At 67.5% G+C, this 223,075-nt stretch carries 223 protein-coding genes and 1 riboswitch (1 of these 224 running past the window's edge); of the genes, 119 read left to right on the top strand and 104 right to left on the bottom strand.

Translation table 11 applies throughout. From position 1 onward, the window contains the following. Positions 1-93: 93 nt before the first annotated feature. Positions 94-1,083: an amidohydrolase family protein gene (locus tag ACWPMZ_RS00495; RefSeq protein ID WP_455702073.1), complete on the bottom strand. Its 990-nt coding sequence runs from the start codon at positions 1,081-1,083 to the stop codon at positions 94-96. Positions 1,084-1,315: 232 nt separating this feature from the next. Here ACWPMZ_RS00495 and ACWPMZ_RS00500 point away from each other — a divergent pair, with 232 nt between their 5' ends. The 6 genes from ACWPMZ_RS00500 (at position 1,316) to gcvPB (ending at position 9,694) form a co-directional block, all read left to right on the top strand. Continuing rightward, positions 1,316-2,857 (top strand): carotenoid oxygenase family protein, encoded by a 1,542-nt coding sequence (locus tag ACWPMZ_RS00500; protein ID WP_455702074.1) that lies wholly within the window; start codon positions 1,316-1,318, stop codon positions 2,855-2,857. Continuing rightward, entirely contained in the window at positions 2,854-4,866 is a 2,013-nt protein-coding gene (locus ACWPMZ_RS00505; protein WP_455702075.1) for a PQQ-dependent dehydrogenase, methanol/ethanol family, read from the top strand. Before ACWPMZ_RS00500 ends, ACWPMZ_RS00505 begins: the two co-directional genes overlap by 4 nt. A 60-nt stretch (positions 4,867-4,926) precedes the next feature. Continuing rightward, positions 4,927-5,017: riboswitch (glycine riboswitch) on the top strand. A 160-nt stretch (positions 5,018-5,177) separates the two neighbouring features. Next, complete coding sequence (gene gcvT / locus ACWPMZ_RS00510; protein WP_455702076.1) at positions 5,178-6,320, top strand: glycine cleavage system aminomethyltransferase GcvT; 1,143 nt, start codon at positions 5,178-5,180, stop codon at positions 6,318-6,320. Position 6,321: 1 nt separating this feature from the next. Continuing rightward, positions 6,322-6,693 carry a glycine cleavage system protein GcvH gene (gene gcvH, locus ACWPMZ_RS00515; RefSeq protein WP_455702077.1) on the top strand — a complete coding sequence of 124 codons (372 nt, stop codon included), beginning with the start codon at positions 6,322-6,324 and terminating at the stop codon, positions 6,691-6,693. A gap of 92 nt (positions 6,694-6,785) precedes the next feature. Further along, the gene (gene gcvPA, locus ACWPMZ_RS00520; protein WP_455702078.1) at positions 6,786-8,147 is read left to right on the top strand and encodes an aminomethyl-transferring glycine dehydrogenase subunit GcvPA; all 1,362 of its coding nucleotides are present in this window, start codon (positions 6,786-6,788) and stop codon (positions 8,145-8,147) included. After that, a complete protein-coding gene (gcvPB, locus tag ACWPMZ_RS00525) occupies positions 8,144-9,694 on the top strand; it encodes an aminomethyl-transferring glycine dehydrogenase subunit GcvPB (RefSeq protein WP_455702079.1) in 1,551 nt (516 codons plus the stop codon). The genes gcvPA and gcvPB overlap by 4 nt, the downstream gene beginning before the upstream one ends. Before the next feature lie 39 nt (positions 9,695-9,733). Here gcvPB and ACWPMZ_RS00530 read toward each other — a convergent pair whose 3' ends face one another. The 6 genes from ACWPMZ_RS00530 to panC all read right to left on the bottom strand — a co-directional run bounded on the left by ACWPMZ_RS00530 (position 9,734) and on the right by panC (position 16,971). Further along, positions 9,734-10,663: an electron transfer flavoprotein subunit alpha/FixB family protein gene (locus ACWPMZ_RS00530; RefSeq protein WP_455702080.1), complete on the bottom strand. Its 930-nt coding sequence runs from the start codon at positions 10,661-10,663 to the stop codon at positions 9,734-9,736. Then, positions 10,663-11,409: an electron transfer flavoprotein subunit beta/FixA family protein gene (locus ACWPMZ_RS00535; RefSeq protein WP_455702081.1), complete on the bottom strand. Its 747-nt coding sequence runs from the start codon at positions 11,407-11,409 to the stop codon at positions 10,663-10,665. The genes ACWPMZ_RS00530 and ACWPMZ_RS00535 overlap by 1 nt, the downstream gene beginning before the upstream one ends. Before the next feature lie 10 nt (positions 11,410-11,419). Then, positions 11,420-13,447, bottom strand: coding sequence for an ATP-binding protein (locus ACWPMZ_RS00540; RefSeq protein ID WP_455702082.1), 2,028 nt, complete (start codon positions 13,445-13,447; stop codon positions 11,420-11,422). After that, on the bottom strand, positions 13,448-15,592 hold the full coding sequence (scpA, locus tag ACWPMZ_RS00545; protein WP_455702083.1) for a methylmalonyl-CoA mutase: 2,145 nt from the start codon (positions 15,590-15,592) through the stop codon (positions 13,448-13,450). After that, positions 15,585-16,034, bottom strand: coding sequence for a methylmalonyl-CoA epimerase (gene mce / locus ACWPMZ_RS00550; protein ID WP_455702084.1), 450 nt, complete (start codon positions 16,032-16,034; stop codon positions 15,585-15,587). The genes scpA and mce overlap by 8 nt, the downstream gene beginning before the upstream one ends. Positions 16,035-16,110: 76 nt before the next feature. Beyond that, complete coding sequence (panC, locus tag ACWPMZ_RS00555) at positions 16,111-16,971, bottom strand: pantoate--beta-alanine ligase (protein ID WP_455702085.1); 861 nt, start codon at positions 16,969-16,971, stop codon at positions 16,111-16,113. Positions 16,972-17,045: 74 nt separating this feature from the next. Between panC and ACWPMZ_RS00560 the strand changes: the two genes are divergently transcribed. From ACWPMZ_RS00560 to ACWPMZ_RS00575, 4 genes are read left to right on the top strand one after another with little or no spacing between them, the layout of a single operon-like run. Then, complete coding sequence (locus ACWPMZ_RS00560) at positions 17,046-17,870, top strand: division plane positioning ATPase MipZ (protein WP_455702086.1); 825 nt, start codon at positions 17,046-17,048, stop codon at positions 17,868-17,870. 5 nt (positions 17,871-17,875) lie between these two features. Further along, positions 17,876-18,157 carry a molecular chaperone DnaJ gene (locus ACWPMZ_RS00565; protein WP_455702087.1) on the top strand — a complete coding sequence of 94 codons (282 nt, stop codon included), beginning with the start codon at positions 17,876-17,878 and terminating at the stop codon, positions 18,155-18,157. 8 nt (positions 18,158-18,165) lie between these two features. Then, the gene (gene pgmG / locus ACWPMZ_RS00570) at positions 18,166-19,581 is read left to right on the top strand and encodes a phosphoglucomutase/phosphomannomutase PgmG (protein ID WP_455702088.1); all 1,416 of its coding nucleotides are present in this window, start codon (positions 18,166-18,168) and stop codon (positions 19,579-19,581) included. Between the two features lie 23 nt (positions 19,582-19,604). Continuing rightward, positions 19,605-20,945: an MFS transporter gene (locus ACWPMZ_RS00575; RefSeq protein ID WP_455702089.1), complete on the top strand. Its 1,341-nt coding sequence runs from the start codon at positions 19,605-19,607 to the stop codon at positions 20,943-20,945. A 78-nt stretch (positions 20,946-21,023) separates the two neighbouring features. Here ACWPMZ_RS00575 and ACWPMZ_RS00580 read toward each other — a convergent pair whose 3' ends face one another. Beyond that, positions 21,024-21,908, bottom strand: coding sequence for a BON domain-containing protein (locus ACWPMZ_RS00580; protein ID WP_455702090.1), 885 nt, complete (start codon positions 21,906-21,908; stop codon positions 21,024-21,026). 242 nt (positions 21,909-22,150) lie between these two features. Here ACWPMZ_RS00580 and ACWPMZ_RS00585 point away from each other — a divergent pair, with 242 nt between their 5' ends. Continuing rightward, positions 22,151-24,619 carry a ligase-associated DNA damage response DEXH box helicase gene (locus tag ACWPMZ_RS00585; protein WP_455702091.1) on the top strand — a complete coding sequence of 823 codons (2,469 nt, stop codon included), beginning with the start codon at positions 22,151-22,153 and terminating at the stop codon, positions 24,617-24,619. Here the strand turns inward: ACWPMZ_RS00585 and ACWPMZ_RS00590 are convergent. The 6 genes from ACWPMZ_RS00590 to ACWPMZ_RS00615 form a co-directional block, all read right to left on the bottom strand. Further along, positions 24,616-25,065, bottom strand: a complete 450-nt coding sequence (locus ACWPMZ_RS00590) for a GNAT family N-acetyltransferase (RefSeq protein ID WP_455702092.1) — start codon at positions 25,063-25,065, stop codon at positions 24,616-24,618. The two genes, ACWPMZ_RS00585 and ACWPMZ_RS00590, sit on opposite strands and share 4 nt — an antisense overlap. Positions 25,066-25,111: 46 nt before the next feature. Continuing rightward, positions 25,112-25,537 carry an ExbD/TolR family protein gene (locus ACWPMZ_RS00595; protein ID WP_455702093.1) on the bottom strand — a complete coding sequence of 142 codons (426 nt, stop codon included), beginning with the start codon at positions 25,535-25,537 and terminating at the stop codon, positions 25,112-25,114. A 141-nt stretch (positions 25,538-25,678) separates the two neighbouring features. Continuing rightward, positions 25,679-26,113 (bottom strand): ExbD/TolR family protein, encoded by a 435-nt coding sequence (locus ACWPMZ_RS00600; protein WP_455702094.1) that lies wholly within the window; start codon positions 26,111-26,113, stop codon positions 25,679-25,681. Between the two features lie 48 nt (positions 26,114-26,161). Continuing rightward, positions 26,162-26,701, bottom strand: coding sequence for an ExbD/TolR family protein (locus ACWPMZ_RS00605; protein ID WP_455702095.1), 540 nt, complete (start codon positions 26,699-26,701; stop codon positions 26,162-26,164). A gap of 83 nt (positions 26,702-26,784) precedes the next feature. After that, positions 26,785-27,585 carry a MotA/TolQ/ExbB proton channel family protein gene (locus ACWPMZ_RS00610; protein ID WP_455702096.1) on the bottom strand — a complete coding sequence of 267 codons (801 nt, stop codon included), beginning with the start codon at positions 27,583-27,585 and terminating at the stop codon, positions 26,785-26,787. Between the two features lie 35 nt (positions 27,586-27,620). Continuing rightward, positions 27,621-28,283 (bottom strand): TonB family protein, encoded by a 663-nt coding sequence (locus ACWPMZ_RS00615; RefSeq protein WP_455702097.1) that lies wholly within the window; start codon positions 28,281-28,283, stop codon positions 27,621-27,623. A gap of 319 nt (positions 28,284-28,602) precedes the next feature. Between ACWPMZ_RS00615 and ACWPMZ_RS00620 the strand changes: the two genes are divergently transcribed. Continuing rightward, complete coding sequence (locus tag ACWPMZ_RS00620) at positions 28,603-29,487, top strand: hypothetical protein (protein WP_455702098.1); 885 nt, start codon at positions 28,603-28,605, stop codon at positions 29,485-29,487. A gap of 110 nt (positions 29,488-29,597) precedes the next feature. Next, positions 29,598-30,893 (top strand): homoserine dehydrogenase, encoded by a 1,296-nt coding sequence (locus ACWPMZ_RS00625; protein WP_455702099.1) that lies wholly within the window; start codon positions 29,598-29,600, stop codon positions 30,891-30,893. Here ACWPMZ_RS00625 and ACWPMZ_RS00630 read toward each other — a convergent pair. After that, entirely contained in the window at positions 30,890-31,291 is a 402-nt protein-coding gene (locus ACWPMZ_RS00630; protein ID WP_455702100.1) for a hypothetical protein, read from the bottom strand. The genes ACWPMZ_RS00625 and ACWPMZ_RS00630 overlap by 4 nt on opposite strands. A 59-nt stretch (positions 31,292-31,350) precedes the next feature. On the opposite strand from ACWPMZ_RS00630, the gene glpX reads away from it, so the two are divergent. From glpX to ACWPMZ_RS00655, 5 genes are read left to right on the top strand one after another with little or no spacing between them, the layout of a single operon-like run. Further along, positions 31,351-32,349 (top strand): class II fructose-bisphosphatase, encoded by a 999-nt coding sequence (gene glpX / locus ACWPMZ_RS00635; protein ID WP_455702101.1) that lies wholly within the window; start codon positions 31,351-31,353, stop codon positions 32,347-32,349. A 9-nt stretch (positions 32,350-32,358) separates the two neighbouring features. Next, positions 32,359-32,598 carry a hypothetical protein gene (locus ACWPMZ_RS00640; protein WP_455702102.1) on the top strand — a complete coding sequence of 80 codons (240 nt, stop codon included), beginning with the start codon at positions 32,359-32,361 and terminating at the stop codon, positions 32,596-32,598. Further along, positions 32,595-33,527 (top strand): ribose-phosphate pyrophosphokinase, encoded by a 933-nt coding sequence (locus ACWPMZ_RS00645; RefSeq protein ID WP_455702103.1) that lies wholly within the window; start codon positions 32,595-32,597, stop codon positions 33,525-33,527. The genes ACWPMZ_RS00640 and ACWPMZ_RS00645 overlap by 4 nt, the downstream gene beginning before the upstream one ends. Next, positions 33,527-33,931: a cupin domain-containing protein gene (locus ACWPMZ_RS00650; RefSeq protein ID WP_455702104.1), complete on the top strand. Its 405-nt coding sequence runs from the start codon at positions 33,527-33,529 to the stop codon at positions 33,929-33,931. Before ACWPMZ_RS00645 ends, ACWPMZ_RS00650 begins: the two co-directional genes overlap by 1 nt. Beyond that, positions 33,928-34,734, top strand: a complete 807-nt coding sequence (locus ACWPMZ_RS00655; protein WP_455702105.1) for an inositol monophosphatase family protein — start codon at positions 33,928-33,930, stop codon at positions 34,732-34,734. The genes ACWPMZ_RS00650 and ACWPMZ_RS00655 overlap by 4 nt, the downstream gene beginning before the upstream one ends. On the opposite strand, the gene ACWPMZ_RS00660 is transcribed toward ACWPMZ_RS00655, so the two are convergent. After that, the gene (locus tag ACWPMZ_RS00660) at positions 34,731-36,890 is read right to left on the bottom strand and encodes an AsmA family protein (protein ID WP_455702106.1); all 2,160 of its coding nucleotides are present in this window, start codon (positions 36,888-36,890) and stop codon (positions 34,731-34,733) included. The genes ACWPMZ_RS00655 and ACWPMZ_RS00660 overlap by 4 nt on opposite strands. A gap of 179 nt (positions 36,891-37,069) precedes the next feature. On the opposite strand from ACWPMZ_RS00660, the gene rpmI reads away from it, so the two are divergent. Both rpmI and rplT read left to right on the top strand, forming a co-directional pair. After that, positions 37,070-37,273: a 50S ribosomal protein L35 gene (rpmI, locus tag ACWPMZ_RS00665; RefSeq protein ID WP_455698040.1), complete on the top strand. Its 204-nt coding sequence runs from the start codon at positions 37,070-37,072 to the stop codon at positions 37,271-37,273. Positions 37,274-37,286: 13 nt separating this feature from the next. Further along, positions 37,287-37,643 (top strand): 50S ribosomal protein L20, encoded by a 357-nt coding sequence (rplT, locus tag ACWPMZ_RS00670; protein WP_455702107.1) that lies wholly within the window; start codon positions 37,287-37,289, stop codon positions 37,641-37,643. A gap of 81 nt (positions 37,644-37,724) precedes the next feature. On the opposite strand, the gene ACWPMZ_RS00675 is transcribed toward rplT, so the two are convergent. Next, positions 37,725-38,600, bottom strand: a complete 876-nt coding sequence (locus ACWPMZ_RS00675) for an SH3 domain-containing protein (RefSeq protein WP_455702108.1) — start codon at positions 38,598-38,600, stop codon at positions 37,725-37,727. Positions 38,601-38,864: 264 nt separating this feature from the next. Here ACWPMZ_RS00675 and ACWPMZ_RS00680 point away from each other — a divergent pair, with 264 nt between their 5' ends. The 4 genes from ACWPMZ_RS00680 to ACWPMZ_RS00695 all read left to right on the top strand — a co-directional run bounded on the left by ACWPMZ_RS00680 (position 38,865) and on the right by ACWPMZ_RS00695 (position 44,698). Then, on the top strand, positions 38,865-39,788 hold the full coding sequence (locus ACWPMZ_RS00680; protein WP_455702109.1) for a helix-turn-helix domain-containing protein: 924 nt from the start codon (positions 38,865-38,867) through the stop codon (positions 39,786-39,788). 48 nt (positions 39,789-39,836) lie between these two features. Further along, positions 39,837-40,988 carry a phenylalanine--tRNA ligase subunit alpha gene (pheS, locus tag ACWPMZ_RS00685; RefSeq protein ID WP_455702110.1) on the top strand — a complete coding sequence of 384 codons (1,152 nt, stop codon included), beginning with the start codon at positions 39,837-39,839 and terminating at the stop codon, positions 40,986-40,988. Then, a complete protein-coding gene (gene pheT, locus ACWPMZ_RS00690; protein ID WP_455702111.1) occupies positions 40,985-43,363 on the top strand; it encodes a phenylalanine--tRNA ligase subunit beta in 2,379 nt (792 codons plus the stop codon). Before pheS ends, pheT begins: the two co-directional genes overlap by 4 nt. Positions 43,364-43,588: 225 nt before the next feature. Beyond that, positions 43,589-44,698, top strand: a complete 1,110-nt coding sequence (locus ACWPMZ_RS00695) for a sensor histidine kinase (protein WP_455702112.1) — start codon at positions 43,589-43,591, stop codon at positions 44,696-44,698. 218 nt (positions 44,699-44,916) lie between these two features. Here the strand turns inward: ACWPMZ_RS00695 and ACWPMZ_RS00700 are convergent, their stop codons facing one another. After that, a complete protein-coding gene (locus ACWPMZ_RS00700; protein WP_455702113.1) occupies positions 44,917-45,273 on the bottom strand; it encodes a hypothetical protein in 357 nt (118 codons plus the stop codon). A gap of 83 nt (positions 45,274-45,356) precedes the next feature. Between ACWPMZ_RS00700 and ACWPMZ_RS00705 the strand changes: the two genes are divergently transcribed. From ACWPMZ_RS00705 to ACWPMZ_RS00735, 7 genes are all read left to right on the top strand, one after another. Further along, positions 45,357-46,232, top strand: coding sequence for an aldose 1-epimerase family protein (locus ACWPMZ_RS00705; RefSeq protein WP_455702114.1), 876 nt, complete (start codon positions 45,357-45,359; stop codon positions 46,230-46,232). Between the two features lie 12 nt (positions 46,233-46,244). Then, positions 46,245-47,777: a peptide chain release factor 3 gene (locus tag ACWPMZ_RS00710; RefSeq protein ID WP_455702115.1), complete on the top strand. Its 1,533-nt coding sequence runs from the start codon at positions 46,245-46,247 to the stop codon at positions 47,775-47,777. 32 nt (positions 47,778-47,809) lie between these two features. Further along, on the top strand, positions 47,810-48,403 hold the full coding sequence (locus tag ACWPMZ_RS00715) for a pyridoxamine 5'-phosphate oxidase family protein (RefSeq protein WP_455702116.1): 594 nt from the start codon (positions 47,810-47,812) through the stop codon (positions 48,401-48,403). Positions 48,404-48,422: 19 nt separating this feature from the next. Next, positions 48,423-49,121, top strand: coding sequence for an endonuclease/exonuclease/phosphatase family protein (locus tag ACWPMZ_RS00720; protein WP_455702117.1), 699 nt, complete (start codon positions 48,423-48,425; stop codon positions 49,119-49,121). A gap of 160 nt (positions 49,122-49,281) precedes the next feature. Continuing rightward, positions 49,282-49,620 (top strand): P-II family nitrogen regulator, encoded by a 339-nt coding sequence (locus ACWPMZ_RS00725; protein WP_455702118.1) that lies wholly within the window; start codon positions 49,282-49,284, stop codon positions 49,618-49,620. A 22-nt stretch (positions 49,621-49,642) separates the two neighbouring features. Continuing rightward, positions 49,643-51,034: an ammonium transporter gene (locus ACWPMZ_RS00730; protein WP_455702119.1), complete on the top strand. Its 1,392-nt coding sequence runs from the start codon at positions 49,643-49,645 to the stop codon at positions 51,032-51,034. A 402-nt stretch (positions 51,035-51,436) separates the two neighbouring features. After that, positions 51,437-52,555, top strand: coding sequence for an OmpA family protein (locus ACWPMZ_RS00735; protein ID WP_455702120.1), 1,119 nt, complete (start codon positions 51,437-51,439; stop codon positions 52,553-52,555). Between the two features lie 215 nt (positions 52,556-52,770). Here ACWPMZ_RS00735 and ACWPMZ_RS00740 read toward each other — a convergent pair whose 3' ends face one another. From ACWPMZ_RS00740 to ACWPMZ_RS00755, 4 genes are read right to left on the bottom strand one after another with little or no spacing between them, the layout of a single operon-like run. Beyond that, positions 52,771-53,649: a sterol desaturase family protein gene (locus tag ACWPMZ_RS00740; RefSeq protein ID WP_455702121.1), complete on the bottom strand. Its 879-nt coding sequence runs from the start codon at positions 53,647-53,649 to the stop codon at positions 52,771-52,773. A 5-nt stretch (positions 53,650-53,654) separates the two neighbouring features. After that, positions 53,655-54,047, bottom strand: a complete 393-nt coding sequence (locus ACWPMZ_RS00745) for a hypothetical protein (protein WP_455702122.1) — start codon at positions 54,045-54,047, stop codon at positions 53,655-53,657. 3 nt (positions 54,048-54,050) lie between these two features. Then, positions 54,051-54,491, bottom strand: coding sequence for a TIGR01244 family sulfur transferase (locus tag ACWPMZ_RS00750; protein ID WP_455702123.1), 441 nt, complete (start codon positions 54,489-54,491; stop codon positions 54,051-54,053). After that, positions 54,488-55,282, bottom strand: coding sequence for a TerC family protein (locus tag ACWPMZ_RS00755; protein ID WP_455702124.1), 795 nt, complete (start codon positions 55,280-55,282; stop codon positions 54,488-54,490). The genes ACWPMZ_RS00750 and ACWPMZ_RS00755 overlap by 4 nt, the downstream gene beginning before the upstream one ends. A gap of 206 nt (positions 55,283-55,488) precedes the next feature. Here ACWPMZ_RS00755 and ACWPMZ_RS00760 point away from each other — a divergent pair, with 206 nt between their 5' ends. The 6 genes from ACWPMZ_RS00760 (at position 55,489) to ACWPMZ_RS00785 (ending at position 61,749) form a co-directional block, all read left to right on the top strand. After that, positions 55,489-56,277 (top strand): cold-shock protein, encoded by a 789-nt coding sequence (locus ACWPMZ_RS00760; RefSeq protein WP_455702125.1) that lies wholly within the window; start codon positions 55,489-55,491, stop codon positions 56,275-56,277. Positions 56,278-56,410: 133 nt separating this feature from the next. After that, complete coding sequence (locus ACWPMZ_RS00765) at positions 56,411-57,595, top strand: acetylornithine transaminase (RefSeq protein ID WP_455702126.1); 1,185 nt, start codon at positions 56,411-56,413, stop codon at positions 57,593-57,595. A 2-nt stretch (positions 57,596-57,597) separates the two neighbouring features. After that, positions 57,598-58,527: an ornithine carbamoyltransferase gene (argF, locus tag ACWPMZ_RS00770; RefSeq protein ID WP_455702127.1), complete on the top strand. Its 930-nt coding sequence runs from the start codon at positions 57,598-57,600 to the stop codon at positions 58,525-58,527. 46 nt (positions 58,528-58,573) lie between these two features. Further along, complete coding sequence (gene hslO, locus ACWPMZ_RS00775; RefSeq protein ID WP_455702128.1) at positions 58,574-59,479, top strand: Hsp33 family molecular chaperone HslO; 906 nt, start codon at positions 58,574-58,576, stop codon at positions 59,477-59,479. A gap of 36 nt (positions 59,480-59,515) precedes the next feature. Further along, positions 59,516-60,226 carry a 7-cyano-7-deazaguanine synthase QueC gene (gene queC, locus ACWPMZ_RS00780; RefSeq protein WP_455702129.1) on the top strand — a complete coding sequence of 237 codons (711 nt, stop codon included), beginning with the start codon at positions 59,516-59,518 and terminating at the stop codon, positions 60,224-60,226. Beyond that, a complete protein-coding gene (locus tag ACWPMZ_RS00785; protein WP_455702130.1) occupies positions 60,223-61,749 on the top strand; it encodes a spinster family MFS transporter in 1,527 nt (508 codons plus the stop codon). The genes queC and ACWPMZ_RS00785 overlap by 4 nt, the downstream gene beginning before the upstream one ends. Here ACWPMZ_RS00785 and ACWPMZ_RS00790 read toward each other — a convergent pair. After that, entirely contained in the window at positions 61,746-62,294 is a 549-nt protein-coding gene (locus tag ACWPMZ_RS00790; protein ID WP_455702131.1) for a superoxide dismutase family protein, read from the bottom strand. The genes ACWPMZ_RS00785 and ACWPMZ_RS00790 overlap by 4 nt on opposite strands. A gap of 59 nt (positions 62,295-62,353) precedes the next feature. After that, positions 62,354-62,773, bottom strand: a complete 420-nt coding sequence (locus tag ACWPMZ_RS00795) for a DUF2793 domain-containing protein (protein WP_455702132.1) — start codon at positions 62,771-62,773, stop codon at positions 62,354-62,356. A 677-nt stretch (positions 62,774-63,450) separates the two neighbouring features. Between ACWPMZ_RS00795 and ACWPMZ_RS00800 the strand changes: the two genes are divergently transcribed. Next, the gene (locus tag ACWPMZ_RS00800) at positions 63,451-64,095 is read left to right on the top strand and encodes a YqaA family protein (RefSeq protein ID WP_455702133.1); all 645 of its coding nucleotides are present in this window, start codon (positions 63,451-63,453) and stop codon (positions 64,093-64,095) included. Here ACWPMZ_RS00800 and ACWPMZ_RS00805 read toward each other — a convergent pair. From ACWPMZ_RS00805 to ACWPMZ_RS00820, 4 genes are read right to left on the bottom strand one after another with little or no spacing between them, the layout of a single operon-like run. Continuing rightward, positions 64,092-65,735, bottom strand: coding sequence for a hypothetical protein (locus ACWPMZ_RS00805; RefSeq protein ID WP_455702134.1), 1,644 nt, complete (start codon positions 65,733-65,735; stop codon positions 64,092-64,094). The genes ACWPMZ_RS00800 and ACWPMZ_RS00805 overlap by 4 nt on opposite strands. A gap of 29 nt (positions 65,736-65,764) precedes the next feature. Beyond that, positions 65,765-67,024 (bottom strand): serine palmitoyltransferase, encoded by a 1,260-nt coding sequence (gene spt / locus ACWPMZ_RS00810; RefSeq protein ID WP_455702135.1) that lies wholly within the window; start codon positions 67,022-67,024, stop codon positions 65,765-65,767. A gap of 7 nt (positions 67,025-67,031) precedes the next feature. After that, a complete protein-coding gene (locus tag ACWPMZ_RS00815) occupies positions 67,032-67,274 on the bottom strand; it encodes an acyl carrier protein (protein ID WP_455702136.1) in 243 nt (80 codons plus the stop codon). Between the two features lie 32 nt (positions 67,275-67,306). Then, positions 67,307-67,711, bottom strand: coding sequence for a response regulator (locus ACWPMZ_RS00820; RefSeq protein WP_455702137.1), 405 nt, complete (start codon positions 67,709-67,711; stop codon positions 67,307-67,309). Positions 67,712-67,750: 39 nt separating this feature from the next. On the opposite strand from ACWPMZ_RS00820, the gene ACWPMZ_RS00825 reads away from it, so the two are divergent. From ACWPMZ_RS00825 to ACWPMZ_RS00845, 5 genes are all read left to right on the top strand, one after another. Next, complete coding sequence (locus ACWPMZ_RS00825; RefSeq protein WP_455702138.1) at positions 67,751-68,059, top strand: DUF3572 domain-containing protein; 309 nt, start codon at positions 67,751-67,753, stop codon at positions 68,057-68,059. Continuing rightward, positions 68,056-68,676 carry an HAD family hydrolase gene (locus ACWPMZ_RS00830; RefSeq protein WP_455702139.1) on the top strand — a complete coding sequence of 207 codons (621 nt, stop codon included), beginning with the start codon at positions 68,056-68,058 and terminating at the stop codon, positions 68,674-68,676. The genes ACWPMZ_RS00825 and ACWPMZ_RS00830 overlap by 4 nt, the downstream gene beginning before the upstream one ends. A 3-nt stretch (positions 68,677-68,679) precedes the next feature. Continuing rightward, the gene (locus ACWPMZ_RS00835; protein WP_455702140.1) at positions 68,680-69,138 is read left to right on the top strand and encodes a RidA family protein; all 459 of its coding nucleotides are present in this window, start codon (positions 68,680-68,682) and stop codon (positions 69,136-69,138) included. A gap of 17 nt (positions 69,139-69,155) precedes the next feature. Further along, the gene (locus ACWPMZ_RS00840; protein WP_455702141.1) at positions 69,156-69,932 is read left to right on the top strand and encodes a glycerophosphodiester phosphodiesterase family protein; all 777 of its coding nucleotides are present in this window, start codon (positions 69,156-69,158) and stop codon (positions 69,930-69,932) included. Positions 69,933-70,014: 82 nt separating this feature from the next. Continuing rightward, complete coding sequence (locus tag ACWPMZ_RS00845; protein ID WP_455702142.1) at positions 70,015-71,163, top strand: GNAT family N-acetyltransferase; 1,149 nt, start codon at positions 70,015-70,017, stop codon at positions 71,161-71,163. A gap of 6 nt (positions 71,164-71,169) precedes the next feature. Here ACWPMZ_RS00845 and ACWPMZ_RS00850 read toward each other — a convergent pair whose 3' ends face one another. Next, positions 71,170-71,502, bottom strand: coding sequence for a hypothetical protein (locus tag ACWPMZ_RS00850; protein WP_455702143.1), 333 nt, complete (start codon positions 71,500-71,502; stop codon positions 71,170-71,172). Between the two features lie 313 nt (positions 71,503-71,815). Here ACWPMZ_RS00850 and dksA point away from each other — a divergent pair, with 313 nt between their 5' ends. From dksA to kynU, 6 genes are all read left to right on the top strand, one after another. Further along, on the top strand, positions 71,816-72,274 hold the full coding sequence (dksA, locus tag ACWPMZ_RS00855) for an RNA polymerase-binding protein DksA (RefSeq protein ID WP_455702144.1): 459 nt from the start codon (positions 71,816-71,818) through the stop codon (positions 72,272-72,274). Positions 72,275-72,414: 140 nt separating this feature from the next. Beyond that, positions 72,415-72,780, top strand: coding sequence for a PilZ domain-containing protein (locus ACWPMZ_RS00860; protein WP_455702145.1), 366 nt, complete (start codon positions 72,415-72,417; stop codon positions 72,778-72,780). 37 nt (positions 72,781-72,817) lie between these two features. Next, positions 72,818-74,290 carry an ABC transporter substrate-binding protein gene (locus ACWPMZ_RS00865; protein WP_455702146.1) on the top strand — a complete coding sequence of 491 codons (1,473 nt, stop codon included), beginning with the start codon at positions 72,818-72,820 and terminating at the stop codon, positions 74,288-74,290. A 38-nt stretch (positions 74,291-74,328) separates the two neighbouring features. Continuing rightward, on the top strand, positions 74,329-74,769 hold the full coding sequence (locus tag ACWPMZ_RS00870) for a DUF4112 domain-containing protein (protein WP_455702147.1): 441 nt from the start codon (positions 74,329-74,331) through the stop codon (positions 74,767-74,769). Between the two features lie 35 nt (positions 74,770-74,804). Beyond that, on the top strand, positions 74,805-75,596 hold the full coding sequence (locus ACWPMZ_RS00875) for a tryptophan 2,3-dioxygenase (protein ID WP_455702148.1): 792 nt from the start codon (positions 74,805-74,807) through the stop codon (positions 75,594-75,596). A gap of 118 nt (positions 75,597-75,714) precedes the next feature. Further along, positions 75,715-76,935, top strand: a complete 1,221-nt coding sequence (gene kynU, locus ACWPMZ_RS00880; RefSeq protein ID WP_455702149.1) for a kynureninase — start codon at positions 75,715-75,717, stop codon at positions 76,933-76,935. A 54-nt stretch (positions 76,936-76,989) separates the two neighbouring features. Here kynU and ACWPMZ_RS00885 read toward each other — a convergent pair whose 3' ends face one another. After that, a complete protein-coding gene (locus ACWPMZ_RS00885; protein WP_455702150.1) occupies positions 76,990-77,379 on the bottom strand; it encodes a GxxExxY protein in 390 nt (129 codons plus the stop codon). Between the two features lie 88 nt (positions 77,380-77,467). After that, a complete protein-coding gene (locus ACWPMZ_RS00890; RefSeq protein WP_455702151.1) occupies positions 77,468-78,076 on the bottom strand; it encodes an HNH endonuclease in 609 nt (202 codons plus the stop codon). A gap of 101 nt (positions 78,077-78,177) precedes the next feature. Between ACWPMZ_RS00890 and gluQRS the strand changes: the two genes are divergently transcribed. The 4 genes from gluQRS to ACWPMZ_RS00910 are packed head-to-tail and all read left to right on the top strand — an operon-like array spanning position 78,178 to position 80,171. Next, entirely contained in the window at positions 78,178-79,038 is an 861-nt protein-coding gene (gluQRS, locus tag ACWPMZ_RS00895) for a tRNA glutamyl-Q(34) synthetase GluQRS (RefSeq protein ID WP_455702152.1), read from the top strand. Continuing rightward, positions 79,035-79,262: a hypothetical protein gene (locus ACWPMZ_RS00900; protein ID WP_455702153.1), complete on the top strand. Its 228-nt coding sequence runs from the start codon at positions 79,035-79,037 to the stop codon at positions 79,260-79,262. The genes gluQRS and ACWPMZ_RS00900 overlap by 4 nt, the downstream gene beginning before the upstream one ends. A 13-nt stretch (positions 79,263-79,275) precedes the next feature. After that, on the top strand, positions 79,276-79,842 hold the full coding sequence (locus ACWPMZ_RS00905; protein ID WP_455702154.1) for a cob(I)yrinic acid a,c-diamide adenosyltransferase: 567 nt from the start codon (positions 79,276-79,278) through the stop codon (positions 79,840-79,842). Positions 79,843-79,892: 50 nt separating this feature from the next. Then, a complete protein-coding gene (locus ACWPMZ_RS00910; RefSeq protein ID WP_455702155.1) occupies positions 79,893-80,171 on the top strand; it encodes a hypothetical protein in 279 nt (92 codons plus the stop codon). A gap of 3 nt (positions 80,172-80,174) precedes the next feature. Here the strand turns inward: ACWPMZ_RS00910 and ACWPMZ_RS00915 are convergent, their stop codons facing one another. After that, complete coding sequence (locus tag ACWPMZ_RS00915; RefSeq protein WP_455702156.1) at positions 80,175-80,585, bottom strand: YidH family protein; 411 nt, start codon at positions 80,583-80,585, stop codon at positions 80,175-80,177. Between the two features lie 35 nt (positions 80,586-80,620). Next, entirely contained in the window at positions 80,621-83,254 is a 2,634-nt protein-coding gene (gene mutS / locus ACWPMZ_RS00920; protein WP_455702157.1) for a DNA mismatch repair protein MutS, read from the bottom strand. A 109-nt stretch (positions 83,255-83,363) separates the two neighbouring features. Between mutS and ACWPMZ_RS00925 the strand changes: the two genes are divergently transcribed. Continuing rightward, entirely contained in the window at positions 83,364-85,625 is a 2,262-nt protein-coding gene (locus ACWPMZ_RS00925; RefSeq protein ID WP_455702158.1) for an NADP-dependent malic enzyme, read from the top strand. On the opposite strand, the gene trmB is transcribed toward ACWPMZ_RS00925, so the two are convergent. After that, positions 85,622-86,338, bottom strand: a complete 717-nt coding sequence (gene trmB, locus ACWPMZ_RS00930) for a tRNA (guanine(46)-N(7))-methyltransferase TrmB (RefSeq protein ID WP_455702159.1) — start codon at positions 86,336-86,338, stop codon at positions 85,622-85,624. The genes ACWPMZ_RS00925 and trmB overlap by 4 nt on opposite strands. 247 nt (positions 86,339-86,585) lie before the next feature. Between trmB and ACWPMZ_RS00935 the strand changes: the two genes are divergently transcribed. Continuing rightward, on the top strand, positions 86,586-89,030 hold the full coding sequence (locus ACWPMZ_RS00935; protein WP_455702160.1) for a hypothetical protein: 2,445 nt from the start codon (positions 86,586-86,588) through the stop codon (positions 89,028-89,030). An 84-nt stretch (positions 89,031-89,114) separates the two neighbouring features. Next, on the top strand, positions 89,115-89,351 hold the full coding sequence (locus tag ACWPMZ_RS00940) for a hypothetical protein (protein WP_455702161.1): 237 nt from the start codon (positions 89,115-89,117) through the stop codon (positions 89,349-89,351). 51 nt (positions 89,352-89,402) lie between these two features. Here the strand turns inward: ACWPMZ_RS00940 and ACWPMZ_RS00945 are convergent, their stop codons facing one another. The 4 genes from ACWPMZ_RS00945 to lptB all read right to left on the bottom strand — a co-directional run bounded on the left by ACWPMZ_RS00945 (position 89,403) and on the right by lptB (position 93,507). Continuing rightward, positions 89,403-90,167, bottom strand: a complete 765-nt coding sequence (locus ACWPMZ_RS00945; protein WP_455702162.1) for a sulfite exporter TauE/SafE family protein — start codon at positions 90,165-90,167, stop codon at positions 89,403-89,405. A gap of 175 nt (positions 90,168-90,342) precedes the next feature. Continuing rightward, on the bottom strand, positions 90,343-91,038 hold the full coding sequence (gene ctrA, locus ACWPMZ_RS00950) for a response regulator transcription factor CtrA (RefSeq protein ID WP_166181299.1): 696 nt from the start codon (positions 91,036-91,038) through the stop codon (positions 90,343-90,345). 212 nt (positions 91,039-91,250) lie between these two features. Further along, positions 91,251-92,720 carry an RNA polymerase factor sigma-54 gene (gene rpoN / locus ACWPMZ_RS00955; protein WP_455702163.1) on the bottom strand — a complete coding sequence of 490 codons (1,470 nt, stop codon included), beginning with the start codon at positions 92,718-92,720 and terminating at the stop codon, positions 91,251-91,253. Positions 92,721-92,745: 25 nt separating this feature from the next. Further along, positions 92,746-93,507, bottom strand: a complete 762-nt coding sequence (gene lptB, locus ACWPMZ_RS00960) for an LPS export ABC transporter ATP-binding protein (RefSeq protein ID WP_455704147.1) — start codon at positions 93,505-93,507, stop codon at positions 92,746-92,748. A gap of 224 nt (positions 93,508-93,731) precedes the next feature. Between lptB and ACWPMZ_RS00965 the strand changes: the two genes are divergently transcribed. After that, on the top strand, positions 93,732-94,118 hold the full coding sequence (locus ACWPMZ_RS00965) for a hypothetical protein (protein WP_455702164.1): 387 nt from the start codon (positions 93,732-93,734) through the stop codon (positions 94,116-94,118). A 28-nt stretch (positions 94,119-94,146) separates the two neighbouring features. Here the strand turns inward: ACWPMZ_RS00965 and ppa are convergent, their stop codons facing one another. Next, the gene (gene ppa / locus ACWPMZ_RS00970; protein WP_455702165.1) at positions 94,147-94,686 is read right to left on the bottom strand and encodes an inorganic diphosphatase; all 540 of its coding nucleotides are present in this window, start codon (positions 94,684-94,686) and stop codon (positions 94,147-94,149) included. Positions 94,687-94,856: 170 nt separating this feature from the next. Here ppa and ACWPMZ_RS00975 point away from each other — a divergent pair, with 170 nt between their 5' ends. Continuing rightward, positions 94,857-95,966, top strand: coding sequence for an LLM class flavin-dependent oxidoreductase (locus ACWPMZ_RS00975; protein WP_455702166.1), 1,110 nt, complete (start codon positions 94,857-94,859; stop codon positions 95,964-95,966). A 131-nt stretch (positions 95,967-96,097) separates the two neighbouring features. On the opposite strand, the gene ACWPMZ_RS00980 is transcribed toward ACWPMZ_RS00975, so the two are convergent. Continuing rightward, positions 96,098-96,781 (bottom strand): DUF1345 domain-containing protein, encoded by a 684-nt coding sequence (locus ACWPMZ_RS00980; RefSeq protein ID WP_455702167.1) that lies wholly within the window; start codon positions 96,779-96,781, stop codon positions 96,098-96,100. A gap of 61 nt (positions 96,782-96,842) precedes the next feature. After that, a complete protein-coding gene (locus ACWPMZ_RS00985) occupies positions 96,843-98,783 on the bottom strand; it encodes a M61 family metallopeptidase (protein WP_455702168.1) in 1,941 nt (646 codons plus the stop codon). Positions 98,784-98,870: 87 nt separating this feature from the next. Between ACWPMZ_RS00985 and hisS the strand changes: the two genes are divergently transcribed. The 8 genes from hisS to ACWPMZ_RS01025 all read left to right on the top strand — a co-directional run bounded on the left by hisS (position 98,871) and on the right by ACWPMZ_RS01025 (position 109,046). Beyond that, positions 98,871-100,121, top strand: coding sequence for a histidine--tRNA ligase (hisS, locus tag ACWPMZ_RS00990; RefSeq protein ID WP_455702169.1), 1,251 nt, complete (start codon positions 98,871-98,873; stop codon positions 100,119-100,121). Beyond that, entirely contained in the window at positions 100,121-101,188 is a 1,068-nt protein-coding gene (gene prfA / locus ACWPMZ_RS00995; protein WP_455702170.1) for a peptide chain release factor 1, read from the top strand. The genes hisS and prfA overlap by 1 nt, the downstream gene beginning before the upstream one ends. Then, the gene (prmC, locus tag ACWPMZ_RS01000) at positions 101,185-102,003 is read left to right on the top strand and encodes a peptide chain release factor N(5)-glutamine methyltransferase (protein WP_455702171.1); all 819 of its coding nucleotides are present in this window, start codon (positions 101,185-101,187) and stop codon (positions 102,001-102,003) included. The genes prfA and prmC overlap by 4 nt, the downstream gene beginning before the upstream one ends. 220 nt (positions 102,004-102,223) lie before the next feature. Then, positions 102,224-102,964, top strand: coding sequence for a DUF4167 domain-containing protein (locus ACWPMZ_RS01005; RefSeq protein ID WP_455702172.1), 741 nt, complete (start codon positions 102,224-102,226; stop codon positions 102,962-102,964). Positions 102,965-102,967: 3 nt separating this feature from the next. After that, the gene (gene lnt, locus ACWPMZ_RS01010; RefSeq protein WP_455702173.1) at positions 102,968-104,533 is read left to right on the top strand and encodes an apolipoprotein N-acyltransferase; all 1,566 of its coding nucleotides are present in this window, start codon (positions 102,968-102,970) and stop codon (positions 104,531-104,533) included. Positions 104,534-104,580: 47 nt separating this feature from the next. Next, positions 104,581-105,765 (top strand): hypothetical protein, encoded by a 1,185-nt coding sequence (locus ACWPMZ_RS01015; RefSeq protein ID WP_455702174.1) that lies wholly within the window; start codon positions 104,581-104,583, stop codon positions 105,763-105,765. Between the two features lie 57 nt (positions 105,766-105,822). Next, the gene (gene metK / locus ACWPMZ_RS01020) at positions 105,823-107,034 is read left to right on the top strand and encodes a methionine adenosyltransferase (protein WP_455702175.1); all 1,212 of its coding nucleotides are present in this window, start codon (positions 105,823-105,825) and stop codon (positions 107,032-107,034) included. A 134-nt stretch (positions 107,035-107,168) separates the two neighbouring features. Further along, positions 107,169-109,046 (top strand): M3 family oligoendopeptidase, encoded by a 1,878-nt coding sequence (locus tag ACWPMZ_RS01025; RefSeq protein WP_455702176.1) that lies wholly within the window; start codon positions 107,169-107,171, stop codon positions 109,044-109,046. 1 nt (position 109,047) lies between these two features. Here ACWPMZ_RS01025 and ACWPMZ_RS01030 read toward each other — a convergent pair whose 3' ends face one another. The 7 genes from ACWPMZ_RS01030 to ACWPMZ_RS01060 form a co-directional block, all read right to left on the bottom strand. Continuing rightward, positions 109,048-110,343, bottom strand: coding sequence for a spinster family MFS transporter (locus ACWPMZ_RS01030; protein ID WP_455702177.1), 1,296 nt, complete (start codon positions 110,341-110,343; stop codon positions 109,048-109,050). A 113-nt stretch (positions 110,344-110,456) separates the two neighbouring features. Further along, on the bottom strand, positions 110,457-110,678 hold the full coding sequence (locus ACWPMZ_RS01035) for a hypothetical protein (protein ID WP_455702178.1): 222 nt from the start codon (positions 110,676-110,678) through the stop codon (positions 110,457-110,459). Positions 110,679-110,787: 109 nt separating this feature from the next. After that, positions 110,788-111,483, bottom strand: coding sequence for a glutathione S-transferase family protein (locus tag ACWPMZ_RS01040; protein WP_455702179.1), 696 nt, complete (start codon positions 111,481-111,483; stop codon positions 110,788-110,790). Positions 111,484-111,573: 90 nt separating this feature from the next. Next, positions 111,574-112,806, bottom strand: coding sequence for a serine hydrolase domain-containing protein (locus ACWPMZ_RS01045; protein ID WP_455702180.1), 1,233 nt, complete (start codon positions 112,804-112,806; stop codon positions 111,574-111,576). A gap of 5 nt (positions 112,807-112,811) precedes the next feature. Then, positions 112,812-113,453, bottom strand: a complete 642-nt coding sequence (locus tag ACWPMZ_RS01050; RefSeq protein WP_455702181.1) for a CoA transferase subunit B — start codon at positions 113,451-113,453, stop codon at positions 112,812-112,814. Positions 113,454-113,457: 4 nt separating this feature from the next. Beyond that, positions 113,458-114,297, bottom strand: a complete 840-nt coding sequence (locus tag ACWPMZ_RS01055) for an HAD family acid phosphatase (RefSeq protein WP_455702182.1) — start codon at positions 114,295-114,297, stop codon at positions 113,458-113,460. Beyond that, positions 114,294-115,016, bottom strand: a complete 723-nt coding sequence (locus ACWPMZ_RS01060; protein ID WP_455702183.1) for a CoA transferase subunit A — start codon at positions 115,014-115,016, stop codon at positions 114,294-114,296. The genes ACWPMZ_RS01055 and ACWPMZ_RS01060 overlap by 4 nt, the downstream gene beginning before the upstream one ends. 418 nt (positions 115,017-115,434) lie before the next feature. Between ACWPMZ_RS01060 and ACWPMZ_RS01065 the strand changes: the two genes are divergently transcribed. Further along, on the top strand, positions 115,435-117,747 hold the full coding sequence (locus tag ACWPMZ_RS01065) for a CDC48 family AAA ATPase (RefSeq protein WP_455702184.1): 2,313 nt from the start codon (positions 115,435-115,437) through the stop codon (positions 117,745-117,747). A 9-nt stretch (positions 117,748-117,756) separates the two neighbouring features. Here the strand turns inward: ACWPMZ_RS01065 and ACWPMZ_RS01070 are convergent, their stop codons facing one another. Both ACWPMZ_RS01070 and polA read right to left on the bottom strand, forming a co-directional pair. Beyond that, on the bottom strand, positions 117,757-118,809 hold the full coding sequence (locus ACWPMZ_RS01070) for a mechanosensitive ion channel family protein (protein WP_455702185.1): 1,053 nt from the start codon (positions 118,807-118,809) through the stop codon (positions 117,757-117,759). A 56-nt stretch (positions 118,810-118,865) separates the two neighbouring features. Next, positions 118,866-121,739, bottom strand: coding sequence for a DNA polymerase I (gene polA / locus ACWPMZ_RS01075; protein WP_455702186.1), 2,874 nt, complete (start codon positions 121,737-121,739; stop codon positions 118,866-118,868). A 239-nt stretch (positions 121,740-121,978) separates the two neighbouring features. Between polA and ACWPMZ_RS01080 the strand changes: the two genes are divergently transcribed. Further along, a complete protein-coding gene (locus ACWPMZ_RS01080; protein ID WP_455702187.1) occupies positions 121,979-122,245 on the top strand; it encodes a hypothetical protein in 267 nt (88 codons plus the stop codon). A 98-nt stretch (positions 122,246-122,343) separates the two neighbouring features. Here the strand turns inward: ACWPMZ_RS01080 and bla are convergent, their stop codons facing one another. From bla to ACWPMZ_RS01110, 6 genes are all read right to left on the bottom strand, one after another. Beyond that, the gene (gene bla, locus ACWPMZ_RS01085) at positions 122,344-123,387 is read right to left on the bottom strand and encodes a class A beta-lactamase (protein ID WP_455702188.1); all 1,044 of its coding nucleotides are present in this window, start codon (positions 123,385-123,387) and stop codon (positions 122,344-122,346) included. A gap of 150 nt (positions 123,388-123,537) precedes the next feature. Continuing rightward, positions 123,538-124,296, bottom strand: coding sequence for a class I SAM-dependent methyltransferase (locus tag ACWPMZ_RS01090; RefSeq protein WP_455702189.1), 759 nt, complete (start codon positions 124,294-124,296; stop codon positions 123,538-123,540). Between the two features lie 105 nt (positions 124,297-124,401). Beyond that, on the bottom strand, positions 124,402-124,809 hold the full coding sequence (locus tag ACWPMZ_RS01095; RefSeq protein ID WP_455702190.1) for a baeRF12 domain-containing protein: 408 nt from the start codon (positions 124,807-124,809) through the stop codon (positions 124,402-124,404). A 194-nt stretch (positions 124,810-125,003) separates the two neighbouring features. Further along, positions 125,004-126,644: a chaperonin GroEL gene (gene groL / locus ACWPMZ_RS01100; protein ID WP_455702191.1), complete on the bottom strand. Its 1,641-nt coding sequence runs from the start codon at positions 126,642-126,644 to the stop codon at positions 125,004-125,006. A 71-nt stretch (positions 126,645-126,715) separates the two neighbouring features. Beyond that, complete coding sequence (groES, locus tag ACWPMZ_RS01105; protein WP_455702192.1) at positions 126,716-127,003, bottom strand: co-chaperone GroES; 288 nt, start codon at positions 127,001-127,003, stop codon at positions 126,716-126,718. Between the two features lie 117 nt (positions 127,004-127,120). Continuing rightward, the gene (locus ACWPMZ_RS01110; RefSeq protein ID WP_455702193.1) at positions 127,121-128,518 is read right to left on the bottom strand and encodes an MATE family efflux transporter; all 1,398 of its coding nucleotides are present in this window, start codon (positions 128,516-128,518) and stop codon (positions 127,121-127,123) included. A 148-nt stretch (positions 128,519-128,666) separates the two neighbouring features. On the opposite strand from ACWPMZ_RS01110, the gene ACWPMZ_RS01115 reads away from it, so the two are divergent. The 3 genes from ACWPMZ_RS01115 to ACWPMZ_RS01125 all read left to right on the top strand — a co-directional run bounded on the left by ACWPMZ_RS01115 (position 128,667) and on the right by ACWPMZ_RS01125 (position 131,582). Continuing rightward, the gene (locus ACWPMZ_RS01115) at positions 128,667-129,200 is read left to right on the top strand and encodes an acyloxyacyl hydrolase (protein WP_455702194.1); all 534 of its coding nucleotides are present in this window, start codon (positions 128,667-128,669) and stop codon (positions 129,198-129,200) included. A 75-nt stretch (positions 129,201-129,275) separates the two neighbouring features. After that, a complete protein-coding gene (locus ACWPMZ_RS01120) occupies positions 129,276-129,833 on the top strand; it encodes a c-type cytochrome (protein WP_455702195.1) in 558 nt (185 codons plus the stop codon). Next, the gene (locus tag ACWPMZ_RS01125) at positions 129,834-131,582 is read left to right on the top strand and encodes a cation:proton antiporter domain-containing protein (protein WP_455702196.1); all 1,749 of its coding nucleotides are present in this window, start codon (positions 129,834-129,836) and stop codon (positions 131,580-131,582) included. A 39-nt stretch (positions 131,583-131,621) separates the two neighbouring features. On the opposite strand, the gene ACWPMZ_RS01130 is transcribed toward ACWPMZ_RS01125, so the two are convergent. The 7 genes from ACWPMZ_RS01130 to ACWPMZ_RS01160 form a co-directional block, all read right to left on the bottom strand. Next, complete coding sequence (locus tag ACWPMZ_RS01130; protein WP_455702197.1) at positions 131,622-132,701, bottom strand: hypothetical protein; 1,080 nt, start codon at positions 132,699-132,701, stop codon at positions 131,622-131,624. A 55-nt stretch (positions 132,702-132,756) separates the two neighbouring features. Further along, entirely contained in the window at positions 132,757-133,143 is a 387-nt protein-coding gene (locus ACWPMZ_RS01135; RefSeq protein WP_455702198.1) for a hypothetical protein, read from the bottom strand. Between the two features lie 115 nt (positions 133,144-133,258). After that, positions 133,259-133,636 carry a 50S ribosomal protein L7/L12 gene (rplL, locus tag ACWPMZ_RS01140; protein ID WP_455702199.1) on the bottom strand — a complete coding sequence of 126 codons (378 nt, stop codon included), beginning with the start codon at positions 133,634-133,636 and terminating at the stop codon, positions 133,259-133,261. Between the two features lie 89 nt (positions 133,637-133,725). Next, complete coding sequence (gene rplJ / locus ACWPMZ_RS01145) at positions 133,726-134,241, bottom strand: 50S ribosomal protein L10 (protein ID WP_455702200.1); 516 nt, start codon at positions 134,239-134,241, stop codon at positions 133,726-133,728. A 535-nt stretch (positions 134,242-134,776) separates the two neighbouring features. Beyond that, positions 134,777-135,010: a helix-turn-helix domain-containing protein gene (locus ACWPMZ_RS01150; RefSeq protein ID WP_455702201.1), complete on the bottom strand. Its 234-nt coding sequence runs from the start codon at positions 135,008-135,010 to the stop codon at positions 134,777-134,779. Continuing rightward, the gene (locus ACWPMZ_RS01155) at positions 135,010-135,549 is read right to left on the bottom strand and encodes a DUF2975 domain-containing protein (protein ID WP_455702202.1); all 540 of its coding nucleotides are present in this window, start codon (positions 135,547-135,549) and stop codon (positions 135,010-135,012) included. The genes ACWPMZ_RS01150 and ACWPMZ_RS01155 overlap by 1 nt, the downstream gene beginning before the upstream one ends. A 22-nt stretch (positions 135,550-135,571) precedes the next feature. Then, positions 135,572-135,703 carry a hypothetical protein gene (locus ACWPMZ_RS01160; RefSeq protein ID WP_455702203.1) on the bottom strand — a complete coding sequence of 44 codons (132 nt, stop codon included), beginning with the start codon at positions 135,701-135,703 and terminating at the stop codon, positions 135,572-135,574. A 421-nt stretch (positions 135,704-136,124) separates the two neighbouring features. Here ACWPMZ_RS01160 and rpoB point away from each other — a divergent pair, with 421 nt between their 5' ends. From rpoB to gltX, 8 genes are all read left to right on the top strand, one after another. Then, positions 136,125-140,285 carry a DNA-directed RNA polymerase subunit beta gene (gene rpoB / locus ACWPMZ_RS01165; protein ID WP_455702204.1) on the top strand — a complete coding sequence of 1,387 codons (4,161 nt, stop codon included), beginning with the start codon at positions 136,125-136,127 and terminating at the stop codon, positions 140,283-140,285. A gap of 63 nt (positions 140,286-140,348) precedes the next feature. After that, on the top strand, positions 140,349-144,722 hold the full coding sequence (gene rpoC, locus ACWPMZ_RS01170; RefSeq protein ID WP_455702205.1) for a DNA-directed RNA polymerase subunit beta': 4,374 nt from the start codon (positions 140,349-140,351) through the stop codon (positions 144,720-144,722). Positions 144,723-144,927: 205 nt separating this feature from the next. Then, positions 144,928-146,037 carry an NADH:flavin oxidoreductase gene (locus ACWPMZ_RS01175; RefSeq protein WP_455702206.1) on the top strand — a complete coding sequence of 370 codons (1,110 nt, stop codon included), beginning with the start codon at positions 144,928-144,930 and terminating at the stop codon, positions 146,035-146,037. 58 nt (positions 146,038-146,095) lie between these two features. Continuing rightward, complete coding sequence (locus ACWPMZ_RS01180; protein WP_455702207.1) at positions 146,096-146,248, top strand: hypothetical protein; 153 nt, start codon at positions 146,096-146,098, stop codon at positions 146,246-146,248. 75 nt (positions 146,249-146,323) lie between these two features. Then, a complete protein-coding gene (locus ACWPMZ_RS01185) occupies positions 146,324-147,295 on the top strand; it encodes a S41 family peptidase (RefSeq protein WP_455702208.1) in 972 nt (323 codons plus the stop codon). 6 nt (positions 147,296-147,301) lie between these two features. After that, the gene (locus tag ACWPMZ_RS01190; RefSeq protein WP_455702209.1) at positions 147,302-147,745 is read left to right on the top strand and encodes a hypothetical protein; all 444 of its coding nucleotides are present in this window, start codon (positions 147,302-147,304) and stop codon (positions 147,743-147,745) included. A 23-nt stretch (positions 147,746-147,768) separates the two neighbouring features. Then, positions 147,769-148,194 (top strand): hypothetical protein, encoded by a 426-nt coding sequence (locus ACWPMZ_RS01195; RefSeq protein WP_455702210.1) that lies wholly within the window; start codon positions 147,769-147,771, stop codon positions 148,192-148,194. Between the two features lie 21 nt (positions 148,195-148,215). Further along, positions 148,216-149,544 (top strand): glutamate--tRNA ligase, encoded by a 1,329-nt coding sequence (gltX, locus tag ACWPMZ_RS01200; RefSeq protein ID WP_455702211.1) that lies wholly within the window; start codon positions 148,216-148,218, stop codon positions 149,542-149,544. Here gltX and pyk read toward each other — a convergent pair. Beyond that, positions 149,541-150,989, bottom strand: a complete 1,449-nt coding sequence (pyk, locus tag ACWPMZ_RS01205; RefSeq protein ID WP_455702212.1) for a pyruvate kinase — start codon at positions 150,987-150,989, stop codon at positions 149,541-149,543. The genes gltX and pyk overlap by 4 nt on opposite strands. 50 nt (positions 150,990-151,039) lie before the next feature. On the opposite strand from pyk, the gene ACWPMZ_RS01210 reads away from it, so the two are divergent. From ACWPMZ_RS01210 to ACWPMZ_RS01230, 5 genes are all read left to right on the top strand, one after another. Continuing rightward, a complete protein-coding gene (locus ACWPMZ_RS01210) occupies positions 151,040-151,342 on the top strand; it encodes a DUF1244 domain-containing protein (protein WP_455702213.1) in 303 nt (100 codons plus the stop codon). Positions 151,343-151,427: 85 nt separating this feature from the next. Further along, the gene (locus ACWPMZ_RS01215; protein ID WP_455702214.1) at positions 151,428-151,664 is read left to right on the top strand and encodes a DUF2312 domain-containing protein; all 237 of its coding nucleotides are present in this window, start codon (positions 151,428-151,430) and stop codon (positions 151,662-151,664) included. A gap of 71 nt (positions 151,665-151,735) precedes the next feature. After that, complete coding sequence (locus ACWPMZ_RS01220; RefSeq protein ID WP_455702215.1) at positions 151,736-152,614, top strand: SDR family oxidoreductase; 879 nt, start codon at positions 151,736-151,738, stop codon at positions 152,612-152,614. A gap of 31 nt (positions 152,615-152,645) precedes the next feature. Then, the gene (locus tag ACWPMZ_RS01225; protein ID WP_455704148.1) at positions 152,646-152,963 is read left to right on the top strand and encodes a heavy metal-binding domain-containing protein; all 318 of its coding nucleotides are present in this window, start codon (positions 152,646-152,648) and stop codon (positions 152,961-152,963) included. An 8-nt stretch (positions 152,964-152,971) separates the two neighbouring features. After that, entirely contained in the window at positions 152,972-153,448 is a 477-nt protein-coding gene (locus tag ACWPMZ_RS01230) for an arsinothricin resistance N-acetyltransferase ArsN1 family B (RefSeq protein WP_455704149.1), read from the top strand. 69 nt (positions 153,449-153,517) lie between these two features. Here the strand turns inward: ACWPMZ_RS01230 and ACWPMZ_RS01235 are convergent, their stop codons facing one another. The 3 genes from ACWPMZ_RS01235 to ACWPMZ_RS01245 all read right to left on the bottom strand — a co-directional run bounded on the left by ACWPMZ_RS01235 (position 153,518) and on the right by ACWPMZ_RS01245 (position 155,953). Then, positions 153,518-153,889 carry a response regulator gene (locus ACWPMZ_RS01235; RefSeq protein WP_455702216.1) on the bottom strand — a complete coding sequence of 124 codons (372 nt, stop codon included), beginning with the start codon at positions 153,887-153,889 and terminating at the stop codon, positions 153,518-153,520. A gap of 164 nt (positions 153,890-154,053) precedes the next feature. Then, positions 154,054-155,073, bottom strand: coding sequence for a sensor histidine kinase (locus tag ACWPMZ_RS01240; protein ID WP_455702217.1), 1,020 nt, complete (start codon positions 155,071-155,073; stop codon positions 154,054-154,056). Between the two features lie 187 nt (positions 155,074-155,260). Continuing rightward, a complete protein-coding gene (locus tag ACWPMZ_RS01245; RefSeq protein ID WP_455702218.1) occupies positions 155,261-155,953 on the bottom strand; it encodes a CPBP family glutamic-type intramembrane protease in 693 nt (230 codons plus the stop codon). Between the two features lie 134 nt (positions 155,954-156,087). Between ACWPMZ_RS01245 and ACWPMZ_RS01250 the strand changes: the two genes are divergently transcribed. Genes ACWPMZ_RS01250 through ACWPMZ_RS01275 form a run of 6 tightly spaced genes read left to right on the top strand, consistent with a single transcriptional unit; the run spans position 156,088 to position 158,799 of the window. Beyond that, positions 156,088-156,831, top strand: a complete 744-nt coding sequence (locus ACWPMZ_RS01250; RefSeq protein ID WP_455702219.1) for a YebC/PmpR family DNA-binding transcriptional regulator — start codon at positions 156,088-156,090, stop codon at positions 156,829-156,831. 24 nt (positions 156,832-156,855) lie between these two features. Then, positions 156,856-157,272, top strand: a complete 417-nt coding sequence (locus ACWPMZ_RS01255; RefSeq protein WP_455702220.1) for a GFA family protein — start codon at positions 156,856-156,858, stop codon at positions 157,270-157,272. A gap of 13 nt (positions 157,273-157,285) precedes the next feature. After that, positions 157,286-157,636: a DUF3147 family protein gene (locus tag ACWPMZ_RS01260; RefSeq protein WP_455702221.1), complete on the top strand. Its 351-nt coding sequence runs from the start codon at positions 157,286-157,288 to the stop codon at positions 157,634-157,636. Between the two features lie 25 nt (positions 157,637-157,661). Next, a complete protein-coding gene (gene ruvC / locus ACWPMZ_RS01265; protein WP_455702222.1) occupies positions 157,662-158,144 on the top strand; it encodes a crossover junction endodeoxyribonuclease RuvC in 483 nt (160 codons plus the stop codon). Then, positions 158,144-158,458 (top strand): antibiotic biosynthesis monooxygenase family protein, encoded by a 315-nt coding sequence (locus tag ACWPMZ_RS01270; RefSeq protein WP_455702223.1) that lies wholly within the window; start codon positions 158,144-158,146, stop codon positions 158,456-158,458. The genes ruvC and ACWPMZ_RS01270 overlap by 1 nt, the downstream gene beginning before the upstream one ends. Beyond that, positions 158,455-158,799 carry an arsenate reductase gene (locus ACWPMZ_RS01275; RefSeq protein WP_455702224.1) on the top strand — a complete coding sequence of 115 codons (345 nt, stop codon included), beginning with the start codon at positions 158,455-158,457 and terminating at the stop codon, positions 158,797-158,799. Before ACWPMZ_RS01270 ends, ACWPMZ_RS01275 begins: the two co-directional genes overlap by 4 nt. Before the next feature lie 7 nt (positions 158,800-158,806). Here ACWPMZ_RS01275 and ACWPMZ_RS01280 read toward each other — a convergent pair whose 3' ends face one another. From ACWPMZ_RS01280 to ubiG, 5 genes are all read right to left on the bottom strand, one after another. Beyond that, entirely contained in the window at positions 158,807-160,132 is a 1,326-nt protein-coding gene (locus ACWPMZ_RS01280; RefSeq protein ID WP_455702225.1) for an MFS transporter, read from the bottom strand. Between the two features lie 80 nt (positions 160,133-160,212). Beyond that, positions 160,213-161,817: a GMC family oxidoreductase gene (locus ACWPMZ_RS01285; RefSeq protein ID WP_455702226.1), complete on the bottom strand. Its 1,605-nt coding sequence runs from the start codon at positions 161,815-161,817 to the stop codon at positions 160,213-160,215. Further along, on the bottom strand, positions 161,810-163,135 hold the full coding sequence (locus tag ACWPMZ_RS01290; RefSeq protein ID WP_455702227.1) for an MFS transporter: 1,326 nt from the start codon (positions 163,133-163,135) through the stop codon (positions 161,810-161,812). The genes ACWPMZ_RS01285 and ACWPMZ_RS01290 overlap by 8 nt, the downstream gene beginning before the upstream one ends. 46 nt (positions 163,136-163,181) lie before the next feature. Then, positions 163,182-163,337: a hypothetical protein gene (locus ACWPMZ_RS01295; protein ID WP_455702228.1), complete on the bottom strand. Its 156-nt coding sequence runs from the start codon at positions 163,335-163,337 to the stop codon at positions 163,182-163,184. Further along, complete coding sequence (gene ubiG / locus ACWPMZ_RS01300) at positions 163,334-164,089, bottom strand: bifunctional 2-polyprenyl-6-hydroxyphenol methylase/3-demethylubiquinol 3-O-methyltransferase UbiG (RefSeq protein ID WP_455702229.1); 756 nt, start codon at positions 164,087-164,089, stop codon at positions 163,334-163,336. Before ubiG ends, ACWPMZ_RS01295 begins: the two co-directional genes overlap by 4 nt. A gap of 52 nt (positions 164,090-164,141) precedes the next feature. Between ubiG and ACWPMZ_RS01305 the strand changes: the two genes are divergently transcribed. The 10 genes from ACWPMZ_RS01305 to ACWPMZ_RS01350 all read left to right on the top strand — a co-directional run bounded on the left by ACWPMZ_RS01305 (position 164,142) and on the right by ACWPMZ_RS01350 (position 174,384). Next, positions 164,142-165,401, top strand: coding sequence for an aspartate kinase (locus tag ACWPMZ_RS01305; protein WP_455702230.1), 1,260 nt, complete (start codon positions 164,142-164,144; stop codon positions 165,399-165,401). 35 nt (positions 165,402-165,436) lie between these two features. After that, a complete protein-coding gene (locus tag ACWPMZ_RS01310; protein WP_455702231.1) occupies positions 165,437-166,126 on the top strand; it encodes a TonB family protein in 690 nt (229 codons plus the stop codon). Positions 166,127-166,295: 169 nt separating this feature from the next. Beyond that, positions 166,296-166,871 (top strand): hypothetical protein, encoded by a 576-nt coding sequence (locus tag ACWPMZ_RS01315; protein WP_455702232.1) that lies wholly within the window; start codon positions 166,296-166,298, stop codon positions 166,869-166,871. Between the two features lie 50 nt (positions 166,872-166,921). Continuing rightward, positions 166,922-168,247 carry a L,D-transpeptidase scaffold domain-containing protein gene (locus ACWPMZ_RS01320; RefSeq protein ID WP_455702233.1) on the top strand — a complete coding sequence of 442 codons (1,326 nt, stop codon included), beginning with the start codon at positions 166,922-166,924 and terminating at the stop codon, positions 168,245-168,247. A 77-nt stretch (positions 168,248-168,324) separates the two neighbouring features. Further along, a complete protein-coding gene (locus ACWPMZ_RS01325) occupies positions 168,325-168,819 on the top strand; it encodes a hydroxyquinol 1,2-dioxygenase (protein ID WP_455702234.1) in 495 nt (164 codons plus the stop codon). An 11-nt stretch (positions 168,820-168,830) separates the two neighbouring features. After that, the gene (locus ACWPMZ_RS01330; RefSeq protein WP_455702235.1) at positions 168,831-169,820 is read left to right on the top strand and encodes a hydroxyquinol 1,2-dioxygenase; all 990 of its coding nucleotides are present in this window, start codon (positions 168,831-168,833) and stop codon (positions 169,818-169,820) included. A gap of 12 nt (positions 169,821-169,832) precedes the next feature. After that, positions 169,833-170,321, top strand: coding sequence for a RidA family protein (locus ACWPMZ_RS01335; RefSeq protein WP_455702236.1), 489 nt, complete (start codon positions 169,833-169,835; stop codon positions 170,319-170,321). 22 nt (positions 170,322-170,343) lie between these two features. Further along, complete coding sequence (locus ACWPMZ_RS01340) at positions 170,344-171,765, top strand: aldehyde dehydrogenase family protein (RefSeq protein WP_455702237.1); 1,422 nt, start codon at positions 170,344-170,346, stop codon at positions 171,763-171,765. Between the two features lie 24 nt (positions 171,766-171,789). Beyond that, a complete protein-coding gene (locus tag ACWPMZ_RS01345; protein WP_455702238.1) occupies positions 171,790-172,998 on the top strand; it encodes a Rieske 2Fe-2S domain-containing protein in 1,209 nt (402 codons plus the stop codon). Positions 172,999-173,118: 120 nt separating this feature from the next. After that, positions 173,119-174,384, top strand: coding sequence for a hypothetical protein (locus tag ACWPMZ_RS01350; RefSeq protein WP_455702239.1), 1,266 nt, complete (start codon positions 173,119-173,121; stop codon positions 174,382-174,384). 30 nt (positions 174,385-174,414) lie between these two features. Here the strand turns inward: ACWPMZ_RS01350 and ACWPMZ_RS01355 are convergent, their stop codons facing one another. After that, on the bottom strand, positions 174,415-175,980 hold the full coding sequence (locus ACWPMZ_RS01355; RefSeq protein ID WP_455702240.1) for a sulfatase-like hydrolase/transferase: 1,566 nt from the start codon (positions 175,978-175,980) through the stop codon (positions 174,415-174,417). Positions 175,981-176,038: 58 nt separating this feature from the next. On the opposite strand from ACWPMZ_RS01355, the gene ACWPMZ_RS01360 reads away from it, so the two are divergent. The 3 genes from ACWPMZ_RS01360 to ACWPMZ_RS01370 all read left to right on the top strand — a co-directional run bounded on the left by ACWPMZ_RS01360 (position 176,039) and on the right by ACWPMZ_RS01370 (position 178,532). Continuing rightward, entirely contained in the window at positions 176,039-177,049 is a 1,011-nt protein-coding gene (locus ACWPMZ_RS01360; RefSeq protein ID WP_455702241.1) for an NAD(P)H-dependent flavin oxidoreductase, read from the top strand. A 94-nt stretch (positions 177,050-177,143) separates the two neighbouring features. Further along, a complete protein-coding gene (locus ACWPMZ_RS01365; protein WP_455702242.1) occupies positions 177,144-177,839 on the top strand; it encodes a VV20781 family protein in 696 nt (231 codons plus the stop codon). 171 nt (positions 177,840-178,010) lie between these two features. After that, positions 178,011-178,532 (top strand): hypothetical protein, encoded by a 522-nt coding sequence (locus ACWPMZ_RS01370; RefSeq protein ID WP_455702243.1) that lies wholly within the window; start codon positions 178,011-178,013, stop codon positions 178,530-178,532. A gap of 16 nt (positions 178,533-178,548) precedes the next feature. Here the strand turns inward: ACWPMZ_RS01370 and ACWPMZ_RS01375 are convergent, their stop codons facing one another. From ACWPMZ_RS01375 to ligM, 5 genes are all read right to left on the bottom strand, one after another. Next, a complete protein-coding gene (locus tag ACWPMZ_RS01375; protein WP_455702244.1) occupies positions 178,549-178,896 on the bottom strand; it encodes a hypothetical protein in 348 nt (115 codons plus the stop codon). Positions 178,897-179,007: 111 nt separating this feature from the next. Then, positions 179,008-180,105 carry a WD40/YVTN/BNR-like repeat-containing protein gene (locus ACWPMZ_RS01380; RefSeq protein WP_455702245.1) on the bottom strand — a complete coding sequence of 366 codons (1,098 nt, stop codon included), beginning with the start codon at positions 180,103-180,105 and terminating at the stop codon, positions 179,008-179,010. A 110-nt stretch (positions 180,106-180,215) separates the two neighbouring features. Continuing rightward, positions 180,216-180,671: a nuclear transport factor 2 family protein gene (locus tag ACWPMZ_RS01385; RefSeq protein ID WP_455702246.1), complete on the bottom strand. Its 456-nt coding sequence runs from the start codon at positions 180,669-180,671 to the stop codon at positions 180,216-180,218. Then, complete coding sequence (locus tag ACWPMZ_RS01390) at positions 180,668-181,351, bottom strand: alpha/beta fold hydrolase (protein WP_455702247.1); 684 nt, start codon at positions 181,349-181,351, stop codon at positions 180,668-180,670. The genes ACWPMZ_RS01385 and ACWPMZ_RS01390 overlap by 4 nt, the downstream gene beginning before the upstream one ends. A gap of 79 nt (positions 181,352-181,430) precedes the next feature. Beyond that, the gene (gene ligM, locus ACWPMZ_RS01395; RefSeq protein ID WP_455702248.1) at positions 181,431-182,837 is read right to left on the bottom strand and encodes a vanillate/3-O-methylgallate O-demethylase; all 1,407 of its coding nucleotides are present in this window, start codon (positions 182,835-182,837) and stop codon (positions 181,431-181,433) included. Between the two features lie 126 nt (positions 182,838-182,963). On the opposite strand from ligM, the gene ACWPMZ_RS01400 reads away from it, so the two are divergent. Further along, on the top strand, positions 182,964-183,365 hold the full coding sequence (locus ACWPMZ_RS01400; protein ID WP_455702249.1) for a VOC family protein: 402 nt from the start codon (positions 182,964-182,966) through the stop codon (positions 183,363-183,365). A gap of 12 nt (positions 183,366-183,377) precedes the next feature. On the opposite strand, the gene ACWPMZ_RS01405 is transcribed toward ACWPMZ_RS01400, so the two are convergent. Continuing rightward, entirely contained in the window at positions 183,378-184,157 is a 780-nt protein-coding gene (locus tag ACWPMZ_RS01405; RefSeq protein WP_455702250.1) for a helix-turn-helix transcriptional regulator, read from the bottom strand. A 129-nt stretch (positions 184,158-184,286) separates the two neighbouring features. Here ACWPMZ_RS01405 and ACWPMZ_RS01410 point away from each other — a divergent pair, with 129 nt between their 5' ends. Beyond that, positions 184,287-185,162, top strand: a complete 876-nt coding sequence (locus ACWPMZ_RS01410; protein WP_455702251.1) for a 3-keto-5-aminohexanoate cleavage protein — start codon at positions 184,287-184,289, stop codon at positions 185,160-185,162. Then, positions 185,159-186,409: an MFS transporter gene (locus ACWPMZ_RS01415; protein WP_455702252.1), complete on the top strand. Its 1,251-nt coding sequence runs from the start codon at positions 185,159-185,161 to the stop codon at positions 186,407-186,409. Before ACWPMZ_RS01410 ends, ACWPMZ_RS01415 begins: the two co-directional genes overlap by 4 nt. Here the strand turns inward: ACWPMZ_RS01415 and ACWPMZ_RS01420 are convergent. From ACWPMZ_RS01420 to ACWPMZ_RS01470, 11 genes are all read right to left on the bottom strand, one after another. Continuing rightward, positions 186,406-187,323, bottom strand: a complete 918-nt coding sequence (locus ACWPMZ_RS01420) for a TauD/TfdA dioxygenase family protein (protein WP_455702253.1) — start codon at positions 187,321-187,323, stop codon at positions 186,406-186,408. The genes ACWPMZ_RS01415 and ACWPMZ_RS01420 overlap by 4 nt on opposite strands. A gap of 22 nt (positions 187,324-187,345) precedes the next feature. Continuing rightward, positions 187,346-188,350 (bottom strand): zinc-dependent alcohol dehydrogenase family protein, encoded by a 1,005-nt coding sequence (locus tag ACWPMZ_RS01425; protein WP_455702254.1) that lies wholly within the window; start codon positions 188,348-188,350, stop codon positions 187,346-187,348. Positions 188,351-188,394: 44 nt separating this feature from the next. Next, a complete protein-coding gene (locus tag ACWPMZ_RS01430) occupies positions 188,395-188,802 on the bottom strand; it encodes a VOC family protein (RefSeq protein WP_455702255.1) in 408 nt (135 codons plus the stop codon). Further along, a complete protein-coding gene (locus tag ACWPMZ_RS01435; protein ID WP_455702256.1) occupies positions 188,802-189,587 on the bottom strand; it encodes a glutathione S-transferase family protein in 786 nt (261 codons plus the stop codon). Before ACWPMZ_RS01435 ends, ACWPMZ_RS01430 begins: the two co-directional genes overlap by 1 nt. A 2-nt stretch (positions 189,588-189,589) precedes the next feature. Further along, entirely contained in the window at positions 189,590-190,336 is a 747-nt protein-coding gene (locus tag ACWPMZ_RS01440; RefSeq protein WP_455702257.1) for an SDR family NAD(P)-dependent oxidoreductase, read from the bottom strand. After that, complete coding sequence (locus ACWPMZ_RS01445) at positions 190,336-190,794, bottom strand: protein tyrosine phosphatase family protein (RefSeq protein WP_455702258.1); 459 nt, start codon at positions 190,792-190,794, stop codon at positions 190,336-190,338. The genes ACWPMZ_RS01440 and ACWPMZ_RS01445 overlap by 1 nt, the downstream gene beginning before the upstream one ends. Continuing rightward, positions 190,791-191,663, bottom strand: a complete 873-nt coding sequence (locus ACWPMZ_RS01450) for an amidohydrolase family protein (RefSeq protein ID WP_455702259.1) — start codon at positions 191,661-191,663, stop codon at positions 190,791-190,793. Before ACWPMZ_RS01450 ends, ACWPMZ_RS01445 begins: the two co-directional genes overlap by 4 nt. A gap of 71 nt (positions 191,664-191,734) precedes the next feature. Further along, positions 191,735-193,249 carry an aldehyde dehydrogenase family protein gene (locus tag ACWPMZ_RS01455; protein WP_455702260.1) on the bottom strand — a complete coding sequence of 505 codons (1,515 nt, stop codon included), beginning with the start codon at positions 193,247-193,249 and terminating at the stop codon, positions 191,735-191,737. A 70-nt stretch (positions 193,250-193,319) separates the two neighbouring features. Beyond that, a complete protein-coding gene (locus ACWPMZ_RS01460; RefSeq protein WP_455702261.1) occupies positions 193,320-195,485 on the bottom strand; it encodes a PQQ-dependent dehydrogenase, methanol/ethanol family in 2,166 nt (721 codons plus the stop codon). Between the two features lie 17 nt (positions 195,486-195,502). Next, positions 195,503-196,288, bottom strand: coding sequence for a glutathione S-transferase family protein (locus ACWPMZ_RS01465; protein ID WP_455702262.1), 786 nt, complete (start codon positions 196,286-196,288; stop codon positions 195,503-195,505). Beyond that, positions 196,285-197,064 (bottom strand): glutathione S-transferase family protein, encoded by a 780-nt coding sequence (locus ACWPMZ_RS01470; RefSeq protein ID WP_455702263.1) that lies wholly within the window; start codon positions 197,062-197,064, stop codon positions 196,285-196,287. The genes ACWPMZ_RS01465 and ACWPMZ_RS01470 overlap by 4 nt, the downstream gene beginning before the upstream one ends. A 204-nt stretch (positions 197,065-197,268) precedes the next feature. Between ACWPMZ_RS01470 and ACWPMZ_RS01475 the strand changes: the two genes are divergently transcribed. Beyond that, entirely contained in the window at positions 197,269-198,396 is a 1,128-nt protein-coding gene (locus tag ACWPMZ_RS01475) for a 5-methyltetrahydropteroyltriglutamate--homocysteine S-methyltransferase (protein WP_455702264.1), read from the top strand. 81 nt (positions 198,397-198,477) lie between these two features. Here the strand turns inward: ACWPMZ_RS01475 and ACWPMZ_RS01480 are convergent, their stop codons facing one another. From ACWPMZ_RS01480 to ACWPMZ_RS01495, 4 genes are all read right to left on the bottom strand, one after another. After that, positions 198,478-201,015 carry a TonB-dependent receptor gene (locus tag ACWPMZ_RS01480; RefSeq protein WP_455702265.1) on the bottom strand — a complete coding sequence of 846 codons (2,538 nt, stop codon included), beginning with the start codon at positions 201,013-201,015 and terminating at the stop codon, positions 198,478-198,480. 171 nt (positions 201,016-201,186) lie between these two features. After that, on the bottom strand, positions 201,187-202,317 hold the full coding sequence (locus ACWPMZ_RS01485; protein ID WP_455702266.1) for an amidohydrolase family protein: 1,131 nt from the start codon (positions 202,315-202,317) through the stop codon (positions 201,187-201,189). Then, positions 202,317-202,778, bottom strand: a complete 462-nt coding sequence (locus tag ACWPMZ_RS01490; protein ID WP_455702267.1) for a nuclear transport factor 2 family protein — start codon at positions 202,776-202,778, stop codon at positions 202,317-202,319. The genes ACWPMZ_RS01485 and ACWPMZ_RS01490 overlap by 1 nt, the downstream gene beginning before the upstream one ends. Next, positions 202,775-203,482 (bottom strand): nuclear transport factor 2 family protein, encoded by a 708-nt coding sequence (locus tag ACWPMZ_RS01495; protein ID WP_455702268.1) that lies wholly within the window; start codon positions 203,480-203,482, stop codon positions 202,775-202,777. Before ACWPMZ_RS01495 ends, ACWPMZ_RS01490 begins: the two co-directional genes overlap by 4 nt. Before the next feature lie 71 nt (positions 203,483-203,553). On the opposite strand from ACWPMZ_RS01495, the gene ACWPMZ_RS01500 reads away from it, so the two are divergent. The 3 genes from ACWPMZ_RS01500 (at position 203,554) to ACWPMZ_RS01510 (ending at position 206,704) form a co-directional block, all read left to right on the top strand. Further along, positions 203,554-204,495, top strand: coding sequence for an SDR family NAD(P)-dependent oxidoreductase (locus ACWPMZ_RS01500; protein ID WP_455702269.1), 942 nt, complete (start codon positions 203,554-203,556; stop codon positions 204,493-204,495). A gap of 29 nt (positions 204,496-204,524) precedes the next feature. After that, positions 204,525-205,766: a serine hydrolase domain-containing protein gene (locus tag ACWPMZ_RS01505; protein ID WP_455702270.1), complete on the top strand. Its 1,242-nt coding sequence runs from the start codon at positions 204,525-204,527 to the stop codon at positions 205,764-205,766. 83 nt (positions 205,767-205,849) lie between these two features. Then, positions 205,850-206,704, top strand: a complete 855-nt coding sequence (locus ACWPMZ_RS01510; protein WP_455702271.1) for a dienelactone hydrolase family protein — start codon at positions 205,850-205,852, stop codon at positions 206,702-206,704. A 280-nt stretch (positions 206,705-206,984) separates the two neighbouring features. Here the strand turns inward: ACWPMZ_RS01510 and ACWPMZ_RS01515 are convergent, their stop codons facing one another. The 10 genes from ACWPMZ_RS01515 to ACWPMZ_RS01560 form a co-directional block, all read right to left on the bottom strand. Continuing rightward, a complete protein-coding gene (locus ACWPMZ_RS01515) occupies positions 206,985-207,926 on the bottom strand; it encodes a hypothetical protein (protein ID WP_455702272.1) in 942 nt (313 codons plus the stop codon). 20 nt (positions 207,927-207,946) lie between these two features. Further along, positions 207,947-208,765, bottom strand: a complete 819-nt coding sequence (locus ACWPMZ_RS01520; protein WP_455702273.1) for a CmcJ/NvfI family oxidoreductase — start codon at positions 208,763-208,765, stop codon at positions 207,947-207,949. Next, the gene (locus ACWPMZ_RS01525; protein ID WP_455702274.1) at positions 208,762-209,754 is read right to left on the bottom strand and encodes an aldo/keto reductase; all 993 of its coding nucleotides are present in this window, start codon (positions 209,752-209,754) and stop codon (positions 208,762-208,764) included. Before ACWPMZ_RS01525 ends, ACWPMZ_RS01520 begins: the two co-directional genes overlap by 4 nt. 13 nt (positions 209,755-209,767) lie before the next feature. Continuing rightward, on the bottom strand, positions 209,768-210,136 hold the full coding sequence (locus ACWPMZ_RS01530) for a hypothetical protein (RefSeq protein ID WP_455702275.1): 369 nt from the start codon (positions 210,134-210,136) through the stop codon (positions 209,768-209,770). 77 nt (positions 210,137-210,213) lie between these two features. Further along, the gene (locus ACWPMZ_RS01535) at positions 210,214-211,170 is read right to left on the bottom strand and encodes a Gfo/Idh/MocA family oxidoreductase (protein WP_455702276.1); all 957 of its coding nucleotides are present in this window, start codon (positions 211,168-211,170) and stop codon (positions 210,214-210,216) included. Positions 211,171-211,186: 16 nt separating this feature from the next. Continuing rightward, a complete protein-coding gene (locus tag ACWPMZ_RS01540) occupies positions 211,187-212,101 on the bottom strand; it encodes a class III extradiol dioxygenase subunit beta (RefSeq protein ID WP_455702277.1) in 915 nt (304 codons plus the stop codon). 1 nt (position 212,102) lies between these two features. Next, positions 212,103-212,525 (bottom strand): protocatechuate 4,5-dioxygenase subunit alpha, encoded by a 423-nt coding sequence (ligA, locus tag ACWPMZ_RS01545; protein WP_455702278.1) that lies wholly within the window; start codon positions 212,523-212,525, stop codon positions 212,103-212,105. Continuing rightward, the gene (locus tag ACWPMZ_RS01550) at positions 212,522-212,821 is read right to left on the bottom strand and encodes a DUF2218 domain-containing protein (protein ID WP_455702279.1); all 300 of its coding nucleotides are present in this window, start codon (positions 212,819-212,821) and stop codon (positions 212,522-212,524) included. The genes ligA and ACWPMZ_RS01550 overlap by 4 nt, the downstream gene beginning before the upstream one ends. Then, complete coding sequence (locus tag ACWPMZ_RS01555; protein WP_455702280.1) at positions 212,818-213,843, bottom strand: amidohydrolase family protein; 1,026 nt, start codon at positions 213,841-213,843, stop codon at positions 212,818-212,820. The genes ACWPMZ_RS01550 and ACWPMZ_RS01555 overlap by 4 nt, the downstream gene beginning before the upstream one ends. After that, positions 213,840-214,676 (bottom strand): DUF1932 domain-containing protein, encoded by an 837-nt coding sequence (locus ACWPMZ_RS01560; RefSeq protein ID WP_455702281.1) that lies wholly within the window; start codon positions 214,674-214,676, stop codon positions 213,840-213,842. The genes ACWPMZ_RS01555 and ACWPMZ_RS01560 overlap by 4 nt, the downstream gene beginning before the upstream one ends. Before the next feature lie 128 nt (positions 214,677-214,804). Between ACWPMZ_RS01560 and ligK the strand changes: the two genes are divergently transcribed. The 9 genes from ligK to ACWPMZ_RS01605 all read left to right on the top strand — a co-directional run. Continuing rightward, positions 214,805-215,479 carry a 4-carboxy-4-hydroxy-2-oxoadipate aldolase/oxaloacetate decarboxylase gene (gene ligK, locus ACWPMZ_RS01565; RefSeq protein ID WP_455702282.1) on the top strand — a complete coding sequence of 225 codons (675 nt, stop codon included), beginning with the start codon at positions 214,805-214,807 and terminating at the stop codon, positions 215,477-215,479. 51 nt (positions 215,480-215,530) lie between these two features. Next, positions 215,531-216,589 carry a 4-oxalomesaconate tautomerase gene (locus tag ACWPMZ_RS01570; protein ID WP_455702283.1) on the top strand — a complete coding sequence of 353 codons (1,059 nt, stop codon included), beginning with the start codon at positions 215,531-215,533 and terminating at the stop codon, positions 216,587-216,589. After that, a complete protein-coding gene (locus ACWPMZ_RS01575; RefSeq protein ID WP_455702284.1) occupies positions 216,586-217,470 on the top strand; it encodes an amidohydrolase family protein in 885 nt (294 codons plus the stop codon). The genes ACWPMZ_RS01570 and ACWPMZ_RS01575 overlap by 4 nt, the downstream gene beginning before the upstream one ends. Positions 217,471-217,554: 84 nt before the next feature. Continuing rightward, positions 217,555-218,277 carry a MipA/OmpV family protein gene (locus ACWPMZ_RS01580; protein ID WP_455702285.1) on the top strand — a complete coding sequence of 241 codons (723 nt, stop codon included), beginning with the start codon at positions 217,555-217,557 and terminating at the stop codon, positions 218,275-218,277. A 194-nt stretch (positions 218,278-218,471) separates the two neighbouring features. Next, positions 218,472-219,179 (top strand): GNAT family N-acetyltransferase, encoded by a 708-nt coding sequence (locus ACWPMZ_RS01585; RefSeq protein ID WP_455702286.1) that lies wholly within the window; start codon positions 218,472-218,474, stop codon positions 219,177-219,179. 75 nt (positions 219,180-219,254) lie between these two features. Then, positions 219,255-219,848 (top strand): hypothetical protein, encoded by a 594-nt coding sequence (locus tag ACWPMZ_RS01590; protein WP_455702287.1) that lies wholly within the window; start codon positions 219,255-219,257, stop codon positions 219,846-219,848. A gap of 183 nt (positions 219,849-220,031) precedes the next feature. Continuing rightward, positions 220,032-221,069, top strand: coding sequence for a calcium-binding protein (locus tag ACWPMZ_RS01595; protein ID WP_455702288.1), 1,038 nt, complete (start codon positions 220,032-220,034; stop codon positions 221,067-221,069). Between the two features lie 287 nt (positions 221,070-221,356). Beyond that, on the top strand, positions 221,357-222,793 hold the full coding sequence (locus tag ACWPMZ_RS01600) for a DEAD/DEAH box helicase (protein WP_455702289.1): 1,437 nt from the start codon (positions 221,357-221,359) through the stop codon (positions 222,791-222,793). Between the two features lie 56 nt (positions 222,794-222,849). Further along, positions 222,850-223,075, top strand: partial view of an AMP-binding protein gene (locus tag ACWPMZ_RS01605; RefSeq protein WP_455702290.1) — the 5' portion only. Its footprint extends 1,373 nt past the window's final position; 226 of the gene's 1,599 nt are visible here — the first part of the coding sequence; the start codon lies at positions 222,850-222,852; its stop codon lies off the right edge, out of view.

A 223,075-nucleotide genomic window follows, 5' to 3' on the forward strand; every position in this document is an offset into this window, starting at 1 on the left:
ATGCAGCTTCGGCTGTCGCCGACCACGCAAAAGCCGGCGCGATTTGGGGTCGCGCCGGCTTGATGGAATGCGTCTTAGAACGGTGCGACCGCGTCAGCCGTACTGTTTGGACGTCCCGCCCGGTACGAACAGGCGATAGGCCGTGTCGAAGAAAAAGGCCTTCCGGTCGGCGTAGCTCCAGTGCGAAGTCGCATCGATCGCCTTCTGCAGCATGGCCAGGTGCTGGTCGATCGTGCCGGGCGTATTGCCGAGGTCCGACCCCCAGACCATGCGATCGGTGCCGTACAGGTTCTTGATGTAGTCGAACCACTCCTTCAGCGGGATGCCGTTGGCCTCGATCATGTTGACGTGATGGAAGCTGGTCAGCTTGTAATAGATGTTGTCGTGCGCCGCGACGGCGAAGTGGTTCGGCGTCAGGCCGAAGGTCGACATCGAAGGCTTCGGGTTCGGATAGCCGATGTGGTCCAGCTCGATGCGCACGTCGGGATACCTGATCGCGAAATCGTGCACCCGGCCCATCGTGCGGTTGAGGTCTCCGCCCACCAGCATGAGGACGGCCACGATGCCCAGTTCGTTGACCGCATCCCAGGCGGGGAGCGCCGCATCGGTAAAGAACTCGAACTCGCCGTTGATCGGCGAGCCGAACAGGCGAACGCCGGCAATGTTGTTTTCCTTGGCCATCTTGCGCAGCGTCGCTGGGGTGGCCGGATCGGTCGCCTTGAGGATCACGACCGGGATGATCCTGCTCGGATCTTCCTTCGCGACGTCCAGCAGGTAGGTGTTGTTGGTGTCGTAGACCGTGTTGTACTGCACGCCGGTCCCCATCAGGATGCCGGCCTTGTCCCAGTAATCGGTCACGACCTGCCGGGTCATCGGCGTCCCCATGACGCGGCCGCGCGCCTCTGCCGCGATGCTGTCCTTCGGCGGATACTTGGCGACGTCGTTGGTGTAGTAGTGCGGATGGGTGTCGAAGATCGGGAAGGGCGCCTTGACCACGGGATCGTGCGCACGGAGCATGCTGGGCATCCCGGCCAGGGCTGTGGCGGCAAGCCCGCCTTTCATCAGAAATCGGCGGTCGATCATGTTCGTCCCTCTCCCGTGGCTGCGCACGGCGTTTTGCCGGCGCGATAAGAAGCCAGTGGTCCGCCACTGTGCAATAGCGCCGGACCGTGGGGAATGACCGAAAAGGCCGCATTTCTTGCAGAGCAGGGACGGGGCCACGCCGCCTGCCCGCCCCGGCAAAGGCCACGCCTCAGCATTTGGCTTGCAAGGCCTTTTGCGAGCGGCAAGATGGTGGGCGGAAGGGGAGACTCGGATGGCTGACGAAAATCTCGCGCTGGGTCGCCGCGCGTTCATGGGCGGTGCGGCGCTGGGCGCAGGTGCGGTGGCCCTGGGTGGGGCAGGTCCGGCGCAGGCCGCCGAGGGACCGGCTCCGCAGGTCGATTTCCCCGACAACCCGCGCGCGTTCGGGGGCGGCCCGGCCGGGACCAACATTCGGGCCGAGATCGACCTCTACGATTGCGAGGTGGAAGGTTCGCTTCCGAGCGATCTGGACGGCGCGTTCTACCGCGTCGGACCCGATCCGCAGTATCCCAAGCCCGAGAAGTACGCCGGCGACATTCCCTTCGACGGAGAAGGGCACGTCTCGATGTTTCGCATCAAGGACGGGCACGTCGACTACCGGACCCGCTGGGCCAAAAACCAGCGCTGGAAGGCGCAGCACGATGCGCGCCGCAGCCTGTTCGGGATGTACCGCAACCCGCTGACGGACGATCCCAGCGTCCAGGGCCTGTCGCGCGGCACGGCCAATACCCAGCTCTTCGTCCATCACGGCAAGCTGCTCGCCTACAAGGAAGACAGTCCGCCCGTGGCGATGGATCCGCTGACGCTGGAAACGATCGACGACTACTACACCTTCGGCGGCAAGCTCGACAGCTTGACGCACACCGCGCATCCCAAGATCGACCCGATGACCGGCGAATACATCGCTTTCGGCTACGAATCGAAGGGATTGCTGACCAAGGATATCAACGTCTTCAGCGCCGACCGGGCGGGCAACATCAACTGGAGCGTGAACGTCCAGGCCCCCTATGCCGGGATGATGCACGACTTCGCGGTAACGCAGAACCACATCGTGCTCTATCTGACCAACATGGCCGCCGACATGGAGCGTATCCAGGCCGGCGGGGTGCACTTCACCTACGATCCGGGCCTGCCGTGCTACATGGGCGTGATGCGCCGCGGCGGCGACGGGCGCGATCTCAAGTGGTTCCGCGGTCCCAATTACTTCTGCACGCACGTGATGGGCGGCTGGTCCGACGGCGACCGGATCACGACCGACTGGGACGGGGGCGAAAGCAACCAGTTCCCATTCTTCCCCGGCAAGGAACCGTTCGAACCGCGCAAGGCGACGGGCATGATCCGGCGTTATACCATCGATCTCTCGCGCAAGAGCGACGACCGCTACCAGGTCGAAACGATCTATCCCGAGGTGAACGGCGTCCTCAGCCGGCAGGACGACCGCTTTCACACCTTGCCCTATCGCTGGGGCTATCTGCAGGGCAACGGCGGCTGGTGGGTGATCGACCACGGCGACAAGACCACTACGCAGTTCTCGGTGCCCGATTACCGCCTGTCGGAAATGACCTTCGTGCCGCGCAAGGCCGATGCCGACGAGGGCGACGGCTACCTGATCGGGATCGGCAGCAGCGTGAAGGAGGCAGGGCGCAGCGACCTGATCCTGGCGGATACCAAACGGCTGGCCGAAGGACCGATCGCGCGGGTCAAGATGCCGTTCAAGGTCGTCGGCCAAGTCCACGGATTCTGGGCCAACGCCAGCGACATCGGGGCCGCATGATCCGCAGGGCCCTGGCCGCGATCGCCGCGGCCGCACTTCTCGTTGCCGCAGGGCCGCAGGCCGACTGGCCGACGACCGGACGCACCTATGCCGAGGAGCATTACAGCCCGCTCGACCAGATCGATGCCGCCAACGTCGGCCGATTGGGACTCGCCTGGTATGCGGACTTGGAAACCGATCGCGGGCAGGAGGCGACGCCGCTGGTGGTCGGCCGCGTGCTCTACAATGTCGAGCCGTGGAACATCGTCACCGCCTACGATGCGGCGACCGGCCGCAAGATCTGGCGCTACGACCCGCGGGTGCCGCTGAAATTCGGGCGGCTCGCCTGTTGCGACATCGTCAGCCGCGGGTTGGGCTACGCCGACGGCATCATCTATGTGGGCGCGCTCGACGGGCGGTTGATCGCACTCGACGCGGCCAGCGGCAAGGAAGTCTGGTCGGTCCAGACCACCGACCAGGCGCAACCCTACACGATCACCGGGGCCCCGCGCGTTTACGACGGCAAGGTGCTGATCGGCAACGGCGGCGCGGAGCGCGGGGTGCGCGGTTATGTGACCGCCTACGATGCGAAGAGCGGCAAGCAGGCATGGCGCTGGTACACGATACCGGGCAATCCCGCCGACGGCTTCGAGAACGCGGCGATGGAGCGCGCGGCGGCGACCTGGACCGGCGAATGGTGGAAGGCAGGCGGGGGCGGCACCGCGTGGGACGGCATGGCCTACGACCCGGTACTCGGCCTGCTGTACATCGGCACCGGCAACGGCAGCCCCTGGGCGCAGCAATGGCGCAGCCCGGGCGGGGGCGACAACCTCTACCTGTCCTCTATCGTCGCGCTCGACCTCGCAACGGGCGAATACCGCTGGCATTACCAGACGACGCCGGGCGAGAGCTGGGACTATACCGCCACGCAGCCGATGATCCTGGCCGACCTGGCGATCGGCGGGCGCCAGCGGCAGGTGTTGATGCAGGCGCCGAAGAACGGGTTCTTCTACGTTCTCGACCGCGCGACCGGGGAGCTGCTCAATGCCTCCGCGCTCGTGCCGATGAACTGGGCCACCGGGGTGGACCTGAAGAGTGGGCGGCCGATCGAAACCGCGACGGCGCGCTACGGCGTTGAACCGGTGATGATTAGCCCGGGCGCGGGCGGGGCGCACAACTGGAACCCAATGGCCTTCAGCCCGGGAACCGGTCTGGTCTACATCCCGGTGACCGAGACCTACATGGCCTACGGCCTGGCGCCGAGCTGGAAGCCGGGCGACGGTCTGGGCACCAGCTTCCGCGGGGACGACGACAAGCGCAAGGCGATCGCCGAATATGCCGACGCGAACTCGAAGGGCTGGCTCGTGGCATGGGACCCGGTGGCCGGCCGCGAGGCGTGGCGCACCCGGCCTGAGAAGAAGGGCAGCGGCGGGGTCCTCGCGACCGCCGGCAACCTGGTGTTCCAGGGCAGCATCGGTCAGACCTTCGCGGCTTACGACGCGCGCACGGGCGCCAAGGTGTGGGAGATGCCCGTCCAGCAGGTGCCGATCGCCGCGCCGATTTCGTACATGGTGGACGGGGTGCAGTATATCGCCGTCAATGCCGGTTGGGGCGGCGGCCTCGCCCATGTCGAACGGTCGAGCTACGAGGATATCAAGCTCGGCAAGCCCCGGCTGCTGGTCTTCAGGCTAGACGGGCCGGTCCGCCTGCCACCCCCGCCGGCCGAAGGCGTCGCGATTCCCGAACTGCTGCCGCCACCCAGGCTGGAAGCCACCGCGTCCGAGGTCGCACAGGGCGAGGGGCTCTACGCCCAGAATTGCGCGCTGTGCCACGGCCCGGCCGCGCGCGGCGGGATCAAGGACCTGCGGCACATGAGCCCTGCGACGCACAAGGATTTCCTCGGCGTCGTCCTCGGCGGATCGCGCGCACGGCAGGGCATGGCGAGCTTCGCCGACACTCTGAACGAGGAGCAGGCGAAGGCAATCCATGCCTATCTGATCATGCGCGCGAACGAGGACTGGGAGGGCTGATTTCCGATTGACCGCCCGATCGTTTCGGGCGAAACGAAGTGGCCCGTCGGGGGAAACCCCGGCCGTGCCTCGGGAGAGCGTCCGTTTCGGCGGGCCGCCGAAGGAGCAACCGCCCCGGAATCTCTCAGGCAGACAGGACCGAAGCGCGGCTTGGGCACTCTGGAAAGCGCTGTCGCTCCGGCGGCAGCCACCGACGGTGTAAGTGGGCGCCCGGCCTTTCGGGACCCGCAAGGCTCTCAGGTTTCCCGACAGAGGGGGCGACGGTTCCAGGGCCCATGCCGGGTCCTGCCGTCGATTGTCGGAAAGTCCTGATGAGCGAAGACGACGAAACTGAAATCGCGACCGAAACCCTGCCGCTCGATGCGTGGCACCGGGCAAAGGGCGGGCGCATGGTGCCCTTCGCCGGATACTGGATGCCCGTCCAGTACGAGGGGATCCTGGCCGAGCACGAGTGGACCCGCAGCCATGCCGGCCTGTTCGACGTCAGCCACATGGGCCAGCTCATGGTGAGCGGAGAGGGAGCGAACGAAGCGCTCGAAGCGCTGCTCCCGACCGCTGTCCGGGCGCTCGAGCGGGGCCGGGTGCGTTACTCCCTGCTGCTCGGCGAGGATGGTGGCATCCTAGACGACCTGATGGTCACCCGGCTCGCGGACGAGGACGGACATCCGGTCTACTATCTCGTCGTCAATGGCGCGACCAAATGGGACGATATCGGCCATCTGCGCGAGCACTTGCCCGACGAGATCAACCTCAACCACCTCGACGAGCGGGCGCTGCTGGCGCTGCAGGGGCCCCAGGCTGCCGCCGCGCTCGAGCGCGTGATGCGCGGGGTCACCGAGGACTTCGGCTTTATGGAGGCGAGGCGCTGGCAGATCGGCGATCTCGACCTGATCGTCACCCGCAGCGGCTATACCGGCGAGGACGGGTTCGAAATCTCGGTCGCCGAATCCCAGGCCCAGCAGCTTGCCGACCGCCTCTGCGCCGAGATCGAGGTCAAGCCGGCCGGCCTGGGCGCGCGCGACTCGCTGCGGCTGGAAGCGGGGCTGCCGCTCTACGGCCACGACCTCAGCGAAGAGACCGACCCGGTCAGCGCAGGGCTCGCCTTCGCCGTGAGCAAGGCGCGCCGCGAACAGGGCGGCTTTCCGGGCGCCGAACGGATTGGCCGGCTGCTTACCGAAGGCACGCCGACCCGCCGCGTCGGGCTGGCGCTCGAAGGCCGCGCCGCCGCGCGCGAAGGCGCCGAAGTGTTTTCCGGGGACGCGAAGGTCGGCACCGTCACCAGCGGCGGCTTTGCCCCCACGCTCGGCCACCCGATCGCGATGGCCTATGTCGATGCGGCCCATGCCGCCGAGGGGACCGCGCTCGAACTCGAAGTGCGCGGCAAGCGACTGCCCGCGCGGGTCGTGCCCATGCCCTTCGTCCCCCATCGCTATCACCGCAAAGGAGCCGCCTGACATGGCCCGTTACTTTACCGAAGACCACGAGTGGATCGACGTCGACGGCGACACCGCCACCATCGGCATCACCGATTATGCGCAGGGCCAGCTGGGCGACATCGTCTTCGTCGAGGTTCCCGATGCCGGCGCGACGCTCGCCAAGGGCAAGGAAGCCGCCGTGGTCGAAAGCGTCAAGGCCGCGAGCGACGTCTACGCGCCGGTCGGCGGCACCGTGACCGAGGGCAACGCGGCGCTCGAGCAAGATCCCGCGCTGGTCAACACCGCGCCCGAGACCGACGGCTGGTTCTTCCGTCTCACCATCGCAGATGCCGGCGAGCTCGACGGCCTGATGGACGAGGCGGCGTACAAGGATTTCGTGGCTTCGTTGTGATCGTCGTCCCAGCGAAAGCTGGGACCGCTCTCGGCAAGACCGAACATTGCTGCAACCGATCCCAGCTTTCGCTGGGATGACGAAAGTTGGATATGCGCTACCTCCCCCTGACAGAGGCCGACCGGGCCGCCATGCTCGAAGTCGTCGGAGCGGCCGATGCCGATGCCCTGTTCGCCGACGTTCCGGTTGAGCATTATCTGCGCGAGCCGATCGGCACTCTGCCGAACCATGCCAGCGAGATGGCGGTCGAGCGGCACATGGCCGCGCTGGCGCGGCAGAACCTGTCGGCGGGCGAGGCGCCTTTCTTCCTCGGCGCCGGGGCCTATCGCCACCATGTGCCGGCCAGCGTCGACCATCTCATCCAGCGCGGCGAGTTCCTCACCGCCTATACGCCCTACCAGCCCGAGATCGCGCAGGGCACGCTGCAGATGCTGTTCGAGTTCCAGAGCCAGGTCGCGCGGCTGTTCGGCTGCGCGGTGGCGAATGCCAGCATGTACGACGGGTCGACCGCCTGCTGGGAAGCGATTGCCATGGCCGGCCGTGTGACCATGCGCGACAAGGTGCTGATCTCCAGCGGCCTGCACCCGCAATACGTCTCGACCGCGCAGACGATGGCGAGGTTCACCGCCGACGAGATCGACTACGCGCTGCCCGAGATGACGGCGGAAACCGACTTCGCCGCGCTATCCGGCAAGGTCGACGGCGAGACCGGCTGCGTCGTGGTGCAGTACCCCGATATCCTGGGGCGCGTGGGCGACATGACCGCGCTGGCCGATGCCTGCCACGCGGCGGGCGCGCTGCTGGTCGCGGTGGTGACCGAGCCGGTGGCCCTGGGCGCACTCCGCTCGCCGGGCGAGATGGGCGCGGACATCGTGGTGGGCGAAGGCCAGTCGATCGGCGTCGGGCTGCAGTTCGGCGGGCCCTATCTCGGCCTGTTCGCGGTGCGCGACCCGAAGCACGTGCGGCAGATGCCCGGGCGGCTGTGCGGCGAGACCGTGGATGCCGAGGGCAAGCGCGGCTTCGTGCTCACCCTCTCGACCCGCGAGCAGCATATCCGGCGCGAGAAGGCGACGAGCAACATCTGCACCAACGCGGGGCTCTGCGCGCTGGCCTTCTCGGTTCACATGACGCTGCTGGGCGAAAAGGGCCTGCGCGCGCTGGCGGCCGAAAACCACCGCCTGGCCTGTCTGGCCGCCGACCGGCTGGCGCAGGTGCCCGGTATCGCGGTCTTGAACAGCGCCTTTTTCAACGAATTCACGATCACAACGCCGGTGGAATCGCGTCAACTGGTGCGCGACCTGGCCGAGAGGGGCGTACTCGCCGGCGTTTCACTGGGCCGGCTCTACCCCGATGGCGAGGGGCGCGAGAACGGCATCGTCCTCGCGGTGACCGAAACCGTGACCGGGGAGGATATCGAAGCCCTCGCCTCGGCCCTGCAGGAGTGCCTGGCATGAACGCGCCCAACCTCTCGGGCTGGAAGCCCGGAACCCCTGCCGCGCCGACCGGTGGCAGCGGCGTCGAAACCGTCACCGGCAACCGCGGGCTGATGCTGGAAGAGCCGTTGATCTTCGAGATCGGCGGGACCGATACCACAGGTGTCGACCTGCCCGAACCGGCTGGCGGCGCCAACCGCCTCGGCGGGCTCGAGCGGACCGAGAGCTTCGGCCTGCCCGGCCTGTCGGAGCCGGAAACCGTGCGCCACTACACCCGCCTCAGCCGGCAGAACTATGCCATCGACTGCGGCATCTTCCCGCTCGGCTCTTGCACGATGAAGCACAACCCGCGCCTCAACGAGAAGGTCGCCCGGATGCCCGGCTTCGCCGACCTGCACCCGCTGCAGCCCGAGGCGACGGTGCAGGGCGCGCTGCGCGTGATCGACGAGCTGGCCCACTGGCTGATCGAGCTGACCGGCATGAGCGCGGTCGCCATGAGCCCCAAGGCCGGGGCGCACGGCGAGCTGTGCGGCGTTCTGTGCATCCGCGCCGCGCTGGAAGCGCGCGGCGATGCCCGTTCGGTCATCCTCGTGCCCGAAAGCGCGCACGGCACCAACCCTGCGACGGCTGCCTTCGCCGGCTATGCGGTCGAGAACATCCCGGCGACCGCCGAGGGCCGCGTCGATCTCGATGCGCTGAAGGCGCGCCTCGGCCCCGATGTGGCGGCGGTGATGATCACCAACCCCAACACCTGCGGCCTGTTCGAGCGCGAGATGAAGGCCATTTCCGACGCGGTCCACGCGGCCGGCGCGCTGGTCTATTGCGACGGGGCGAACTTCAACGCGATCGTCGGCCGGGTGCGGCCCGGCGACCTGGGCATCGATGCGATGCACATCAACCTGCACAAGACCTTCTCCACCCCGCACGGCGGAGGTGGGCCCGGCTCCGGGCCGGTGGTGCTGAGCGAGGCGCTGGCCCCGTTCGCCCCGCTGCCCTTCGTGCGCAAGAGCGGGACGACCTTCTCGCTGGTCGAGGAAGAGAGCGCGGCCGATGCGGCGCCCGCCAGCTTCGGCCGGATGGCGGCGTTCCACGGACAGATGGGCATGTTCACCCGCGCGCTGGCCTATATCCTCAGCCACGGGGCCGACGGGCTGCGGCAGGTGTCCGGCGATGCGGTGCTGGGCGCCAACTACATCCTGCGTTCGTGCGAGGACGTGCTCCACGCGCCGTTCGGCACGAGCGGGCCATGCATGCACGAGGCGCTGTTCGGCGACAAAGGCTTTGCCGAGGGGATCGCCACGCTCGACCTCGCCAAGGCGCTGATCGACGAGGGTTTCCACCCGATGACGATGTACTTCCCCCTGGTGGTTCACGGCGCGATGCTGATCGAGCCGACCGAGTGCGAGAGCAAGGCGACGCTCGACCAGTTCATCCTCGCGCTGCGCTCGGTTGCCGAACGCGCGCGGGCGGGCGACGACAGCCTGCACCAGGCGCCGCGCCTCGCCCCCCGCCGCCGTCTCGACGAGACGCTGGCGGCGAGGAAGCCGGTGCTGGCTTTCGAAGGCTAGGGCCCCGACCCCTCTCGCAGTGCGGGAGAGGGGGGGCCTTTACAGCTTGCCGGTCAGTTCCGGGACGATCTGGAACAGGTCGCCGACGAGGCCGATGTCTGCCACCTGGAAGATCGGCGCGTCCTCGTCCTTGTTGATGGCGACGATGGTCTTTGAATCCTTCATCCCCGCAAGGTGCTGGATCGCGCCCGAGATGCCGATGGCGATGTAGACTTCCGGCGCCACGATCTTGCCGGTCTGCCCGACCTGATAGTCGTTGGGCACGTATCCCGCGTCGACCGCCGCGCGGCTGGCGCCGACCGCCGCGCCGAGCTTGTCGGCCAGCGGGATGATGATCTGCTGGAAGGTGTCGGCATCCTTCAGCGCCCGCCCGCCCGAGACGATGACCTTCGCGCTCGTCAGCTCGGGCCGCTCGCTCGCGGCGACTTCGGCGCCCACGAAGCTCGAGAGGCCGGAATCGCCCGCGCCCGAAACATCCTCGATCGCGGCCGAACCGCCTTCCGCGGCGGCCTTTTCGAAGGCGGTGCCGCGCACGGTGATCACCAGCTTGGCATCGCTCGATTCCACGGTGGCGATGGCGTTGCCGGCATAGATCGGGCGGGTGAAGGTCTTCTCGCCTTCCACGCTGATGATGTCGGACACCTGCATAACGTCGAGCAGCGCGGCGACGCGCGGGGCGATGTTCTTGCCGGTGGTGGTGGCGGGGAACAGCACCGCATCGTGATGGCCCATCAGCTCGACCACCAGCGGCGCGACGTTCTCGGCCAGCTGGTGTTCGTAGGCGGAGGCGTCGGCCAGGTGGACCTTGCCCACCCCAACGATCTTCGCGGCGGCATCGGCCACCGCGCGGCAGCCGCTGCCGGCTACCAGCAGGTGAACCTCGCCCAGCTTTCCTGCCGCAGTGACCGTGGCCAGCGTCGCGTCCTTCAGGTGCTGGTTGTCGTGCTCGGCGTAAACGAGGGTCTTCATCAGGCGACTCCCAGGGCTTTGAGCTTGGCGACCAGTTCGTCCACGCTGCCGACCTTGACGCCGGCCTGGCGCACCGGCGGCTCGCCGACGTGTGTGACCTTGAGGCGCGGCGCGGTGTCCACGCCGTAATCGGCCGGCGTCTTGCTTTCGAGCGGCTTGGACTTGGCCTTCATGATGTTGGGCAGCGAAGCATAGCGCGGCTCGTTCAAGCGCAAGTCGGTGGTGACGACGGCGGGCAGGGTGAGACTGACGGTCTCGAGCCCGCCATCGACCTCGCGGGTGACCTTCACGTTGTCGCCCTCGACCTCGACCTTGCTGGCGAAAGTGCCTTGCGGCCGGCCCATCAGCGCGGCGAGCATCTGCCCGGTCTGGTTGCTGTCGTCGTCGATCGCCTGCTTGCCCAGCATCACGATGCCCGGCTGTTCGGCGTCGGCGATGGCCTTGAGGATCTTGGCGACCGCCAGCGGCTCCACTTCATCATCCGTTTGCACCAGGATCGCCCGGTCGGCGCCCATGGCCAGCGCGGTGCGCAGCGTTTCCTGCGCCTTGGCCGGCCCGATCGAGACGGCGACCACCTCGGTCGCGGCGCCCTTCTCCTTCAGCCGGATCGCCTCCTCGACGGCGATCTCGTCGAACGGGTTCATGCTCATCTTGACGTTGGCGAGATCGACCCCGCTGCCGTCCGCCTTCACGCGGGGGCGCACGTTGTAGTCGATCACCCGCTTGACGGGGACGAGGATCTTCATGGCGTTTCCTTCACTCCAGTTCGAGGATGACCTGGTCGACCGCCAGGCTGTCCCCTTCGGCTGCGCGCAGGGCGGCGACCGTGCCGGCCTTCTGTGCGCGCAGGATGTTCTCCATCTTCATCGCCTCGACCGTCGCCAGCGGCTGGCCGGGCTCGACGTTCTGGCCCTGTGCCACATGCAGCGAAACGAGCAAACCCGGCATCGGGCTGACCAGGAATTTCGACAGGTCGGGCGGGATCTTCTCGATCATGTGGGCGGCGAGCGGGGCGATCGCGGCCGGCAGGACCAGCGCCTTGTGCGTGGCGCCGTGGGTGGTGATCGCCCAGCGCACGCCCGTCTTCCTGACGATCAGGCCGAGGGTGCGGCCGTTGCCGCTGGCCGTGGCCGTTGCATCGCCCGGCTGCCAGTCGCAGGTGCCTTCGACCCGCTGGCCGTCCACCATCGCGTGGCCATCGCCTAGCGTGACGGCGAAACTCCGGCCGTCCATCGCCACGGCCCAGTCGCTCATGTTCGCCGGCGCGCCGTTGAGCTTGCCGCTGGTGCGCGCGGCGCGCGCACGGGTCGAGCATTCGACCCCCGCGGCCACCGCGGCGATGGCGCGCAGCGTGTCCTCCCCGGCCGGGGCGCCGTGGAAGCCCTCGGGAAATTCCTCGGCGATGAAGCCGGTCGTCAGCTCGCCCGCCAAGAAGCGCGGGTGCTGCATGATCGCGCTGAGGAAATCGACGTTGTGGCCCAGCCCCTCGATGCGGAAGGCGTCGAGCGCCTCGACCTGCAGAGCGGCGGCCTCGTCGCGGGTGGGCGCCCAGGTGATCAGCTTGGCGATCATCGGGTCGTAGAACATCGACACCTCGCCGCCCTCGGCCACCCCGTCGTCGAGGCGGACGTAGGGCTTGCCGCCGGTCTGGTCCCCAGACGATGAAGGCGCCTGGTGCAGGAGCGCGGCGGGTGGATCGTAACGCACTAGCCGCCCCGTGCTCGGCAGGAAGCCGCGATAGGGGTCCTCGGCATAGACTCGGTTCTCGATCGCCCAGCCATCGAGCCGCACGTCGCCTTGCCCGAAGGCCAGCGTCTCACCCGCCGCGACGCGGATCATCTGCTCGACCAGGTCGATCCCGGTGATCGCTTCGGTCACCGGGTGCTCGACCTGCAGCCGGGTGTTCATCTCGAGGAAGTAGAAGCTCTCGCCGGTGGGGTCCGCACCGCTGACGATCAGCTCGACGGTGCCCGCGCTGTAGTATCCCACCGCCCGGGCCAGCGCCACGCACTGCTCGCCCATCGCCGCGCGCATCTTCGGGGTGACGAAGGGGCTGGGCGCTTCCTCGACCACCTTCTGGTGGCGCCGCTGGATGCTGCACTCGCGCTCGTTGAGGTACAGGATGTTGCCGTGCTTGTCGCCGAGCACCTGGATCTCGATGTGGCGCGGGTTCTCGATGAACTTCTCGATGAACACGCGGTCGTCGCCGAACGAGTTGAGGCCTTCGCGCTGGGTCGCCTCGAACCCTTCCTCGACGTCCGTATCGTTCCAGGCGAGACGCATCCCCTTGCCGCCGCCGCCGGCGCTGGCCTTCATCATCACCGGGTAGCCGATGCGGTTGGCCTCGCGCAGCGCGTGCGCCGTGTCGGCGATCTCGCCCTCGGACCCGGGCACGACGTTGACGCCCGCGTCCTTCGCCAGCTTCTTGCTCTCGATCTTGTCGCCCATCGCGGCGATCGCGCCCACCGGAGGGCCGATGAACTCGATCCCCTCGGCCGCCAGCGCCTCGGCGAAGCTGGTCCGTTCGGACAGGAAGCCGTAGCCGGGGTGGACCGCCTCGGCGCCGGTATGCTTGCACGCGGCGATGATTGTGTCGGCCACGAGATAGCTCTCGCTCGCCGGAGCCGGACCGATGTGCACGGCCTCGTCGGCCAGAGCCACGAACGGCGCGCGCGCGTCGGCATCCGAATAGACCGCCACCGTGGCGATCCCCATCCGCCGCGCGGTGCGGATGATGCGGCAGGCGATTTCCCCGCGATTGGCGATGAGGATTTTCTTGAACATCTACTCGGCGGCTTCCTTCAAGGTGTCGCCCGCAGGCGGCATGTTGTGGCCGAGCAGGCGCAACAGGTCGGCGGCTGCCTCGACGACGTTGGTGCCGGGGCCGTAGATGCCCTGCACCCCGGCCTCGCGCAGGAAGTCGTAGTCCTGCGGCGGGATCACCCCGCCGGCGACGACCTTGATGTCGGCCCGCCCGGCCTCGCGCAGGTGCCCGATCAGTTCGGGGATCAGCGTCTTGTGCCCGGCGGCGAGCGAGCTGGCGCCGACCGCGTCGACGTTCTGGCTGAGCGCCATGTCGGCCGTTTCGCGCGGTGTCTGGAACAGCGGGCCGGACAGCACCTCGAAGCCCATGTCGGCAAAGGCGCTGGCGATCACGTTGGCGCCGCGGTCGTGGCCGTCCTGGCCCATCTTGGCGACCATCACCTTTGGCTTGCGGCCGAGCCGGCGGGCCACGGCCTCGACCCCTTCGACCACTTGCGCGAACCGCGCGTCGCCTGCGTAGGCCTTGGCGTAGACGCCCGAGACCGGGGTGGGCACGGTGTCGTAGCGGCCGAAGGCGGTTTCCATCGCGGAGGAAATTTCGCCCAACGTGGCATTCCGGCGCGCGCATTCGACCGCGAGGGCGAGGAGGTTGCCGTCGCCCTTGGCGCCCTCGGTCAGCGCATCCAGTGCGGCGCGGCACTGCGCCTCGTCGCGGTTTGCGCGGGCCTTGGCGATCCGGGCGATCTGGCCGTCGCGCACCGCGTGGTTGTCGATGTCGAGCGTGTCGATCGGGGCGTGTTCGTCGAGGACGTACTTGTTGACGCCCACGACCACCGTCTCGCCCCGGTCGACGGCCGCCTGGCGCGCCGCGGCGGCTTCCTCGATCGCCGCCTTGGGCGCGCCGCTGGCGACGTAGGCGGTCATCCCGCCCACCGCGTCGACCTCGGCGATGAGGGCGCGGGCGCGCTCGACCAGCGTCCCGGTAAGGGATTCCACGTAGTAGCTGCCGCCCAGCGGATCGACGACCTGGGTGATGCCGGTCTCTTCCTGCAGCACGAGCTGGGTGTTGCGGGCGATGCGGGCGGAGAAATCGGTCGGCAGGGCGAGCGCCTCGTCGAGCGCGTTGGTGTGCAGGCTCTGCGTGCCGCCGAGGACGGCCGCCAGCGCCTCCACCGTGGTGCGGATGACGTTGTTGTAGGGGTCCTGCTCCTGCAGCGAGACGCCGCTGGTCTGGCAGTGGGTGCGCAGCATCTTGGAGCGTTCGCTCTTCGCCCCGAGCCCATCCATCACCTCCCACCACAGTGCCCGCGCGGCGCGTAACTTGCTGACTTCCATGAAGAAGTTCATGCCGATGCCGAAGAAGAACGAGAGGCGCCCGGCGAAGGCGTCGATGTCGAGCCCGGCGGCCATCGCGCGGGTTGCGTATTCCTTGCCGTCGGCGATGGTGAAGGCAAGTTCCTGCACTGCCGTCGCCCCGGCTTCGTGCATGTGATAGCCAGAGATAGAAATGCTGTTGAATTTCGGCATGTTAGCCGAGGTGTAGGCGATGATGTCCGACACGATCCGCATGCTCGGCGCAGGCGGATAGATGTAGGTGTTGCGGACCATGAACTCCTTGAGGATGTCGTTCTGGATGGTCCCGGACAATTGCTCGGCCGAAACGCCCTGCTTCTTTGCGGCGACGATGTAGAAACTCATCACCGGAATCACCGCCCCATTCATCGTCATCGACACGCTCATCGTGTCGAGCGGGATGCCGGAGAAGAGAATCTCCATATCCTCGACGGTGTCGATTGCGACGCCGGCCTTGCCGACGTCGCCGACCACGCGCGGGTGGTCGGAATCGTAGCCGCGGTGCGTGGCGAGATCGAAGGCGACCGACAGGCCCTTCTGCCCGGCCGCCAGGTTGCGGCGATAGAAGGCGTTCGATTCCTCGGCGGTCGAGAAGCCCGCGTATTGCCGCACGGTCCACGGCCGGCCGGCGTACATGCTGGCCTTCACGCCGCGGGTGAAGGGGGCGAAGCCGGGCAGGCCGGGGCCCTCGGGCGGGACATCCTCGGCGGTGTAGAGCGGTTCGATGGCGAACCCTTCGGGCACCCACCATGTCAGGTCGCGGCCCTTGACCTCCTTGTCGGCGAGCGCCTTCCAGTCGGACTTGTCAGCCATGGTCGCCTTTCGGGGTCTCCATGATCTCGGTCAGCACGCCGCCCATGTCCTTGGGGTGGAGGAAGAAGATCGGCGTGCCGTGCGCTCCGATGCGGGTGGGGCCTAGCACGCGCTTGCCCATGCCTTCGAATTCGGCGCGCGCCGCTTCGATGTCGGGCACTTCGAAGCACAGGTGATGCTGGCCGCCAGCCGGGTTGCTGGCGAGAAAGCCCATGACTGGGCTCGTGTCGGACAGCGGGCTGAGCAGTTCCATCTGCGTGCCGCCGCCCTGTCCTGAGCCTGTCGAAGGGGGTGTGTCGACGAAGCAGACCCGCACGCCCTGTTCGGGCAGGTCGAACGGTTCGCCAGCCAGCGTACCGCCCATCGTATCGCGCCAGAAGGCGATGGCGTCATCCATGTCGGGAACGGCGATGCCGACGTGGTTGAGGCGGCCGAGTTTCATGCGGCGGGTTCGTCCTGCAAGGTTGGTTTCGCGCGCAACTAGTCGAACGCTCCTCTCAGGACAAGTCAGACACCCTTCAGCGCCCTGCCGCAACCGGCATGTTGTCGATCAGCCGGGTCCCGCCGATCCGCGCGGCGACGAACAGGCGGGCGTTGCCATTGTCGGCGTCCAGCGGCTCGAGCGAGTCGGCGTCGCGCAGGTCGAAGTAGTCGACGCTGTCGAACCCGCTCGTCAGCAGTTCGTCCAGCGCGAAGGCGCGGGTGCGGGCCCAGGAATCGCGGCCGTCGCGCACCATCTGCGCCGCCGTTCGCAGCACGGCGGGAATGGCCGCCGCGTTGCCCCGGTCTTCGGGCGAGAGGTAGCGGTTGCGGCTCGACAGGGCGAGGCCGTCCGCCTCGCGCACGGTGGGCACGCCGTGGATGGCATCGGCGCGGGGCAGCACGAGGTCGAGGTCGCGCGCCATGCGGCGGATCACCGCGAGCTGCTGCCAGTCCTTCTCACCGAACACCGCCAGGTCCGGCCGGACCTGGTTGAACAGCTTGCACACCACGATGGCCACCCCGTCGAAGTGCCCCGGCCGCGCCGCGCCGCACAGCCCTTCGCTGATGCCGGCCACCGAGATCGAGGTCGCGAAACCGGGCGGATAGACCTCCGACGCGGGCGGGGCCCACAGCAGGTCGACCCCCTCAGTTTCCAGCAGCGCGGAATCCTCGGCCAGCTGGCGCGGATAGGCCTCCAGGTCCTCGCCCGGGCCGAACTGCTTCGGGTTGACGAAGATCGAGACGACCACCGACGCGGTTAGGCGGCGCGCCTCGCGCACCAGCGTCAGGTGGCCTTCGTGCAGCGCGCCCATCGTGGGCACCAGCGCCACCGGCCCGCGCGCGCGCAGGCTGTCCACAGCTTGACGCAACGATTCGAGCCTGTCGACGGTATGCACGGGCGCACCCCTTGGATATGAGCGTGTGGACGGGCCCTAGCCGCCCGCGCAATTCAGAGAAAGCCCGACAGCACGTGAGCAATTCCGGCCCCCATCGCCCCGGTCCCCACAGGATCGTCTTCGCCAACGAAAAGGGCGGAACAGGCAAGTCGACCACCGCGGTCCACGTGGCGATCGCGCTGGCCTATTCGGGCAAGCGGGTCGCCGCGATCGACCTCGACCATCGCCAGCGCACCTTCGCCCGCTACCTCGAGAACCGGGCAGAGACCTGCGCCCGGCGCGAGGTCGAACTGCCCAGCGCCGAGTTTGCCACCTTCGAAGGCGATATCGAGGGGCTGGAAGCCAAGGTCGCCGAACTGGCCGCCGGCGACCTTGCCGGGCCGGTCGACTACATCGTGTTCGACACCCCCGGCCGCGACGACCCGCTGGCCCGCCACGCCGCCAGCAAGGCCGATACGCTGGTCACCCCGATGAACGACAGCTTCGTCGATTTCGACCTGATCGGGCAGGTCGATGCCGAGACCTTCAAGGTCCGCCGCCTCTCGTTCTATGCCGAGCTGATCTTCGAGGCGCGCAAGACCCGCGCGATGAAGGAACGGCGCGAGATGGACTGGATCGTCGTGCGCAACAGGGTGCAGCACATCGACGCGCGCAACCAGAAGCGGGTCGACCAGGCGCTGACTGAGCTCAGCAAGCGGGTCGGCTTCCGCGTGGCGCAGGGCCTGTCGGAACGCGTGATCTATCGCGAGCTGTTCCCCTCGGGGCTGACCCTGCTCGACAAGGGGCACCTGGGCGAGCTGGGCACGAGCCATCTCGTCGCGCGGCAGGAACTGCGCCAGCTGATCGCCGCACTGCACCTGCCGGGACTGTCGGGCGCGGCCCCGGCCAAGGCGGCCTGAGCGCCATGGGCAAGCTGATTTTCTTCGCCGTCATCGGCATCCTGGGCTGGAAGCTCGTCACCGGCCGCTGGCCGTGGGAGGGGCGCAGTTCCATCCGCAACCAGGCGCTGTTCCGGGCGCGCAAGCTGCTCGGCGTGCGCGCGGAAGGAAACAGGCAGGAAATAATCGAGGCCCACAGGCGTTTGCTCGCCATGGTCCACCCCGACCGGGGCGGAACCAACGAGCAGGTCCACGAGGCGAATGCCGCGCGCGACCTGCTGCTCGACGAACTGCCCGACGGCAAATAGGAGACCCAATGAGCCACCAGTTCCACCCCACCTCGCTGCGCGAATACGATATCCGCGGCATCATCGGCGAAACCCTGGGGCCGGACGACGCCCGCGCCATCGGCCGCGGCTTCGCCTCGTTGCTGCGCCAGGCGGGCGGCAAGACGGTGGCGGTGGGTTACGACGGCCGGGTCAGCAGCCCGATGCTGGAACACGCGCTGATCGAAGGCCTCACCGCCAGCGGATGCGACGTAATCCGCGTGGGCATGGGCCCGACCCCGATGCTCTATTTTGCCGAGGCCTCACTGGAACAGGCGGACGGCGGCATCCAGATAACCGGCAGCCACAATCCCGCCAACTACAACGGCTTCAAGATGGTGTTTCAGGGGCGCCCGTTCTTCGGGGCGGACATCCAGGAAATCGGGCGGCTCGCGGCGGCGGGGGAGTGGCTCGACGGAACGGGCGAAGTCACTTCGCACGAGATCCTCGACGATTACATCGAGCGGTTGCTGGCAGGGCTCGAAGGGCTCGACCAGGACAAGCTGGCCGCCATGAAGGTCGGTTGGGATGCCGGTAACGGCGCGGCCGGGCCGGCGCTCGAGAAGCTCGTCGCGCGCCTGCCGGGCGAACATCACACGCTCTACACCGAAGTCGACGGCAACTTTCCCAACCATCATCCCGATCCCACTGTCCCGGAGAACCTGGAGGACCTGCGCGCGCTCGTCGCGGCGAAGAACCTCGACTTCGGAGTGGCTTTCGACGGCGACGGCGACAGGATCGGCGCGATCGACGGCGAAGGCCGGATCATCTGGGGCGATCAGCTGCTGATGGTCTATGCGGAAGACCTCTTACGCAACATTCCGGGGGCGACCGTCATCGCCGACGTGAAGGCCAGCAAGGCGCTATTCGACCGCGTTGCCGAGCTGGGCGGAAAACCCCTGATGTGGAACACTGGGCACAGCCTGATTAAGTCCAAAATGAAGGAGACTCATGCCCCGCTGGCCGGCGAGATGAGCGGGCACGTCTTCTTTGCCGACACCTACTACGGCTACGACGATGCGCTCTATGCCGCGATCCGGCTGATGGCCGCGAGCCAGCGGCTGGGCCGCTCGGTCACCGAACTGCGTGGCGCCATGCCCAACCTGCTCAACACGCCGGAACTGCGCTTCCAGGTGGACGAGAGCCGCAAGTTTGCCGCGATCGACGAGGTCAAGGCGCGGCTTTCCGGGCCGGATGCGCCCGCCGGCATCAGCGTCGATTCGACCGACGGCGTGCGCGTGACCACGCCCGACGGATGGTGGCTGCTGCGCGCCTCCAACACGCAGGACGTGCTCGTCGCCCGCGCCGAAAGCCAGACGCAGGACGGGCTCGACCGCCTGCTCGGCCAGATCGACGACCAGCTCGAGGCGAGCGGGCTGGAGCGTGGACCGCAGGCCGGGCACTAGAGCGGCCAAGGGGGGTGAGCGGCGTGACGGACCCATCCGCTTCGGGCAATCCCGGCCGGTGGATACTGGCACAACGGCCGGCCCTGCGGCTGGCGGTGGTGGTCACGTTCTACTTCACCCAGGGCGTGCCGCAGGCGCTGTTCTACGTCGTCCTGCCCACCTGGCTGTCGGTGAACGGCTACTCGGTGGCGGACATCGCGGCCGTGGTGGGCGCCGCCGGTACGCCCGGCACGATCAAGTTCCTCGGCGGGCTGTTCGTCGACCGCTTCCCGTATCTGCCGATGGGCCGGCGCAAGCCGTGGATCCTGTTCGGGCAGGCGCTGATCTGCGGCGGGTTGATCACGGGATCGCTGCTGGCCGGGGGGCGGCCGGAGATCGGCCTGCTGGCGGCGCTCGGCTTCCTCTCGATGCTGGGCTTCGTGTTTCAGGACGTGTCGATCGACAGCCTGATCATCGACCTGTTCGACGAGCGCGAGCAGGGCCGCGCCGCCGGCCTGACGTACAGCGCGGCCGGGCTTGGCTCGGCCAGCATGATCTTCGTCGGCGGCCGGCTGATCGAGAGCTACGGGCTGCCGTTCGTCTTCGCCGCCTTGGCGACCTTGCCGGTGATCGTTTTCCTGCTGCTCCTCCCGCTGCGCGAGCGCGAGGGCGAACGGCTCACCCCGATGACGCCGGGGCAAACCCACCCGGTCAACCTCGCCCGCGGGAAGAGCAACTGGGGCGGCATGCTGCGCGAGGTCTTCGGCCTCATCCTCAACCCGCTGGCCATCCTGGTCATGGTGCTGGGCGCCGCGCGTTATCTGCCGGCCGGGATCAACACCACGATGTTCCCGGTCATGGCGACCCAGGGGGCCGGCTGGGAATTGACCCGCTTCACCGACATGCAGACCTTCACCGGGCTCGCCGCGGCGATCCTGGGTGCGGGGTTCGCCGCCCTCGTGCTGCCCAGGATCGGCCCTCGCGCGGCCAATATCATGCTCCTGCCGGTCGTCGCGCTGCTCTACGGCGCGATGGCGCTCGTCCCGGGCCTGCAGACCGATGACGGCGCGCTGACCGCGTTCTTCTACGCCACCGAAGTCCTGAGCGTGCTGGTGCTGATCTCGCTGTTCCCGATCTGCATGCGGATGACGACGCCCGCCGCGGCGGCGACGCAATATGCGCTGCTCATGGCTTCGTTCAACCTGGGCCGGCCGATCGGCGCCGCGCTGTCGGGCACGTTCGGGTATGACGGGCTGTCGACGCTGTTCCTGATCATCGCCGGCGCCGCCGTGCTCAGCGTTCCGGCGTTCCTGTTCGTCAAGTTTCCGCACAAGGAACGCGAGGCCGCGATCCCGCCCGATCCGGCGCCGCTCATGCCGCACTGACGGCTTTCCCGGCCGGGGACGCAAAAAAAGGGAGGCGCCGAAACGCCTCCCTTCCGGTTGCCGGACGGTGAGGGGCCGTCAGGACTTGGTCTTATACGTGTCGGTAGCGGTGCCGGACGCATAGTCGGTGCCGCCCGTCTCGTCCGCGCCGACGCGCAGGTTGTTCTGCACGTGGGTCACGCCCGAAACGTCCTCGGCGCAGTCCTCGGCCCGGCGCTTCTGCAGCCGGGTGGGCACGGTGCCTTCCAGGGTGACTTCGCTGTTCTCCACCTTGACCCTGACCTTGCGGGCATCGACCGCCCAGTCGTTGGTCAGGTTGTCGTTCACGTCCTCGCGGATGCGGTCGTCGGAGCGGGTATAGTCGCTCGGGCCGCGGCCGCGGTGGTCGTTCTCGCGCCGACGCTCGGCGTCTTCATCGCCGAACCAGCTGGCGATCTCGTCGGTCGTGCGGTCCCACCAATCGCGCTGGCGCGGGCGATCGCTGTACTGCGGCGAGGAAAACCCGCTGTCGGCGCGGTAGCTGCCGCGGCTGCTGCCGCCGCCATACGAGGGGCGGGCCGCGCCGGTCGACGCCGCGTCCCACCTGCCGGTCGGGGCCGAGAAATCGCGGCCAGCCTGGTCTTCCGAGGTAAAGCTGGAGAAGCGGTTGGCCGGCTGCCCGTAATCCTGCCGATAGCTCGATGCCTGGGCCGACTGGCCGAAACGATCGTCGCGGCCGCGCGAGTAGCCCCGGCCGCTGCCGTAGCGCTCGTTGCGGTCCCAGGTCGATTCCAGCCGATTGTCGTCCTGGAAATGCGACGGGCCGGATTCGCCCATCTGGCCGTACGACGGATCGTAGCCGGACGGCGCGTAGTCGCTGCTCGAACGGAATTGCTCTTCCTGCCGCCAGCGGTCGCCCTCGTGATCGGGCGCGCGGTCGCGGTCGCGGAAGCGGTTGCGGTTGGGTTGGTAACGGTCGGCCATGGTCTGGCTCCTCGAAAATGCTGTCTCGCCTCAATCGTCGGCGCGGGAGAGACAGGCAGGCCCGCGTAGACGATCCCCGCGATCGCAGGGTCACGATGAAATAACGTCCGTGCTGCGCGTGGCGTTTCCCGGTCCGGCGCGGCCGCGAGGCGACTCGGCGCGTTGAAGCCATTGAAAAGCAAGGCGCCATTCCGCTCCGATTGCAGGACACTTTGGCCCGCCTTCGGTGTTATTGGGGGCAGGTGACCAGTTCCGCCATCCCGCCCGAGATCGCCGCCTGGTTCGCCGGGCGCGGCTGGCGCGTGCGGCGGCACCAGGCGGACATGCTCGCTGCGAGCGATGCCGGGCGCCATGCGATGCTGGTGGCCGATACCGGGGCGGGCAAGACGCTGGCGGGGTTCCTGCCCACGCTGGCGGACTTCTGCCCCTCGCGAGGGGCCATCCCGCCCGACGGGCTGCACACGCTCTACGTCAGTCCCCTGAAGGCCTTGGCGCACGACGTGCAGCGCAACCTGGTCACGCCGGTGGAGGAGATGGGCTTGGCGCTGCGGATCGAGACGCGCAGCGGCGATACGCCGTCGGACCGCAAGCGCCGGCAGCGGGCCAAACCGCCGCACATCCTGCTGACCACGCCCGAATCGCTGTCTCTGCTGCTCAGCTATCCCGACAGCGCCGATCTGTTTCGCGGCCTGAAGCGCGTGGTGATCGACGAGATACACGCCTTCGCGACCGGCAAGCGCGGCGACCTGCTGGCGCTGGCACTGGGCCGCCTGCAGGCGATCGCGCCCGACATGCAGCGCGCCGCGCTGTCGGCCACGGTCGCCGATCCAGAAGCCTTTCGCGAATGGCTCGCCCCTTGGGGAGAGATCGACACCGTCGAGCTGGTGGAGGGCGAGGCGGGGGCCCCGGCCGAGGTGGAGATCCTGCTGCCCGACGAGGAGCGCGTGCCCTGGGGCGGCCACGCGGCGACCTGGGCGATTCCGCAGCTCTACGAGGAGATCCGCCGCAACCGCACCACGCTGGTGTTCACCAACACGCGCTTTCTGGCCGAATACATCTTCCAGCAGCTGTGGGATGTGAACGACGACACGCTGCCGATCGGCATCCATCACGGGTCGCTGAGCAAGGAGGCGCGGCGCAAGGTCGAAGGGGCGATGGCGCGCGGTGAGCTGCGCGCGCTGGTCGCGACCGCCAGCCTCGACCTGGGCGTAGACTGGGGCGACATCGACCTGGTGGTGCAGATGGGCGCTCCGAAGGGCTCCAGCCGCCTGCTGCAGCGGATCGGCCGGGCCAACCACCGGCTCGACCAGCCCAGCCGCGCGATCCTGGTGCCGGGCAATCGCTTCGAATTCCTCGAGGCGACAGCGGCCAAGGATGCGGTCGACCAGGGGCAGCGCGACGGGGAGGATTTTCGCCCCGGCGGGCTCGATGTCCTGGCCCAGCATGTGATGGGCTGCGCCTGCGCCGGGCCGTTCGACGAAGCGGCGCTGCTGGCCGAGGTGCGCAGCAGCCTGTCCTACGCGTGGGTCGACGAGGCGACCTGGCAGCGCGTGCTGCATTTCGTCGCCACCGGCGGCTACGCGCTGGAAGCCTACGACAAGTTTCGGCGCATCGTGCGCGATCCCACCAGGGACGGCGGCGGGGTCTGGCGGCTCGCCCATCCCGAACATGCCGCGCGGCACCGGCTCAATGCCGGGATCATCGTCGATTCGGAGATGCTCGACGTGCGGTTCCGCAACGGCCGTTCGCTGGGCAAGGTCGAGGAGCGCTTCGGCGCGTCGCTGCGCACCGGCGACACCTTCCAGTTCGCCGGGGTCAACGTCGAGGTCGAGGCGATCCGCGACATGGAACTGATCGTGCGCGCGTCGAAGAAGGCGGCGATGATCCCCAGCTATGGCGGGCAGCGCCTGCCGCTGACCACCCACCTGGCCGACAGGGTGCGGCGTATGCTTGTCGAGCGCAGCGAATGGGGCCGCTTCCCCGACGACGTGCGCGAATGGCTGGAGGTGCAGGACTGGCGTTCGCAGATGCCGAGCCCCGACAACCTGCTGGTCGAGAGCTTCCCGCACGCGAAGCGCGAGTACACCGTGTACTACACCTTCACCGGCTGGAACGCGAACCAGAGCCTGGGAATGCTCATCACCAAGCGGATGGAGGAGCGCGGCCTGATGCCCGGCGGGTTCGTGGCCAACGACTATTCGCTGGCGGTCTGGGGCCTGAAGCCGGTCGAGGATCCGGCGCCGCTGCTGTCGCCCGACATCCTGACGCACGAATTCGTCGAATGGGTGCAGAATTCGCACCTCCTGCGCCGGGCCTTTCGCGAGGTGGCGGTGATTGGCGGGCTGGTCGAACGCCAGCACCCGGGCAAGCGCAAAAGCGGCAAGCAAGTCACCTTCTCGACCGACCTGATCTACGACGTGCTGAGGAAGTACGAGCCCGATCACGTCCTGATCGAGGCCGCGTGGGCCGATGCGCGCGCGCGGATGACGGACATCGGGCGGCTGGGCGACCTTCTGGACAGCGCGGCGGAGCGGCTGGTCCACGTGAAGCTCGACCGGGTAAGCCCGCTGGCCGTTCCGGTGATGGTGATGATCGGCCGCGAATCGCTGCCCCAGGGCGCGGTTGACGACGAGCTTCTGCTGGAGGCTGAGACGCTGGCGGGCGCCGCCATGCGGGTGGACGAACCGGCGGACTACCTTGCCGAGGATTAGAGCGGCGAGGGGGTCGATGTCGGTAGAAGCCACACAGCCATCCCCTGCGATTTCGGCGCGACGGGGGCGAATCCGTGTTGGGCATAGAGCTCGCTTGCCCGGCCGTCGGCGACGAGACTGACGTAGGCGGGGGCGGCGATGCGCGCTGCGAGCGCTTCGAGCAGCGCCGCGACCACCGCCTTGCCCAGGCCCTTGCCTTGGTGCGCCGGGTCGACCGCAATGTCGACCAACTGGAAGAACAAGCCGCCGTCTCCCACGATGCGGCCCATGCCTACCGCGGTGGCGTCATGGCGGACTACGACGCCGATGTATGTCCCGGGGAGGCCGGCCCGGGCTGCGGCTTCGGAGAACGGGCTCAGTCCGCTCATCGCGCGAAGGCGCTGGTAATCGTCGAGAGCGGGAACCTCGTGGTCGAGGGAGTACCCGGCAGGCGCGGCGAAGGTCATGGCCGGTGCATATGCCGCCGCGCCTGCCGGGTCGAGCGGCGACGGGTCAGCGCTCGAACCGGCGGTGCTTCTCGTTGTCGACGAAGCCGAAGTTGGTCACGCCGCTTGCCTTCACCAGCCGCAGGATGGCGGCCGAAGCGTCGTAGCTCGCCGCGGGGTCGGGTGCGAACTCGAGCACGGGTTCGGGGGTCATTGCCGCGTCGGCTTGGAGGATCGCGGCCAGTTGCGGACCGGTGACGGGGGTGCCGTTCCACGACACCCGGTCGCCGGCATCGATCGTCAGCCGGTTGCGCACGGGGTCGAAAGGGACCTTCGGCGGGGAGACGGTGCTCGGCAGGTCGTAATCCAGGCTGTGCGTGGAGAGCGGAATGCTGAGCATGATCATCGTCAGGAGGACCAGCATGACATCGATCAGCGGGGTGGTGTTGACGTCGGCCAGCGGCCGGTCAGCGGCGGAAAGGGCAAATGCCATGCTACGCCTCCATCATATGTGATAAAGTATCATAACATGATGGTCGAATACGGCAAGCCCTTTCCGGACGGAACGCAGGCATGAAAAAAGGGGCCGATCGCTCGGCCCCTTTCTCGTGTTCTGTCGGATGGACCGGAAGGCTCAGGCCTTGCCGAACACCCGGTATTTTTCGTTTCCGACGAAGCCGAACTTGGTCACGCCCGACGCCTTGATGATGTTCAGCACCTGGGCCGACAGCTCGTAGCTGGCATCCGGCTCGGGCTCGAACTGCAGTTCGGGCTCGACCGACATCTGCAGCGAGGTCTGCAGGTTGGCCGCCAGTTCGCCGGTCGAAAGCGGGCTGCCGTTCCACAGGATCTCGTTGGCCGGCGTCAGAACGAGCTTGTTCTTGATCGGGTCGACCAGGGGCGGGGTGCTGTTCGGATCGGGCACCGGAAGATCGATGTCGACCGAGTGGGTCGCCACGGGGATGGTGATGATGAAGATGATGAGGAGCACGAGCAGGACGTCGATCAACGGCGTCATGTTCATGTCCATCATCGGGGCGCCATCATCATTGCCGCCTGACATTGCCATGGGGTGTTACTCCTGAATTCTGGTCACGGACCGGTCGCGCGCGGCGTGTCAGCCGTTCGGATCGACCGGGTTGGAAATGAAGCCCACGGTCGGATATCCGGCCGACTGAACGTTGAAGATCGTACCCGCGACGCAGCGCCACGGGACGTTCTTGTCAGCGCGAATGTGAACCTGCGGGATCTTCTCCGGATCGTTCATGATCGCCTCGATACCGCCTTCGCGCTGAACGATGCTGTCGAGCCGCTCGAACGACATGTCGTAAAGCTCCTGCGAATCGACAGGAGTCACGTTGTTGAAGAACACCCGGCATTCGCCATTGCGGGTCGAGCCCGAATAGCCCGACTGCTGTATCTGCGGCGTGCGCCCTTCGGCGTCGGTCGTCGTGACGGTGATCAGCAGGTTCTCGACCTTGTCCTTCGATTCGACCGATTCGAAGATCGGAATTTCCAGCTTCTCGATCGTCTGAAGAGCAACCGGAACCGCGATCAGGAAGATGATCAGGAGCACCAGCATCACGTCCACGAGGGGCGTGGTGTTGATGTCGGACATCGGCCGGTCGTGGCCGCCTCCGGGCAGGGAAATTGCCATGTTGTCGTCCTATCTCAAAACTTCGTTGGCCGTATCGCAGGGGCGGGCGACCCGCATGCCGGAGCCCGCCCCGCGATAACGGATCAGGCCTTGGTCGTCGTGGTCGTGGTCGTGCCGACCGGCTTGGCCGGAGCGGTCGCCGCGATCTTGCCAGCCTGCTGGGTCGAGGTCTTCGTCATGATTTCCGGCCGCACCGCGCCGCGCGAGGTGATGTTGGCGAGAATGTCGGTCGAGAAGCCCGAGAGCAGTTCGGCGATGCGCTTGTTGCGGGCCTGCAGCCAGTTGTAGGCAAGCACCGCGGGCACGGCGACGAGCAGACCGATGGCGGTCATGATCAGCGCTTCACCGACCGGGCCGGCGACCTTGTCGATCGAGGCCGAACCGGCGAGGCCGATGTTGATCAGCGCGCGGTAGATACCGATAACCGTACCGAGCAGACCGACGAACGGCGAGGTCGCGCCGACGGTGGCGAGGAACGGCAGACCGCTGGCGAGCTTCGAGTTGATCGCCGCTTCCGAACGGGCCAGCGAACCGTGCATCCAGTCGTGGGCTTCGAGCGAGTCGGTCATCTTGCTGTGCTGCGCTTCGGCAACCAGAGCATCGTCGACCACCTGGCGCCAGGCGCTGTTCTTCTCGAGCTTGGTGGCGCCTTCGGACAGCGTGTTGGCCCGCCAGAACGTGCTGCGCACGCCGCGGTACTGCTTCAGGATCTTGTTCTGCTCGAGCAGCTTGGTGATCAGGATGTAGAACGATCCGACCGACATGATCACGAGGATGATGAAGATCGAGTAGGCGATGGCGCCGCCCTGGTTCAGCGCTTCCCAGAAGCCGAACTGGTTGACCGGTGCCGCGTCAGCGGCAGCAGCAAGGATGTCAATAAGCATGCGGGTATTCCTCTCTAGAGAATTTCAAAGCGAAACTATTGGAGCCTGTACGTGATGCGGGTCGACCACCGACCGGAGATCGGGTTGCCTGCATCGTCCCACGCGGGGTTGAACCGGCCGAACCGGGTGATGTCGGCGCAGGCCGCCTCGTCCAGCGTGCTCGAACCGCTCGAAGACGTCACCGAGCAGGCCGACACGCGGCCTTCGCCGTTGACCGTCACGGAGACGCCCACGGTGCCCTGTTCCTCGTTGCGTATCGCACGAGCGGGGTAGTTGTCGATGATGCGAGCCTGCCAGCGGGCCTGGCCTTCCGGCGTGACGCCACGAGCCCTCGACGGGGCGGGCGGCGGCGGCGGCGGAGCCGGCGGAGCCGTCGGCGGAACGATCCGCACCGGCGGTGCCGGCGGCGGAATGACCGTCTGCACCTGGATCGGCGGCGGAGCCACGGCGATGTTGATCGGCGGCGGCGGCGCAACTGGCGGCGGCGGCGCGACTTGATCCGGCGGCGGTGGCGGCGGCTCTTCCTCTGGCGGCGGCGGTTCCTCGATATCAACCGTCGTTACACGCTCGATCAGCTTCTTGGTCGCCGAATAGGCGAGACCCGTGACGAGCACGTAACCAACGACAAGGTGGATCAAACCCACGATTACAATCGCAATGATGCGATTGGTGCTCATTCCTTGGTCAGCGTAAGCCATCCAGTCCCTTCACTCCATTACCCAAACCGGATCGACGATCCGGCAAGCCCAGCCAAGCCCGCATGGATTCACATCCCCACAGGCTCTCCCGGGCCAAGTCCACAATGAAGGCTGCAGTGCGATCAGCCGTTACAAATCGCAAGCCAGACAGCCCGGAACCCGCAAATAGTTGCTGTTATACGCTGGGTCCCTATTGGCACGAGCCTTAGCGACGAAGGAAAGCGCGAGCAAACGCTTTATCGGTTAACAGCCGATTCAGGGGCCAACCCGTTCCAAGGCGGGGCGGCCCTCAAGTTTGCCTCGGCCGCCAGCGTTCTGCATGGAGCTCGTCACAATGCGAATCATCTCGCCCCTTCCCCTCGGCCCCTGGCGCTTCGCCCTGCTTCCGCTGGCCCTCGCCGCCTGCGCCGCGCCGGGGCAGGCCCAGATGGCCGCGGCCCCGTCCGCGCCGGTGGCGACTTATGCCGATCTCGCGTCGCTGAGCGAGGCGGGGACGGTGATCGCGCGGGTCAAGGTGAAGGATCAGGCTGCCGTGGAGCCCGAGCGTTCGCCCGGTCTCGCGCCCGGGATGGTCCGCCTCTATCTCGAGACGCAGGTCGAAGGGGTGATCAAGGCGCCCGCCGCACTCGGCGAATCGCAGACCTACCTGGTCGACGTGCAGGTCGACGCGAAGGGCAAGGCGCCGAAGCTGAAGAAGCGCTCGTTCCTCGTCTTCGCCCGCCCGGTCCCGGGCACGCCGGGCCAGTTGCAACTTGTCGAGCCCGACGCCCAGTTGCCGACCGATCCCGCCATCGAGGCGCAGGTGCGGACCATCGCGGCCGACCTTGCCCGGCCCGGCGCGCCACCGCGAATCACTGGCGTGCGCGAGGCGATCTCGGTCGCCGGAAACCTCACCGGCGAATCGGAAACGCAGGTGTTTCTCGATACATCCGACGGCACGCCGGTCTCGCTCACGCTCTTGCGCCGGCCCGGGATGGAGCCGGCCTGGGGCGTGGCTTGGACCGAGCTGGTCGATCAGGCGGCCCGCCCGCCGGAACCGCGCACGATCGCCTGGTACCGCCTGGCCTGCGCCCTGCCTGACGAATTGCCGCGCAGCGCGTTCCTGCAACAGGGCAGTTCCCAGACCCAGGCGCGAAGCGACTATGCGCTGATCCGCAGCCAGCTCGGCCCGTGCGAGCGCTTGCGGTCCCCCTCCCGGTCGTAACCTGCGCAAGCGAGGTGATCCGATACCCGATCGTAACGGATGCAACCGTCCCCTAGCCAAGCCTGTGGCTTGGCCGTAACGCGCGCCCCGTTCGGTGGACGGGAAGAGTCATGACGGAAGCTTTGCGCATTGCCCTCGCCGGTCTCGGCACAGTCGGGGCCGGGCTGGTGCGGCTGATCGAGACCAACGGCGATCTCATCGCCAGGCGGGCCGGCCGGCCGATCAGGATCGTCGCCGTCTCGGCGCGCGACCGGGCCAAGGACCGCGGGATCGATCTGTCGGCCTACCAGTGGGAAGACGACATGACCGCGCTGGCCGAACGGCCCGACGTCGATGTCGTGGTGGAACTCGTCGGCGGGGCGGACGGGCCGGCTCTCACCACCGCGCGCAAGACGCTCGGCGCCGGCAAGGCGCTGGTCACGGCCAACAAGGCGATGATCGCGCACCACGGCCTGGAGCTGGCGACGCTGGCCGAAGCCAAGGGGGCGCCCCTGCGGTTCGAGGCCGCCGTCGCGGGCGGCATTCCGGTGATCAAGGGGCTGCGCGAAGGGGCCGCCGCCAACCGCATCGAGCGGATCTTCGGGATCCTCAACGGCACCTGCAACTACATCCTTTCGACGATGGAGCAGACCGGGCGCGACTTCGGCGAAGTCCTCGCGGAGGCCCAGGCGCTCGGCTATGCCGAGGCCGATCCCACGTTCGACGTCGAGGGCATCGATGCGGCCCACAAGCTGGCCATCCTTGCCGCGATTGCGTTCGGCGCGAAGGTCGACTTCCCTGCCGTCGACGTCGGCGGCATCGGCCGGGTCCGCGCGGCCGACATCGCGCAGGCCGCCGCGCTGGGTTACCGCATTCGCCTGATCGGCACTGCCGAGGTCGACGAGCGCGGCGAGCTGTTCCAGCGCGTCCAGCCCTGCCTCGTCCCGCTCGGCCACCCGCTGGCCGCGGTCGATGGGCCGACCAATGCCGTGGTCGCGGAAGGCAATTTTTCCGGCCGGCTGCTGTTCCAGGGCGCCGGGGCGGGCGACGGGCCGACGGCCAGCGCGGTTGCGGCCGACCTTATCGACATCGCCCGGGGCGACACCGGCCCGCCGTTCTCGGTCCCTGCCGCCGCGCTCGAGGCGCTGGCTCCGGCCCAGGCGGGCCACCGGACCAACCGGACCTACGTCCGCTTCGTGGTGGCCGACCGTCCGGGCGTGCTGGCCGAGATCACCGCCGCAATGCGCGATGCCGGCGTCTCGATCGAAAGCCTGATCCAGAAAGGCCGGCCGGACGAGGACGGCGACGTGCTCGTCGCGATGGTCACGCACGAGGGGCCTGAAGCCAGCGTCGGCCGAGCGCTTGCCTTGCTCGAGGGTTCACCCGTCCTGGCCGAGCCGCCGCTGGTGATGCGCCTGATCGGCTAGCGGGCGGGAATCTCGCCCTTCGCGATGCGGTCCGCGTCCGAGCCGGGCGGGGCCTCGGGGATGGCCTTGAGGTCGATCAGCAAGGGCATGGGCCGCGGGCAGGGCGGGATGAAGCAGCCCCGTGCCACCACGACCCCCGGATAGCGCGGCACGAGATCGGGCGCGCGGGGGACGTTGTCCTTGATTGCGCCATCGTCGGTGGAGGAGGGGACGTATTGCGTCGCCGGATCGATCCCTTCGGCACAGACGACGATCTCCCCCTCGGCCGATTCAGGGCATGGCTGGGCTTCCTGCGAAGCCACGGCATAGTAGTCCCGCGCCGATGCGGCGACCTGCTCCGCGGTCGCCGGCGCGGGCGGCAACGCGGCCGCCGCGGCCAGCCAGAGCATGCTCGACATCCAAACCCCTCCAGCCTAAGCGCGCAGCCGCCACACAAGCCGAGGGGACTGAATTCGCCATGAACATAGCAGCGCCGGGGACCAAGCCCAGCCCCAAGCCCTCGAAGGTGCTCGACCGCGTTCTGGTGATGGAGATGGTCCGCGTGACCGAAGCCGCCGCCGTGGCCGCCAGCAAGCTGATCGGCCGGGGCGACGAGAAGGCGGCCGATGCCGCCGCGGTCGAGGCGATGCGCAAGGCGTTCGACGAGCTGGCGATCGACGGCACCGTGGTGATCGGCGAGGGCGAGCGCGACGAGGCGCCGATGCTCTATATCGGCGAGAAGGTCGGCGGCGCGCAGGGCACCGGCCCGCAGATCGACATCGCGCTCGATCCGCTCGAAGGCACGACGATCTGCGCCAAGGCCGGCCCCAACTCGCTGGCCGTGCTGGCTGCGGCCGAGCACGGCTGCCTGCTCAACGCGCCCGACGTCTACATGGAAAAGCTGGCCGTGGGTCCGGGCTACCCTGACGGCGTGATCGACCTGGCGAAGTCGCCGACCGAGAACGTCACCGCGGTTGCCGCGGCCAAGGGCGTTTCGCCCGACGAGATCATCGTCTGCGTGCTCGACCGCCCGCGCCACGCGGAACTGATCGCCGAACTGCGTGCCATCGGCTGCGGCGTGGTGCTGATCGGCGACGGCGACGTGGCGGGGGTGATCGCCACGACCGACCCGGACACGACGATCGACATGTACATGGGCAGCGGCGGCGCGCCCGAAGGCGTGCTGGCTGCCGCTGCGCTGCGCTGCGTCGGCGGCCAGTTCAACGGCAAGCTGCTGTTCCGCAACGACGACGAACGCGGCCGTGCCCGCAAGTGGGGGATCGAGGATTTCGACCGGATCTACCGGCTGGAAGATCTCGCCAAGGGCGATTGCATCTTCGCCGCGACCGGTGTGACCGACGGGTCGCTGCTCGAAGGCGTCAAGCGGCGCAAGGGCTCCATGACCACCGAAAGCGTCGTCATGCGCGCCAGCAGCGGGACCGTCCGCTGGGTCAAGGGTGAACACCGGCGCGGCTAGGAGAACGCAATGGCTAAAAGAGGTCGGAATGACGGCTTAACGATCGGTATCGTTCCTCATTGGCAAATCGAGTATCCGAAGGAAGATGCGAAAAGGGACACTTCTGACCTCCAACAAATTATGCTGGAACATGATCGCATTCGTGCGGAAGGCCGCGATCCAATGAGTGAATTGAAAGCCGCGAAAAAGCTGGCGAAGAAGGCGCAGCTCAAAAAGCGTAAGCAAATGCAGGAAGGGAAGCCGCAATGAAACTCATGGCCGGCAATTCCAACCTGCCGCTCGCCCGCGCGATCGCCGGCTATCTGGAGATCCCGCTGACCGACGCCAGCGTCCGCCGTTTCGCCGACGAGGAGATCTTCATCGAGATCCACGAGAACGTGCGCGGCGAGGACATGTTCATCGTCCAGTCGACCAGTTTCCCGGCCAACGACAACCTGATGGAGCTGCTGATCTCCATCGACGCCTGCAAGCGCTCGTCGGCCAAGCGGATTACCGCCGTGGTGCCCTATTTCGGCTATGCCCGGCAGGACCGGAAGCCTGGCCCGCGCACGCCGATCTCGGCTAAGCTGGTCGCCAACCTCATCACCCAGGCCGGCGCCGACCGGGTGCTCGCGGTCGACCTGCACGCCGGGCAGATCCAGGGCTTCTTCGACATCCCGACCGACAACCTGTTCGCCGCGCCCACCATGGCGGCCGACATCCAGGCCCGGTACGAGGGCGACCTGATGGTCGTCAGCCCCGACGTGGGCGGCGTGGTGCGCGCCCGCGCGCTGGCCAAGCGGCTCGACAACGCCCCGCTGGCGATCGTCGACAAGCGCCGCGAGCGGCCCGGCGAAAGCGAGGTGATGAACATCATCGGCGACGTGAACGGCCGCAACTGCATCCTGATCGACGATATCGTCGATTCGGGCGGGACGCTGTGCAACGCGGCGCAGGCGCTGCTGAGCGCAGGGGCGAAGAGCGTGGCGGCCTATATCACCCACGGCGTCCTGTCGGGCGGCGCGGTGGCGCGGATCGACAAGTCGGCCCTGACCGAACTGGTGATCACCGATTCCATCCTGCCGACCGACGCGGCCAAGGATTCAAGGACCATCCGCATCCTGCCGATCGCTCCGTTGATCGGCGAAGCGGTCCGCCGCATCGCCGACGAGAGCTCGGTCTCGAGCCTGTTCGACTGATGCGCCGGGCCGGGGCCGCTCTGCTCCTGGCCGCGGCCGCGGGGTGCACCTCTGCGCCCAGGGCCGTCGCGGTCTATGCGCCCCCACCGGGCATCAACCAGGTGCTCGAGGGGCGGATTGCCGCGGCGCCGGGCCATGCGCTGATCCTGGGCGATCTCAACATGGCGCCGGGCGCCGATATCCCGCGGCATTACCACCACGGCGAGGAGTCTATCTACGTCCTGGGCGGCAGTGCCACGGTCAGCCGCGCGGGCCAGCCCGACGTGACGCTGGGGCCGGGCGAGGGCGTGATCATCGCGCCCGGAGTGGTTCACTGGGGCAAGGCCGGCGGCGAGGGGCTGCGGTCGATTTCCGCCTGGGTGAAGGACGACGCAAAGCCGCTGCGAGAAGCCGTCACCCCGTGAACCTCGCCGCCGAGATTGCCCTTGCCCACCGCCTCGCCGATGCCGCGCGCGCGGCGATCCTGCCGCACTTTCGCAGCGGCCTCGACCATGAGCGCAAGGCCGATGCCTCGCCCGTGACCGAGGCCGACCGCGCGGCCGAAGAGGCGATGCGCAAGCTCATCGTCGCCGAGTTCTCGGCCGATGGAATCCACGGGGAGGAGTTCGGGGCCAGCGAAGGCCGCTCGGGCCGGCAATGGGTGCTCGACCCGATCGACGGGACGACGGCCTTCCTCGCCGGGCGGGCAACGTTCGGCACGCTGATCGCGCTCACGGTCGACGGTTTCCCGGTGCTCGGCGTGATCGACCAGCCGGTGCTGGGCGAGCGCTGGCTGGGCGTGGCGGGGCAGGCGACCACCTTCAACGGCCGGCCGGCGACCACCCGGCTGTGCCGCGAGCTGTCCGGCGCCGCGCTCGCCACAACCGGGCCGCAGTACTTCACGCAGGAGGAAGGCGACGTCTACATGGCGCTGGCGCAGGCGACCGATCACAAGCGGATGATCATGGGCGGCGACTGCTACAACTACGCGATGGTCGCCAGCGGCCACCTGGATGTCGTCTGCGAGGCCGGGCTCAAGCTGCACGACTTCGCCGCGCTGGTGCCCGTGGTCGAAGGCGCCGGGGGCATGATGTGCGACTGGAACGGCGAACCGCTGCACGCCAAATCCACCGGTCACGTGCTCGCACTGGGCGACCCGGCGCGGCTGGAGGACGTACTTGGGGTGATGGGCGGTTCCGGCGCGCACGCCGGGCATGATCACGGCTAGAAGATCCCCAGGAACTTCTTGCGCCGTTCCTTTTTTTCGCCCGCCGGTTCCTTGCCGCTTTCGGTCTTGGCGGTGGTGCCCGCTCCCACGTCGTCGCGCGGCTTGCCCTTGTCGGTGCGCTGGGCGCTGGCCCGGGCGCCGGCCAGGACCGGACCGCACGCCGCCGCCTTGGCATCGCCGGGATCGACGAAGGCGAGGATCCCGCCCAGCGGCCCTGCCGCCGCCGCCAGACCCAAGCCGGCACCGGCGCGGGCGAGCAGCGCCCCGCTGATCGGGTCGATCTTCGGATCGGCGAAATAGCCGTTCACGCCGACCGGCGACTGGGCCGAGAACAGGCTGAAGGTCTTGGCATCGGCGCGCACCGCCATGTCGATCGCCTCGGTCCTGAAACTGAAGCCGCCGCGCCCCAACATCACGTTCTTCCTGGTGTCGATCAGGATCGGGTCGGCCGCGGCGATGCCGTTGCGCACGGTGAAGGCGATCAGGCCGCAGTTGATCTGCACCGGGTCCTTCAGCTTGTCTTCGAACATCTTCTGCACGAAGGTGCCGAAGTCGAGCTCGGCTAGCTGGATGTTGCGCGTCCAGAACGTGCCCTTGGGCATGACGATGGCGATGCGTCCGTTCGACGTGGCCAGGCTCTGGCGCAGGCTGTCGCCGGTGCCGCTCATCTTCAGGCGGGCGGCCATCGTGCCGGTAGTACCCGATTCCTCGGTGCCGAAACGCGCGAGCAGGCGCCCCATCGGCGTGGGCGACAGCCGGATGTCGTAATCGGTGCGGACCTGGGGATCGCGCGCGTTGAGCGCGATGTCGGCGGTCAGAGTGCCGCCGGCGATATTGGCCTTGAGCGGCTTCATCGTCAGCAGCGAACGGTCGAGCCCCAGCGTCAGGTCGATGTTCGATAGCGGAAAGCTTTCGGCCCGCACCCGCGCGATGCGATACCGCAGGTCGGCATCGAACCGGCCGATCGCGTCGAGCCGCAGCGTCGCATCCGGCAGGACGCGCGGGCGCCCGTTGATGGTGCGAATGGTGCCTGCCTTGCCCAGCGCGTCCAGCCGTGCCGGATCGTAACCGATGAACGGCCCGGCATCGACGATGTCGAGCGTGTCGGTCGTCAGGTCGGCATTTATCTTGAGCCGCTCGCCCGGCATGCCGATCCGCATCGTGCCGGCCAGGTCGCTGTCGCCGAAAACGCCCTTCAGGCGGTCGAACTTCCATTCGCTGCCGTCATAGGTGAGCGCGGAATCGAAGCGATAGGCGCGCGTCTCGGGCACCGCGATGCCGAGGAAGTCGAACAGCTGGGCGATGTTGAACCCGCGCACGCCCAGCTTGAGGTCGGCGCCTTCGAACTGCGTCGCGGCGGGCAGCGTGCCGGACACGTCCATCACCGTGCGTGCCGCTTCGGCATGGAAGGCGAGCTTGTTCACCCCGCCGGACACGGTCTCGTTCGGGCTCATCAGGCTGCCCGAAAGCGTGAAGGGCTTGTCCCGCATCGTGCCGTCGCCGGCGAAACGGATGTCGCTATCGAACCGGGTGTCGGTCGCCTTGACCGTCTCGATGCCGATCTGGGCGAAGAGCCGGAGGACCGGATCGCGATAGACCAGCTCGGTTCCGGTGATGGACCCGCGGCGGATGTCGGGCAGTTCGAGCCGCTTGGGCGGTTCGTCGGGGTCACCGAAGGTCCAGGTGTTGCGGTCGCCCTTCGCGTCCCATTCGAGCGCGAGATCCGCGCCGTCGAGATCGATCCACCTGACCACGCGCCGCCCGAACAGCAGCGGCAGCGGCTTGATCCGTGTGTCGATCCGCTTGGCGGAGAAGAACGCATCGGAGCGCGCCCATTCGGGATTGGCGATGCGCATGTCCTCGGCCAGGAACTTCACGTCCAGCGGCGCGAAGTAGAGCTGGAAGTCACCGTTCACGGTAACCTCGCGCTCGAGCACGTTGCCGGCGACGGACTCGAACGGTTGCCGCAGGAAGCGACCCTTGGTGACGAACAGGACCAGCCAGACGAGGAACAGCGTGAGCAGCAGAATGGCGAGAGTGCGGACGGCGATACGCAGGGGGCGGGGCCGATCCGCCAGCCAGCCCGGGGTCCATATTTGCCGCGCCAGCGCACCCAGGCGAGCCCGGGGTGGCGACACAGTTGCCGGGGCATCCATTATGGGTGAACCGGACTCCCGGCGGCAAGTTCCTCGCGCGTCTGGCTTTTTGCGCAGAGCTTGCGTTTCCCGCCGCGCGCGCTTAATGGCGCCCCCTTCACTGACACGTGATTCATTTGCCGGTCTGGCCAAAAGGGCTGCCAGGGCTGGTTGGACGTGTCCCCGAACAGGAGACTGAAATGCCCAAGCTGAAGACCAAGAGCGGCGTGAAGAAGCGCTTCAAGCTCACTGCCACCGGCAAGGTCAAGCATGGTGTCGCCGGCAAGCGCCACCGCCTGATCAGCCACAACGCCAAGTACATCCGCCAGAACCGCGGGACCACCGTGATTGCCGACGCAGATGCGCGGACGATCAAGAAGTGGGCGCCCTACGGGCTCGACTGAGGAGTACTGACAGATGGCACGCATCAAACGCGGCACGACCACTCGTGCCAAGCACAAGCGGATCCTGGAACAGGCCAAGGGCTACCGGGGCCGCCGCAAGAACACCATCCGCGTCGCCCGCCAGGCGGTCGAGAAGGCCGGGCAGTATGCCTACCGCGACCGCAAGGTGAAGAAGCGCAGCTTCCGCGCGCTGTGGATCCAGCGGATCAACGCCGCGGTCCGCGCCGAGGGGCTGAGCTACTCGCAGTTCATGCATGGCGTGAAGCTTGCGGGCATCGAGCTCGACCGCAAGGTCATGGCCGACCTGGCGATGAACGAGGGCACCGCCTTCGGTTCGGTTATCGCCGCCGCCAAGAAGGCGCTCGGCTGACCGGCTGAGCCGCTTCGGCGTAGGTAACGAAAGGGGCGCGAAGGCACCGGCCTTCGCGCCCCTTTTCCTTGCTGCCCCGGATTATTTCAGGTCTTCGACCGAGACCCAGCCGCTGGTGCCGAAATTGTCCTTCACTTCGACGAACAGCCCCTCGCGCCGGCCGGTCGGCGCAAGCGTGGTGCCTGCGCGCAAGGCGCGTACCGAAGTCGCGCTCGCCAGCGGGCTGGCGCGCATCGCGGTGTCGACCGCAACGGTGGCACCGGCGCCGGTTCCTGCGGCGGCGGCGGCACCGGCCTGCGGGGCCGAGCCAAGCGCATCGCGCTGCGCCACGAGCTGGTTGAACGCCAGGATGAAGGCCTCGGTCAGCATCTCGCCGTTCTTGCTGCCCTGGTAGCCGGCCCCGGCGGCCGCGCTCGCCGCCCAGCTGCCGCCGCCGAACGTGAGCGAAGACTTCTTGACCGTGCCGCTGCCAGCAGCGACCGCCATCCCGTTCGCCGGGCTGACCACCTTGAGGCCGGCGGCGACCGTCTTCTTCTTGCCGCCAAGCCCGCCGAGCATACCCAGCGCGCTGCCGGCGAAGGGCACCTTGCCCAGGACCGAGCCCATGGCGCCCGAACGCAGCAGCGCCTCGGTCGCCCCGGCCTTGGCCATCTCGACGCCCTTGTCGACCTGCTCCTCGCTTCCCGCGATGGCGGTCAGCAAGAAGCGCGCGGGCGCGCCGCCGGCGGCGTTGTGCGGCGTGAAGCAGCCCGATTCGACCGCCAGCGCATTGATCAGCGCACGCGGGCTGCCCAGGCCCCATTCGCTCCACCCGGCCTGGTCGCCGTCCACCAGGGCCACCGTGCCCAGGCTCTGGTCGCACTTGACCAGTTCGACCGCCGGATCCTTGGCGTGGGCGGATTGGCCGGCAAGCGCCAGCGCGCCCCCGGCTGCGAGAATAAGCTTCGTGCTGTTCATGTCGGTTCGTCCCTGTCTGAGCGGAGCCGACGGGCCCCGCGCCCCTGTGGTCTGGGCGCATGGTCGCGCCTCGACGATCGGTTTCGCCTCTTGAAGCGGGGCCGTGCAAGGGGGCGGCGGTGAGGTGACAGGGCTTGTCATCGGTCAGCCACCAATTGTCATGTCCGGGCGATTTGTAAGCGTTACCACGGCGCAATTGTGTGATACGGAAGCGCAAATAAGGGTCTGCATCGCTTTCGTATTCGTCGAATGGGGTCGCAGGAAATGTCGCACACGAGCCACTTCGGGGTGGACGTACGGTTCTATCGCCTCTCGCCGGCGATCGAGCCCTATTTTACCGCGCTCTACGCCTTCGACTTCGACTGCCCGCCCGATGCGATCATCGAGGATTACCTCCATCCCGAATGGACGGCGATGCGCTTCTGCGACGGTCCGTCGCCGCTCGCCGCGATCGGTCTGGGGCCGCTCGAGCCCACGACGCCGTTCGTCGCCACCGGCCCGACCAGCTGCTCGATCCACTTTGGCCTGAGCAGGGGGCGGATCTGGGGGCTCGGGTTGCAGCCGTTCGGCTGGGCGCGGTTCGCGAAGGGCATGGCTCGGGACCTGACCGACCGCATCGTCGACGGGATGGCCAACCCTGCGCTCGCACCGTTCAGGCCGATCCTCGAAATCGTGCGGCAGGCAGACGTGCCGGCGGGCGAGATCGCGGCGCAGATCGATGCCTGCCTGCTGTCGCTCGCCGGGCGCCCCGGCCGCGCCGAAGAGCGGGTGCTCGCCTGCCAGAACGCGCTGCGTGATCCGACGGTGGCCAACGTGGCCGAACTGGGCGAGCGGCTGGGCCTGGGCGCGCGCGCGTTGGAGCGGCTCTGCGCACGCTATTTCGGCTTCCCGCCCAAGCACCTGCTGCGCCGCCAGCGGTTTCTGCGCAGCCTCGCCAGCTTCATGCTCGAGACGGACCGCAGCAACTGGAGCACAGCGATCGACGGGCAGTATTACGACCAGGCGCAGTTCGTGAAGGACTTCCGCGCCTTCATGGGCATGACGCCGAGCGAATATGCCGAGATGCCGCACCCGGTGCTCGAGCGGATCATGGCCCAGCGGATGGCCGACCAGGGGGCCGCTCCGCAGCCGGGCCTGGTCGAGGACCTGCCCACGATCCTGCGCTATGCCGGGGCCACCGCGCGATAGCGGATTAGGGCTTGGGCAGGCGGGGATGGACGGCTAACAGGCGCGCCGATGGATGATCTGACACTTCTCGAGACCGATGCGCTGGGGCGGATCGACGCGGCGGCGGACCTTGCGGCGCTCGAAGGCCTGCGGGTCGCGTTCCTCGGCAAGCAAGGCAGCGTGTCCGGCCTGCTCAAGACGCTCGGCGCGATGTCGCCGGACGAGCGGCTGGCCAAGGCACCGCCGATCCAGGCGCTGCGCCAGGCGGTTACCGACGCGCTCGCCGCGCGCAAGGATGCGCTCGAAAAAGCCGAACTGGAACAGCGGCTTGCGGCCGAGACGATCGACCTGACCCTGCCCGCCCCGGCGCGGCCAAGAGGCACCGTCCACCCGGTCAGCCAGGTGATGGACGAGCTGGCCGAGATCTTCGCCGACATGGGCTTCGCGGTCGCCACCGGGCCCGAGATCGAGGACGACTGGCACAACTTCACCGCGCTCAACATGCCCGAAAGTCACCCGGCGCGGGCCATGCACGACACGTTCTATTTCCCCGCCGGTGATGAAAATCAGCGCCGGAACGGTGACGAATCCGACACGATCGGCAGCCGGATGCTGCTGCGCACGCACACCAGCCCCGTCCAGGTGCGTACGATGCAGAAAGTCGCCGCCGCCAACCCCGGCGGCGCGCCGGTCCGCATCATCGCGCCCGGCCGCGTCTATCGCAGCGACAGCGACGCGACCCACACCCCGATGTTCCACCAGGTCGAAGGCCTGGTGATCGATCGCGACATCCACCTGGGCCATCTCAAGTGGACGCTGGAGACCTTCCTCAAGGCCTTCTTCGAGCGCGAGGACATCGTCCTGCGCCTGCGCCCGAGCTACTTCCCCTTCACCGAGCCTTCGGTCGAGGCCGACGTCGGCTTCGCCATCGAGAAGGGCCGCCGTGTCCTCGGCGGGTCGGGCGACGAGCCGGGCCACGGCTGGATGGAGCTGCTCGGCTCCGGCATGGTCAACCGCCGGGTGATCGAGATGGGCGGGTTCGATCCCGACCGCTGGCAGGGCTTCGCCTTCGGCGTCGGCGTCGACCGGCTCGCCATGCTGAAATACGGGATGGACGACCTGCGCGCCTTCTTCGACGGCGACGTGCGCTGGCTGCAGCACTACGGGTTCAGCCCGTTCGACCAGCCGACGCTCAGCGCCGGGGTGGGAGCACGGGCATGAAGTTCTCGCTCGAATGGCTGAAGTACTTCCTCGAGACCGACGCCACGGTCGCCGAGGTTTCCGCCGCGCTCAACCGCGTCGGCCTCGAGGTCGAGGGGATCGACGATCCGGCCGAGCGGCTCGCGGGATTCCGCGTGGCGCAGGTGCTGACCGCGAAACCGCACCCCGATGCCGACAAGCTGCAGGTCCTCACCGTCGACACCGGCGCGGGTGAGCCGCTGCAGGTGGTCTGCGGCGCGCCCAATGCGCGCGCGGGCATGAAGGGCGTGCTCGGCCTGCCTGGCGCCGTGGTGCCGGCCAACGGGATGGAACTGCGCAAGAGCGCCATCCGCGGGCAGGAATCGAACGGCATGATGTGCTCGACCCGCGAGCTTGAGCTGGGCGACGATCACGACGGGATCATCGAACTGCCCGATGACGCGCCGGTCGGCACGCCGTTCGCCGACTATCACGGCACCAGCCCGATCTTCGACGTGGCGATCACGCCCAACCGGCCCGACTGCATGGGCGTCTACGGCATCGCGCGCGATCTTGCCGCCGCCGGCCTCGGCACGCTCAAGCCGCTGCGCGAGTTCACGATCGAGGAGGCATTTGCCTGCCCGGTCGAAATCCGCACCGACGATCCCGACGGTTGCCCGGCCTTCTACGGCCGCGTCGTGCGCGGCGTGACGAACGGCGCCAGCCCGGAATGGATGCAGCAGCGCCTCATCAGCGCGGGCCAGCGGCCGATCAGCGCGCTGGTCGACATCACCAACTACATGATGCTGGCCTTCGGCCGCCCGGCCCACCCCTACGACCTCGCCAAGCTGACCGGCGCGGTCGTCGCGCGGCGGGCCAGGGACGGCGAGCAGGTGCTGGCGCTCAACGAGAAGACCTACACGCTCGATTCCGACATGACCGTGATCGCCGACGACAGCGGCGTGCACGACATCGCCGGGATCATGGGCGGCGAGCATTCGAGCGTGACCGCCGAGACGACCGACGTCCTGCTCGAGATCGCCTATTTCAATCCCGAGCGGATCGGCCAGACCGGACGCCGCCTCGGCCTCGCCAGCGATGCGCGCACCCGGTTCGAACGCGGGGTGGACCCCGCCTGGCTCGACGACGGGCTCGACAGCCTGACCGCGCTGATCCAGCGGATCTGCGGCGGCGAGGCGAGCGAGACGGTGCGCGCCGGATCGCCGCCGAGCGAGCCCACGGTGGTGGCCTACGATCCCTCGCTCGCGGAAACGCTGGGCGGGGTGGCGATCACCGAGGAAGAGCAGCGCCGCACGCTCGCCGCGCTCGGATTCGGCGTGTCGCAGGACTGGAAGGTCACCGCGCCGCTGCGCCGCCACGACATCGAAGGCCCGGCCGACATCGTCGAGGAAGTGGTCCGCATCCACGGCCTCGACAATGTCGAGAGCGTGGCCCTGCCGCGGCAGGACGGCGTCGCCCGGCCGACCGCCACGCCCGAGCAGGCGGCCGAGCGCAAGCTGCGCCGCGCCGCCGCCGGGGCCGGCCTCAACGAGGCGGTGACCTGGTCGTTCATTTCCGAGAAGGAGGCACAGGCTGTCGGCGGCGGGGCATGGGCGCTCGAAAACCCGATCAGCGAGGACCTGAAGGTCATGCGCCCCTCGCTGCTGCCGGGCCTGCTGGCGGCGGTGCAGCGCAACGTCGATCGCGGGTCGCGCACCATGCGCCTGTTCGAGATCGGCCGGCGCTACCTGGCCGACGGCGAGCACCCGACGCTGGTTGCGGTGCTGGCGGGCGAGCGGGCGGAACGCTCGTGGCAGGGCAAGGCGGCAATGTTCGACGCCTTCGATGCCAAGGCGATCTGCCTGGAACTGCTCGAAGCCGCCGGGGCCCCGGTGGCGAACCTGATGGTCATGGGGGAAGCGGGCGAGGTCTATCACCCCGGCCAGTCGGCCACGCTGCGGCTTGGGCCCAAGAACGTGCTGGCAAGCTTCGGGATGATCCACCCGGCGACGCTCAAGGCCTTCGACATCGACGTTCCGGTGGCGGCACTCGGCATCCACCTCGACGCGATTCCGCCCCAAAGGAAATCGGCGCAGGGCGCGGCCACGTTCGCCCGGGCCGCCTTCGCGCCCCCGACGCTGCAATCGGTGACGCGCGACTTCGCCTTCCTGGTCGATGCCGCGCTGCCGGCGGGCGATCTGCTGCGCGCGGTGAAGGGGGCCGACAAGGCGAACATCGTCGACGCCCGCGTGTTCGACGACTTCCGCGGCGCCGGCGTGCCCGATGGCAGGAAGTCGCTGGCAATCGAGGTCACGCTCCAGCCGGGCGAGGCGAGCTACAAGGAAGCCGACCTCAAGGCGATCTCCGACGCCGTCGTGGCGGCCGCCGGCAAGCTGGGCGCGGAACTGCGAGGCTGAGCCAAGACTCCTGCTGGCGCCGATTGGGCGACCGGTGATGTCGCGAGATGTCCGCTTTCAGAAGCGGTTTCGTTTTCGTCCTGTGTCAGGACATGGGGTGGAAAGCGGACATCCCCGCGCGGACTCAACTGGATTTGCAACTGGACCGGTTTGCCTAGTGTTCCCCCGATAAGGGTGTATCCTACGCGAAGCTGGGTCGCGGTCTTTCCAGTTAGGAGACCCCGTTTGGTTCAGGAAACGTCGGCCGCTCACTACAAGAAGATGTATGACAGGGTCTCGACCTTGGCTCGGATCGGCGTGTGGGAATGCGATCTTGCAACGGGTGAGCTTGCGTGGACCGACATGGTCTACGACATCTTCGGAGTGGATCGAGGCTTGGCGATCGATCGCGAGATGACCCTCCAGCTTTACGAGCCCAAATCTCGGCTTGAAATGGAGCGGTTGCGCAGCGAAGCGATTGCCAACGGCACAGGCTTCAGGTTGGACATTCAGATTAAGCCCAAGGCAAATGGAGCCCGCTGGGTCCGCTTGACGGCGGTGGTAGAACAAAAGGCCGGCAAATCTGTTCGAATTTTCGGCACAAAGCAGGATGTAACAAGTGAAATCGAGACACGAGACAAGCTGCACTCACTTCAGACGGAATTGATTCACCTCTCTCGTGGGAGTGCCATGGGGGCAATGGCTTCCACCCTCGCGCACGAGTTGAACCAGCCGCTTGCTGCGGTTTCCAGTTATCTCTCTGCCGCCCTCCGGATCGCTCCTCGTGAGACAGCTGGTTCCGAACTCGATGAATGCATCGAGGGGGCCTTGGAAGCCGCGCATCGAGCCGGCGATATCATTCGCTCGGTCCGCGCAATGAGCGCCAAAGGGGATGGCAAAAAGAGGGTAGTGGAACTGGGCCCAGTATTGGAGGAGGCCACTGCTCTTGCCACGGCGGGTATCGAGCACCTCACAGTGTCCTGGGATGTACCCTCCGGGCTGACGGTCTATGCAGATAGCGTCCAGATCCAACAGGTCCTGATCAATCTGATTCGCAACGCGTGCGAGGCGGTTGCGGGTAGTGCCTGCCATATCGACATCAAGGCGTGGTCTACGGGCTCGTATGTTCAAGTTTGCGTGTCGGACGACGGCCCAGGCATACCGGCAGATGTCATGACCCAGATCTTCGAAGCTTTTATCTCGACGAAGGCGAAGGGCTTGGGAGTAGGACTTTCAATTTCACGAACGATTGTCGAAGCGCATGGCGGTCAAATGACCGCCACCAACTTGCCGGGCCGAGGAGCGTCTATGTGCTTTACCCTTCCCGAGGGGACGGGTGAATTGGCCGCGAGCTAAGGTCGCCCGGAGTGTCGCTCACATTGGCGAGCGACCGCACCGGATAATGCCCCTTTGGGGTCGTTAGCGGAAAGTCCGCTTTCGGTGCGAAAAGGGGGATAGCTGCTGGTCTGCTTCTGGCGAGCGCCACAGGATGCGTGAACGGCCGGAATTTGGGTGGGAAGCGGATTTTCGGCACGCTGGGACATTCTCTGTCGCGCAAGCGATGCAGAGCATGATCAGCGCAGTGATCGAGGGATCCACGTCGTCCCGGGCGTGACGGAGCACCACTCCAATACGTCGCGCTGTGCGGCGGAAATCGCCACCGAAGACGAGAATTTCACGATGCTGCTGCGCCCCTGCCGGGCGACCGAGAGTTTCGATCCGTCCTCGGCAAGATAGGTCGCATTGAGCGGAGCCGCATGATCCCTGAAAGCCGTTACTCGATCAAACTCCGGGAAGACCCGCTCCAACGCATATTCGATGCATTTGCTCACTTCTGCCGGGTCGAAAGCTGCCTGACGCTCGAACTGAAGTGTAGGCTGGCGAACGCGTGGATCAGGCGCGAAGGGCCATGACATCAGCGCAGCCGCCATTCCGACTGCCGAGAGAAGCAAGACAACGATCGGTCCCCGATGCATAGGTTACCATAAGCGATTCCCTCATGGTCGGGACAAGCGTGACGCAGTTTTCCATCACTTCCGGCGAGCTCAGCGCCACGATCGACAGCTTCGGCGCCGAGCTGGTCTCGCTGACCGATGCGCGGGGCCGCGAGTACTTGACCGACGGCGATCCGCGCTGGTGGAGCGGGCATGCGCCGGTGCTGTTTCCCATCGTCGGGCGGCTGCGCGGCGATACGCTGCGCCTCGACGGGCGCGAATATCGGCTGGAGAAGCACGGGTTTGCCCGCAGGGCCGAGTTCGCCATGGTCGACATGGCGGCCGACAGGGCGGTGTTCCGCTTGCGCGACAGTGCGGCGACGCGGGAAAGCTATCCCTTCGCCTTCGAACTGGAGATGGCCTTCGCACTCGCGGGCACGACGCTGGCGATGACCGCCACGGTGACCAATCCCGGCGATGCGCCGCTGCCGTTCAGCTTCGGCTTCCATCCCGCCTTCGCCTGGCCGCTGCCGGGCGGGGCGGCGAAGGGGGCGCACCGGGTGGTCTTCGAGCGGAACGAGCCGCAGGGCGTGAAGCGCATCGGCCCCGACGGCCTGCTGCTGCCCGGTGCCGAGCCGACGCCCGTGGAGGGCAATGTGCTCGCACCCGCTGCCACGATGTTCGAAGCCGACGCGCTGATCTGGACCGGGCTCGCCTCGCGCGCATGCCGCTATGGCGCCGAGGACGGGGCATGGCTCGACCTCGCCTTCCCCGACTGCCCGCACCTGGGGATCTGGCAGAAGCCGGGCGCGCCGTTCCTGGCGATCGAGCCGTGGCACGGGTTCAACGATCCGGCGGACTTCGCCGGCGATTTCCGCGCCAAGCCGGGCGTCGCCATGCTGGAGCCGGGCGCGGCGCGGGCCTTCCGGATGGACGTTGCGGTCCACCCCGCCTAAAGGCGCGGCGCAATGTCCAGTCCCGCCAATTCCCGCCGCACCTTCGCGATCATCTCGCACCCCGATGCCGGCAAGACCACGCTGACCGAGAAGCTGCTGCTGCAGGGCGGCGCGATCCACCTCGCGGGCGAGGTCAAGGCGCGCGGGCAGGCGCGGCGGGCGCGCAGCGACTGGATGAAGATCGAACAGCAGCGCGGCATCTCCGTGACCAGCTCGGTCATGACTTTCGAGCGTGAAGGCGTGACCTTCAACCTGCTCGACACCCCGGGCCACGAGGATTTCTCCGAGGACACCTACCGCACGCTGACCGCGGTCGATTCGGCGATCATGGTAATCGACGCGGCCAAGGGCATCGAGCCGCAGACCCGCAAGCTGTTCGAGGTCTGCCGCCTGCGCAGCGTGCCGATCATCACCTTCGTCAACAAGGTCGACCGCGAGGGCCGCAGCGGCTTCGAACTGCTCGACGAGGTGGCCGAGACGCTCGCGCTCGACGTCTCGCCGCAGGGCTGGCCGATCGGCATGGGCGGCACGTTCGAGGGCGTGCTGGACTTCGCCAGCAACACCGTCAGCCGGCCGGAAGGGCCGAGCAAGGAATATCTCGGCCGGCGCGATCCCGATCCCGATCTGCCGCTCGACCTGCGCGACGAGGCGGAGCTGGCCCAGGCCGGCTATCCCGAGTTCGACCTCGAGGCGTTCCGCAACGGCGACATGACGCCGGTGTTCTTCGGCAGCGCGCTCAAGAACTTCGGCGTGACCGAGCTGATCGAGGCGATCGACCGGTTCGCCCCCCCGCCGCGCCCGCAGCCGAGCGAGGACGGGCCGATCGCACCCGAGCGCGACGAGGTGACCGGCTTCATCTTCAAGGTGCAGGCCAACATGGACCCGATGCACCGCGACCGCATCGCCTTCATGCGCATGGTCAGCGGGACCTTCAAACGCGGGATGAAGCTGACGCCGAGCGGCCTGGGCAAGCCGATCGCGGTGCACAGCCCGATCCTGTTCTTCGCGCAGGACCGCGAGATCGCCGACACCGCGCAGGCCGGCGACATCATCGGCATTCCCAACCACGGCACGCTTCGGGTGGGCGATACCCTGAGCGAAAAGAACCAGGTGCGCTTCACCGGCCTGCCCAACTTCGCGCCCGAAATCCTGCGGCGCGTGCAGTTGAAGGACCCGACGAAGACCAAGCAGCTCAGGAAGGCGCTCGACGACCTGTCGGAAGAAGGCGTGATCCAGGTGTTCTATCCGGAGATCGGCGCGCAGTGGATCGTGGGCGTCGTCGGCCAGCTGCAGCTCGAGGTGCTCGTCTCGCGGCTGGAGGCGGAATACAAGGTCGAGGCGGGCCTCGAGGCGTCGCCTTTCGCCACCGCCCGCTGGATCAAGGGCACCGACGCGGCCATGAAGAACTTCGCCGACTTCAACCGGCCGAACCTCGCCAAGGACCGCGACGGCGACCTGGTGTTCATGGCCCGCAGCCCGTGGGACGTGAACTACCAGCAGGAAAAGAACCCGGAGCTCGCCTTCTCGGCCACCAAGGAGCGGTGACAGCCGGCGCCGGGCTGCCCTAGGAGACGCGCATGGCCGAATTCTACGACGCGCTGGACGACAGCCACATCGCCATGATCGCGGCGCAGCCGGTGTTCTTCGTCGCCACCGCGGCGGCCGGCGCGCGGGTCAACCTCAGCCCCAAGGGCTACGACGTGTTCCGCGTGCTCGGGCCGCGGCAGGTCGCCTATCTCGATCTCGGCGGGTCGGGCAACGAGACCAACGCCCACCTCATCGCCGACGACGCCGACGGGCGCGGCGGGCGCATCACGCTGATGTTCTGCAATTTCCGGCAGCCGGCGCAGATCCTGCGCATCTACGGCCGCGGGCGCCCGGTGGTGCCGTGGGACCGCGAGTGGGAGGCGCTGGCCGGCTACTTCACGATGCTGCCCGGCACGCGGCAGATCTTCGCGATCGACGTCGAGACCGTGCAGACGAGCTGCGGCTACGGCGTGCCGCTGATGGAGTTCGAGCGCGAGCGGCCGACGCTCGTCAAGCATCACGCCAAGGCCGATTCGCAGGTCTGGGCGGGCAAGGCGCGGCGCGCGCGCGAAAGCATCGACGGGCTGCCCACGCGCACGACCGATCGCTATATCGCCGGCGCGCCGGGCACCGTTCCCGAATGAGGGGCGTTGCGGCCATCGCATGAAGCTGACGTTCGCCAGCTACAACATCCACAAGGGCGTGGGGGCCGACGGGAAGCGCGATCCCGATCGGGTCATCGCGGTCCTGCGCGAACTGCATGCCGACGTCATCGCGCTGCAGGAATGCGACCGCCGCTTCGGCGAGCGCGAGAGCGTGCTGCCCAAGGCCGCGCTCGACGATACGCCGTGGCGCGCGGTCCATCTCGGCAAGCGGCCGCGCGCGCTCGGTTGGCACGGCAACGCGATCCTCGTGCGGCGCGACATCGAGGTGGTGGAGCACGATGCGCTGGTGCTGCCCACGCTCGAGCCGCGCGGCGCGGTGCGCGCCGATCTGGTGGTCGAGGGGCGCCCGTTCCGCGTCCTCGGCATGCACCTCGACCTGTCCGGACTGCGCCGCCGCGACCAGATCCGCGCGGTGCTCAGGCATTGCGACGACCACGGCAAGCCCTGCCCCACGGTGCTGATGGGCGATTTCAACCAGTGGGGCCTGGAACGCGGCGCGATGCGCGAATTCGGCACCGGCTGGACCGCGCTGTCGACCGGCAAGAGCTTCCCCGCCCGCCAGCCGCTCGCCGCGCTCGACCGGATCGTCGTCTCGTCAGGCTGGCACTGCGACGAAGCCAAGGTCCACCACAGCGCGCTCGCGGTGCAGGCCTCCGACCACCTGCCGATCCTGGCCCGGCTGGAACTCGCTGCCTAATTTTCAGGCAGTTTGCTGCAACTGCGAGCAACGCGGTTTTCGAATAGCTCCCTGATCGCCGCATCACAGGGCGTGCCCCGTCGGCCTGAGCCATCTGGCACACCTCTTGCACAGCATCCTCGCGGCCGGGAGCCTGCCCGGTAAGCAAGAGGGGTTGGGCATGAAATTCATCATCGCCATCATCAAGCCGTTCAAGCTCGACGAGGTCCGTGAGGCGCTCAGCGCCATCGGCGTCGCGGGCATGACGGTGTCCGAAGTCAAAGGCTTCGGCCGCCAGAAGGGGCAGACCGAGATCTACCGCGGTGCGGAGTACTCGACCAACATGCTGCCCAAGGTGAAGCTCGAAATCGCCGCCACCGACGCGCTCGCGCCGCAGGTGGTCGAGACGATCCAGCAAGCCGCCAGCACCGACTCGATCGGCGACGGCAAGATCTTCGTGCTCGACCTGGCGTCGACCACGCGGATCCGCACCGGCGAAACCGGCGATACCGCGCTTTAATCGAGACATGAGGGGTAACAGCATGATCCGCAAACTCGCTTACGGCGCGGGGGCCCTCGGGGCCTCGATGTTCGCCGCCACCGCCGCCTGGGCCGCCGAAGCGGTCGACGCCGCGGCAGAGACCGTCACCGCCACCACGGCCGAAGTGGTCGAGGCCGTCCCGGCCGAAGCGGTGGAAGCCGCCGCGGCCGTGGCCAATCCGGGCAACAACGCCTGGATGATGACCGCCACCATTCTCGTCCTCCTGATGATCCTGCCGGGTCTCGCGCTGTTCTACGGCGGCCTGACCCGCAGCAAGAACATGCTGTCGACCATGACGCAGATCGGCGCGGCCGCCGCGCTCGCGATGCTCATCTGGGTCATGTACGGCTTCGGCCTCGCTTTCGGCCCCGAAGGCAACGAATACATCAGCTGGGGCAAGTTCTTCCTGGCCGGCGTGACGCCCGACACGACCGCGGCGACCTTTACCGACGAGGTCATCAGCGAATACGTGTTCATCAGCTTCCAGATGACCTTCGCCGCCATCACCGCGGCCCTGGTGCTGGGCGCGACGGTGGAGCGCATGAAGTTTTCGGCCGTCATGGTCTTCCTCGCCGTCTGGCTCACGATCGTCTATTTCCCGATCGCCCACATGGTCTGGGAAGCGCGCGGCGTGTTCTTCGCGATGGGCGCACTGGATTTCGCTGGCGGCACCGTGGTGCACATCAACGCCGGTGTCTCCGCGCTGGTCGCCGCGCTGATCCTGGGCAAGCGCCGTGGCTTCCCCACCGAGCCGATGCCGCCGCACAGCATGACGCTGACGATGGTCGGCACCGGCCTGCTGTGGGTGGGCTGGTTCGGCTTCAACGCGGGTTCGGCACTCGAGGCGAACGGCTCCGCGGGCCTGGCCATGATCAACACCTTCGTCGCCACGGCAGCCGCCGGCCTGACCTGGATGGTCGTCGAGCGTCTCGCCGGCCACAAGGGTTCGTCGCTGGGCTTCTGCTCGGGCATCATCGCGGGTCTCGTCGCGGTGACCCCGGCGGCCGGCAACTCGGGCCCGTTCGGCGCGATCGTGCTGGGCATCGTCGCCGCGATCGTCTGCTACCTCGCGGTGGCTAAGCTCAAGCCGGCCCTCGGCTACGACGACTCGCTCGACGCCTTCGGCATCCACGGGATCGGCGGCATGGTCGGTGCGCTGGGCACCGCTATCGTCTTCGCGCCGGGCCTCGGCGGTCCGGGCGGCGAGGACTACGCCATCGGGCCGCAGATGGTCACCCAGGCCTTCGCGGTGATCACCACGATCGTCGTCGCGGCGGTCGGGACGGCGATCGCCATCTTCGTCGCCAAGCTTGTCACCGGACTGCGGGTCACCCCCGAAGTCGAGAGCGACGGCCTGGACATCGGCGAGCACGGAGAGCGCGCCTACAACTGATACCAAGCTTGGCGAGGCCGGGGACTCTCCTCCTCTCCCCCCCGGTCTCGCCTACCCTCGTTCCTCCTGCGAACGAAACTCGATGGGCCGGAGCCATGCGCTCCGGCCCTTTTTTCTTTTCGCGCGGGGAGAGGGGCGGGCTTGCCGCTCTGGCCTTATCTCGGTAGGTGTGCCGGCGAATGACAGTGTCGTTTGCGTAACACTCTTGCGCGAACAGGGGTGGGCGGCACACAAATATTGAAGTAGCGGGGTTTTTGGGGAACGATTCCAGCAATTCGAGTTAAATGGGTAACGAAGGGGATGGCCCGCGCCAACGGGTCGCCGCCGGGTCGTAGATCGAGAACATATTTTAACGATCGGTTCGCGGGGAGCGAACCCTCGCACGGTTTTGAAGGAGGTCCCATGCGTAAGATTGCCCTTGGAATGGCTGTTGCAGCCACCGCCCTTGCCAGCCCGGCTCTTGCCCGGGACGGACAGGGTTATTTCGGTGCCGATGTCGGCTATGCCGCGCCGGAAGACCATGACGTCGTCAATGCCGGCTTCGATGACGGCAGCCGCATCCACGAAGACGACGGCTCGGTTCTCGCGGCGTTTATCGGTTACGACTGGGGCGCGCTGCGCACCGAGGCCGAAGCGTCGTACTACAAGTATCAACCGGATCAGGTTACGGCCGGCGTACTCGGCATGCCGGTGTACGACCGCCTCGCGCCGTACAATAAGGGCACCTTCGACGTTGGTGGCCGCTCCAAGCTCTACACCGTGATGGCCAACGCGCTGCTCGACATCGGCGGCAACGAAGGCATCGGTCTCGGCTTCGGCGTCGGTGCCGGCCGTGCCTATCTCGACCAGCACACGCGCCCGGTCGTCTACCACACCCTGCTCGACGATTCGGACTCGGCCTGGGCGTGGCAGGGCGTCGCGCAGCTGCGCTTCCCGCTCGCTGGCGGTGAGCTGGGCCTGAAGTACAAGTACCTCAACACGATGCCGTTCGACATGGTGGATACCGCCGGCCGCTCGCAGCGGACCGGGCTGGAAATCCACTCGATCGCGCTGAGCCTGCTGGCGAACTTCGGTGGTGCGGAAGCTCCGCCGCCGCCCCCGCCGCCGCCGCCCCCGCCGCCGCCCCCGCCGCCCCCGCCGCCGCCGCCTCCGCCGGTTGCTGCTCCGGTCTGCAACAAGGGCCCGTACATCGTGTTCTTCGACTGGGATAAGTCGGACATCACGCCTGCCGCGGCGACGATCCTCGACAGCGCGGTCACGGCCTATGGCAACTGCGCCAACGTGCCGATCATGCTGGCCGGTCACACCGACCGTTCGGGTTCGACCGCCTACAACGAAGGGCTGGCCAACCGCCGCAACGCGAGCGTGACCAGCTACCTGACCGGGCGTGGCATTCCTGCCGCGCGCATCACCAGCCAGGGCTTCGGCGAGACCATGCCGCGTGTGCCCACCGCCGACGGTGTGCGCGAGCTGCAGAACCGCCGCGTGGAAATCACTTACGGTCCGGGTTCGGGCATGTAAGCGAGAGCCATCGGCTCAAACAGATCGGGGGCCGCAGGAGCAATCCTGCGGCCCCTTTTCTTTGGAATTGCGCGGTTACCGTACCGGCCTTCGTGGGCCGGTCCTTTTCAAACGGCCTTTGTTACGGTGTGGCCCCGCTGCGGACGGCGCGCCCGCAGGCGCCCAGGCGCTAATCTGAAGTGACAAAACCTAGGATGCCCCGCGGAGGCGCAGACCTAGGCCAGGGGATCGCGCGCCCGGATCATCGCGCTCGTCTCGCGGCTGCCGTCGTGGCTCCAGCCCGGCTCGCGCACGAGGTAGGACAGCTTGTGCCGCCAGGGCGCGCGCCGGATGTCGCGCGCGATGCCGATCCATTCGTGGAACACGGCATGCAGCAGGTTGAACGTGCCGAGCTGGTGGACGAGGCCGTAGCGGATCGGCTCGCGGTCGTCCTCCGGTGCGAAGGTGCCGAACATTCTGTCCCACACGATGAAGGTGCCGGCGTAGTTGCGGTCGAGATAGCGGGCGTTCGTCGCGTGGTGGACGCGGTGGTGGCTGGGCGTGTTCATCACCGCCTCGAACCAGCGGGGGAACCGACCGATCGCCTCGGTATGGATCCAGAACTGGTAGATGAGATTGATGGCCGCGCAGGTCAGCACCATGCCCGGCTCGAAGCCGATCGCGGCGAGCGGGAGGCGGAAGGCGAACGACAGCGCGAAGAACCCGGTCCACGTTTGCCTGAGGGCGGTCGACAGGTTGTAGTGCTGGCTGGAGTGATGGTTGACGTGGCTGGCCCAGAACCAGCGCACCCGGTGGGCGCTGCGGTGGAAGCAGTAGTAGGCCAGATCGTCGAGCACGAAGCACAGCGGCCAGGCCCACCAAGCCCATCCGAAATCCAGCGGTGCGAAGCGGTGGACCCAGCCGAGCAGGCCGGCGATCGTTCCGGCGGCCAGCGCGCCAGCCACCGTGCTCCCCAGCCCGAGGGCGAGCGAGACCGCCGTGTCGCGCGCTTCGTAGTGGCGCGGGTGGCCCTTGCGGCGCAGCCAGGCGAGTTCGAGCACGATGAGCAGCACGAACAGCGGCACGGCATAGGCGATGGGATCGAACGCGGGCATCGCGGTCAGGATAGACGATTGATCGCGGCAGCCCAATCCGCCGCTTCGCCGCTCCCGAGATCGATCCTCTCGGTCCTGCCGGGCCAATCGAGGACCAGCGCGTCCCCTTCGGCCCGGGCCGGGGTGCCCGCAGCGATTTCACGCGCGACGAAATGCGCGCCGTGCGCCACCACCGCCACGATCCTTCCGCGGGAGTCGCGCAGCAAGGCGCCGTCGTCGTTTCGGCCGATGATCACGTTCTCGGCAAGGAAACCGCCGTGCAGGCCCTGGGCCACCGCCCGCGCCTCGCGCTCGCCGTCGAGGACGGGGGCGGCGCGGGTGCCCAAGGCCCGGACGAGAGCGACTAGGATGCCAACCGCGGCGAGGGATCCGACGAACTGCCAGACCTCGCCGCCCAAGGGTCAGTCCCCGTCGTGCGCGGCCAGCCGCTCGAGCGCCGGGGCGATGGGCGAGAGATCGTAGCCCGCCCGGGCCGCCTTCTCGGCGAGTTCGCGCGGGTCGGCTCCGCGGCTCGCCCGGGCCAGAGCCCAGAGCAGCGTCGAACGCGTGCCCGAGCGGCAATAGCCCAGCACTTTGCCGTCGGCCGAATCGACCGCCTGCGCCAGCGCCTCGAACTGCTCGCGCGAGAATCCGGTGTGGTCGACCGGGATGGCGATGTAGTCCATTCCCGCGCTCCGGACGGCCCGCTCGATCTCGGCACCCGGCGTCTGGTCGGGCGATTCGCCTTCCGGCCGGTTGTTCACCACCAGCGTCACGCCCTGCGCGGCCGCTTCGGCCACGTCATCGAGCGTGATCTGCGGGCTGGCGAGAAAGTTCGCATCGATCGGGCGGAAGTCGCTCATCCCGCTTGCTCCTGCTTGCGCGCGCGGCGGTTGCGGGCGCTCATGTTCAGCACCTCCACGCCGACCGAGAAGCCCATCGCCACGTAGATGTAGCCCTTGGGCACGTGGAAACCGAAGCCGTCGGCGATCAGCACCAGGCCGATCATCACCAGGAACGACAGGGCCAGCATCACGATCGTGGGATTGCGCTCGACGAAGCGGGCCAGCGGATCGGCCGCGACCAGCATGACCGCGACGGTGATCACCACGGCCGCGACCATGATCGGAATCTCGTCGGTCATGCCCACGGCGGTGAGGATCGAATCGATGGAGAAGACGATGTCGAGCGCGATGATCTGGGCGATCGCGGCGGCAAAGCCCATCTGCACGGCCGACTTGTCCTTGTCGAGCATCTCGCCCGAATTGCCTTCGGGATCCATCGCGTGGTGGATCTCCTTGGTCGCCTTCCAGACCAGGAACAGGCCGCCGGCCAGCAGGATCAGGTCGCGCCCGGAAAACGCCGTCTCGAAAGTGGGTTGGCCATGTTCGCCCGGCGCCCCCGCGAGGCCCAGATCGAACAGCGGGGCCTTGAGCGTCACCAGCCAGCCGATCAGCATGAGCAGCGCGATGCGCATGATCAGCGCCAGCGCCAGGCCGATGCGGCGTGCCTTCTGCTGCTGTTCCGGCGGAAGCTTGTTCGACAGGATGGCGATGAACACCAGGTTGTCGATACCCAGCACGATCTCCAGCATCACCAGAGTGGCCAGGGCCAGCCAGGCGGCCGGATCGGATAGCAGGGCGACGATCTCCATGGCGGCTCTCTGGCCTGTGCCCGGCGGCCTGACAAGACCAACTGAGCGGCCGTTGCGTGCCGTGCGGTTTAATTCTTTCGCATGACGCCCTTTTTCGTCTATAAGCGCCGCGGTTCAGGCAGGGGGATCGCCTCTGCGCAGCGTCCGGAGGCTTTCGTCCGCGCCTCGGGAATGTGATCAGGGCGAGGCAAAGGTACGTTCGGTAAATGGGTTACGATAGAGGGCGTCGCGGCCGGGGACGCGACAAGCGGGACGGTTTCGGAGAAGAAAGTTTCGACCCGTTCTCGGAGAGCGGTTCGTCGTCTTTTGGCGGCGGTGATCGATTCGGCGGTGGTGGCGGCGACCGTTTCGGCGGTGGCGGCGGCGGCGATCGCTATAGTGGCGGCGGCGGCGGCGGCGGCGGTTTCCGCGGCGGCAGCAGTGGCGGTGGCGGTGGCTTCCGCGGCGGCGCCAGCGGCGGTCCGCGCGGCCCGGGTGGCGGCGGCGGTGCCGGCGGCGGTGATCGCATGCCGGCCCAGGTCGTCGGCACGGGCAAGGGCAAGGTCAAGTTCTTCAACGGCCAGAAGGGTTTCGGCTTCATCCAGCGCGATGAAGGCGGCGAGGACGTGTTCGTCCACATCAGCCAGGTCGAGCGGGCGGGCCTGGAAGGCCTCGCCGAAGGCCAGGAACTGCAGTTCAACCTCGTCGATCGCGGCGGGAAAGTCTCGGCTGCAGACCTGCAGGTCGTGGGTGACGTGATCGAGGTGGCGCCGCGCGCGCCGCAGCGTTCGCTGACCGGCGAGAAGGCCAGCGGCACGGTCAAGTTCTTCAACGCGATGAAGGGCTTCGGCTTCATTACCCGCGACGACGGCAAGGACGATGCGTTCGTCCACATCAGCGCCGTCGAGCGTTCGGGTATTTCCGCGATCAACGAAGGCGACCGGTTCGAATTCGATCTCGAGGTCGATCGACGAGGCAAGTACTCGGCGGTCAACCTTGTGCCCGTTCAGGGCTGACCGGCCGGCCCCAGATCCGGGTGTCTGATCCGGCCGGGGCAACAGGCATAAACGGTTGCAGATGGCGGTCCGCAAGGGCCGCCATTTGTCGTTCACCCAGTCATCGAATTCGTTTCAAAGTCAGGATCAAGCCATGTCGATCACGCCTCTCATGCCCGTCTATCCCCGGTGCGGGGTCCGGCCGGTGCGCGGCGAACATTGCCACCTGATCGACGAGGACGGCACGCGCTATCTCGATTTCGCGGCCGGCATCGCGGTCAACCTCCTTGGCCACAGCCACGAAGGGCTGATCGGCGCGATCCAGCGCCAGGCGGCAACGCTGATGCATGTCTCGAACCTCTATGGGAGCCCGCAGGGCGAGGCGCTGGCCCAGCGGCTGGTCGACCTGACGTTCGCCGACACCGTGTTCTTCACCAATTCGGGTGCCGAGGCGGTGGAGTGCGCGATCAAGACCGCGCGGGCCTATCACCAGCATGTCGGCAACGACGAGAAGTTCGAACTGATCACCTTCAGGAACGCCTTCCACGGGCGCACGATGGCCACGATCAGCGCCTCGAACCAGGAGAAGATGCACAAGGGCTTCAGCCCGCTGCTGCCCGGTTTCAAGTACGTCGATTTCGACGACCTCGAAGGCGTGAAGGCGGCGATGGGGCCGAACACCGCAGGGTTCCTGGTCGAGCCGATCCAGGGCGAAGGCGGCATCCGCACGGGGAGCGAGGCGTTCCTGACCGGCCTGCGCCAGCTCGCCGACGCGAACGACCTGATGCTGGTGTTCGACGAGGTGCAGTGCGGCGTCGCGCGGACCGGCACGATGTTCTTCTACGAGCAACTGGGCTTCGCACCCGACATCATGGCCGTGGCCAAGGGCATCGGCGGCGGGTTCCCGCTGGGCGCCTGCCTCGCGACCGAAAAGGCGGCGCGCGGGATGGGTCTGGGCACCCACGGCTCGACCTATGGCGGCAATCCTCTGGCCATGGCGGCGGGCATGGCGGTGCTGGGTGCCGTCGCGAACGACGAATTTCTCGCATCGGTGCGGGAGAAGGGGGAGCGGCTGCGCTCGCGGCTGGAGCAGTTCATCGGCAATTATCCCGAGCTGTTCGAGGGCGTGCGGGGCAAGGGCCTGATGCTGGGTCTGCGGATGAAGGCCGAGCCGCGGCCGTTCATGGTGCATCTGCGCGACGACCATCAGCTGCTGACGGTGGCCGCGGGCGACCAGACGCTGCGGCTGCTGCCTCCGCTGGTGATCGGCGACGCCGAGATCGATGAATTCTTCGACAAGCTTTCGGCGGGCGCCGCAAGCTACCGGCCGGAGGATTGACGATGGCGACGCGGCATTTCCTGGATCTCTCGGACGCCGGCGGCGATGCCATCGCGGCGATGATCAACGACGCGCAGGACCGCAAGGCCGCGCGCCTCGCATGGCCGAAGGGGCGGGCCGACGGCGACGCGCCGCTCGCGGGCCATGTGCTGGGGATGATCTTCGAAAAGAACTCGACGCGCACCCGCGTGAGCTTCGACATCGCCATGCGCCAGCTGGGCGGAACGACGCTGGTCCTCGATGCGGGTACCAGCCAGATCGGGCGAGGGGAGTCGATCGCCGACACGGCGCGCGTGCTTAGCCGCATGGTCGACGCGATCATGATCCGCACCGACGATCACGAGAAACTTCTCGAGATGGCGCGCCATGCCACGGTGCCGGTGATCAACGGCCTGACCGACCGCTCGCACCCGTGCCAGATCGTCGCCGATCTGCTCACGGTCATCGAGCACGGCAAGGCCCTGCCGGGGCTGGAGGTCGCCTGGCTGGGAGATGGCAACAACGTGCTGCATTCGGTCCTCGAGGCGGCGGCGCTGATGAAGTTCAATGTCCGCGTGGGAAGCCCGGAGGGCTACGATCCCGATCCGCAGTTCACGGCGTTGGCACGCGAAGCCGGCGCGCGCGTTACGGTCACCCGCGATGCCGCCGAGGCGGTGGCCGGCGCCGATATCGTGGTGACCGACACCTGGGTTTCGATGGGGCAGGATCACACGCACAACAAGCTGGCGGCGATGGCGCCCTACCAGGTCAACGAAGCCCTGATGGCCGCCGCCAAGCCGGACGCCCGGTTCCTCCACTGCCTGCCGGCGCATGTGGGCGAGGAAGTGAGCGAGAGCGTGTTCGAGGGGCCTCAGTCGGTCGTGTTCGACGAGGCCGAGAACCGCATCCACGCGCAGAAATCGATCCTGCTGTGGTGCTTCGACCGGCTTTGACGCCCCGGCCTTCAATCGCGCCGATGCGGTCCCATATGGGCGGGCGATGAGCGAAGAAAACGATAGCGAAGCCGAAACGGGCTTCGACCGGGTGCTGCAATTCACCTTGCCGGACCGTCACGCGCGGGGCCGCACGGTGCGCCTCGGGCCCGTACTGGAAGATATCCTGGCGGCCCACGATTACCCGCCGGTGCTGCGGCATCTGCTGGGAGAGGCGCTGGTCCTGACGGCGCTGATGGGCTCGCTGCTGAAGGACGACGGCAGCCAGCTGACGGTGCAGGCCCAGGCGGAAGAGGGGATCGTCAGCTTGCTGGTGTGCGATTATCGTTCGGGCGAGCTGCGCGGTTACGCCCGGCACGATGCCGAGCGGCTGGCGGAACTGGGCAGCAATCCGACGCTCGAACAGTTGTTCGGCGGGGGCCACCTGGCGATCACCTTCGACCTCGCGGCGGGCAACCAGCGATATCAGGGTATCGTGCCGCTCGAAGGCCAGTCGCTGGCGCAGGCGGTCGAAAGCTATTTCGGCCAGAGCGAACAGGTGCCCACGATGATCCGTGCCGCGGTGCGTGCAGGGCACGGCGGGTGCATCGCGGCGGGTTTCCTGGTGCAGCATCTGGCGGAAGGCGAGGAAGGGCGCGAGCGGCTCCACGTGCGGATGGATCATCCGGAGTGGGAGCATGTGTCGGTGCTCGCCGGCAGCATGACCGAAGGCGAGCTGGTCGACCCGGCGCTGACACTTGAGGCTCTCGTCTGGCGGCTGTTCCACGAGGAGCGCGAAATCCGCGTGACGACCGGCCAGCCGCTGAGCCGCGGTTGCCGCTGCTCGGTGGTCCACTTCGAGGAAGTGCTGGCGCGTTTCCCAAAGGAAGACCGGCTGGACATGCGCGACGAGCAGGGAATCATTCGCGTCGATTGCGCCTTCTGTTCGCGCGAGTTCCAGATCGAAGACTAGCTTGCGGGAAATGCCCCGGGCGCTTAGCCACCGCGCATGGCGGGCGGGCTGAACTTGGCGGGGAAGGGGCGCGGCGCGGTCGTGCTGCTGTCGGGCGGCCTCGATTCGATGGTCGTTGCCGGGCTTGCCCGTGAAGCCGGCTTCGCGATCCACGCCCTGACCATCGATTACAACCAGCGGCATCGGCGTGAGATCGAGGCGGCGCGGCTGATTGCCGGCAATCTCGGCGTGGCGCGGCACGTGATCCTGCCGCTCGACCTGCGCCAGTTCGGCGGGTCCGCCCTGACCGCCGATATCGCCGTGCCCAAGGGCGGGGTGGGCGAGGACATTCCGGTGACCTACGTGCCGGCGCGCAATCTCATCTTCCTAGCGCTGACCGCAGGCTTTGCCGAAGCGTCGGGGTCGAGCGACATCTTCATCGGCGTCAACGCGCTCGATTACTCGGGTTATCCCGATTGCCGCCCGGAATTCATCGCCAGCTTCGCCGAAACCGCGCGCCTCGGGACCAAGGCCGGGGTGGAAGGACGGCCGTTCGCGATCCACGCCCCGCTGCAACACATGGGCAAGGCCGAGATCGCCGCCGAGGCCGCGCGGCTCGGGCTCGATCCGGGCTGGAGCTGGTCGTGCTACGATCCAACGCCAGACGGCCAGGCCTGCGGACTGTGCGATTCATGCCGTCTGCGGCTGAAGGGCTTTGCCGATGCCGGTCTCGAGGATGCGCTCGACTACGCGGAGCGCGCGGCGTGACCGACGAGACCGAGAAGGCCCCGGCCTATAGCTGGTATGCCCTCGGCGTCCTTTTCCTGGTCTACCTGTTCAATTTCGTCGACCGGCAGATCCTTTCGATCCTGGCCAACGACATCAAGGCCGACCTCGGGCTCGACGATGCCCAGCTCGGCTTTCTCTACGGCACCGCCTTCGCCATCTTCTATGCGTTGTTCGGCATTCCGCTCGGCCGGCTGGCCGACAACTGGAGCCGCACCAAGCTGCTCGCGCTCGGCCTCACGCTCTGGTCGAGCATGACGGCGCTGTCCGGCTTCGCCAAGAATCTCGGCGTGCTGACGGTGGCGCGGATCGGCGTGGGCGTGGGGGAGGCTTCGTCGGCGCCGGTCGGCTATTCGCTCGTGTCGGACTACTTTCCGGCGCGCATGCGCGGCACGGCGCAGGGGATCTTTTCCGCGGGGCTGTTCACCGGCAGCGGACTTTCGCTGCTGATCGGCGGGCTCATCGTGGCGGAGTGGAACCGGCGGTTCCCCGGCGGAGGGCCGCTCGGGCTCAAGGGCTGGCAGGCGGCTTTCGTCATCGTCGGCCTGCCCGGGCTGCTGCTCGCGCTCTGGGTGCTGACCTTGCGCGAGCCCCAGCGCGGCCTGCGCGACGGCGCACCGAGCGAGGGCGCCGGGCGGCCCTTCGCGCGCTTTTTCGACGACGTGACCCAGCTCGTCCCCCCGTTCACGCTGATCGGCGCGGCGCGCGCCGGTTCTCCGGCCTTGCTGCGCAACCTGGCGGTCGCCGCTGGGCTCGCGCTGCTTGCCTGGGTGCTGTCGCGGGCCACGGGCAACAACCAGCAGTTCTGGTTCTGGGTGACCGGGCTCTATGCCGTCGCGAGCTGGGCTGCGCATTTGCGCCGGACCGACACCGAGGCGTTCGGGCTGACCTTCGGCTCGCCCGCCTTCATGGGCATCGTCGTCACCTACGGGACGATCTGCTTCCTGGGATATGTCGTCAGCTACTGGGCGGCGCCCTATGCCGAGCGGACCTTTGCGCTGAGCAAGCCGGAGCTCGGCGTCCTGATCGGTGCGCCCAACGCGCTGGGCGGATTCCTCGGCGTCATCATGGGCGGCCGCTTGGCCGACTATCTCCATCAGCGCACAAAAGCCGGCAGGCCGCTGGTTTTCCTGGTCGCGCTGCTGGGATCGATTCCGGTCTTCCTGCTGGCCTACACCACCACCGACCTGAACACATTCCTGGTCTGCAACTTCCTCTCGCAGTTCGTCACGTCGTCGGCGCTCGGGGCGGGCGCGGCGGCGACGCAGTCGCTCGTCCTGCCCCGCATGCGCGGCGTGGCGACGGCGATCTACCTCTTGGGCGCCACGTTGATCGGGCTGTCGCTCGGCCCATTCACAGCCGGGTTCATATCCGAGCGGACGGGAAGCCTCGGCGCCGGGGTGCTCGCGTCGCTGGCCATCATTCCGCTGGGGCTGGCGGCGCTGGCGGTCACCGCGCGCACGATGTCCGCCGCGCTCGCTCGCCTGCCTGTTCGCGCGACCTAGTTGGTGCGGATGACGGTCACGGGCCTGACCACGCCGCAGGCCAGCCTGTCACCGGAATCGCCCGAGGGATCGGTGCGGTAATCGTCCGCCTTGGCATGGACGACCACGGCGGTGCCGTCGCCGTCGAAGATCGCCGAACTTACCGCCGCGCTCTCGCCCTTCAGGGTGGCACTGACCGTGCCCGCTCCGCTAGCGCCGATCGTCACGTTGGGCAGATCGCCCAGATGCGCGCCTTGCGGGTTCTCGCTGCCGTGCTGGTGGCCCGTGGGATTGAGATGCCCCCCGGCCGAGGTGAAGCCGGGCGCCACGCACGATCCGACCATGTGCAGGTGCACGCCGTGCACGCCCGGGGTCAGGCCAACCAGGCCGATCGTGACGTTCATTTCGCTGCCGCTGCGATAGAGCTGCGCGGTTCCGGCGGGCTGGCCGTTGGCGAGCGTCAGCGTCGCCTCACCGATCCGTTCGCTCGGTAGCTGCGGAAGGCTCTCGCACCCGGCGAGCGCGGTTCCGACAAGGGCGATGGAAGCGATGGCGGCGTAGTTCATGGGCGGACTCCTGCTGTGTACCGCTATCATAACGCATCTTTGCCGCCGAAGGTCCGCAATCAGTCCTCCGCACGGATTCCTGCCTCGAGGAGCGCGGCGATCAGCCCGGACAGCGCGGCGCGAACTTCGGCATCGACCGTCGTCCCGCCCGTCGGCAGATCGGGTGCGGCGGGGCGCTGCCAACCGTCGCGGTAGAGCAGGATCTGGCCGCTCGAGGCATCGAACAGCCGCATCCCGTCGCGCGGGGCAAGGAACAGCCAGGTACCGGCCTGCCATGCGGCCAGCTTGCCCTCTTCGCCGGTCCACGCACCTTCGGCATCCTCGCCGACGATCCATGTCTCCCCGTCCGCCGGGGCCGCCGGGGGAATGGTCGCAGTACCCTCGCAAGCCGCATGCAGCAGGGCATCGGCCAGCACGTGGGCTTCGTTGACGGTGAACTCTTTCTGGGCCTGCCCGGCGAAAAGCAGGGGGACATTCATCGGCCGCGCCGTCGGCGCCGGGCGGGGCGGGGCCGTCGTTGCCGCGCAGGTGGGCCAGCAGCTCCATCTCCAGGTTGTCGTAGCCTTCGGCCAGCGCGGCATACCAGCGGGCCGCGAACTCGGAGTCGGTGCGGCGCGCGGCATAAACGGTCGCGGTGGTGAGCTGGGCCTCCTGCGCCGCGGCCGCGACGTTGGAGGTCTCGGCCAGCCGGGTGAGGAACAGCTCGAGCTTGCTCGCGGTCTTGCGCGGGGCCCGGATCGCGGGCACGCCCTTCTTGCGCGGCATCGCCCGCGCTGCCTCGAGCTCGGCGGCGAAGCGCGCATCGCGCCTGGCATGGGCGGCGATCGTGGTGCGGTGGATGCCGGCCACATTGGCCGCGGCCGCCAGGCTTTCTCCCGCCCGCACCGCATCCAGCACGGCCTTTTCCCACGCCCGCGGCAGACCTTCGGCTTTCATGACAACCCCCTTTCCAAGTGCGCCAACGCGAGCGGGGCGGTTTCCCCATCGGAAAACCGCCCCGCCGGCGAATCGCAATCTGTCCATCTTCGGCTTGTCTAACCAAAGAGCGTCACGATGTCAATATAAAAGTGCCATATCGGTTATTTCAAACCGCTTGCCGTGGTTCTCCGGCTCGCCTAGTCCGCGCGGTAGCGAGTGGACGAAGGGCGGGTCGCCGATGCTGCGCAGGCTGTACGACTGGACGATGGAAAAGGCGGCGCACCGCCATGCCGAAGGCTGGCTGGCGGCCTTTGCCTTCGTGGAAGCGAGCTTCTTTCCCATTCCGCCCCATCCGCTGCTGGGGCTGATGTGCCTGGCCGAACCGAAGAAGGCGATCCGCTTCGCGGTGATCGCCACGCTGGCCTCGGTCGCCGGCGGCCTGCTCGGCTACGCGATCGGCTGGGGGCTGTACGATACCGTCGGCAAGCAGTTGCTTGGCGCGCTGGGCCTGACCGACAGCTTCCCGCCGGCCGCCTGCTACCTGCGCGAATACGGCGCGGAGATCATCATGATCAAGGGCGCGACGCCGATCCCCTTCAAGCTGCTGACCATCACCGCCGGGTTCATCGGCATGAACCTCGTGACCTTCATCCTGGCCAGCATCGTCAGCCGCTCGATCAGCTTCATGATCGTGGGCGTGCTGTTCCGCCTGTTCGGCGCCCCGATCAAGCGCTTCATCGACAAGTACCTGACCCTGGTGACGATCGGCTTCGTGGTGCTGGTGGTCGGCGGGTTCATCCTGGCGACCCAGCTGACCGGCGGGGGCGATGCCACCACCGACCGCTGCGCCGGGGCCACGATGGAAAGCCTGGGCCTGACCTAGCGGCCCTGCGCCAGCCGCGCGCCGGCCAGGATCGCCTCGGCCACCGGGTCCTTCATCCGCAGGCGCAGCGATGCCTCCGCCTCGCGCGCCGCCCCCGCGGCATCGCCCTGCGCCAGCAGCACCGCGGCCAAGTCGCGGCGGATCGGATACCAGAACGCCGGCGGATCGGTGAAGTCGTTGAAGCTCTTGGTCTCCTCGATCTCGGCCGCCGCGCGATAGGACCGGGCCGCGTCGTCGAGCTTGCCTTCGAGCCGCGCGGCGCGGCCTTCCAGGACATGACGCAGGATGCCCAGCATCTGTTCGGCCGGCTTCACGCCCGCCGCCTTGGGATCCTCGGCGATCTTGGCGGGGATCGCCGCCGCCTCGGCCCGCACGCCCGCCGCATCGCCGTTCCACGCCGCCGCCTCGCCGCGGGCGAAGCGCCAGGCGGCCTTGAGGTAGGGCTGCTCCGGCTCCTCCAGCGTGCGCACCGCGCCAGGGTCGAACCGGGCGAAGGCGAAATAGCCCGAGGCCATCAGCAATTGTCCGATGGCGGAGGACTTGCGCGGCATGTCCTTGCGCGTGGCCGAGGCGATGAGCGGCCGGGCCAGTTCGAGCGCAATGGCCGAATTGCCCGCCATCAGCGCGCCGCCCAGGCCGTAGATCACGTTGTGCGCGTGATAGGGCAGGTCGAACGCCCCGTGCTCGCCGGTCATGCCCATGCGATGCGCGTTGTCGTTGCCGATATGCACGGCGCGCCAGTTGGTCTGCGCGGCATCCTCGTAGCGGCCGACCCAGTACCAGGTGTGCGCCGGCATGTGCACCAGATGGCTGGCGGCGGGCGCCAGCGCGGCGAGCCGGTCGGCATAGGGCACGGCGCGCGCGGGCAGCCCGGCGACCTCGGTGGCGTGGATGTAGAAGTGGATCGCCGGGGTGTGGTCTGGCGCGCGGGCCAGCACCGTCTCGAGCAGCGGGAGGGTCGCGCGCACTTCGGCCAGGACGGCCTCTTCCCGCTCGGGCGCATAGCCGTTGAAGGCGTCGACCAGCATCGCGTCCACCGTCAGCACGGCGATCTCGTTGTCCTCGGGCCAGCGCTTCTGCACGCTCTGCATCGCCAGCGCATAGGCCTTGTCGCGGGCGTCGGTGTCGCCGGGGCGGAAGCGCTGGGCCAGGGCCGCGGTGAGCGCCTTCTCCTTCGCCGTGCCGCTGCGGCCGGCGATCCGCGCGGCCTCGCGCACCATCGGGTAGAGCTCCGCCCGCTCGCCCGCGTCGGTGCCGAAGTTGATCGTCGGCCCGGTGACCAGCGCCTGACCCCATTTGCACATCGCGCAGGCCGGATCGAGGCGCACCGCCTCCTTCATCGCCGCGACCGCGGCGCTGTGGGCGAACGCCGCGCCCAATTCGAGCCCGTTGGAGAAAAACGCCTGCGCCTCGGGCACCGAGGTGGTCACGGCGAAGCCGCCGTCGCCGTATCCGGGGAGCAGCACGGTCTTTTCCGCCACCGGGCGGTTTTCGTGCCGGTGCTCTTCCGAAGCGGAGACCAGGTCGGCCGCGTGGTCGGCGGCCTCGGCGGTTACCGGGCGATCCTGCGCCACGGCCGGCTGCGCGGCCAGTCCTTGGGCCAGGGCCAGGGCGAAAACCAGAGCCGTCGACGTTCGCATGTGCGTCCTCCCCCCTCGGAGCGCCGCGGTCAGATGATTCCCACGCTCTTGCCCGCGCGTTCGAACATCCCCAGGATCGTTTCCACCTCTTCCTCGGTGTGCTCGGCGCACAGCGAGCAGCGCAGCAGCGTCATGTTGGCGGGCGTCGCCGGCGGGCGGGCCAGGTTGACGTAGAGCCCTTCCTTCAACAGCGCCTCCCACATCGCCGCGCCACGTTCGAGGTCGGGCATGATGACCGCCACGATCGCACTCTGCGGCACCTCGGTGCCGAGCTGGAAGCCCAGGCCCTTGAGCCCGCCGTGCAGGCGCTTGGAATTTTCCCACAGGTGCGCCCGCTTGTTCGACCCGTGCATCAGCTTGCGGATGCTGGTCGCGGCGGTCGCCACCACGCTGGGCGGTAGGCTGGCGGTGAAGACGTAGGGCCGGCAGACCAGCCGCAGGATCTCGAACTTCGGGTGGTTCGAGGTGCAGAAGCCGCCGACCGTGCCCACGCTCTTGGAGAAGGTGCCGATCACGAAGTCCACGTCGTCGAGCACGCCCTGGTCCTCGGCCACGCCGCGCCCGTTGGGGCCGATGAAGCCCATCGAATGCGCCTCGTCGACCAGCACCATCGCGCCGTGCTTCTTGGCGACGGCGATCATTTCCCGCAGCGGCGCGACGTCGCCCAGCATCGAATAGACGCCTTCGAGCACGACCAGCTTGCCGGCCCCTTCCGGGATGCGGCCGAGCCGCTTGTCGAGCGCTTCGATGTCGTTGTGCTTGAAGGGCACGATCTCGGCATTGCCGAGCGCGCAGCCGTCCCAGATGGAGGCGTGGCTGTCGATGTCGAGCACCACGTAGTCGCCCTTGCCGGCGATCGTGCTGATGATGCCGAGGTTGGCCTGGTAGCCGGTGCTGAACACCATGGCGTGGTCCATGCCGTAGAACTCGCGCAGCGCTTCCTCGACCTCCTTGTGGCCCTGGTAGGTGCCGTTGAGCACGCGGCTGCCGGTGGTGCCCGACCCGAAGTTGTCGAGCGCGTCCTTGCCGGCCTGGATCACGTCGGGGTCGAACGTCATCCCCATGTAGTTGTAGGTGCCCAGCAGGATCGTGTCGCGCCCGTTGCAGATCGCCCGGGTGGGGGAGAGGACCTTCTCCATCACCAGGTTGAACGGATCTTCCAGCCCGCTCGCCAGCAGGTCGGAGCGCTGCTTGATCAGCGGGTCGAACTTGCTGAACAGGTCGGTCTTGTTGCCTTCGGGCGCAGCCGGCTGGTCGGGCTGGTCGGGCTGGCTGATGCCTTCGCTCATGGCCGGCTCAGCCGTCCGCCAGCTTGCACACGGCATCGATCAGCTGGCCCCAGGTCTCGATTTCGGCCTGCTGGTTCATGCTGATGATGATGTCGAATTCGTCCTCGATCGCGGCGACGAAATCCATCACCGTCAGGCTGTCGAATTCCAGGTCACCGGCAAAGGTGGTGCTCTCGTCGATCGGCACGCCCTTCTTGTTGAAGGGCTCGATCAGGGTGCGGATGCGGGTGTCGACGTCGGTTCGTTCCATGACGCCGCACAAGCGTCCAAGGGCCGCCAATGTCAAGCGTGGAGGGCGCGCGCACCCTGCCGCAGGGCCTGCCGTTCGAGCAGCCCGCGAACCGCGGTCATGAACGGGCCGATGCTGACCGGTTTGGCCAGATAGCCTTCCGCCCCGACCTGGCGGATCCGCTCCTCGTCGCCCTTGCCGGCATAGGCCGTCACGGCGAGCACGGGGATTTCGCGCAGGATCACGTCGCGCTTGAGCCCGGCGATGATGTCGAGCCCCGAAACGTTGGCCAGCTGGATATCCATGATGACGAGATTGGGCACGAAGGCCCGGGCGCGTTCCAGCGCGCTTTCGCCGTCCGCGACCGGCTCGACCGAAAAGCCGCCCGCCTGCAGCACGTCGCAGAAAAGTTTCCGATTCAGGTCGTTGTCCTCGACAACGAGTATCCGTTTCGTCATTGCGCCCCCGACGGCTGCCTCACTTCCCCAAGGAGGCCTGTGGATAACTTGTACCCCCATGTGCAGATGCTGACAAACCCCAATTCCGATTCAGCTTTGCCGGACCCGGCAAGTGTTGCTTTGCAGGCACTCGCCTGGGTGCTGGCGGACGATCGCAGGGCGCAGCGTTTTCTAGATCTGACCGGCCTGACGCCCGACGAACTGCGCAGCGGGATCGGCTCGCGCGAGATCCAGGCATCGGTGCTCGACTATCTCGCCGCGCACGAGCCGGACCTGGTCGCGGCGGCCGAAGCGCTGGGCATCGCGCCCGAATCGATCGTCGCCGCGCAGCGGAACCTCGCCCGATGAGCCGCCCGCTGGTGGTGACCGACTGCGACGAGGTGCTGCTGCACATGGTCCGCCATTTCCGCGACTGGCTGGGCCAGGAACACGGGATCGATTTCGCGCTGGAGGGCAATCCCTTCGCGCAGGAGGTCCGCTACAGGGCTGGCGGCACGGTCGACCCGGCGGAACTGTGGCGGCTGCTCGACCTGTTCTTCGACACCGAGATGGACCGCCAGACCCAGATCGAGGGCGCGGCCAACGCGCTGGGCGAACTGGCCCGGGAGGTCGACGTGGTCGTGCTGACCAACCTGTCGGACCGCTTCGGTCAGATGCGGACCGATCAGCTGCGCGCGCACGGCATCGAGACGCGCGTCTTCACCAACCAGGGCCCGAAGGGCGCGGCGCTGCGCCGGATCGTTTCCGAGCATGGCGCCGAGCGTGCGGTCTTTATCGACGATCTCGCCGTCCATCACGCCAGCGCGCGCGAGGTGATCCCCGGCGTCGCCACGCTGCACTTCTGCGGCGAGCCGGCCATTGCCTCGCACATTCCCTGCGCGCACAGCGCGGGCCACGCCGACGCGCGGATCGACACCTGGGCCGAGGCCTTGCCCTGGCTCCTCGAAACATTGCATGGGAAGTAACGCATGAGCATCGCCGCACGCCTGGCCGAACTGGGTATCGAACTGCCCACGCCCGCCGCCCCCGTCGCCAGCTACGTCCCGGTCGTGATCGCCGGGACCATGGCCCATGTCTCGGGCCAGTTGCCGTTTCTGGACGGCAAGCTGGTGACCGGCCGGCTGGGCGAAGATGTCGACCTCGAGCTCGGCACCCGGTGCGCCCGCGCCTGCGGGCTGATGATCCTGGCCCAGTTGCAGCAGGCGCTGGGATCGCTCGACCGGGTGGAGCGGATCGTGAAGCTGGGCGGGTTCGTCAATTCCGCCGGCACGTTCACCGACCAGCCCAAGGTGGTCAACGGCTGTTCCGACCTGATGGTCGACGTCTTCGGCGACGCGGGCCGCCATGCCCGCAGCGCCGTGGGTGTTCCGGTGCTTCCGCTGGGCGCGGCGGTCGAGGTCGACGCGATCGTGAGCATCCTGGCGTGAGCATCCTGGCGTGAGTCTTGGTTCTGCCTGATCCCGACCCCGACCCCGCCGCTGCGCGGGCCGGCTGGCTCAGGGACTGGGCCTATGCCCACCGCGGGCTGCATTCCGGCGGGGTGGCGGAAAATTCCATGTCTGCCTTCGCCGCGGCGATCGCCGCGGGCATGGGCATCGAATGCGACGTCCAGGTAACGGGTGACGGCCGGGCGATGGTGTTCCACGACTGGGAGCTCGACCGCCTGACCCGCGAGACGGGCCCGGTCGCTGGCCTGACCGCCGAGCAGCTCGCACGGATCGGCATCGGCGACGGGACCGACCGCATCCCCACGCTGCGCGACGTGCTGGGGTTGGTTCACGGGCGCGTGCCCCTGCTGGTCGAGATCAAGTCGAAGAAGGGCCGGGCGCCGGTGCCGCTGTGCCTTGCGGTCAAGCGCGACCTCGAGGGGTACCGCGGCAAGGTCGCGGTGATGAGCTTCGATCCGCGCGTCTCCGCCTGGTTCCGCACATATGCGCCCGATGTCGTGCGCGGCCTGGTGGTGACCGAGGAGAACGCCCGCACCCTGACCGGGGCGCTGCGCCGCCGCCAGTTCCTGCACATCGCAAAGCCCGATTTCCTGGCCTACGACGTGCGCGACCTGCCGAGCAGTTTTGCCGCCCGCCAGCGCGACCGCGGGATGCCGGTGCTGACCTGGACCGTGAGTTCGCGCGCGCTCCACGCGGTCGCGCTGGAGCACGCGGATGCCCCGATCGCGGAAGGCGACGGGGTGGCGATCGAACCGTACGAGCAGGAACGGTGAGGGGCACCGGCCGAAAGCCTGCGCGCGTGACGGGGCGCCGCCGCGCCTCGCCGTCGCGGCCCGTCCAGCGCTAGGCGACGCGATGGCCGACGGCGATCTCATCGCGAAAGTGGCGCCCTCCGTTGGGTCGATCCCGGCGGCCGACTGGGATGCGCTGGCGGGGCCGGACAATCCCTTCGTCAGCCACGCCTTCCTGACCGCGCTCGAGGATTCGGGCAGCGTTGGGCACGGCACCGGCTGGAGCCCGGCCCCCCTGCTGATCGAGGATGCGCGCGGCCGCCTGCTCGGCGCCGCGCCGGCCTACCTCAAGAGCCACTCGCAGGGCGAATACGTGTTCGACCACGCCTGGGCCGACGCGTGGGAGCGCGCGGGCGGGCGCTATTATCCCAAGCTGCAGATCGCCGCGCCGTTCACCCCGGCGACCGGGCCGCGCCTGCTGATCGCCCCCGACGCGCCGGAAGCGGCCGTAGGGCCGATGCTGCTCCGGGCGGCCGAGGCCCTGTGCGCCCAGCACGGCCTGTCGGGCGCCCATGCGACCTTCATCGAGCCCGCCCAGCGCGGCCTGTTCGAACAGGGCGGATGGCTGCTGCGCAACGACATCCAGTTCCACTGGGAGAACTGTGGCTACGCCAGCTTCGAGGATTTCCTCGCCGCGCTTGCGTCGCGCAAGCGCAAGGACCTGCGCAAGGAGCGGGCCAAGGCGCAGGAAGGCGTCACGATCCGCCACCTGACCGGGGCCGAGATCCGCCCCGAGCACTGGGATGCCTTCTGGGAATTCTATCAGGACACCGGGGCGCGTAAGTGGGGCCACCCCTACCTGACGCGGGCGGCGTTCGACCTGTTCGGCGAGCGGATGGGGGACAAGGTCCTGCTGATCCTGGCCGAGATGGACGGGCAAGCCATCGCCGGCGCGCTCAACTTCATCGGCGGGGACGCGCTCTACGGCAGGTACTGGGGCTGCACCTGGGACAAGCCGTTCCTGCATTTTGAGCTATGCTATTACCAGGCGATCGACGCGGCGATCTCGCGCGGGCTGAGCCGGGTCGAGGCGGGGGCGCAGGGCGGGCACAAGCTGGCCCGCGGATATGCCCCGGTGCGGACCTGGTCGGCCCACTGGCTGGCCGATGCAGGGTTCCGCGAGGCGGTGGAGGATTTCCTGGAGCGCGAACGCCAGGGCATCGCGAACGACAGCCTCTACCTGTCCGGCAAGACGCCTTACCGGAAAGGCTAGGACCGCTCAGGCGGCGCGGCGGACTCCATTGCAAAGCCATTCGCGCGCGCGGCGCTGGGCTTCGGCGATCTCGCGGGCGGTCATCTCGTCGGAGATGTCGGCGCGGCACCAGGCGGCTTCCTCGTGGCCCTTGGAGGCCGCCAGGTTGAACCACTTGTGCGCCTCGATCATGTCGCACGGCGCGCCGTTGCTGCCGGTCGAGAACGCCACGCCCAGGTCGAAATAGGCACTGGTGTCGCCCTGCGCCGCGGCGGCAAGGCATTTGGCCAGCAAGAGATTGACGACCGTGTCGTCCAGCCGGCGAACTTCTGCGAACCCTTCGATCCTGGTCAGTTCCATGATCTACCCCCTGTTGGCGCCCGGCCCCTCGCCGTGCGTTTTTCCTGCAGTGAGGTTGAGCAGGCTCGCGTTAAAAAAATGGTTAACGGCGCGGCAAATACTTTCAACGCTGCCTTTACCATCGCCTGCCAGAACGTTCGGGCAAGCTTAATGAATCCAACTCTAAGTCAGCCGGGATTGCCGCTTGTGCGGCTGACGGGCTGCCCTTATAGGCCGCGCCAGCCGGGCGCTGCCCGGACATCTGGGGCCGAGCCGACAGACGTGAAGCGGCAGGCGCCGGAAGATCTGGATACTTGTTCGGAGTGCATTGCGGATGGCGTCTGTTCTTGGTGACGACATCGACATTCTCGCGAAGGCCAAGCGCGCCTTGCCGCGCGATTATGCGCCCAGCGACGCCGAAGAATACATGTCCAAGGAACAGCTGAACTACTTCCGCGTGCTCCTGCTCGAATGGAAGAAGTCGATCCTCACCGCATCGGAATTCACGCTGCAGTCGCTGCAGGACGGCCCGATCCGCGAACCCGACATGAACGACCGCGCCTCGAGCGAGACCGACTGGGGCATCGAGCTGCGCACCCGCGACCGCCAGCGCAAGCTCATCGCCAAGATCGATTCGGCCCTGCGCCGGCTCGACGACGGCGAATATGGCTGGTGCGAAGTGACCGGCGAGCCGATCGGCATCAACCGCCTGATCGCCCGCCCGATCGCCACCATGACCGTGGAGGCCCAGCAGGCCCACGAGCGCCGCGAGAAGGTCTCGCGCGACAACTGACCCGTTTCGGGACAGGTCGGCTAATTTCCGCACGGCGTTAAAGGCTCGATAACCAGGTTTTGCGACAGACCTGGGGGGTCAGACGCGCGCAGTCGCGGCCGCAGGGCCGCCGAACGCGCAGGATTTATGGAACCGAGCCTATGAGCAACGTCGAAACACGCCAGGTCGATCGCGACAGCCTCCTGCTGATGGCGGAGGTGCGCGTCGACGGCGGCGACACGCGGCAGCAGGTCAAGGTGCGCAACCTCTCGGCCGGCGGGATGATGGCCGAGGGCGCGATGCGCGTCGCGCGCGGATCGCTGGTCGTGGTCACCTTGCGCAACATCGGCGACGTCGAGGGTTCGGTCGCCTGGGTGCAAGACAACCGCATCGGCATCGCCTTCGTCGAGGAAATCGACCCCAAGCTGGCCCGCGCGCCGGTCGGGACCGTCTCGGCGGTCCACACCCCGCGGTTCGTGCGCAATCCGGCCATGCCGGTCGACCAGGTGCGCCTGCGCAAGATCTGACCTTTCGCCCGCTCGGCGGGCGCCCTAGAGCGGCTGGGTGACCGGCCGGTTCCTCCTTCCGCTCCTTGCCGCCCCGCTGGCCCTGGCGCTGGCCGGATGCGGCTCGGGCACCGATGGCCCCCTTGGCATCGCCGTTATCGACGAGCCGAACGAACTGTTTTCCACCGGGCTGCGACTGTCCGAAGGCGGGCAGGTGGTGCGCGGCGCGACCGGCGCTGGGCTGGTCGGGCTCAACGCACAAGGGGAGATCGTGCCCGGCCTGGCCGACCGCTGGATCGTGGCCGACGAGGGCCGCAGCTACATCTTCCGCCTGCGCGACGGCACCTGGCCCGACGGTGAGCCGCTGACCGGGCAGAGCGCGCGCGCCGCGCTGCAGCGGGTCATGCGCGAGCTACGCGGCACGTCGCTGGGGCTTGATCTCGCGCCGGTGGAGGAAGTGCGGGCCATGGCGGGCCGGGTCATCGAAATCCGCCTGCGCAGCCCCATGCCGCAGTTCCTGCGCCTCGTCGCCCAGCCCGAGCTGGCGCTGACGCACGGCGGCTTCCCCTCCGGCCCGATGGTGCTCGAACGCGAAGGCGAGCGGGCGGAACTGAAGTTCAAGCCGCCCGCCGCGCGCGGCCTGCCGGACGAAGAGAACTGGCAGGAGTATGTCCGCCCTCTCGCGCTGTTCGCCTACGGGCCGCAGGCCGCGGTCACCGCGTTCGAGGAAGGGGCGATCGACGTCGTGCTCGGCGGGCGGCTGGGCAGCTGGCCGCTGGCCGACCCCGGCCCGCTGTCGCGCGGGACGCGGCGGCTCGACCCGGCGATCGGCCTGTTCGGGCTGCGGGTGCGGCGCGAGGAAGGCTTGCTGGCCCAGCCGCAGACCCGCGAGGCGCTGTCCATGGCGATCGACCGCGCGGCCCTGCTGGCGCCGTTCAACATCGGCGGCTGGCTGCCGACCACGCGGATCGCCCCTGTCCCGGTCGCGGGCGAGGAGGCGACCGAGCGGTGGGAGGGGATCGCAATCGAGGCGCTGCGGCAGGAAGCCGCCAACCGCGTCGCTGCCTGGCGCGGGGGGGTGGGCGAGGGCGCGCCCGCCGTCCTGACGGTGGAGCTGAGCAACCTGCCCGGCCACGCCGCGCTGTTCAACGGGCTGGCCGAGCAATGGGCGCAGATCGGCGTCACCCTGCGGCGGGTCTCGCCGGGCGAGCCGGCCGACCTCGTGCTGATCGACCGGGTGGCCCGCTACGGCGATCCGCGCTGGTTCCTCAACCAGTTCAACTGCACCCTGGGGCGCGGCGCCTGCTCGCGCGAGGCCGACGCCGAGGTGCGCATCGCCATGACGACCGAGGACGCGCAGGAACGCGCCGACGCGCTCGCCCGGGCCGAGGCGATCCTCACCGCCGACAATGTCTTCATCCCGCTCGCCCAGCCGCTGCGCTGGTCGCTGGTGCGCGGCACCGTGGAAGGCTATGCCGCCAACCCGTGGGCCTGGCATCCCTTGCCGGACATGGCGACGTTACCCAGATAACGCCGGGATCGTCCGATCCCGATTCAGGAGGGCTGCCGATGGAACCCGTTGATATGTCTTCCCCGCAGCGGCGCCCGCCGCGCCCGCTGCCGATGGGCATCAGCATCCCGACCGCCAACGACCCGGCCAGCGTGCGCCAGCGGATTGAGGCGATGGAAAAGCTGCTCGAGAACGTGTTTCACGTGCCCGTGATCGGCCGCGTCGGGCTCGATTCGCTGATCGGCCTGATCCCGGTCGCGGGCGACGTGGTGACCGCGGCGATGGGCGCTTACCTGGTGTGGGAAGCCCGCAACCTCGGCATGCCGAAATGGAAGCTGTGGCGCATGGCCGGCAACATCGCCTTCGACAGCGCGGTCGGCGCGATTCCGGTGGCGGGCGACCTGTTCGACCTGGCCTTCCGGTCGAACAGCAAGAACCTGCGCATCGTGAAGGCTCACCTCGACAAGCACCACCCGGCCACCAAGGTCATCGAGGGGTAGTTTCACCCGAGACGTTCGTGCGCTAGGGCCGGGCCATGGCAGACGACGTCACCTACGCTTCCTACCTGGACCTCGACCGCGTGCTCGCGGCGCAGCATCCCGTTTCGGGCGCGCACGATGAGATGCTGTTCATCGTCGTCCACCAGGCGAGCGAGCTGTGGCTCAAGCTGTGCCTGCACGAACTGACCGCCGCCCGTGCCCTGATCGCGGCGGACGATCTCAGCCCGGCGTTCAAGATGCTCGCCCGCGTGGCCCGCGCGCAGAACCAGCTCATCGCCAGCTGGGACGTGCTCAGCACGATGACCCCGCACGACTACTCCCAGGTCCGCCCGTTCCTCGGCAACTCGAGCGGGTTCCAGTCGGCGCAGTACCGCCTGATGGAATTCATCCTCGGCGGCCGCAATCCCGACATGGTCACCATGCACGAGGCCACGCCCGACGTCGCCGCCGCGCTCAGGGCCGAACTCGACCGGCCGAGCCTCTACGACGAGGTCGTGCGCCTGCTCGACCGCCGCGGCTTCGCCATCCCCGAGGAGGTGCTGGCGCGCGGGCTGGAGCGCCCGCACGACACCAACGAGGCGATCGTCGCGGCCTGGGCCACCGTCTATCGCGACCCGGACGAATACTGGGACCTCTACGAACTGGCCGAAAAGCTGGTCGACCTCGAATACCATTTCCAGCGCTGGCGCTTCGGGCATCTCAAGACGGTCGAGCGGATCATCGGTTTCAAGCGCGGCACCGGCGGCACCGCGGGGGTGCCCTATCTCGAAAGCGTGCTAAAGAAGGGCTTCTTCCCCGAACTGCTGGCGGTGAGGACCGAGGTTTGAGGGCGCTGTCGACCCGGACCGCAGGTCCGTTCGTGGTGAGCTTGTCGAACCGCGAATTCCCGCGACCTTGCGCCCTGCCGTGATCTGTCCTTCGACAAGCTCAGGACGAACGGGAGTGGTGACGCTGTCCGATGCCCGCGCGCTCGACGCGGCCGATCCGCTGGCCGGCTATCGCGGGCTCTTCGCGCTGCCGCCGGGGGTGATCTACCTCGACGGCAATTCACTCGGCGCGCTGCCGCTGGGCACCGCCAGCCGGATGGGCGAGGTGATCCGCAGGGAATGGGGCGAAGGCCTGATCCGCTCGTGGAACAGCGCGCACTGGATCGACCTGCCGCGGAAGGTCGGCGGCATGATCGCGCCGCTGATCGGTGCCGCCCCGAACGAGGTGATCGTGTGCGATTCGACCAGCGTGAACCTGTTCAAGCTGATCGCCGCCGCGCTCGCCATGCGACCCGGCAGGAAAGTCATCGTCAGCGAGCCGGGCAACTTCCCGACCGACCTCTACATGATCGCCGGGCTGGAGGCGCAGGGCCTGGCCGAACTGCGGCTGGCCGCTCCGGGCGACATCGAGGGCGCGCTGGGCAGCGATGTGGCGCTGCTGCTGCTGACCCATGTCCACTACAAGACCGGCGCGATGCACGACATGGCCGCGCTCACCCGCGCCGCGCACGCTGCCGGCGCGCTGGTCCTGTGGGACCTGTCGCACAGCGCGGGCGCGGTCGAGATCGATCTCAATGGCTGTGAAGCGGACTTGGCGGTCGGCTGCGGCTACAAGTATTTCAACGGCGGCCCCGGCGCGCCGGCCTTCGCCTTCGCGGCGCAGCGCCACCATGCCGCCCTGCGGCAACCGCTGACCGGCTGGATGGGCCACGCCGCTCCGTTCGCCTTCACCGACGATTACACCCCTGCGCCGGGAATCGAGCAGCTGCTGACCGGCACGCCGCCGATCCTGGGCATGGCGGCGCTGGAGGAAGGCGTGCGGATCATTGCCGAGATCGGCACGGCGCGGCTGTCTGCCAAATCGCGCTCGCTCTCGGGTTTCCTGCGCGCCGCCATCGCGCAGGTTGCGCCCGATCTGCCCTGCATCAGCCCCGATGGCGACACTCCGCGCGGCAGCCACCTGTCGTACCGCCACCCGGACGCCTACGCGCTGTGCCAGGCGCTCATCGCGCGCGGCGTGATCGGCGATTTCCGCGATCCCGACCTCCTGCGCCTCGGCCTCGCGCCCGCGTACCTCCGTTTCGAGGACTGCTGGCACGCCGCCCAGGCGCTCGGCGAGGTTCTGGCGAGCGGCGAATGGCAGCGCGAGGAATTCAGGCAGCGGGGGGCGGTGACGTAGTGGCTTTCGGCATATTCCACGCAAAGGCGCGAAGGGGAAAAGCCGCGAAGCGGCTTACAAATTCTGACGGTGGTTGTTCACAACACGCTGAATGCCCTGTTTGAAGGTTTCCTGTCCGAAGTTCATCAGCAAACCCAGCGGCAGGCCCATGATCCTGAGATAAGTGAGAAGTTGCTTGGGGTAGAGAGCGCTATCGCGCTCGGTCGACTTGATCTCGACGACCAGATTTCGTTCGACCAGCAGGTCGACGCGAAACGCGTTCTCTATGACTACTTCTCTCTGACGCAGCGGCACCCGAACCTGCGTTTCGACATGCAGCCCATTCTCGCGAAGGGCATCGGCGAGAAGAACCTCATAGACCGACTCTAGAAGGCCCGGCCCGATCTCCTTGTGAAGCTTGAATCCGCAATCCACCGCTACACGGGCAAGCTCTTCGATGTCCATCAGCGCCCTTTGCTGCCTTTCCACCTTTGCGCCTTTGCGTGAAATCGATGCTCGCGGGAAGTTGCTCCGGGCGGAAAGCCGATGAAGACTAGGCCTCCAGCTCGATGTCCCAGTACAGCCAATCCCGCCATGTCTCGTGCAGGTAGTTGGGCGGGAACTGCTTGCCGTGTTGCTGCAACTGCCAGTGGGTCGGGCGGATCGGCTCGACCAGCGGGTGCATCGCCGCCTGGCGCGGGGTGCGGCCGCCCTTCTTCATGTTGCACGGGGCGCAGGCGGTGAGGATGTTTTCCCAGCTCGTCTTGCCGCCCAGCCGGCGGGGGACGACGTGGTCGAAGGTCAGGTGCGCCTCGCTGCCGCAGTACTGGCACTGGAAGCGGTCGCGCAGGAACAGGTTGAACCGGGTGAAGGCGGGAAACTCGCTCGGCCGGACGTATTGCCGCAGCGCGATCACGCTGGGGATCTGCATGTCCAGGTTGATCGAGTGGACCAGCCGCTCGTAGCTGGCGACGATGTCGACCCGCTCGAGGAACACCGCCTTGATCGCGGTCTGCCACGGCCAGAGGCTGAGCGGATAGTAGGACAGCGGCGTGTAGTCGGCGTTGAGCACCAGCGCCGGGCAGCTCTCCAGCCGCCGGGTGGGGTCTTCCATGGCGCTGCGGAACGTCGCGGCGCGCTCGATCAGATCGGCCTTGAACACGGGTCGCGTCCCTCCCTGACTGATGCGAAGGGAGCATTTGCGCGAAAAAGCGTCAACCCCGTGACACTTGGCGAATCCACAGCGGAGTGAGAGGAGGGGGCGTGCCGCAGACTGTTCCGACCACGCGCTTCGCCCCCAGCCCGAACGGTCCGTTGCATCTCGGCCACGCGTTCGCGGCGATCGTGGCGCACGATCTGGCAAGCGAGCGGGGCGGGCGGTTCCTGCTGCGGATCGAGGATATCGACGGCGCGCGCAGCCGGGCCGGGCTGGCGGCGGATTTCCGCGCCGACCTCGCCTGGCTCGGGCTCGCGTGGGACGAGGTACCGGCGCAGTCCACGCGGGTCGCGGCATATCGCGCGGCGGCGGAGCGGTTGCGCGCCCGCGGCCTGCTCTATCCGTGCAGCTGCACCCGGGCGGACATTGCCGCCGCCACCACGAAATCCGGCCCGGACGGGCCGGTCTATCCCGGAACCTGCCGCGGGAGGAACGTCGATCCGGCGGGCGCGGCATGGCGGCTCGACATCGCAGCGGCCCTGGCGCTGACCGGACCGCTGGCGTGGCAAGACGAGCTTCGCGGCGAGCAGGCGGCCCGGCCCGAGGCGGGCGGCGATCCGGTGATCGTGCGCAAGGACGCCGATACCCCGGCGAGCTATCACCTGGCAGTGACGGTCGACGATGCGGCCGACGGGGTCACGCTGGTGACGCGCGGGACCGACCTGTTCGCCGCGACCCACGTCCACCGCCTGCTGCAGGCGCTGCTCGGGCTGCCCGTGCCGACCTGGCACCACCACGCGCTGCTGCTCGATCCGCAGGGGCGCAAGCTGGCGAAGCGGCGGGGCTCCCCCTCGCTGTCCGAACGCCGGCTGGCGGGGGAGGATGGCCCGGCGCTGGCCGACGCCCTGCGCGCCGGGCGATTGCCCGCTGGCATATCGCTGTCCGACACCCTAGATATTGCCCCATGACCACATTTCTCATCATCGTGCTCGTGATCCTGATGATCATGGTCGTCGTCTCGCTGGTGCGCGGGATCGTCGCCTTTCTCGCCGCCAACCGCGCCGACATCGACGCCGGGTCGACCAGGCACAAGGACCTGCAGCTGATGCAGAACAAGATGATGTTCAGCCGCATCAAGTTCCAGGCCGCGGCGATCCTGGTGGTGGCGCTGCTGCTGGGCCTCGCGCGCTGACCGGCTGACCGCCGTGGTCAAGCTCAACCGGATCTACACCCGCACCGGCGACGACGGGACGACCGGCCTCGTCGACGGCAGCCGCCGCCCCAAGCACGATCTCCGGTTCGAAGCCATCGGCGCGGTGGACGAAGCCAATTGCGCGCTCGGCCTGGCGGTCGTGGTGCTGGACGGCGATGCGGCGGCCGATTGCACCCGGCTGCAGAACGACCTGTTCGATCTCGGCGCTGACCTCGCAACGCCCGGCAGCGACTTCGCGCCGTCGGAGATGGTCCTGCGGATCGTCGCTCCGCAGGCGACGTGGCTCGAACAGCGGATGGACGTGATGAATTCATCGCTCGATCCGCTGACGAGTTTCATCCTTCCCGGCGGCAGCGAGGCGGCCGCCCGCGTCCATCTCGCCCGCGCCGCGGTGCGCCGGGCGGAGCGCGCGATGACCGCGCTCGCCTCGGTGGAACCGGTGAATCCCGCCGCGCTGGCCTTCGTCAACCGCCTCTCGGATTACCTCTTCGTCCTCGCCCGCGCGGTCAATGCGGCGGGCCAGGGCGACGTCCTGTGGCGACCGGGCGCCAGCCGCTGACGGAACCGCTTTCTCCTGCCCGGCGTTTGGCGCGCAAAGGAGAATTTTTCATGATCGATCGGAAAGACACTCTCGCTCCGGAAAACGTCAACGACGAGCAGGAGGACGAGGACGCGCAGGCGCAGGAAATCGCCGAGGAAGCCCTGCGGCCCGACCTGCACAGCCCGCTCGACAGCGAGAAGGTCGGCGGCGGCGGCAAGGACCTGATCGACGAGATGCGCGACATGGAGCAGTCGGGCCGGATCGACATGAGCGCCTATCGCGGCGAACCCAACATGGACGACGAAGACGACAAGTACGGCCGGGGCCACGACCCCGACGAGGACTGAGGCTCAGCCGCCGATCGGGCCGTCGTTCAAAATCCACAGCCCCGCCACGAGGATCAGGGCGCCGAGCGCGACCGCATACGCCAGTATGCGGTAGTTCGGCGACCCTGCCGAGACGACCTTGTGGGCCTCAAGACGGGAGAGCGTCGCGCAGGTTCGGCGCTGGGCGGAAATCGCCAGCCAGCCACCGGCAAGGATGAAGACGGTCGCGATGGCCTTTGCCAGCCACGGCGGCTCGAATGCTCCGAACACCGCCTTGAAGGCGAGCCCTATCCCGATCGCCGCGAACGCGGTGCGCATCCACCCCGCGAAGGTCCGCTCCATCGCCATGATGTTGCGGTCCTCGGCAAGGTCGGTACGCAACTCGGCCCATTCGGTGCTCAAGTCCTTGCCGTCGGTGGTTTCATCCTGCGCCATGACGCCACGCTAATGGCGATGCGCGAAAAGGCAAATCAGCCGTCCCCGGCCTCGCGCTTGAGTTCGTACAACAAATCGAGCGCATCGCGCGGACTCAGCGCGTCCAGATCGAGCGCCTGCAGGCGATCCCGCAGGGCATCGCACTCCTCTTCCTGCGCTTCCATCGCCGCGGCGAACAGAGGGAGGTCCCCCAGGCCGGCCGCGAGGCCGCCGGTCTGCACGCGGCCCTTTTCCAGCCTGTCGAGCACGGATTTCGCCCGCGCGATGACCTCCTGCGGCACCCCTGCCAGCTTGGCGACCGCAAGGCCGTAGGATCGGTCGGCCGGGCCCTCGGCAACCTCATGCAGAAGGACAAGGTCACCCTTCCATTCGCGCGCGCGCACGTGATGGAGCGAGAGCGCGTCGCAGCTTTCGGCAAGACGGGCGAGTTCATGGTAATGCGTCGCGAACAGGCAGCGGCAGCGGTTCCGTTCGTGCACCGCCTCCACCACCGCCCAAGCCAGCGCCAGTCCGTCATACGTGCTCGTCCCGCGGCCCACCTCGTCGAGAATGACGAAGCTGTCCTCCGTCGCCTGGGCTAGAATGGCGGCGGTCTCGACCATCTCGACCATGAAGGTCGAGCGGCCCCGGGCGAGGTTGTCGCTTGCGCCCACGCGGCTGAACAGCCGGTCGACCAGCCCGATCCGCGCCTCGATGGCCGGAACGTATCCGCCCGCCTGTGCCAGCAGCACGATCAGCGCGTTCTGGCGCAGGAAGGTGGACTTGCCGCCCATGTTCGGGCCGCCGATCAGCCAAAGCCGGTCGTCGGGGGCAAGCTTGCAGTCGTTGGCGACGAAGCGCTGTCCGGTGCCGGTCGGATCGCGGGCCAGCGCGGCCTCCACCACCGGGTGGCGGCCGCCGACGATCTCGAGGCAGCGGTTCTCGGCGATCTCCGGCAGGGCCCATCCGCCTTCGGCCGCCCGCTCCGCCTGACCCGCCGCCACGTCGATCCGGGCTAGGGCGGCGGCCGTATCGGCGATGGCCCGCGCCGTCTTTGCCACGATGGAAACGAGTTCTTCGAAATGCGCCTCTTCCGCCGCCAGCGCGTGGCCGCCGGCCTCGGCGATCCGCGAGGCTTCCTCGTGCAGGTGGAGCGAGTTGAAGCGCACCGCACCCGCCATCGTCTGGCGGTGGGTGAACCCGCTGTCGGGCGCCATCAGGGCATCGCCATGCTTCGCGGGGACCTCGATGAAATAGCCGAGCACGCCGTTGTGCCTGATCTTGAGTGCGGCGATGCCGGTCTCGTCGCGGTATTTGGTCTCGAGCGCGGCGATGGCACGGCGGGCATTGCCCGAAACCCGGCGCAGTTCGTCGAGCGACGCATCGAAGCCTTCGGCGATGTAGCCGCCCTGCGTTCGTTCGGTCGGGGGCGAGGGAACGAGCGCGCGGCCGAGCAGGTCGGTCAGCGCGCCATGCCCGCCCAGCGCCGGCAGGAGGGACGCGAGAAGCGCGGGCCGATCGGGCAGCGCCTGAAGAGCATCGCGCAGACGGCGCGCTTCGTTCAATCCGTCGCGCAACTGGCCAAGGTCGCGCGGGGAGCCGCGCCCGGCTATGATCCGCCCGAGCGCACGGCCGATGTCGGGCAGGTGGCGCAGCATCTCGCGAACGTCGCCGCGCAGCAGCGGGTCGGCATGGAACAGCCCCACCAGCGCGAGCCGTGCGTCGATCGGCGCCTTGGCGGCCAGGGGAGCAGCGAGATCCTCGGCAAGTTGCCGCGCCCCGGCGCCCGTCACACAGCGGTCGATCGCACCGATCAGGCTACCGGCCCGCCCGCCACCCGCCGAGCTTTCGAGGATTTCCAGGCTGGCGCGGGTGGCCTGGTCCATCGCCAGAGTGCCGTCCGGCTCGCGCGCGATCGGTGGCAGCAGAAGGGGCAGCGTGCCGCGGCCTGCATGGTCGAGATAGGCGACCAGCCCGCCGGCGGCCGCCAGCATCGCGCGCCCGAAGTGCCCGAACCCGTCGAGCGTGGCGACGCCATGGATCGCCTTGAGCCGCGCTTCGCCCGCGTCGCTGGCGAAGTCCTGCCTCGGCCGAGCGATCGCCTCGCCGGGCGCGAGTTGCCAGTCGTCCGGAACGACGATCTCGCTTGCGCCGATCCTGGCCAGCACGCCCGCCAGCGCCTCGTGCGAACACTCCTCCAGTTCCATCTGCCCGGTCGAGATGTCACACACCGCGATCCCGCAGGTTCCGCGAACCTCGCAGGCGGCAACCAGCCGGTTGGCGCGGCGCGGCTCGAGCAGCGATTCCTCGGTCAGCGTGCCTGCCGTGACGAAGCGGACGATGTCGCGCGCCACCAAGACCTTCGACGACGGGGTCCCGTCGCGCCTGGCCCGCGCCTTCGCCTGTTCCGGAGTTTCGGTTTGCTCGGCGATCGCCACCCGGCACCCGGCCTTTATCAGGCGTGCAAGGTAGCCCTCCGCCGAATGGACCGGCACGCCGCACATCGGGATCGGCGCGCCATCATGCTCGCCGCGGCTGGTCAGCGCGATGTCGAGGACTTGCGCGGCCACTTTCGCGTCGTCGAAAAACAGCTCGAAGAAATCGCCCATGCGGTAGAACAGCAGGCAATCTTCTGCCTCGCGCTTCAGCGACAGGTATTGCGCCATCATCGGGGTCGCGGAGCCGGCCATCACCGGGGGCGTAGCGTTGCGGGCGACGATTCGGGAAGGCGGGACGCGCGCCTTTCCCCTATCGCCATCGCGGATCGGCGGTTAGGGAAGCGGTGACAGGAGAAACTTCTTGGCCGAAGACAAGAACGACAGCTTCACCACGCGCGAAGCGCTTTTTTATCATTCGACGATCCGCCCGGGAAAGATCGAGATCGTCGCTTCCAAACCGATGGCGACCCAGCGCGATCTGAGCCTGGCCTATTCGCCCGGCGTGGCTGCTCCGGTCGAGGCGATCGCCGCGGATCCGCTCTGTGCCGGCGAATATACCGCGCGGGCCAATCTCGTTGCGGTCATCACCAACGGCACCGCGATCCTCGGCCTGGGCAACCTGGGCGCTCTGGCCGCGAAGCCGGTGATGGAGGGCAAGGCCGTCCTGTTCAAGCGCTTCGCCGACGTGGATTCGATCGACATCGAACTCGACACCGAAGATCCCCAGAAGTTCATCGAGGCGGTCGCCCTGATGGAGCCGACCTTCGGCGGCATCAACCTGGAAGACATCGCCGCGCCAGAGTGCTTCGTGATCGAGCAGGCCCTGCGCGAGCGGATGAAGATCCCGGTCATGCACGACGACCAGCACGGCACGGCGATCATCGCCGCTGCCGGCCTCATCAACGCCTGCCTGCTGACCGGCCGTCAGATGAAGGACGTGCGCATGGTGGTGAACGGCGCCGGCGCTTCCGCGCTGGCCTGCACCGCCCTGATCAAGGCACTGGGCGTGCCGCACGATCAGGTCATCGTCTGCGACCGCAAGGGGCCGATCTATCCCGGGCGCGAGGGCGTCGACCAGTGGAAGAGCGCGCACGCCGTCCCGACCGAGGCCCGCAGCCTAGAAGAGGCGCTGAAAGGCGCTGACGTGTTTCTCGGCCTTTCGGCGGCGGGCGCGCTGCAGCCCGAATGGGTGGCCGACATGGCCGACCAACCGATCATCTTCGCGATGGCCAATCCCACGCCCGAAATCTTGCCGGAAGATGCCAAGGCCGTGCGACCCGACGCGATCATCGCCACCGGGCGAAGCGATTATCCCAACCAGGTCAACAACGTCCTCGGCTTCCCGTTCATCTTCCGCGGCGCGCTCGACGTGCGCGCGACCGCGATCAACGAAGAGATGAAGATCGCCGCCGCCCACGCCATCGCCAATCTGGCGCGCCAGCGCGTGCCGGAAGAGGTCGCGGCGGCCTATGGCGTCGATCACCAGTTCGGCCGCGACTATATCATTCCCGCGCCGTTCGATCCGCGCCTGATGGAAACCGTCTCCTCGGCCGTGGCCCAGGCAGCAATGGATTCCGGCGTCGCGCAAAAGCCGATCGAGGACATGGAGGCCTATCGCATCAGCCTACGGGCCCGGCTCAATCCCACCACCTCGGTCCTGACGCAGGTCTACGAGGATGCCAAGCGCGAGCCCAAGCGCGTCGTCTTCGCCGAGGCGGAAGAGGATGTCGTGCTGCGCGCGGCCATCCAGTTCCGCGATTTCGGTTACGGCACGCCCGTCCTTGTCGGTCGCACGCAGGCGGTGAAGGACAAGCTGCGGGAACTGGCCGTATCGGACCCCGACGCGTTCGAAATCCAGAATTCCGCCGACTGCCCCGACGTGCCCGCGATGGTCGCGTTCCTGTACGAGCGCCTGCAGCGCAAGGGGTACACCGAGCGCGACGTGCGCCGCATGGTCAACCAGGAGCGCAACGTGTTCGCCGCGCTGCTGGTGGCGCTGGGGAAGGGCGATGCGCTGATTTCGGGCACCACCCGCACATTTGCCCAGACGGCGCGCGAGATCGCGCTGGTGCTCGATCCCAAGCCCGAGGGGATACCGTTCGGCATCCACCTGATGATCGGCAAGAACTACACCGTCTTCCTCGCCGACACGACGATCAACGAGCGGCCGAGCTCAGAGGAGCTGGCGCATATCGCGTGCGAGACGGCACGCGTCGCGCGGCGGCTGGGCCATGAACCGCGCGTTGCATTCCTCAGCTATTCGACCTTCGGCAATCCTTCGGGCAAGTGGCTCGAGAATATCCGCCAAGCCGTCCACATCCTCGATCTGAAGCAGCCCGGCTTCGAATACGAAGGCGAGATGGCGCCCGATGCGGCGCTGAATCCGACGGTGATGAAGCTCTATCCCTTCAGCCGCCTGTCGGCCCCGGCCAACGTGTTGATCATGCCCGGCCTGCAATCGGCCAACCTGTCGGCCAAGCTGCTGCGTGAACTGGCCGGCAACGCGGTGATCGGGCCGATGCTGATCGGGATGGAGAAACCGGTCCAGATAGCCCCGATGACGGCCATTGCGCCGGATATCCTGACGCTGGCGGTCCTGGCGAGCGCGGGGGTGGTGAGCTAGCGCCTGCGGTAGCGGAAGTACCAGACCTCGTGCCCGTAGACGGTGCGGGCCTTGCGCTCGTAGCGTGTCTCCGGCCAGCCGCTCGGGCGAACCTGCCAGCTCTGCGGTCCCTCGGTCAGCCAGTCGAAGTCATCGGTATGGCGGCGCATGACCATGAGGGCGTGGCGCAGATAGACCGCATGGTCGGTGCCGAAGCGAAACTCGCCGCCGGGGCGCAGCTTGGCGGCGAACAGTTCGACCGGGCCGTCGTTCATCATGCGCCGCTTGGCGTGTCGCGCCTTGGGCCAGGGGTCCGGGTGCAGCAGGTAAATGAAGCTCAGCGCCCCGTCGGGTATACGGCGCAGCACGTCCAGCGCGTCCCCGTGATGCAGGCGGACGTTGCCAAGCGGAGGATGCGCGCCATGGTCGCCGTCGACGTGCATCAGCGCCTGGGCCACGCCGTTGAGGAAGGGCTCGGCGCCGATGAAACCGTGATCCGGCAACATATCCGCCCGTTCGGCCAGATGCTCGCCGCCCCCGAAGCCGATCTCGAAGTGCAGCGGAACATCGCGGCCGAATAGTGCCTGCGCGGTGACCGGCCCCGCCGGCGGCACGGCAATCCGCGGCAGCAGGGTATCGACCAGGTCCTGCTGGCCGGCGCGCAGCGGCTTCCCCTTGGCGCGGCCGTAGAGCTTTTGCAGGGTGGTCGGGTCGCCGGGTTTGTGAGCCGTCATGGCGGCGGGCAATGGCGAGGAGAGCGCGGCGCCGCAACCAGCGATTTGCCGCGACCGTCACTGCCGCAACCATCGCTAATCACGCCCGTGGATTATCGCTTTGTAAAGAATCAGTTAACTTACGTCCAGTTTGGGCGTAGTTTCGCGCGGTAATCGAGGAACGACTCGACAGCACAACGCGCGCAGAGATCTGCGGCTCCAGGGTCCGGCTGAGGGAATTTCCTCCTTTCGAGGGAGAAATATCGTGGTGCTATCTCTACTTAACAACGGCGTCCTTGGCGAGGACCCGTTCTACATCGAAACCACCTCCGTTGGCGCCGGGACCGGCAACTACAACTCGTTTCTGCGGCTGCAAGCCGGCGGAACCGAGGAAGGTTACAACACCGACACCAACAACCAGGCGGATAACAAGAACGGCATCTGGACCCACAGTCTCAAGCTGTCTGACATGTCGATCCTGACGATCGACGGAAAGACCTACTACGAGGTCCGGCTCGACGTTAACGAGGACAACACCACTGCCGGTACGCCGATCACGCTTGACGAGTTGTGGATCATGGGCTCCGCCGCGGCGGCGACCGGTGCCAACTTCTCGGACGACAACAACTACGCAAACGATTTCGCCGGCTTCCACCGAGTGTTCGACCTGAATGGAACTGTTGCTCTTCAGGACGTAAACGAAGGCAGCGGAACCGACGACTACCGGATCCTCATCCCGACGACCGCTTTCGATCCGGGCGATGTCTATTTCACCCTGTATTCGCGCTTCACGGGTGCCGACGGCGGTTTCGAGGAATGGCGCGTCCTGGGATCGGATGGCGGCACGACCGAACCTCCGCCTGCCATTACGGTGGACAAGGTCGCCAATGTCACCACGATCGCCGAGGGTACGCCCACCGACGTGATCTTCACCTACACGCTGACCAGCCAGAGCGCGGCAAGCGATCCGCTGCGGCTGGATACGCTGGTCGACGATTCCGCGACCGCCCTCAATCTTGCCGACGACGTGAATCTGCTTACCGGGTTCGTGTTCGGATCGAACTACGGCACCTACTATGTGAGCGGCGACGGCGACGGCGACTACCTGCTCGACTCAACCGAAACCTGGACCTTCCGCTACACGGCCGATGACATGGTCCTCGATGCCGGCGATACGCGCACCAACGTGGTGACCGTGGTCGCGCATGACAACGAAGCCACCCAGGTAACCGACAGCGACAATGCGAGCGTGACGGGCACCGACGTCCTGCCGGCGATCTCGCTGGTCAAGACGGCGAACCCGACGAGCATCAGCGAAGGCACGGCGACCAACGTGGTCTACACCTATGCGGTGTCGAGCCAGAGCAAGTCGACCGACCCGATCCTGCTGACCAGCTTCGTCGACGATGCCGGCACGCCCGGCCTGGCCAATGCCGGCGACGACGTGAACCTGCTGGCCGGGTTCGTGTTCGGCTCCAACCACGGCACGTACTACGTCAGCGGCGACGCCGACGGCGACTACCTGCTCGACTCCACCGAAGTGTGGAACTTCAGCTACACCGCCAGCAACGTGGTGAAGGACGTCTCGGACTCGCCGTGGACCAACATCGCGGTGGTCAAGGGCACCGACGACGAAGGCAACGAGGCCACCGCCCAGGACGACGCCAGCGTCACCGTCACCGACGTCCTGCCGGATGTGGCCATCGTGAAAACCGCTTCGACCAACGAGGTGCAGGCCGGGGCCCTGACGTCCGTCACCTTCACCTACGCGATCACCAACGAGAGCACGGTGTCGACCGACCCGTTGACGATCGTCACGCTGATCGACGACAACGGCACTCCGCTCGACGACCTCGACGACAAGGACCTCAGCGCCTTGTACGTCAGCGGCGACAACGGGAACGGCCTGCTCGATGTCGGCGAGACCTGGATCTACCAGTGGACGACCGACATTCTGCTCATGCCCGGCGAGAGCTATACGAACATCGCCTGCGTCAGTGTCACGGACGACGAAGGGAACCCGGTTGGCGCCTGTGATGACGAAACCATCATCTCGAGCGTGAACCAGGCCTACACACCCGGCTTCTGGTCGAACAACGCCAGCCCGATCTGGGACGGCAGCGAAAGTACCTATGCCAAGTCCGGCGGCCTGGGCCTTGTTATCGGAGCGTCGAAGAACAACGCGCCCGACGGCGTGTACAAGGACCTGCTCTACGTCCTTCACGATTCCAATGCGGACGGGACTGCCGACGGCTCCCAATCGGGCTTCCTGATGATCGGCGACTGGAACAGGAACGGGGTTGCCGACGACGGCAACAACGTCCTCATCGTCGGCCACGATTATGCGCTGAGCTTGCTGAACGCGTCGACGAAGGAGCAGCAGGACGGACGCTATCAGGTCGCGCGCGATGTCGTGGCCTCGTGGTTGAACTACGTCAGCGGTTCGTACGTCGGCGATGCCGACAAGGCGGACGGGTTCAACACCACGGCCGACTACATCCAGGAGGCGGTGGACTGGCTGATTGCGACCACCAGCGGCGACGAGATCCTGGCCGCAAACGAGCTGAAGAACACCGCGAAGGTGGGGATGACTTCAAACGCCTGGCAGCTCGGGGTCGATACCGGCGGAACCGCCGCGTTCGAGCTCCTGGCCGGATCGACGATCCACGCCAATCTCGATTACTTCAACAACAACGGGTACATCCTGCCCTGAGTTCGGAACGGCGGCCGGTCTGCATTGGGCAGACCGGCCGCAATCCTGTTTGACGCGCCGCGCCCCGCCCGGCAGCAGGGTCGGATGGAACTGGCGGCGGTGATCATCTCGGCGATTCTGGGCTGGCAGCACGCTGTGTTGGGCAAGCGCGAAGTGCAGGCGATGGCGCTGGTCGTGCTGGGCTGGACGGCCGTCGTCACGGCGGCGACGATTACCGATCTGTCGCTCGAGCGCACGGCCGTTTCGCTGCTTCTGCACGCGGCGCTCGTGGCCGTTCCCTATGTAGCGGCGATGGCAATCAAGCGCCTGGTTCGGCGCTGAACTGCTCCTCACGCACCTGCTCCGCCGAGCGATGGTGTTCCGCCGTAGCCTTCAGCCCCATGCGGTCCAGACGCCGTAGGCACTGGTCAGCGAAAGCACGACGCCGACGAGGATCAGCATCCACTTGGCCGGAAAGTGCTTGGCCGCCCATGCTCCCAGCGGAGCGGCGAGAACCCCGCCGATCAGCAGGCCGAGGGTCGGCCCGGCAAGGTCGGCCACGCCGAGGTGGAAGATGAACGCGGCCGAGATCGTCAGCGTGAGGAAGAATTCGACCGAGTTCACGGTGCCGACCACCTTGCGCGGATCGGCGCCCTGGATCAGCAGGTTGCTGGTCACCACCGGCCCCCAGCCTCCGCCGCCCGCGGCGTCGAGAAACCCGCCCACCAGGCCCAGCGGGGCCACGTGCTTCGCCTCGCGCTTCTGCGGCGGATAGAGCAGCCCGCGGGCCAGCAGATAGAGCCCGATGCTGGTCAGGTAGATCAGGATGAAGGGCTTCATCACCGCCGCATCGATGCTGGTCAGCAGATAGGCGCCCAGGATCCCGCCGATCACGCCCGGCACCAGCAGGCGCAGGAACAGCTTGAGGTCGATGTTGCGGTGGAACAGGTGGCTCAGCGCGCTGGTCGCGGTGGTGAAGCATTCGACCACGTGGACCCGCTGCGAGGCGAGGGCAGGAGGAACGCCCAGGAAGCCCACCAGCAGGGTGTTCATGATCACTCCGAACGCCATGCCGAGCGCGCCGTCGACGAGCTGAGCGGCAAAGCCGACGGCGATGAAGGGGAGAATGGCCCAGAGGTCGAACTCGCCAAAATGCATCCGCTACCTCGCTCGGCTGTCGCCCCTGCGAATTGAGCGACCGGGACTGGCCCGGAAACAAAGAAATTCTGCGTTGCCTGCGAGCGCGGTGCGCGGTGTGGCAAAAAGAGAAGGCCCCGGAGCGGGTTGCGCTCCGGGGCCTGTCAGGTCCCGTCCAGGGGATTTTCCGTTCGCGTCAGGCGGCTTCGGCCTCTTCGCCCGGGTCGCGCAGTACATAGCCGCGGCCCCAGACGGTTTCGATGTAGTTCTCCCCGCCGCAGGCGCTCGAAAGCTTCTTGCGCAGCTTGCAGATGAACACGTCGATGATCTTGAGTTCGGGTTCGTCCATCCCGCCGTAAAGGTGGTTGAGGAACATTTCCTTGGTCAGCGTGGTGCCCTTGCGCAAGCTGAGCAGCTCGAGCATCGCGTATTCCTTGCCCGTCAGGTGGACCCGGGCGCCATCGACCTCGACGGTCTTGGCATCGAGGTTCACGGCCAGCTTGCCGGTACGGATGACCGACTGGCTGTGGCCCTTCGAACGGCGCACCACGGCATGGATGCGGGCGACCAGTTCGTCGCGGTGGAACGGCTTGGTGACGTAGTCGTCTGCGCCGAAGCCGAACGAACGGATCTTGGAATCCATTTCCGAAATGCCCGAGAGGATGAGCACCGGGGTCTGCACCTTGGCCACGCGCAGCTTCTTCAGCACATCGTAGCCGTGCATGTCGGGCAGGTTGAGGTCGAGCAGGATGATGTCGTAATCGTACAGCTTGCCAAGATCCAAGCCCTCTTCGCCCAGGTCGGTCGAATAGACGTTGAAGCCTTCGGTCGTCAGCATGAGCTCGATCGCCTTGGCGGTCGTCGGCTCGTCCTCGATCAGCAGCACTCGCATGCCAGTAGCCCCTTTTCCTTCCCCACGGACCGCAACCGATCGCGGTTATTGCCCGGTGTTAACCACGCCGGGTCTCAACGAAAAAGGTTAATAAAGCGTTCGCGGCGCTTACGTTTGCGAGGTGAGTCTTTCGAGTCACAGGTAGGAAAACGGGGTTTGGGCGGCTGGCCCGGCGTTTACCTGTGTGAACAAATCGTAGGAATTGCAGGCCGTCAGGCGATTCGGGCGAGCTTCTTCTGGCGCCGCCGCTGGACCGAGCTGCCGATACCGATCGCCTCGCGGTATTTCGCCACCGTGCGCCGGGCCAGGTCGAAGCCCTTGTCCTTCAGCAGATCGACCAGTTTGTCGTCGCTCAGGATGTCGCCGGGATCCTCCGCGTCGCACAGCGCGCGGATCTGCGCCTTGACCGCCTCGGCGCTGGCGCCCTCGCCGTCAGCCGAACCCACGCCGCTGGAGAAGAAGTACTTCAGCTCGAACGTGCCGCGGTCGCAGGTCAGGTACTTGTTGCTGGTGACGCGGCTGACCGTGCTTTCATGCATCTCGATCTCCTCGGCGATCGCGCGCAGGGTCAGCGGGCGCAATTCGGACACGCCCTTGCGGAAGAACCCGTCCTGCGCCTTCACCACCGCGGCGGCGACCTTGAGGATCGTCTTGGCCCGCTGGTCGAGCGCCTTGATCAGCCAGCCGGCATCGGCCAGTTTCTCGCCGAGCCACGAGCGCGAGGCCTTGTCGGTGCAGCCCTTGCGCAGCTCGACATAATAGCTGCGGTTGACCACCAGGCGCGGCAGGGTCGCCTCGTTGAGCCGAATGTCCCACTCGCCCGCGGCGCCGCCCCGGGCCGGAGAGATCAGGACATCGGGTACCACCGGCTCGCGCGTGCCGCCGCCAAAGCGCAGGCCGGGCTTGGGGTCGTAGCCGCGCAGCTCGGCCAGCATGTCGGCGAAATCCTCGTCGTCGACATCGCACATGCGCTTGAGCCGGGCGAACTCGCCGCGCGCGACCAGGTCCAGGTTGTCGATCAGCCGCTTCATGCACGGATCGTAGCGGTCGGCCTCGATCGCCTGCAGGGCCAGGCATTCCGACAACGTGCGCGCGCCCACGCCCGTGGGATCGAGCGACTGGACGACCTTCAGCGCCGCCTCGGCCTCGGCCAGCGTCACCCCCAGGTCCCCCGCGACCTCGCGCAATGTGGCGGTGAGGTAGCCCGCCTCGTCGAGCAGGCCGACGATATGGCGGGCGACGAACGCAGTGCGCGCGTCGGGCGCCGCCGGGCCGACCTGGGCCTCGAGATGCTCGGCCAGCGTGGGATCGTTGCCGGCGCGTTCACCGATGTCGGGCAGGTCGTCGTCGGCGCGCGGGCCGGTGATTTGCGCCGACCAGTCGCCGGTGTCGCGGTCGCGGTCGAGCGTGTCGGGGTCGATGTCGAGCGCCTGTTCGCCTTCGCCCGAGGACACGTCGGGCGTGGCATCGTGCAGCCGCTGCTCCTCGCTTTCGGCAGGAACCTCGCGGTCGACCGCGCGCATCTCGCCGGCTTCGAGCAGCGGGTTGTTTTCCAGCGCCTCGCCGATGAAGGCCTCGATCTCGAGGTTCGATGCCGCGAGCAGGCGAATGGCCTGCTGCAGCTGGGGCGTCATCACCAGCGACTGGGATTGCCGGAGATCTAGTCTCGGACCCAGAGCCACGATCTAGCTTCCCCCCTGCTCCATGTCAGAGCGTAAAGGATTCGCCGAGATACAGGCGGCGGACGTTCTCGTCGGCGACCAGTTCCTCGGGGCTGCCGGCGAACAGCACCTGGCCGCCGTAGATGATGCAGGCGCGATCGACGATGTCGAGCGTCTCACGCACGTTGTGGTCGGTGATCAGCACCCCGATGCCGCGGTCCTTGAGGTCGATCACCAGGTGGCGGATGTCGCCGATCGACAGCGGGTCGATGCCGGCGAACGGCTCGTCTAGCAGCATGATCGAAGGCTTGGCGGCCAGCGCGCGGGCGATCTCGCACCGCCGCCGCTCGCCGCCCGACAGCGCCATCGCGGGGCTTTCGCGCAGGCGGGTCAGGCCGAACTCGTCGAGCAGGCGGTTCAGCTCCTGCGCGCGCACCGTCTTGTCGGGCTCGACCATCTCGAGCACGCAGTTGATGTTCTGTTCCACCGTCATGCCGCGGAAGATGCTGGTTTCCTGCGGCAGATAGCCCAGGCCAAGGATCGCGCGGCGGTACATAGGCAGCTTGGTGACATCGACGCCGTCCATCAGGATGCGACCCGAATCCGGCCGGACGAGGCCCATGATCGAATAGAAGCAGGTCGTCTTGCCGGCGCCGTTGGGGCCGAGCAGGCCCAGCACCTCGCCCTTGCCCACGGTCAGCGAGATGTCGGTCAGGACGCTGCGCTTGTCGTAGCTCTTGGCGATCGAGATGACTTCCAGGCCGCCCTGCGGGATCGGCGGCGCGGCATTGACCGGGGCCGCCTCCATCGCCTCGGCGAGGGCGGCGTTGTCGACCAGTTGGCTTTCGAGGCTGCTCATGGCTGCGCGATGTAACAATGGAGCGGGGCGGCTTCCACCCCGTTTGGCAAGATTCGTGCATGGAACGCGATCAGGGGAGCGCGTCCTGCCGTGGGACGCGCCCGCGACAGCCCCTTGCAAGGGCACGCGCGAAGTGAAATACAAGGCGTTCGAGGGGATGAAGGGAGAGGCGCATGGCAAAGGCGCTCTGGCAGGCAACCGCAAGCGAGACCGGGACCAAGACCAAGGCCAGCCCGGCCGGCTGGTCGAAACGCATGAGCGATCACATCGCTTACGGGCTCCTGGTCTACACCGGCGTCAACATCTATGTCACGATGGCTGCGCTCAAGAGCCAGCACGGTTCGATCCTGCCCTACTTCGGGCTGGTCCTGCTCGTCGCGGCGATCATCCCCGGCTGCCGGCTGTTCGAACGGCGGTGGGAAGCGCTCCCCGCGAGCGGGCTGGGCGAAAGCGAACTGCACCGGCTGTTCAACCGCGACCGCGCGATCGTGTGGATCGCGGCGATCGGGCTGCCGGTCGTGGTGACCGGCCTGATCAAGGGGCTGCTGGCTCTCGTCTGACCCGCCACCTGCCCCAGGGGCAGGCTACTCAGGCGGCCTTGGCGTTCTTCGCCCGCTCGATCGATTCCAGCACGATGGCACGCGCTTCGGCGGCATCGCCCCACTTGCCGACGCGCACCCACTTGTCGACCTCGAGGTCCTTGTAGTGGGTGAAGAAGTGCTCGATCTGCTGGAAGATGATCGAGGGCAGATCCTGCCGCTCCGCCACGTCGGAATAGTACGGAAACGTCGTGTCGATGGGCACGCAGATCAGCTTCTCGTCGCCGCCATGCTCGTCTTCCAGGTTGAGCACGCCGATCGGCCGGGCGCGGACGACGCAACCCGCGATGAACGGGCTGCGCGCGATAACCAACGCATCAAGCGGATCGCCGTCGGGCGAAAGGGTGTGCGGCACGAAGCCGTAGTTCGCCGGATAGCGCATCGGCGTGTGCAGGATGCGGTCGACGAACAGCGCGCCGCTCTCCTTGTCGAACTCGTACTTCACCGGCTCGCCGCCGGTGGGGACCTCGATGATGACGTTGAGGCTTTCGGGCGGGTTGTCGCCCACGGGGATCAGGTCGATGCGCATCAGATCTTTCCAGGATTGCTTGTTGTGCCGGTCCCTCTCCCCGCGCCGGCGGGGTGCCCCTAGCGGGCGAAGGCGCGCGAAGCCACCGGCAATTGCGAATCCGCGACGAAAGGCGCACTATTCGCGTTGACTAAGTCCGCCGGGCAACGGCGGCCGAGCGGAGAGAGACGATGCATGTAGGCCTGGCAACCGGTTTCGCCCACCAGCGTGACAAGAGCTATGACGACGCGCGCTTCGTGCGCGAGGAAGTCGACAACCTCGTGCTGGCCGAGGAGCTGGGGTTCGATTCGGTGTGGATCACCGAGCATCACTTTTCCGACTACTCGATGTCGAACGACCCGCTGCAGTTGCTCACCTACATTGCGGCCAAGACGCGGCACGTGAAGCTGGGCACCCAGTGCATCATCGTGCCGTGGCACAATCCGGCGCGGCTGGCGGAGAAGATAGTCAACCTCGACATCCTGTCGAACGGGCGGGCGATCCTGGGCTTCGGCGGCGGCCTGGCGCAGCACGAGTTCGCCGGGCTGGGCATCGACATGAACCGTAGCCGCGCGCTCTACAACGACATCCTCGACGTGGTGCTTCCGGCGCTCGAAACCGGAGTGATCGAGGGCGAGGGAGCATACGGCGTCATCCCGCGGCAGGAGCTGCGCCCGGCGCCGATCAAGAGCTTCGAGGGGCGCAAGTTCTGCGGCAGCCTGTCGGGCAACTCGATGTACACCGCCGCGCGGCATGGCTGCGGCAACATGATCCTGATGCTGCCCCAGCGGCTGGAGGATGCCGGGCCCGACAAGTACACCCAGGTCTGGCAGGAGGTGAACGGCCCCGGCACCGCGCCCCCGCCGCCGATGCTGGGCGGCAACTACTACATCGACCAGAGCGCCGAGTTCGCCCAGGCCCAGGGCGAGATGTACCTCGCCAACACGATGCGCGCCGCGATCCGCAACTACCATCTCGATACCCCGGGCAAGTTCTCGCAGATCAAGGGCTACGAGCACTACGAGAACATGGTCCTCGCGCCCGAGGCGATCGAACCCTACGTCGATAACTTCGCGAAGGGGGCGGTCACCGGCACGCCGCAGATGATCCTCGACCGGATGTGGGAGCTGAAGGAGCACTTCAAGCCGCAGGGCTTCTTCCCGCACGTCTACTACGGGGGCATGCCGCTCGACGAGGCGCGCAAGAACATGCACCTGTTCGCCGAGAAGGTCCTGCCCGAACTCAAGAGCTGGGAGGCCGAAACCGACATTGACGAACGGTTCCTCGAAGCGGCGGAGTAGGCGCGGAAGTATACACGAAGTATACACCTGAAACGGCGGCCGACCGGCCTCCGCCGGGAGCGCAGGGGAATCGACGGTTTGAAAGAGCCTGCGAGGCTAAGCAGTTCGATTCGCTGTAGGAAAGCGCTTTTTCAGCCCGCGCCGCCGAGCACGTTGATGGTGAAGGCGATCACTCCGATGTTGAACACGAACGCGGCGAAACAATGCAGCAGCACGACCTTGCGGATGCCCTGCGCGGTGACCGCGACGTCGCTTGTCTGGAAGGTCATCCCCAGCGTGAAGGCGAAATAGGCGAAGTCCCAGTAATCGGGCGTCTTCGTGCCGGGAAAGTCGATCCCGGCGGCATCGCCGCCCCTGTCCTCTCCCTTGGCGTAGAAGGCGTGCGCATAATGCAGGGCGTAGACGCTGTTGGCGAAGGCCCAGATCAGCAGCAGGGTCGCGACGAGCTTGCCGATCGCCAGCCAGTCGCCGCCCTTGGCGCCATCGAGCTCGCTGGTGATCGCCGCCATGACGACGACGGTGAGCAGGCTGGTAAGGAACAGGATCAGCAGGCGCCCGGCGTCGTTCGCAGCGGCGTGCCGGCGCATGTCCGGCGCGCTGCATTTGCCCAGCAGGGGCGCCAGAGAGACGAGGAACACCAGCGCCGCGGTGTCAAAGGCCATTGCCGTCCCGTCGCGCCAGTCGTCGGGCGGCACCAGCGCGCGCCAGGCGAACCAGGCGGCGATCCCCACGACGAGGAACACGAGGAAGCGCACCGGCATAACGCGGTTGCCGATGCCCGCGACCTGCGCCGCTCGCTTCACCTCGTTCGCCACAGGGGCGACCTATCGAATCGCGTGGCCGCGCGCGAGCGGAATTGCCGGTCTTGCCGGGCCGTCAGGTGCGCGGGGCGAGCAGGCGGTCGAACGGCTGTTCGCCCTCGCCCACCGGCTCGAGCCAGGGATAGCGCATCCCGCCGTTCCACTTCACTGGCACGGTCAGGTAGCGCGTGCCGCGCTTGACCAGCAGCTCGATCGGCTCCTTGCCGCCCTTGGCGGCGGTAATTGCATCCTTCATCCCATCCTTCGACCAGGCCTCGCCATTGATCGCGACAATCTGGGCGCCGGTGACGATGCCGGCATCCACCCCGGGGGAATCCCACATCGGGTTCTTCACCTTGCCGTCCTTGTCGAGCTCGAAGCCGAGCGAGTACTTGAGGTCGAGATCGCCCGACTTGTCGTCCAGCCCCTTGCTGTAGGGGTTGGGCGTGTCCTTCCAGACCAGGCGATAGCCCGCCATCTCGATGCCTTCGACCGGGGCGGGGCGGCCAGGCTGGGCGAACCGCGCATCGAGGAAGCCTGCCCAGTCGTAGGGATGGACCGCGTTGAGCGCCGCGACGATATCCTCGTAGTCGTAGGTCAACTGACCCAGGTCGCCGGGTTTCACGCCGAAGAAGGCGCGCGCGAAATCATCGAGCCCCCGCGCGCCGCCCGTGCCGCGGCGGATGATCTGGTCGGCTTCCAGCCAGACCAGCGCGCCTTCCCAGTAGTAGTCCTCGCTCCGGCTGAGCGAGGTGTAGGGCAGCGGCTTGCGGGCGTTGAGGATGGGATCGCGCGTCGTATCGTCGATCGAGCGCCATTCGCGCCCCTCGGCCTCGCTGCGATAGCCCGCTGCGGTGGCGATCGCGCCCAGCACCACGTCCTTGGGCTGCACGCCCGAGCGGGCGGCCAGGACGTAACCCCAGAACTGGGTCTGCCCTTCGTACATCCACAACATGTCGCCCAGCATCGGCTGGCGAAAGTCGGGCGTCCACATCCGTTCGGGCCGGCGGTACTTGCCGTTCCAGCTATGCACCAGTTCGTGCGGCACGACGTTGCGGTCGAAGGCTTTCTTGTCCCACTCGATGAAATCGGTGGGGTCGTAGGCGTTTTCGCTCGAGCGCTGATGCTCCAGCCCGATGTCGCCCATCCGGTCGGTCAGCGCGAGCAGGAAGTCGTAATGGTCGAAGTGCGCCGTGCCGAACAGCGCCAGCGCCTCGTCGGCCAGCTTGCGATACGTTGCCAGGTGCTCGGGCTTGATGGCGAGATACTTGGGATCGTCGGCCACCGCGTCGAGGTAAATGTCGTGCCCCAGGTCCCAGCGCTGGGCATGCTTGCCGGCGAAGATCGGCGAATCGACCAGCGTCTCGTAATCGGTGACGTCCCAGGTGGTGACGCCCTGGCGCAGCGCCTGCCCGTCGAGCGCGGTGAACACGCTCCAGCCGTCGGGGAAGCGCACTTCGGGCTTCACCTTGATCTGCCGGACATAGTGACCCGCAGGGTAAAGGCTCATCGCGTCGAACTGCAGGTTCATCATCTCCTGCGTCATCACGATGCGCCCCTCGCTGGTCTGCAGCGGGGAGGCGAAGGCGAAGCTGGCGACGACATCCTTCGCGCCTTCGGGCAGCGCCACGCGAAAGGCATTCACGTCGACCGGGTCGCGTGCCCATGAAACGGGCTTGCCGGCGACCGAGAAGCTGACGTCAGTCAAAAAGCGCGTTTGCGGCCGGGGCGCGTGCTTGCCGGGCAGCCATTCGGGCGACAGCAGAACCAGTTCGCGCGTGCCGGGGATGACCGGCACGGTCTGGCGCGCCTTGAACACGCCGCGCGCCAGATCGCGCGCATCGACCTCAAGCCGGATCGTGCCAGGATAGGGCACGTCCTGCGCGGCCGGAATGTCGGACACCACGGGTATCGCAACCGGGCGCGAACGCTCGGCCTCCTGCGCGGCGGCGGAGTGGGGGATTACGGCGATCAGAGCCAAAGCGACGAGTGGTGCGACCACAAATTTATGCGACATTGCAATGGTCCCTGCCTTCCCGTGCCGCGCATTGCAAGCTTGGGCGCTTGGCGCGGGGGGCGGTTATCGGCTAGGCGCGCGCCGGCAATGGCTATCGAAACACCCCGTCCCATCCGCGGCACGCAGGATATCTTCGGCCCCGAGGCAGAGGCCTTCGCGCACGTGGTCGAGACGTTCGAGCGCGTCCGCAAACTCTACCGCTTCCGCCGGGTCGAGATGCCGGTGTTCGAACGGACCGAGGTCTTCGCCCGCTCGATCGGCGAGACGACCGACATCGTTTCCAAGGAAATGTACAGCTTCAAGGATCGCGGCGACGAAAGCCTGACCCTGCGGCCCGAATTCACCGCCGGTATCGCGCGCGCCTATTTGACCGACGGCTGGCAGCAATACGCGCCGCTGAAGGTGGCGACCCACGGCCCGCTGTTCCGCTACGAGCGCCCGCAGAAGGGCCGCTACCGCCAGTTCCACCAGATCGACGCCGAAATCATCGGCGCGGCCGAGCCGCAGGCGGACGTCGAACTGCTGGCGATGGCCGACCAGATCCTGCGCGAGCTGGGCATCGCGGACGTCACGCTGCAGCTCAACACGCTGGGCGATGCCGACAGCCGTGATGCGTGGCGGGCCGCCTTGCTGGCGCACTTCCGCGGCGTGCAGGGCGACCTGAGCGAGGATTCGCAGGAGCGGCTGGAGAAGAACCCGCTGCGCATCCTTGATAGCAAGGACCTGCGCGACCGTGCCTTCGTGGACGGGGCGCCGAAGATCGACCAGTTCCTGTCCGACGAGGCCGGAAGGTTCTTCGAGGACGTGAAGTCCGGGCTCGAGGCGGCGGGCGTGCGCCACGCGCGCAACGAGGGGCTGGTCCGCGGGCTCGATTACTACCGCCACACCGCGTTCGAGTTCGTGCCCGACGCGGGTTCGGCTTCGGCCGACAGGCTAGGCAGCCAGAGCACGGTGCTGGGCGGCGGGCGCTACGACGGGCTGATGGAATCGCTGGGCGGTGCGCCGACACCGGCCGTGGGCTGGGCCGCGGGGATCGAGCGGCTGGCGATGCTGGTGGCTGAGCGGGAACGGGATGACCCTTGGGTCCTGATCGTCGTCGAAGACGACAAAGCTTTCCCTCATGCGCAGAAGGGTCTCTATGCGCTGCGCCGTGGTGGCATCGCTGCTGAGATATTCGCGACGGGCTCACCTAAAAAGCGCTACGATAAAGCCAAAAGACTTGAACCCACTATGCTAGTAGTAGCTTGGGACTCTGGCAGCGAGTGTGACTTAGTACCGAAAATTTCGCACGATGGCGCGTTCAAGACTAAGGTCGACGCCATACTTAGCCAAATCTGATGAGCATCCCCGACGACCGCCTGCAGCAGATCGCGCATCGCTTTGCCGAGCTGGAAGCGCGCATGGCATCCGGCACGCTCGAGGGCGAGGCCTTCGTCCAGGCGAGCCGCGACTATGCCGAGCTCGAACCGGTGGCCAAGGTCGCCGGCGAGGTGCGCGCGATGCGGGCCGAGATCGCCGAGCTTGCCGCCATGGTGCAGGACCCGGAAATGGGCGCGCTGGCCGAGGAGGAACTGGGCGACCTGCGCCGCCGGCTGCCCGAGGCCGAGCACGCGCTCGCCGTCGCCATGCTGCCGCGCGACAGTGCCGACCAGCGCCCCGCCATGCTCGAGATCCGCGCCGGGACCGGGGGCGACGAGGCCGCGCTGTTCGCCGCCGACCTGTTCCGCATGTACGAAGGCTATGCGGCCGAACGCGGCTGGAAGGTCGAGACGATCAGCGTCAACGCCAACGACCTGGGCGGTTTCAAGGAAATCGTCGCCAACGTCACCGGCACCGGCGTGTTCGCCAAGATGAAGTTCGAAAGCGGCGTCCACCGCGTGCAGCGCGTGCCCGTCACCGAGAGCGGCGGGCGGATCCATACCTCGGCCGCGACCGTCGCCGTCCTGCCCGAGCCGAGCGAGGTCGAGGTGGAGATCGAGGACAAGGACCTGCGGATCGACATCTACCGCGCGAGCGGGGCGGGCGGCCAGCATGTCAACAAGACTGACTCCGCCGTCCGGCTGACCCACCTGCCGACCGGCATCGTCGTGGCCATGCAGGACGAACGCAGCCAGCACCGCAACCGCGCCAAGGCGATGGATGTGCTGCGCGCGCGGATCTACGAGAAGATGCGCAGCGAGGCCCACGGCGCCGAGGCCGAGGCGCGCAAGGCGATGGTCGGCAGCGGCGATCGCTCCGAACGCATCCGGACCTACAATTTCCCGCAGGGGCGCGTGACCGACCATCGCATCGGCCTCACGCTGCACAAGCTGCCCGAGGTCCTTTCGGGTCACGGTCTGGCGGAGATGATCGACGCGCTGATCGCCGAGGACGAGGCCAAGCGCCTGGCCGCGATGGGCAAATGACGGTCGGCGAAGCCCTGCGCGAGGCGGCGCGGCGGCTGGCGGACACCTCCGACACCGCCCGGCTCGATGCCGAAGTGCTGATGGCGCATGCCCTGGGCGTCTCACGCTCGGACCTGTTGCTGAGGCGGATGGCCGATCCCGCGCCGGCGGAATTCGCCGAACTGGTCGACCGCCGCGCCCGGCACGAGCCCGTGGCCTACATCGTCGGCGACCAGGAGTTTTATGGCCGCACGTTCGCCGTGTCGCCCGCCGTGCTCATCCCCCGGGCCGACAGCGAGACGACGCTGGAGGCGGCGCTGGAGGCAGGCGGCAACCGCGTGCTTGATTGCGGAGTGGGATCGGGCGCCCTGCTGCTGAGCTATCTTGCGGAGCGGCCCGGCACCTCTGGCGTCGGCATCGACCGGTCGGCCGAGACGCTGGAGGTGGCGCGGCACAACGCAGAAGCCCTCGGGCTGGCCGATCGCAGCAAGATGATGCGGCGCGACTGGACCGAGACAGGCTGGGCGGCCGGACTGGGCACGTTCGACCTCGTCATCGCCAATCCGCCCTATGTGGAGGAGGCGGCCCCCCTCGACGCGTCGGTGCGCGATTTCGAGCCCGCGTCGGCGCTGTTCGCCGGACCCAAGGGGCTGGACGATTATCGCCTGCTCGTACCTCAGCTTCCGCGGCTCCTGAACCCGGGCGGCAGGGCGGTGCTGGAAATCGGTCATACCCAGGCCGATGCGGTGACGGGGATCGCCGCCGCGGCAGGTTTCGCCGCCGTGTTGCACAAAGACCTCGCCGGGCGCCCGCGCGCGTTGATCCTGTCGTTTTAGGCTTGGCAAGGGCCCTTCCACCCACTACCTCGGTAGGCGAACCAGCGGCCAAGGGCGGTTTCGTCGGCCGGGTTCAACTCCATCAGTTGCATCGAATTGCGGCGAAGGGTCGCTGCGGCACAGGCAGGGGATGGGGTCCACGGGATGGCCTTGTGCGCCCGTGGCGAGGGATCATGCCGTCACGCCAGGTGCCGGCCCATTACGAGGAAGCGACGTTCCTTTGAACCAGAATCGCAACAACAATCGCCGCCGTGGCCGCAACAATCGTGGCCAGGGCGGGGGCGGCAACCAGGGCAATCGGATCGACAGCCGGGCGCGCGGCAATGCCCCGCAGATGCTCGAGAAGTACAAGAAGCTGGCCCATGACGCCTCGCTCAACGGCGACCGGGTTCAGACCGAGTACTACCTGCAGTTCGCCGACCACTACTTCCGGGTGATTGCCGACCAGCGGGCGAACAAGGACGACCAGCCGGGCTATCAGCAGCGTTCCAACCGGAACGATCGCGACGACTTCGGCGACGATTACGAGCAGGAACAGGACAACGACGGCGACGAGAGCGACGCGCGCAGCGGCGACCGCGACGAGCGCCAGCAGCAACCGCCGCAACAGCAGCAGCAACCGCAGGCGCAGCGCAGCCGTGGCCGCCGCAACGAGCGCGAGCCCCGCGCCGACGAAGGCCAGCGCGGTATCGAGGGCGATGCCCTGAGCGAGGACGAGGCCGAAAATCCCTTCATCCGCGACAATCGCCAGCGCCGTCCGCGCGCTCCGCGCAGCGGAAGCGAAGAACGTGGCGGCCAGAGTGGCGCTCAGCGCGGCGGCGGCGGTCTCGACCCGTCCAGCCTCCCGCCGGCCATCGGCAACGACGACGATGCGGACGAGAAGCCGGCCGAAAAGCCGCGCCGCCGGACCCGCGCGAAGCAGGCCAGCGGCGACGACGAGGCGCTCGAAGCGATCGGCTGATCGGTGACCGTGCTCGCAAGGGCGCACCACTTTACGGCTGCATGGCCGCGCCTTTCGGCGCTGGCGCTCGGTGTGCTCGCCGCCACCGGTTTCCAGACCCTGTCGCTTTGGCCCGTCGCATTGCTGGCGATGGGCGCGTTCGGGCTGCTGGCGGCACAAGCCCCCGGCTGGCGCAGCGCCGCCGGGCTCGGCTGGTTCTTCGGTATCGGCCACTTCACGCTGGGCAACGCCTGGATTGCGACGGCCTTCACCTATCAGGACGGAATGCCCCCGGCGCTCGGCTGGGTCGCGGTGCCGCTCCTTGCGCTCTACCTCGCGATATACCCCGCGCTGGCGGCCGGAACGGCGCGGGCCTTCGGCACGCGCGGGGCCGCCTTCGCGCTCGCGTTCGCGGGTTGCTGGACCGTCGCCGAATGGCTGCGCGGCTGGGTCTTCACCGGCTATCCGTGGAACCCGTTCGGCATCGTCCTGCTCGGCGGGTTCGACCGGCCCGGCCTGGCCGCGCTCGCGCCTTGGCTGGGGACCTATGCCCTGTCAGGACTGGCGGCCCTGATCGGTTGCGGTCTTGCCCTGCTGCTCGCCCGCCGACGCTGGCTGCAGGCAATCGCCGCGACCGTGCTGCTGGCCGTGGGGATGTACTTGCCCGCGGGCAGGGGGGCCGACGGAACCGAGCGGTTCACCCTCGTCCAGCCGGATGTGCGGCAGGAACGGCTCGACGATCCCAGCGCGTTCGAGGCCGATTTCGCCAAGACGGCGGCGCTGACCACCGCCAAGGCGCCGGGCGAGCGCCTGGTCCTGTGGCCAGAATCCGGCGTGCCCGACTACCTGCGCAGCGGCTATCCGCGGCGCTACTACCTTGCGGCGACGGCGTTTGCCGACCCGGCGCTTGCCCGCGCGCGGATCGGCCGGGTCATCGGCCCTGACAGCACGCTGCTGACCGGCGCGGCCGACCTGAAGATCGCCGGCGGCCGCGCGGTGGGCGCCTACAACGCCGTCACCGCGATCGATTCCACCGGGGCGATCGTCGGTCATTACTACAAGGCGCACCTCGTGCCCTATGGCGAGTATCTCGCGCTGCGCTGGCTGCTCGAGCCGCTCGGCGCGACGCGACTGGTGCCCGGCGCGATCGATTTCCTTCCGGGCCCCGGCCCGGCCACCATCGACCTTGGCACCCACGGCCGGGTGGGCGTGCAGGTCTGTTATGAGATCGTCTTCTCCGGCCAGGTTGTCGACCGGTCCGACCGCCCGGACTTCATCTTCAATCCCTCGAACGACGGCTGGTTCGGGCCGACCGGCCCGCCGCAACACCTCGCCCAGGCGCGGCTGCGCGCGATCGAGGAAGGCCTGCCGGTGCTGCGCGCCACCACCACCGGGATCAGCGCGGCGATCGATGCGCGCGGCGTGGTGCGCGACCATATCGCGCGGCACGTCGCCGGGCGGATGGACGGAACGATCCCGCCGGCCGCCGCGCCCACCCCGTTCGCGCGCTTCGGCAATGTGCTCGCTCTGGCCTGGGCGTTGCTGTTCCTGCTCGGCGCCTTCGCCCTGCGGCGCCGACAAACCCGATAGCGCCGCCCGCCGCGCTCGGGTAAGTCCGGCTCGAGGGAGAGACGGGCATGGCGAGCGAAGCGAAGGCAAGCGTCGATAAGGGGCCTGCGGGAAGCGCGGGCGAAGCGGGGGGGCGCAACTTCCGCTTCTACGACAACCGTCAGAAATACCTGATGTTCGTCAACACCTGCTCGGAAAAGTGGGTCGTGGCAGAGCGCGTCGCGCGCGAATTCGAGCGGATCGAGCCGACCCCGCCCGCCGTGCGGTTCTTCGATGCCGGGATGGGCGACGGAACGGTCCTGTCGCGCGTGCTGCGCCACCTCCACCGCCGGTTCGAGCGCCACCCCCTCTACGTCGCGGGCAAGGAAATCAGCCTCGAAGACGTGCGCCTCACGCTCGACAAGATGCCCGACCGGTTCTTCGAGCATCCGGAAACGGTGCTGGCGGTGACCAATCTGGCCTATGCCGAAGCGCCGTGGCTGCGCACCAGAAAGGCCGATCCTGCCCGCCCGCTCGTCTGGCACGAAGTCGCGCTTGAAGGATCGACTACCGCCGAGTTCGAGGAGCAGATCCTTTCGCTCCAGCCCTTTCTCGACGAACACTGGCGGACCGAGCACGGGCCGAGCGGACGGCTGCGCCCCGAACGGCCGACCGTGCTGCTGCTGTACCGCAAGGACTGCAAGTTCCTGCTCGAGCACGTGATCCCGCGCCAGGGCATGGCGCAGGCCGATTTCGACCTCGTGCTGGCCAGCCAGCCCTATCGCCTGCGGGCCGAAACCGGGTTCAAGGCGCGCAGCATCATCGCCCCGATGGCGCGCGCGCTGGGCCCCGGCGGCCGGTTGCTGGGGATCCATTCGGCGGGCAACGATCCTGGATCGGAGATCGTGCAGAAAGTCTGGCCGGGGGAGGACCCGTTCACCGCCTCGCGCCGCGAACTGCTCGATGCCACGCGCGACGCGCTGGGCGAGGACGCCGACGATTTCGAGTTCGACGCGCTGTCCAACCGCGAGGCGCTGTTCCGTTACGAAATGCACACCATGCCGGACGAGATCGACAGCCAGGATGCGACGATCGGCACCTCGACCCTGCTCGCCGCCTGGAATGCCGCGACCTACGTGGCGCAGATCGAGGACGAGCGGCTGACGGCCGCCATGGGCAACACCGCCTATCTCGACGCCACCCGCGCCGTTCTGCGCAAGAACGGCGGGTTGTGGTTCAACGACGAAAGCTTCATTGTCGCCCGCAAGCCGTAGCCCTACGGCTTGTTTCAATTGGCATAACGCGTTCATTCGAGAGGACCCTGTTCGACCATGCGCAACAGCTACCTGTTCACGTCCGAATCCGTTTCCGAAGGCCATCCCGACAAGGTTTCCGACCAGATCTCGGATTCGATCGTCGACCTGTTCCTGTCCAAGGACCCCGAGGCGCGCGTTGCTTGCGAGACGCTGACCACGACGCAGCTGGTCGTGCTGGCCGGCGAAATCCGCGGCAAGGGCATCATGGACGAAAGCGGCAACTGGGCGCCGGGCGTTGAACAGGAAGTGGAGCAGACGGTCCGCCAGGTGGTCAGGGACATCGGCTACGAGCAGTCCGGCTTCCACTGGGAAACGCTGCGCTTCGAGAACAACCTGCATCCCCAGTCGGCGCATATCGCGCAGGGCGTGGACGCCGGCGAAACGAAGGACGAGGGCGCCGGCGACCAGGGCATCATGTTCGGCTTCGCCTGCGACGAGACGCCCGACCTGATGCCCGCGACGCTGGACTTCAGCCACAAGATCCTCGAGCGCATGGCCGCTGACCGGCATTCGGGCAAGGCGCCCTTCCTCGAGCCCGACAGCAAGAGCCAGGTCACGCTGCGCTTCGCCAACGGCAAGCCGGTGGCCGCCACTGCCATCGTCGTCTCGACGCAGCACGCGCCGGGCTACGACCAGGGCGAGAAGCAGACCGAGCTGCACGATTACGTCAAGGGCGTGGTAGCCGACCTGCTGCCGGCCGAGCTTCTGAGCGAGGAGACGGTCTACCACATCAACCCGACCGGCAGCTTCGAGATCGGCGGACCCGACGGCGACGCCGGGCTGACCGGGCGCAAGATCATCGTCGATACCTACGGCGGTGCGGCCCCGCACGGCGGCGGCGCGTTCAGCGGCAAGGACCCCACCAAGGTCGACCGCTCGGCCGCCTACATCAGCCGCTATCTGGCCAAGAACATCGTTGCCGCGGGCCTTGCCAAGCGCTGCACGATCCAGCTCGCCTATGCCATCGGCGTGGCCGAGCCGCTGTCGCTCTATGTCGACACCCACGGCACCGGCACCCACGAGGACGGCGCGATCGAGGAAGCCATCAAGGGCATCGGCAAGCTGGGCGGCCTGACCCCGCGCGGCATCCGCACGCACCTGAGCCTCAACAAGCCGATCTATCGCCGCAGCGCTGCCTACGGGCATTTCGGGCGCAAGGCGGAAGGCGATTTCTTTCCCTGGGAACGGACCGACCTGGTCGACGATCTCAAGGCGGCGCTGGGCTGACCGGCGGGCGGGCGTTCGACCAACGCCCGCCGTCTTCCGACCGGCGTAGCCATGGCCCTTGCGCATTGCCGCGGGGAAGCTAGCGTTCCGTGCCATTCATTGCGCGTTCGTGCGCGCGAATGCAGGGGACTTCCATGTTGAAATCGAACCGTCGCGGCGTTCTCGCCTTCGCTTCCATTCTTCCCTTTGCCGGGGCCGGGGCGCCCGCCCTGGCGCAGGCTGCGGCCGCCGCCACCGCGGCCGGCAACGGCGAATGGGACCTGACCGACCTCTATCCCAACTGGGCAGCCTGGGAAGCGGACCGGCAGAAGGTGCTGGACGCCCTGCCGCGGCTCAAGGCCTACCAAGGCCATTTGGGCGACAGCGCCGCCGCCATGGAAAAGGCGTTGGTCGACATGTCGGAGGTGGGCAAGATGGCCGACCGCGTGGCGGTCTACGCGTCGCTTTCCGCCGATGCCGACGTGCGGGTGTCCGAGAACCAGGAGAAGGACGGCCTGGCGACCGACATGTACTCCTCGCTCGGCGAATCCGTATCCTGGATCGCGCCCGAAGTGCTCGCGCTTGGCAAGGACAAGGTGGAAGGCTTCATCGCCGCCAGCCCGGTGCTGCAGCGCCGGTTCGCCTTCGGCCTGCGCGATACCCTGCGCAGCGCCGCCCACACGCTCGACAGCGAGGGCGAGGCGCTGCTCGCGCTGACCGGCCCGCCGCTCGCCGGCCCGCAGGACATTCGCGGCCAGCTCGCAGCGTCGGACATCCCCAGGCCGACGGTCACCCTGTCCGACGGCACCGAGGTTCGCCTCGACGACCAGGGCTATCAGCTCGCCCGCGCGTCGCAGAACCGCGAGGACCGCAAGCTGGTGTTCGAGAAGTTCTGGGGCTCCTACGGCGATTTCAGCAACTCGCTCGGCGCGGCCTATGCCAGCAAGATCAAGGGCGACGTCTTCCGCACCAAGGCGCGCAATTATCCCAACACGCTGGCCTTCCGGCTCGACGGGCCGAACATTCCCGAGGCGGTCTATCGCAACCTCGTGGCAGAGGCGAACAACGGCCTGCCGCAGCTGCACCGCTACTTCGACCTGCGGCGCCGCATCCTCGGACTGCCCGACATCGGCTACTACGACATCTACCCAGACCTGGTGACGATCGACCGCAAGTTCCCCTTCAGCGACATGCGCACGATCACGCTGCAGGCGATGGCTCCGTTCGGCCCCGAGTACGTCCGCCTGCTGACCGACGCGACGGCCAAGAAGTGGATGGACCCCTTCCCGCGCCCGGGCAAGCGGTCCGGCGCCTACGTGCAGGGCGGGGCCTACGACGTCCACCCCTACGTCCTCCTCAACACCGAGGAGAACTACAACGGGCTGTCGACTTACGCGCACGAATGGGGCCACGCGATCCACACGCTGCTGTCGGTCGCCAACCAGCCCTACGAGACCTACGGCTACGCCACCTTCATCGCCGAGATCGCCTCGACCGTGAACGAGGTGTTCCTGGCCCGCTACCTGCTCGAGCGGGCGAAGACCAAGCAGGAGAAGCTGTTCTACCTCGGCCAGCAGCTCGAGAACGCGCGCGCCACCTTCTTCCGCCAGACCATGTTCGCCGAGTTCGAACTGAAAGCGCACGAACTGGCCGAGAACGGCGAGGGCATGAGCGGCAAGAAGTTCGCCGAGATCTACATGGACCTCCTGCGCCGCTACCACGGCCCCAACATGATCATCCCGGACTACATGGCGCACGAATGGTCGCTGGTGAGCCACTTCTTCCGCAGCGACTTCTACTACGTGTTCCAGTACGCCACCTCGATCTCGGCCGGCACCTGGTTCGCCAACTCGATCATGAACGGCGGCACGAAGGAGCGCGACGCCTTCCTGAACGTGCTGCGCTCGGGCGGGTCGGACTATCCGGTCGCCATCCTGCAGAAGGCCGGGCTCGATATGACCAAGCCCGATCCCTACCGCGACTTCGTGGGCGAGTTCGGGCGCATCATGGACCAGATCGAGACGCTCATCTGACCTAGGCCGCCACGGCAGCCGCCGCACCGCCTCCCTCGCCGCGCACGCGGGCCATGTCGGGCCCGATATGCCGCGCGGCGAGGAGGTAGTGCGCCGCCGCCCAGAAGTAGAGCGTCGCCGTTACCGCCATCGCGAAGGCCAGCCCGTCGCCCGCGCCGTGTTCGCGCGCCAGCCGGTCGCTCAGCGCGCCCACGACGAGCGGGCCGAGCCCCTGGCCGAGCAGCGAATAGATCCCGTTGAGCACCGCCGAGCCCGTCGCCCGCATCCGCGAATGCAGCAGGTTCTGGAACACGCCGTAGGTGACGCCGAGGTAGGTGTACTGGAACAGCGCCGCCACGAAGACGAGCGCCAGCAGCATCGTCACGTCGGAGCGGGTGATGGCGAAGATGTAGATCGGCGCGGCGACCAGCAGGCAATAGCCGGGCACCTCGGCATAGGCGCGCATCCTCCGGGTGCCGAAACGGTCGGCCAGGCGCCCGCCGAGCACGACCGAGACGGCCCCGGGCAGGCTGGCCAGCAGTCCGGCGAACACGCCCGCCTGGGCCAGCGTGAAGTCGAACTTGCGGATCAGCAGGAAGGCCATGAAGCTGTTGAGCCCGAATCCCACCAGCGAGGCCACGGTCGAGCCGATCAGCAGGTTGCGCGCGCTGGGCAGCGCGAACAGCCGCCCCAGCACCGCGCCGATCGAGGGTACCTCGTCGCTCGTCTCCACATCGTAGCGGCCGCGCGGCGGTTCGGCGAGAAAGGCCCAGGCCGCCAGCGCCAGCAGCACGCCGGGGATCATGAAGACCATGAAGGCCGTGCGCCAGCCGTACTCCTGCCCGATCCACCCGCCGATGGCGGAGCCGATGAAGGCCCCGATCGGCGGCGAGAGCAGCAGGACGGAAACCGCCGTCGCCCGGCGTTCGGGCGGGAAGTAGTCGGCCAGCACGGACTGGATCGCCGGCAGGCCCACGGCCTCGCCCACGCCCACCCCGATGCGCGCCAGCATGAGCTGGAAGAAATTGCCCACCAGGCCGCACAGCGCGGTGGCGATCGACCAGGCGAAGGTGCCGAAGGCGATCAGCGACAGCCGCCGGCGCCGCTCCGCCTGGCGCGCCACGAACAGGCCCAGCGTGACGTTGAGCACCGCGAAGGCGAGGCCGGTGAGCAGGCCCACCTCGGTATCTGACAGGTCGAATTCCGCCTGGATCGGCACGGCCAGCACGTTGAGCACGATCCGGTCGACGAAACCGATGGTGGCGATCGCCGTCAGGATCGTCACCGCCAGCCAGGGCGAATCCTTGCGCAGGTTCATCGTGCAGGCAACCCTTCTCCCGTTTCAGCCAGCATAGCGCGGCGAATCGCTTTGGCGAGCGCGAAGCTGGGCCATCGGAAGTGTGTTCGAAAGTCGCAGACTTGGACCGGATGTTACACGGTCCAGGGAGAGAAAATGTCGCATTGCGCGAACAGCGCAACCTTGAGGGAAAGATGCGTCGCCTTGTGCGGCCAGAACGTCGCCTTGCCGGCCGGAACCGTCACCTTGCCAGGTGGGGCTTTCACATAGCGGGTGGCGAACTGGCGGATCGGGATGAAGGCGCATCCGGCAGCATAAGCCACATTCGAGGCCCGGTAGGAAAGCGCCTTCTCCACTCTCCCTTGCCATGCGGAGCTTGTCGCGCGGCGGTGCTCGTTCTTCCCGGTGCCGTGCCTGCTGCAAGGACGCACTGCCCCCAAGCAAGTCCGGGGTGACGTCGGGCGTTCACCCCGCGCGGTAATCCGCCGTCACCGTGCCCGCTGCGGCCAGTTCGGCTTCGTGGCTTTCCTCGCGCCAGGTTTCGGCGAGGGCGGCGCGCTCCCATTCCTGCATTGCCGGGTGGGCAATGACGCGCTCGACCCAGGCCTGGCCCGCGCCGACATCGAGCCCGTAGGTCCGCACGCGGAAGGCGACCGGCGCGTAGAAGGCGTCGGCGGCGGTAAAGTCCGGTCCGGCGAGCCAGGGGCCGCCGAAGCGGGCGGGGCCCTGCTCGAAGATCTCGCGCACGCGGGCGACGTTGCGTTGCAGGGCGGGGCTGGGCGGCCGGGGCGCCACGCGGACGCCGACGTTCATCGTGCAGTCGTTGCGCAGCGCCCCGAACCCGCCGTGCATCTCGGCCACGATGGCCTGGGCGAAGGCCCGCGCCTCCTCGTCGGCCGGCCAGATACCGGGGTGGCGATCGGCCAGGTAGAGCGTGATGCCCAGCGAATCCCAGATGCGCCGCTCGCCCGCTTGCGTGGCGTCGATCAGCAGCGGCACCTGCCCGGTGGGCGAGAAGGTGCGGAAATCCGCATAATTGTCGGGTTTGGCGAAGGGCTCGATCCGGTCCTCGAACGCGATGCCCAGCGCCTTCATCAGCAGCCAGGGCCGCAGGGACCAGCTCGAATAGTTCCGGTTGGCGGTGATCAGCGTGTAGGCCATGCGAAGGCTCCCTTCGGTCTGCCGCCTAGCGCGAAACGGGGCGCGCGGCCAATCGGGCGCGCGGGGGCGGCGACAAGCTGGCCTTATGCCCTAGCGCGGCAGGGCGACGTCGCTGGTGTCGAGCCAGTCCGGCCCGCCGGTAATCCCGTAGTAGCTGTCCAGCACCGCGAAGGGGATGCGGAAGGGCGTGCCCCAGTTGCTGTTCCACATCGCGACGACGCCGGTGTGCGTCGCGGGGTCGAAGATCATCGTGGCGCGAAACCCGTCGACCGAGCCCGAGTGGCCTGCTAGCAGATGGTCGCCGTAGTGGAACGTGCGCCAGCCGAGCCCGTAGTGCGCGTCCGACAGGGCCGAGCGCAGGACGCCGCCATAAGGCCGCGGGGTGGCCACGCGCGGGGCATGCGCCAGCGCCAGCGCCTTGGCCGACAGGACCTTGGGCCGCTCGCCCATCGAAGCTTCCATCCACCTAGCGAGGTCAACGATGTTGCTGCTGACCCCGGCCGCCGCGGGCACCCGCCAGTAGCTTTCCACCAAGTTGAGCACGCGGGCCCCGGTATGCGGGCGCGCCCAGCTTTTCGCGCCGGTCAGCCCGGCCATGCCGTAGCGCGCGCTGGTCATGCCCAGGGGCGCGAACATCCGCTGCTCGACCGCCTGGGCGTAAGGCTGCTTCGCCGCCTGGCCGAGGATTTCGCTCGCGGCGTCGAAGGCGATGTTCTGGTAGGTGTAGCACTGGCCCGGGAGGCACTGCATCGGCGCGCCGGCCAGCTCGCCGCGCAGCCGGACGGGGTCCTCCCCGGCCTCGAGCCGCTCGTCGTAGGCATGGCCGGTCAGCCCGGTCCGCTGCGACAGGACCAGGTCGAGCGAGAGGTAGGCGTCGGCGCCGCCCGGAAGGCGCAAGGTGTTGGAGCGCTGCGAGATCGGCGCCGTCAGGTCGACCTTGCCCTCGGCGGCGAGCTTGCCGGCAAGCGTGCCCGCGGCGGTCTTCGACAGGGAGGCCCAGCGGAAGACCGTGGTCGGCTTGACCTTCTCCCCGGTCGACCGGTCGGTCACGCCGTAAGTGCGCACGAACCGCAGTTCGCCGTCTTCAATGATGGCCACAGCCAGCCCCGCCATCTCCGGCCGGGCAGCCAGGGCCGCCAGCTTGGCGTCGATCGCGCGATAGTCGATCTGTCCGTGCCAGTCGGACGGGTTCTCCGGCAGCTTCTGGATGTCGAACCGGACCACGGCCGACCCGCCCTGCATGGCATCGTAGGCGCGCCAGCCGGCCCAGCCGGCCAGTCCGAGCGCGGCCGCCACCAGGGCCGCGATGACGATCTGTCGCATCGAAGCTAGAGCGCCACCTCGTAGGCGGCCGTCGTCTTCTGCGCGACTTCCTCCGCCGTCACGCCCGGCGCCAGCTCGACCAGGCGGAAGGGGGAGGAATGATCCGCGCGGTGGAACACGGCGAGGTCGGTCACGATCATGTCGATCACGTTGCGGCCGGTCAGCGGCAGCGTACATTCGGGGATGAACTTGGGATCGCCGTTCTTCGAGACGTGCTCCATCACTACGATGATCTTCTTGACCCCGGCGACGAGGTCCATCGCGCCGCCCATGCCCTTGACCATCTTGCCCGGGATCATCCAGTTGGCGATGTCGCCGCCTTCGGACACCTCCATCGCGCCCAGCACCGTCAGGTCGATGTGCCCGCCGCGGATCATCGCGAAGCTCGCCGCGCTGTCGAAATAGGCGCTGTGCGCCAGTTCGCTGATCGTCTGCTTGCCGGCGTTGATCAGGTCGGCGTCGACCTCGTCGGGATAGGGGAAGGGGCCGATGCCGAGCATCCCGTTCTCGCTCTGCAGCGTGACCTGCATTCCGGCGGGAATGTGGTTCGCCACCAGCGTGGGAATGCCGATGCCGAGGTTGACGTAGTATCCGTCCTCGAGTTCCTGCGCGGCGCGGGCGGCCATCTGGTTGCGGTCCCAGGGCATGCGGTCAATCCTTCTCGTTGTCGTTGGCGGCGCTCGCGATCCCGGGGAACACGTCCTGCAGGGTCCCTTCCAGCGCGGTGCCGTATGATGTGTTGGGCAGGAGGAACCAGCCGTTCCCCCACAGGTCTTCGATCGGCGCGGCGAGCACTGCGGCGCGGCGGGCGGGAACCGCGGGCACGGCGCGCAGAAGCTCGCTGAAATCGCCCAGCTGGTCGCCCGCCATGGCGACGACGCACCACTTGGCGGCGATCATCGTGCGCCGCCCGTCCTTGTTGGCGCCCAGGGCATCCATGCCGTTGAGGAACAGCGTGTGGCCCGCGACGGGCCGGTCCAGCCCGAGGCCCGCGATCGTCCCGGCGACGAGGTCGGTCATGTCGAGCGTGCGGTTGGTGTTGTAGACCGGGGTGACCCCGGCCGCCTGCAGCGCGCGGATCGTTTCCACGGCGCCGGGGACCGGGCTGACCGCCAGCGCTGCGCCCGGCGCAGAGCGCAGGCCGGCGAGGCGCGAATGGATGAGGCCGGTGTTGAGCGCGACCGTCTCGTCCACGTCGAAGACCACCGCGAGCGGCCGGTCGCCGCAGGGGGCGAAAGCCGGCGCGGCGAGCGTGGCGTCGGCCGCCAGCACCACCGAGTGCGCCGGTCGGCGCGCCGCCTGGGCCAGAACATGCGCCTCGAGCGCGCGGTAGATCTGGCGCGACATCGCGGCCGCCTCGCCCGAACCGTAGAGGAACTGGTCGCCGGGCGGCACGCGGGGCTGGGCCTGGGCCTGATCGCGTTGCGCGGCAGCCGGCGCAGCGATGCAGAGCACCGCCGCCGCCAGCAGGCGCGCGACGGCTGGGCTCACGCCGCTTCCCGCTCGCGCGTGGTCGTGAACTCGATCTTCTTGTCGTAGGGCGCGCCCAGGACCATGCGCTGGACGTAGACGCCGGGCAGGTGGATACAGTCGGGGTCGAGCTGGCCCGCCCCGACGATCTCCTCGACCTCCACCACGCAGACCTTGCCGCAGGTGGCGGCCGGCAGGTTGAAGTTGCGCGCCGTCTTGCGGAACACCAGGTTGCCGGTCTCGTCGGCCTTCCACGCCTTGACGATGGCCAGATCGGCGAAGATGCCCAGCTCGAGGATGTAATCTTCCATCTGGCCGTCGCGGTTGGCGAAGCTCTTCACTTCCTTGCCTTCGGCCACCGCGGTGCCGACGCCCGTCTTGGTGTAGAACCCGGGGATGCCCGCGCCGCCCGCGCGCATGCGCTCTGCCAGGGTGCCCTGCGGGCAGAATTCGACCTCGAGCTCGCCGGCCAAGTACTGCCGCTCGAACTCCTTGTTCTCGCCGACGTAGGACGAGATCATCTTCTTCACCTGCCTCGTGCGCAGCAGCTTGCCGATCCCCTCGTTGTCGATCCCGGCATTGTTGCTGGCGAAGGTCAGGTCCTTCACGCCGCTTGCCTGGATCGCCTCGAGCAGGCGCTCGGGCACGCCGCACAGGCCGAAACCACCGCTGGCGATAAGCATACCGTCACGCAGGACACCATCGAGCGCCGCGGCGGCGGAGGGATAGAGCTTTTGCATTTGGGTTCGTTAGCGTCTGCCATTTCGTGAGTCACCTGCTTCGTGCCGGCTCGCGAAAGCCCTGCTGCGGCGCAGCGCGATGCCACGGGCAAGTTTTTGTGCCGCCAAAGTGGCGGGAAACCAGGCGCAAATCGGCTAGGTTGCGCATATTGCAACAGCTTGTGACCTTTTCGCACTTGCGAGATGTGAGCAGCTGCAGCATAGAGAACGGGCCTTTCAGGCATCCTCTCCCAAAACTTCCAGCCCGGGCCGCAATGCCCGGGCTTTTTTCTTGCCCGCCGTCCGCGTCGCGAATTCGAGGAACCTCCGGGGCGGCCCGTGCGCTTTGCTCCCAGGCGGCAGGCTGGGGTTTGCAATCGCAGGGGCTCGTTCCCAGCTAGGCCGCACTTGGACAGAATAACGGGAGCGAGCGGAGCCCATGGCCGACGCGGCAACAGCGGAAAAGACATCAGCGAACACGGTGCGACTGCAGGTCGCCGCCGCCCGGCAGGAGGAGAGCGGCCAGGGCGTCGCCCGCATGCCGCGCACGGCGTTCCAGAAACTCGGCATCACCGAGGGCGACCCCGTGGAGATCGAGGGCAAGCGCCTGACCACCGCCATCGCCATGGCCGCCTATCCCGAGGATGAAACCCTCGAGGTGGTCCGCCTCGACGGGTTGCAGCGGCAGAACGCCGAATCCGGCAGCGGCGAGCACGTGGTGATCCGCCGGGCAGAGCCCAAGCCTGCCACGCGGGTCATCTTCGCCCCGGCGCAGCGCGAGATGCGCCTGCAAGGCCCGACCGAGGCGCTCAAGCGCGTCTTCTTCCGCAAGCCGATCTCGGCCGGCGACCTCGTCGCCACGCATGGGCGCCAGCCGCAGAACATGCCGCCGCAGATCGCGCAGATGCTCAACGCGCCGGCCTTCACCTTCACCGAGATTCGCCTGCAGGTGGTCAGCACCGTGCCCAAGGGCGTGGTGCATATCGACGAGAACACCGAAGTCGAGCTGCGCTCGGAATTCGAGGAGCCCAGCGGCGGCCACGGCATCATCAACTACGATGACGTCGGCGGCATGGAGGAAACCATCAAGGCCCTGCGCGAGATGGTAGAGCTGCCGCTCCGCTATCCCGAGCTGTTCACCCGCCTCGGCGTCGATCCGCCCAAGGGCGTGCTGCTCCACGGCCCGCCGGGAACCGGCAAGACCCGCCTGGCCCAGGCCGTCGCCAACGAGAGCGACGCGAGCTTCTTCACCATCAATGGCCCCGAGATCATGGGCAGCGGCTATGGCGAGAGCGAGAAGCGCCTGCGCGAGGTGTTCGAGGAGGCCGAGCGCAGCCAGCCGGCCATCGTCTTCATCGACGAGATCGATTCGATAGCGCCCAAGCGGCAGAACGTTTCGGGCGAGGCGGAAAAGCGCCTCGTCGCCCAGCTGCTGACGCTGATGGACGGGCTGCAGAGCCGCGCCAACCTGGTCGTGATCGCCGCCACCAACCGGCCCGACGCGATCGACGAGGCGCTGCGCCGGCCCGGCCGGTTCGACCGCGAGATCGTGATCGGCGTACCAGACGAGAAGGGTCGCCGGGAAATCCTCGGCATCCACACCCGCGGCATGCCGCTGGGCGAAGGGGTCGACCTGAACGAGATCGCCCGCTCGACCCACGGCTTCGTGGGCGCCGACCTTGCGGCCTTGGCGCGCGAGGCGGCGATCGAGGCAGTGCGGCGGATCATGCCCAAGATCGACCTCGAGGCGCGGACCATTCCGCCCGAGGTGCTCGAGGAACTGCAGGTCGAGAAGGCCGATTTCCGCGAAGCGCTCAAGCGCGTCCAGCCGAGCGCGATGCGCGAGGTCATGGTCCAGGCGCCGACGGTGGGCTGGGCCGACATCGGCGGTGTGGACGAGGCGATGGAGCGGCTGCGCGAAGGCGTGGAGCTGCCGCTCAAGAGCCCGCAGGCGTTCGACCGGCTGGGTATCCGTCCGGCCAAGGGATTCCTGCTTTACGGCCCCCCGGGCACCGGCAAGACCCTGCTGGCCAAGGCCGTGGCCAAGGAAGCGGAGGCGAACTTCATCTCGATGAAGTCGTCGGACCTGCTGTCCAAATGGTACGGCGAGAGCGAGCAGCAGATCAGCCGCATGTTCGCCCGCGCCCGCCAGGTCGCGCCCTGCGTGGTGTTCATCGACGAGATCGATAGCCTGGTGCCCGCGCGCGGCACCGGTGCAGGCGAACCGCAGGTGACCGCCCGCGTGGTCAACACCATCCTGGCCGAGATGGACGGGATGGAGGAGCTCAACTCGATCGTCGTGATCGGGGCGACCAATCGGCCGAACCTGGTCGATCCGGCGCTGCTACGGCCGGGCCGCTTCGACGAGCTGGTCTATGTCGGACCGCCCGATGCGAGGGGGCGCGAGCTGATCCTGGGCATCCACACGCGCAACATGCCGCTGGCCAAGGACGTCGACCTTCCCGGCATCGCCGCCAAGACCGAACGCTATACCGGCGCGGATCTGGAGGATGTGGTGCGGCGCGCCGGTCTGACGGCCATTCGCAAGCGGGGCGAAAAGGCGAAGAACGTCACCGCCCAGGATTTCGCCGAGGCGCTGGAAGACAGTCGCCCGACCGTGACCGAGCAGATGGAAAGCGAATACGCCAAGATGAAGGGCGAGCTGAAGCGCAAGGCGATGGAAGTGAACCCCATCGGCTTCGTGTGGGACGGCATGGTCGAAAGCACCCGCGAGAAGAAGCACGGGAGCTAGGCCGGAAGCCTAGGGCGCGTTCGGCACGCTGCGCTGGATCAGCGCGTTGGGCTGCTCCTCGCGCAGCCAGTCGACCATGTGTTCGCGCACGGCGGAGCGCAGCTCGAACAGGGCGGAAATCGTCGCTGCGCTCATCGCCAGCCGCAGTTCGACCCAGTCGGGCTGCGCGTCTGTCATGAAGACGGTCGCGGTGCGCTTGTCCCACAGCGGGTGCTCGCCCACGAAGCGTAGGAACTCGGCGCGGATCGGTGCGACCTCGGCCTTCGGGTCGAGCCGCAGGAACACCGGCCCGGACAGCCGCTCGCTGTCGCGCGACCAGTTCTCGAAGCTGTTGTCGAGAAACCGCACGGTGGGGACCAGGACCACGCGTTCGTCCCACGTTCGCACGGTCACGAAGCTCATGCGGATCTCCTCGACCCTGCCGGTGTGACCGTCGATGACCACCAGGTCGCCGATGCGCAGCGGCTCGGTGATTGCCATCTGCAGGCCCGCAATGAGCGACTTGAGCGCCGGCTGGGCCGCGGCGCCCACGGCCAGCGCGGCGAGACCTGCCGAGGCGAGGAGCGTGGTCCCGACAGCGCGCACGCCGGGGATGCTCATCAGCATCAGCCCTGCGGTCACCACCACGATGACCAGCAGCGCCGTGCGCGCCAGGATCGTCACCCGGGTCTGATGGCTGCGGGCCGACGCCAGGTCCTCGTGCCGGCCGGCGCGCAGGATGAGTGCCTGCGACAGGCCCTTGACCAGCGCATAGGCGATCCAGCCGAGCAGCAGCGGCATGACGAGGCCGGCAAATCGGTCCCACACGGCGTTCAGCGCGGGAACGGCGCGGGCGGCGAGCACTAGGCCGAAGGTCCCCATCGCCCAGCGCGCCGGCCGCTCCATCGCCGCGATGATGACGTCGTCGGTCTCGGTCTGGTTTCTCTTCGCCAGGCGGAACAGCACGCCGAAGAGGGCCCGGTGCACCAGCAGGCCCAGCAGCACGCCGCCTACTCCGGCGAGCAGCGCGGTTCCGGCGTCCCAGGCCCAGGGTTCGATGCGGGATTGCAGGTCGGCGATCATTGCGCGGCGGGTTAGGGGACCTGTTCCCCAGCGTCAAATCCCGGCGCGCGCCGGCGTTAGTGCGCCGCGTCCCAGCTCTTGCCGTGGCCGATCTCGATGCCCAGCGGCACGTCGAGCTCGACCGCGGGGAGCGCCGCCTCGGCCATGACCCGGGCGATGACCGGGCTCGCCTCGCCTACGTCGCCTTCGGGCAATTCGAACACCAGTTCGTCGTGCACCTGCAGCAGCATGCGCACGTGGCCCAGCCCGGCGTCCTCCAGTGCGGGCATCATCCGCGCCATCGCGCGCTTGATGATGTCGGCGCTGGTGCCCTGGATCGGGGCGTTGATCGCCGCCCGTTCGGACCCTGCGCGCTCGTTGGGGTTCTTCGACGTGATGCGCGGAAACCATGTCTTGCGGCCGAACAGCGTCTGCGAATAGCCCCTCTCGCGCACCGTCTCGAGCGTCGCGTGAATGTATTGCTGGATGCCGGGAAAGCGCTGGAAGTAGGTGTCGATGATCGCTTGCGCCTCGTCCGCCTCGATCCCCAGCCGGCCGCCCAGGCCCCAGCGGCTGATGCCGTAGAGGATCGCGAAGTTGACCGTCTTGGCGCGCGCGCGGGTGTCGCGGTCGACCGTGCCGAACATTTCGAGCGCGGTGCGCGAATGGATGTCCTCGCCAGCGGCGAAGGCTTCCTTCAACTGGGGCACGTCGGCCATGTGCGCAGCAAGGCGCAGCTCGATCTGGCTGTAGTCGGCGGCGAGCAGCACGTTGCCATCCTCGGGCACGAAGGCCTCGCGGATCTGCCGGCCGATCGCGGTGCGGATCGGGATGTTCTGCAGGTTCGGGTCGGTCGAGCTGAGCCGCCCGGTCTGCGCGCCGACCAGGCTGTAGCTGGTGTGGACCCGGCCGGTGTCGGGGTTGATCGCCGCCTGCAGCGCATCGGTGTAGGTGTTCTTGAGCTTGGCGAGCTGGCGCCAGTCGAGCACCTTGCGGGCCACTTCGGCCCCCTGACTGGCGAGGTTCTCGAGGATCGCCTGGTCGGTCGAATACTGCCCGCTCTTGCCCTTGCGGCCGCCCTTGTAGCCCATCTTGTCGAACAGGATGTCGCCCAGCTGCTTGGGACTGCCGATGGTGAATTCCTGCCCGCAGCATTCGTAGATTTCGCCTTCGATGCGGGCGATCTCCACGGCGAATTCCTCGCTCAGCCTGGCCAGCCGCTGGCGGTCTACCTTGATGCCGTGGCGTTCCATCTGCGCCACCACCGGGATCAGCGGACGATCGACCCGCTCGTAGACCCGGGTGCCGCCCTCGGTCGCCAGGCGGGGCTTGAGATGCCGGTGCAGGCGCCAGGTCACGTCGGCATCTTCGGCGGCGTATTGCGTCGCCTTGTCGAGGGGCACCTCGCCGAACGGGATGGCCTTCTTGCCGGTGCCGCAGATGTCCTTGAAGGTCAGCGTGGTGTGGCCCAGGTGCCGCTGGCTCAGTTCGTCCATCCCGTGGCCGCCGCCGATCCCGCCGGCACCGATCGCGTCGATGCTGCGCCCGGCATCGAGGTCGAAGCTGACGATCATCGTGTCGTCGACCGGGGCCAACCGGATGTCGGCGCAGCGGGCGAGGATGTTGATGTCGTATTTGATGTTCTGGCCGACCTTGAGCACCGCGTCGCTTTCGAGCAGCGGGCGCAGCGCGGCATAGGCGGCCTGCCGGTCGACCTGCCGGGGCTTCTCGGCGAACATGTCGCTGCCGCCGTGGCCCAGCGGGATGTAGCAGGCATCGTTGGGGCCGAGCGCCAGGCTGATCCCGGCAAGCTCGGCGCGCATCGCGTCGAGGCTGCTCGTCTCGGTGTCGACTGCCACCAGCCGCGCGGCGAAGGCGCGGTCGATCCAGTGCTGCAGGCGTTCCATGGTCTGGACACACTCGTAGGCCGTGCGGTCCACGGCGGGCATTTCGGGCAGGTCCTGCCGGTTGCCCGCGGGCGAGGCCGGGGCGCCGGCGGTGCTTTGCTTGGCGGGATTCAGCTCGGTCGGCCGGCTGGGGCTGCCCACGCCGGTATCGAGCCGCTTGAGCAGGCTGGTGAAGCCGTGGCTGGCGAGAAACGCCTTGAGCGGCTCGGGCGGCACGCCGTCGAGCCGGAAGTTGTCGAGCGGCATCGGCAGGTCGCAATCGCTTTTCAGCTCGACCAGGACGCGGCTGAGTTCGGCCATCTCGCGCCCTTCGAGCAGCCGGTCGCGCAGCTTGGAGGGCTTCATGCCCGGCGCGGCATCGAGCGCGGCGGTGAGGCTGCCATATTCGTTGATCAGGTTCGACGCGGTCTTGGGCCCGATGCCGTAGATCCCGGGCACGTTGTCGACGCTGTCGCCCATCAGGGCGAGCACGTCGCCGACCAGTTCCGGCCCCACGCCGAACTTCTCGATCACCTCGGCCCGTTCGATGCGCTGGTTCTTCATCGTGTCGAGCATGTCGATGCAGCCGCCCTCCACGCCGTCGTGCGGCTCGGCGCATTGCCCGACGAGCTGCATCAGGTCCTTGTCGGAACTGACGATGGTTACGTCCCAGCCGCGGCGCGTGGCCTCCTTGGCGTAGGACGCGATCAGGTCGTCCGCTTCCAGCCCGACCACCTCGATGCAGGGGATCGAGAACGCACGGGTCGCGTCGCGGATCAGCGGGAACTGCGGCACAAGGTCTTCGGGCGGTTCGGGCCGGTTCGCCTTGTACAGTTCGTACAGGTCGTTGCGGAAGCTGGTGCTGCCGGCATCGAGGATGACCGCCAGGTGAGTGGGGCCGTCGGCCTTGTCGAGATCGTCGGCCAGCTTCCACAGCATCGTGGTGTAGCCGTAGACCGCGCCGACCGGCGTCCCTTCCGGGTTGGTCAGGGGCGGAAGGCGATGATAGGCGCGAAAGATGTAGGCCGATCCGTCGACGAGATAGAGATGCTGCTTGTCGGGCATGACAGGCTGCTAGCAGGCCGCGGCGGGCGGGTCAGCAGGGCTTTTTGCAACCTCCTGTCAGAGGGCGCACCGCCACGGGCAGAACGGGGCAAATGTGGCACTGTGCCACAATTCCCTTGCGCTGCCACAAAGTCGCCACTATTTCAGTCATCGAAACAAGCCTTCTGGCAGGTTTCGCGGGCGGCTCCGGCAAATCGGCTCCGTGCGCTTTCAAACTCGCTGTTCAAGGATACTGACACATGCGCAAGATCATGCTCGTTGCCGCCATTGCCGGCCTTTCGCTCGCCGCCTGCTCGGAGCAGACCGAAGACGCCGCTGAGACGACCGTCGACAGCGCTGCCGCCGACGCCGAAGCCAATGCCGACGCCGCTGGCGACGCGATGGCCGACGCCGCGACCGCGACCGCCGATGCCGCGACCGAAGCGACCGACGCTGCTGCTGCCGGCGCTGCCGCTGCCGAAGCCGAAGTGCAGGACGAGACCACGACCGAAGCCGCTGCCGACTGAGCCAGCGCTTCGACTACGGTCGAAACAGGAAAGGGCGCGGCCGCAAGGCCGCGCCCTTTTCCTTTGCGTGCGGGGTGGCTGGCGGAAGCGGGGGCGGCCTAGCCGCCGATGTCCGAGCTGGGAGCGTTCGTCCAGGTGCGCGAGCGGTCCTGCGAATAGGACTGGGCATACCCGTCATAGACCGCACGGGCGATGCTGGCGATCTTGGCCTCGCGGTTGGCGCGGCTGCCTTGCCCGGTGACGTAGATCGCCAGGGCGATCGCCCTGCCGTCCGGCGCGCGCAGAATGCCCACGTCGCTCGAGGTGTTGTTGAGCGAGCCGGTCTTGTGCGCGACGATCACGTCGCTCGGCATCAGCGCCGGAATGCGCCGGGTGCCGGTCTTGCAGTTCTCCATCGTCGAGACGAGGAAGTGCCGGCTGTGCGCGCTGAGCCACTTGCCCTGGTAGAGCCCGGTGAGGAGCTGGACCATGTCGCGCGGGGTCGAGCTGTCGCGCAGGTCGATGTGCACCGCAGGGTCGAACTCGCCGTCGTCACGCACCAGCGTGGCGATGTCGCGCGAAAGGTTGAAGCCCTGGATCCCGGCGCGGCGCGCCCAGTCGTTGACCACGGCCGGGCCGCCGACGGCGGCGAGCAGCGCATCGGTCGCTGTGTTGGAGCTGTTGATCAGCGAAAGTTCGATCAGCCGCCGCGCGGTGAGGTACTGCCCGGCCTTGACCGGGGCGACGGCGGTCGAGAACCGCTTCGAGGCGACCGGGACCAGCAGCGGATATTCGCTCGTCAGCGACAGGCGCCCACGGTCCACCCCTTCGAGGAAGGTCGCGGCAATGGCGATCTTGCTGGTGCTGGCCATCGGGAAGCGCTGGTCGCCCAGCACGCCGATCTCGCGGCCGGTCGCCAGGTCGATGGCGGCGACGCCGATGCGCCCGTTCGAGCCGTCCGCCAGCATGGCGATCGTGCGTTCGAAGGGGTTGCCGTAGACCGGGGTGAAATCGCGCGGCGCGCGGTCCTGCGTGCCGATGATCTGGTCGAAGGCAACCTTGAAGCCTTCGGGCGAGAGCGACTCTTCGGCCTGCGCGGGAAGGGCAAGGCCCAAAGCCAGCGCCAGCGGAAGAAGAAGACGACCGATCCGTGCAAAAGTCATAAATGAAAAGCTACCCATCCATCCCTTCCAGAAAGTTAATAGGACGAATGTGAACCGGGCAAGAATAGCACGACGAGACGAATGTTTACGCCAGACGAGTCGAGTCCGAACGGGTAGGACTGGCGGGAACCCGGATATTTAGGCCGGGAATCAGCCGGGTTTCCTGAAGCGCAGCGCGAACTGGTCGGTCTTGCCGCGGATCGACGGGTCGAACACGTTGGCCGTGCGCGGATCGTCGGCCCGAGCGTAGAAATCGGCGGTCCCGTCGAGCTGGAAGCCCGCCGCGGTGAGGGTGTCGATAACGAACTGCCGGTCGATGCGGTGGAGCCCGTCGGCGGCGGAGGAGCCCGTCCCAGGCGCAGCGCTGTGATCGATCACCACCAGCGTCCCGCCGGGCTTGAGCGCGTCGTAGAAGCCCTTGACCGCCTTCGCCGCCGTCCCCGGCGGCATCGGGCCGATATAGAGGTCGTGGAAATTCTGCACGGTGATCAGCGTGTCGAGAGGTTCCGGCCAGGCCGCCGCGGCGATCGGCGAGCGAACCTTTGCGGCGTTGGGGTAATCTCTGACCGCTGCGTCCTGCTCGGTGGCATAGGCCGGTCGAAACCCGATGAACTCGTCGGCCTGGAAGCCGTAGACCTTGCCGTTCGGGCCAACCGCGGGAACGAGGAGGCGGGTCCAGTAGCCGGCCCCCATCAGCCAGTCGCCGACCACTTCGCCTGGCGCAACCTGCGCGAAGGCCAGCACTTCGGCCGGCAAGCGCGCGGCGTCGCTTGCCTTGTCGGCGGCGGGGCGCCGCGAGTCGTCCAGCGCGCCGGCATAGGCGGCGGGAGCGAGTCCCCCGGCGTCGTTGGCGGTGGTCGTGCAGGCCGCCAGCGCGAGCGCGGCGGCGAAAGGTCCCAACAGGCGCATACATCGTTCTCCCACCGGTGTCGGCGAAGTCTACGACTGTCGCGGCGGGAAGGCAAAGGGCGGCGGACCCTGTGGCAGGGTCCGCGCGCCTTTACGCGAACGGTGTCAGGCCGCGGCTAGTACCTGCTCGATCTCGGGCAGCGGGACGTTGGTCAGGTCCTTGGCGACTTCGCCCGCGATCCGGCTCTGCAGTTCCTTGTGCACATGATGCCGGATCTCGCCCAGTGTGCGCGGGTCGGCGACGATCACGATCTTGTCGATTCCCCCGCGCAGGGCCTGGGTGTTGAGCCAATCGGCGATCGCCGCGCCGTGGGCTAATTCGTCGATCGCGGCATTGCCGCCGCGCTGCGTCGCGCTGTCCTGATTGCGGACCCCGGCGCTGAAATTGGTCAGTTCGAGGTCGAGGTCGCTCACGGCTTCCAGCTTGGGTTCGAACGGCTGGCCGATATTGCGCAGCAGCAGGAAACGTTCGGCATTGGCCACGGCTACGAGGGCACGATGGGGGATCTTCACAGGCTGTGTCTCCGGTTGCAGTCTCCCGGGTTCAACGAGCCGGCCGGCCGTTGGTGCCGACGCCCGGACGAATGCGCAGGGCCGCTCGTCGTCCCGGGTCCGCCACGGGACGTGCGGGCCGCTTGTCGCACCGGCACGCAAAAAGGGCCGGCGGATCGCTCCGCCGGCCCTTCCTGTTGCTTGGCGCGCGGGCGTTAGAAGCCCATGCCGCCCATGTCGGGCATGCCGCCGCCGGGCATTCCGGCGGGCTTGTCGTCCGGCAGTTCGCTGATCGCCGCTTCGGTGGTGATCAGCAGGCCGGCGACCGAAGCCGCATCCTGCAGCGCCGTGCGCACGACCTTGGTCGGGTCGACGACGCCGGCCGCCACGAGGTTCTCGTAGGTGTCGGTCGCGGCGTTGAAGCCCTGCGTTTCGTCGTCCTCACGCAGGAGGTTGCCCGAAACGACAGCACCGTCATGGCCGGCGTTCTCGGCAATCTGGCGGATCGGCGACATGATCGCCTGGCGCACGATGTCGATCCCGCGGGTCTGGTCGTCGTTCGCACCGCGCAGGCCGGCCAGGGCCTTGGTCGCGTAGAGCAGGGCGACGCCGCCACCCGGGACGATACCTTCCTCGACCGCGGCGCGGGTCGCGTGGAGAGCGTCGTCGACGCGGTCCTTGCGCTCCTTCACCTCGACTTCCGAGGCGCCGCCGACCTTGATCACCGCAACGCCGCCGGCCAGCTTGGCCAGCCGCTCCTGCAGCTTCTCGCGGTCGTAGTCGCTCGACGTGGTGTCGATCTGGGCGCGGATCTGCTCGACCCGGGCCTTGATGTCGTCGGCATTGCCGGCGCCATCGACGATCGTGGTGTTGTCCTTGTCGATCGTGACCCGCTTGGCTTCGCCCAGCATCGTCAGCGTGACGTTCTCGAGCTTGATGCCGAGGTCCTCGGAGATCATCTCGCCCTGGGTAAGGATCGAGATGTCCTGCAGCATCGCCTTGCGGCGATCGCCGAAGCCGGGGGCCTTGACCGCCGCGACCTTGAGGCCGCCGCGCAGCTTGTTGACCACCAGGGTGGCCAGCGCCTCGCCCTCGATGTCCTCGGCGATGATGAGCAGCGGACGGCCGCTCTGCACCACGGCCTCGAGCACCGGCAGCATCGACTGCAGGTTCGACAGCTTCTTCTCGTGGATCAGGATATAGGGGTTATCCAGTTCCACCGTCATCTTCTCGGGATTGGTGACGAAGTAGGGGCTGAGGTAGCCGCGGTCGAACTGCATGCCCTCGACCACGTCGAGCTCGAATTCGAGACCCTTGGCTTCCTCGACGGTGATCACGCCTTCCTTGCCGACCTTGTCCATCGCCTCGGCGATCTTCTCGCCGACTTCACGGTCGCCGTTGGCCGAGATGATGCCGACCTGGGCGATTTCCTGCGTGCCCGAGACGTCCTTCGACCGGCTCTTGAGGTTGGCGACCACGGCGGTGACCGCGGTGTCGATGCCGCGCTTGAGATCCATCGGGTTCATGCCCGCGGCGACCGACTTCATGCCCTCGCGTACGATGGCCTGGGCCAGCACGGTAGCGGTGGTGGTGCCGTCACCGGCGAGATCGTTGGTCTTCGAGGCCACTTCGCGCAGCATCTGTGCGCCCATGTTCTCGAACTTGTCCTTGAGCTCGATTTCCTTGGCGACGGTCACGCCGTCCTTGGTGATGCGCGGCGCGCCGAAGCTCTTGTCGATCACCACGTTGCGGCCCTTGGGACCGAGGGTGACCTTCACCGCGTTAGCGAGCGTGTCCACGCCCTTGAGAATGCGCTCGCGCGCGTCGCGCGAGAATTTGACGTCCTTGGCAGCCATTGGGCAAACCTTTCGTGTTGGAAGTTGTCAGGTTGACACTGTTGTCAGTGTCCAGGGATGGAAATGCGGCCTCAGCCGATGATCCCCATGATGTCGCTTTCCTTCATGATGAGCAGATCCTCACCATCGAGCTTGACCTCGGTGCCCGACCACTTGCCGAACAGCACGCGGTCGCCGACCTTGACGTCCAGCGCGGTGATCGTGCCGTTCTCGGCGCGGGCGCCCGAACCGATGGCGACGACTTCGCCCTCGCTCGGCTTTTCCTTGGCGTTGTCGGGGATGATGATGCCGCCGGCCGTCTTTTCCTCGGCCTCGATGCGGCGGACCAGCACGCGATCGTGCAGCGGACGGAATGCCATGTGTATGACCTCTCTCTTGGTTGAACCTCTTGGCACTCTGATTGGATGAGTGCCAGCCGCGCGGATTTAGTGCGGCTGACCCGGGCGTCAACCGCCAGCGGCAAAAGAATCTTCGCGTCAGGCCGGCAGCAGGCCGAGCCGCGCCCGCGCGGCCCACCGCCAGGTGAGCAACACGGCCACGACGACGAGGCCGATCGCCAGCCCGATCCAGATCCCCAGCCCGGCCAGCGGGGTCCAGAATCCCAGCCATACGGAAGTGCCCAGGCCCGGGATCCAGTAGCCCAGTATCGCCAGCCACATCGGCACCCGCGTGTCCTGCAATCCGCGCAGGCAACCCGCTGCGATGGTCTGCACCGCGTCGAACAACTGGAACGCGGCGGCCACGGCCATGAACTGCACGGCGAAGGCGACCATGGCGGCGTTCTTCGGCAGGTCGGGATCGATATAGACCCGCAGGACCAGGATCGGGGCGAACAGCAGCAGGCCCGCGGTCAGCACCATGAAGGAACTGCCGATGGCCAGCGCGCTCCACCCGGCGCGCATGATGCCGCCCCGGTCGACCGCACCGAAATAATAGCCGACCCGGATCGTCGCCGCCTGCGCCACGCCGAGCGGCACCTGGAAGGCCAGCCCCGCCAGTTGCAGCGCCAGCGCATGCGCGGCGAGCTGCGCCGCGCCGATCCTCCCCATCAGGAAGGCGGCGCCGGCGAACAGGCCGATCTCCGCCAGCACAGTCAGCGCCACCGGGGTGCCCTTGGCGACGAGTTCGTGCAGGCGGCTCCATTCGGGGCGCCACCAGTTGCCGAAGATGCGATAGCGCCGCAGCCGCCGGTCGGAACGAATCGCGGCGACATAAGCGCAGACGATGAACAGCGACGTCGCCACGCTGGCCATGGCCGAACCGCGAAAGCCGAGCGCCGGAAAGCCGAGGTTGCCGAACACCAGCGCATAGTTGGCCAGCGCCGCGACCCCGATCGATGCGACGGTGATCATCGTCGCGAAGACCGGGCGGCCCAGCGCGGAAACGAAATTGCGCAGCACGCTCGCCACCAGCATCGGCACCCCGGCCCACATCAGGATCGACAGGAACTCGCCCGCCACCCGCGCGACCGCCGGGTCCTGGCCGGTCGCCAGCATGATCGGTTCACCGAAGGCCAGGGGTACGTTGGAAAGCAGGCCCAGCCCGATCGCCAGCCACAACCCCATGCGCACCGTGCGGCGCACCTCGCGCACCGCGTGCCGGCGGCGGCCGAGCTCGGCGGAAATCAATGCCGCGACGAAGGCGGTGATTCCGGTCAGCGAGCCGATGAAGGCGATGAACAGCGAAATCGCCAGGCTCGACGCGGCCAGCGGCACCTCGCCCAGCCGGGCAACGAAGATCACGTCGATGACGTGCACCAGCATCGCCGCCACGTTGGCGGCCGCCAGGGGCCAGGCGAGCGCCAGGGTGGCGAAAATCTCGCCTTTCCAGCCTTCGCCGCTGTGCGGGGGCTCGAGGATCGGGTCGCTCGTCATCACGTGTGCCGAAAACAGCCGGCCCGGATAGGGGCGGCCCCCGGGATAGGAAAGCGCGATGCGGTTGCGCCGGAAACTTTCCTTCAGCTTGCGGCAAGCTTGCCACAGCGATAGCCATCGGCGTTCCAACCTGGGGTCATTCCGAACGATGAAACTGCCGCTTCTTGCCGCCGCCTGCGGGCTGGCGCTGTCCGCTCCTGCCCAGGCCGGAGAAGTCTTCGCCGGGGCCTATGTCCACGAAGTCGACACCCCATTCACCTTCGACGTCAACGAAGGCGGCACGGACATCCAGCTCGGCTATCGCTTCGCGCCGATCGAGGCGCTTGGCTTCATCGGCAAGCCGGCGCCCTACCTGATCGGCTCGGTCAACACCGCGGGCGACACCAGCTTCGGCGGCATCGGTCTCGCCTGGACGATCGGCAAGGGTCCTGTCTACGTCCGTCCGGGCGTGGGACTGGTCGTCCACGATGGCCCGTCGAATCGCGTCGACCTGGCCACCATGCGCCATACCGAGCTGGGCAGCCGGGTGCTGTTCGAACCCGAGATCGCGCTCGGCGCGCGGCTTTCGCAGCGCGTCTCGCTGGAGGCGAGCTGGGTCCATATCAGCCAGGCGCGGCTGTTCAATTCCAGGCAGAACCCGGGCATCGACATAATGGGCGTGCGGTTGAACTACGCCTTATGAGCGCGATAGCCGTGTTTGCTTGAGAATCCCGCGCGGTCGGCTAGGGAACGGCGAAACCCCGGTTCGGAGATACCCATGTTGTCGCGCCTCGCCCTCGCCGCCGCCCTGACCATCCCGCTCGCGGCCTGCGGTTCGCAGGGCGCGCAGGAGGAAACGACCGAGGCGGCCGTCGAAGTGGCGGCCGCGGCGCAGGAAACGCCCGCTGCGGGGGCTAGCGAAACCCCCGCGCCCGGCGCCAGCGAGACCCCGGCGGCCGATGCCAGCGCCACGCCTTCGCCCAGCCCGAGCGGTAGCGCCAGTGCCACGCCAACCCCTTCGCCGACCCCCACGAAAGTCGCGGCGGCGGGCCCGCCCGACGCCTTCAAGCAGTGCACGGTCTGTCACAAGACCACGCCGGGCGACAACCTGATCGGCCCGACCCTGGCCGGCGTGTATGGCGCCAAGGCCGGGCATATCGCCGGCTTCAAGTACAGCCCCGCGCTGCTCGCTTCGGGGCTGACCTGGAACCAGGCCAACCTCGACCGCTACCTCGCCGATCCCAAGGGGGTGATCCCTGGCGGCACGATGTCGTTCGGCGGCGTGAAGGACGACGCCAAGCGCAAGGCCATCATCGACTATTTGAAGACCTTGTAGGTGGCACACGAAGGCGCCTCGTTCTTGCGGGACGGGGTGATCCTGCTGGGCTTCGGCCTCTTCTTCGTCCTCCTGTTCCGCAAGCTGGGGCTGGGCGCCACGCTCGGCTACCTCGTGGCGGGCGCCGTCGTCGGCCCTTGGGTCCTCGGCCTCGTCGGGGACGCGGAGGAGATGATCCCGGTCGCCGAACTGGGCATCACGCTGCTGCTGTTCATCGTCGGGCTGGAGCTTTCGCCAAATCGGCTGTGGTCGATGAAGAGCGAGATCTTCGGTCTCGGCCTGTTGCAGGTGACGCTGTGCGGGCTCGCGCTGACTGGGTTGCTGCTGCTGACCACCTCGTTCAGCCCGGCGGCGGCGCTCGCCATCGGCCTGCCGCTGGCGCTCAGCTCGACCGCGCAGGTTCTGCCCATGCTGCAGAGCGCGGGGCGGCTGAACAGCCTGTTCGGCGAGCGGGCCTTCTCGATCCTGCTGTTCCAGGACCTTTCGCTGATCCCGCTGCTGACCATCGTGGCCGCGCTCAGCCGCAATCCGGCCGACGAGGCGGGCCCGCCGGGCTGGCAGATGGTCGGGATGACGCTGGCGGCGGTGGCGGGGCTGATCCTGGCCGGCCGGTTCCTGGTCCGCCCGCTGTTCCGCCTGATCTCGCGGCTGGGCGAGCGCGAGATGTTCGTCGTCGCCGCCATCGCCGTGGTCGCCGCCTCCGCCGCGCTGATGGAAGTGCTGGGCTTGTCGCCCGCACTGGGCGCCTTCATCGCCGGCGTGATGCTGGCCGACACCCCGTTCCGCCACGAGCTGGAGGCCGATGTCGAGCCGTTCCGTTCGATCCTGCTCGGCCTCTTCTTCCTCGCCGTGGGCATGATGCTCGACCTTTCGGTGATCGCGGCGAACCCGGTGTTCGTGGTCGCTATGGCGGTGGGGTTGATCGCGACCAAGGCGCTGGTGATCGGCGGGCTGGGCCTGCTGTTCGGAATGCGCTGGCGAGCCGCCCTCGCGCTCGGCCTTCTGCTCAGCCAGGGCGGCGAATTCGGCTTCGTGCTGTTCACCCGCGCCCAGCAGGGCTTCTTGATCGAGCAGGAGGCGGCGAGTTTGTTCGGCGCGATCGTAACCCTGTCGATGGCCGCCACGCCGTTCCTGATGATGATCACCGCGCGCATCCGCCGCGAGCCGACGCCGGAAAAGGTGGTGCGCGAGGGGCCCAAGAAGGACGGAGCAAACGCGCTCGTCGTCGGCTACGGCCGCTTCGGGCAGACCGTGGCGCAGATGCTGATCCTGTCGAAGATCCCGGTCACGCTGATCGACACCGACACCGACCTGATCGACGTGGCCGAGCAATTCGGCGCCCGGGTCTATTTCGGCGACGGGACGCGGATCGACCTGCTGCGCCAGGCCGGCGCGGGCGATGCCGATCTGATCCTGTTCTGCCTCGACGGCGACAATCCCAAGGCCGATTTCCTCGCATCGGTGCGGGAGCATTTCCCGCAGGCCAAGATCTATGCCCGCGTGTTCGACCGCCGCAGCCTGATCGACCTGCACGGCGCGCCGATGGATTTCGCGGTGCGCGAAGTGATGGAAAGCGCCGTGGTCATGGCCCGCGCCGCGCTGGAGGAACTGGGCGACAGCCTGCAGGACATCGATTCTGCCGAAAAGGCTTACCGGGACAACGACCGCGAGCGGCTCGACCTGCAGAAGGGCGAGGGCGACTACCTTGCCGGGCAGGACCGCATCATCACGCAGGAAAGCCGCGACTGACGGCGCGGCCCGCAGGCCGCGCCGCCAGCCGTGCCCGCGTCAGAACGCCTGGCTGAGCGCCAGCGAGAGGCGCCACTTCTGCGGCGCCTGGATGCCGTTCAGGTCCTGATACAGCGGCAGCGCGATCTCGGCGCCGAGCTGCGGTCGGGCCGAGCCGGCCAACGGAACCTGCCAGTTCAGGCCTAACCCCGCGCTTACCGTGTCGCCGCCGTAATTGGCCTGCCGGTCGGGCGGCGCGGCGTGGTTGTGCCCGGCGTTGTAATGCCCTTCCACCTTGCCCTCGTGGCGCCATTCGAGACGCGTCGTGGCGCCCAGGTTGTCGCCCAGCAGATAGCTGGCCCACCCGGTTGCCCGCGCCACGTCGCCGAAACGGAACCCGCTGTCGTTCGCCTTCTCGGCGCGCCAGCGATAGCCGCCCTGTGCGCCCCAGCCGAGCGGGCCGCTGCGGCCGTAGAGCGTGACCGACGGCTCGACATCCCAGGTCCCGCTGCCGGGCTGCATGCCGTAGTGGACGAAGTTGCCGTCGGCATCGGTCCTGTCGGAAGCGCCTGTCGGCACCCAGATGCCGAGCGTCGCGTGGGCCCCGAAGCGGGGCGAGCGGGCGAGGCGGTAGGAAGCGGAGACGAGCGTGTCGCCGAAGCCCTCGACCGAATGCTTGTGGCTCTCGCCGAGCCCGAGCGCCATGTGGCCCCCGTGCCCGCCATGCCCGCCGCCCGCGCCCGCCGCGGGGTCGATCCCGACCATGGTCATCGTGTGCCGCATGTACATCGGCATGACCATCAGCGTCAGGTTTTCGGTCGGGGCGAACATCAGGTCCAGCATCGCCATGTCCATGTCCATCGACGCGGTGCGGGCGGTGTAGCCAGCGGCCAGGATCGCGCCGTCGGCGATGGCATCGGTGCCCGAGCGGTTGGCGCCGGAATAGCGCGAACGCTCGACGCGCAGGCCGATCATGACCTCGCCGCCTTCGTGCATGTGCTCGTTCATCATGCCTGCCGCCGGATGCAGCAGCGGAGCGTCGACGACGATCTCGCTTTCCGTGACGTCTTGGGCGGCGAGGGGTGAAACGTGTGCGAGAAGGGCCAGCGCCAGCGCGCCGCCCGGATAATGGATCTTCATTGGTGGGTTTCCCGAAATGTCTGGTCGCAAGTCCGGGCAGGCGCCCGGCGTGGGATCAGGCGCGGGATGGCGGGCCGCGAGCGGGCGGCATCTGCCGCGCGGCCTGGGCGAGGACGAAGGGCGCGCTGGCCCGCCCGAACTGCTCGGCCGCCAGCGGCGGCAGGGGCAGGTCGGCCCCGGGGCCCGGCGGCGGAGCGGCCAAAACCAGCCCGGCGAACGCGCAGGACGGCTGCTCGCGGTCAGGCTTCGTGGGGGTATCCGGCTGGCCCGGCAGCGGAACGTGAACCACGCCCGCGGCGGTGCACAGCCGGACCGTGATCGTGTCCGATCCGGCATCGGGCATCCAGCCCTGCGGCATGGCCACGCGCGCCAGCAGGGCGGCGGCCAGCACCATCAGGGCCAGGCCCCGGTTGCGTCGCAGGATTTCGCGCAGGGCGTTCATCGCGCGCGCTTCTTAGCGGCGGGCGCCTGGCGGGCAAGGCACAAAGAAGAAGGGCGGCACCTCGCGGTACCGCCCCCCTTGGTGATCCCAAAGGATCGAAGCGTAAGCGAAAGGCTTACTTGAGCTCGACGGTGCCGCCGGCTTCCTCGATCTTCTTCTTGATCTCTTCGGCCTCGGCCTTGTTCACGCCTTCCTTCACCGCCTTCGGGGTGCTCTCGACGAGGGACTTGGCTTCGGTCAGGCCCAGGCCGGTGATGGCGCGGACTTCCTTGATGACCTGGATCTTCTTGCCACCGTCGCCGGTGAGAATGACGTCGAATTCGGTCTGCTCTTCGGCAGCAGCGGCGGCTTCACCACCACCGGCCGGCGCGGCAACGGCCACGGCGGCAGCGGCGCTGACGCCCCAGGTTTCTTCAAGCGCCTTGGCGAGCTCGGCGGCTTCCATGACGGTCAGGGCGGACAGGTCTTCGACCAGCTTGGCGATATCGGCCATGTTATTTCACTCCAGTTTGATCGGGGCGTGCCAGTTTCAACTGTGCTGGCCCCGGATGTTTCGTTTCGAACTTGAAAAACCGTTCTCGCTTACGCTGCTTCCTTGGCCGCATAGGCCCCGAAGACGCGGGCGAGCTTGCTCGCGGGTTCGCTGATCACGCGGACGACCTTGGTCGCCGGCGCGTTCACGAGGCCCACGATCCTGCCCCGCAGCTCGTCGAGCGACGGCATCGAGGCAAGCGCCTTGACCCCGTTGGCGTCGAGCACGGTGCTCCCCATCGAACCGCCGACGATTTCGAGCTTGTCGTTCGTCTTGGCAAAATCGACTACGGCCTTCGCCGCCGCGACCGGATCGGTCGAATAGGCGAGGGCGGTCGGACCGGTGAGGTGTTCCTCGATGCCGGCGTAGTCGGTGTTCTTCAGGGCGAGCTTGGCGAGACGGTTCTTCGCAACCTTGTAGGTCGCACCAGCGTCGCGCATCTTCGAACGCAAGTCGGTCGACTGAGCGACCGACAGCCCGAGGTTGCGGGTGACGACCACCACGCCCGCCTCGGCGAAGACAGCATTGAGCTGGGCAACCGAATCGGCTTTCTGCGAACGATCCATGCCATACTCCTTCACAATGGCCGTGCGGGCGAACCCGAACGGCCGGCTACGTTTGTCGCGCCGCACGAATGCGCCGCGAACGAGTCCGTTTCGAGGGGAAGGAGGGATGCTCCGATTGGAGCGAGGCGGCGCCGATAGGGCCCCGCCGGAAATCTCGTTTCCCCGTCTAGGCTGGAAATTAAGAGGGGTACCCTCACCAACTGTCTCGGACGGATGACTGCCGGAGCAGTCGGGGCGGGCCACTAAACGAATGGGCCGGGAAGTCAAGGCGGGAACCCCTCGCCCGGTCGGGCGCTGAACTCCCAAGGCGCACCCCGCGCCGCAACAGGAGAGACACCATGGGCCGGAACATCACCATCGGCATCGGTACGCTGATCATCATCCTGATCCTGGTGGCCGTGCTGTTCTGACCGCCAAGCGTGGCTGACCGATCGGGTCAGCGGGTCCTTTCTGCCACTTCGCGCTACATTGTAGGGCTAGCCGTTCTGCCAACCGCGCAGGGCCGTCTACGAGCGTCGCAGACGGCCCTCCCGGGTCAGGCGTCGTACCCCAACAGGTCGCCCGGCTGGCAATCCAACTCGCGGCAGATCGCCTCGAGGGTGGAGAAGCGGATGGCCTTGGCCTTGCCGGTCTTGAGGATCGACAGGTTGGCGAGGGTGAGGCCGATGCGTTCCGACAGCTCGGTCAGGGTCATGCGGCGGGCGTGAAGCAGGTCGTCGAGCTTGACCACGATGCGGGTTCCTTCCTCGGTTTCGGTCTCGGCGCCCATCACACGGTCCCTTCGAGATCGGCGCGCATCGCGGCGCCGTGGCGGAACACCCGGGCCAGGATGAACAGGATCAGGGCCATCGCCACGCCTTCACCCGATATGCCGATATCGAGGTCCACATCCTTGATGCGCTGGCCGAGCCACAGGCCGATCGCGCCGATCGGCACCGTGATCGCCTGCACCGCCACCATCAGCCAGGCCATGCGGCTGAGTCGTGTCGCATTTATCGGCGCGAAGGGATCTCCCGCGGCGACGCTCTCGATGATGCGGCTGAGCGTGGCGAGGAACAGAAACATCAGGGCCAGGGCGACGATCGCCAGCCCCATGATGCCGATGATCGCGGCGGTTTCCTGCCCGCCGGGACTCGTCATCCCCTCCTCAACGAATTCGGCGGTGAGCGCGCCCGGATCGATCGCCACGTAGCCGGCGCCGATCGCCAGGGCGGCGATGCCGATCGCGAGCAGGGCCATCACGAACAGGATGAACACCTGCGCCGCGATCAGCAGCGGGTCGCCGGACATGGTGGGCAGCTTTATCATGTGTTGTCCTCCTCTGGACGGTTCAGGCGACGGTCGGCAGGGCGATGACCGACGCCGCCTGCGCGCTGGGCACGGTGACGACGGGCACGATGGTCGCGACGGCGATGAACAGCGCGGCGCAGGCTGCGGCGGACTGGCGGATGAAGTTGCTCATTTCTCGATCTCCAATATGGTCGATATCGATATTCAATAAGACAATTCGCGCATATCGTCAATCGATAATATCGAAAATCGATAATTTTCCTGATCGGTGTGAGCGCGGCCCCTGCGGATACCCTCGTGCATAGGCCCTTATCGTGCGCTCGACTGACGACCCGATCGGCACGGATGGCGTGTTGACCGGAGGCCAAGCTATCCCTATATGCGCCCTCGACCGGACGTTTCGAGCAAGGCCAACCTGACGCGGGGGTGGGCCATCGGATGGAAGCGACGGTTCCCGTGAGACGCTGAATCAAGGCTGCCGCCTGGCCACCCGATGGTGTGCCTGCCGTGCGGCCATTTCGCGTCTCGCGCCCCCGCCCATACGATTTCACGCCGGAGATGATCCGGCAAAGCGAAGAGGCTGACTTCCAGTTATGGCAACCAAAGCGAAGGCTCCGACCAAGGCCGGCAGCAAGACGCGGCGCATCCGCAAGATCTTCGGCGACATCCACGAAGTGGTGCAGATGCCGAACCTGATCGAGGTGCAGCGCGAATCGTACGAGCAGTTCCTGCGCTCCGACAAGAGCACGGGTTACGTCTCGGGCCTCGAGAAGACGCTGCGCTCGGTGTTCCCGATCCGCGATTTCGCCGGCACCGCCGAGCTGGATTTCGTTCACTACGAGCTGGAAGATCCCAAGTACGACACCACCGAGTGTCGCCAGCGCGGCATCACCTATGCCGCCCCGATGAAGGTCACGCTGCGCCTCATCGTGTTCGAGGTGGACCAGGAAACCGAAACCCGCTCTGTCCTCGATATCAAGGAGCAGGACGTCTACATGGGCGACATGCCGCTCATGACCGAGAACGGCACCTTCATCATCAACGGCACCGAACGCGTCATCGTCAGCCAGATGCACCGTTCGCCGGGCGTGCTGTTCGATCACGACCGTGGCAAGACGCACTCCTCGGGCAAGTTCCTCTTCGCTGCCCGCGTGATTCCGTACCGCGGTTCGTGGCTCGATTTCGAGTTCGACGCGAAGGACATCGTCAACGTCCGGATCGACCGCAAGCGCAAGCTGCCGGTCACCAGCCTGCTCTATGCGCTGGGTCTCGACGACGAGCAGGTGCTCGAGCATTTCTACAACACGATCGCCTGGAAGCGCTCGAAGGACGGCTGGGAAATTCCCTTCGCCGCCGACCAGTGGCGCAATTCCAAGCCGGGCTTCGCGCTGGTCGATGCCAAGACGGGCGAGGAAGTGTTCCCCGCCGGCCAGAAGGTCAGCCCACGCGCGGCCAACAAGGCCGAGAAGGACGGGCTCAAGAACCTGCTGATTCCGACCGAGGAAATCTTCGGCCGCTACAGCGCGAAGGACCTGATCGACGAAAAGACCGGCCGCATCTGGATCGAAGCGGGCCAGGAAGTCGATCCCGAAAGCCTCGAGAAGCTCGACAAGGCCGGTATCGACCAGCTCCAGCTGCTCGACATCGACCACGTGTCCACCGGACCCTGGATCCGCAACACGCTGCAGGTCGACAAGGCGGAGAACCGCGACGAGGGCCTGGAAGCGATCTACAAGGTCATGCGCCCGGGCGAGCCGCCGACCAAGGAAACCGCCGAGGCGCTGTTCGAAGGCCTGTTCTTCGATTCCGAGCGCTACGACCTGTCGGCCGTCGGCCGCGTCAAGCTCAACATGCGCCTCGGCCTCGATGCCGAGGACACGGTCACCACGCTGCGCAAGGAAGACATCCTGGCCGTGGTCAAGGAACTGGTCGACCTGAAGGACGGCAAGGGCGAGGTCGACGATATCGACAACCTCGGCAACCGCCGCGTCCGTTCGGTCGGCGAGCTGCTGGAAAACCAGTACCGCGTCGGCCTGCTGCGCATGGAGCGCGCGGTGAAGGAGCGGATGAGCTCGGTCGACGTGTCGACCGTCATGCCGAACGACCTGATCAACGCCAAGCCGGCGGTCGCCGCGGTGCGCGAGTTCTTCGGTTCTTCGCAGCTCTCGCAGTTCATGGACCAGACCAACCCGCTGTCGGAGGTCACCCACAAGCGCCGCGTCTCTGCCCTCGGGCCGGGCGGCCTCACGCGTGAGCGCGCGGGCTTCGAAGTGCGCGACGTTCACCCGACCCACTACGGCCGCATCTGCCCGATCGAGACGCCGGAAGGCCCGAACATCGGCCTGATCAACTCGCTGAGCACGTTCGCCCGCGTCAACAAGTACGGCTTCATCGAGACGCCGTACCGCACCGTGGTCGACGGCAAGGTGAAGGGCGAGGTGATCTACCTCTCCGCGATGGAAGAGCAGAAGCACACCGTCGCACAGGCGTCTGCCGAACTGAACGACGAGGGCGGCTTCGTCGAGGATCTCGTCTCGGCGCGCCAGAACGGCGAGTTCGTGATGAGCCCGAACGAGAACGTGACGCTGATGGACGTTTCGCCCAAGCAGCTCGTCTCGGTCGCCGCCTCGCTCATCCCGTTCCTCGAGAACGACGACGCCAACCGCGCGCTGATGGGATCGAACATGCAGCGCCAGGCGGTGCCGCTCGTTCGCGCCGAGGCGCCGTTCGTCGGTACCGGCATGGAAGGCACCGTGGCGCGCGATTCGGGCGCCGCGATCTCCGCGTTGCGGTCCGGCGTGGTCGATCAGGTCGACGCCAGCCGCATCGTGATCCGCGCCAGCGGTGAAGTCGACGCCGGCAACCCGGGCGTTGACATCTACACGCTGCAGAAGTTCCAGCGCTCCAACCAGAACACCTGCATCAACCAGCGTCCGCTGGTGAAGGTGGGCGATGCGATCGAGGCGGGCGACATCATCGCCGACGGTCCCTCGACCGAGCTGGGCGAACTGGCGCTGGGCCGCAACAGCCTCGTCGCGTTCATGCCGTGGAACGGCTACAACTACGAGGATTCGATCCTGATTTCCGAGCGCATCGTGAAGGACGACGTGTTCACCTCGATCCACATCGAGGAATTCGAGGTCATGGCCCGCGACACCAAGCTGGGTCCGGAGGACATCACCCGCGACATCCCGAACGTCGGCGAGGAAGCCCTGCGCAACCTCGACGAGGCGGGCATCGTCTACATCGGTGCCGAAGTGCACCCGGGCGACATCCTGGTCGGCAAGATCACGCCCAAGGGCGAATCGCCCATGACCCCGGAAGAGAAGCTGCTGCGCGCCATCTTCGGCGAAAAGGCCAGCGACGTGCGCGACACCTCGCTTCGCCTGCCGCCGGGCGTGGCCGGCACGATCGTCGAGGTGCGGGTGTTCAACCGCCACGGCATCGAGATCGACGACCGTACCCGCGCGATCCAGAACGAAGAAATCGAACGCCTCAAGAAGGACAGCGAGGACGAGCGCAACATCCTCAACCGCGCGACCTACAACCGGCTTGCCGAAATGCTCGCCGGGCAGACCGCTTCGGCCACGCCGAAGGGCCTGAAGAAGGGCGCGGTCATCGACCAGGACCTGCTCGACAGCGTCGACAAGTACGAATGGTTCAAGTTCGCCGTCGCCGACGATCACATGCAGGCCCAGCTCGAAGCGGTGAAGGGCCAGTACGACGAGGCGATCAGGGCGATCGAGGAGAAGTTCGAGGACCGCAAGGAGAAGCTCGAACGCGGTGACGAACTCGCCCCGGGCGTGCTGAAGATGGTCAAGGTCTTCGTGGCGGTGAAGCGCAAGCTGCAGCCGGGCGACAAGATGGCCGGCCGCCACGGCAACAAGGGTGTGATCTCGCGCATCCTGCCGGCCGAGGACATGCCCTTCATGGAAGACGGCACCCCGGTCGACATCGTGCTCAACCCGCTGGGCGTGCCCTCGCGCATGAACGTCGGGCAGATCTTCGAAACCCACCTGGGCCTCGCGGCCCGCGGCCTGGGCCAGCAGATCGCCGGCGCGCTCGACGAATGGCGCCTCGCCAATCCGGATCCGGAAAAGGCCAAGCCCCCGACCGCGGTGATCGAGCGCCTGAAGGACGTCTATGGCGAGCAGTACCATGACGATATCGACGGCCGCACGACCGAAGAAATTGCCGACATGGCCGAACTGCTGCGCAACGGCGTTCCGTTCGGCACCCCGGTGTTCGACGGCGCGCGCGAGCCCGACGTTTCGGCAATGCTGGCAAAGGCGGGCCTCGACACTTCGGGCCAGGTGACGCTTTTCGACGGTCGTACGGGCGATGCTTTCGACAGAAAGGTGACCGTAGGCTACATCTACATGCTGAAACTGCACCACTTGGTCGACGACAAGATCCACGCACGTTCGATCGGGCCCTACTCGCTCGTCACCCAGCAGCCGCTGGGCGGCAAGGCGCAGTTCGGCGGGCAGCGCTTCGGCGAAATGGAGGTCTGGGCGCTCCAGGCCTACGGCGCGGCCTATACTCTGCAGGAAATGCTCACCGTGAAGTCCGACGACGTGGTCGGCCGGACGAAGGTCTACGAAGCGATCGTCAAGGGTGACGACACCTTCGAGGCCGGCATTCCCGAGAGCTTCAACGTGCTCGTCAAGGAAATGCGTAGCCTGGGCCTCAACGTCGAGCTGAAGTCGCTCACCGACGAAAGCGACGAAGCCTGGCCGGAGGCGGCGGAATAACGGGAAGGGCTTCGGCTCTTCCCCATCCGCCCCCAGATTTCACCCCGTACGGGAACTGAAAAAATGAACGAACTTTCCAAATTCACCAACCAGCTCGCGAAGCCGGAAACCTTCGACCAGATCCAGATCGGGATCGCCAGCCCCGAGCGTATCCGGTCGTGGTCGTTCGGCGAGATCAAGAAGCCCGAGACGATCAACTACCGCACGTTCAAGCCCGAGCGTGACGGCCTGTTCTGCGCGCGCATCTTCGGTCCGGTGAAGGACTACGAGTGCCTGTGCGGCAAGTACAAGCGCATGAAGTACAAGGGCGTCGTCTGCGAAAAGTGCGGCGTCGAGGTGACCGTGACCAAGGTCCGCCGCGAGCGCATGGGCCACATCGAACTGGCCGCTCCCGTCGCGCACATCTGGTTCCTCAAGAGCCTGCCCAGCCGCATCGGCCTGCTGCTCGACATGCAGCTCAAGCAGCTCGAGCGCGTGCTGTACTTCGAAAGCTACATCGTGACCGAGCCGGGCATCACCCCGCTCGAGCGCTACCAGCTGCTGACCGAGGACGAACTCCTCGACGCGCAGGACGAGTACGGCGAAGACGCCTTCACCGCCGGGATCGGCGCCGAAGCGGTCAAGATCATGCTCATGGATCTCGACCTCGTGGCCGAGCGCGACGCGCTGATGACCGAACTGGCCGAGACCAAGTCCACGCTCAAGCCCAAGAAGATCATCAAGCGGCTCAAGGTCGTGGAAAGCTTCATCGATTCCGGCAACCGCCCGGAATGGATGATCCTCGACGTCGTGCCGGTCATTCCGCCCGAACTGCGCCCGCTCGTCCCGCTCGACGGCGGCCGCTTTGCCACGTCGGATCTGAACGACCTCTATCGCCGCGTGATCAACCGCAACAACCGCCTCAAGCGGCTGATGGAGCTGCGCGCGCCGGACATCATCGTGCGCAACGAAAAGCGCATGCTGCAGGAAGCCGTCGACGCGCTGTTCGACAACGGCCGCCGCGGCCGCGTGATCACCGGTGCCAACAAGCGCCCGCTCAAGTCGCTGTCCGACATGCTCAAGGGCAAGCAGGGCCGCTTCCGGCAGAACCTGCTCGGCAAGCGCGTCGATTATTCGGGCCGTTCGGTCATCGTGACCGGGCCGGAGCTCAAGCTGCACCAGTGCGGCCTGCCCAAGAAGATGGCGCTCGAGCTGTTCAAGCCGTTCATCTACGCCCGGCTCGACGCCAAGGGCCTGTCGATGACGCTCAAGCAGGCCAAGAAGTGGGTCGAGAAGGAGCGCAAGGAAGTCTGGGACATCCTCGACGAGGTGATCCGCGAGCACCCGGTTCTGCTGAACCGCGCGCCCACGCTGCACCGCCTGGGCATCCAGGCGTTCGAGCCGGTCCTCATCGAAGGCAAGGCCATCCAGCTGCACCCGCTCGTCTGCTCGGCCTTCAACGCCGACTTCGACGGTGACCAGATGGCCGTCCACGTCCCGCTGTCGCTCGAAGCGCAGCTGGAAGCGCGCGTGCTGATGATGTCGACCAACAACATCCTCTCGCCCGCCAACGGCAAGCCGATCATCGTGCCGTCGCAGGACATGGTGCTGGGCCTGTACTATCTGTCGATGGACCGCGAGGGTGAGCCCGGCGCGGGCAAGATCCTCGGCGGCATCGACGAGGTCCACCAGGCGCTGCACGTCGGCGCGGTGACGCTGCACTCCAAGATCTGGACCCGCGTCCCGCAGACGGACGAGGCCGGCAAGGAATACATGGCCAAGGTCGAGACGACCCCGGGCCGGATGCTCATCGGCGAGTGCCTGCCCAAGAGCCACACCGTGCCGTTCGAAGTCGTCAACCGGCTCCTCACCAAGAAGGAAATCGGCGACGTCATCGACCAGGTCTATCGCCACACCGGCCAGAAGGACACGGTGCTGTTCGCCGACGCGATCATGGCGCTGGGCTTCCGCCACGCCTGCCGCGCGGGCATCAGCTTCGGCAAGGACGACATGATCATCCCCGACTCCAAGGTCGAGACGATCGAAGAGACCAAGAAGCTGGTCGCCGACTACGAGCAGCAGTACCAGGACGGGTTCATCACCCAGCAGGAAAAGTACAACAAGGTGATCGACGCCTGGAGCCGTTGCGGCGACCAGGTGGCGAACGCCATGATGGACGAGATCCGCGCGACCCCGATGGACGAGAACGGCCGGCAGAAGCCGATCAACTCGATCTACATGATGAGCCACTCCGGCGCCCGCGGTTCGCCGGCGCAGATGAAGCAGCTCGCCGGGATGCGCGGCCTGATGGCCAAGCCTTCGGGCGAGATCATCGAGACGCCGATCATCTCGAACTTCAAGGAAGGCCTGACCGTCCTCGAGTACTTCAACTCGACCCACGGCGCCCGCAAGGGTCTCGCCGACACGGCGCTCAAGACGGCATCGTCGGGTTACCTGACCCGCCGCCTCGTCGACGTGTCGCAGGACTGCGTGATCGTCGAGGACAACTGCGGCACCGACAACGCCATGGAGATGCGCGCCATCATCCAGGGCGGCTCGGTCATCGCCTCGCTCGGCGAGCGTATCCTCGGCCGCACCACGGCCGAAGACCTGGTCAACGCCAAGACCGGCGAGGTCCTGGTCAAGAAGGGCACGCTGGTCGACGAGCCGATGGTCAAGGTGATCGAGGACGCGGAAGTCCAGTCGGCCAAGATCCGTTCGCCGCTGGTCTGCCAGGCCGAACAGGGCGTTTGCGCGACCTGCTACGGGCGCGATCTGGCACGCGGCACGCCGGTCAACATCGGTGAGGCCGTGGGCGTCATCGCGGCGCAGTCGATCGGCGAGCCGGGCACCCAGCTGACGATGCGGACGTTCCACATCGGCGGCGCGGCGCAGGTCAACGAGACGAGCCACCTCGAATCGATCTCCGACGGCAAGGTCGTCTACCGCGACATGCCGACCATCACCGACAAGCGCGGCCGCCGGCTGTCGCTCGCCCGATCGGGCGAGCTGGCCGTGGTCGATGCCGAAGGCCGTGAGCGCGCGATCCACCGCGTGCCTTACGGCACCATGCTCATGATCGAGGATGGCGGGAAGGTTAAGGAAGGCGATCGCCTGGCCGAATGGGATCCGTTCACCCTGCCGATCATCACCGAGCAGTCGGGCGTCGTGCGCTACCAGGACCTGGTCGACGGCAAGACGATGGAAGAGCGCGTGGACGAGGCCACCGGCATCGCCCAGCGCGTTGTCACCGAATATCGCGCCGCGGGCCGTTCCAAGAAGGAAGACCTGCGTCCGCGCCTCACCCTGCTGGGCGAGGAAGGCGGCAAGAAGGGCGAAGAGACCGAGGCCGCGCGCTACATGCTGGCGCCGGGCACGATCCTTTCGGTCGAGGACAGCCAGCACGTCGAGGCGGGCGACATTCTTGCGCGTGCCTCGCGCGAGGCGGCCAAGACGCGTGACATCACCGGCGGTCTGCCGCGGGTGGCCGAGCTGTTCGAGGCACGCATGCCGAAGGACCTGGCGATCATCGCCAAGATCAGCGGCCGCGTCGAATTCGTTCGCGACTACAAGGCCAAGCGCAAGATCGCGATCGTTCCGGAAGAGGGCGATCCGGTCGAGTACCTGATCCCCAAGACCAAGGTAATCGACGTTCAGGAAGGCGACTTCGTCAAGAAGGGCGACACGCTGATCTCGGGCTCGCCCAACCCGCACGACATCCTCGAAGTTCTCGGGATCGAGGCGCTCGCCGAGTACCTCGTCGACGAGATCCAGGAAGTCTACCGGCTCCAGGGCGTGAAGATCAACGACAAGCACATCGAGGTGATCGTTCGCCAGATGCTGCAGAAGGTCGAGATCACCGACGGCGGCGACACCGTGCTGCTGCCGGGCGAACAGGTCGACTTCGACGAGATGAACGAGGAGAACGCCAAGCTGGCCAAGGGCAAGAAGCCTGCCCAGGGCAAGCCCATCCTGCTCGGCATCACCAAGGCCAGCCTGCAGACCCGGTCGTTCATCTCGGCCGCGTCGTTCCAGGAAACCACCCGCGTGCTCACGCAGGCGGCGGTCGAGGGGAAGAAGGACACGCTGATCGGCCTCAAGGAGAACGTGATCGTCGGCCGGCTCATTCCCGCCGGTACCGGTGCGGGCATGAACCGCCTGCGCGTTGCCGCCTCCAGCCGCGATGCCGCCCTGCGTGCCGCGTGGAAGAAGGCACAGGATCACCTGATCATGGCGAACACCGCGGAAGAAGAGCACGCGGCCGAGCTCGAGCAGGGGCCTGAAGCGGCGATCGGCAACGATCCGCTGGCCAGCATGGAGGGCGAGACCCACGGCACCGATGCCGACGCGGGCGACTACCTCCAGCAGAGCGACGAGGCGGACCCGGTCCAGAGCGAGGACGCGATGCGTGCCGCGATGGGCGGGGGCGATGTCCCGGCCGAGGAAAGCGAAAGCTGATCCCGGACGAGCAATGCCGTTAGAACAAGCCCCGGAGGTTCGCGCCTCCGGGGCTTTTTCGTGTCCGGGCCGTTCTCATGACGCAGCCCCGGACCGGCTAAGCGGCCTGCCGATGAAACCAAGCAATTCTATCCGGCAGGCAATGGCCCTTGAGGCGATGCCCCCGCGCACCCACTAAAGGTCGCGAAGTGAAACGGAGTTTCCGATGACCGATACCAGCGTCCTGTTCCAGCCATTCGACAACGGCAAGCTTTCCCTGCCCAACCGCATCGTGATGGCGCCGATGACGCGTAACATGGCGCCCGAAGGTGTCCCGGGACAGCCCAATGCCGACTACTACGCCCGCCGGGCGGCGGCCGACGTTGGCCTGATCCTTTCGGAAGGCACGGTCGTCCAGCGCCCGTCCTCGCGCAACCTGCCGCATATTCCCTTCTTCCATTCGGACGAACCGCTCGGCGGTTGGCAGAAGGTCATCGAGGCCGTCCACGCCGCCGGCGGCAAGATGGGCCCGCAGATCTGGCACACCGGCGGGACCAGCGCCGATCCTTCGTTCGAGCGCGCGGCGCTTGACACGCCATCGGGCATCAACAAGCCGGGCGAGCAGGTCGGCGAGCCGATGTCGCAGGAGGCCATCGCCGACACCATCGACGCCTTTGCCACTGCGGCCAAGGACGCGGCCGATCTGGGGTTCGACACGGTCGAGATACACGGCGCGCACGGGTACCTGATCGACCAGTTCTTCTGGCCCGAGACCAACCTGCGCGACGATGCCTGGGGCGGGGCGACCATCGGCGAGCGCAGCCGCTTCGCCGCGGAGATCGTGCGCGAGATGCGCTCCCGCGTGGGCGAGCAATATCCGCTGATCCTGCGGGTCAGCCAGTGGAAGCAGCAAGACTACGAAACCCGTCTCGCCGCGACCCCGCAGGAAATGGAGCAATGGCTGACCCCGCTGGTCGATGCCGGGGTCGACATCCTGCACTGTTCACAGCGGCGCTTCTGGGAACCCGAGTTTCCCGAGATCGACGGCGAGAGCGGATTGAACTTCGCCGGCTGGGCCAAGAAGATCACCGGCGCGCCCACGATCAGCGTGGGGTCGGTCGGGCTGTCCGGCGAATTCCTCGGCTCGTTCCGCGGCAAGAGCGCGGAGCGCGAGAACCTCGACGGATTGGTCGCACGGATGGAGCGCGGGGAGTTCGACCTCATCGCGGTGGGCCGGGCGTTGCTGTCCGATCCGGAATGGGCCGCCAAGGTCCGCGACGGGCGGGAAGACGAGATCGGCGATTTCGACCCTGCCAGCATGAAGGAACTCGTCTGATCCATCCTTGACCGGAAAAGGCTCGATCCCCATCATGTGTGTTATGAGGATAATACACATGATGGGGATAGTCGCGATGGCGGCGACGCCGGTTCCGGCACTGTCACAGGAAGCCGCCAACGATCCACCGGCCTTCGATCGGCAAGCATGGCTGGACGATTATGCCCGTCTCAAGGAGACGATGGCCCGCGGATACGCCAATCTCGACTGAATCGTCGAGCATCGCGCGCTCGACCTCGCCGAGCTCGACCGCCGGATTACTGCACGGCTCGAAGCCGCCGAGACGGTGACCAATGCCGTCGAGGCGATCACAGAGTTCACCGAAGCGTTCGGGGATTCGCACCTGCGCGGGGACGAGGGACCGGCCAACCCGGCCGCCTTGCGCAACGCCGCCGGGGGCGAGTCGGCCGAGAACACGGCCGCCGCCGACGAGCCCGTTGCCGGGACCTGCGAGGGCTTGGGATACCGGGAGGCCATCCGCTACGGCGCGTTCGATCCCGCGAGCCTGCCGGGCTGGAAACGCCTCGAATCGCCATGGTTCACCGCCGGCACGAGCGGGCGGATCGGCTTCCTCCGTCTCCACTCCTTCGCGGAAAGCGATTACCTCGCAGCCTGCCGGGCGAGCTGGCAGGACGGACGAACCGAACGCGCGGTCCAGCTCGCCACGCGCAAAGCCCTGCAGGGCGAACTGGCGCGCATTGCGGTCGCGCTGCGCGACCAGGGTGCCGAAATCCTGACGCTCGACCTGACGCGCAACGGCGGCGGCAGCGAATGGAGCGAAGAAGCGGCAGCCTTGTTCACCTCACGGGAGCTTACCCGTCCGCGCCCCCGGCTCGTGGTGCCATGTGGTGACCGTTCCGGCGTCTGGCGGGGCGAAAAGGTCTGCAGCAATCTCGAGCCCGCGGGGCAGCCGGACAGTATCGCCGGCACGGGCGCCTGGACCGGGCCCGTCGCCCTGCTGGTCGACAGTCGCACCGCCTCTGCGGCGGAGGATTTCGCCTACTGGCTGGCCGGCAGCGGACAGGGTTCGATGGTCGGCAGGCGCACGCTGGGGGCCGGATGTGGCTACGTCGACGGCGGCTGGGCCTATCAGCTCAAGGCGATCAACGGCCATGTCATGATGCCCAACTGCTCACGCTACACGGCCCAGGGGGTCAACCAGATCGAGGGGCTCGAACCGGATGTCGCCTACGATTGGGATGATGGAATAACCGGCCTTTCCGCCGTCCTGGATCGAATGACCGCGTCCGCTCGTTGACGGCCGATGCGTACAACCAGTGCCCTGGCGTTGTTGTTGACTCTCGCGGGATGCGACCGGTCTCCCGAGCCTGCGCCGATTCTCGACGCGGTGACCGGCTCGACCCCGGCCGGGGAGCCCGTCGCACCCTCGGAGAGCCTGGCGGGCGAATTTCGGGTGGCCGGCGTCGGCGGGAACGAGATCAACCTGCCCTACGCGATCACGGCAAGCGTTTCGGCCGATCGCATCCATCTCGTCGCCGACTGCGTGAACCTGGCCTGGGCCTATCGTTTCGAGGACGGAAAACTTGCTACCGAGCGGGTCGCCGTCGAGGGATGCGGCAGGGGGCTGACGATGGAAGAGGAGGCGCTGGCCGCCGCGTTCGACGGGGCCGACAAGGTCAGCCGGCTGCCCTCGGGTGCCTACGAGATAACTGGGCGCGGACCATCGGCAATGCTGTTCACGCAATGAGCCCCACGCGCTAGAAGGTGCGAATGAAGCGCTTCATTGCCCCTGTCATGCTGCTGCTGAGCGCCTGCCAGCAAGGCGAACAGCCTGCCCCTCAGCCAAGCGTCTCGCCCGAGCCGCCGCAGCCCGTTGCCTCGCTGGTCGGCGACTACGAGGTGGTGGACGTCGACGAGCGCGGGTTCGCGCCGACCAACGCGGTCATCCTGCACATCGACGACGCGCGGATAGATTTCGCCAACTGCCAGCGCATCGGCTGGGCCTACACGCTGGACGACGGCAAGCTGGAAACCGAACGCGCGCCCCCGCCGGGCGAACCTTGCCCCGACAAGCTGGACGTGCGCGTGCTGCAGATGGTCAGCGCCGTCGATGCGCTCGAGAAGGCCGAGCGCCTGCCCGACGGCCGGATCAAGCTTACCGGCGCGCTGCGCAGCGTCACGCTGGCCTCGGACTGAGCGGTTCGCTAGGGGCGGCGGATGACCGTCGTCACCCGTTTCGCCCCGTCGCCCACGGGCCACCTGCATGTCGGCAACCTGCGCACGGCTCTGCACAACTGGTTGCTGGCCAGGAAAGTGGGCGGCCGCTTCCTGCTGCGGATCGACGATACCGATGCCGAGCGCAGCCGCGAGGATTACGTCACGGCGATCCGCGCCGACCTCGCGTGGCTCGGGCTCGAGCCCGACGGCGAGGAACGCCAGTCGCAGCGGCTGGACCTGTATAGCGAGGCGTTCGATCGGCTGCGCGAAGCCGGCCGGGTCTATCCGTGCTGGGAAACCGCGCAGGAGCTCGAACTCAAGCGAAAGGTCCTGCTCGGCCGCGGACTGCCGCCGATCTACGACCGCAGCGCGCTGCAGCTAAGCGAGGACGAACGCGCCGCGAAGTTCGAGGCGGGCGAGGCGCCGCACTGGCGTTTCAAGCTCGACCATGCCGAGCCGATCACGTGGGACGACGGCATCCGCGGGCCGCAGCATTTCGATCCAGCCACTCTCAGCGACCCGGTCATCCGCCGGGCGGATGGGTCGTGGCTCTACATGCTGCCGAGCGCCATCGACGACATTGCCATGGGCGTGACCGACGTGCTCCGCGGGGAGGACCACGTTTCCAACACAGCCTCGCAAATTCAAATGTTTACCGCACTTCATGCTGCACCCCCGCGTTTCGCGCACGAAGCGCTGCTGGTGGGCAGCGAGGGTAAGCTGTCCAAGCGTCTCGGCTCGCTCAGTTGCGATGCCCTGCGCGAGCGCGGGATCGAGCCGCAGGCGCTGACCGCCCTGCTTGCGCGGCTCGGCACCTCGCTGCCGGTCGAGCCGATCGCCGATCGCCAGGTGCTCATCGACAGCTTCGACCTCGCGGCGTTCGGGCGCGCTCCGGCACGGTTCGACGAGGCTGAGCTCGAACTGCTCAATGCGGCGATCCTTCACCAGATGGACTTCGCCGAAGTGGAGCCGCGGCTGCCCGCCGGAATGTCCCGCGAAGGGTGGGAGGCGATCCGGCCGAACCTGTCGCACCTGGCCGAGGCCACCGACTGGTGGCAGGTGGTGACCGGGCCGGTGGACGTGCCCGATCTCTCGGAAGAGGACCGCGCCTATGTCGCCGATGCTGCAGCCATGCTGCAGTGGAGCGCCGACCCTTGGCATGGCCTGACCGATGCCCTCAAGGCCGCGACCGGGCGCAAGGGCAAGGCGCTGTTCCTGCCGCTGCGGCTGGCGCTTACCGGGCGTGCGTCGGGCCCCGACATGGGCGCGCTGCTGCCGTTGATCGGCGAGGCCGAGGTGCGCGCGCGGCTGGCGCGCGCGGCGGGTTAGCCGTCCTTCAGCTCGTTACCGCTCAGGCTGACGACATGCAGCAGGTTGGTTGCGCCCGACCGCCCGAACGGAACGCCCGCGACCATGATCAGCCGCGATCCGGCCTGGCCGAACCCGTTGCGCAGCGACATGCGCTTGCCCTTGGCGACCATCTCCTCGAAGCTTCCGATGTCGCGCGTGTGCACCGGGTGCGCGCCCCATAGCAGCGCCACGCGCCGCGCGGTGCGGGTCGAGGGGGTCAGGACCATCAGCGGCGTCTGCGGCCGTTCGCGTGCCACGCGCCGGGCCGTCGATCCGCTGTCGGTGAAGACGACGACGGCGGCGATCGGCAGCGTGGCGGCGATGGTCATGCAGGCATGGCTGATCGCGTCGGCCGTGGTGCCTTCGGGGATCGTGTCGTGGAAGTGGATGCGCCCGGCGTAGCTCTCGTCGCTTTCGACCTTGGCGGCGATGCGATCCATCACCGTCACCGCTTCCTCCGGCCACATGCCGGCGGCTGTTTCGGCGCTCAGCATGACCGCGTCGGCCCCGTCGTAGACCGCGTTGGCCACGTCTGAGACCTCGGCGCGGGTCGGGGCCGGGCTCTCGATCATCGATTCGAGCATCTGCGTCGCCACGATCACCGGCTTGCCCAGGCTGCGCGCGGCATAGACGATGCGCTTCTGCAAAGGCGGCACGTCTTCGGGGTTGAGCTCGACGCCCAGATCGCCGCGCGCGACCATCACCGCGTCGGCCAGCTCGAGGATCTCGTCGAGCCGGCTGACCGCCATCGGCTTTTCGATCTTGGCGCACAGCGCGGCCTTCGTGCCGATCAGTTCGCGCGCCTCGGCGATGTCGGCCGGGCGCTGGACGAAGCTGAGCGCGATCCAGTCCGCCCCCTGCTCGATCGCGAAGGTCAGGTCGCGCCGGTCCTTTTCGGTGAGAGCCGGGATCGGCACCTCGGCATCGGGCACGTTCACGCCCTTGCGGTCGGAGATGACCCCGCCGATCTCGGCCGTGGTGACGATGGTCTGCTGCGTGGCGCTTTCCACCCGCAGGCGGATCTTGCCGTCGTTGATCAGCAGGCGCTGGCCCTTGGTGAGCAGGCCGAACAGCTCGGGGTGGGGCAATTGCACGCGGGTTTCGTCGCCCGGCGCGTCGCTCCGGTCGAGCGTGAAGCGCGCGCCGTGGGTGATGCGTGCCTCGCCGCCCCGAAACGCGCCCACCCGCAGCTTGGGACCCTGAAGGTCGGCCAGGATGGCGATCGGCCGGCCCAGTTCCTTCTCCAGCCCGCGGATCGCCTTGACCACCTTGGCGTGATCCTCGTGCTTGCCGTGGCTCATGTTCAGCCGGAAAGCGTCGACTCCGGCGCGCACCAGGCGGCGCAGCATGTCGGGATCGTTGCTGGCCGGGCCGACAGTGGCGAGGATCTTGACCTTGCGTTCGCGGGGCTTGAGCTTTGTCATTGCGCCGCGCGTATGACATGGCGGGGCGACAAGACAAGGACGCACTTGCCATGACCGACCAGCTCGACGACCTTCCCGACGATGTCGCCGCCGCCGCTTTCCGCCGGCTGGTGCGCCATCTGCGCCACCGCCACGATGCCGAGAACATCGACCTGATGGGCCTGGCCGGATTCTGCCGCAACTGCCTGGCCGACTGGATTCGCGATGCCGGCTACGAGGGCGACAAGGACGCCGCGCGCGAGCTGATCCACGGCATGCCCGGGGCCGAATGGAAGGCCACCCGCCAGGGCGAGGCGACGCCCGAGCAGATCGCCCGGATGGAAGCGAGCATGGCGCGCAACCAGGGCACCTGAGGAAAAGTTTTCCACCCGGTTCACCCGCTCCGGCCGGGTCGCTATCAGCGCGGCAACCGATTCTGACATCACCGGAGCTACCCCAATGGCCAACGCCACCGATGACCGCCTGCGCCTCCTGATCGAACGCGTCGAACGCCTCGAGGAAGAGAAGAAGGGCATCGCCGACGACATCCGCGACGTCTACGCCGAGGCCAAGGCGGTGGGCTACGACGCCAAGATCATGCGCCAGATCGTGCGCCTCAGGAAGATGAAGCCCGACGACCGGGCGGAGATGGAAGCCATCCTCGATACCTACAAGGCGGCGCTCGGCCTCGGCTGAGGCGCACGCGCGGCAGGCCGAAGGAACGCGCCGCTTTTCAAGCGGTTGGTTGCGGTGAAAGGAGTTCACCGATGACCAGCGATACCCAGACCGTCGAAAGGGCCTTCGTCGAGGAAACGGGCGAAGAGCCCCGGATGCCGGGCCACGAAACCCAGCTCGATCGCAAGCCCAGGTGGGAGCCGCGCTATCCCGGCTCCGGCCGGCTGGACGGCAAAGTCGCAATCGTGACCGGCGGCGACAGCGGCATCGGCCGGGCGACCGCCGTGCTGTTCGCGCGCGAGGGCGCGAAGGTGGCGATCGCCTATCTCGAGGAAGACGACGACGCGCGGATTACAGCCGACGCGATCGAGCAGGAAGGCTCCGAGGCGCTGCTGCATCGGGGCGACCTGGGCGATCCCGAGGTCGGTAAGGCGCTTGTCGACAAGGTGATCGGCAAGTGGGGCCGGCTCGACGTACTGGTCAACAATGCCGGCGAGCAGCATCCCGACAAGGACATCACCGACATCACCGTGGAACAGCTGCAGCGCACGTTCCAGAGCAACATCTTCTCGATGTTCTACCTCGTCCAGGCCGCCCGGCCGCATCTCAAGAAGGGCGCCGCGATCGTCAACTGCACCAGCGTGACGATGTACCAGGGCAGCAAGGAACTGCTCGATTACTCCAGCACCAAGGGCGCGATCACCGCCTTCACCCGCTCGCTGAGCGAGAACCTGATCGGCGAGGGCATCCGTGTCAACGCGGTGGCGCCGGGGCCGATCTGGACCCCGCTCAACCCGATGGGCGGGTCGAGCCCGGAAAAGATGGAACACTTTGGCGAGAACACCCCGATGGGCCGCCCCGGCGAACCCAACGAGGTGGCGCCGGCATTCCTCTTCCTCGCCTGCGAGGATTCGAGCTATATGTCCGGCCAGGTGCTGCACCCGAACGGAGGAACCATCGTCAATGGCTAGCCACAGCCCCTGGGGCCGCAATCCCACCGGCATGATCGTGACCACCACCAACGGCATCGAAGGCCGGCCGGTGAAGGACTACTACGGCATCGTCACCGGCGAGGTCATCGTGGGCGCGAACCTGTTCCGCGACATCTTCGCCTCGGTCACCGACTTGCTGGGCGGGCGCTCTGGCCAGTACGAGGAGGTGCTCGGCCGTGCGCGCACCCAGGCGATCGAGGAGATGTGCGACCAGTGCCGCGCGCTGGGCGGCAACGCGGTGATCGGTTGCGACATCGACTACGAGGTGATCGGCAAGACCGGATCGATGCTGATGGTCAGCGTCAGCGGCACCGCGGTGCTCGTCTGACGGGCGGTATCCGGCCCGCGACCCCGGCCGATGCCGCGCGGTGCGCGGCGATCTACGCGCCGTTCGTGCTGGATACCTGGATCAGTTTCGAGCTTGAGCCGCCGACGGCCGAGGAGATGGCCCGCCGTATCGCCGAGTACGGCGCGAGCCACGCCTGGCTGGTAGCCGAGGCGGAGGGCGCCGTGGCGGGATATGCCTATGCCTCCCCCCACCGCAGCCGCGCCGCTTATGCCAGCAGTTGCGATGTGGCGGTCTATGTCGACCCAGCCTACGGGCGGCGGGGCATCGGCCGCGCGCTCTATGCCGCGTTGCTGGGGCGGCTAGCCGGCCGCTATCACGCCGCCTTCGCCGGTATTGCGCTCCCCAACGCGGCCAGCATCGGCCTGCACGAGGCGATGGGCTTCACCCACCTTGGCACCTACCGCGAAGTCGGCTGGAAACTCGGTGCCTGGCGCGACGTCGGATGGTGGCAACGGCTGATCTAGCGAGCAGCGCACAAAGCCTGCTTGCCCGAAATGCCGGGCCTCGGCATGCCTCACCGCCAACCGCGACGATCAGTCGATGGGGATGTGTCGGTACGGGTTCGCGACTGCGCCTTTGACGGCTCCCTCGAGCTGGGCCCGCGAAAAAGGCTTCCCGACGACGAAGGCATTCGGCAGCTTCTCCCGCACTTCGGGTCCGCTGCCGGTCACGAAGACCACAGGGATCGCCTTGTCGGAGCAAATCGTCTGCACCGCTTCGGTACCCGTACCATTGGTTATGCGGTGATCGGCCACGATCAGGTCGGGGCATTGGCTCGTGGCAGCCTCGACCGCCTCGTTCATTGACGTGGCGAGGGCGAACGTCGCGTAACCGAATTCTCGTAGGGTGTCTTCGACGGCGAGAGCGAGCAGGAGCTCGTCTTCGATGATGAGCGCGTGAAACAAGGTTCGATCTCCGGTGAGGGCAGGAACGCTGTTTCTCGGCAGAAAAATCGCTCGGGCGGTTCAGGTAACCATGCAACCAAAGCTTCGCGGGACGGGGTTGTTCCGACGGGAAGCGCGCAGGTCGGCGTTATGAGCCCCTTTCCGGGGCGGGAAGGCGACGGAATTTATCGATGGATGATGGATACCAGGCAGCCCGGATGGGCATCGGTCACTTCCACCGTGGCGGATAATTGGGCGGCGAGCGCATTGACGATGCCGGTTCCAAGCCCGGGCTTCGCGTTCGAGTGATCGCCCTGAATGCCGATCCCGTCGTCGGCGACGGTCAGTGTCCATGCGCTGCCGGTCGATGTGAAGCCGATCCTGATCACACCCTTCGCGTCATCCGGATAGGCGTGCTTGAGCGAGTTGATCACCAGTTCGGTGACGATCAGACCCATGCTGACGGACCGGTCCGCGGTCGTCTCGCTGTCGTCGGCCGTGACGGTCAGGGTCAGCATGGCAGGGTCGGGGATCATCGACGCGCCGATGCTGGCGCAAAGGTCCGTGAAATAGGCCCGCAGCGACACCTTGCCCGTGGCGGTCGAGGCCAGTTGGCGTTGCAGGGTGGCGACCGACATCACGCGGTGATGGGCATCGCGCAGGTAATGGCGCGTCTCCTCCGACTGGGCAGTTCGCACGCGTTGCATCAGAACGCTGGCGATGATCTGGAGGCTGTTGGCTACGCGATGGTTCAGTTCCTGGACCAGTATGTGCTTGTCCCGCACCAGCGCCTCGTTGGCGAGCCGCGCGGCCCGGGCCTCGGTTACGTCGGAGATCGCCACCACGAGGCGGAGCGCCTCATCGTCGTTGTGATCGAGGACATGAGCATGGATGAGCAGTTGGCGGACGGGCTGACCGTCTGCCTTCAAGTCCATTTCGTAAGCGTCGATAGCAGCGCTTCCGGCGGCGGTAGCAGACAGCAGCGATCGCAACTGGGGGATATCCCACTCGCCGTTGCCGAGTGCGAACAGGTCCTTGCCGACCACGCTCTCGCAATCGATGCCGAAGCTATTGCAAAACGAATTGCTGGCGGCGGTTACCACAAGCTGATCGCTCAGCAGGATCAGGGGGGTGCTGGACGTTACCACGAGCGCCATCCCCAGGCTGCTCGCCGTTTCCGGTTTCAGGGGCGTAAAGAATTCCATGGCCGAAGCCTTCGGAAGCCGGAGACTGACGGGAGTGAAAGCCTTCCCCGGCGCCCGCTCGAAGATCGAATCCGCCGGCGAGCACGGAAGAACTTACGGTACTACCACAGCCTGGGAAGGGCATCCATGAAGTTCGCGACTTTATTTGAAGCGGCGTTGGCTTCCTCTTCCGCAAGGGCCGCCCGCCTTAGCTCGCGCTGCTCATCCCCCACAGCACCAGCCCGATGAACAGCGAGTTGTGCGCTGCGTGGAACGCGGTGTTGGCCCAGACGCCGAAGTGGACCCGCACGTAGCCCAGTATCAGGCCGAGCAGCAGTTGCGGCAGGGTCAGCGGCAGCAGGAACAGCGCGTTGCCTTCGGTGAAGTTGGACAGGTGGATGCCGGCGAAGGCCAGCGCGCTGCCCCAGTAGAACCAGCGAAAGTGACGGGCGAAGAAGGCCATCGGCGGGCGCCCGCGTTTCCGCCACAGCAGCCACAGCGTCAGCACCAGCCCGGCCGCCCCGGTGGCGACGGCGGCGTAGGGCCCGCCAAGGCCGGCGGCAAACGCGGTCAGCGGGGCGAACAGCAGGACCAGCAGGCAGGCACCCACGTGCCCGGGGCGCCCGGACAGCCAGCTGCGGAAGATCAGCTCCTCGCCCACCGGCGCGCCGATCAGGATGAACAGCAGCAGCAGCGGAGTGAACTCGAGCGCATCGAGCATGTGCGCCGGCATCTGGAACCCCGCCGCCTCCGCCGCGAGGGCGAGGCAGATGAGACCCGTCATCAGCGCCAGGTCGAGCAGGAACAGCTTGCCGAGCACCGGGAAGGTCGCCGTGCGGACGCCAGTCACCCGGGCGGGCACCTGCGGCCGGCGCACGAAGGTGCCGAAGCGCTTCCACACCCCGGCCCTGTCCAGTGTGCTGTCCGGGGCTGGTGCGCTATCTGGCAAACCCTCGTCGCGAAGGCTTGTCGGCTCGCCTGTCATAAGTCTATTGCGCCCCTCACAACTCCCGACATTCCCGGCAGAACGAGACAATGGCAGGCCATTCCAAATTCAAAAACATCATGCACCGCAAGGGAGCGCAGGACAAGAAGCGCTCCGCGATGTTCTCCAAGCTGAGCCGCGAGATCACCGTGGCCGCCAAGCTGGGCACGCCCGATCCCGACATGAACCCGCGCCTGCGGCTGGCCGTGAACAACGCCAAGGCGCTCTCGATGCCCAAGGACAACATCCAGCGCGCGATCGACAAGGCGAGCAAGGGCGACGAGGATAACTACGAGGAAATCCGCTACGAAGGCTACGGCCCGGGCGGCGTGGCGCTGATCGTCGAGGCGCTGACCGACAACCGCAACCGCACCGCGACCAACATCCGCACCGCCTTCAGCAAGAACGGCGGCAACCTGGGCGCCAGCGGCGCGGTGAGCCACGGGTTCGAGCGCAAGGGCCTGATCGAATACCCGGCGAGCGTGGGCAACGAGGAGAAGGTGCTCGAAGCCGCGATCGAGGCCGGGGCGGACGACGTCGAAAGCACCGAGGACGGCCACACCATCTGGACCGACATGGAGGCGCTGCACGAGGTATCCAAGGCGCTCGAGGCGGCGCTTGGCGAGGCCGAGAGCGTCAAGCTGGCGTGGAAGCCCAATCTGACGGTCGACGTGCCCGAAGGCGATGCGCAGACGCTGTTCAAGCTGATCGACGCGCTCGACGACGACGACGACGTGCAGACCGTCTGGGGCAACTACGAGGTCTCCGACGAGGTGATGGAAAAGCTGGGCTGAGGCCCGGCACGCGCAGGGGTGGCGATGGGCAAGACGACGTATCGCGGCAGCTGTCACTGCAAGGCGGTGACGTTCGAGGCCGATCTCGACCTTTCGCGCGGCACGGCGAAATGCAACTGCACGTTCTGCTGGAAGCAGAGAAGCTGGGTCCAGGGTCAGCTCGACGCCGACGATTTCCGCTTGCTGAGCGGTGAAGACGCGCTGGGCGACTACAGCCGTTCGGGCGACTGGGGCGAGGGCCATCACCGCTTCTGCACCCGCTGCGGAATCGCCACGCACAGCCATGGCGTGATCACCAGCATGGGCGGTTCCTTCCTGACGGTGAAGCTGGCTGCGCTCGACGACCTGCCCACCGAAGTGCTGCTGGCTGCTCCCGTCACCTACCAGGACGGGCTGCACGACAACTGGCTGAATCCACCCGCCGAAACCCGCCAGCTTTGACCGCGCCGCGCTGATGTGGACCGTCATCGCCAAGGCGCTGCTCGCAGGGGCGATGATCGCGGCGATTGCCGAGATCGGCCGGCGCCTGCCGGCGACCGCGGCGATCGTCGCCTCGCTGCCGCTGGTCTCGGTGCTCGGCATGATCTTCCTGTGGCACGCCAGGCCCGATGCGGAGAACATGGCGGTGCATGCCCAGGCCACGTTCTGGTACGTCCTGCCCAGCCTGCCGATGTTCCTGCTGATCCCGCTGCTGCTCAGGAACGGGGTCGGTTTTTGGCTCGCGCTGGCCGCGGGCTGTGCGCTGACGGTGGGCCTCTATCTGTTGATGATGCACCTGGGCCCGCGGCTCGGCCTGCGGCTGTGAGCGCGGTCCTGTACTTGATTGGCCCATGCTGATCCTCGGCCTCGATCCCTCGCTCTCCTGCACCGGCTGGGGGCTGGTGCGCAGCGAAGGGGCGCGGTTGTCGCACGTTGCGAACGGCCAGGTGCCGACTGATCCCAAGGCGCCGATGGCCGAGCGGCTGCACCACCTGCACGATGCCGTGGCGGCGCTGATCGCCACCTACACGCCCGACCGCGCGGCGGTGGAGGAGGTGTTCCTCAACAAGAACCCGCAATCGACGCTGAAGCTCGCGCAGGCGCGGGGTGCGGTCCTGGCCGCGTGCGGGCGGGCCGGGGTGCCGGTGGCCGAACACGCGGCCCGGCTGGTGAAGAAGGCCGTCGTCGGCACCGGGGGGGCGGAGAAGGCGCAGGTCCAGGCGATGTTGAAGGTGCTGCTGCCCGGCGCCAGGGTGGAAGGTGCGGACGCCGCCGACGCGCTGGCCGTCGCGATCGCCGATGCGCATCTCGGCCGGGGTCTGGGGGCTCGCTGATGTACCTGGTCGTCTTCCGCAACCGCAAGCGCGCCGACATGGACGAGGCCGCCTATGCCGCCGACGCTGCGGCGATGGAGGCGCTCGCCGCGCGCCAGCCCGGGTACATCTCGTTCAAGTCCTACACCGCCGCCGATGGTGAGGTGGTGGCAATCAGCGAATGGGAAAGCCGCGAGGCTGCTCGCGCATGGGGCCGGCTGGAAGACCACGTCGGCGTGCAGAACAGGGGGCGGGCGGATTACTACGCCGAATACACTCTGTTCGGCTGCGAAACCCCGCAGATCAAGCGCTTCATCGACAAGGATCGCGCATGATCGAGGTCTACGGCATCCCCAATTGCGACACGGTCAAGAAGGCGCGCGCCTGGCTGGGCGAGCGGGGCATCGCCTACACCTTCCACGACTACAAGAAGGAGGGCGCCGACCCGGAGAGGCTGGCCGGTTGGGTCGCTGCCGTGAGCTGGGAAGCGGTGCTCAACCGGCGCGGCACGACCTTCCGCAAACTGCCCGAAAGCGAGCGCGAAGGCCTCGACCCGGCACGTGCCGCCAGCTTGATGCAGGCCCATCCCTCGGCGATCAGGCGCCCGATCGTCGAGTACCCGGGCGGGATGCTGGTCGGCTTCGATCCGGCGGAATGGACTTCCGCGCTGGCCTGAGCCGCGGTCAGTCGACCAGCGGCACAGGCTCCACCTCGATGTGCCGACCGCCGATGCGCAGGAACAGCAGGATCACGATGCTGGTGACGAACAGACCGATCGCGACCGTCATCACGCTGGCCAGCGCGGCCGTGCCGCCCAGCACTGCGAACAGCGTGGCGCCCAGCGACACGGGCAGGTTCGAGATCGAGTTGTAGATCGTGAACTGAGTGGCCGCGACGCGCGGATCGCTCAGCTGCATCCGCAGCGGATTGGTCGTGATGCTCGAAAGCGTCGTGCACAGCGAATAGAACGCATACATGCCCAGGAACACCGCGGTGATCTGCCAGAATTCCCGGCCCAGCATGATGAACGCCGCAACCGTTGCGAGACCTGCAAAGCTGACCATGGCCGACCGCTTGGCGCCCAGCCGCAGCGTCAGGAAGCTGCCGACCGCGATCGCGGTGAGCGAAACGACGAGATCGACGGTCGAAACCGTCGCGGAATAGGTCGCTTCGTTGAACGGATTGAGCAGCATGGTCGTCGCAAGGATGGGGAACAGCGGGGTGAGAATGCCGCCCGCCGTTCGATATCCGACCGCCGAAGCCACGTAGACTAGGCTGTCGCGCTTGAAGAGCGACTTGAACGTCACCGCCAGGATCGGCAGCCAGGCGCCCACATGCCGGTCGAGGTTGACCTGCGAGGTCTGGCCGTGGCTCCACGGAAAGCGCTTTTCCCCCGGGCGTTCGCGCAGGATGATGGCATAGGCCATCAGCAGGACGATGACCGGCAGATAGGCGAGGAAGGCGATCTGGCTGCCGTAGGCGAACAGCAGGAAGCCCGCGGCCGCGCCGGAGACAGCGGTACCGGTCGCCTGGCCGCCGAACATGAAGGAGCTTGCCGGGCCCTGTTCGCGTTCGGGCAGGATGTCGACCGCCAGGCCGTCGACCGCCACGTCCTGGATCGCCGACCCTGCGCCGAGCAGGAAGGTAATCGCCACCAGCACCTGGATGTCGCCGACGCCGGGCGCGGTGAACGCGGCGATCGCATAGCCGGCCAGCATCAGCCCGAACGCCAGGATGAGCCAGGCCCTGCGCCGCCCCATGGGCAAGTATGAGTAGCGGTCCATCAGGGCCGCCGGGGCCCACTTGAAGCTCCAGGGAAGATAGGCGGTGGCGACGATCGCCGCCACGTCGGCATCGGGCGCTCCGTTGGCGGCGAGCCAGGCTGGCATGGCCACCGTGGCGATGCCGAGCGGCAGGCCCTGGCCGAAATAGAGGATAAAGAAGCTTATGTACCGAAGGATCTTGTTCTCGGACAGGATCAGCGATCGTCCGGCTGTGGCTTCGGTCATGCGCTATTTCCCCAGATTGGTCCCCGGCGCGCACCCTACGGCGCGGCGGACAGTTTGCAAATGTTACTTGTTTGCGACGCTCACCTGTTCGCAAGCTGAACGAGATCGGCACACTTCTCGCCGATCATGATCGTGGGCGCGTTGGTGTTGCCGCGGATGAGCTGCGGCATCGAACTGGCGTCGGCCACCCGCAGCGCATCGATCCCGCGCACCCGCAGTTCCGCGTCGAGCACGGCGTCCGGGCCGGTGCCCATCGCGCAGGTGCAGGCCGGGTGGCCGCCGCTGATGATCGTCTGGTCCATCCAGGCGTCGAGCGCCGCATCGTCCGCTGCCTCGGCGCCCGGGGCGATCTCGGCGGCGACGGTCGCTGCGCCCGGCTCGGTCGCAAAGAAGCTGCGCATCAGCCGCATCGCGGCGCGCAGCCGGTCCCGGTCGCCCGGATCGGCCAGGAAATTGAGCAGGATCTTCGGCGGCGCGGCGGGGTCGGAGGAGCCGAGCGTAACCTGGCCGCGGCTGGCAGGGTTGAGGAGCACGCACCCGGCGGTCAGTTGATGACCCATGCCCTTGCGCCACCCCGGGAACCAGGTGCGGGCCATGTAGCTGGTATGGCTGACCTGAAACTGCAGGTCCGGTCGGTCCTGGCCGGGCCCCGAGCGGACGAAGCCCTGCGCGGTGAGCGGGCTCTGCGCGGGCGTGCCCTTGCCGGTCAGGGCCCAGCGCACGACGTTGGCGGCAAGCCGGTCGAGGCGCAGTTCGCGCTCGAAGGTGTTGGGCTGCCTGGCCGCCCAGATCGTCACCGCGATCGGATGGTCCTGCAGGTTCCCCCCCACGCCGGGCAGGTCGCGCAGCACCTCGATACCGTGTTCCTTGAGGTGGGCGGCGGGTCCGATGCCGCTCAGCATCAGCAGCTGCGGCGAGTGGAACGCCCCGCCGCACAGGATCACCTCGCGCCGCGCGCGCAGGGTCCTGGTCTGCCCGTGGTGATGAAATTCGACGCCCACGGCCCTGTCGTCTTCTACCAGAACGCGCGTCGCCGGCGCATCACTGACGAGCGTGAAGTTGCGCCGATGGCGGATCGGGTCGATGTAGGCGCGCGCCGTGCTGTCGCGGTGGCCCTTTCGGATCGTGCAATCGGGAATGCCGAACCCTTCGGGCTCGGGCACGGCGAAGTCCGGCTCCTGCCCATACCCGAGCGCTTCGCCAGCGGCGAACATCGCCGGGGTCAGTTCGGGATGCGGCAGCATCGGGGTGACCGAGAGCGGCCCGTCGCCGCCGTGGATCGCGCTCGCCCCGCGCCAGTTGGCTTCCGACTTGCGGAAATAGGGCAGCACGTCGTCATAGCCCCAGCCCGGCAGGCCCATGTCGCGCCAGCCGTCGTAGTCCGCGCGGTGGCCGCGGATGTACATCGTGCCGTTGATCGAGCTCGACCCGCCCAGCAGCTTGCCGCGCGGCAGGGGCTGCGGCCGGCCGCCCAGGTGCGGGTCGGGCTCGCTCATCAGGTTCCAGCCCCAGCGCGGATCGGCGGCGACCGGCATCCAGGCCAGCGGCATGCGGATCATCGCGCTGTCGGCATCGGGCCCGGCCTCGAGCAGCGCGACCGTGGCGGCCGGGTCCTCGCTCAGGCGCGCGGCGACGACGCAGCCGGCGCTGCCCGCGCCGACGACGATGTAGTCGACTTCATTCATGCAGGATCGCCTGGGGGACGGGAGCCGGGACCCGGCGCCCGATCCGCAGCAGGAGGATGAAGACGATGCCCAGCGCGTAGAGCCCGGCCATCGTCCACAGGATGAAGGACAGCGCCGCAAGCCCGCCCATCGCGGCGAACAGCGCGGCCCCGCCGGACAGCGGGAAGTTGCCGAGCGAGTTGTAGACCGTCATCTGCGTCGCGCCGACCTTCGATTCCGACAGCGCCATGCGGATCGACTGCTGCCCCATCTGCCGCATCGGGCTGAACGAGCCGTCGCCGATCATCAGCGCGGTGAACGCCGCGGCGGTGGTGAAGGCGAGCGGGGAGAAGCCCGCGACCGCGGCGACCGCGGCCTGCCCCAGCACCATGGCCGCCAGCAGGTTGCGGGCACCGAAGCGCGGCGCCAGCCAGCCCATCAGCAGGATGCCGATGCCCGTGGCGGGCAGGGCGATGCCCGAACTGAGCGCGGTGTAGCCCGCCGCGTCGAACCCGGCGAGGTTCGTCGCATAGAGGGTCCACATCGGGGTGCTCATCCCCGCGGCCAGTCCGACCGCGACGACCGAGGCGATGTAGATCAGGCTGTCGCGCTTGACGATCTGGCGCAGCACCTCGCCCATCAGCGGCAGCCAGCGCTCGGGCTTGGAGTGCAGCGCGTCGGGCGAGGCTTCGCCCGGGCTCCACGGCCAGCGCCGCTCGCCCGGCCGCTCGCGCACCAGCACGGCGAAGACGGTGACCAGCGCGATCACCGGCAGGAAGGCGAGGAAGGTCACCTGCGGCCCGTAGTACTGCAGCAGGTATCCGGCCGCCGCGCCGCTGGCCGCCATGCTGATGATCGCCGAGCCGAAGGTGTAGGCGCCGGCAGGGCCTTCTTCCCCTTCCTGCAGCAGGTCGACCGCGAGCCCGTCGGCCGCGACGTCCTGGATCGCCGTCGCCCCCGAGACCAGGAAGGTAATGGCCACCAGCACCGCGGTGTCGTTCGGCCCGGGGGCGATCACCGCGGCGGCGATCCAGGCTAGGGTCATGACGGCCTGGGCGCCGATCAGCCAAGGCCGGCGCTTGCCCATCGGCAGAAAGCCGTAGCGGTCGACGAGCGGGCCGATGAGGAACTTGAAGCTGGGCGCCAGGTAGGCCGCCGCCACCAGCGAGGCGACCGTTTCGGCCGAGGCTCCGCTCGCCGCCGCCCAGGCGGGAATGCCGATGATGGTCACGCCCGCCGGCACGCCCTGCGAAACGTAGAACAGCGCCAGCGTGACATAGCGCAGGAAGCGGCTTTCGCTCAGGACCAGGCGCGCCTGAGCTGCTTCGGTGGCGGCCAATCTCGTTCTCCCCGGTTCGGCCCCGGGATGCCGCGTTATCGGCCGCCTAGCAAGCCCGGCGGTAGCGCGCGACGGTAGCGGCCTCGGCATTGTCGAGCGCGGCCGCAAGATTGCGCAACAGGCCGACCTCTGCCTTCTCGCCGGCGCGCATGGCCGCCTTCAGGTCCTTCCGCAGCCGCGCCTTGAGGGCATCCACGCTCATGCGCGGCGGGCGGTGACGATGTAGTTGAGCGAAAGATCGTCGGCCAGATGCAGGCCCTTCATCGGCGAGAACGCAATCCCGCGCACCGGCCCCATCGCGAGCCCGGCGTCTGCCAGCAAACCCTTGAGCTCGTCCGGCGTGACGAAATCCTCCCAGTGGTGCGTGCCGCGCGGCACCATGCCGACAGCCTCGGCCGCGCCGACCAGAAGCAGGCGAGACGCCGCCGTGCGATTGGGGGTCGACAGGACCATCAGGCCGCCCGGCGAAAGGTGTGTCGCGAGCGCGGCGACGAAGGCGCCCTTGTCGGCGACATGCTCGATCACTTCCATCGCGGTGACGAGGTCGAACCGGCCAAGCTCGAGCGAGCCGAGCTCGCCGGCGCGATAGTCGATCGCCAGGCCGGCCCCCGCCGCGTGGGCCTGGGCCGCGGCGACGTTCTCGGCCGCCGCATCCACCCCGGTCACCGCGGCGCCGAGCCGCGCCAGGGGCTCGCACAGCAGGCCCGCGCCGCAGCCGACGTCGAGTGCGCGCTTCCCGGCGAGAGGTTTCAGGCTCTCCACATCGCCGCCCCAGTGCAGGTCGATCGCCTCGCGCAGAAAGGCGAGCCGCACCGGGTTGAGGCGGTGGAGCATCGCCGAAGAGCCCTTCGGGTCCCACCAGTCCGCCGCCAGCGCGCCGAAGTGCGCCGCCTCGGACGGGCGGATGGTCGTGCCGCCCATTTTGGTTGCATGGGTTACAGTTGCATCGGACATATCCCGCTCCTAACAGCGCGCCGAACGTATCGCCAGCAGGGGAACAACGCGCGTGGCCCGCATCGTGATGAAATTCGGCGGCACATCGATGGCCGGGACCGAGCGCATCCGCCGCGTGGCGAGCATCGTGCGCAAGCAGCAGGCCGCCGGGCACGAGGTGGCCGTGGTCGTTTCGGCGATGGCGGGCGAGACCGATCGCCTCGTCACCTTCTGCCGCGAGGCCAATCCGCTCTACGACCCGGCCGAGTACGACGTGGTCGTGGCCAGCGGCGAGCAGGTGACCAGCGGGCTGCTGGCGCTCACCCTGCAGTCGATGGGCTGCAAGGCCCGTTCGTGGCTCGGCTGGCAGCTGCCGATCCACACGTTCGACACCTATTCCAAGGCCCGCGTCGGCGAGATCGACGCCGAACGGCTGACCGCTTCCATGGCCGCCGGCGAGATCGCCGTGATCCCCGGCTTCCAGGGCCTGAGCAGCGAAGGGCGGGTCACCACTCTGGGCCGCGGCGGGTCGGACACCTCGGCTGTCGCCGTGGCCGCCGCCATCGGGGCCGACCGGTGCGACATCTACACCGACGTCGATGGGGTCTACACCACCGACCCGCGCATCGTCGCCCGCGCCCGCAAGCTGAGCCACGTGACCTACGAGGAAATGCTCGAGCTGGCCTCGGTCGGCGCAAAGGTGCTGCAGACCCGTTCGGTTGGCCTGGCGATGAAGAAGAACGTGCGCGTTCAGGTGCTTTCGAGCTTTATCGACGACGATGCGCCGCCGGCCGACGACCTGCCCGGCACGATGATCGTCTCGGACGAGGAAATGGAGACTCTCGACATGGAACGCCAGCTCGTGACCGGCATCGCCCACGACAAGAATGAGGCGCGCATCGTGCTGACGCGGGTGCCCGACAAGCCGGGCGCCGTCGCCAACATTTTCGCGCCCCTGGGCGACGCGTCGATCAACGTCGACATGATCATCCAGAACGTCGGCCGCGAGAAGGGCGAGACCGACGTGACCTTCACCGTGCCCCAGGCCGATCTCGCGCGCGCGCAGGCCCTGCTGGAGGACAAGAAGGACACGATCGGCTTCAACCGCGTGATCACCGACAGCAAGGTCGCCAAGATTAGCGTCGTCGGCGTGGGCATGAAGAGCCATGCCGGCGTCGCCGCGACCATGTTCAAGGCGCTGGCCGACCGCGGGATCAACATCCAGGCGATCAGCACCAGCGAGATCAAGGTCTCGGTGCTGATCGACGAGGACGAGACCGAGCTGGCCGTCCGCGTGCTCCACACCGCCTACGGGCTCGACGCGGCGGACTGAGCGGACCCCAGCGGCCGGCCGCGCATTGATGCGGGGTGGCTGACAGACGCACTCGCATCCTGGGTTTCATCGGCGCGGCCGGGGCCAATGCGCTGATCCTTGCCGCGCTTCTCACGCTGCAGGGCTCGAACGAGGTGAGCGACGAGCAACCGGACCTTGTCGCGATCGTCCCCGCGTCCCCTCCGCCGCCTTCCCCGCCGCCCCCGCCCGACAACGTCGAGGACGGCGCGGCCGCGCCGCCGAGCCGCGGCGATACCGCCGAACCTGCGCAGCCGGAGCCGCCGCGACCATTGCCGGTCCCGCAGCCGGTCCCGCCCGCGCCCGATGCCGGCGCAGGCGCGGCGAGCGGTGAGGGCACGGCAGCCGGTTCTGGCGCCGGGACCGGCGGACAGGGCAGCGGCAGCGGTGCGGGAAGCGGAGGGGCTGGGCGCGGCAGCGGGACGGTGACGCCGCCCGTCCGCATAGCCGGGGCCCTGACGGACGGCGATTACCGCCGTGCCAATGCGCCCCGAGGGGCCAGGGGGACGGTCTCAATTGCCCTGTTGGTTTCGGCCAGCGGCACTGTCGAGCGCTGCACGATCGAACGATCGAGCGGTTATGCGTCGCTCGACCAGACAACGTGCAGCTTGGTGACCCAGCGTTTTCGCTTTCGCCCTGCGCGCGATGCACAGGGGCAACCAATTGCCTGGTCGGTGCGGACGGACTTTACCTGGGTGCCGCGCTGAAAATCCCGACGATTCGTCCCTGAAATTGAACGTGTTCCACGTTTCGACCCGTATTTGGCCGGAACCGCCACGGCGAGCGCCCGTTACGGGGCCAGAGGCCAAGACGTGCAGGCCCCAATTCAGGGACGCTGGCGTGGCCGCCGCAAGATCTTTTCGAAGGAGAAATGTGATGAACAAGGTTCTCGTAAGTGTGCTTGCCGCCGCCAGCCTGCCGCTGGCCGCCTGCAGCAGCTATCCCAGCGACGACACGCTGGCCTCGGCCGGAACCGGCGCCGCCATCGGCGGTGCGCTGGGCGCGGGCGCCGGTGCGGCGATTGGCGGTCTGGGCGTACTCGAAGGCGCGGCCATCGGCGCTGCCGTCGGCGGACTTGCCGGCGCCGTCTGGTCGGATCGCAACAACGACGGCCGGGCCGACGGTTACGTCTACAACGGCCAGTACTACGAAGGCGCCCCGGCCGGGTACCAGGCGGCCTCGACCCGCTCGTGCCCCTCGGTCGGCGGCACGGCACTGCGGACCGGCGCTGCCGGTGCGGCCGTTGGTGCGGGCGCTGGCGCGCTGATCGGCGGCCTCGGCGTGCTCGAAGGCGCGGCGATTGGTGCGGCCGTTGGCGGTCTTGCCGGCGCGGTCTGGGCCGACAGCAACAACGACGGCTGTGCCGACGGTTATGTCCGCGAAGGGCAGTACTACTCGGGCGCCCCGGTCGTGCAGCCGATCCCGGCCGGTTACACCGGCGAACGCGGCTGATCGACCGCTTCGTTCATCGGCGAAGCAGAGATGGGATGCTAAGAAGCAGCATGTTCCGTTCACTGACGATGGCGGCGGCAGTGGCACTTCTCGTGCCGCTGCCGTCCGCAGCACAGGCCCAATCGGCCGCAGGGATGGCCGCGAGCCAGGACCTGCGCAAGGAAATCGGCAAGCGGGCCGACAAGGACCTTCGGGGCTTCTATGCCGCGCGCGGCAACGCCCCGATCTGGCTCGACGCGGCCGGCCGGCCGACCGGCGCCGCGACTCTCCTGCTCTACCGCCTGCGCACGGCCGAGTTCGACGGACTCGACCCGCGCAAGATCGGCGACAGGAAGCTCGCGAGCCTCGTCGAGCGCGCCCTGCGCGGCGACGAGGACGACCAGGCGCGGGCCGAAGTATCACTGTCCGCGGCCTTTGCCGACTACGTTCGCGGGATGCGCGCCGGCCCCTCGCTGCCGATGATCTACGAAAGCGAAGCGCTCAAGCCTGCCATACCTTCGCGCTTCCATGCGCTGCAGGCCGCTGCCGCCGTGCCCTCGCTCGAGAGCTACATCGACGACATGGGCTGGATGCACCCGTACTACGCTCCCCTGCGCAAGGCGATGGAGGATCCCACCTACAGCTCCGCCCAGCGCCGGCAGATCTGGACCAATCTGGCCCGTGCCAGGGCGATCCCCGCGATGAACCAGGGCAGGTACGTTCTGGTCGACACCGCCAGCGCGCGCTTGTGGATGTACGAGAACGGCCGGCCGGTCGATTCGATGAAGGTCGTGGTCGGCAAGCCCGATCAGCAGACCCCGGCGATGGCCGGCTTCATCCGCCATGCCATCCACAGCCCCTACTGGAACGTGCCCGACGACCTGGTCCGCACGAACATCGCGGCCAACGTTCTCGACCAGGGGCAGAAATACCTCTCCTCGCGCGGCTACCAGGTGCTCGACGGGTGGACCGCCGATGCCAAGGTGATCGATCCCAAGACGGTCGACTGGCTGGCGGTGCACGAGGGCCTGCGCAACGTGCACGTGCGCCAGTTGCCGGGCGGCGACAACTTCATGGGCGCGGTGAAGTTCGAATTCCCCAATCCGCAGGGCATCTACCTGCATGACACGCCCGACCTTCACCTGATGAAGGAAAGCGCGCGGCAACTGTCTTCCGGCTGCGTGCGCCTCGAGGATGCGGGACGGATGCACAAGTGGCTGCTGGGAACCGCGCTGCCCAAGCGGGGGAAGAAGACCCAGCCCGAACAGCAGGTCAACCTGGCCGAGCCTGTGCCGATCTACATCACCTACCTCACCGTCCAGCCGGGGCAGGGCGAACTCGCCTTCCTCGACGATCCCTATGCGCGCGACACCCAGGTGAGGGTCGCCGCCAATTAGGTTGCCCTAGGCGAGCGGGGTGATACTCTTTCCGTGCCGCGGCGAAGAATCGCCGGGCGCACGGGAGAGCATCGCGCATGGCATATCGCACGAAGGTCGGCAGTCTCGACGATTACGAGAAGGGTTCGATCCGTCTCAACGACGACCTGAAGAAATACGCCTTCTCGAACATCTACGAAGTCGCCGGGCATAGCGCCCCGTTCGAGCGCGTGGCCGTGGTGCAGAACCTCGAATACGTGGCCGAGGCCGTCCGCATCGAAGGCGACGGTCCATGGTACGCCGCCCCGCACGACGAGTTCGCGATCGTCATGGACGGCGAGGTAACCTTCAACTTCATCAAGCTGGCCGACGACCAGGTGCCGAGCCACGAGGGCGGGGCGGTGCAGCTGGGCGGCGAGCCCAACGGCCCGCGCATGGGCCGGGTCACCGCGCGCCGGGGCCACCAGGTCCTGCTGCCGCACGGCGCGGCTTACCAGTTCACCTCGTCCGGCAAGCCGGCCGTGGCGCTCGTCCAGACGGTGGACGGGCCGGTCACGGTCAAGCGCTGGAACGAGATCTGCGAAACCAACTGAGGAGAGCCGAGATGGATGCCCCTGCACAGACCATCGTCGCCACCGGCACCGACGAGGCGACCGGCTACACCAGCTACCGCCTGGGCGGCTTCGAATTCCGCCGCGACGAATACTTCGCCCACATCGAATGGCCCAGGGGCAGCCACATCATCGAGATCGACCGCTTCCTGCGCGCCATGGTGCGCGACATCGGCTGGGGCTTCTTCTACGGCTGGATCTTCTTCGACGACATCTTCGGCACGACCAATCACTACGGCACGGTCGACGTGTTCGCAGGCAGCTACGACGCGGGCTACAAGGCGCAGGGCATCGACCACCTCGAAACCTTCCCCGCCGACGTCGTCTCCGAAGCGTTCACCACGATCAGCAAGAACTGGATCTCCGAAGGCTACGATCCGCTCAACGCCCCGCTCGAGACCGGCACCCCGATCGGGCCCAAGGGCAAGGAGAAGGACGGCGAACTGCTGCGCAGCTTCATCGCCGCCGATCGGATGCTCGGCCTGCCGGGCGACAAGATGATCCGCACCGAGGACGACGGGTTCTCGATCAACCGGGCCTTCGCCGATCTCGAGTACGACAAGCCGGAGATCGAGACCGAGGAAGGCTTCGAGGGCCAGCTCCACGCGATCAACCTGTTCGATCACATCGCCCGCAGCGACATCACCTGGAACCCGTCGATCAGCGCGGTGACGCGCGGCAACATCTGCTGCGTGACCTCCGAAGAGCACATGCTCCCGGTGATCCACGGCAACGACCGGAACGAGTGGTTCATCCAGCTGACCGACGAGATCCACTGGAACATCGCCGACAAGAACACCGGCAGCCCGCGCGGCAAGATCGTGATGAAGGCAGGCGACGTCTGCGCCATGCCGGCCGACATCCGCCACCAGGGGTTCGCGCCCAAGCGTTCGATGCTGATGGTGCTGGAGAACGGCACGCCGGGCCTGGAGAAGCGCTACGCCAGCGGCGAGCTGAAGCCCTATCCGGTGGACTTCGGCTGATCGGGGATTCGTTTGCCCGGACCTGACGCCCGGCTGACCGAACTCGGCATTGTCCTGCCCGCGCCGCTCGCGCTGCCGGCCGGGATGGTCCTGCCCTTTCCGTGGGTCAACGTGCGCGGGGAGCGGGCGTGGATCTCGGGCCATGGACCGCAGGAGGAAGACGGTTCGCCCGCCGGACCGTTCGGTGCACTGGGCGACACGGTCGGCGTGGAGCAGGGCTACGCTTCGGCGCGCAAGGCCGGGCTCTCGATGCTCGGCAGCCTGCAGCGCAGCCTCGGCTCGCTCGACCGGATATCCGGCTGGTGCCGGGTCCACGGGATGATCAACTGCAAGCCCGGCTTTACCGATACGCCTGCCGTGCTCAACGGCTTCACCGACCTGATCGTCGAGGTGTTCGGCGCAGAGGTGGGCGCCCATGCGCGCACGGCGGTGGGCGTCGCGGGTCTGCCGCTCAACTTTCCGATCGAAATAGAGGCCGAAGTGCTACTGCACCCGGCCTGATTCACTTGCCCAGAGGATGCCCATGACCGACGACACCCGCTTCTATATCGACGGCCAGTGGGTCGACCGCGCCGACGCCGAGGCGATCGCCGTGACCAATCCTTGGACCGAGGAAGTGTTCGGACACATCGCGGCCGGGACCGCAGCCGACGTCGATCTGGCGGTCGCCGCGGCGAAGCGGGCGTTCGAGAGCTGGGGTCGCACGTCGAAGGAGGAGCGCCTGGCGCTGCTCGAAAAGCTGAAGGCGCTGCTGGAGGAGCGCGGCGAGCAGTTCGCCCGCGCGATCACCGACGAAATGGGCGCGGCCATCGCGTTCAGCCGCGGGGGGCAGGTGGTGTTCGGGATCGAGCACGTGCGCGTGGCCATCGAGGTCCTGAAGGATTTCGAGTTCACCGAAACCGTCGACGGCATTTATATCGAGCGCGAGCCGATCGGCGTGGTCGCGGCGATCACCCCGTGGAACTGGCCGCTCTACCAGATCACCGCCAAGCTCGCCCCGGCGCTCGCCGCAGGCTGCACCGTGGTGTTGAAGCCGAGCGAGATGTCGCCCTTCAGCGCCCTGCTGTTTGCCCAGGCCGTGCACGACGCCGGCTTCCCGGCGGGCGTGTTCAACCTGGTCAACGGGACCGGCGAGGTCGTCGGCAATGCGCTGTCCGGCCATCCGGATGTCGACATGGTGTCGTTCACCGGCTCGACCCGCGCCGGGGTGATGGTGGCGCAGAATGCGGCGCCGACCGTCAAGCGCGTGGTCCAGGAACTGGGCGGCAAGAGCCCCAACGTCTTCCTGCCCGACGCCGATTTCGCCGATGCCGTGCCCAAGGGCGTGCTGGGGGCGATGCGCAATGTCGGCCAGTCCTGCGCCGCGCCGACCCGCATGGTCGTGCCGCGGTCGCGGCTGGCCGAGGTCGAGGACCTGGCCCGCACTGCGGCCGAGGGCGTCAAGGTCGGCGATCCGAACGACGAAAGCTGCTTCATCGGCACGCTCGCCAACAAGCCGCAGTTCGAGAAGGTCCAGGCGCTGATCCAAGTCGGGATCGACGAGGGCGCCAAGCTCATCGCCGGCGGCCCGGGCCTGCCCGATGGCCTCAACCACGGCTTCTTCGCCCGGCCCACGGTGTTCAGCGAAGTGACGCCGAAGATGCGCATCGCGCAGGAAGAAATCTTCGGCCCCGTCCTCGTCATCCAGCCCTACGAGGACGAGGAGGACGCGATCCGCATCGCCAACGCGACGGTCTATGGCCTGTCCAGCCACGTGCAGTCGGCCGACCAGGAAGCCGCGCGCCGCGTCGCACGCCGCATCCGCGCGGGGCAGGTGCACATCAACTACCCCGCCTGGTCAGGCTTCGCGCCCTTCGGCGGCTATCGCCAGTCCGGCAACGGCCGCGAATACGGTCGCTTCGCGCTTGAGGAGTTCCTCGAGACGAAGGCCATCCTGGGATACTGAGCGATACGAAGGGGAGAGGCCGCCATGGCGACACGGGTGAGGGACAGGATCAACACCGGGCCGGAGGGCACGGCCTATGGCCGGAAGGCACAGCACCCCAATGCGCTGCTGACCGAAGTCGGCCCGGGCAAGCCGATGGGCGAACTGATGCGGCGCTACTGGCAGCCGGTGCTGGCCAGCCGCAACGTGACCAGCCGTCCGCGCGAAGTGCGCATCCTGGGGGAAGACCTGATCGTGTTTCGCGACGGGGAGGGGAGGCCCGGCCTGCTCTATCCGCGCTGCATGCACCGCGGGACCAGCCTGTTCTGGGGCCATGTCGAGGCCGACGGCATTCGCTGCTGCTATCATGGCTGGAAGTTCGACGTGGAAGGCAATTGCATCGAGCAGCCGTGCGAACCCAACCCCGTCGCCCGCCGCCCCGAACATCGCCAGCCGTGGTACCCGGTGCGGGAACGCTACGGCCTGGTCTGGGCCTACATGGGACCGCCCGATCGCATGCCCGAGCTTCCCCGCTTCGACGCGATGGAGCCGCTGGAGGACGGCGAGGACTACATGGCGTTCGACAACTCGGTGGGCAGCCACGGCGATATCGATGGGCCCGAGGTGGTGCCCTATTCCTGGCTGCACATGAACGACAACGTGATGGATCCCTTTCACGTGCAGGTGCTGCACACGACGTTCTCCGGCACGCAGTTCGTCCGCGAGTTCGAGGTCATGCCGAAGGTCGAGTTCAACGAGATCGAGGGCGGGGTGACCTACCAGGCGCACCGCGATCTGGCCGACGGGCGGCACGTCAACCGCGTCTCGACCTGGATGATGCCCAACATCATGTTCGTGCCCGACGTGGCCATGCGCGGCGGCCGTCCGAACTCGATCGGCTTTTCCGTCCCGGTCGACGACAGCCACAGCCGCATCCTGATGGCGCTGCGCGTGCCGGCCGAAGCGCGCGAGCGGCCGATGCGCGGGCTCGAGGCGGAAAACTTCAAGCCGTGGCACCTGCGCACGGTTCGGGAACGGCAGGACCAGCCCGGCGATTACGAGGCGCAGGCGGGCCAGGGGCCGGTCTCGCTCCATTCCGAAGAGCATCTGGTGACCAGCGACAAGGGTATCGGCATGCAGCGCCGCATGCTCCAGCGCGCCATCGCGGCGATGGACGCGGGCGAGGACCCGCCGTTGATCATGCGCGATCCCGATGCGGTGATCGCGGTGCCCAGCGGCAATTTCTTCAGCTGAAAATCCTGCGCGCCAGCGGGCCGGTTTCAGCTTAAATCTGCCGCATTATCGCATGTGAGTCGCGTCTTTTCGCGCCGTGGCTTTTCGGGCCGCCGCGTATTGAACAGGGAGGTTTTTGCAATGCAGGTTCGTCCTTTCCACATCGCTGTGCTCGCCCTTTCCGGCGGCGGGGTTATCGCTCTCGCTGCCCCCGCCCTGTCGCAGGCAGGGGCCACCACGACGGCGCGCTACACCGTCGATGCCGCGACCGTTTCCGGCATGGGGGCCATGGGCGGGGGCGGCGGCATCGGCGCAATCATGGGCGCGATGCGCGGCGGTGCGCCGCAGGCGGTCAAGCAGGTCGAATTGCGCCTCGGCTCGGGCCGCGCGGCGACGGGCGCGCCCAAGGGCGAGCACTTCATGCCTGCCGCGGCGGGGCTGGGATCCTCGGTCGAGCTGCTGACGCCCCAACGCGAGACGCGGCCGCGCGAGACCGGGCCGCTTCCGCAGGCGCAGATGCCCAAGGGCCGGCTCCTGCTGTTCTGGGGCTGCGGTGAAAGCGCCGGCCCGGGCCAGCCGGTGGTGATCGACTTTTCCAAGATGGCGCAGGGCCAGGTGCCGCCGGGCCTCTATGCCTCGGGTCTCGACCTGCCCGACGCGTGGCGGGTCGATGCCGGCAACAGCACGACCTTCGGTGAATGGCCGCACGGCCGCGACAACAAGACCGTCCCCGCCAACTCCAGCCTGCTCGGCGCGCACAAGGTGACGAGCACCTATGCGCCGGAGATCAACTTCACGCTGGCCGACGACTTCATGCCTGCGCTCCAGCCGTCGTCGCGCAACCTGCCGAGCGGCGCGACGATGCTGAACTGGAACGGCCTGCCCAAGGCAACCGGCTACTACGCCTGGGTCATGGGCGGGCAGCCCGACCGCAGCGGCGAAATGCGCGACATGGTCTGGTGGACCAGTTCGGCCACGCAGGCTTTCGGCGGACCGATGGCCGACTGGCTGAGCCCGGCGGCCGTGGCGCGGCTCGTGGCCGCGAAGAACGTCATGCCGCCGACGCAGACCTCGTGCGCCATTCCCAAGGAGGTCAAGCAGGCCGGTGGCGAAATGCTGATGACGCAGCTGTTCGCTTACGGTCCGCAGGCCGATTTCTCCTATCCGCCGCGCCCGGCGAGGGCGGCGGCGAGCTGGAAGCCGGACTGGACCGCCCGGGTGCGCTACAAGGCCAACGCGATGATCGTGCTCGGCATGCCGCAGATGGGCGGTTTCGGCGGCGGCGACGCAGAAGCGGGCGATGCCGGAGATTCGGCCTCGTCAGGCTCGCCCGCGCCCGCAGCCCTGCCCGCGTGCAAGGGCGGGATTGCCGGGCGCATCGCGCGTGCCGCTGGGCTCTGTCGCTAGGTCCGCCCGTGCCGTTCGCAGGTGCGGAGATCAGGGGAAGGTCGAGCTGACCTCGATCTCGACGGGGTCGCCCTCGCGCAGCGGCACGACCCCGCGGCCGAAGCGGACATAGCCGAGCGGGCCCTGGGTCAGGTCGTTGTCGTAGCGCTGCTGCACCGCGGCCTGATCGTAGCCCATCCATGCCAGCGTCGTCGGCAGGACCTGACTGAGCGAATGGCGCCGCGGCGAGGGATTGGGGTAACGCGCTGCCAGTTCGGGCGGCACGAAGGCGAGCAGGGGCACCATGTATTCGGCCGGCACCTGCTCGGGGCTGCAGTGCGGCAACACGCCGGGCGCCAGGTTCTGCCCGTGGTCCGAGGTGTAGATGACCGCCACCCGGCTGCGGTCGACGCCGCCGAGCAGCGTGCGGAAGAAGTCGCGCTTTGAATAGCGCAGAGCCGCGCGGTACTGCTCTGCCGCCGGGGCATGTGCTGGCAGGGTCCCGGGCGGAACATGGTCGCGGTACTGGAAGTGCACGCCGCGCAGCACGGCATAGGTGAAGCTGCGCCCGGGCGCCTTCATCTGCCGGTTGAGCAGGGCGGCGATCCGCCGGTCGGTATCGATGCCCTGGGCCATCGAGCGCAGATCGTCGATCAGCGCTCTTTCGGGCGGAAGCAGCAGGTTCTGCGGGGCGCCGGTCGTCTGGCCGTCGATCAGCATGGTGCGATAGCCGGCCTTCCGGGCGTAGGCCCAGACCGATGGCGGGCGCCGCAGGTCCAGGCCGGGCCCGGCACGGCGGACGTCGACTCCGCTGCGCAGCGCCAGATTGGCCGGGGCGCTGCAGTTGCCCAGGCTCACGGCCTCGCCGAAGTCGACCGGCGCGAAGGGCGCGGTGGAGGGGAGGATGAGCTGGGCGAACGGCCCGTGCGCGACGCTTTCGTCGACCAACCAGACGATGTGATCGGGCGATCCGGCCGTGTCCGGCGAAAATCCGACCGGCGCGCGCGGCGGCGGCGGAGGCGCTGTCAGGACCTGCGCGGCGAGGTGCCAGGTGTTGCGCTCGGCCCCCGTGGCAAGCGGCCAGCCGCCCAGCACGGCGAGAAGGCTCGGCGCCAGAGCCAGGGTGAGGCCCGCCGGCAAAGCGACGGCATCACGCGGCGGCGGAACCGCGCGCCGCAAGGGGAAGCGCACCGCGCCGAACAGCACCTTGGCGACGATCATCTGGATCGCGGCGAAGGCGAGCAGGCCGGTGAACTCCCCGGCGGCGTGTCCCGCCTGACGGCTTTCGGCGAGTAGCCAGCTAATCCGCCCGGCATCGAGCGTGTCGCCGATCGTCTCCCCGTAACCCAGGTTGACCATGATCGAGACGGCGGCGAGCGACAGGGCGAGGATGAACCAGCGGCGGGGCAACAACCAGACCGCACCCAGCCAGCAAACGGCTTGCGCTGCGAGCCAGCCGAAGTTCGCCAGGGCCCGCGCCTCGTCGTGCGCCGCCCACCGGTACAAGACGTATTGGGTCAGCTGGAAACGGTTGGCGATGGCATAGGCGAGCGCGAACACCGCCACGCCCGCCAGGGCGCGCGGCCAGGATTTCGGCCAAACTACGCGGTTCGTCACACCCGATCCCTAGCAAATGCACTTTGAAAAACGCTTACCGCGCCTTAAGCCGCGCCGCATGACTTCATATCCCAAAACGCAGGCGCTGATGGCGCGGGGCTGCGAATTCCTCGGCACCGACTATGCGATCCTGTGCGGCGCCATGAGCTGGGTGTCCGAACGCAACCTCGTGTCGGCCATCAGCAACGCAGGCGGCTTCGGCGTGATCGCCTGCGGGGCCATGACCCCGGACCTGCTCGACGCCGAGATCGCCGCGACACGGGCGCTGACCGACCGGCCGTTCGGCGTGAACCTGATTACCATGCACCCGATGCTGTTCGACCTGATCGCCGTGTGCGGCAAGCACGGGATCGGCCACGTCGTGCTCGCGGGGGGCATTCCGCCCAAGGGCAGCGTCGAGGCGATCAAGGCGTTCGGCGCCAAGGTGATCGTCTTCGCGCCCACCCTGGCACTGGCGAAAAAGCTGCTGCGCAGCGGCGGCGACGCGCTGGTGATCGAGGGCATGGAGGCAGGCGGCCACATCGGGCCGGTGGCGACCAGCGTGCTGGCGCAGGAATTTCTTCCCGTGCTGTCCGAAGAGCATCTCGTCTTTGTCGCCGGGGGCATCGGGCGGGGCGACATGATCGCGGGATACCTCGAAATGGGCGCGGTCGGCGTGCAGTTGGGTACACGCTTTGCCTGCGCCACCGAATCGATCGCCCATCCCGATTTCAAGAAGGCGTTCTTCCGCGCCGGGGCGCGCGATGCCATCGCCAGCGTGCAGATCGATCCGCGCCTGCCGGTGATCCCGGTCCGTGCGCTCAAGAACAAGGGCACCGAGGAGTTCAGCCAGAAGCAGCGCGAGGTCGCGCTACTGCTGGACGGCGGAAGCGTCGACATGGCCGAGGCGCAGTTGCAGATCGAGCATTACTGGGCCGGCGCCCTGCGCCGTGCGGTGATCGACGGCGACGTGGAGAACGGCAGTCTCATGGCCGGGCAGAGCGTGGGGATGGTCAAGGAAGAGGAGCCGGTCGCCCAGATCGTCGCCAGCTTGATGGGCGAAAGCGAGGCGGCGCTGGGGCGCCGCTGAAGCCTCTTTTTCTCGGTCGAGGTCATTTAGCTTTCGTTCAGGTCGGATGGGGAAAACCTGAATTCATCGACCCGATCGAGAAAGATAAAAGACCATGAGGAAAATCGTTTTGACCCTGCTTGCCGCAGGGTTGCTCTCCGGTTGCGCGACGCCGGCGATGGAAGTGCCCGCAGCACTCGCGATGGGCACCGAGCGCATTACTTTCGAACACATGTCCGGCTGGAACAGGGGCCGCTTCGTTGCCGGGGAGTACGCCGGCGATTACTTTCGCACGCTGGATCGCGCTTCGCTCGGCCTGGTCAATGTGACCGAGGGGCGGGGCCGTTTTACAGTCGCGGGGCCGGGCATCTCGGATACCATCGAGGGCGACTGCGGCGTGAGCGAAGCGGCGCTGGCATTCGACAATATCGAAATCAAGCCGGGCAAGATGGCCTATCGCTGCGATCTCACGGCCGCCGGGCGCGCGTTTCCCGCCCGCTTCGAGGTCCAGGAATCGCGCGCGTCGCTGGCCGAAAACCTCAACCGCAACGCCCGCGTGGGCGAGATCGCCCTGGCCGGGCAGGTCATCCGCTTCCGCTCGGTCCACAAGTTCGAGACGCCCACCCTGCCGACGCGCGACCCTCTGGGTTACGTGTTCGAGCAGGACGGCCAGCCCATCGGCGCGCTCGAGCTGAACGGCAAGCCGTACCTCCTGCTGCCTGCCGGAACCGACCTGGACCGGCGGCGCGCCATGATGGTCGCGTCGGTCGCGCTGGCGACCTTCTGGGATCCCGGCGTCATCGATTCCTGACCGGCCAAAACCGGCGCGCGGCGGGCCGTCCCTCCACGCCAACGCTTCGCCGCGCGCCGAATCCGCCGGTCGCGCCCGCCCAACCGCCCGCCGCCCGGCGGATTTCCCGCATGCCGCCGTGCCTATATGGCGGTCGGCGCACAGGGGTCGTGCGCGAGGATCGAATTTCCCATGAATGGTATTGCCACAATCGAGGGCGGCGTGCCGGTGCGCGTCGCGCCCTTCGGCGGGTTCGTGCCCGTTCCGCAAGTCGAGAAAACGGGCCTGCAATACCTGCGAGCGAGCGGTCTGGCGCAGGCGCGCCTGCAACTGGCGGTTCTCTCCGGCAACCGCCGGCGTGCACTGCGCGAAATCGATCGCCTGGTGGAGATCGACCGCCAGCTCGAAAGCCTCGCCGTCAACGGGCAAGCCGACGCGACGCTCGTCTCGAACGAGGACATCGATGCCCACCTCGCCAGCCAGAAGACGGCGATCGCCGGTGAAAAGCTCGCTCTAACGGCGGCGATCAGCCTTCCCACCATTCCCCCTCCTGGCGGCGCGCTTGAAGGCGAGCCGGTCGATCTCGGGAACTTCGAGGTGATCGAGGACACGACCCTGGGCGCCGGGCTGGCGCGGGTCGGCCTCCTGATCCTGGGCCTGATGCTGGTCGTCGGGGCGCTGGCGATCGCGGTGCCGCTGCTCGCGGCAGGCTAGCGCCGGCCGACCCGCCTCAGTTCATCTGGAAATCGACGATCCGGTTGTCGCTGCGATAGGCGCAATTGAAATCGCGCTGTGCGCCCGACTGGGTCTGAACCCGGCCGTAGACGAGCACGATGTCGCGCTCGGTCTGGCGGACGTCGCTGATCGCGACCCGGCCGTAGCGCGATGCTTCCTGCGCGCAGGCATTGGCGGCCTGCTGCTGGAACTGTGTCTGGTTGTTCTGCGGGGATTGCGAGCCGAGAATGCCGCCGAGAAGGCCGCCTAGCGGATCGCCGCCGCCCATTCCATAGGGCGAAGTGGCACAGGCCGACAGTGCGAGCGAGCCGGCGAGAAGCGTGGGTATGAAGAGTTTGTGCATGCGGGTTTCTCCGAGGCGTGCGACCGGGCCGAAACCCTTGAGTGCTCGGACTACGGTCGGTGTACCCTTACGTTCCGCTGGCGGGACGGAGGCCGCCGCTCGCGGCCTGCTCTAGCGCAACGTGTAGGCCAGCGACTGGACCTGCGTGCCGATGGCGAAGATGCGCGCGCCTGCGGGCGTCACGACCGGCTGGAAATTGTTCGCTGCGGGCGCGATCGGCACTGCGCGCCAGCTTTGGCCGCCGTCCTCGGTGGCGAATCCGCCCTTGGCAGTGCCGATGAAGCCGGTGTCGGCGTCGATGAAGCCGATGCCGAATTCCCGGGCGCCGCTGTCGGCAACCACCGTCAGCTCGCGCCAGGTCGCGCCGCCGTCCGTCGTCTTGATCACCCGCTGTTCGGAGTTGGCCTGATCGTAGGACTGGACCGCGCCGTAGCCGGTCGTGCGGGTCGGGAAGTGGGCTTTCCAGATGATCTCGCCGGTGCGGGCGGAGCGATAGACCTCGCTCCACGTCGCGCCGCCGTCGCGGGTCATTAGCACCAGCCCGTTGGCCTTGGCCGTGGCAACGTCGGTCGCACCAAACACGAAGCCGGTCCGCGCATCGCGAAAGGCAACGTCGGTGATCATCGCGATACGCCCCGCCATGTCGATGACCGACCAGGTCTTGCCGCCGTCGATTGACCGCAGGATGCCGGTCGGGCCGCCAACCCGCCCCGCCGCATGGATTATCGCCGCCTCACCGGCCGCCGCCGGCACAACGTCGATCGCGCAAACCCCTGGGATGGTCGCACCGCCGGTATCGACGGCCTGCCAGGTCGCGCCGCCGTCGTCCGTGCGATAGAGCGGGACGGGGTCGGTCACGCCCGGATAATAACCCGGGCCGATGTTGCCGATGTAGCCGGTCTGCCGGTCGAGAAAGGCCAGTGCGCGCACGAACGTGCCGGGTTTGGCGGCGACCTTTTCCCAGCTGGCTCCGCCATCCGCCGTGCGGAACAGGTCGCCCGCGCCGGTGCCGTACCAACCGGTCTGCAGGTCGACGAAGCTGATCGGGTCGCGCTTGCCGCGGTAGGCTTCGGTCGGGTGAGTCTGCCATGCGCCCAGGTCGTCCACCGCAGCCAGGTCTGCCGGCGCAGGGGCGGGGGCCAGTTCGGCCGGGGCGGAACAGGCCGCCGTGGCGAGGAGCGCCAGGATGGCGACGAAACGGTACTGCATCGAAATTGGGCCCCCAGCGAAGAGATGCCGCTGTATCCGGCGGATCGATCGCGCGCGCGACCGTCCGCCGACCGATGGGCCATGGCAATCGTCCGGGAGCTGTGCCGAAGCTAGCGCTGGAAGCGGGACAGGACGGTGCCGGCCCAGCCCATGATATCCTTTTCCGCGATCAGCCAGCGGCCGTCGACTTTCGCCACCACGTCGCGAACGTGGCCGCACCAGTGGAGATGGGGCGGGGCGGGCGGGTGATTGATCGTGGCCCAGGCATAGCTGCGGACCTGCCAGTGGTCCGGCCGGCCCTTGGGATCCGGCTCGTAGACGAACTGGCCCATCTGGTGCTGGTGACCGGGGAAGTCCGGCCGGTCGTGGAACTTCCTCACCAGCTTGCGGATCTCGGCGCGGCCCTTGCGAATCTCGAGCTCGCCCGACGATGTTTCCTCGGTCGCCTCCGCGTCCTCGGTGAACAGCGCGCAATAGCCGTCGGTGTCGCCGGTATCGAGCGCCCAGGAATAGCGGGCATAGAGCTCGGTGATCGCGAGGCGGTCTTCGGTCGAGGGGCCGCTCATCGGGCCAGATCCAGCAGCACGCGGGTCGTCAGGTCGGGATCGTTCTGCATGACGAAGTGGTCGGTGGCGGTTTCGTGATAGTCCCAGCCGGCGCCTTTCGCCTTGGCGGCAAAGCGCGGGAAGGGGGTCGGCTGGTAGCCGGTTGCGAAGATGTAGCTCTTGCGGGGGATCGCCTGTTCCTGGCCGCTCAGTGGGATCGCCTCGAGCAGGGTTAGCAGCGGCTGATAGCCGACCACCCCGGGCACGACGCTGAATTCGCCGGGGAAACCGATCGGCGTGACCATGCCCGGATTGTGCCGCTGGCTGTCGACGTACCAGTTGTGCTCGAACTCGCCGGTGATGTCCCACAGGCTCTGGTCGCTGCCGGGCAGAAAGGCGTCGATGTAGCAGATCGCGTCGATGCGCTGGCCCAGCCGGCTCGCGACCCCGGTGATGACCATCCCGCCATAGCTGTGGCCTGCGAGAACGAAGCGCTCGAACCCGGCTGTTTCGATCTGTTCGCACACCGCATCGACGTGATCGGTGAGCGTTATGCCCGGGTGCAGTTCGTCCTGCCGCGATCCGAGGCCCGGCAGCGTGCAGTTGAGCACGGCATGGCCCTCAGCCTCGAGCCGCGCCGGCACGTCGCCGTAGGTGTGATTTCCGCCCCACGCGCCGTGGACGAGAACGTAATTGGCCATTCTTCTCTCCCGAATGCAGAAGGCCCGCGAAGCGTGGTGCTTCGCGGGCCTTCGATCAAGCCGTTATCGGCAAGCGGGTTCAGCCCTGCTTGCGGCCCGAACGCCAGCCGGCGGCATAGGTATCGCCGGCCATCTGGCTGTACGGCACCGGCGAAACGATGACGCGGGCCGAGAATTCCTCGTGCGGCTCGACGGTCGTCTTGTCGGTGTTCGGCGCTTCGCCCCACTTCACGTGCAGCTCGGTGCCGAGCGGGATCTCGTGATCGATGGTGGCGAGGCTCAGGCCCTTCTTCTCGTTGTACGAGTAGCCGGTGAACATCGACAGGCCCACGGTGCGGCCGTCGGCGTCGACGACGGCGTCGTAGTTCGAGTTGGCGTAGTTCGCGAGCGGCAGGTCGAAGAACTTGTAGTTCGGCCCACCCGGATTGAAGAGCGATCCGGTGATCGTCTTCATGTCCTCGGCGTTCCACTCGAGCGTCACCTTCTTGCGCTGCTCGGCGGGGTCGATTTCCTTCAGCGCGTCGGCGCCGTGGAAGTCGTGGTCGAACTTGACGAACGGACCGTAGCCCAGCTCCCACGGGTTGAGGTAGTAGTCCTCGATGCTGTCACCGACGAACGAACCGCCGATCGAGCCGGTCGCCTCGTAGCTGTCGGCGCCGAGCCACTTGCGGTAATCGGCCAGCTTGTCGCCGGTGTAGATCGCCGGGAGCGGGCTGGGGATCCAGCCGGACTCGAGCGTGTTCGACGGATAGGCGCGGCTGCCGACCGGGATCAGGCCGAATTCCTTGCCCGCCTCGAGGATCTGCTCGCGGACGTATTCCTGCTCTTCGTAGGGGCCCCAGATCTCGAGACCTGGCGAACCGGCCATGCCGTGGCGCAGCGTGCGGATCGTCTTGTCGCCGATCTTCATGGTGCCCATGTTGAAGAACTTGAGCTTGTCGAGCGGTTCGCCGTTGAGCTTCTCGATCACGTTCCAAGCCTGCGGGCCCTGGATCTGGAAGCGCCAGGAAATGCGGCTGACGGGCTTGCCCATCGGGCGGCTGGGCGAACGCGGGTCGTTGATGACCTCCACGTTGTAGCCGCCGGTTTCGGCGTGATACATCAGCCAGTTGGCGGCCGGCGCGCGGCCGACGTAGACGAACTCTTCTTCGGCCAGGCGGAAGATGATGCCGTCACCGATGACGTGGCCGTAGGGCGTGGTCGGGACGTACTGCTTGGCCTTGTTCACCTCGAACCCGGCGGGCGAGTTGATCATCGTGTCCGACAGCAGCTTCAGCGCGTCGGGGCCGTTGATGTAGAGGTCGAACATGTGGTGCGACTGGTCGAAGAGCACGGCGCCGTGCTGCCAGGCCCACTGCTCCGAACGCCAGTTGGAAAATTCCGGCGCGACGACGGGGTACACATAGGCACCGATCTGGTTGTTGCGCAGCTGGGAGACGATATCGCCATTCGCCTTCGCCAAAACTTGTTCGAGATTCTCGGCCATCTGGTTACCTCTCTCCATTTCCATGTTTATGAAAGAATCACGTATGCGAAAATTGTATGTGGCACATACAATATCTGGCATGACAGGCAAGGGCTGAATGCCGCGATTCCGGAGAGGACGATTGCCATGAACGTCGAAGCGCTCGACCACGTCAACATCATCACCGACCGGCTCGACGAAACCGCCGATTTCTATGCTAATCTGCTCGGCCTGGTACGCAAGGATGCGCCTCCGCCGCTGACCCCGCAGAACGCGACCTGGATGTTCGACGAACAGGACCGCGCGATCATCCACATCAATTCGGTCGACTGCCCGCGCGCCTACGACCGCGACGTGCCGCAGGGCGCGCTGACCGGCGCGCTGCATCATGTGGCGCTCAAATGCACCGGGTACGACGAGGTCAAGGCGCGCCTCGATTCCTCGGGCGCGAGCTACAAGGAAAACCTGGTGGGCGCGATCAACCTGCGCCAGATCTTCACCGCCGATCCCAACAACGTCCTGCTGGAACTGAACTTCTTCGCCGATTGAGCCGCCCGCGCCTTAGTGCGCCACCAGGCTGCACAGCTCGAACGGGCTGGTCACGCCGAGCCGCCGGTAGCCGCGCTGGCGGAAGGTGACGACGGTGGTCTTGGCGATGCCGAGGTCGATCGCGGTCGCTTCCACGCTCATGCCGATCGCCGCGCGCGCGCAGACCTGCCGCTCGCGCCGGGTCAGGTCCGGCCAGCGATCGGCGAAGCGCCGTTCGCATTCGTCGGCCGACAGGGCGTGCGAGGCCGAAAGCCGCCTGCGGCCTGCCGCAAGCATCGGCAGCGCGAGGCGGGCGAGCGCGGCAAGGCAGTCTATCTCGCGTTCGGCGAACGGCCCGTCGTCACGGTGCCGGGCAACGTTGAACCCGCGCCAGCCGGTGTCGGTCCGCTGGACGATGGACAACCGCTCGACGATCCCCGGCTCGTCGAAGAAGCGGCGGCGGAAGTCGCCGGCGGCCAGGTCGCCAGGCACGATCCGCTGCAGGGCCAGGTCGCCCGGCAGGCGCGCGGCGGGGTAGAGCTGCCCGATCGGGTCGAGCCGGCTATAGCAGCGGTCGTAATCGGGCAGCAGGAGCGCGATGCGCGGCTCGCAGTGGACGTAGTGCAGCGCGGCCTGCGCGGCCGGCGTCGTCTCGAACAGGTAGAGCCGCCGCGTCCCCGCCGTCGTCCGCCCGATGCAGTCCAGCAGGGTGGCGCCGAAGGTCTGGCTGCCCATCGCCGCCAGCAACCGCTCGTAGGCCGGCTCGACCGCGGCGGGCAGGCGGCGCTCCGCAAGGTGCCAGATCTGTGCCATCGGTCTCTCCCGGCCCGCTAGCGGGGCCCCTGGTATGTCCTGCGGCCATAGGACAGACCCGCGGCACCGCGCGCAATACCTTTCGGCAAAACTTCGGAAGGGATGGGAATGCTCGAGGGCGGAAAAGTCATGATCACGGTCGCCCTCAACGGCGGCATGCAGCAGGATCGCGACGGGGCCGTCGTACCCAAGCAGCCCGACGAGATCGGCGAAGCGGCGGCGCGGTGCTGGGAGGCGGGGGCCTGCGTGGTCCACGTCCACGCGCGCGGACCTGACGGCAAGAACAGCGGCGACAAGGCGATCTACGCGGAGATCATCCGCCAGATCCGGGCGCGCAGCCCGATCCTGATCCAGACGACCAACGGCATCGGCGTGCGGCGCGATCCGGAAACCGGCCAGTTCATCTGGCCCAGCGACAGCGAGCGGCTGGGCCTGCTCGAGATCGAGCCGCAGCAGGACCTGTTCGGCATCGCCGGCGGATCGGCCGATTTCCACAATCCCGAGGGCGGCTATCCGGAGGAAACGCCCTATGTGAACTCGCCGCAGTTGCTGCGCCGCACGATCGAGGCGGTCTATGCCAAGGGATCGGCGCTGGAGTACGAGATCGTCGAGGCGAGCTCGCTCCACCGCCTGATGCGCTATGCCAACGAGGGACTGTTCGACCGGACGCGCGACAACATCTGGCTGCTCCACGGCGGGGGCTTCGGGGCGACGCCGCCGGTGGCGCGCAACGTGATCTTCAACATCGACGAAGGGCAGCGGATGTTTCCGCAGGCCATCTGGGGCGTCACGGCGACCGGCCGCGACATGTTCCGCATCGCCACGCTCGGGCTCGCGATGGGCTGCGACCTGGTCCGCGTGGGCTTCGAGGACGGGGTCCACCTGCCCGACGGGAGCGTGGCGCGCGACAATGCCGAGATGGTCGGCGCCGCGGTGAAGATCGCGCAGCTTTTCGGCATGACGCCCGCCAGCGTGCCCGAGGCGCGGGCGCGGTTCGGCATATGAGCGGGGCCGCGGCCTCGTACCGGCTGTTCTCCCCCGCGATCGCGATCTGCATCGCGATCTATCTCCTCGACGGGCTGATCCACACGATCCTGGGGCCGCTGGCGCCCGGCATCGCGCGCGACCTGGCGCTCGACAATGCCGAGATGGGCTCGCTGTTCTCCTCCAACCTCATCGGCCAGTGCATCGGGCTGGTCGCGTTTCCCCTGTTCGCCGGCAAGCTGGGCCACCGCCTGACCATCACCCTGGCGGTGGTGGGCTTCGCGCTGGGCCAGTGCGCCAGCGCGTTGGCGAGCGACGGATCGAGCCTTTTCGCCATCCGGCTCGCGACCGGGATTTTCCTCGGCGGATGCCTGCCGAGCTGTCTGGCGATCGTGACCGACGTGGCGCCGCCTAGGCGGCTGGGCTTCGCGATCCTGCTGCTGTTCGCCGGTTACGGCTTCGGGGCGGCCATCGCGGGGGCGGTCGCGGCCGGGTTTGCCGACCATGGCGGCTGGCGCGCGGCCATGCTGGCGGTCGGCGTAGCATCGCTGGTCGCGGCCGCGGGCGCTTGGTTCATGCTGCGCGGCAACCTGGCGGGCCCTGCGGCCGAGGGCGTGCAGGAGCAGGGCTCCACGGCCCCGTGGCAGATCCTCGCTCCGCGCTACCTCGTGGGGACGATCCTGCTGTGGCTGCTGTTCATCGTCATGCTGACGGTCAGCTATTGCCTCAACTCGTGGCTTCCCACGATGCTGGTGGGGGCCGGGTTCGACGAATCCTTCGCCGCGCTGTCGATCACGATCTTCGGTTTCGGGGGTGTGGTGGCGGCGCTGGGCGTGGGGATGCTGATCGACCGCTTCGGGGCGATCCCCGTGCTCGTGGCCTTCAATCTCGCGGCCGCGATGGCGCTCTATGCCAGCGGCCGGGTGATGACGCCCGATTCTGCCGGCACGCTGATGGTGCTGCTCGGGGCGGCGGGGTTCTTCAGCCTGGGCGCCTACGGCGGGGTGAACGTGGTCCTGTCGCGCTATTACCCGATGGCCCTGCGCGCGACCGGGATCGGCTGGGCCAAGAGCGTGGGGCGCGTAGGGACGATTATCGCGCCGATCATGATCGGCTGGGCGCTCGATGCCGGCCGCAGCGGCGCCTCGGTCATGTCGCTGTTCGCCGTGCCCGCGGTTGCGGCGGCGCTGATCCTTGCCGGCATCGCGGCCACCGCGACTTGGCGGCAGCGCGTCGCGGCGCAGGCGGGCGCCGCCGTTCCGGCCTAGGCGGCGGCGCGCACCTCCGCGCTCGACGTCCGCGCCGTCGTGGTGCGGTACATCTCGCGGCGGTAACCGTCGTAGTCGTTGGGCCCCAGGTGCATCGTGGTGCGGTTGTCCCACATGGCGATCATGCCCGGTTCCCAGCGCAGCCGGCAGGTGAAGGCGTGCTGGGTGGCGTGCTGCACCAGGAAGTCGAGCAGCGGCTTGGCCTCGTGGCTGGTCATGCCCTCGATCCCGGCGGCGTAGGTGTCGCAGATGTTGAGCGATTCCTCGCCGGTTTCCGGGTGGCGCTTGACCAGCGGATGCATCCGCCCGCGGATCCCCTCGGCATAGCGTTCCTGGTCGGCGAACTGGATCGCCTTGCCCATCAGCTTTTCCTGCGTGGCGAAGTTGTTCGCCGCGCTCATCCACACCTTCAACGGGCGGATCATCTCCTGGTAGGCGGGCGAAAGGTGGCGCAGGGCCAGCGCGCAGTTGGCCCAGCTCGTGTCGCCGCCATAGGGCGGGCATTCCACGCAGCGCAGGAAGGTCACCGCGGGCGGCTCGGCCAGGAACGGGCTGTCGGTGTGCCAGCCGCCGCCGAACAGGCTGGCCGCCTTCTGGTCGGCTTCCTTGATGATCGGGTGCACCTCGCGGTGGCCCGCCACGCCCTGGGTATAGGCGTCGACGGCGAAGGGGCCGAGGCGCCGGGCGAAGTCCTCGTGCTCGTCGTGGCTCAGGTCCTGCCCGCGCGCGTAGAGCATCTTGTGATGGTAAAGCGCCTGCTTGAAGTCCTCGAGGCCCTCGTCGGTCAGGTCCGGCAGGCGAACCCCGACCACCTCGGCGCCCATCGCGCTGGTCAGCGGGCGGGTTTCGAAATGGCGGCTTTCGAACGGGGCGTTATCGAATTCGCCGGACGGCGTGACGCGCACTTCCCACATGGCTTGCTTCCTCTCGCGGGCCTTATAGCTCGATTACGGTCTTGCCGAAACTGTCCGTGCCCCAGGCGTGGGCATAGGCCTTGTCCGCTTCCTCGAAGGAAAAGCGCCGACCGATCGCCGGCTTGATGCCGTGCCTGTCGATGAAGGCGTTGAGCCGGTCGGCCATGGCCGCGCTGCCCACGAAAATCCCGCGCAGCGTGCCGCCGGTCATCATCAGGCCGCGCGGGTCCGGCGGGTCGCCCTGGGTCAACACGCCGATCATGCCGATTTCGCCCGCCGGGGCGAGCGCGGCAAAGCTTTGCGCCAGCGTTCCGGTGCCGCCGACCTCGACCACGTGGTCCGCCCCGCCGAACTGCTGGCGGACTGCCGCGCCCCAGTCGGTCACTTTCGTGTAGTTGATCGTCTCGTCCGCGCCCAGCGCGCGGATATCGGCCAGCTTGGCGTCGGAACTCGAGGTGGCGATCACCCTGGCGCCGGCGGCCTTGGCAAGCTGCAGCGCCAGCATCGAAACGCCGCCCGAACCCAGGACGAGCACGGTGTCGCCGGCCTTGGTCTCCTTGCCTTCAAACAGCGCGTTCCATGCCGTCACGCCGGCGCAGGGCAGGCAGGCGGCTTCGCCGTAATCCAGCGTCTCGGCCAGCCTGACCACGCCGGTAGTGGGCAGCACGACCTTTTCAGCCAGCATGCCGGGGCCCATCCCGTCGCCCAGCGCCATGCTCATCTTCGGCGGACCGTCGACCCAGTCGGTGAAGAAGGCGCCCGCAACCCGGTCGCCCGGCGCGAACCCGGTCACGCCTTCGCCGACCGCCAGCACCTCACCCGCCCCGTCGGACAGCGGAACGGTCGGCTTCTGCAGCACGCCGCCGAAATACTTGCCGGCCGCGACCGCGAAGTCGCGATAGTTGATCGACCAGGCCTTGGGCGCGATCAGCACCTCGCCAGGGCCAGGCTGGGGATCGGGCAGGTTGGTTTCGAGATAGAGCTTGTCGAAGCCGTCGGATCCGGCGGGCAGCATCCAGGCACGCATTGGCGAAGTCTCCCTTGGGGCAGGCCGTCTCAGGCCAGATCTGGTCAGGTAAGGTCGGTCATCGGGTTGTGGGCCACTTCCCACAAATGGCCGTCCGGGTCGGCAAAATAAGCGGTGTAGCCGCCCCAGAATACCTTGTCCGGCTGCTTGAGCGGCCTGGCGCCGGCGGCGATCGCCTCGGCGAAGACCTGCCGCACCGTTTCCTCGTCGGGCACGTTGTGGGCCAGCGAGATCCCTCCGAAGCCGCTGCCTTCCGCAGAGATGCCGGCATCCTTCGCCAGCTCCTCGCGCGGCCAGATGGCGAGCAGCATGTTGCCCTCAAGCCGGAAGAAGACGACGCCCGCATCGGGATCGTAGTCTTCCGTCTCGAGCCCCAGGCCGTCGCGGTAGAAGGCGAGGCTGCGGCCCAAGTCCGCGACGCCCAGGGTGACGAGGCTCAGCTTGGGCTTCATCAGCTGTGCTCGCGCCCGTCGCCGCTCCAGGTGCGCAGGCCGGGCTGGGTCCGGTCCTCGCTCTTGAGAGCGGCCTGCACCGCGGGCCGTTCGCTGATCGCCTCGCGCCAGCGGACGATGTTGGGAAATTTCGTGTCGACCTCGAACTGGGGGAACATGCGGTTCACGCTGAGCCCGCAGTGGGCGTAGAAATTGATGTCGGCGAGCCCGTAGGTTTCGCCCGCGAGAAACGCGTTGTCGGCAAGGTGCGCCTCGACCTTGTCGAGCGCGTAGCCGATCTTCCCAAGCGCGTGGTCGAGGTCCTTCTGCTCGAAGCCCGAGCGCGCGGTGCGCCACTTCTTCTGCTGGTCGGGCAGGGGGACGTGGCTCATCAGTTCCTCGAAGCGATCCTCTTCGATCGATTTCGTGATCTGACGAATGAGCCGATGCCAGCCGTGCATTGAGACGAAATTCATCACCTGTTCGTCGACGAATTTCGTCCAGTATCGCATCCGCGCCTTGCCCAGCGGGTCGCGCGGACGCAGCGGACCGCTGGCCGGCTGGGCATCGGGAAAGGCATCCTCGAGGTATTCGTTGATGACGGTGGTGTGCGTTATGATCGTCCCGTCATGGTCGAGAACCGGGACCTGGCCTTCCGGATTGATCGCGGTGAACCAGTCCTGGTGCTGCTCGAACTTGTGCAGGTCGACATAGACGCTTTCGTAGGCGAGCCCCTTCTCCTTGAGCGGGATCATCGACTTGAGCGAGTTCGCCATCGGCTCGGCGTGGTAATACTTGAGCGCCATCGTCAGACCTCCAGAGTGTTCAGCACGCCGCCGTCGACCGCCCAGTCCTGCCCGGTGACGTGGCTCGCCGCGTCGCTCAGCAGGAAGGCGGCCACCTCGGCCAGTTCGCCCGGATCGCCCATGCGGCGCTGGGGCACGCGCGCGGCGATCTTGCCCTTCTGCTCTTCGGGGATGCGGTCCAGCGCCTCGGTCACGATGAAGCCGGGGATCACGCAGTTGGCGCGGATGCCGTGCGGGGCCATCTCCATCGCGATGGCCCGCGTCAGCCCGAGCACCCCGTGCTTGGACGAGACATAGGCCGGGTTCATCGCCATGCCGCGCTTGCTGGCCATCGAACCGGTGACGAGGATGGCGCCCTTGCCCGCTTCGATCATCGCCGGCAGCACGTGCTGCGCGGCCCAGAACACGCTGGTCAGGTTGACCTTGATCGTCCGCTCGAACTCGTCGGGATCGAACGCGGTGAAGGGAGTGAACCCGCCGGTCAGCCCGGCATTGGCGAACAACCCCTCGATCGGCCCGAAATGGCCGGCGGCCGCGTCGAGCGCGGCTTCCAGCTCGGCTTTCACACCGACATCCGCGGCAAAGCCGGCGGCATTGCCGCCGATGGCGGCCGCCTCGGCATCGAGAACTTCCTGCCGCCGGGCAATCAGTGAGACCCGCGCCCCGCGCGCCGCCAGCAGCCGGGCGGTCTCGAGCCCCAGGCCGGTCGAGGCCCCGGTGACGGCAACGTGCATGCCGTTGAAATCCACTATCTCTCTCCCCTGACGAACGCGGCCCACTTGGGCGCGTCCGGATGGCCGTTGCTTTCGGGCGACCAGATCGCTTCCATCTGCGCCCGCGCTGTCGCCTCGTCCATCCCGTGCTCGCGGTTCCAGCGGTACATGAAGGCGGACACGCGCCAGTTCATCACGCAGTGGACGTGGCCCGGCTCCTCGCCGGCGGCCGCCATTTCCTCGGAGAAGCGGCGGTAGTGATCCTCGCCGGGAGAATCAAACGGGACCGGGACGCTGACATATTCGAGCCCCGCTTGCGCCATCGCACCGGCGGCGTCGGGCAGCATTTCGGGATGATCCGGCATGGCGAGGTTGATCACCCGCCGCGCGCCCATCGCGGCTAGCCGCGCCGGGTCGGCCGGATCGAGCTTGCCCGAGGTGGTCACCCGGTCCGACAGGCGCAGGAAATTGCGAATGTCGGCCGGGTCGCTCAAGCCAGCCCCAGCAGCTTGGCCGCGTTGTCCTTCATGATGCCCGGCATGACCTCTTCGCGGAAGCCGACCTCCTTGGCCGCGGCGATCCACTTGTCCGGGTGGATCAGCGGAAAGTCGCTGCCGAACAGCATCTTGTGGCGCAGCTGGGTGTTCGCATAGGTGATCACCTGCTTGGGGAAGTACTTCGGGCTCCAGCCCGACAGGTCGATGAACACGTTGGTCTTGTGCATCGCCATCGACAGGCTCTGGTCGACCCAGGGCCAGCTCGGGTGGGCGAGGATGATCTTCATGTCGGGGAATTCCACCGCGACATCGTCGATCAGCATGGGCTCGCCATACTTCAGGCGCATCCCGCCGCCGCCGCGCATCCCGGTGCCCATGCCCGAATGGCCGGTGTGGAAGATGACCGGCAGGCGGTATTCGTTGATCACTTCGTAGATCGGCCAGGCCATGCGGTCGGCCGGATGGGCGTTCTGCGCGATGCCGTGGAACTTGAAGCCTTTGACCCCGTGGTTCTCGATCAGGTCGCGCGCTTCGCGGGCGCCGTACTTGCCCTTGTGCGGATCGATGCTGGCGAAGGGAATGCAGATGTCGTCGTTCTTATTGGCCAGTTCGGCCACCTCGTAGTTCGACACCCGCTTGGCGCCCATGCCGCTCTCGCAGTCCACGGTGAACATGCAGAAGGCGATCTGCGTCTCGCGGTAGAGCTCGATAATCTCGGGCATCTTGGGCCGCTCGCGCGGGGCCTTGAAATAGGCGCTGGCGGCATCGAAGAATTCGCCCATGACCGGATCTTCGGGGTCGTGGCACGAAACCTCCGCATGGACGTGGACGTCGATGGCGCGGATCTTGGAAAGGTCGATGGGCAAGCGGAAACCCCTGCAGAAATGAATGGGCCCGCCCCGGCTGGCCGGTGGCGGGCCCCGATATGGTCAGACGGTCAGAGCTTCATCAGCACCGTCTTGGTTTCGAGGTAGGCCTCGAGACCCAGACGGCCCTGTTCGTGGCCGATGCCGCTCTCCTTGTAGCCGCCGAACGGCAGCGCAGGGTCGATCATGGCGTGGGTGTTGATCCAGACCGTGCCGGCCTGGAGGCGCGCGGCGATCTTGTGCGCGGCCGCAACGTCCTTGGTCCACACGCCGGCGGCGAGGCCGTACTGCGTGTTGTTGGCTTCCTTCACCACTTCGTCGAGATCGTCGAACCGCTGCGCGACGACGACGGGGCCGAAGATCTCCTCGCGAACGACGCTCATCTGCGGGTTCACGTCGGTCAGGATGGTCGGGTTGACGTAGTATCCGCCGTCGTTCGCCGGCACGTCGCCGCCCATCAGCACGGAGGCGCCGTCACGCTTGCCGGCCTCGATGTAGCCGAGCACGCGTTCGTGCTGCTCCTTGCTCACCAGCGGGCCCATGTGGCCCTCGGGATCGAGCGAGGCGCGCGGCGCCCAGAAGGCGCTGGTTTCGGCCATGCCCTCGACCACCTTGTCGAACACCGACTTGTGGGCATAGAGCCGCGACCCGGCAACGCAGACCTGGCCCGAGTTGAAGAAGATCGCGCCGGCGACGCCCGGGGCGGTTTCGGCCGGATCGACGTCGGGCATGACCACGACCGGGCTCTTGCCGCCGAGCTCCAGCGTCACGTGCTTGAGCGTTTCGGTGGCGTTGCGATTGATCAGCTTGCCGATCTCGGTCGACCCGGTGAAGGCCACCTTGTTGACGTCGGGGTGCTTGACCATCCGGTCGCCGGCCGTGTGACCATAGCCGGTGACGATGTTGATCACGCCTGCGGGGACGCCAGCTTCCTGGATCAGGTCGGCCAGGCGCAGCGCCGTGAGGCTGGTCTGTTCGGCCGGCTTGAGCACGCTGGTGCAGCCCGAGGCGAGCACCGGGGCGAGCTTGAGGCACGCCATCAGCAGGGGGAAGTTCCACGGCACGATCTGCGCGCAGACGCCGACCGGCTCCTTCAGGGTGTAGCCGAACATCGTGCCGCCCGGCATCGAATAGGGCGCCTGGGTCTCGCCCCCGATCTTGCCGGCCCAGCCGGCCATGTAGCGGAAATGCGCGGCCGCGCCGGGCACGTCGACCGCGGCGGCCATGCCCTTGGGCTTGCCCACGTCGATCGCCTCGAGCTCGGCGAATTCCTCCGCATGCTGGTCGATCAGGTCGGCGATTCGGTGCATGATCTTCTCGCGCGCGACCGGCGGCAGGTTGCGCCAGCGGCCATCGTCGAACGCGGTGCGCGCGGCGGCAACAGCCCGGTCGATGTCCTTGTCGGTCGCTTCGACGAACTTCGAGATCACCTTGCCCGAGGAGGGATCCTCGACATCGATCGTCTCGCCGCCCGAGGAATCGACCCACTCGCCGTTGATGTAGAGCTGCGGGCTGCGGGCCAGGGCCTTCTTGACGGCGTCCGAATACTCGAACTGCGTCCGGCTGATGGTGGTCACTTCGTTCATGACGTTGGGTCCTCTCGTGAAACTTCGAATCTTGGGTTGGGGTGAGCTTAGCAATATTCGTGCGGAATGCCTACGCGCCGCCGGCTCTGGCGCCCCCGGCAGAAGGGCGTCCCAGCGCTTTGTCTTCGTTCGCGCGCTTAATCAGGTACTGGCGCACCGCCTCGGCATCCTCGGGCTTGAGGGCGACCTTGAAGCTGACCATTCCGTTGTGCTTCAGCGCGCCGTCGATCACCACGGCCCTGATCGCTTCGGGCGCGTTCAGCGTCGCCGAATGGCGCAGGTCGGGATTGAGCGCGCCGGCCACGGCGGCGTCGCCATGGCAGACCGAGCAATACCGGCCGTAGACGTCGGCCCCGCGCGCAACCTGCGCTGCGGTTCCGGTAAAGGCCGGCGGGTCGAGCACGCGTTCGGCCAACGGCGGCGCTTCCGGCAGCTTGGCGCTGCCGCCCAGCTTGAACACCAGCAGGCGGCTGATGTTGCGCGGGGTGCCGCTGGCGGCCGTCAGGATGCCGGGCGCGACGTCCCACACGCCGCCCCATCCGGCCAGCACGGCCACGTACTGCTCGCCGTCGATCGCATAGGTCATCGGCGCAGCGATCACCCCGGTCTGCGTCGGGAAGGACCACAGGCGGGCGCCGGTCTTGGCGTCGTAGGCGGCGAATTCCTCGATCGCGGTGCCCTGGAATACCAGCCCGCCCGCGGTGGACAGCACGCCGCCGTTCCACGGACCCTTGTAGGGCACGCGCCAGGCTTCCTTCTTCGCCGCGGGATCCCAGGCGATCAGCGCGCCGGTGGTGCCGGCCATGGCGCCTGCGCGCGCCGCCGGGTCGGCCGGCATCGCGGTGCCGGCGGAATCGAGCCCGGTCTGGAAGCCGATCTCGCTCTCCTTCCAGTCCTTGGCGGCGAGGAAGGGGAAACCGGCGAGATTGGCCGGAATATACATCAGGCCGGTCTGGCTGCTGTAGCTTTGAGGCTGCCAGCTGTGCGCCCCGCCTGCGCCGGGCAGGTTGACCCACAGCTTGCCGGTCTGCTCGTAGCGCGCCTCGGGGTTGACCTGCGGCTTGCCGGACGCGTCGACGCCGGTCGACCAGTTCATCTCGGTCCACGGCGTGGCTGAGAGAAACTTTCCGTCCTTGGCGTCGAACACCCAGAAGTAGCCGTTCTTGGGCGCATGGAGCACGACGCGCTTCTGTTCGCCGTCGATCGTCATGTCGGCCAGCGTGATCTGCGCGTTGCTGTCGAAGTCCCAGCGATCTTCGGGCGTCTGCTGGTGGTGCCAGCGATATTCGCCGGTGTCGGCGTCGACCGCGACGATGGAGCTGGTGTAGAGGTTGGCCTGGTCGCCTTCGCCCATGCGGCCGTTGGCGGCCGGGTTCCATGGCTCGGCATTGCCGGTGCCGAACAGGACCTGGTTGTTGACCGCGTCGTAGGTGATCGAATCCCACACGGTGCCGCCACCGCCCAGCTTCCACCACTCGCCGCTCCACGTCTGCGCGGCGCGTTCCATGGCGTCGTTCTCGAAGCCGTCGTCCGGATTGCCGGGTACCGTGTGGAAGCGCCAGACCTCGTCGCCGGTCGCCCAGTCGTAAGCGGCGATGAACCCGCGCGCCTTGTACTCCGCCCCGCCGCTGCCGATGAAGACCTTGCCCTTGGCGACCCGCGGCGCGCCGGTGATCGTGTAGCTCTGCTTGTCGGGCACGACCTGCTTGCGCCACGCCACGCTGCCATCGGACTGGTTGAGCGCCACCAGATCACCGTCGAGCGTGGCGACGTAGACCTTGTCGCCATAGAGCGCGACGCCGCGGTTGACCGCGTCGCAGCAGGCCACGACCAGCGTCTCGCGCGGGACGTCGGGATCGTAGGTCCACTTGACCGCCCCGGTCTTGGCATCGAAGGCCATGACCTTCGACCAGGCGGTGGTGATGTAGAGCACCCCGTCGTGCATCAGCGGGGTCGCTTCCTGCCCGCGCGCGGTGTCCAGGTCGGCGAACCAGGCGAGGCCCAGATCCTTGACGTTCTCGCCAGAAACCTGCGTCAGCGGGCTGAAGCGCTGCTCGCCGTAGTCGCGGCCGTGGGTCAGCCATTCGTTGCCGTCGGCCGCGGCCATCATCGCGTCGGTCACGCCGGTCGTGGGCGCATCGGTGCCGGACCCTGTCATGCCGCCCAGGCCGCTCGCATCGCAGGCAGCCAGAGTGAGCGACAGCGCAAAGGCCGCCAGCGCGGAACGAAACTTCATCGAGGATCCTCTCCCAATCATCCCCAGCGGTTTATTTCCGGCCCCGGCGCGAAGGCGTGAGTCGGCGCCCCGGTGGTAGCGCAAGCCAGCGCGGCCTGCACGCTCGGCCTTGCCTCGACCCGCGCCATCCAGGCGGCGCAGCGCGGCTTGCCGGCAAAGGCGTCGGGCTCGAGTTCGGGCATCGAGCGCAGCCAGGCGAATGTCTCCAGATCGGCGATGCCGAACGCGTCCATCAGCCAGTTGCGCCCGTCGGCGAGCTGGGCCTCGATCCGCTCGACGAACTGCGCCACCTTGGCCTTGCTGTCGGCGACCTTGGAGGCATCGACCTTGCCGTCGCGCAGGTCCTGCCAGCGGGCGCGCAGGTCCTCGCTGCGGATGGGCGCGACCAGGGCGGCGAATGCGTCGGCGGTCATCTCCTCCAGCACGGCCTGCGCATGGGCCAGCGTACCGAGATAGGCGACCGCGGGGCTCAGGCGCTCGGTCGCCTGCCGGCACCACATCCGGGTCTGCCAGCGCGCGTAGGGATCGTTCGGCTGCAGGCCGCAGCCCCCGGCCGCCTCGTCGAAGTACTGGGCGATGAACACCGCTTCGCTCATTGCCTCGCCGTCCAGCACGAGGACCGGACCCTCGCCCTCGACAGCGAAGTCGCAGGCCACTGCCTCGGAAACGCCCGGTAGACGGTGACGCTCGCCCGCCAGCAGGTCGATCGGGCGGCGCTCGATCTCCAGCCCGCTCTCGAACAGCGCGGCCAGCACGCTGAGCGAAGGGCCGTTCGGCTCGCCGTGATACAGCACCGCGCTCACGCGAAGTCCCCCATGATGGCGTTGAAGCGGTCGGTGAAGCGGCCGCTGCCCATCGCCCAGGTCTGTTGCACGGCCGGGCGGCGATAGACCGCGCGCAACCAGCGCCAGATGTTCGGCGTCAGCTCCGGATTGCAGATGTCGGCGTTGCCGACCGGCAGCATGTAGGTCGAATTGAAGATGTTGATGTCGGCCAGCGAATACCCGTCGCTACCAACATATTCGCGCTTGCCCAGTTCCTCTTCGATCAGCCCCACGCCCAGTGCGATGCGGCGCCGGCTTTCGGCCAGCTCATCTTCGCTGAATTCGGCGAACATCGCCTTGCGCCAGGCCACGCGCCTCTCGGGCAGGGGAATGCGTGCGATCATCGCCTCGCGCTCCTGCTCGCTCTTGTGGGCGAGCGAGGGGCCGACGAACGTACACCAGCCGATCATCGAGAAACTGGGGCCGAGCCACTGATCCATGAACTTCATCCACCAGCGGATTCGCCACCGATCGCGCGGGTCGGCGGGCATGAGGGCAGGGCCCTCGAACGCCTCGTCGACATATTCCATGATCGCCGTGCTCTCGGTCAGCACGCGGTTGCCCCAGAGTCCGCGGTGCGTCATCGCCGGGATCGTCCCTTGCGGGTTGATCGCCAGGTATTCCGGCTGGTGCTGGTCGAAACGGATCATGTCGATGTAGTGGCTGGCGAAGGGCACGCCCTTTTCCACCAGCGCCAGCATCGGCTTGCCCGAATTGGCGTTCGGCTCCCAGTGATAGAGCGTGACGTCTGCCATGACCTCTCCGTCCGGCCCTATCGTAACGGCCGTTATCGTTATCGCCGCTTACAAACACCGACGGCGATCGGTCAAGGCTTGCTGCAAGTGCGAAAAGAATGTTGAAATAGGCCGATGGAGGGCGTATTTCGGTGCCTGTCAGTCGAGCGCGAGCCCGCGTTAAGACCCTGGCTTTCCGAATCTTTCGCCTGACAGGAAAACCCAATGACGACCAAGTTGCCCTCGCGTGCCGACCACGTCGGCTCGTTCCTGCGTCCGCAAGCCGTTCTCGAGGCACGGACCCATCGCTATGCCGACAACATTTCCTACGAGGAGCTGCGCGCCGTCGAGGACGCGGCGATCGAGGAGCTGGTGCGCTGGCAGGAGAGCCTCGGGCTCGAAGCGATCACCGACGGCGAATTCCGCCGCAAGTTCTTCCACACCGATTTCCTGCTCCAGCTTTCGGGCGTCGAGGAGACCGGCGGCATCAAGAAGGCGTTCAAGAACGACAAGGGCGTCGACGTCGAGTTCGCCCCGCCCAAGATGGTCATTTCCGGCAAGGTCGAGCACGTGAAGTCGATCGAGCGGAAGAATTTCGAGCATCTCGCCGCCCATGTGACGAAGACGCCCAAGGTGGCGATCCCCAGTCCGACGATGCTGCACTTCCGCGCCGGGCGGGCGGGCATCCCCGAAGATGTCTATCCCGACATGCAACTGTTCTTCGACGATGTCGCGGCCGCCTATCGCGCGGAAATCGCCGACCTTGCCGATGCCGGGTGCCGCTACATCCAGTTCGACGATACGAACCTGGCCTACCTGTGCGACACCGGCCACCGCGCCGATGCCGAGAGCAGGGGGATGAACCCCGACGCGATCACCCACGACTATGCCCGGCTGATCAACGCCAGCTTCCGCGACGCGCCGGCCGACATGATCAAGGCGATGCACCTGTGCCGCGGCAACTTTCGGTCGAGCTGGGCGGCCGAAGGCGGCTACGAGCCGGTCGCCGAGGTGATGTTCAACGAATGCGCGATCGACGCGTTCTTTCTCGAATACGATGATGCCCGCTCGGGCGACTTCGCGCCGCTGCGCTTTCTGCCCAAGGGCAAGACCGTGGTGCTCGGCCTGGTTTCGACCAAGCTCGGCGAGATCGAGAGCAAGGACGACATCAAGCGCCGGATCGACGAGGCGACCAGGTTCGTCGACATCGATCAGCTGGCGATCAGCCCGCAGTGCGGCTTTGCCAGCACCGTCCACGGCAACGACATCAGCACGAAAGCACAGGCCGACAAGATCCGCCTGTGCGTCGAAGTCGCCGACGAGGTCTGGGGCCGGGTGCCGGTCGGCGCCTGACCCGAAAGTCCGCTGCTACCGAACCAAAAAGGGCGGCCCCGCGGGGCCGCCCTTCCTGTTTCCGGGTGACGGAAGCAGCCGTCAGAACTGCTTCTTGACCGACACCGCCCATTCGCGCGGACGGCCCGGCTGGGCCAGCACGTAGCCCTGGTTGCCGACCGTCTGGTCCTGGCTGGTGAGCAGGTAGTACTTGTCGAACAGGTTGGTCACCTCGAACGACACGTCCAGATCCCGGTCCTCGTTGCGCCACGTGAGGCGCGCGTTGGCCAGCGTGTAGGAATCGAGCCGGTTGCTCTCGCGGTTGGCGGACAGCGTGTAGATGTCGCTCTGGTAAGCGGCATCGAAGCGCGGCGTCAGCGAACCGGCAGTGCCGAGATCGACCTCGTACTGGACGCCGATCGACCACTTCCACTTTGGCGTGTACGGCGCGTAATCGCCGAACTGCGGACCCGAGAGGTTGGTCGGCCCGCCGACCGAAACCGTGGTGCCGTTGGGCAGCGGATAGGCGCCGAAGCGCTTGTACTTGAAATCGAGGTAACTCACCGCGCCGTCGATCATGAAGCCGTCGATCGGCTGGATCGTGGTCTCGACTTCGATGCCCTTCACGTCCGCGTCGCCCGCATTGACCGGCAGGGCGCAGGGGGCGCCGAAGCCGGCCCCGGCGATCGCCGTGCAGTTGCTGAGGTTGAGCTGGATGTCCTTGTACTTGGAGTAGAAGGCCGCGACGTTCAGCCGGACCATGCGGTCCAGGAAGTCGCTCTTGATACCCAGTTCGAACGATTCCAGCGTTTCCGGGCCGAACGGCAGCGCCTGCTGCGCGAAGAACGGCCGCGGGTTCACGCCGCCGCCCTTGAAGCCGGTCGAGTACTGGAGGTAGGTCATCAGGTCGTCCGTCCATTCGTACTGGACGTTCGCACGGTAATCGATCCGGTCACCCGAATAGCGCCCGATGGTGCCGTTCAGCGCCAGAACGCCGTAGGTCGCGCCGTTGGGGGCGGTGCCGCCGGCCGCCGTGGCGGTGGGATCGTTGAACGGGCGCTGGCGGATGTAGGTGTAGGTCTTCGATTCCTCGGTGTAGCGGATGCCGCCGTTGAGCGTCAGCCGGTCGATCGGGCGCCAGGCGAGGTGCGCGAACGCCGCCTTGCTGTTGGCATCCACCGGATCGCTCTGCTGGAACTGCAGCGCCGAGGAACGCAGGTCCTGGAACGAGGTGTAGACCGACTTCTGGTCGCTATAATAACCGCCCAGCGTGTACTCGATCTCGTCGTTGTCGCCGAAGGCGCCGTTCAGGCGGACTTCCTGGCTGAAGAAGCGGAAGGTCAGCGGCCCGAAGCCCAGGCTGTGCGCTAGCGGGGACACGTCGTTGTCGTTCGAGAACTCCGACGTGTACTTGCGGAAGGCGGTGATCGAGACGAGCTGGAGCTGGTTCGACAGGTCCCATTCGGCCTGGCCCGACACGCCCCAGCCACGGAACCGCACGCGGCCGTCGGCGCTCGACGCGCGATAGGGGCCGTCAGCCGGATTGTTGTAGCTGGCGAAGTTGCAGTACGGCCCGCAGACGAACCGGTTGTCGTAGGGGACGACCGCCGCATAGGGCTGGATGTCGCGCGGGATCGGGTTCGCCGCGGTCGGGCTCGGCGGGGTCACGCCCGGGATCGGGAAGATCGGGCTGGCCGGATTGCCGTTGGGATAGTTCTTCGCCAGCAGGATGGTCGCCGCGGTCGTGCGGTCATCGTCGGTGTAGTCGGCGATGATGTTGATATCGAGCGTGTCCATCGGCTGAAAGCGGAGCTGGCCGCGGGCGGCGATGTAATCCACCTCGCCCTCGCGCGCCGCGACGCAGTCGGTGCCCGAGGTATAGGCCGGGACGCCGCCGGCCGGGTTGATCGGGCCGGTCACGCCCGCACGGTCGACGAAGGTCGTCGAGCCGCCGGCCGGGTAGACGCAGCCGAAGTCCAGCCGCTCCACGTAACCGCGCTGCTTCTTCGACACGCCCGAGAGGCGCGCGGAGACCGTGTCGGTCAGGGCGAAGTCGGCGCTGGCGCGCAGGTCGATGCGGTTGCGGCTGCCGTAGGCGGCCGACACGTAACCGGTGTTGCTGCCGGTCGGGCGCTTGGAGAACATCTTGACCGCGCCGCCGATCGAGTTGCGGCCCGAAAGCGTGCCCTGCGGGCCGCGCAGCACCTCGACACGGTCGAGATCGAGCAGATCGAGGATCGAGCCGGTGAGCGTGGCGTAGTAGACGTCATCCACGTAGAAGCCGACGCCCGGCTCCACGGCTGGGTTGAAGTCGAACTGGCCGACGCCGCGGATGTTGGCGCCGAGCGAGGGACCGTAGGTCGCGCCCTGCGGCTTGAGCGTCACCGACGGGGCCTGGTTGGCAACGTCCTGGATGCTGGTTTGGCTGCGCGCCTCGAGCATGGCCGAGTTCACGGCGGTGATCGCCAGCGGCGTGTCCTGCAGCGCCTGTTCGCGGAACTGGGCGGTGACGATGATTTCGGTGCTTTCGGCTTCGTCCTGCTCGGCGGCATCCTGCGCCGCGGCAGGTTGCACGATTGCCAGAGCGGCGAGCGACGCGCCGGCGAGAATCGCCCGGCGGCACACGATATGACGAGTCATTCGGTTGGCTTCCCTTCCCATAACCCCTGTCCGGCAAACGGCCGACGGAGCGGGAAAGCGCCTATCGCCACTTTTGACGGGCGCAAATACAAATGTAAGCGGTCCCATCTTTTGACCGAATGTGTCGCCTGTTTGCCACGTTTCGAAAGTTAGTTGCGCCTTCGGCAACCGTCATCCGCGCAGGCGGAAGACCGCGCGAGCATTGTCTTCCATCAGCATCTTCTTGTGCTCCGGCGTAAATTGCATCCGGTCGTAGGCGGCAACCTCGTCGTAGGATTGCTGGTAGGGGTAATCCATTGCGTAGAGCACTCGGTCGGGGCCCAGCACGTCCATGCAGAAGCGGATGCCCTGTTCCCACCCACAGCCGCTGGTGGTGACCCAGATGTTATTGTGGAAGTAATAGGAGACCGGATGCTTCAGCTTGGGCTGGTTGCCGCCGCGCAAGTGGCTGCGCCCGTCGGCATTCCCCTGCATCCAGTCGAACCGGTAGAGGTGCAGCGGCATGCATTCGCCCAGATGGCCGATGACCAGCCGCAGCTTCGGGAAGCGGTCGAACGCGCCCGACAGGATCAGGCCCATCGTGTGCACCCACACGTCGTGCGGGAACCCGCCAAGCGCGCCGAAGAATCCGCGGGTTTCGTAGTGCGGCGCGTTGAACGGCGCGGTGGGATGGATGTAGAGCGCCCCGTCGCTCGCCTCGATCGCCTCGAGGATCGGCCAGTAGTCCTGCTCGTCGATATAGTGGCCCTGCCAGTGCGAGTTGAGCACCGCGCCATTCAGCCCCAAGGTGCCGATCGCCCGGTCGATCTCGCGCACGCTGCCAGCCACGTCGCGCGGGTCGAAGGCGGCCAGCGCGCTGAAGCGGTCGGGATGATTGCGGCAGGCCTCGGCGGCGATGTCGTTCGCCTCGCGCGCCAGCGGCGTGCCTTCGCCGGGCTTCACCACCTGCACGCCGGGCGCGGTGAGCAGCAGGAGCTGCCGGTCGATGCCGAACTCGTCCATGTGCGACAGCCGCAAGGTCCCCAGGTCCTGCAGCATCTCCTGCAGGCTCGGCATCCGGTTGAACATCGCGCCCATGCGCAGGCTGTCGTCATTGGGGGCCGCGCCGCTATCCCAGTAGTCGACCTGCGCCTTGACCAGGGCGGGGAAGGTCCACGCCTCTTCGGTGGCGATCCGCTTGTAGGGCGCGTCGCGATCGACGTGCCCCGCGCGCGGCGCCATGCCCACGCGGGTGCGGTGGCTGAAGTCCTCCTTGAAGTGGCCCTTGAGGCCGAATTCGCTGCCGTCTTCGAGCTTGGCCATCAAAACATTCCGTTGGGGTTCTTCGAGGTCGCCGGGTCGGGCACTTCCTGCATCACGTCCCAGTGCTCGACGATATAGCCGTCCGCCACCCGCAGCAGGTCCACGATGGAGTAGCCGCGCGTGCCCGCCTCGCGCTGGAAGCGGAAGTGGACCGCCACGAGGTCGGCGTCTCCCCACACTACGCGGCGCACCTCGTGCGCCAGGTCGGGCAGGCGGGCCATGCTCGCCTGCATCATCGCCAGCGTCGCATCGCGGCCCGTCGGCGCGTTGGGGTTATGCTGGATGTAGTCGGGGTGCATCCAGCAGGTGAAGGCGTCGGTCGGGTTGTCCTCGACATAGAACAGCTGGATGAACCGCTCCGCCACCTGCCGCGTGGTCAGGCCAGCGCGGTTCGCGGTGTCGCGCGGGTCGAACGGGGGCGCGTCCGGATCCCACGGCAGCGCGCCGTCCGCGGGTCTCACCGGCCCTGTCCGGCCAACATCGCGCCGAACTTGGGATGGGCGAAGTGCATCGGCACGTCCTGACGATAGGGCCAGGTCTTGCGGTGCTGGTCGGCCGGCAGCAGGCGGTCGGGGCCGAGCGGGTCTTCGGGAAAGGTCTTCTCGGCCGGTTGCAGGTGCGCGGTGGTATGCGCCCAGCCTTCCTCGTAATTGCCCTGCCACTGCATCATGTAGTCGAGCCGCTTGATCTTCCATATCCCGTCCACATTGACGTAATCGTTCTCGTAGATCCCGGCTTCCATGAACTGCTGCGGCATCATCTCTTCGCGCGTTTCCTGGAAATCGTCGTGCCAGCCGCCCAGCAGGATGCCGTGGAAGCGGCCCTTGGCGGTCTGCCGGTCGGGCGCCACCGTAATGATGTCCTGCATCTGGAAATGGTCGAGCAGCAGGCCGTTGACCGGGCCGGGCTTGCCGCCGGTGAAGCGCCCGGCGATCCAGTCGCCATAGAGCCGCTTGACGCCAGCATGGCCGACGTACTCGCCGCTCAGGAACACGACCGCGCCGTCCTCGGCGAACAGGTCGGCCACTTCGTCGGGGCGGTTGAAATCGATGTAGTAGCCGTAGGCCCAGTGGAGCCGCCGGATCGCCTGGATGTCCTCCAACACGCCGACCTTCTGTTCCAGCTCCGCGAGGCGCGCTTCCACGCCCTTGTCCCCTGGGCTCATTCTCGACTCTCCCGTTTTGCTTTGTATGTAACCCTAACGAACGATACGATATTGGCGAGAGGAAATCGGGCATGAGCGAGCAACCGCAGGGTGGGGCCGGCGAATGGGCGGGACGTGTCGCCTTCGTCACCGGCGCGGTCACGGGAATCGGGCTGGGCGTGGCGCAGGCTTTCGCCGACGCGGGTATGAAGCTGGCGCTGTCCTATCGCAACGAGGACGACCGGCTGGAAACCGAAGCCTGGTTCGCCGCCAGGGGCTATCCCCAGCCGCTCTACTGCAAGCTCGACGTGACCGACCGTGCGCGCTTCGCCGAGGTGGCCGACGAGGTCGCGCGCTTCTACGGCGAGGTGCACGTGCTGGTGAACAATGCCGGGGTCAGCGTGTTCGGCCCGACCGACGAGGCGACCTACGACGACTACGACTGGATCATGGGGGTCAACTTCGGCGGGGTGGTCAACGGGCTGGTCAGCTTCCTGCCCAGGATCAAGGCGAGCGGGGGCCGCCGCCACGTGACCAACATCGCCAGCATGGCCGCCTTCCTGCCCGGTCCGCAGGCGGGGATCTACACCGCCAGCAAGTTTGCCGTGCGCGGGCTGACCGAATCGCTGCGCTACAACCTGGCGCCGCAGGGCATCGGCTGCTCGCTGTGCTGCCCCGCGCTGACCCGCACGAACGCCTGGACCAGCGCGCTCAAGCGGCCGGACACCTTCGCCGACAGCGGCTTTGCCGAAGCGCGCGAGGGCGAGCTGGCGCAGTTCGGCACCGCGTTCGAGGAAGGGATGGACCCGTACGAGGTCGGCACCAAGATCCTGCGCGGGATGACCAGGCGCGACGGCCTGATCCTGACCCATCCGGAACACGGGCCCGACTTCGAGGAACTGCACGAAAAGATCATGGCCGCGCTGCCCGACGAACCTGCGCCCGCCGGGCGGCTGCGGATCGAGGAGCTGCGCCGCGAGGCCATGCGCCAGGCCGAGGCGGGGGTGAGGATGAGCATGGACGACCTGACGTAGAAAGAGGGTCGCCGAAGGGGAGGATACCGATGAAAGCAATCCGCCGCGCGTGCCTGACGGCCGCCTTGGCCTTCTTTGCCGTCGGCGCTTTCGCCGTTCCTGTGGTCGCCCAGCAGGCTCTGCCGGAGCCTCTCGCCAAGGGGCCGCCGTCCGCCGTTCCGCCCGCGATCCAGATCGCCCGCTGGCACATGAACGACGCCGACGTGAACGTGCTGACCTTCCGCAGCATGGACAAGCTGTTCACCACCCGCACGGTGCCGCGCGCCGGGCAGGTCTGGCATTTGCCCCGCTCGGAACGGCCGCTCGATTTCACCTATGCGTTCGATGGCACGACCCGGCAGGCGAGCGAGTTCGCCGCCCGCACGCTGACCGATGCGCTGATCGTGCTGAAGGACGGGCGCATCGTGTCCGAGCAGTATTTCAACAACGCCGACGAGAGGACCCGTTTCATCGGCTGGTCGATGACCAAGTCGGTCACCTCGCTGCTGGTCGGCCAGGCGCTGGCGCAGGGTCGCATTGCCTCGCTCGACGATCCGATCGATCGCTACCTGCCGGAACTTCGCGGTGGCGGATACATAGGGGTCACGATCCGGCAAATCCTGCAGATGCGTTCGGGCGTCGATTACGAGGAGCGCTACGACTTCGCCAATCCCGGCACGGCGGCCAGCAATCACATCGATGCGCTCGTGCGCAATACCGCGCGCTTCGCCGATGCCGCGCGCGCCATCCCGCGGGCGAAAACGCCAGGTAGCGCGTTCGCCTACAAGACGCTCGACACCGCGGTGCTCGGTTGGCTGCTCGAGCGGGTCGGCGGCGGCAGCACGGTCGCGGCCTACACCGCGCAGAACCTGTGGGAGCCGCTCGGTGCGGAGGCCGACGGGTTCTACATCATGGACGGCGAGCCGGGGGTGGGCCGCGAATTCAGCGGGGCCGGCTTCAACGCCGTGGCGCGCGACTGGGCACGTCTGGGCCAGATGATGCTCGACGGCGGCAAGGCAGGCGGGCGGCAGGTCGTCCCGGCCGAATGGATCCGCCTGTCGACGGGGGATTCAGGCCCGACCGGCGGGCCGATGGGCTATGCCATGCAGTGGTGGCGCATGGGAGCGCCCGGCGCCTATTCCGCGGTCGGGCTGCAGGGCCAGTACGTCTACGTCGATCCCGCATCGCGCACCGTGGTGGTCAAGCTGAGCCACTATCCCCCCGGCGCCGACGATGCGCTCAGCAACGAGACCGAGGCCTTTCTGCGCGCCGTCTCCGCCTGGACGCCGTGAGGAGAGGGGCGGGGTAACCGTTGCTCTGGCGAACCGCGCTGCTATCGTCCGGGCGAAACGGACGGGACTGAGGAGGCAATGCGATGTGCGAACTTGACCACCTGGAGAGCATGAAGGGCGTGAACCGGCGCCAGTTTACCGCGATGGGCGCCTTCGCGGGCCTGGCCGCCTGCACCACCACCGGCGCGGAAGCGGCGGGCGTGATGGAGATGCCGGTCAGCTTCGACGCGCCGGGCGGCAAGCTCGACGGTTTCTTCTATCACCCGGCCAGTGGCAAGCACCCCGCGGTCATCATGTGGCCCGACATCGCCGGCATCCGTCCGGCCAAGAAGATGATGGCCCGGCGGCTGGCCGAGGCCGGCTATGCCGTGTTCCTCGCCAATCCCTATTACCGCAGCGTGGCCGGCGAGCCGTTCGCCGATTTCGATGCCTGGCGCAGCGGCGGCGGGATGCAGAAGGTCGGCCCCTGGATGCAGAAGAATACGCCCCAGGCGATCATGGAGACCTATGGCGCGGCGGTCGCCTGGCTCGACAGGCAGGGCGCGGTCGACACCGGGCGCGGCATCGGCACGCAGGGTTACTGCATGACCGGCTCGTGGACGATCTACGGCGGCTCCGCCGTGCCCGGCCGGATCAAGGGCATGGCCAGCTTCCACGGCGGCGGGCTGGCGGCAGACGCGCCGACCGCGCCGGTCAACCTGCTCGACGATCTGGCCCCCGACGCCCGCGTGCTGATCGCCATCGCCAAGAACGACGATGCGCAGGCTCCGACCGACAAGGACAAGCTGCGCGCCGCGGCCGCACAAAGCAGGGCGAGCGAGGAGATCGAGGTCTACCAGGGCGATCACGGTTGGACCGTGCTCGACAGCCCGGTCTACAACGAGGCCGAGGCGGAGCGCGCCTGGGCGCGAATGCTGGCGATCTATTCGGCCATGTAGGCCGGCGCGAGGCCGACTTCGAGCCAACAAAGGGAGGGCGGCTCCATGCGCGAGCCGCCCTTCCGGTTTGGGCCGATCGTTGCGGCCCGATATGCGACCGTTATGCGACGAGGCCACCGTGGGGCCGGAACCGAGGGACCTGTTGGCCCGGCCTCCGGTGACGGATTCAGATTCGCGTAACCGGGGTTAATTCCGGCTTGCCGAACATGGTTAGCGTGCGCTTACCCATCGCAGGCGGCGGTTTTGCGAGGCTTGGAATGCCGGCCCCGTGGCGCGTGGGTCAGAGCCCGTTCTTGCGCTGGATCGTGACCTGCGAATCGGCGCACCATTTCCCCGCCGGGCAGGCGAAGCTGGCTTGGGCCGCGCGGTCCTTGCGCAGCTGCCACTGCAGCCAGTCGACAACGATCTGCGCCGCCTTGCCGCCGTTGGGCTCGTCGTAGGTACCGCCGTGGCCGGTGGGGATGTTGACCAGCATCGCGGGGACGTGATCGATCTTCTCGAAGTCGTCGACGCCGTTGGTATAGGCGATGTCGGTCGGGCCGCCGAGCAGGTAGAGCACCGGCGTGCGGATAGCCCTGAGCTGCGCCTTGTCCATCGTCATCTCGCCCGGCGCGCCCGGCAGCGGGTCGATCAGGATGCCGCTGTTCTCCACCACCAGCGTCCCGATCCGCGGATCGTCGGCCAGCCGCAGCGCCTGGATGCCGCCGCACGAAAAGCCGCCCAGCGCGATGGCGCCCGCATCGATCATGCCCACGTAGCGCCCGGGACCGCGGCCGTTCTCGGCGATCGCCCAGTCGAGCGCATAGGCCAGGTCGCTGGCACTGGTCTGCTGGGTCAGCGGAGCGCCCGGCCGGCGCGGCGCGGGGCGGCGCTCCTTGGCGTTGGGCCCGCTGAGCCACTTGCCCGATGCGATCACCAGGTAACCGTGGCTGGCGATCTCGGCGAGGTGCTGGCGCTGGGCCGAACCGTCGGCCGCGCAACCGCCGTTGCCCCAGACGAACAGTCCCAGCTTGCCCGAGGCGAACGGAGTCAGGTCTGCCGGGCGATAGACGACATAGCCGGGCAGCTCCGGATCGATCTCCATCAGCGCGGGATAGGGTCCGGTTCCGCGCGTGTCGGGCACCTTGTCGGCCGCCGCCTGGCGCAACTGCTGTTCGGTCGGTGCCACAGTGGCGCAGGCGGAGAGTGAAACGGCCAGAACAGCCGCGAACAAGCGCTTCATCGACACCTCCCGAAACATCCTCAGCCGAACCAGTAGCACGTTCCGCGCATCTCGAGGCTTACCCGCGCAGGCGTATCGGGCCCGGCCAGCGGATTGTCGAACGCGCCGTGCGGCATGAGTTGGGCGCGCGCCGGATCGCTCTCGCTGGTCTTGAACACGATCGCCTCGTCGCGCGTCATGTCGCTGTAGTAGAACCATTTGTGCGCTGGGTTGGCCGCCAGCAGGTAATTGTCGAAGCTCCATTCCGGGCTGCCGTCGAGCGGGTCGAAGATCGCCCGGCAGGGCAACAGGTCGCCCTCGGCCACACTCGGATAGGAACACAGGCCCAGCGGAACGTCCTGCGTGCCCCCCGCCAGCGACCGCCAGAGGTTGTACTGCGCGCTCCGCACGATCCTGCGCCCCTCCGGCGCGCCGCGCTCGCGGGCCGCGGCGGCGTCCTCGCGGGCCATGTCGACGTGCACGAAACGCGCCGGATGGCTGTTGTCATGCTCCTGATTTGCGCCACTTTTCTCGGAGAAGCGGAGGATGCCGAACGGCGTCATCTGCACCTCGTCGCACCCGGTGATCTGCTGCAGGAGCGCGGCGCATTCGGCCCGGTGCACGTCGGCCACGGCCGCGAGGTCGGTCAGGTCGCCCACCGCGCTCACGTGGTCGACCAGCGTGAAGCCCTCGCGGTCAAGGTCGCAGGCGAGGCCCCGCGCATCGCGGATCGTGACTTCCGCGGGCTTGAGCGGGACGAAGTCTTTTTCGTGCGCGTTGGCGTAGAAAAAGGGCATCCTTTCAGTGCGTTCGGAATAGCCGATTGCGGCTTGCACGGTCTTGTCGGAACTCGCGGTCATGCCTCCTCGAACTCCTCGGTATCGATCGTCGGGCGGATCGCGTCGTGATAGCGGTGCCCGCGCACCGTGTCGTGATTGATGATGCGCCCCGCCTCGGCAATCGCCTCGGCCGGAAGGGGCAGCTCGCTGGCAAGCCAGTTCTCTTCCATGTGCGCCATGCTCGTCGTGCCGGGGATCACGTGGCAGTTTTCACCCTGTTCGAGCACCCAGCGCAGCGCCAGCTGGGCGGGGGTTACGCCGTGATCGCCGGCGAGTTCGGCCAGCTTGTCGACCAGCGCCAGGTTGTGTGGCCAGTTGTCCGGTGCGAAGCGCGGCATCTTCGTCCTCAGGTCGCTTTCCTCGAGGATCGAGGGATCGCGCAGCACGCCGCCGAACGCGCCACGCCCAGTGGGGCTGAATGCGACCAGCGCGATGCCCAGTTCCTTGCAGGCATCGAGTACGCCGATCTCGACGTTACGGGTCCACAGCGAATACTCGGGCTGCACGGCCGCCATCGGATGGACGGCATGCGCCTCGCGCAAGTGAGCCGCGCTCCATTCCGACACGCCGTAGGCGCCGATCTTGCCGGCCTCGATCGCCCGCACCATCGCACCGACGCTGTCGGCCACGGGGACCTTGGGATCGAAGCGGTGCATGTAGAACAGATCGATGTGGTCTGTGCCCAAGCGGGCGAGCGAGGCGTCGAGCGAGTTTGCAATCGCCTCGGGGCTGCAATCCACCCCGCGCCGTGGCCCTTCGACCACGATGCCCACCTTGCTGGCGAGGAAGAACTCGTCGCGCCGGTGCATGACCGCGCGCCGCAGCAGTTCCTCGTTCTTGCCCCCGCCGTAGATGTTCGCCGTGTCGAGATGGTCGTAGCCCACGTCCAGCGCGCGGTTGAGCAGCGCCACGCACTCCGCCTCGCCCGGCGGCGTGCCGTAGGCCCAGGACAGGTTCATGCAGCCCAGGCCGACGGGATGGAGTGACTTGCCGGCTATCGTACGGCGCATGGAGTTCCTTTCGTCAATGGAGCGAGAAATTGCTCCCGACCCAGTGATAGAAGTCGTTCTGCACGGTGTTCAAGCTCGCAGCGGACCGCAGATAGCCCGCCGTGTCGTCCTCGATCGATTGCAGCCGCCATTTCGCCTGATGCTGGCCGAGCGCACCGCGCATCTCGAGGAAACGCCGTTCGAACTCCGCGCGCAGTGCCGGATCCCCGGTCAGCTTCGCGTCGTCCTTCATCGCTTGCAGGATGTCGAGCATGAGCATCGCATAGCGGCTGCGCAGCTTGACGATTTCGTTCTTGCCATCCGCACCGCCGCTGTCGGCCAGCCCCTTCATCTGGCGGAACAGCCGCTCGGCCTCCCCCAGTGAGGTGTCGAGTTTCCCCATCGGTATCCCTCTCCCTGTCTCCCGCTGCCGGGAGTACCCGCTGAATTGACGGAATCAAGTGAGGGAAAGGTTTACGCTCAGCTCCAGCCGTCCTGCGCCTCGAGGCTCTCGGCCAGCTCGCCGATCACGCGGTAGCAATCGAGCACCTGCTGGACCGAACTGTTCGGCTCGCGCTCCTCGCGGATCGCGGCGATGAATTCGCGGTCCTGCAGTTCGATGCCGTTGTTGGACACAGCCACGCCGGCAAGGTCGACCGGCTCTTCCTTGCCCGTCACCAGGTCGTCGTAGCGCGCGATGTAGGTCGCGGTATCGCCGATGTAGCGGAAGAAGGTGCCGAGCGGCCCGTCGTTGTTGAACGAAAGGGAAAGCGTGCAGATCGCGCCGCTTTCGCTCTTGAGCTGGATCGACATGTCCATCGCGATGCCCAGATCCGGATGCCTGGGCCCCTGGACGGCGTTGGCGGTCACGATCCGGCCGGCCTGGTAGGCGAACAGGTCGATCGTGTGCGCGGCGTGATGCCACAGCAGATGGTCGGTCCAACTGCGCGCCTCGCCCTTGGCGTTCATGTTCTTGCGGCGGAAGAAGTACGTCTGCACGTCCATCTGCTGGACGGCGAACTCGCCCGCGACGATCCTGTTGTGGACGTACTGGTGGCTCGGATTGAACCGCCGGGTGTGGCCGACCATGCACACGAGCCCGGTCTCCCGGCTCTTGTCGAGCACGGCCTGGGCGTCGGCCCAGGTGTCGGACAGCGGGATCTCGACCTGGACGTGCTTGCCCGCCTCCATGCAGGCGATCGCCTGTTCGGCGTGCATCTGCGTGGGGGTGCACAGGATGACCGCGTCGACGTCGTCGCGTTCCAGCGCTTCGGAGAGCTCGGTGCCTGAATGCGGCGCGCCGTACTTGGCGGCGACTTCGGCCGCCTGTTCGGCCCGGCGCGAGATGACCGAGGTGATCGACACCCCGTCGATGTTCTTCAGGCCGTCGAGGTGCTTTTCACCAAAAGCGCCGGCGCCGGCGAGTGCGATACGCATGCAGTTCTCTCCTGATCTATTCGGCCGCTTCGGCCAGGCTGTGGCCCGAGTGGACCACGCGCGGATCGAGCGGTTCTCCCGCCGTCTCCTCGGGCTGCAGCAGCAGCGCGCCGAGCGCGGTGTTTGAGGCGGGGATGTGGTAGAAGGTGTACAGGTCGCGGACCTTGTCGCCCAGCGCGCCGCGCATGATCAGCCACATGACCAGCTCGATGCCTTCCGAGCCCGCTTCGCGCAGGTACTGGATGTGCGGCATCCGGCTGAGCACCTCCGGATCCTTGACGATCTTGTCGATGAATTCGAGGTCGAACTCCTTGTTGATCAGCCCGGCGCGCGGACCCTGCAACTGGTGGCTCATCCCGCCGGTGCCCCAGACGTGGACGTTGAGGTCTTCCGGGAAGCTCTCGACCGCGGCCTTGATGCTGTCGCCCAGGTTGAAGCAACGCCGGCCCGAGGGGGGCGGATAGGTCACGACGTTGACCGGGAAGGGGATGACCTTGCACGGCCATTCCGCGGGTTCGCCGAACATCATCGACAGCGGCACTGTGCAGCCGTGGTCGACGTCCATATTGTTCATGATGGTCATGTCGAAATCGTCGAGGATCAGGCTCTGCGCCATGTGCCAGGCGAGGTCGGGGTGGCCGATCACGTCGGGTACCGGGCGCGGGCCCCAGCCTTCGTCGGCCGGCTTGAACCGCTCGGCACAGCCGATCGCGAAGGTCGGGATGATGTTCATGTCGAACGCGCTGGCGTGGTCGTTGTAGACCAGCACGATCACGTCGGGCATGTTTTCGGGCTTGGCGATCCATTCCCGGATCGGCCTGTAGCCGTCGAACACCGGGCCCCAATAGTCGTTGCCAGCCGTGCCGGTCTGCATCGCGGCGCCGAGCGCGGGGATGTGGCTCGAGGTGATGCCTGTGGTTACGCGGGCCATGTCAGTTGCCTCCTCTGATCGAGCGCTGCCCGGCGGGCGAACGGCCCCCCTTGAGCATCATCTCGGCATATTCTTCCTGGGTCATTCCGGTCATCGACCCGGCGGCGAACTGGAAGCTCTTGCCGTCGGTCGAGAAAAGCTTCGACAGGAAGTAGACGTTCCCGCCCTCGTCGATCATCCCGTTGTAATCGCGGGCCAGCACCGCCTCCTTGGCGGCGGGGGTGATGTCCCACTCGTCGAGGTAGGCCTTCTCGTCGGCGAGGAACCGCTTGCGGTTCTCTTCCTTCATCAGGCTCATGGCGAACTGGTTCAGATGGTAGCCGCGCCGCGCCCGCGCCGCGGTGAACACCCGCGTCCCCGGGATGTCGTCGAACTCCGCCAGGTAATCGTGGATGTTGATCCGCTCTTTCTTCGGTTCCGTCATTGTTCCGTCCATTCGTAGGTCAGCGGGGCCTCGCGGAAGGCGAAGCGGTCGATATGCCGTTCGATCACGCCGCGCATCCGGACGTTCTCGTCCATGTCGGCGGCGGTCAGGGTGATGGCGATGCCTTCCGGCCGCGCGGTCATCACCACGTTGGTCTCTTCGGAGAAGGGGAACACGCCCATGCCGTCGCCTTCGTCGTAACTCGTGGCGAACTTGTGGCCCCAGTGGCTGACGAGCTGCTTGATATACCGTTCGGGCTTCTCGCAGTGGCCCATCCCGGTCGCCGTGGCGCTCACAGTCCGCGCTCCTTGAGGATGCGGTCGAGCCGGGGATAGACGATCCGGGCATTGCCCTCGAAGATCATGTGCCGCTCCTCGTCTGAGATATCGAGCGCATCGACGTAACGCTTGGTGTCGTCGAAATAGAAGCCCGTCTGCGGGTCGATGCCGCGCACCGCGCCGACCATCTCGCTGCCGAACAGGATGTTCTTGTTCTGGATGACGTCGGCCAGCAGGTCGATCCCCGGCTGGTGATAGACGCACGTGTCGAAGAACACGTTGTTCATCAGGTGCTGCTCGATGTCCGGCTGCTTGAGCATGTCGGCCAGCCCGCGGTAGCGGCCCCAGTGATAGGGAACCGCGCCGCCGCCGTGCGGAATGATCAGCTTCAATTTCGGGAAGCGGGTGAACAGATCGCCTTGCAGCAACTGCATGAAGGCCACCGTGTCGGCCGCAAGGTAATACCCGCCGGTCGCGTGCATCGCCGGGTTGCAGCTGCCCGAGACGTGGATCATCGCCGGGACTTCCAGCTCGCACATCGCCTCGTAGATCGGGTACCAGTACTCGTCGGTCAGCGGCGGATGGGTGAAGTGGCCGCCGCCGGGATCGGGGTTGAGGTTGCACACGACGAAGCCCAGCTCCTCGACGCAGCGGCGCAGCTCGCGCACGCTCTCGCTCAGGTCCGACTTGGGGCTCTGCGGCAACATGCAGCCGCCGATGAAGGTATCGGGGAACAGCTGCGTCACGCGGTAGATCAGGTCGTTGCATCGCTTCGCCCACTCGCTCGCCACCGCCTGGTCGCCGACATGCGGCGCCATCGCGCTGGCCCGGGGGCTGAAGATAGTGAAATCCGCGCCGCGTTCCTTGATCAAGCGCAATTGATTGGCCTCGATCGTCTCGCGGATCTCGTCGTCGGTGATCTCGGGATAGGGCGGGGCGGCCGCGCCGGCCTTGAAGGCGGCCTTCTGCTCCTCGCGCCATGCGTCGTGCCCCTTGGGGAGCACGGTGTAGTGGCCATGGCAATCGATGATCAGGCTCATGCGGCCTCGTTCCTCTTCCGGTTGTTCGTGCCCGCCGCGGCGCGCTGCAACTGAACGGTGCCGCGCGTCATGACCGGCTCCACGCCGAGACCTTGCAGGGTCTTGGCCGATTCTTCCATCTCCGCCGCACGGCGCAGGCCGTGGGTCGCCATCCGCTCACGGTTGTAGGCGACCCGTTCGGCCCAGCCGATGGCCTTCTCCGAGGCGTCGAGCGAGGCCATGACCTCGTCGAACACGCCGGCCGCCTCGGCCGCGGCGGCGCATTCGCTGCTCAGCGCCTCGAGGCCCTTGACGATCACCGAACGGATCATCTTGATCGCGCTCGCCCGGCCGACTTCGTCGCCGACGATGCGCACGTTGCCGAAGCCGAGTGCCTCGAGCAACGGCAGAGCGGCGATCGCATGCGGGCCCGAGACGAGCAGCGGAACGGCAAGCCCGGCAGGATCGACCGGCGCCATGACCGCGACGTCGACATACCGTCCACCGGCCGCCTCCACAGCCTCGGCCCCGGCGCGCTTGGTCTGCGGCGCGACCGAATTCATGTCGCACCACAGCGCCCCCTCGGCCAGCAGCGGGGCATAGTCGCGCGCCGCCGCAAGCGCGGCATCGGCGGTCACCAGCGACAGGGCGAAGGCGCGGTCGGCCAGCGCCGCGCCCGGCGTATCGGCCGTGGCGATTCCGCACGCGGCCATAGCCGCGCGGCGATCGGCCAGCACGTCCCACCCGCACGCAGTACCCCGCCAGCCGGGTGCGCCGGCAAAGGTCGATCCGGCCTCACCGAAGCCGATCAGCGCCACCCGCGGGGGCGAAAGGGGGGAATTCGACTCTGGCATCCTCTCGCTCGGATACGTACACTTTGTATGCATTGCTTACAAGTTTGCGGCGGCCCGCTGCATCCCCTTGACGGGGCGGGGGCGGGCGGTCCACCGCAGCAAAAATTTCATCCGGGAGAGTCGAGCTAATGGCAGGTGTCGTCGTCACGAAGATCGAGCGGGCGGACCCCGAGGTCGTCAAGGGCCTCGGCGAATGCGGGGTGGCCACCGTGCACGAGGCGCAGGGCCGCATCGGGCTGCTGGCAAGCTACATGCGCCCGATCTATCCCGGCGCGCGGATCGGCGCCTCTGCGGTCACGATCAGCGTCCCGCCGGGCGACAACTACATGGTCCATGCCGCGATCGAGCAGCTTGTGGAGGGTGACGTACTGGTCATCGCCCCGACGAGCCCGTGCGAAGACGGCTATTTCGGCGATCTCCTCGCCACCAGCGCGCAGGCGCGCGGCTGCAAGGGCCTGATCATCGATGCCGGTGTGCGCGACGTGCGCGACCTGAAGGAAATGGACTTCCCCGTCTGGTCGAAGCGCGTCTTTGCGCAGGGCACGATCAAGGCGAGCCTGGGCAGCGTGAACGTCGACGTGGTCTGTGCGGGGGCCTTCATCCGCCCGGGGGACGTGATTTTGGCCGACGACGACGGAGTCTGCGTGGTTCGCCGCGAGGATGCCGCCGCCGTGCTCGAAAAGGCCCGCGCCCGTGAGGCTAACGAGGGCAGCAAGCGCCAGCAACTGGCCGATGGCGTGCTCGGCCTCGACATGTACGGCTTCCGCCAGAAGCTGACCGACATGGGGCTGAAGTGGGTTTGAACCGCACCCCTCAGGAAAAGTGGGCACCGGTTTTCCGCCCGGAGGGATGCGATGAATAGCGCGCCGGTCATGTGGATGCGTGGGGGTACGTCGAAGGGCGGCTATTTCCTCGCGTCGGACCTGCCCGAGAGCACCGAGGAGCGCGACGCCTTCCTGCTGCGCGTGATGGGCAGCCCCGACCCGCGCCAGATCGACGGTATGGGCGGGGCCGATCCGCTGACCAGCAAGGTCGGCGTGGTGAAGAAGTCCGACCGCGAGGGGATCGACGTCGATTACCTGTTCCTGCAGGTCTTCGTCGACCAGGCGATCGTGACCGACCAGCAGAATTGCGGCAATATCCTTGCCGGCATCGGCCCGTTCGCGATCGAGCGCGGGCTGGTCTCCGCCACGGGCGACGAGACGCGGGTGGCAATCTTCATGGAGAATACCGGCCAGGTCGCCGTCGCCACCGTGCAGACGCCGGGCGGCGCGGTGACCTACGCCGGAGACGCGCGGATCGACGGGGTGCCGGGCCACCATGCGCCGATCCCGCTCGAGTTCCGCGACACCGCCGGGTCCTCCTGCGGCGCCCTCCTGCCGACCGGCAACGCGGTCGACGAGATCGAGGGCGTAGCCTGTACGCTGATCGACAACGGGATGCCCTGCATCGTGTTCAAGGCCGCAGATGTCGGCGCAACCGGATATGAAACCCGCGAGGAAATGGAGGGCGATGCCTTCGCCCTTATCCGCGCGAAGATCGAGGCGATCCGCCTGGCGGCCGGGCCGCTGATGAACCTCGGCGATGTCGCGGCCAAGTCGGTCCCCAAGATGACGCTGGTAGCCCCGCCCCGGAACGGCGGCGCGGTGACGACGCGGGTGTTCATCCCGCACCGCGCCCATGCCTCGATCGGGGTGCTCGGCGCGGTCACCGCGGCGACGGCCTGCCTCGTCCCGGGCTCTCCCGCCGCCGAGGTCGCTTCGATCCCCGAGGGCCGCCGCAAGACGCTGAGCATCGAGCACCCGTCGGGCGAAATGAGCTGCGTCCTCGAGGTGAACGAGACCGGCGAAGTCGAGACCGCGGCGCTCCTGCGCACCGCCCGAAAGCTGATGGATGGAACCGTTTTCGCATGACCGACCGCATCGTTTCCTGGCACCCGAACCCCAGCAAGCCGCGCTTCGTGCCGCCCCCGGGCGCGGTCGACGCACACTGCCACGTGTTCGGTCCGATGGCGCAGTTCCCGTTCAGCGCGAAGGCCAAGTACTTGCCCGGGGATGCCGGGCCGGACATGCTGTTCGCGCTGCGCGACCACCTGGGCTTTTCGAAGAACGTGATCGTCCAGGCGAGCTGCCACGGGACCGACAACTCCGCCACGCTGGACGCCATTGCCAAATCGAACGGCAAGGCGCGGGGCGTCGCGGTGGTCGATCCGGACATCTCGTCCGACGAGCTCCAGCGCCTGCACGAAGGCGGCATCCGCGGCATCCGGTTCAACTTCCTCAAGCGGCTGGTCGACAACGCGCCCAAGGACAAGTTCCTCGAAGTCGCCGGGCGCCTGCCCGCCGGATGGCACGTGGTGATCTATTTCGAGGCCGACATCCTCGAGGAACTGCGCCCGTTCATCGATGCGATCCCCGTGCCAGTGGTGGTCGACCACATGGGCCGCCCCGATGTGAGCCAGGGACCCGACGGGCCCGACATGCGCGCCTTCCGTGCCCTGCTCGACAGCCGGCCCGACATCCACTTCAAGCCGACCTGCCCCGACCGGCTCGACGCGCTCAAGGAAGGCGGCGGGGGCGACCCGTGGGATGCCTTTGCCGCCGCCGTCGCGCCGCTGGTCGTCGATTATCCCGACCGCTGCATCTGGGGCACCGACTGGCCGCATCCCAACATGCAGGACGAAGTCCCCGACGACGGGCACGTGGTCGACATGATCCCGCGCATCGCGCCCGGCGAGGAACTGCAACGCAAGCTGCTGGTTCTCAACCCCGAGCGGCTCTACTGGTCCGACTGAGACCGCTCCCAAATCAGGGAGTACAGGGTTCTGTCACATCGCATTGCCATCGGCGCGCTCGCAGCGCTTGCCACGCTTCATTCCATGCCTGCCTTCGCGCAGGACGGTGCTTCGACGCGCTACCGCGTGACGGCGGGGGCGCAGGTCAAGCCGCAGCACCCGGGCGCCGACAGCGTCGACGTGCTGCCCTACTTCGACCTCGACCGCGAAAAGGGCAGCACCCAGTTCCGCTTCGAAGCGCCGGACGACAGCTTCGGCTTCAACCTGGTCTCGGGCACGTTCGAGTTCGGCCCGGCGGTCTCGATGGTCTCGCCGCGCAAGGCCAGCAACGTCGGCGTGCCGGTGCCCAAGGTGAAGCGCACCTTCGAGGTGGGCGCCTATGCCAACGCCTGGGTGGGCGACGGCTTCCGCCTGCACAGCGAGGTGCGCAAGGCGGTCAACGGGCATGACGGCTGGGTGGCCGACGGCGGTGCCGACCTGATCCTGCGCGATGGGGACAAGTGGCTGTTCTCGTTCGGCCCGCGGGTCACCTGGGCCGACGGCAAGTACCACGACGCCTATTACGGCGTGACCCCCGCGACCGCGCTCGCCACGGCCCTGCCGGTCTACGATCCGGGAAGCGGAATCGAATCCTACGGCGCGGCCGCCAGCGCCGAGTTCGCCCTGTCGCCGCGCTGGGGCGTTGCGCTCTACGGCAAGTACGACCGGTTGACCGGCGATGCCGCCCGCTCGCCCATCGTGCAGGCTTACGGTTCGCGCGATCAGTTCTCGGCTGGCGTGGGGCTCAGCTACACTTTCGGAGGCTGACCGGCCGCGAAAGGTGACACCGAGTATACACTCAACTCAAACCTTGCCGACGGCCGCGGGGTGGCAACCCCCTCCCACTGCCATCGGCATAAATTGCAGCTCAAACTACCACGATCCGAATCCCCGGCCCTATCGGGCGAAATCCAAGTAGGAAAACGGTTTCTAGCGCCGCGCGCATCGCGCAAGGTGGGTTCATGCCGCACGCGCAAGCCGAACCGCTCCTCCGCCCGCTCTGGGCCGCGCTGAACGGGGCGCAGGCGCATCTTGCCGAAAGCAACGGCCGCGCCCGCCGCTTCCGACCCAGCGTCAACGCCTTCGTCGCGGCCGAGGACGATTGCCCAGGGGCGCTGGCCGACGTGGCCGCGCTCGTTCCGCCGGGCGAGAAGGTCTATACCGTGCAGGCCGATCCCGTGCCCGACATCCCGGGCCTTACCACCCTGCTGCGCCGCCCCGGCGTGCAGATGGTCTTCGCCGGCGGTCTTCCCGCCTACGAACTGGACGGCATCGTCCCGCTGGGCGAGCCGGACGCAGAGGACATGCTGGCCCTTGCCACGCTGACCGAGCCCGGCCCGTTCCGCCCTGAGACGTGGCTGATGGGGCAGTTCTACGGGGTCCGGCGCGGCGGCCGGCTGCTGGCCATGGCGGGCGAGCGGATGCGCCTGCCGGGCCATAGCGAGGTCAGCGGCGTATGCACCCATCCCGATGGGCGCGGCCTTGGCCTGGCGACCCGCCTCTCGGCCCACGTCACGCAGGCCATTCTCGATCGCGGCGAGACGCCCATGCTCCACGTCTGGAAGGACAACCGCCCGGCGATCGGCGTCTACGAGCGGCTCGGCTTTCGCATCCTGCGCGACATGGCGGTGGCCATGTTCGAGCGGGCGGAGGAATCGCAGGCCCGTTAACCACCTGCCTTAACGCGAAATCAACCGGACAGGGTTGGAATATCCTAAGCACGACATCCGCGGGACCAGACGCACATGGCCGAACCCGGCGTACGAACCCAGACCGAAGCGGCACAGGCCGTGCCCGCGTGCCGCATCTGCCGGTACTGGGCGCCCGCCATGCGCGGCGAGACAGCGCGCGAGGGCATCTGCCGCAAGCTGCTGGAGAACCCGGGCTACTACGGTTCTCTCGTCACCGAGCCGCAGGACAAATGCGACCAATGGGCGCGGCCCGGCGTCTACACGGATGCCGAGGGCGCCACGGCCGACGAGCGCCGGCACGCCCTGCGCAGCCGCATCAACCTGGCCGCGCGGTTGCGCACGGCGCGCGGCGTCCAGTCGGTCTGGCTGGCCGACCTGTCCACCACCGGGGCGGGTATCAGCATGCACAATCCGCCGGGCGAGGGCATGCCGGGCGTGCTCGAATGGGGCCCCTACCAGGTCTTCTTCACGGTCGCCTGGGCGACAGAGGACGCCTGCGGGGTGACCTTCGACACGCCGATTTCGGGCGAGGTCGTCTACGAGGCGATCCGCGACGGCGCGCTCAAGAACGACCGCTCGGCCGAACCCACGCGCATCGCCAAGGGCGTCAAGCGCAGCAGCCTGTTCCACCGCGAGGCGGGGAGCTAGAGGCGGCTACAGCTCCGAATCCATTCGGTCCAGTGGCAGGGGCTCGGCACCTGCCGTACGCGTAAGCCCCGCGAGGCGCACGCCGCCTCCTCAAGATGGACTATTTCCCATTCGCCAATTGTGGTAGTGTTCCTTGTCGCGGCGTTTCCGTCGTTACCCGGCGGAACAGGCAGGGGAATGAGGATGGCAAAGGGAGGGGCTCCCGGAGGCGGCGTTTCAATCAAGGGAACCCGCGGGAACGACACGTTCACCGTTGCGATCGACAGTCTGGCGCGAACCACCATCGACGGTTCGGACGGGACCGATACGCTCGTGCTCACCGGGTCGACGGCGGTGCGCATCATGCTGTCGGATTCGCGCAACGCCAGTCTGCTGTGGGTGAATCCCCAAGCGATCGAGTATCATCCTTACTACATGAGGTTTATCGGCGCGGGCGGCACCGAGGTGCGCGGTTCGTTGAATGGCATCGAAAACCTGGTCGGCGGCTCGGGGGGCGACTGGCTGCAAGGGTCGGTCGCAACGAAGAACACCATCGATGGCGGGGCGGGGAACGACCATCTCTACGGTTCAGGGCTGGGCGACGTCCTGTTCGGCGGCCTCGGTGACGATTATCTCGAATCGACTGACGACACCGTGATGACCGGCGGCGCGGGAGCCGACACCTTCCTGATCACCTGGAGCGACCGGGCGACGATTACCGATTTCGATCCCGGCGTCGACCAACTCGGCTTCGCCTGGACGAACGGCACCGTCAACGCGATGACCGCGCCGCGTTCCGTCGAAAGCGCCGGTGGTACCACCGTCTATTTCGACGGCCAGGATTCTTCGGTCTTCCTGCAAGGCGTGAGCAAAGCCGATTTCGACGCCAACACGATTGTGACGTTCTCCATCGGCACCATCCAGTCGACCGCCCCGGAAGTATTCCGCGGCGGGGCGGGGAACGATTTCTTCCTCGCAGGTTCGGGCGGACCCGCGGATTATTTCGTAATCGCGGGTCACGACACGATCGAACTGTTCGATGTGGCCAGCGACCGGCTGGTGCTGACGGAAGGAACCACCATCGACTGGCAGGCGAAGGACTTTGGCGATCGCATCGGCCTCGTCGGGTATCTCGATACCGATGGCGACCAGATCTTCGACGACGGCTCGGTGTCCTTCATCCTCAACACCTTGTCTCAGGCCGGCCAGATCCAGATCGTCTACGACGCGCCAATAGTCTAACCGCTCGATAGCATTGCGGTGCGGGACGCGCCCGACCGTGCCATGGGCGGCTACGTGCTTGCATCCTCGCTTTAGGGCGGGTTTGCCGGAAATCCGTTGACTTTTCGCACCGCAGCGACCATCTGCCCGCCATCGGGATGCCTTTGGCAGCGTGAACAGGCGAATCTTCGCCCCGGCCGCATCCCGGTTCCAGCTGTAAGCTTCCCACTTCACGCGGGCGGTTTTTAAACCCCGCGAAGCGCGCCTTCACCGGCGCGCCATCGCCACATGTGCGAGTATCATTCGTAATGACATTTACCGAACTCGGGCTTTCGCAGCCCGTTCTCCAGGCGCTCGAGCTCAAGGGCTACGACACGCCGACCCCGATCCAGTCGCAGGCCATTCCCACGGTTCTGACCGGGCGCGACCTGCTGGGCATTGCCCAGACCGGCACCGGCAAGACGGCGGCCTTCATGCTGCCCTCGATCGACCGCCTGATCGAAGCGGACAAGCGCCCCGGGCCGCGGCAGTGCCGCATGCTGGTGCTTGCCCCGACGCGCGAACTCGCCGGCCAGATCGCCGAGAGCGCCAGGGAATACGCCCGCTTCGCCCATCTCAAGGTCGTCACCGTGTTCGGTGGCACCTCGGTGCACAAGAACAAGCAGGACGTGGCGCGCGGCGTCGACATCCTGATCGCCACGCCGGGCCGTCTGGTGGACCTGGCCGACCAGCGGGCGCTCGACCTTTCGCGGGTCGAGATCCTGGTGCTCGACGAGGCCGACCAGATGCTCGACCTCGGCTTCATCCATGCCCTGCGCGCCATCGTGCGGTTGCTGCCCAAGCAGCGCCAGACGCTGTTCTTCAGCGCCACGATGCCCAAGGCGATCCGCGAACTGGCGAGCCAGTACCTGACCGATCCGGCGCAGGTCTCGGTCACCCCGCAGGCGACCACGGCCGAGAAGGTCGAACAGCAGGTCATGTTCTGCAACGCCGCCGAAAAGCAGGCGCTGCTGACGATCCTGCTGCGCGAAGGCTTGCACTCCAAGGCGATGGACCGGGTCCTGGTGTTCACGCGCACCAAGCACGGTGCGGACCGGGTGGTGAAGAAGCTTGCCCAGGCCGGTCTCAAGTCCAACGCGATCCACGGCAACAAGAGCCAGCCGCAGCGCGAACGCGCGCTGGGCGAGTTCAAGGACGGCAGCGTCCGCGTGCTGGTGGCGACCGACATCGCGGCGCGCGGTATCGACGTCTCGGGCGTTAGCCACGTGATCAACTTCGAGTTGCCCAACGTGGCCGAGCAGTACGTTCACCGCATCGGCCGCACCGCGCGCGCCGGGGCGACGGGGATCGCGCTGTCGATCTGTGCGCCGGACGAGAAAGCCTATCTGCGCGACATCTGGAAGCTGACCAAGGCGGACATGGAAAACCTCGACCTCCCCGAAGGCCTCGCGGCCGAGGCGAGCAAGGTCAACGCGATGGCGCGCCAGCTGCCATCGCGCGATCAGGGCGTCGAGCGTCCGCGCGAGCAGCAGCGTCCGCATCGTCCCAAGGCGGTGGTCAAGGCCAAGCCCCGGGGTGCTCCCGGCGGTCAGGGTGGCGAGCGTGCTCGACCGCAAGGCCAGGGCCAGCAACAGGCCCGCGCACAGGGCGGCAGCGGTCCGCAGGGCGGCCAGGGCCAGGCCGGCGGGCAGGGCAGGCCCAATCCCAACCGCAACCGTCGCCGCAACCGCCGCACCAACGGCTAGAACGCCGCTGGCGCGCGGCGCCGTTCGGCCCTATCCTCCCCGGTGAGGAGAGAGGCATGGCTGAGCGGTTGACCCGCGCGTTGGCGAATTCGTTCGAGGGCCACGAGGTCCGGGACGTCACGATCGGCGACCTCCTGCGCGAGGCCGCCGTGAAGTGGCCCGCCAATGAGGCGCTGATCGAAGGCAGGCCCGACGGCACCGCCGGGCGGCGCTGGACCTATCCGGAGCTGCTGGCCGACGCCGAGACCATCGCGCGCGGCCTGGCGGCACGCTTCCAGCCCG

This window comes from Tsuneonella sp. HG222, assembly GCF_053819185.1.

Excerpts from the sequence above, each read along its gene's own strand:
- ACWPMZ_RS00495 (WP_455702073.1), bottom strand. The coding sequence starts at position 1,083 with ATGATCGACCGCCGATTTCTGATGAAAGGCGGGCTTGCCGCCACAGCC.
- ACWPMZ_RS00500 (WP_455702074.1), top strand. The coding sequence starts at position 1,316 with ATGGCTGACGAAAATCTCGCGCTGGGTCGCCGCGCGTTCATGGGCGGT.
- ACWPMZ_RS00505 (WP_455702075.1), top strand. The coding sequence starts at position 2,854 with ATGATCCGCAGGGCCCTGGCCGCGATCGCCGCGGCCGCACTTCTCGTT.
- gcvT (WP_455702076.1), top strand. The coding sequence starts at position 5,178 with ATGAGCGAAGACGACGAAACTGAAATCGCGACCGAAACCCTGCCGCTC.
- gcvH (WP_455702077.1), top strand. The coding sequence starts at position 6,322 with ATGGCCCGTTACTTTACCGAAGACCACGAGTGGATCGACGTCGACGGC.
- gcvPA (WP_455702078.1), top strand. The coding sequence starts at position 6,786 with ATGCGCTACCTCCCCCTGACAGAGGCCGACCGGGCCGCCATGCTCGAA.
- gcvPB (WP_455702079.1), top strand. The coding sequence starts at position 8,144 with ATGAACGCGCCCAACCTCTCGGGCTGGAAGCCCGGAACCCCTGCCGCG.
- ACWPMZ_RS00530 (WP_455702080.1), bottom strand. The coding sequence starts at position 10,663 with ATGAAGACCCTCGTTTACGCCGAGCACGACAACCAGCACCTGAAGGAC.
- ACWPMZ_RS00535 (WP_455702081.1), bottom strand. The coding sequence starts at position 11,409 with ATGAAGATCCTCGTCCCCGTCAAGCGGGTGATCGACTACAACGTGCGC.
- ACWPMZ_RS00540 (WP_455702082.1), bottom strand. The coding sequence starts at position 13,447 with ATGTTCAAGAAAATCCTCATCGCCAATCGCGGGGAAATCGCCTGCCGC.
- scpA (WP_455702083.1), bottom strand. The coding sequence starts at position 15,592 with ATGGCTGACAAGTCCGACTGGAAGGCGCTCGCCGACAAGGAGGTCAAG.
- mce (WP_455702084.1), bottom strand. The coding sequence starts at position 16,034 with ATGAAACTCGGCCGCCTCAACCACGTCGGCATCGCCGTTCCCGACATG.
- ACWPMZ_RS00565 (WP_455702087.1), top strand. The coding sequence starts at position 17,876 with ATGGGCAAGCTGATTTTCTTCGCCGTCATCGGCATCCTGGGCTGGAAG.
- pgmG (WP_455702088.1), top strand. The coding sequence starts at position 18,166 with ATGAGCCACCAGTTCCACCCCACCTCGCTGCGCGAATACGATATCCGC.
- ACWPMZ_RS00580 (WP_455702090.1), bottom strand. The coding sequence starts at position 21,908 with ATGGCCGACCGTTACCAACCCAACCGCAACCGCTTCCGCGACCGCGAC.
- ACWPMZ_RS00590 (WP_455702092.1), bottom strand. The coding sequence starts at position 25,065 with ATGACCTTCGCCGCGCCTGCCGGGTACTCCCTCGACCACGAGGTTCCC.
- ACWPMZ_RS00595 (WP_455702093.1), bottom strand. The coding sequence starts at position 25,537 with ATGGCATTTGCCCTTTCCGCCGCTGACCGGCCGCTGGCCGACGTCAAC.
- ACWPMZ_RS00600 (WP_455702094.1), bottom strand. The coding sequence starts at position 26,113 with ATGGCAATGTCAGGCGGCAATGATGATGGCGCCCCGATGATGGACATG.
- ACWPMZ_RS00605 (WP_455702095.1), bottom strand. The coding sequence starts at position 26,701 with ATGGCAATTTCCCTGCCCGGAGGCGGCCACGACCGGCCGATGTCCGAC.
- ACWPMZ_RS00610 (WP_455702096.1), bottom strand. The coding sequence starts at position 27,585 with ATGCTTATTGACATCCTTGCTGCTGCCGCTGACGCGGCACCGGTCAAC.
- ACWPMZ_RS00615 (WP_455702097.1), bottom strand. The coding sequence starts at position 28,283 with ATGGCTTACGCTGACCAAGGAATGAGCACCAATCGCATCATTGCGATT.
- ACWPMZ_RS00620 (WP_455702098.1), top strand. The coding sequence starts at position 28,603 with ATGGAGCTCGTCACAATGCGAATCATCTCGCCCCTTCCCCTCGGCCCC.
- ACWPMZ_RS00625 (WP_455702099.1), top strand. The coding sequence starts at position 29,598 with ATGACGGAAGCTTTGCGCATTGCCCTCGCCGGTCTCGGCACAGTCGGG.
- ACWPMZ_RS00630 (WP_455702100.1), bottom strand. The coding sequence starts at position 31,291 with ATGTCGAGCATGCTCTGGCTGGCCGCGGCGGCCGCGTTGCCGCCCGCG.
- glpX (WP_455702101.1), top strand. The coding sequence starts at position 31,351 with ATGAACATAGCAGCGCCGGGGACCAAGCCCAGCCCCAAGCCCTCGAAG.
- ACWPMZ_RS00640 (WP_455702102.1), top strand. The coding sequence starts at position 32,359 with ATGGCTAAAAGAGGTCGGAATGACGGCTTAACGATCGGTATCGTTCCT.
- ACWPMZ_RS00645 (WP_455702103.1), top strand. The coding sequence starts at position 32,595 with ATGAAACTCATGGCCGGCAATTCCAACCTGCCGCTCGCCCGCGCGATC.
- ACWPMZ_RS00650 (WP_455702104.1), top strand. The coding sequence starts at position 33,527 with ATGCGCCGGGCCGGGGCCGCTCTGCTCCTGGCCGCGGCCGCGGGGTGC.
- ACWPMZ_RS00660 (WP_455702106.1), bottom strand. The coding sequence starts at position 36,890 with ATGGATGCCCCGGCAACTGTGTCGCCACCCCGGGCTCGCCTGGGTGCG.
- rpmI (WP_455698040.1), top strand. The coding sequence starts at position 37,070 with ATGCCCAAGCTGAAGACCAAGAGCGGCGTGAAGAAGCGCTTCAAGCTC.
- rplT (WP_455702107.1), top strand. The coding sequence starts at position 37,287 with ATGGCACGCATCAAACGCGGCACGACCACTCGTGCCAAGCACAAGCGG.
- ACWPMZ_RS00675 (WP_455702108.1), bottom strand. The coding sequence starts at position 38,600 with ATGAACAGCACGAAGCTTATTCTCGCAGCCGGGGGCGCGCTGGCGCTT.
- ACWPMZ_RS00680 (WP_455702109.1), top strand. The coding sequence starts at position 38,865 with ATGTCGCACACGAGCCACTTCGGGGTGGACGTACGGTTCTATCGCCTC.
- pheS (WP_455702110.1), top strand. The coding sequence starts at position 39,837 with ATGGATGATCTGACACTTCTCGAGACCGATGCGCTGGGGCGGATCGAC.
- pheT (WP_455702111.1), top strand. The coding sequence starts at position 40,985 with ATGAAGTTCTCGCTCGAATGGCTGAAGTACTTCCTCGAGACCGACGCC.
- ACWPMZ_RS00700 (WP_455702113.1), bottom strand. The coding sequence starts at position 45,273 with ATGGCGGCTGCGCTGATGTCATGGCCCTTCGCGCCTGATCCACGCGTT.
- ACWPMZ_RS00710 (WP_455702115.1), top strand. The coding sequence starts at position 46,245 with ATGTCCAGTCCCGCCAATTCCCGCCGCACCTTCGCGATCATCTCGCAC.
- ACWPMZ_RS00715 (WP_455702116.1), top strand. The coding sequence starts at position 47,810 with ATGGCCGAATTCTACGACGCGCTGGACGACAGCCACATCGCCATGATC.
- ACWPMZ_RS00720 (WP_455702117.1), top strand. The coding sequence starts at position 48,423 with ATGAAGCTGACGTTCGCCAGCTACAACATCCACAAGGGCGTGGGGGCC.
- ACWPMZ_RS00725 (WP_455702118.1), top strand. The coding sequence starts at position 49,282 with ATGAAATTCATCATCGCCATCATCAAGCCGTTCAAGCTCGACGAGGTC.
- ACWPMZ_RS00730 (WP_455702119.1), top strand. The coding sequence starts at position 49,643 with ATGATCCGCAAACTCGCTTACGGCGCGGGGGCCCTCGGGGCCTCGATG.
- ACWPMZ_RS00735 (WP_455702120.1), top strand. The coding sequence starts at position 51,437 with ATGCGTAAGATTGCCCTTGGAATGGCTGTTGCAGCCACCGCCCTTGCC.
- ACWPMZ_RS00740 (WP_455702121.1), bottom strand. The coding sequence starts at position 53,649 with ATGCCCGCGTTCGATCCCATCGCCTATGCCGTGCCGCTGTTCGTGCTG.
- ACWPMZ_RS00750 (WP_455702123.1), bottom strand. The coding sequence starts at position 54,491 with ATGAGCGACTTCCGCCCGATCGATGCGAACTTTCTCGCCAGCCCGCAG.
- ACWPMZ_RS00755 (WP_455702124.1), bottom strand. The coding sequence starts at position 55,282 with ATGGAGATCGTCGCCCTGCTATCCGATCCGGCCGCCTGGCTGGCCCTG.
- ACWPMZ_RS00760 (WP_455702125.1), top strand. The coding sequence starts at position 55,489 with ATGGGTTACGATAGAGGGCGTCGCGGCCGGGGACGCGACAAGCGGGAC.
- ACWPMZ_RS00765 (WP_455702126.1), top strand. The coding sequence starts at position 56,411 with ATGTCGATCACGCCTCTCATGCCCGTCTATCCCCGGTGCGGGGTCCGG.
- argF (WP_455702127.1), top strand. The coding sequence starts at position 57,598 with ATGGCGACGCGGCATTTCCTGGATCTCTCGGACGCCGGCGGCGATGCC.
- hslO (WP_455702128.1), top strand. The coding sequence starts at position 58,574 with ATGAGCGAAGAAAACGATAGCGAAGCCGAAACGGGCTTCGACCGGGTG.
- queC (WP_455702129.1), top strand. The coding sequence starts at position 59,516 with ATGGCGGGCGGGCTGAACTTGGCGGGGAAGGGGCGCGGCGCGGTCGTG.
- ACWPMZ_RS00790 (WP_455702131.1), bottom strand. The coding sequence starts at position 62,294 with ATGAACTACGCCGCCATCGCTTCCATCGCCCTTGTCGGAACCGCGCTC.
- ACWPMZ_RS00795 (WP_455702132.1), bottom strand. The coding sequence starts at position 62,773 with ATGAATGTCCCCCTGCTTTTCGCCGGGCAGGCCCAGAAAGAGTTCACC.
- ACWPMZ_RS00800 (WP_455702133.1), top strand. The coding sequence starts at position 63,451 with ATGCTGCGCAGGCTGTACGACTGGACGATGGAAAAGGCGGCGCACCGC.
- ACWPMZ_RS00805 (WP_455702134.1), bottom strand. The coding sequence starts at position 65,735 with ATGCGAACGTCGACGGCTCTGGTTTTCGCCCTGGCCCTGGCCCAAGGA.
- spt (WP_455702135.1), bottom strand. The coding sequence starts at position 67,024 with ATGAGCGAAGGCATCAGCCAGCCCGACCAGCCCGACCAGCCGGCTGCG.
- ACWPMZ_RS00815 (WP_455702136.1), bottom strand. The coding sequence starts at position 67,274 with ATGGAACGAACCGACGTCGACACCCGCATCCGCACCCTGATCGAGCCC.
- ACWPMZ_RS00820 (WP_455702137.1), bottom strand. The coding sequence starts at position 67,711 with ATGACGAAACGGATACTCGTTGTCGAGGACAACGACCTGAATCGGAAA.
- ACWPMZ_RS00830 (WP_455702139.1), top strand. The coding sequence starts at position 68,056 with ATGAGCCGCCCGCTGGTGGTGACCGACTGCGACGAGGTGCTGCTGCAC.
- ACWPMZ_RS00835 (WP_455702140.1), top strand. The coding sequence starts at position 68,680 with ATGAGCATCGCCGCACGCCTGGCCGAACTGGGTATCGAACTGCCCACG.
- ACWPMZ_RS00845 (WP_455702142.1), top strand. The coding sequence starts at position 70,015 with ATGGCCGACGGCGATCTCATCGCGAAAGTGGCGCCCTCCGTTGGGTCG.
- ACWPMZ_RS00850 (WP_455702143.1), bottom strand. The coding sequence starts at position 71,502 with ATGGAACTGACCAGGATCGAAGGGTTCGCAGAAGTTCGCCGGCTGGAC.
- dksA (WP_455702144.1), top strand. The coding sequence starts at position 71,816 with ATGGCGTCTGTTCTTGGTGACGACATCGACATTCTCGCGAAGGCCAAG.
- ACWPMZ_RS00860 (WP_455702145.1), top strand. The coding sequence starts at position 72,415 with ATGAGCAACGTCGAAACACGCCAGGTCGATCGCGACAGCCTCCTGCTG.
- ACWPMZ_RS00870 (WP_455702147.1), top strand. The coding sequence starts at position 74,329 with ATGGAACCCGTTGATATGTCTTCCCCGCAGCGGCGCCCGCCGCGCCCG.
- ACWPMZ_RS00875 (WP_455702148.1), top strand. The coding sequence starts at position 74,805 with ATGGCAGACGACGTCACCTACGCTTCCTACCTGGACCTCGACCGCGTG.
- ACWPMZ_RS00885 (WP_455702150.1), bottom strand. The coding sequence starts at position 77,379 with ATGGACATCGAAGAGCTTGCCCGTGTAGCGGTGGATTGCGGATTCAAG.
- ACWPMZ_RS00900 (WP_455702153.1), top strand. The coding sequence starts at position 79,035 with ATGACCACATTTCTCATCATCGTGCTCGTGATCCTGATGATCATGGTC.
- ACWPMZ_RS00910 (WP_455702155.1), top strand. The coding sequence starts at position 79,893 with ATGATCGATCGGAAAGACACTCTCGCTCCGGAAAACGTCAACGACGAG.
- ACWPMZ_RS00915 (WP_455702156.1), bottom strand. The coding sequence starts at position 80,585 with ATGGCGCAGGATGAAACCACCGACGGCAAGGACTTGAGCACCGAATGG.
- mutS (WP_455702157.1), bottom strand. The coding sequence starts at position 83,254 with ATGGCCGGCTCCGCGACCCCGATGATGGCGCAATACCTGTCGCTGAAG.
- trmB (WP_455702159.1), bottom strand. The coding sequence starts at position 86,338 with ATGACGGCTCACAAACCCGGCGACCCGACCACCCTGCAAAAGCTCTAC.
- ACWPMZ_RS00940 (WP_455702161.1), top strand. The coding sequence starts at position 89,115 with ATGGAACTGGCGGCGGTGATCATCTCGGCGATTCTGGGCTGGCAGCAC.
- ACWPMZ_RS00945 (WP_455702162.1), bottom strand. The coding sequence starts at position 90,167 with ATGCATTTTGGCGAGTTCGACCTCTGGGCCATTCTCCCCTTCATCGCC.
- ctrA (WP_166181299.1), bottom strand. The coding sequence starts at position 91,038 with ATGCGAGTGCTGCTGATCGAGGACGAGCCGACGACCGCCAAGGCGATC.
- lptB (WP_455704147.1), bottom strand. The coding sequence starts at position 93,507 with ATGGAGGCGGCCCCGGTCAATGCCGCGCCGCCGATCCCGCAGGGCGGC.
- ACWPMZ_RS00965 (WP_455702164.1), top strand. The coding sequence starts at position 93,732 with ATGGCAAAGGCGCTCTGGCAGGCAACCGCAAGCGAGACCGGGACCAAG.
- ppa (WP_455702165.1), bottom strand. The coding sequence starts at position 94,686 with ATGCGCATCGACCTGATCCCCGTGGGCGACAACCCGCCCGAAAGCCTC.
- ACWPMZ_RS00975 (WP_455702166.1), top strand. The coding sequence starts at position 94,857 with ATGCATGTAGGCCTGGCAACCGGTTTCGCCCACCAGCGTGACAAGAGC.
- ACWPMZ_RS00985 (WP_455702168.1), bottom strand. The coding sequence starts at position 98,783 with ATGTCGCATAAATTTGTGGTCGCACCACTCGTCGCTTTGGCTCTGATC.
- hisS (WP_455702169.1), top strand. The coding sequence starts at position 98,871 with ATGGCTATCGAAACACCCCGTCCCATCCGCGGCACGCAGGATATCTTC.
- prfA (WP_455702170.1), top strand. The coding sequence starts at position 100,121 with ATGAGCATCCCCGACGACCGCCTGCAGCAGATCGCGCATCGCTTTGCC.
- prmC (WP_455702171.1), top strand. The coding sequence starts at position 101,185 with ATGACGGTCGGCGAAGCCCTGCGCGAGGCGGCGCGGCGGCTGGCGGAC.
- ACWPMZ_RS01015 (WP_455702174.1), top strand. The coding sequence starts at position 104,581 with ATGGCGAGCGAAGCGAAGGCAAGCGTCGATAAGGGGCCTGCGGGAAGC.
- metK (WP_455702175.1), top strand. The coding sequence starts at position 105,823 with ATGCGCAACAGCTACCTGTTCACGTCCGAATCCGTTTCCGAAGGCCAT.
- ACWPMZ_RS01025 (WP_455702176.1), top strand. The coding sequence starts at position 107,169 with ATGTTGAAATCGAACCGTCGCGGCGTTCTCGCCTTCGCTTCCATTCTT.
- ACWPMZ_RS01030 (WP_455702177.1), bottom strand. The coding sequence starts at position 110,343 with ATGAACCTGCGCAAGGATTCGCCCTGGCTGGCGGTGACGATCCTGACG.
- ACWPMZ_RS01040 (WP_455702179.1), bottom strand. The coding sequence starts at position 111,483 with ATGGCCTACACGCTGATCACCGCCAACCGGAACTATTCGAGCTGGTCC.
- ACWPMZ_RS01045 (WP_455702180.1), bottom strand. The coding sequence starts at position 112,806 with ATGCGACAGATCGTCATCGCGGCCCTGGTGGCGGCCGCGCTCGGACTG.
- ACWPMZ_RS01050 (WP_455702181.1), bottom strand. The coding sequence starts at position 113,453 with ATGCCCTGGGACCGCAACCAGATGGCCGCCCGCGCCGCGCAGGAACTC.
- ACWPMZ_RS01060 (WP_455702183.1), bottom strand. The coding sequence starts at position 115,016 with ATGCAAAAGCTCTATCCCTCCGCCGCCGCGGCGCTCGATGGTGTCCTG.
- ACWPMZ_RS01065 (WP_455702184.1), top strand. The coding sequence starts at position 115,435 with ATGGCCGACGCGGCAACAGCGGAAAAGACATCAGCGAACACGGTGCGA.
- ACWPMZ_RS01070 (WP_455702185.1), bottom strand. The coding sequence starts at position 118,809 with ATGATCGCCGACCTGCAATCCCGCATCGAACCCTGGGCCTGGGACGCC.
- polA (WP_455702186.1), bottom strand. The coding sequence starts at position 121,739 with ATGCCCGACAAGCAGCATCTCTATCTCGTCGACGGATCGGCCTACATC.
- ACWPMZ_RS01080 (WP_455702187.1), top strand. The coding sequence starts at position 121,979 with ATGCGCAAGATCATGCTCGTTGCCGCCATTGCCGGCCTTTCGCTCGCC.
- bla (WP_455702188.1), bottom strand. The coding sequence starts at position 123,387 with ATGACTTTTGCACGGATCGGTCGTCTTCTTCTTCCGCTGGCGCTGGCT.
- ACWPMZ_RS01090 (WP_455702189.1), bottom strand. The coding sequence starts at position 124,296 with ATGCGCCTGTTGGGACCTTTCGCCGCCGCGCTCGCGCTGGCGGCCTGC.
- groL (WP_455702191.1), bottom strand. The coding sequence starts at position 126,644 with ATGGCTGCCAAGGACGTCAAATTCTCGCGCGACGCGCGCGAGCGCATT.
- groES (WP_455702192.1), bottom strand. The coding sequence starts at position 127,003 with ATGGCATTCCGTCCGCTGCACGATCGCGTGCTGGTCCGCCGCATCGAG.
- ACWPMZ_RS01110 (WP_455702193.1), bottom strand. The coding sequence starts at position 128,518 with ATGACGAGCGACCCGATCCTCGAGCCCCCGCACAGCGGCGAAGGCTGG.
- ACWPMZ_RS01115 (WP_455702194.1), top strand. The coding sequence starts at position 128,667 with ATGAAACTGCCGCTTCTTGCCGCCGCCTGCGGGCTGGCGCTGTCCGCT.
- ACWPMZ_RS01120 (WP_455702195.1), top strand. The coding sequence starts at position 129,276 with ATGTTGTCGCGCCTCGCCCTCGCCGCCGCCCTGACCATCCCGCTCGCG.
- ACWPMZ_RS01130 (WP_455702197.1), bottom strand. The coding sequence starts at position 132,701 with ATGAAGATCCATTATCCGGGCGGCGCGCTGGCGCTGGCCCTTCTCGCA.
- ACWPMZ_RS01135 (WP_455702198.1), bottom strand. The coding sequence starts at position 133,143 with ATGAACGCCCTGCGCGAAATCCTGCGACGCAACCGGGGCCTGGCCCTG.
- rplL (WP_455702199.1), bottom strand. The coding sequence starts at position 133,636 with ATGGCCGATATCGCCAAGCTGGTCGAAGACCTGTCCGCCCTGACCGTC.
- rplJ (WP_455702200.1), bottom strand. The coding sequence starts at position 134,241 with ATGGATCGTTCGCAGAAAGCCGATTCGGTTGCCCAGCTCAATGCTGTC.
- ACWPMZ_RS01150 (WP_455702201.1), bottom strand. The coding sequence starts at position 135,010 with ATGGGCGCCGAGACCGAAACCGAGGAAGGAACCCGCATCGTGGTCAAG.
- ACWPMZ_RS01155 (WP_455702202.1), bottom strand. The coding sequence starts at position 135,549 with ATGATAAAGCTGCCCACCATGTCCGGCGACCCGCTGCTGATCGCGGCG.
- ACWPMZ_RS01160 (WP_455702203.1), bottom strand. The coding sequence starts at position 135,703 with ATGAGCAACTTCATCCGCCAGTCCGCCGCAGCCTGCGCCGCGCTGTTC.
- rpoB (WP_455702204.1), top strand. The coding sequence starts at position 136,125 with ATGGCAACCAAAGCGAAGGCTCCGACCAAGGCCGGCAGCAAGACGCGG.
- rpoC (WP_455702205.1), top strand. The coding sequence starts at position 140,349 with ATGAACGAACTTTCCAAATTCACCAACCAGCTCGCGAAGCCGGAAACC.
- ACWPMZ_RS01175 (WP_455702206.1), top strand. The coding sequence starts at position 144,928 with ATGACCGATACCAGCGTCCTGTTCCAGCCATTCGACAACGGCAAGCTT.
- ACWPMZ_RS01180 (WP_455702207.1), top strand. The coding sequence starts at position 146,096 with ATGATGGGGATAGTCGCGATGGCGGCGACGCCGGTTCCGGCACTGTCA.
- ACWPMZ_RS01190 (WP_455702209.1), top strand. The coding sequence starts at position 147,302 with ATGCGTACAACCAGTGCCCTGGCGTTGTTGTTGACTCTCGCGGGATGC.
- ACWPMZ_RS01195 (WP_455702210.1), top strand. The coding sequence starts at position 147,769 with ATGAAGCGCTTCATTGCCCCTGTCATGCTGCTGCTGAGCGCCTGCCAG.
- gltX (WP_455702211.1), top strand. The coding sequence starts at position 148,216 with ATGACCGTCGTCACCCGTTTCGCCCCGTCGCCCACGGGCCACCTGCAT.
- pyk (WP_455702212.1), bottom strand. The coding sequence starts at position 150,989 with ATGACAAAGCTCAAGCCCCGCGAACGCAAGGTCAAGATCCTCGCCACT.
- ACWPMZ_RS01210 (WP_455702213.1), top strand. The coding sequence starts at position 151,040 with ATGACCGACCAGCTCGACGACCTTCCCGACGATGTCGCCGCCGCCGCT.
- ACWPMZ_RS01215 (WP_455702214.1), top strand. The coding sequence starts at position 151,428 with ATGGCCAACGCCACCGATGACCGCCTGCGCCTCCTGATCGAACGCGTC.
- ACWPMZ_RS01220 (WP_455702215.1), top strand. The coding sequence starts at position 151,736 with ATGACCAGCGATACCCAGACCGTCGAAAGGGCCTTCGTCGAGGAAACG.
- ACWPMZ_RS01225 (WP_455704148.1), top strand. The coding sequence starts at position 152,646 with ATGATCGTGACCACCACCAACGGCATCGAAGGCCGGCCGGTGAAGGAC.
- ACWPMZ_RS01240 (WP_455702217.1), bottom strand. The coding sequence starts at position 155,073 with ATGGAATTCTTTACGCCCCTGAAACCGGAAACGGCGAGCAGCCTGGGG.
- ACWPMZ_RS01250 (WP_455702219.1), top strand. The coding sequence starts at position 156,088 with ATGGCAGGCCATTCCAAATTCAAAAACATCATGCACCGCAAGGGAGCG.
- ACWPMZ_RS01255 (WP_455702220.1), top strand. The coding sequence starts at position 156,856 with ATGGGCAAGACGACGTATCGCGGCAGCTGTCACTGCAAGGCGGTGACG.
- ACWPMZ_RS01260 (WP_455702221.1), top strand. The coding sequence starts at position 157,286 with ATGTGGACCGTCATCGCCAAGGCGCTGCTCGCAGGGGCGATGATCGCG.
- ruvC (WP_455702222.1), top strand. The coding sequence starts at position 157,662 with ATGCTGATCCTCGGCCTCGATCCCTCGCTCTCCTGCACCGGCTGGGGG.
- ACWPMZ_RS01270 (WP_455702223.1), top strand. The coding sequence starts at position 158,144 with ATGTACCTGGTCGTCTTCCGCAACCGCAAGCGCGCCGACATGGACGAG.
- ACWPMZ_RS01275 (WP_455702224.1), top strand. The coding sequence starts at position 158,455 with ATGATCGAGGTCTACGGCATCCCCAATTGCGACACGGTCAAGAAGGCG.
- ACWPMZ_RS01280 (WP_455702225.1), bottom strand. The coding sequence starts at position 160,132 with ATGACCGAAGCCACAGCCGGACGATCGCTGATCCTGTCCGAGAACAAG.
- ACWPMZ_RS01285 (WP_455702226.1), bottom strand. The coding sequence starts at position 161,817 with ATGAATGAAGTCGACTACATCGTCGTCGGCGCGGGCAGCGCCGGCTGC.
- ACWPMZ_RS01295 (WP_455702228.1), bottom strand. The coding sequence starts at position 163,337 with ATGAGCGTGGATGCCCTCAAGGCGCGGCTGCGGAAGGACCTGAAGGCG.
- ubiG (WP_455702229.1), bottom strand. The coding sequence starts at position 164,089 with ATGTCCGATGCAACTGTAACCCATGCAACCAAAATGGGCGGCACGACC.
- ACWPMZ_RS01315 (WP_455702232.1), top strand. The coding sequence starts at position 166,296 with ATGAACAAGGTTCTCGTAAGTGTGCTTGCCGCCGCCAGCCTGCCGCTG.
- ACWPMZ_RS01320 (WP_455702233.1), top strand. The coding sequence starts at position 166,922 with ATGTTCCGTTCACTGACGATGGCGGCGGCAGTGGCACTTCTCGTGCCG.
- ACWPMZ_RS01325 (WP_455702234.1), top strand. The coding sequence starts at position 168,325 with ATGGCATATCGCACGAAGGTCGGCAGTCTCGACGATTACGAGAAGGGT.
- ACWPMZ_RS01330 (WP_455702235.1), top strand. The coding sequence starts at position 168,831 with ATGGATGCCCCTGCACAGACCATCGTCGCCACCGGCACCGACGAGGCG.
- ACWPMZ_RS01340 (WP_455702237.1), top strand. The coding sequence starts at position 170,344 with ATGACCGACGACACCCGCTTCTATATCGACGGCCAGTGGGTCGACCGC.
- ACWPMZ_RS01345 (WP_455702238.1), top strand. The coding sequence starts at position 171,790 with ATGGCGACACGGGTGAGGGACAGGATCAACACCGGGCCGGAGGGCACG.
- ACWPMZ_RS01350 (WP_455702239.1), top strand. The coding sequence starts at position 173,119 with ATGCAGGTTCGTCCTTTCCACATCGCTGTGCTCGCCCTTTCCGGCGGC.
- ACWPMZ_RS01360 (WP_455702241.1), top strand. The coding sequence starts at position 176,039 with ATGACTTCATATCCCAAAACGCAGGCGCTGATGGCGCGGGGCTGCGAA.
- ACWPMZ_RS01365 (WP_455702242.1), top strand. The coding sequence starts at position 177,144 with ATGAGGAAAATCGTTTTGACCCTGCTTGCCGCAGGGTTGCTCTCCGGT.
- ACWPMZ_RS01370 (WP_455702243.1), top strand. The coding sequence starts at position 178,011 with ATGAATGGTATTGCCACAATCGAGGGCGGCGTGCCGGTGCGCGTCGCG.
- ACWPMZ_RS01375 (WP_455702244.1), bottom strand. The coding sequence starts at position 178,896 with ATGCACAAACTCTTCATACCCACGCTTCTCGCCGGCTCGCTCGCACTG.
- ACWPMZ_RS01380 (WP_455702245.1), bottom strand. The coding sequence starts at position 180,105 with ATGCAGTACCGTTTCGTCGCCATCCTGGCGCTCCTCGCCACGGCGGCC.
- ACWPMZ_RS01385 (WP_455702246.1), bottom strand. The coding sequence starts at position 180,671 with ATGAGCGGCCCCTCGACCGAAGACCGCCTCGCGATCACCGAGCTCTAT.
- ACWPMZ_RS01390 (WP_455702247.1), bottom strand. The coding sequence starts at position 181,351 with ATGGCCAATTACGTTCTCGTCCACGGCGCGTGGGGCGGAAATCACACC.
- ligM (WP_455702248.1), bottom strand. The coding sequence starts at position 182,837 with ATGGCCGAGAATCTCGAACAAGTTTTGGCGAAGGCGAATGGCGATATC.
- ACWPMZ_RS01400 (WP_455702249.1), top strand. The coding sequence starts at position 182,964 with ATGAACGTCGAAGCGCTCGACCACGTCAACATCATCACCGACCGGCTC.
- ACWPMZ_RS01405 (WP_455702250.1), bottom strand. The coding sequence starts at position 184,157 with ATGGCACAGATCTGGCACCTTGCGGAGCGCCGCCTGCCCGCCGCGGTC.
- ACWPMZ_RS01410 (WP_455702251.1), top strand. The coding sequence starts at position 184,287 with ATGATCACGGTCGCCCTCAACGGCGGCATGCAGCAGGATCGCGACGGG.
- ACWPMZ_RS01415 (WP_455702252.1), top strand. The coding sequence starts at position 185,159 with ATGAGCGGGGCCGCGGCCTCGTACCGGCTGTTCTCCCCCGCGATCGCG.
- ACWPMZ_RS01420 (WP_455702253.1), bottom strand. The coding sequence starts at position 187,323 with ATGTGGGAAGTGCGCGTCACGCCGTCCGGCGAATTCGATAACGCCCCG.
- ACWPMZ_RS01425 (WP_455702254.1), bottom strand. The coding sequence starts at position 188,350 with ATGCGTGCCTGGATGCTGCCCGCCGGATCCGACGGCTTCGACAAGCTC.
- ACWPMZ_RS01430 (WP_455702255.1), bottom strand. The coding sequence starts at position 188,802 with ATGAAGCCCAAGCTGAGCCTCGTCACCCTGGGCGTCGCGGACTTGGGC.
- ACWPMZ_RS01435 (WP_455702256.1), bottom strand. The coding sequence starts at position 189,587 with ATGGCGCTCAAGTATTACCACGCCGAGCCGATGGCGAACTCGCTCAAG.
- ACWPMZ_RS01455 (WP_455702260.1), bottom strand. The coding sequence starts at position 193,249 with ATGAACGAAGTGACCACCATCAGCCGGACGCAGTTCGAGTATTCGGAC.
- ACWPMZ_RS01460 (WP_455702261.1), bottom strand. The coding sequence starts at position 195,485 with ATGAAGTTTCGTTCCGCGCTGGCGGCCTTTGCGCTGTCGCTCACTCTG.
- ACWPMZ_RS01470 (WP_455702263.1), bottom strand. The coding sequence starts at position 197,064 with ATGGCAGACGTCACGCTCTATCACTGGGAGCCGAACGCCAATTCGGGC.
- ACWPMZ_RS01475 (WP_455702264.1), top strand. The coding sequence starts at position 197,269 with ATGACGACCAAGTTGCCCTCGCGTGCCGACCACGTCGGCTCGTTCCTG.
- ACWPMZ_RS01480 (WP_455702265.1), bottom strand. The coding sequence starts at position 201,015 with ATGACTCGTCATATCGTGTGCCGCCGGGCGATTCTCGCCGGCGCGTCG.
- ACWPMZ_RS01485 (WP_455702266.1), bottom strand. The coding sequence starts at position 202,317 with ATGGCCAAGCTCGAAGACGGCAGCGAATTCGGCCTCAAGGGCCACTTC.
- ACWPMZ_RS01495 (WP_455702268.1), bottom strand. The coding sequence starts at position 203,482 with ATGAGCCCAGGGGACAAGGGCGTGGAAGCGCGCCTCGCGGAGCTGGAA.
- ACWPMZ_RS01500 (WP_455702269.1), top strand. The coding sequence starts at position 203,554 with ATGAGCGAGCAACCGCAGGGTGGGGCCGGCGAATGGGCGGGACGTGTC.
- ACWPMZ_RS01505 (WP_455702270.1), top strand. The coding sequence starts at position 204,525 with ATGAAAGCAATCCGCCGCGCGTGCCTGACGGCCGCCTTGGCCTTCTTT.
- ACWPMZ_RS01510 (WP_455702271.1), top strand. The coding sequence starts at position 205,850 with ATGTGCGAACTTGACCACCTGGAGAGCATGAAGGGCGTGAACCGGCGC.
- ACWPMZ_RS01515 (WP_455702272.1), bottom strand. The coding sequence starts at position 207,926 with ATGAAGCGCTTGTTCGCGGCTGTTCTGGCCGTTTCACTCTCCGCCTGC.
- ACWPMZ_RS01520 (WP_455702273.1), bottom strand. The coding sequence starts at position 208,765 with ATGACCGCGAGTTCCGACAAGACCGTGCAAGCCGCAATCGGCTATTCC.
- ACWPMZ_RS01525 (WP_455702274.1), bottom strand. The coding sequence starts at position 209,754 with ATGCGCCGTACGATAGCCGGCAAGTCACTCCATCCCGTCGGCCTGGGC.
- ACWPMZ_RS01530 (WP_455702275.1), bottom strand. The coding sequence starts at position 210,136 with ATGGGGAAACTCGACACCTCACTGGGGGAGGCCGAGCGGCTGTTCCGC.
- ACWPMZ_RS01535 (WP_455702276.1), bottom strand. The coding sequence starts at position 211,170 with ATGCGTATCGCACTCGCCGGCGCCGGCGCTTTTGGTGAAAAGCACCTC.
- ACWPMZ_RS01540 (WP_455702277.1), bottom strand. The coding sequence starts at position 212,101 with ATGGCCCGCGTAACCACAGGCATCACCTCGAGCCACATCCCCGCGCTC.
- ligA (WP_455702278.1), bottom strand. The coding sequence starts at position 212,525 with ATGACGGAACCGAAGAAAGAGCGGATCAACATCCACGATTACCTGGCG.
- ACWPMZ_RS01555 (WP_455702280.1), bottom strand. The coding sequence starts at position 213,843 with ATGAGCCTGATCATCGATTGCCATGGCCACTACACCGTGCTCCCCAAG.
- ACWPMZ_RS01560 (WP_455702281.1), bottom strand. The coding sequence starts at position 214,676 with ATGCCAGAGTCGAATTCCCCCCTTTCGCCCCCGCGGGTGGCGCTGATC.
- ligK (WP_455702282.1), top strand. The coding sequence starts at position 214,805 with ATGGCAGGTGTCGTCGTCACGAAGATCGAGCGGGCGGACCCCGAGGTC.
- ACWPMZ_RS01570 (WP_455702283.1), top strand. The coding sequence starts at position 215,531 with ATGAATAGCGCGCCGGTCATGTGGATGCGTGGGGGTACGTCGAAGGGC.
- ACWPMZ_RS01575 (WP_455702284.1), top strand. The coding sequence starts at position 216,586 with ATGACCGACCGCATCGTTTCCTGGCACCCGAACCCCAGCAAGCCGCGC.
- ACWPMZ_RS01580 (WP_455702285.1), top strand. The coding sequence starts at position 217,555 with ATGCCTGCCTTCGCGCAGGACGGTGCTTCGACGCGCTACCGCGTGACG.
- ACWPMZ_RS01585 (WP_455702286.1), top strand. The coding sequence starts at position 218,472 with ATGCCGCACGCGCAAGCCGAACCGCTCCTCCGCCCGCTCTGGGCCGCG.
- ACWPMZ_RS01590 (WP_455702287.1), top strand. The coding sequence starts at position 219,255 with ATGGCCGAACCCGGCGTACGAACCCAGACCGAAGCGGCACAGGCCGTG.
- ACWPMZ_RS01595 (WP_455702288.1), top strand. The coding sequence starts at position 220,032 with ATGGCAAAGGGAGGGGCTCCCGGAGGCGGCGTTTCAATCAAGGGAACC.
- ACWPMZ_RS01600 (WP_455702289.1), top strand. The coding sequence starts at position 221,357 with ATGACATTTACCGAACTCGGGCTTTCGCAGCCCGTTCTCCAGGCGCTC.